217 protein-coding genes, 1 tRNA gene and 4 pseudogenes (1 of these 222 cut by a window edge) are annotated in these 230,686 nt (G+C 57.6%); 114 read left to right on the plus strand and 108 right to left on the minus strand.

Going from position 1 to position 230,686, the window contains the following annotated elements:
* The coding region (locus DS906_RS03510; protein ID WP_147235144.1) for an integrase core domain-containing protein at positions 1-175 on the plus strand (175 nt) is incomplete at its 5' end.
* Between the two features lie 87 nt (positions 176-262).
* Positions 263-1,360 (plus strand): APC family permease, encoded by a 1,098-nt coding sequence (locus DS906_RS03515; RefSeq protein WP_255415366.1) that lies wholly within the window; start codon positions 263-265, stop codon positions 1,358-1,360.
* A gap of 52 nt (positions 1,361-1,412) precedes the next feature.
* Here the strand turns inward: DS906_RS03515 and lon are convergent, their stop codons facing one another.
* From lon to DS906_RS03530, 3 genes are all read right to left on the minus strand, one after another.
* A complete protein-coding gene (gene lon, locus DS906_RS03520; RefSeq protein WP_113788866.1) occupies positions 1,413-3,821 on the minus strand; it encodes an endopeptidase La in 2,409 nt (802 codons plus the stop codon).
* A gap of 211 nt (positions 3,822-4,032) precedes the next feature.
* On the minus strand, positions 4,033-5,163 hold the full coding sequence (gene tgt, locus DS906_RS03525; RefSeq protein WP_113788867.1) for a tRNA guanosine(34) transglycosylase Tgt: 1,131 nt from the start codon (positions 5,161-5,163) through the stop codon (positions 4,033-4,035).
* A gap of 64 nt (positions 5,164-5,227) precedes the next feature.
* On the minus strand, positions 5,228-6,139 hold the full coding sequence (locus tag DS906_RS03530) for a nucleoside hydrolase (protein WP_113788868.1): 912 nt from the start codon (positions 6,137-6,139) through the stop codon (positions 5,228-5,230).
* 176 nt (positions 6,140-6,315) lie between these two features.
* On the opposite strand from DS906_RS03530, the gene DS906_RS03535 reads away from it, so the two are divergent.
* The 3 genes from DS906_RS03535 (at position 6,316) to DS906_RS03545 (ending at position 7,945) form a co-directional block, all read left to right on the plus strand.
* On the plus strand, positions 6,316-7,206 hold the full coding sequence (locus DS906_RS03535; protein WP_113788869.1) for an SPFH domain-containing protein: 891 nt from the start codon (positions 6,316-6,318) through the stop codon (positions 7,204-7,206).
* A complete protein-coding gene (locus DS906_RS03540; protein WP_113788870.1) occupies positions 7,206-7,484 on the plus strand; it encodes an NfeD family protein in 279 nt (92 codons plus the stop codon). Before DS906_RS03535 ends, DS906_RS03540 begins: the two co-directional genes overlap by 1 nt.
* A gap of 98 nt (positions 7,485-7,582) precedes the next feature.
* On the plus strand, positions 7,583-7,945 hold the full coding sequence (locus tag DS906_RS03545) for an SUF system Fe-S cluster assembly protein (protein ID WP_113788871.1): 363 nt from the start codon (positions 7,583-7,585) through the stop codon (positions 7,943-7,945).
* Between the two features lie 98 nt (positions 7,946-8,043).
* Here the strand turns inward: DS906_RS03545 and DS906_RS03550 are convergent, their stop codons facing one another.
* Entirely contained in the window at positions 8,044-8,379 is a 336-nt protein-coding gene (locus tag DS906_RS03550; RefSeq protein ID WP_233494674.1) for a hypothetical protein, read from the minus strand.
* Between the two features lie 199 nt (positions 8,380-8,578).
* Here DS906_RS03550 and DS906_RS03555 point away from each other — a divergent pair, with 199 nt between their 5' ends.
* Positions 8,579-8,944 (plus strand): iron-sulfur cluster assembly accessory protein, encoded by a 366-nt coding sequence (locus DS906_RS03555; protein WP_058271498.1) that lies wholly within the window; start codon positions 8,579-8,581, stop codon positions 8,942-8,944.
* Here the strand turns inward: DS906_RS03555 and DS906_RS03560 are convergent.
* On the minus strand, positions 8,941-9,852 hold the full coding sequence (locus DS906_RS03560) for an isopenicillin N synthase family oxygenase (RefSeq protein WP_113788872.1): 912 nt from the start codon (positions 9,850-9,852) through the stop codon (positions 8,941-8,943). The two genes, DS906_RS03555 and DS906_RS03560, sit on opposite strands and share 4 nt — an antisense overlap.
* A gap of 121 nt (positions 9,853-9,973) precedes the next feature.
* Here DS906_RS03560 and tpiA point away from each other — a divergent pair, with 121 nt between their 5' ends.
* Positions 9,974-10,723, plus strand: a complete 750-nt coding sequence (gene tpiA / locus DS906_RS03565; protein WP_113789086.1) for a triose-phosphate isomerase — start codon at positions 9,974-9,976, stop codon at positions 10,721-10,723.
* 2 nt (positions 10,724-10,725) lie between these two features.
* On the opposite strand, the gene DS906_RS03570 is transcribed toward tpiA, so the two are convergent.
* The 6 genes from DS906_RS03570 to DS906_RS03595 form a co-directional block, all read right to left on the minus strand.
* Positions 10,726-11,037: a multidrug efflux SMR transporter gene (locus tag DS906_RS03570; protein WP_113788873.1), complete on the minus strand. Its 312-nt coding sequence runs from the start codon at positions 11,035-11,037 to the stop codon at positions 10,726-10,728.
* Between the two features lie 330 nt (positions 11,038-11,367).
* Positions 11,368-12,744, minus strand: coding sequence for a TRAP transporter large permease (locus DS906_RS03575; protein ID WP_113788874.1), 1,377 nt, complete (start codon positions 12,742-12,744; stop codon positions 11,368-11,370).
* The gene (locus DS906_RS03580; protein WP_113788875.1) at positions 12,744-13,421 is read right to left on the minus strand and encodes a TRAP transporter small permease; all 678 of its coding nucleotides are present in this window, start codon (positions 13,419-13,421) and stop codon (positions 12,744-12,746) included. Before DS906_RS03580 ends, DS906_RS03575 begins: the two co-directional genes overlap by 1 nt.
* A 115-nt stretch (positions 13,422-13,536) precedes the next feature.
* Positions 13,537-14,538: a DctP family TRAP transporter solute-binding subunit gene (locus DS906_RS03585; protein WP_113788876.1), complete on the minus strand. Its 1,002-nt coding sequence runs from the start codon at positions 14,536-14,538 to the stop codon at positions 13,537-13,539.
* Between the two features lie 348 nt (positions 14,539-14,886).
* On the minus strand, positions 14,887-16,116 hold the full coding sequence (locus tag DS906_RS03590) for a sigma-54 dependent transcriptional regulator (protein WP_113788877.1): 1,230 nt from the start codon (positions 16,114-16,116) through the stop codon (positions 14,887-14,889).
* Positions 16,113-17,846 carry an ATP-binding protein gene (locus tag DS906_RS03595; protein ID WP_113788878.1) on the minus strand — a complete coding sequence of 578 codons (1,734 nt, stop codon included), beginning with the start codon at positions 17,844-17,846 and terminating at the stop codon, positions 16,113-16,115. Before DS906_RS03595 ends, DS906_RS03590 begins: the two co-directional genes overlap by 4 nt.
* A 47-nt stretch (positions 17,847-17,893) precedes the next feature.
* Between DS906_RS03595 and DS906_RS03600 the strand changes: the two genes are divergently transcribed.
* Complete coding sequence (locus DS906_RS03600; RefSeq protein ID WP_113789087.1) at positions 17,894-19,075, plus strand: cytochrome P450; 1,182 nt, start codon at positions 17,894-17,896, stop codon at positions 19,073-19,075.
* On the opposite strand, the gene DS906_RS03605 is transcribed toward DS906_RS03600, so the two are convergent.
* A complete protein-coding gene (locus tag DS906_RS03605) occupies positions 19,072-19,551 on the minus strand; it encodes an Lrp/AsnC family transcriptional regulator (protein ID WP_058271489.1) in 480 nt (159 codons plus the stop codon). The two genes, DS906_RS03600 and DS906_RS03605, sit on opposite strands and share 4 nt — an antisense overlap.
* 173 nt (positions 19,552-19,724) lie before the next feature.
* On the opposite strand from DS906_RS03605, the pseudogene cobA reads away from it, so the two are divergent.
* The 7 genes and pseudogenes from cobA to infC form a co-directional block, all read left to right on the plus strand.
* A pseudogene (cobA, locus tag DS906_RS03610) lies at positions 19,725-20,471 on the plus strand (uroporphyrinogen-III C-methyltransferase); the annotation flags it as partial.
* Positions 20,471-20,785 (plus strand): DUF2849 domain-containing protein, encoded by a 315-nt coding sequence (locus DS906_RS03615; RefSeq protein ID WP_113788880.1) that lies wholly within the window; start codon positions 20,471-20,473, stop codon positions 20,783-20,785. The pseudogene cobA and the gene DS906_RS03615, both read left to right, overlap by 1 nt.
* A gap of 68 nt (positions 20,786-20,853) precedes the next feature.
* Positions 20,854-22,518 carry a nitrite/sulfite reductase gene (locus tag DS906_RS03620; protein ID WP_113788881.1) on the plus strand — a complete coding sequence of 555 codons (1,665 nt, stop codon included), beginning with the start codon at positions 20,854-20,856 and terminating at the stop codon, positions 22,516-22,518.
* Positions 22,508-23,269: a phosphoadenylyl-sulfate reductase gene (locus DS906_RS03625; protein WP_113788882.1), complete on the plus strand. Its 762-nt coding sequence runs from the start codon at positions 22,508-22,510 to the stop codon at positions 23,267-23,269. Before DS906_RS03620 ends, DS906_RS03625 begins: the two co-directional genes overlap by 11 nt.
* Positions 23,266-23,673 carry a DUF934 domain-containing protein gene (locus DS906_RS03630; RefSeq protein ID WP_113788883.1) on the plus strand — a complete coding sequence of 136 codons (408 nt, stop codon included), beginning with the start codon at positions 23,266-23,268 and terminating at the stop codon, positions 23,671-23,673. The genes DS906_RS03625 and DS906_RS03630 overlap by 4 nt, the downstream gene beginning before the upstream one ends.
* A 107-nt stretch (positions 23,674-23,780) precedes the next feature.
* Entirely contained in the window at positions 23,781-24,614 is an 834-nt protein-coding gene (locus tag DS906_RS03635; RefSeq protein WP_113789088.1) for a ferredoxin--NADP reductase, read from the plus strand.
* Positions 24,615-24,774: 160 nt separating this feature from the next.
* Entirely contained in the window at positions 24,775-25,323 is a 549-nt protein-coding gene (gene infC, locus DS906_RS03640) for a translation initiation factor IF-3 (RefSeq protein ID WP_058278178.1), read from the plus strand.
* Between the two features lie 88 nt (positions 25,324-25,411).
* Here the strand turns inward: infC and DS906_RS03645 are convergent, their stop codons facing one another.
* Together DS906_RS03645 and DS906_RS03650 are read right to left on the minus strand one after the other, a co-directional pair.
* Positions 25,412-26,734 (minus strand): aspartate aminotransferase family protein, encoded by a 1,323-nt coding sequence (locus DS906_RS03645; protein WP_113788884.1) that lies wholly within the window; start codon positions 26,732-26,734, stop codon positions 25,412-25,414.
* On the minus strand, positions 26,731-27,501 hold the full coding sequence (locus DS906_RS03650; RefSeq protein WP_113788885.1) for a 3-keto-5-aminohexanoate cleavage protein: 771 nt from the start codon (positions 27,499-27,501) through the stop codon (positions 26,731-26,733). Before DS906_RS03650 ends, DS906_RS03645 begins: the two co-directional genes overlap by 4 nt.
* An 89-nt stretch (positions 27,502-27,590) precedes the next feature.
* Here DS906_RS03650 and DS906_RS03655 point away from each other — a divergent pair, with 89 nt between their 5' ends.
* Positions 27,591-28,490 (plus strand): MurR/RpiR family transcriptional regulator, encoded by a 900-nt coding sequence (locus tag DS906_RS03655; RefSeq protein WP_113788886.1) that lies wholly within the window; start codon positions 27,591-27,593, stop codon positions 28,488-28,490.
* Positions 28,491-28,536: 46 nt separating this feature from the next.
* Here DS906_RS03655 and DS906_RS03660 read toward each other — a convergent pair whose 3' ends face one another.
* The 5 genes from DS906_RS03660 to DS906_RS03680 form a co-directional block, all read right to left on the minus strand.
* A complete protein-coding gene (locus DS906_RS03660; protein ID WP_113788887.1) occupies positions 28,537-29,328 on the minus strand; it encodes a xanthine dehydrogenase family protein subunit M in 792 nt (263 codons plus the stop codon).
* A 94-nt stretch (positions 29,329-29,422) separates the two neighbouring features.
* On the minus strand, positions 29,423-31,783 hold the full coding sequence (locus DS906_RS03665) for a xanthine dehydrogenase family protein molybdopterin-binding subunit (protein ID WP_113788888.1): 2,361 nt from the start codon (positions 31,781-31,783) through the stop codon (positions 29,423-29,425).
* A gap of 80 nt (positions 31,784-31,863) precedes the next feature.
* The gene (locus DS906_RS03670; RefSeq protein ID WP_108858746.1) at positions 31,864-32,349 is read right to left on the minus strand and encodes a (2Fe-2S)-binding protein; all 486 of its coding nucleotides are present in this window, start codon (positions 32,347-32,349) and stop codon (positions 31,864-31,866) included.
* 151 nt (positions 32,350-32,500) lie between these two features.
* A complete protein-coding gene (locus DS906_RS03675; protein ID WP_113788889.1) occupies positions 32,501-33,502 on the minus strand; it encodes a molybdopterin-binding protein in 1,002 nt (333 codons plus the stop codon).
* Positions 33,499-34,467 carry an XdhC family protein gene (locus DS906_RS03680; RefSeq protein ID WP_113788890.1) on the minus strand — a complete coding sequence of 323 codons (969 nt, stop codon included), beginning with the start codon at positions 34,465-34,467 and terminating at the stop codon, positions 33,499-33,501. Before DS906_RS03680 ends, DS906_RS03675 begins: the two co-directional genes overlap by 4 nt.
* A gap of 242 nt (positions 34,468-34,709) precedes the next feature.
* On the opposite strand from DS906_RS03680, the gene DS906_RS03685 reads away from it, so the two are divergent.
* The gene (locus DS906_RS03685) at positions 34,710-35,210 is read left to right on the plus strand and encodes a hypothetical protein (protein WP_082637106.1); all 501 of its coding nucleotides are present in this window, start codon (positions 34,710-34,712) and stop codon (positions 35,208-35,210) included.
* 3 nt (positions 35,211-35,213) lie between these two features.
* Here DS906_RS03685 and DS906_RS03690 read toward each other — a convergent pair whose 3' ends face one another.
* Both DS906_RS03690 and DS906_RS03695 read right to left on the minus strand, forming a co-directional pair.
* Positions 35,214-36,470 carry a VWA domain-containing protein gene (locus DS906_RS03690; protein WP_113788891.1) on the minus strand — a complete coding sequence of 419 codons (1,257 nt, stop codon included), beginning with the start codon at positions 36,468-36,470 and terminating at the stop codon, positions 35,214-35,216.
* Positions 36,470-37,378 (minus strand): MoxR family ATPase, encoded by a 909-nt coding sequence (locus tag DS906_RS03695; RefSeq protein WP_113788892.1) that lies wholly within the window; start codon positions 37,376-37,378, stop codon positions 36,470-36,472. Before DS906_RS03695 ends, DS906_RS03690 begins: the two co-directional genes overlap by 1 nt.
* Before the next feature lie 154 nt (positions 37,379-37,532).
* On the opposite strand from DS906_RS03695, the gene pyrC reads away from it, so the two are divergent.
* Positions 37,533-38,570 carry a dihydroorotase gene (pyrC, locus tag DS906_RS03700; RefSeq protein ID WP_113788893.1) on the plus strand — a complete coding sequence of 346 codons (1,038 nt, stop codon included), beginning with the start codon at positions 37,533-37,535 and terminating at the stop codon, positions 38,568-38,570.
* Here the strand turns inward: pyrC and DS906_RS03705 are convergent.
* A complete protein-coding gene (locus tag DS906_RS03705; protein WP_113788894.1) occupies positions 38,567-39,862 on the minus strand; it encodes an MmgE/PrpD family protein in 1,296 nt (431 codons plus the stop codon). The two genes, pyrC and DS906_RS03705, sit on opposite strands and share 4 nt — an antisense overlap.
* Before the next feature lie 37 nt (positions 39,863-39,899).
* The gene (locus DS906_RS03710; RefSeq protein ID WP_058271887.1) at positions 39,900-40,346 is read right to left on the minus strand and encodes a type II toxin-antitoxin system RatA family toxin; all 447 of its coding nucleotides are present in this window, start codon (positions 40,344-40,346) and stop codon (positions 39,900-39,902) included.
* Between the two features lie 71 nt (positions 40,347-40,417).
* Here DS906_RS03710 and hpt point away from each other — a divergent pair, with 71 nt between their 5' ends.
* Positions 40,418-40,960, plus strand: coding sequence for a hypoxanthine phosphoribosyltransferase (gene hpt / locus DS906_RS03715; RefSeq protein WP_058271886.1), 543 nt, complete (start codon positions 40,418-40,420; stop codon positions 40,958-40,960).
* Positions 40,961-40,976: 16 nt separating this feature from the next.
* On the opposite strand, the gene DS906_RS03720 is transcribed toward hpt, so the two are convergent.
* Together DS906_RS03720 and lipA are read right to left on the minus strand one after the other, a co-directional pair.
* Positions 40,977-42,131, minus strand: a complete 1,155-nt coding sequence (locus tag DS906_RS03720; RefSeq protein WP_113788895.1) for an amidohydrolase — start codon at positions 42,129-42,131, stop codon at positions 40,977-40,979.
* Positions 42,128-43,078, minus strand: a complete 951-nt coding sequence (lipA, locus tag DS906_RS03725; RefSeq protein WP_113788896.1) for a lipoyl synthase — start codon at positions 43,076-43,078, stop codon at positions 42,128-42,130. Before lipA ends, DS906_RS03720 begins: the two co-directional genes overlap by 4 nt.
* A gap of 263 nt (positions 43,079-43,341) precedes the next feature.
* On the opposite strand from lipA, the gene DS906_RS03730 reads away from it, so the two are divergent.
* Positions 43,342-43,890 (plus strand): peroxiredoxin, encoded by a 549-nt coding sequence (locus tag DS906_RS03730; RefSeq protein ID WP_113788897.1) that lies wholly within the window; start codon positions 43,342-43,344, stop codon positions 43,888-43,890.
* 47 nt (positions 43,891-43,937) lie between these two features.
* Here the strand turns inward: DS906_RS03730 and DS906_RS03735 are convergent, their stop codons facing one another.
* Positions 43,938-44,861 (minus strand): hydrogen peroxide-inducible genes activator, encoded by a 924-nt coding sequence (locus DS906_RS03735; RefSeq protein WP_113788898.1) that lies wholly within the window; start codon positions 44,859-44,861, stop codon positions 43,938-43,940.
* Positions 44,862-44,913: 52 nt separating this feature from the next.
* Positions 44,914-46,023, minus strand: a complete 1,110-nt coding sequence (locus DS906_RS03740) for a DUF6456 domain-containing protein (RefSeq protein WP_113788899.1) — start codon at positions 46,021-46,023, stop codon at positions 44,914-44,916.
* A 240-nt stretch (positions 46,024-46,263) separates the two neighbouring features.
* Here DS906_RS03740 and DS906_RS03745 point away from each other — a divergent pair, with 240 nt between their 5' ends.
* On the plus strand, positions 46,264-46,563 hold the full coding sequence (locus tag DS906_RS03745) for a DUF6477 family protein (protein WP_108859085.1): 300 nt from the start codon (positions 46,264-46,266) through the stop codon (positions 46,561-46,563).
* Here DS906_RS03745 and DS906_RS03750 read toward each other — a convergent pair whose 3' ends face one another.
* The gene (locus DS906_RS03750) at positions 46,564-48,108 is read right to left on the minus strand and encodes a trimethylamine methyltransferase family protein (RefSeq protein WP_113788900.1); all 1,545 of its coding nucleotides are present in this window, start codon (positions 48,106-48,108) and stop codon (positions 46,564-46,566) included.
* 133 nt (positions 48,109-48,241) lie between these two features.
* Entirely contained in the window at positions 48,242-48,682 is a 441-nt protein-coding gene (locus tag DS906_RS03755; RefSeq protein WP_113789089.1) for a GNAT family N-acetyltransferase, read from the minus strand.
* A 91-nt stretch (positions 48,683-48,773) separates the two neighbouring features.
* Between DS906_RS03755 and guaA the strand changes: the two genes are divergently transcribed.
* The 9 genes from guaA (at position 48,774) to DS906_RS03800 (ending at position 58,042) form a co-directional block, all read left to right on the plus strand.
* Entirely contained in the window at positions 48,774-50,333 is a 1,560-nt protein-coding gene (gene guaA, locus DS906_RS03760; protein WP_113788901.1) for a glutamine-hydrolyzing GMP synthase, read from the plus strand.
* A 97-nt stretch (positions 50,334-50,430) separates the two neighbouring features.
* Positions 50,431-51,336: a DMT family transporter gene (locus DS906_RS03765; protein WP_113788902.1), complete on the plus strand. Its 906-nt coding sequence runs from the start codon at positions 50,431-50,433 to the stop codon at positions 51,334-51,336.
* A 121-nt stretch (positions 51,337-51,457) separates the two neighbouring features.
* Positions 51,458-52,582: an OmpP1/FadL family transporter gene (locus tag DS906_RS03770; RefSeq protein WP_113788903.1), complete on the plus strand. Its 1,125-nt coding sequence runs from the start codon at positions 51,458-51,460 to the stop codon at positions 52,580-52,582.
* A 104-nt stretch (positions 52,583-52,686) separates the two neighbouring features.
* Entirely contained in the window at positions 52,687-53,583 is an 897-nt protein-coding gene (locus DS906_RS03775) for a DMT family transporter (RefSeq protein ID WP_113788904.1), read from the plus strand.
* Between the two features lie 49 nt (positions 53,584-53,632).
* A complete protein-coding gene (locus DS906_RS03780; RefSeq protein WP_113788905.1) occupies positions 53,633-54,505 on the plus strand; it encodes an ATPase in 873 nt (290 codons plus the stop codon).
* Positions 54,506-54,544: 39 nt separating this feature from the next.
* On the plus strand, positions 54,545-55,462 hold the full coding sequence (gene metA / locus DS906_RS03785; RefSeq protein ID WP_113788906.1) for a homoserine O-succinyltransferase: 918 nt from the start codon (positions 54,545-54,547) through the stop codon (positions 55,460-55,462).
* A complete protein-coding gene (locus DS906_RS03790) occupies positions 55,452-56,405 on the plus strand; it encodes an alpha/beta fold hydrolase (RefSeq protein WP_113788907.1) in 954 nt (317 codons plus the stop codon). The genes metA and DS906_RS03790 overlap by 11 nt, the downstream gene beginning before the upstream one ends.
* 49 nt (positions 56,406-56,454) lie before the next feature.
* Positions 56,455-57,324: a polyphosphate kinase 2 gene (gene ppk2, locus DS906_RS03795; RefSeq protein WP_113788908.1), complete on the plus strand. Its 870-nt coding sequence runs from the start codon at positions 56,455-56,457 to the stop codon at positions 57,322-57,324.
* A 103-nt stretch (positions 57,325-57,427) separates the two neighbouring features.
* Positions 57,428-58,042, plus strand: coding sequence for a TetR/AcrR family transcriptional regulator (locus tag DS906_RS03800; protein WP_058271885.1), 615 nt, complete (start codon positions 57,428-57,430; stop codon positions 58,040-58,042).
* A gap of 8 nt (positions 58,043-58,050) precedes the next feature.
* Here the strand turns inward: DS906_RS03800 and DS906_RS03805 are convergent, their stop codons facing one another.
* From DS906_RS03805 to DS906_RS03815, 3 genes are all read right to left on the minus strand, one after another.
* Entirely contained in the window at positions 58,051-59,109 is a 1,059-nt protein-coding gene (locus tag DS906_RS03805; RefSeq protein ID WP_113788909.1) for an adenylate/guanylate cyclase domain-containing protein, read from the minus strand.
* Positions 59,106-59,474, minus strand: coding sequence for a group 1 truncated hemoglobin (locus DS906_RS03810; RefSeq protein ID WP_199528462.1), 369 nt, complete (start codon positions 59,472-59,474; stop codon positions 59,106-59,108). The genes DS906_RS03805 and DS906_RS03810 overlap by 4 nt, the downstream gene beginning before the upstream one ends.
* Before the next feature lie 127 nt (positions 59,475-59,601).
* The gene (locus tag DS906_RS03815) at positions 59,602-60,444 is read right to left on the minus strand and encodes a glycosyltransferase family 25 protein (protein ID WP_158541279.1); all 843 of its coding nucleotides are present in this window, start codon (positions 60,442-60,444) and stop codon (positions 59,602-59,604) included.
* A 150-nt stretch (positions 60,445-60,594) separates the two neighbouring features.
* On the opposite strand from DS906_RS03815, the gene DS906_RS03820 reads away from it, so the two are divergent.
* On the plus strand, positions 60,595-61,569 hold the full coding sequence (locus tag DS906_RS03820; RefSeq protein WP_113788912.1) for an agmatinase: 975 nt from the start codon (positions 60,595-60,597) through the stop codon (positions 61,567-61,569).
* 21 nt (positions 61,570-61,590) lie between these two features.
* Here the strand turns inward: DS906_RS03820 and DS906_RS03825 are convergent, their stop codons facing one another.
* From DS906_RS03825 to DS906_RS03855, 7 genes are all read right to left on the minus strand, one after another.
* Positions 61,591-62,811 carry an aminopeptidase P family protein gene (locus tag DS906_RS03825; RefSeq protein ID WP_113788913.1) on the minus strand — a complete coding sequence of 407 codons (1,221 nt, stop codon included), beginning with the start codon at positions 62,809-62,811 and terminating at the stop codon, positions 61,591-61,593.
* A gap of 161 nt (positions 62,812-62,972) precedes the next feature.
* Positions 62,973-64,184: an ABC transporter permease gene (locus DS906_RS03830; RefSeq protein WP_113788914.1), complete on the minus strand. Its 1,212-nt coding sequence runs from the start codon at positions 64,182-64,184 to the stop codon at positions 62,973-62,975.
* A 5-nt stretch (positions 64,185-64,189) separates the two neighbouring features.
* Positions 64,190-65,461, minus strand: coding sequence for an ABC transporter permease (locus tag DS906_RS03835; protein ID WP_113788915.1), 1,272 nt, complete (start codon positions 65,459-65,461; stop codon positions 64,190-64,192).
* 70 nt (positions 65,462-65,531) lie between these two features.
* Positions 65,532-66,623: an extracellular solute-binding protein gene (locus tag DS906_RS03840; protein ID WP_109311639.1), complete on the minus strand. Its 1,092-nt coding sequence runs from the start codon at positions 66,621-66,623 to the stop codon at positions 65,532-65,534.
* A gap of 111 nt (positions 66,624-66,734) precedes the next feature.
* Positions 66,735-67,826, minus strand: a complete 1,092-nt coding sequence (locus DS906_RS03845; protein WP_113788916.1) for an ABC transporter ATP-binding protein — start codon at positions 67,824-67,826, stop codon at positions 66,735-66,737.
* A 149-nt stretch (positions 67,827-67,975) separates the two neighbouring features.
* Positions 67,976-68,683, minus strand: a complete 708-nt coding sequence (locus DS906_RS03850; protein ID WP_113788917.1) for an aspartate/glutamate racemase family protein — start codon at positions 68,681-68,683, stop codon at positions 67,976-67,978.
* Positions 68,680-69,825: a Xaa-Pro peptidase family protein gene (locus tag DS906_RS03855; protein WP_113788918.1), complete on the minus strand. Its 1,146-nt coding sequence runs from the start codon at positions 69,823-69,825 to the stop codon at positions 68,680-68,682. The genes DS906_RS03850 and DS906_RS03855 overlap by 4 nt, the downstream gene beginning before the upstream one ends.
* A gap of 195 nt (positions 69,826-70,020) precedes the next feature.
* On the opposite strand from DS906_RS03855, the gene DS906_RS03860 reads away from it, so the two are divergent.
* Both DS906_RS03860 and argE read left to right on the plus strand, forming a co-directional pair.
* Complete coding sequence (locus tag DS906_RS03860) at positions 70,021-71,205, plus strand: M24 family metallopeptidase (RefSeq protein ID WP_113788919.1); 1,185 nt, start codon at positions 70,021-70,023, stop codon at positions 71,203-71,205.
* Positions 71,202-72,359 (plus strand): acetylornithine deacetylase, encoded by a 1,158-nt coding sequence (argE, locus tag DS906_RS03865; RefSeq protein ID WP_113788920.1) that lies wholly within the window; start codon positions 71,202-71,204, stop codon positions 72,357-72,359. The genes DS906_RS03860 and argE overlap by 4 nt, the downstream gene beginning before the upstream one ends.
* Here argE and DS906_RS03870 read toward each other — a convergent pair.
* Genes DS906_RS03870 through DS906_RS03895 form a run of 6 tightly spaced genes read right to left on the minus strand, consistent with a single transcriptional unit; the run spans position 72,356 to position 78,054 of the window.
* Positions 72,356-73,222 carry a DUF1989 domain-containing protein gene (locus tag DS906_RS03870; protein WP_199528464.1) on the minus strand — a complete coding sequence of 289 codons (867 nt, stop codon included), beginning with the start codon at positions 73,220-73,222 and terminating at the stop codon, positions 72,356-72,358. The genes argE and DS906_RS03870 overlap by 4 nt on opposite strands.
* A gap of 43 nt (positions 73,223-73,265) precedes the next feature.
* Positions 73,266-74,744, minus strand: coding sequence for an aldehyde dehydrogenase (locus tag DS906_RS03875; RefSeq protein WP_113788921.1), 1,479 nt, complete (start codon positions 74,742-74,744; stop codon positions 73,266-73,268).
* An 8-nt stretch (positions 74,745-74,752) separates the two neighbouring features.
* Positions 74,753-75,787, minus strand: coding sequence for an LLM class flavin-dependent oxidoreductase (locus tag DS906_RS03880; protein WP_113788922.1), 1,035 nt, complete (start codon positions 75,785-75,787; stop codon positions 74,753-74,755).
* Positions 75,787-76,707, minus strand: a complete 921-nt coding sequence (locus DS906_RS03885; protein ID WP_113788923.1) for a flavin reductase family protein — start codon at positions 76,705-76,707, stop codon at positions 75,787-75,789. The genes DS906_RS03880 and DS906_RS03885 overlap by 1 nt, the downstream gene beginning before the upstream one ends.
* Positions 76,704-77,483, minus strand: coding sequence for an alpha/beta fold hydrolase (locus tag DS906_RS03890; RefSeq protein ID WP_113788924.1), 780 nt, complete (start codon positions 77,481-77,483; stop codon positions 76,704-76,706). The genes DS906_RS03885 and DS906_RS03890 overlap by 4 nt, the downstream gene beginning before the upstream one ends.
* On the minus strand, positions 77,455-78,054 hold the full coding sequence (locus DS906_RS03895; protein ID WP_113789091.1) for an amino acid synthesis family protein: 600 nt from the start codon (positions 78,052-78,054) through the stop codon (positions 77,455-77,457). The genes DS906_RS03890 and DS906_RS03895 overlap by 29 nt, the downstream gene beginning before the upstream one ends.
* A 107-nt stretch (positions 78,055-78,161) precedes the next feature.
* Here DS906_RS03895 and DS906_RS03900 point away from each other — a divergent pair, with 107 nt between their 5' ends.
* The 5 genes from DS906_RS03900 to DS906_RS03920 all read left to right on the plus strand — a co-directional run bounded on the left by DS906_RS03900 (position 78,162) and on the right by DS906_RS03920 (position 84,149).
* Positions 78,162-79,025 (plus strand): LysR family transcriptional regulator, encoded by an 864-nt coding sequence (locus tag DS906_RS03900; protein WP_113788925.1) that lies wholly within the window; start codon positions 78,162-78,164, stop codon positions 79,023-79,025.
* 77 nt (positions 79,026-79,102) lie between these two features.
* A complete protein-coding gene (locus tag DS906_RS03905) occupies positions 79,103-80,353 on the plus strand; it encodes a sarcosine oxidase subunit beta family protein (protein ID WP_113788926.1) in 1,251 nt (416 codons plus the stop codon).
* Positions 80,354-80,366: 13 nt separating this feature from the next.
* Complete coding sequence (locus tag DS906_RS03910; protein ID WP_113788927.1) at positions 80,367-80,654, plus strand: sarcosine oxidase subunit delta; 288 nt, start codon at positions 80,367-80,369, stop codon at positions 80,652-80,654.
* A complete protein-coding gene (locus DS906_RS03915) occupies positions 80,651-83,596 on the plus strand; it encodes a sarcosine oxidase subunit alpha family protein (protein WP_113788928.1) in 2,946 nt (981 codons plus the stop codon). The genes DS906_RS03910 and DS906_RS03915 overlap by 4 nt, the downstream gene beginning before the upstream one ends.
* A complete protein-coding gene (locus DS906_RS03920; RefSeq protein WP_113788929.1) occupies positions 83,589-84,149 on the plus strand; it encodes a sarcosine oxidase subunit gamma in 561 nt (186 codons plus the stop codon). The genes DS906_RS03915 and DS906_RS03920 overlap by 8 nt, the downstream gene beginning before the upstream one ends.
* Positions 84,150-84,156: 7 nt before the next feature.
* Here the strand turns inward: DS906_RS03920 and DS906_RS03925 are convergent, their stop codons facing one another.
* Genes DS906_RS03925 through DS906_RS03935 form a run of 3 tightly spaced genes read right to left on the minus strand, consistent with a single transcriptional unit; the run spans position 84,157 to position 85,804 of the window.
* The gene (locus tag DS906_RS03925; RefSeq protein ID WP_113788930.1) at positions 84,157-85,161 is read right to left on the minus strand and encodes a GlxA family transcriptional regulator; all 1,005 of its coding nucleotides are present in this window, start codon (positions 85,159-85,161) and stop codon (positions 84,157-84,159) included.
* 43 nt (positions 85,162-85,204) lie between these two features.
* Positions 85,205-85,459: a hypothetical protein gene (locus tag DS906_RS03930; RefSeq protein WP_113788931.1), complete on the minus strand. Its 255-nt coding sequence runs from the start codon at positions 85,457-85,459 to the stop codon at positions 85,205-85,207.
* Between the two features lie 3 nt (positions 85,460-85,462).
* Positions 85,463-85,804, minus strand: a complete 342-nt coding sequence (locus DS906_RS03935) for a hypothetical protein (RefSeq protein ID WP_113788932.1) — start codon at positions 85,802-85,804, stop codon at positions 85,463-85,465.
* Between the two features lie 73 nt (positions 85,805-85,877).
* On the opposite strand from DS906_RS03935, the gene DS906_RS03940 reads away from it, so the two are divergent.
* The gene (locus DS906_RS03940; protein WP_233494676.1) at positions 85,878-86,789 is read left to right on the plus strand and encodes a LysR family transcriptional regulator; all 912 of its coding nucleotides are present in this window, start codon (positions 85,878-85,880) and stop codon (positions 86,787-86,789) included.
* A 129-nt stretch (positions 86,790-86,918) separates the two neighbouring features.
* On the opposite strand, the gene DS906_RS03945 is transcribed toward DS906_RS03940, so the two are convergent.
* Entirely contained in the window at positions 86,919-87,596 is a 678-nt protein-coding gene (locus DS906_RS03945; protein ID WP_113788933.1) for a GntR family transcriptional regulator, read from the minus strand.
* A gap of 110 nt (positions 87,597-87,706) precedes the next feature.
* On the opposite strand from DS906_RS03945, the gene DS906_RS03950 reads away from it, so the two are divergent.
* Complete coding sequence (locus tag DS906_RS03950; protein WP_113788934.1) at positions 87,707-88,738, plus strand: AbrB family transcriptional regulator; 1,032 nt, start codon at positions 87,707-87,709, stop codon at positions 88,736-88,738.
* Positions 88,739-88,784: 46 nt separating this feature from the next.
* Here DS906_RS03950 and DS906_RS03955 read toward each other — a convergent pair.
* From DS906_RS03955 to pyrH, 9 genes are all read right to left on the minus strand, one after another.
* Positions 88,785-88,874, minus strand: a tRNA-Ser gene (locus tag DS906_RS03955).
* Between the two features lie 90 nt (positions 88,875-88,964).
* Positions 88,965-91,394, minus strand: coding sequence for a DUF3772 domain-containing protein (locus DS906_RS03960; protein WP_113788935.1), 2,430 nt, complete (start codon positions 91,392-91,394; stop codon positions 88,965-88,967).
* Positions 91,394-92,428 carry a cysteine synthase A gene (locus DS906_RS03965; protein ID WP_113788936.1) on the minus strand — a complete coding sequence of 345 codons (1,035 nt, stop codon included), beginning with the start codon at positions 92,426-92,428 and terminating at the stop codon, positions 91,394-91,396. Before DS906_RS03965 ends, DS906_RS03960 begins: the two co-directional genes overlap by 1 nt.
* Before the next feature lie 69 nt (positions 92,429-92,497).
* Complete coding sequence (locus DS906_RS03970; protein ID WP_113788937.1) at positions 92,498-93,613, minus strand: NUDIX domain-containing protein; 1,116 nt, start codon at positions 93,611-93,613, stop codon at positions 92,498-92,500.
* A 32-nt stretch (positions 93,614-93,645) separates the two neighbouring features.
* A complete protein-coding gene (locus DS906_RS03975) occupies positions 93,646-94,086 on the minus strand; it encodes a TrgA family protein (protein WP_113788938.1) in 441 nt (146 codons plus the stop codon).
* A 16-nt stretch (positions 94,087-94,102) separates the two neighbouring features.
* Entirely contained in the window at positions 94,103-95,311 is a 1,209-nt protein-coding gene (locus tag DS906_RS03980) for a cyclopropane-fatty-acyl-phospholipid synthase family protein (RefSeq protein WP_113788939.1), read from the minus strand.
* 69 nt (positions 95,312-95,380) lie between these two features.
* Positions 95,381-96,805: a deoxyribodipyrimidine photo-lyase gene (locus tag DS906_RS03985; RefSeq protein WP_113788940.1), complete on the minus strand. Its 1,425-nt coding sequence runs from the start codon at positions 96,803-96,805 to the stop codon at positions 95,381-95,383.
* A gap of 54 nt (positions 96,806-96,859) precedes the next feature.
* Positions 96,860-98,107, minus strand: a complete 1,248-nt coding sequence (locus DS906_RS03990; protein WP_113788941.1) for an aminotransferase class V-fold PLP-dependent enzyme — start codon at positions 98,105-98,107, stop codon at positions 96,860-96,862.
* A gap of 250 nt (positions 98,108-98,357) precedes the next feature.
* A complete protein-coding gene (pyrH, locus tag DS906_RS03995) occupies positions 98,358-99,110 on the minus strand; it encodes a UMP kinase (RefSeq protein WP_113788942.1) in 753 nt (250 codons plus the stop codon).
* A gap of 97 nt (positions 99,111-99,207) precedes the next feature.
* Between pyrH and miaA the strand changes: the two genes are divergently transcribed.
* From miaA to DS906_RS04020, 5 genes are all read left to right on the plus strand, one after another.
* Complete coding sequence (gene miaA / locus DS906_RS04000; RefSeq protein ID WP_113789093.1) at positions 99,208-100,101, plus strand: tRNA (adenosine(37)-N6)-dimethylallyltransferase MiaA; 894 nt, start codon at positions 99,208-99,210, stop codon at positions 100,099-100,101.
* A gap of 327 nt (positions 100,102-100,428) precedes the next feature.
* Positions 100,429-102,099: an ABC transporter substrate-binding protein gene (locus DS906_RS04005; protein ID WP_113788943.1), complete on the plus strand. Its 1,671-nt coding sequence runs from the start codon at positions 100,429-100,431 to the stop codon at positions 102,097-102,099.
* A gap of 135 nt (positions 102,100-102,234) precedes the next feature.
* Entirely contained in the window at positions 102,235-103,281 is a 1,047-nt protein-coding gene (locus tag DS906_RS04010; protein WP_113789094.1) for an ABC transporter permease, read from the plus strand.
* A 12-nt stretch (positions 103,282-103,293) separates the two neighbouring features.
* Positions 103,294-104,757: an ABC transporter permease gene (locus DS906_RS04015; protein WP_113788944.1), complete on the plus strand. Its 1,464-nt coding sequence runs from the start codon at positions 103,294-103,296 to the stop codon at positions 104,755-104,757.
* 91 nt (positions 104,758-104,848) lie between these two features.
* The gene (locus DS906_RS04020; RefSeq protein WP_113788945.1) at positions 104,849-106,936 is read left to right on the plus strand and encodes an ABC transporter ATP-binding protein; all 2,088 of its coding nucleotides are present in this window, start codon (positions 104,849-104,851) and stop codon (positions 106,934-106,936) included.
* Positions 106,937-106,998: 62 nt separating this feature from the next.
* Here DS906_RS04020 and DS906_RS04025 read toward each other — a convergent pair whose 3' ends face one another.
* Positions 106,999-107,580: a lytic transglycosylase domain-containing protein gene (locus DS906_RS04025; RefSeq protein ID WP_113788946.1), complete on the minus strand. Its 582-nt coding sequence runs from the start codon at positions 107,578-107,580 to the stop codon at positions 106,999-107,001.
* A 207-nt stretch (positions 107,581-107,787) separates the two neighbouring features.
* Here DS906_RS04025 and ssb point away from each other — a divergent pair, with 207 nt between their 5' ends.
* Positions 107,788-108,282, plus strand: coding sequence for a single-stranded DNA-binding protein (gene ssb, locus DS906_RS04030; protein ID WP_113788947.1), 495 nt, complete (start codon positions 107,788-107,790; stop codon positions 108,280-108,282).
* An 18-nt stretch (positions 108,283-108,300) separates the two neighbouring features.
* Complete coding sequence (locus DS906_RS04035; RefSeq protein WP_113788948.1) at positions 108,301-109,371, plus strand: site-2 protease family protein; 1,071 nt, start codon at positions 108,301-108,303, stop codon at positions 109,369-109,371.
* On the opposite strand, the gene aroB is transcribed toward DS906_RS04035, so the two are convergent.
* Both aroB and DS906_RS04045 read right to left on the minus strand, forming a co-directional pair.
* The gene (gene aroB / locus DS906_RS04040) at positions 109,372-110,484 is read right to left on the minus strand and encodes a 3-dehydroquinate synthase (RefSeq protein WP_113788949.1); all 1,113 of its coding nucleotides are present in this window, start codon (positions 110,482-110,484) and stop codon (positions 109,372-109,374) included. It lies immediately after the preceding gene.
* Positions 110,485-111,072, minus strand: a complete 588-nt coding sequence (locus DS906_RS04045) for a shikimate kinase (protein WP_113788950.1) — start codon at positions 111,070-111,072, stop codon at positions 110,485-110,487. It abuts the gene before it with no gap.
* A 79-nt stretch (positions 111,073-111,151) separates the two neighbouring features.
* On the opposite strand from DS906_RS04045, the gene DS906_RS22260 reads away from it, so the two are divergent.
* From DS906_RS22260 to DS906_RS04085, 9 genes are all read left to right on the plus strand, one after another.
* Positions 111,152-111,301 carry a hypothetical protein gene (locus tag DS906_RS22260; protein ID WP_170557697.1) on the plus strand — a complete coding sequence of 50 codons (150 nt, stop codon included), beginning with the start codon at positions 111,152-111,154 and terminating at the stop codon, positions 111,299-111,301.
* The gene (locus tag DS906_RS04050) at positions 111,291-112,814 is read left to right on the plus strand and encodes a hypothetical protein (RefSeq protein WP_113788951.1); all 1,524 of its coding nucleotides are present in this window, start codon (positions 111,291-111,293) and stop codon (positions 112,812-112,814) included. Before DS906_RS22260 ends, DS906_RS04050 begins: the two co-directional genes overlap by 11 nt.
* Positions 112,815-112,816: 2 nt before the next feature.
* Positions 112,817-113,770 carry a tyrosine recombinase gene (locus tag DS906_RS04055; protein ID WP_113789095.1) on the plus strand — a complete coding sequence of 318 codons (954 nt, stop codon included), beginning with the start codon at positions 112,817-112,819 and terminating at the stop codon, positions 113,768-113,770.
* 63 nt (positions 113,771-113,833) lie between these two features.
* The gene (locus DS906_RS04060) at positions 113,834-115,144 is read left to right on the plus strand and encodes an HlyC/CorC family transporter (RefSeq protein ID WP_113788952.1); all 1,311 of its coding nucleotides are present in this window, start codon (positions 113,834-113,836) and stop codon (positions 115,142-115,144) included.
* 202 nt (positions 115,145-115,346) lie between these two features.
* Positions 115,347-117,764, plus strand: a complete 2,418-nt coding sequence (locus tag DS906_RS04065; RefSeq protein ID WP_113788953.1) for an FAD-dependent oxidoreductase — start codon at positions 115,347-115,349, stop codon at positions 117,762-117,764.
* Between the two features lie 31 nt (positions 117,765-117,795).
* Positions 117,796-118,395: an NTP transferase domain-containing protein gene (locus DS906_RS04070; protein ID WP_113788954.1), complete on the plus strand. Its 600-nt coding sequence runs from the start codon at positions 117,796-117,798 to the stop codon at positions 118,393-118,395.
* 756 nt (positions 118,396-119,151) lie between these two features.
* Positions 119,152-120,594: a Do family serine endopeptidase gene (locus DS906_RS04075; protein WP_113788955.1), complete on the plus strand. Its 1,443-nt coding sequence runs from the start codon at positions 119,152-119,154 to the stop codon at positions 120,592-120,594.
* Between the two features lie 181 nt (positions 120,595-120,775).
* Positions 120,776-121,456 carry a response regulator transcription factor gene (locus DS906_RS04080; protein WP_113788956.1) on the plus strand — a complete coding sequence of 227 codons (681 nt, stop codon included), beginning with the start codon at positions 120,776-120,778 and terminating at the stop codon, positions 121,454-121,456.
* Positions 121,449-122,819: a HAMP domain-containing sensor histidine kinase gene (locus tag DS906_RS04085; protein WP_113788957.1), complete on the plus strand. Its 1,371-nt coding sequence runs from the start codon at positions 121,449-121,451 to the stop codon at positions 122,817-122,819. Before DS906_RS04080 ends, DS906_RS04085 begins: the two co-directional genes overlap by 8 nt.
* Here DS906_RS04085 and DS906_RS04090 read toward each other — a convergent pair.
* The 3 genes from DS906_RS04090 to DS906_RS04100 are packed head-to-tail and all read right to left on the minus strand — an operon-like array spanning position 122,816 to position 125,553.
* Positions 122,816-123,283, minus strand: coding sequence for a CYTH domain-containing protein (locus DS906_RS04090; protein WP_113788958.1), 468 nt, complete (start codon positions 123,281-123,283; stop codon positions 122,816-122,818). The genes DS906_RS04085 and DS906_RS04090 overlap by 4 nt on opposite strands.
* On the minus strand, positions 123,280-124,035 hold the full coding sequence (locus DS906_RS04095; RefSeq protein ID WP_113788959.1) for a ParA family protein: 756 nt from the start codon (positions 124,033-124,035) through the stop codon (positions 123,280-123,282). Before DS906_RS04095 ends, DS906_RS04090 begins: the two co-directional genes overlap by 4 nt.
* 3 nt (positions 124,036-124,038) lie before the next feature.
* Positions 124,039-125,553, minus strand: coding sequence for a CHAD domain-containing protein (locus tag DS906_RS04100; RefSeq protein ID WP_113788960.1), 1,515 nt, complete (start codon positions 125,551-125,553; stop codon positions 124,039-124,041).
* A gap of 162 nt (positions 125,554-125,715) precedes the next feature.
* On the opposite strand from DS906_RS04100, the gene DS906_RS04105 reads away from it, so the two are divergent.
* Positions 125,716-126,063, plus strand: a complete 348-nt coding sequence (locus tag DS906_RS04105) for a TfoX/Sxy family protein (protein ID WP_113788961.1) — start codon at positions 125,716-125,718, stop codon at positions 126,061-126,063.
* Positions 126,064-126,119: 56 nt separating this feature from the next.
* Here the strand turns inward: DS906_RS04105 and ndk are convergent, their stop codons facing one another.
* Together ndk and DS906_RS04115 are read right to left on the minus strand one after the other, a co-directional pair.
* Complete coding sequence (gene ndk / locus DS906_RS04110; RefSeq protein WP_085821644.1) at positions 126,120-126,542, minus strand: nucleoside-diphosphate kinase; 423 nt, start codon at positions 126,540-126,542, stop codon at positions 126,120-126,122.
* A 114-nt stretch (positions 126,543-126,656) separates the two neighbouring features.
* Positions 126,657-127,859: a multidrug effflux MFS transporter gene (locus DS906_RS04115; RefSeq protein ID WP_199528468.1), complete on the minus strand. Its 1,203-nt coding sequence runs from the start codon at positions 127,857-127,859 to the stop codon at positions 126,657-126,659.
* Between the two features lie 108 nt (positions 127,860-127,967).
* Between DS906_RS04115 and DS906_RS04120 the strand changes: the two genes are divergently transcribed.
* The 8 genes from DS906_RS04120 to DS906_RS04155 all read left to right on the plus strand — a co-directional run bounded on the left by DS906_RS04120 (position 127,968) and on the right by DS906_RS04155 (position 135,303).
* Positions 127,968-129,818: an ABC-F family ATP-binding cassette domain-containing protein gene (locus tag DS906_RS04120; protein WP_113788963.1), complete on the plus strand. Its 1,851-nt coding sequence runs from the start codon at positions 127,968-127,970 to the stop codon at positions 129,816-129,818.
* Positions 129,815-130,207 carry an ACT domain-containing protein gene (locus tag DS906_RS04125; RefSeq protein WP_113788964.1) on the plus strand — a complete coding sequence of 131 codons (393 nt, stop codon included), beginning with the start codon at positions 129,815-129,817 and terminating at the stop codon, positions 130,205-130,207. Before DS906_RS04120 ends, DS906_RS04125 begins: the two co-directional genes overlap by 4 nt.
* Positions 130,204-130,827 carry a MarC family protein gene (locus tag DS906_RS04130; RefSeq protein ID WP_113788965.1) on the plus strand — a complete coding sequence of 208 codons (624 nt, stop codon included), beginning with the start codon at positions 130,204-130,206 and terminating at the stop codon, positions 130,825-130,827. The genes DS906_RS04125 and DS906_RS04130 overlap by 4 nt, the downstream gene beginning before the upstream one ends.
* A 39-nt stretch (positions 130,828-130,866) precedes the next feature.
* Positions 130,867-131,448: a TIGR02281 family clan AA aspartic protease gene (locus tag DS906_RS04135; RefSeq protein WP_058273802.1), complete on the plus strand. Its 582-nt coding sequence runs from the start codon at positions 130,867-130,869 to the stop codon at positions 131,446-131,448.
* Between the two features lie 60 nt (positions 131,449-131,508).
* Positions 131,509-132,129, plus strand: a complete 621-nt coding sequence (locus tag DS906_RS04140; RefSeq protein ID WP_113788966.1) for an ImuA family protein — start codon at positions 131,509-131,511, stop codon at positions 132,127-132,129.
* Positions 132,130-132,191: 62 nt separating this feature from the next.
* Complete coding sequence (locus tag DS906_RS04145) at positions 132,192-133,406, plus strand: CynX/NimT family MFS transporter (protein WP_113788967.1); 1,215 nt, start codon at positions 132,192-132,194, stop codon at positions 133,404-133,406.
* Entirely contained in the window at positions 133,403-133,999 is a 597-nt protein-coding gene (locus tag DS906_RS04150; RefSeq protein ID WP_113788968.1) for a YceI family protein, read from the plus strand. Before DS906_RS04145 ends, DS906_RS04150 begins: the two co-directional genes overlap by 4 nt.
* 80 nt (positions 134,000-134,079) lie before the next feature.
* A complete protein-coding gene (locus tag DS906_RS04155) occupies positions 134,080-135,303 on the plus strand; it encodes an MFS transporter (RefSeq protein WP_113788969.1) in 1,224 nt (407 codons plus the stop codon).
* 32 nt (positions 135,304-135,335) lie between these two features.
* Here the strand turns inward: DS906_RS04155 and DS906_RS04160 are convergent, their stop codons facing one another.
* Both DS906_RS04160 and DS906_RS04165 read right to left on the minus strand, forming a co-directional pair.
* The gene (locus tag DS906_RS04160) at positions 135,336-137,006 is read right to left on the minus strand and encodes a flotillin family protein (protein WP_113788970.1); all 1,671 of its coding nucleotides are present in this window, start codon (positions 137,004-137,006) and stop codon (positions 135,336-135,338) included.
* 34 nt (positions 137,007-137,040) lie between these two features.
* Positions 137,041-137,796, minus strand: coding sequence for an OB-fold-containig protein (locus tag DS906_RS04165; protein ID WP_233494677.1), 756 nt, complete (start codon positions 137,794-137,796; stop codon positions 137,041-137,043).
* Between the two features lie 217 nt (positions 137,797-138,013).
* Here DS906_RS04165 and metG point away from each other — a divergent pair, with 217 nt between their 5' ends.
* Positions 138,014-139,759, plus strand: a complete 1,746-nt coding sequence (gene metG, locus DS906_RS04170; protein ID WP_113788971.1) for a methionine--tRNA ligase — start codon at positions 138,014-138,016, stop codon at positions 139,757-139,759.
* Between the two features lie 9 nt (positions 139,760-139,768).
* Here the strand turns inward: metG and DS906_RS22120 are convergent, their stop codons facing one another.
* Complete coding sequence (locus tag DS906_RS22120) at positions 139,769-139,945, minus strand: hypothetical protein (RefSeq protein WP_233494678.1); 177 nt, start codon at positions 139,943-139,945, stop codon at positions 139,769-139,771.
* A gap of 90 nt (positions 139,946-140,035) precedes the next feature.
* Here DS906_RS22120 and DS906_RS04180 point away from each other — a divergent pair, with 90 nt between their 5' ends.
* Positions 140,036-141,202, plus strand: coding sequence for an efflux RND transporter periplasmic adaptor subunit (locus DS906_RS04180; protein WP_113788973.1), 1,167 nt, complete (start codon positions 140,036-140,038; stop codon positions 141,200-141,202).
* A 3-nt stretch (positions 141,203-141,205) separates the two neighbouring features.
* Positions 141,206-144,343: an efflux RND transporter permease subunit gene (locus DS906_RS04185; protein WP_113788974.1), complete on the plus strand. Its 3,138-nt coding sequence runs from the start codon at positions 141,206-141,208 to the stop codon at positions 144,341-144,343.
* A 48-nt stretch (positions 144,344-144,391) separates the two neighbouring features.
* Here DS906_RS04185 and glpD read toward each other — a convergent pair whose 3' ends face one another.
* Positions 144,392-145,984 (minus strand): glycerol-3-phosphate dehydrogenase, encoded by a 1,593-nt coding sequence (gene glpD / locus DS906_RS04190; protein ID WP_113789097.1) that lies wholly within the window; start codon positions 145,982-145,984, stop codon positions 144,392-144,394.
* Between the two features lie 193 nt (positions 145,985-146,177).
* On the opposite strand from glpD, the gene DS906_RS04195 reads away from it, so the two are divergent.
* The 6 genes from DS906_RS04195 to DS906_RS04215 all read left to right on the plus strand — a co-directional run bounded on the left by DS906_RS04195 (position 146,178) and on the right by DS906_RS04215 (position 150,927).
* Positions 146,178-146,939, plus strand: a complete 762-nt coding sequence (locus DS906_RS04195) for a DeoR/GlpR family DNA-binding transcription regulator (RefSeq protein ID WP_113788975.1) — start codon at positions 146,178-146,180, stop codon at positions 146,937-146,939.
* Between the two features lie 115 nt (positions 146,940-147,054).
* Positions 147,055-147,210, plus strand: a complete 156-nt coding sequence (locus DS906_RS22265) for a DUF5993 family protein (RefSeq protein WP_199528470.1) — start codon at positions 147,055-147,057, stop codon at positions 147,208-147,210.
* A gap of 9 nt (positions 147,211-147,219) precedes the next feature.
* Positions 147,220-147,789: a disulfide bond formation protein B gene (locus DS906_RS04200; protein WP_113789098.1), complete on the plus strand. Its 570-nt coding sequence runs from the start codon at positions 147,220-147,222 to the stop codon at positions 147,787-147,789.
* 34 nt (positions 147,790-147,823) lie between these two features.
* Entirely contained in the window at positions 147,824-148,186 is a 363-nt protein-coding gene (locus tag DS906_RS04205) for a DUF3302 domain-containing protein (protein WP_113788976.1), read from the plus strand.
* A gap of 21 nt (positions 148,187-148,207) precedes the next feature.
* A complete protein-coding gene (locus DS906_RS04210) occupies positions 148,208-149,353 on the plus strand; it encodes an HlyD family secretion protein (protein WP_113788977.1) in 1,146 nt (381 codons plus the stop codon).
* A gap of 11 nt (positions 149,354-149,364) precedes the next feature.
* Positions 149,365-150,927 carry an efflux transporter outer membrane subunit gene (locus tag DS906_RS04215; RefSeq protein WP_113789099.1) on the plus strand — a complete coding sequence of 521 codons (1,563 nt, stop codon included), beginning with the start codon at positions 149,365-149,367 and terminating at the stop codon, positions 150,925-150,927.
* 3 nt (positions 150,928-150,930) lie between these two features.
* Here the strand turns inward: DS906_RS04215 and mprF are convergent, their stop codons facing one another.
* The gene (gene mprF / locus DS906_RS04220) at positions 150,931-153,540 is read right to left on the minus strand and encodes a bifunctional lysylphosphatidylglycerol flippase/synthetase MprF (RefSeq protein WP_113788978.1); all 2,610 of its coding nucleotides are present in this window, start codon (positions 153,538-153,540) and stop codon (positions 150,931-150,933) included.
* A gap of 98 nt (positions 153,541-153,638) precedes the next feature.
* Positions 153,639-154,067, minus strand: a complete 429-nt coding sequence (locus DS906_RS04225) for an Lrp/AsnC family transcriptional regulator (RefSeq protein WP_113788979.1) — start codon at positions 154,065-154,067, stop codon at positions 153,639-153,641.
* A gap of 86 nt (positions 154,068-154,153) precedes the next feature.
* On the opposite strand from DS906_RS04225, the gene rocF reads away from it, so the two are divergent.
* Positions 154,154-155,074 (plus strand): arginase, encoded by a 921-nt coding sequence (rocF, locus tag DS906_RS04230; RefSeq protein WP_113788980.1) that lies wholly within the window; start codon positions 154,154-154,156, stop codon positions 155,072-155,074.
* Complete coding sequence (locus DS906_RS04235; RefSeq protein WP_113788981.1) at positions 155,074-156,117, plus strand: ornithine cyclodeaminase; 1,044 nt, start codon at positions 155,074-155,076, stop codon at positions 156,115-156,117. Before rocF ends, DS906_RS04235 begins: the two co-directional genes overlap by 1 nt.
* A gap of 132 nt (positions 156,118-156,249) precedes the next feature.
* On the opposite strand, the gene DS906_RS04240 is transcribed toward DS906_RS04235, so the two are convergent.
* The 3 genes from DS906_RS04240 to dctP form a co-directional block, all read right to left on the minus strand.
* Positions 156,250-157,653: a TRAP transporter large permease gene (locus DS906_RS04240; protein WP_113788982.1), complete on the minus strand. Its 1,404-nt coding sequence runs from the start codon at positions 157,651-157,653 to the stop codon at positions 156,250-156,252.
* Between the two features lie 3 nt (positions 157,654-157,656).
* Positions 157,657-158,286: a TRAP transporter small permease subunit gene (locus tag DS906_RS04245; protein ID WP_113788983.1), complete on the minus strand. Its 630-nt coding sequence runs from the start codon at positions 158,284-158,286 to the stop codon at positions 157,657-157,659.
* Between the two features lie 63 nt (positions 158,287-158,349).
* On the minus strand, positions 158,350-159,366 hold the full coding sequence (dctP, locus tag DS906_RS04250; RefSeq protein WP_113788984.1) for a TRAP transporter substrate-binding protein DctP: 1,017 nt from the start codon (positions 159,364-159,366) through the stop codon (positions 158,350-158,352).
* Between the two features lie 427 nt (positions 159,367-159,793).
* Between dctP and acs the strand changes: the two genes are divergently transcribed.
* From acs to DS906_RS04290, 8 genes are all read left to right on the plus strand, one after another.
* Complete coding sequence (acs, locus tag DS906_RS04255) at positions 159,794-161,758, plus strand: acetate--CoA ligase (RefSeq protein WP_113788985.1); 1,965 nt, start codon at positions 159,794-159,796, stop codon at positions 161,756-161,758.
* A 7-nt stretch (positions 161,759-161,765) separates the two neighbouring features.
* Positions 161,766-162,449, plus strand: a complete 684-nt coding sequence (locus DS906_RS04260) for an adenylate kinase (protein ID WP_113788986.1) — start codon at positions 161,766-161,768, stop codon at positions 162,447-162,449.
* Positions 162,450-162,634: 185 nt separating this feature from the next.
* Entirely contained in the window at positions 162,635-162,919 is a 285-nt protein-coding gene (locus DS906_RS04265) for a DUF4212 domain-containing protein (protein WP_108859095.1), read from the plus strand.
* 5 nt (positions 162,920-162,924) lie between these two features.
* Positions 162,925-164,709 (plus strand): sodium:solute symporter family protein, encoded by a 1,785-nt coding sequence (locus tag DS906_RS04270; RefSeq protein WP_113788987.1) that lies wholly within the window; start codon positions 162,925-162,927, stop codon positions 164,707-164,709.
* Between the two features lie 111 nt (positions 164,710-164,820).
* Positions 164,821-166,644: a DUF294 nucleotidyltransferase-like domain-containing protein gene (locus DS906_RS04275; protein WP_113788988.1), complete on the plus strand. Its 1,824-nt coding sequence runs from the start codon at positions 164,821-164,823 to the stop codon at positions 166,642-166,644.
* Positions 166,645-166,690: 46 nt separating this feature from the next.
* Positions 166,691-167,209, plus strand: a complete 519-nt coding sequence (locus DS906_RS04280) for a hypothetical protein (protein WP_113788989.1) — start codon at positions 166,691-166,693, stop codon at positions 167,207-167,209.
* Between the two features lies 1 nt (position 167,210).
* Positions 167,211-168,623, plus strand: a complete 1,413-nt coding sequence (locus DS906_RS04285) for a 3'-5' exonuclease (RefSeq protein WP_113788990.1) — start codon at positions 167,211-167,213, stop codon at positions 168,621-168,623.
* Positions 168,624-168,712: 89 nt separating this feature from the next.
* Positions 168,713-169,213, plus strand: a complete 501-nt coding sequence (locus tag DS906_RS04290; protein ID WP_113788991.1) for a flavin reductase family protein — start codon at positions 168,713-168,715, stop codon at positions 169,211-169,213.
* A gap of 3 nt (positions 169,214-169,216) precedes the next feature.
* Here the strand turns inward: DS906_RS04290 and DS906_RS04295 are convergent, their stop codons facing one another.
* Genes DS906_RS04295 through DS906_RS04305 form a run of 3 tightly spaced genes read right to left on the minus strand, consistent with a single transcriptional unit; the run spans position 169,217 to position 171,449 of the window.
* Positions 169,217-169,696: a DUF6505 family protein gene (locus DS906_RS04295; protein WP_113789100.1), complete on the minus strand. Its 480-nt coding sequence runs from the start codon at positions 169,694-169,696 to the stop codon at positions 169,217-169,219.
* Positions 169,696-170,391 (minus strand): biotin/lipoate--protein ligase family protein, encoded by a 696-nt coding sequence (locus tag DS906_RS04300; RefSeq protein ID WP_113788992.1) that lies wholly within the window; start codon positions 170,389-170,391, stop codon positions 169,696-169,698. The genes DS906_RS04295 and DS906_RS04300 overlap by 1 nt, the downstream gene beginning before the upstream one ends.
* Positions 170,388-171,449 (minus strand): Mrp/NBP35 family ATP-binding protein, encoded by a 1,062-nt coding sequence (locus DS906_RS04305; protein WP_113788993.1) that lies wholly within the window; start codon positions 171,447-171,449, stop codon positions 170,388-170,390. Before DS906_RS04305 ends, DS906_RS04300 begins: the two co-directional genes overlap by 4 nt.
* 132 nt (positions 171,450-171,581) lie before the next feature.
* Between DS906_RS04305 and DS906_RS04310 the strand changes: the two genes are divergently transcribed.
* On the plus strand, positions 171,582-172,310 hold the full coding sequence (locus DS906_RS04310) for a cytochrome c (RefSeq protein ID WP_113789101.1): 729 nt from the start codon (positions 171,582-171,584) through the stop codon (positions 172,308-172,310).
* Here DS906_RS04310 and DS906_RS04315 read toward each other — a convergent pair.
* On the minus strand, positions 172,304-174,256 hold the full coding sequence (locus tag DS906_RS04315; RefSeq protein WP_113788994.1) for a 4Fe-4S binding protein: 1,953 nt from the start codon (positions 174,254-174,256) through the stop codon (positions 172,304-172,306). The genes DS906_RS04310 and DS906_RS04315 overlap by 7 nt on opposite strands.
* Before the next feature lie 262 nt (positions 174,257-174,518).
* Here DS906_RS04315 and DS906_RS04320 point away from each other — a divergent pair, with 262 nt between their 5' ends.
* The 11 genes from DS906_RS04320 (at position 174,519) to DS906_RS04365 (ending at position 184,113) form a co-directional block, all read left to right on the plus strand.
* The gene (locus DS906_RS04320) at positions 174,519-175,073 is read left to right on the plus strand and encodes a DUF3305 domain-containing protein (RefSeq protein WP_113788995.1); all 555 of its coding nucleotides are present in this window, start codon (positions 174,519-174,521) and stop codon (positions 175,071-175,073) included.
* Positions 175,070-175,654: a DUF3306 domain-containing protein gene (locus DS906_RS04325; RefSeq protein WP_113788996.1), complete on the plus strand. Its 585-nt coding sequence runs from the start codon at positions 175,070-175,072 to the stop codon at positions 175,652-175,654. The genes DS906_RS04320 and DS906_RS04325 overlap by 4 nt, the downstream gene beginning before the upstream one ends.
* Before the next feature lie 4 nt (positions 175,655-175,658).
* A complete protein-coding gene (locus DS906_RS04330; RefSeq protein ID WP_058277696.1) occupies positions 175,659-176,270 on the plus strand; it encodes a molecular chaperone in 612 nt (203 codons plus the stop codon).
* A 61-nt stretch (positions 176,271-176,331) separates the two neighbouring features.
* A complete protein-coding gene (locus DS906_RS04335; protein ID WP_108858848.1) occupies positions 176,332-176,520 on the plus strand; it encodes a ubiquinol-cytochrome c reductase iron-sulfur subunit N-terminal domain-containing protein in 189 nt (62 codons plus the stop codon).
* Positions 176,521-176,648: 128 nt separating this feature from the next.
* Positions 176,649-179,543, plus strand: coding sequence for a formate dehydrogenase subunit alpha (locus DS906_RS04340; protein WP_113788997.1), 2,895 nt, complete (start codon positions 176,649-176,651; stop codon positions 179,541-179,543).
* An 11-nt stretch (positions 179,544-179,554) separates the two neighbouring features.
* Complete coding sequence (gene fdh3B, locus DS906_RS04345) at positions 179,555-180,148, plus strand: formate dehydrogenase FDH3 subunit beta (RefSeq protein WP_058273836.1); 594 nt, start codon at positions 179,555-179,557, stop codon at positions 180,146-180,148.
* 111 nt (positions 180,149-180,259) lie between these two features.
* Complete coding sequence (locus tag DS906_RS04350) at positions 180,260-180,610, plus strand: putative quinol monooxygenase (protein ID WP_113788998.1); 351 nt, start codon at positions 180,260-180,262, stop codon at positions 180,608-180,610.
* A gap of 27 nt (positions 180,611-180,637) precedes the next feature.
* The gene (locus tag DS906_RS04355) at positions 180,638-181,837 is read left to right on the plus strand and encodes a formate dehydrogenase subunit gamma (protein ID WP_113788999.1); all 1,200 of its coding nucleotides are present in this window, start codon (positions 180,638-180,640) and stop codon (positions 181,835-181,837) included.
* A complete protein-coding gene (locus DS906_RS04360; RefSeq protein ID WP_113789000.1) occupies positions 181,838-183,100 on the plus strand; it encodes a c-type cytochrome in 1,263 nt (420 codons plus the stop codon).
* Between the two features lie 14 nt (positions 183,101-183,114).
* Positions 183,115-183,240, plus strand: coding sequence for a hypothetical protein (locus DS906_RS22600; RefSeq protein ID WP_255415363.1), 126 nt, complete (start codon positions 183,115-183,117; stop codon positions 183,238-183,240).
* The gene (locus DS906_RS04365) at positions 183,241-184,113 is read left to right on the plus strand and encodes a helix-turn-helix transcriptional regulator (protein WP_113789001.1); all 873 of its coding nucleotides are present in this window, start codon (positions 183,241-183,243) and stop codon (positions 184,111-184,113) included.
* 4 nt (positions 184,114-184,117) lie between these two features.
* Here DS906_RS04365 and DS906_RS04370 read toward each other — a convergent pair whose 3' ends face one another.
* The 10 genes from DS906_RS04370 to DS906_RS04415 form a co-directional block, all read right to left on the minus strand.
* The gene (locus DS906_RS04370; protein ID WP_113789002.1) at positions 184,118-184,933 is read right to left on the minus strand and encodes a substrate-binding domain-containing protein; all 816 of its coding nucleotides are present in this window, start codon (positions 184,931-184,933) and stop codon (positions 184,118-184,120) included.
* Positions 184,934-184,953: 20 nt separating this feature from the next.
* Complete coding sequence (locus tag DS906_RS04375) at positions 184,954-185,688, minus strand: ATP-binding cassette domain-containing protein (RefSeq protein ID WP_113789003.1); 735 nt, start codon at positions 185,686-185,688, stop codon at positions 184,954-184,956.
* A complete protein-coding gene (locus DS906_RS04380) occupies positions 185,681-186,394 on the minus strand; it encodes an ABC transporter permease (RefSeq protein WP_113789004.1) in 714 nt (237 codons plus the stop codon). Before DS906_RS04380 ends, DS906_RS04375 begins: the two co-directional genes overlap by 8 nt.
* Before the next feature lie 153 nt (positions 186,395-186,547).
* Complete coding sequence (locus DS906_RS04385) at positions 186,548-187,537, minus strand: ABC transporter substrate-binding protein (protein ID WP_058274243.1); 990 nt, start codon at positions 187,535-187,537, stop codon at positions 186,548-186,550.
* Positions 187,538-187,593: 56 nt separating this feature from the next.
* Positions 187,594-188,439, minus strand: a complete 846-nt coding sequence (locus DS906_RS04390; protein ID WP_113789005.1) for an ABC transporter permease — start codon at positions 188,437-188,439, stop codon at positions 187,594-187,596.
* Entirely contained in the window at positions 188,436-189,365 is a 930-nt protein-coding gene (locus DS906_RS04395; RefSeq protein WP_113789006.1) for an ABC transporter permease, read from the minus strand. Before DS906_RS04395 ends, DS906_RS04390 begins: the two co-directional genes overlap by 4 nt.
* Positions 189,358-190,158 (minus strand): ABC transporter ATP-binding protein, encoded by an 801-nt coding sequence (locus DS906_RS04400; protein WP_233494679.1) that lies wholly within the window; start codon positions 190,156-190,158, stop codon positions 189,358-189,360. The genes DS906_RS04395 and DS906_RS04400 overlap by 8 nt, the downstream gene beginning before the upstream one ends.
* Before the next feature lie 11 nt (positions 190,159-190,169).
* A complete protein-coding gene (locus tag DS906_RS04405; RefSeq protein WP_113789007.1) occupies positions 190,170-190,670 on the minus strand; it encodes a hypothetical protein in 501 nt (166 codons plus the stop codon).
* Between the two features lie 12 nt (positions 190,671-190,682).
* Positions 190,683-192,137: a dihydropyrimidinase gene (hydA, locus tag DS906_RS04410; protein WP_113789008.1), complete on the minus strand. Its 1,455-nt coding sequence runs from the start codon at positions 192,135-192,137 to the stop codon at positions 190,683-190,685.
* Positions 192,138-192,230: 93 nt separating this feature from the next.
* The gene (locus DS906_RS04415) at positions 192,231-193,481 is read right to left on the minus strand and encodes a Zn-dependent hydrolase (RefSeq protein ID WP_113789009.1); all 1,251 of its coding nucleotides are present in this window, start codon (positions 193,479-193,481) and stop codon (positions 192,231-192,233) included.
* A 171-nt stretch (positions 193,482-193,652) separates the two neighbouring features.
* Here DS906_RS04415 and DS906_RS04420 point away from each other — a divergent pair, with 171 nt between their 5' ends.
* Positions 193,653-194,261 (plus strand): TetR family transcriptional regulator C-terminal domain-containing protein, encoded by a 609-nt coding sequence (locus DS906_RS04420; protein WP_113789010.1) that lies wholly within the window; start codon positions 193,653-193,655, stop codon positions 194,259-194,261.
* 72 nt (positions 194,262-194,333) lie between these two features.
* Here the strand turns inward: DS906_RS04420 and DS906_RS04425 are convergent.
* The 3 genes and pseudogenes from DS906_RS04425 to DS906_RS04435 all read right to left on the minus strand — a co-directional run bounded on the left by DS906_RS04425 (position 194,334) and on the right by DS906_RS04435 (position 196,381).
* Positions 194,334-195,723, minus strand: a pseudogene (locus tag DS906_RS04425) (NAD-dependent succinate-semialdehyde dehydrogenase).
* A 165-nt stretch (positions 195,724-195,888) separates the two neighbouring features.
* Positions 195,889-196,069: pseudogene (locus DS906_RS22715) on the minus strand (LysR family transcriptional regulator); the annotation flags it as partial.
* 84 nt (positions 196,070-196,153) lie between these two features.
* Positions 196,154-196,381 (minus strand): hypothetical protein, encoded by a 228-nt coding sequence (locus tag DS906_RS04435; RefSeq protein ID WP_147235163.1) that lies wholly within the window; start codon positions 196,379-196,381, stop codon positions 196,154-196,156.
* A 158-nt stretch (positions 196,382-196,539) separates the two neighbouring features.
* On the opposite strand from DS906_RS04435, the pseudogene DS906_RS04440 reads away from it, so the two are divergent.
* From DS906_RS04440 to DS906_RS04460, 5 genes and pseudogenes are all read left to right on the plus strand, one after another.
* Positions 196,540-197,493, plus strand: a pseudogene (locus DS906_RS04440) (dihydrodipicolinate synthase family protein).
* Positions 197,494-197,588: 95 nt separating this feature from the next.
* Positions 197,589-198,131 (plus strand): 3-hydroxyanthranilate 3,4-dioxygenase, encoded by a 543-nt coding sequence (locus DS906_RS04445; RefSeq protein ID WP_058273852.1) that lies wholly within the window; start codon positions 197,589-197,591, stop codon positions 198,129-198,131.
* 24 nt (positions 198,132-198,155) lie between these two features.
* Positions 198,156-199,130, plus strand: a complete 975-nt coding sequence (locus DS906_RS04450) for a TRAP transporter substrate-binding protein (RefSeq protein ID WP_113789012.1) — start codon at positions 198,156-198,158, stop codon at positions 199,128-199,130.
* A gap of 159 nt (positions 199,131-199,289) precedes the next feature.
* Positions 199,290-199,727 (plus strand): TRAP transporter small permease subunit, encoded by a 438-nt coding sequence (locus tag DS906_RS04455; RefSeq protein ID WP_233494681.1) that lies wholly within the window; start codon positions 199,290-199,292, stop codon positions 199,725-199,727.
* Positions 199,724-200,983: a TRAP transporter large permease gene (locus DS906_RS04460; protein ID WP_113789014.1), complete on the plus strand. Its 1,260-nt coding sequence runs from the start codon at positions 199,724-199,726 to the stop codon at positions 200,981-200,983. Before DS906_RS04455 ends, DS906_RS04460 begins: the two co-directional genes overlap by 4 nt.
* A 102-nt stretch (positions 200,984-201,085) precedes the next feature.
* Here DS906_RS04460 and preA read toward each other — a convergent pair whose 3' ends face one another.
* The 4 genes from preA to DS906_RS04480 form a co-directional block, all read right to left on the minus strand.
* A complete protein-coding gene (gene preA, locus DS906_RS04465) occupies positions 201,086-202,390 on the minus strand; it encodes an NAD-dependent dihydropyrimidine dehydrogenase subunit PreA (protein ID WP_058277679.1) in 1,305 nt (434 codons plus the stop codon).
* Between the two features lie 18 nt (positions 202,391-202,408).
* Positions 202,409-203,245, minus strand: coding sequence for a class I SAM-dependent methyltransferase (locus tag DS906_RS04470; protein ID WP_113789015.1), 837 nt, complete (start codon positions 203,243-203,245; stop codon positions 202,409-202,411).
* Between the two features lie 46 nt (positions 203,246-203,291).
* A complete protein-coding gene (locus DS906_RS04475; RefSeq protein ID WP_113789016.1) occupies positions 203,292-204,626 on the minus strand; it encodes an NAD(P)-dependent oxidoreductase in 1,335 nt (444 codons plus the stop codon).
* A gap of 159 nt (positions 204,627-204,785) precedes the next feature.
* On the minus strand, positions 204,786-205,418 hold the full coding sequence (locus DS906_RS04480) for a cupin domain-containing protein (RefSeq protein ID WP_113789017.1): 633 nt from the start codon (positions 205,416-205,418) through the stop codon (positions 204,786-204,788).
* A 167-nt stretch (positions 205,419-205,585) separates the two neighbouring features.
* Here DS906_RS04480 and DS906_RS04485 point away from each other — a divergent pair, with 167 nt between their 5' ends.
* From DS906_RS04485 to DS906_RS04495, 3 genes are all read left to right on the plus strand, one after another.
* Positions 205,586-206,581, plus strand: coding sequence for a hypothetical protein (locus DS906_RS04485; protein WP_113789018.1), 996 nt, complete (start codon positions 205,586-205,588; stop codon positions 206,579-206,581).
* Positions 206,582-206,653: 72 nt separating this feature from the next.
* Positions 206,654-207,946: an O-acetylhomoserine aminocarboxypropyltransferase/cysteine synthase family protein gene (locus tag DS906_RS04490; protein ID WP_113789019.1), complete on the plus strand. Its 1,293-nt coding sequence runs from the start codon at positions 206,654-206,656 to the stop codon at positions 207,944-207,946.
* Positions 207,947-207,949: 3 nt separating this feature from the next.
* Positions 207,950-208,660 carry a GNAT family N-acetyltransferase gene (locus tag DS906_RS04495; protein WP_113789020.1) on the plus strand — a complete coding sequence of 237 codons (711 nt, stop codon included), beginning with the start codon at positions 207,950-207,952 and terminating at the stop codon, positions 208,658-208,660.
* A 2-nt stretch (positions 208,661-208,662) separates the two neighbouring features.
* On the opposite strand, the gene DS906_RS04500 is transcribed toward DS906_RS04495, so the two are convergent.
* Complete coding sequence (locus DS906_RS04500) at positions 208,663-209,358, minus strand: SIMPL domain-containing protein (RefSeq protein WP_233494682.1); 696 nt, start codon at positions 209,356-209,358, stop codon at positions 208,663-208,665.
* Between the two features lie 164 nt (positions 209,359-209,522).
* Between DS906_RS04500 and DS906_RS04505 the strand changes: the two genes are divergently transcribed.
* Positions 209,523-211,679, plus strand: coding sequence for a hypothetical protein (locus DS906_RS04505; protein WP_113789021.1), 2,157 nt, complete (start codon positions 209,523-209,525; stop codon positions 211,677-211,679).
* A gap of 66 nt (positions 211,680-211,745) precedes the next feature.
* On the opposite strand, the gene hppD is transcribed toward DS906_RS04505, so the two are convergent.
* A complete protein-coding gene (gene hppD / locus DS906_RS04510; RefSeq protein ID WP_113789022.1) occupies positions 211,746-212,843 on the minus strand; it encodes a 4-hydroxyphenylpyruvate dioxygenase in 1,098 nt (365 codons plus the stop codon).
* Between the two features lie 146 nt (positions 212,844-212,989).
* Between hppD and DS906_RS04515 the strand changes: the two genes are divergently transcribed.
* Together DS906_RS04515 and DS906_RS04520 are read left to right on the plus strand one after the other, a co-directional pair.
* Positions 212,990-213,445, plus strand: coding sequence for an Lrp/AsnC family transcriptional regulator (locus tag DS906_RS04515; RefSeq protein WP_058273865.1), 456 nt, complete (start codon positions 212,990-212,992; stop codon positions 213,443-213,445).
* A 19-nt stretch (positions 213,446-213,464) separates the two neighbouring features.
* Positions 213,465-215,345: a monovalent cation:proton antiporter-2 (CPA2) family protein gene (locus tag DS906_RS04520; protein WP_113789023.1), complete on the plus strand. Its 1,881-nt coding sequence runs from the start codon at positions 213,465-213,467 to the stop codon at positions 215,343-215,345.
* Between the two features lie 28 nt (positions 215,346-215,373).
* Here DS906_RS04520 and cobT read toward each other — a convergent pair whose 3' ends face one another.
* On the minus strand, positions 215,374-216,387 hold the full coding sequence (gene cobT / locus DS906_RS04525) for a nicotinate-nucleotide--dimethylbenzimidazole phosphoribosyltransferase (RefSeq protein WP_113789024.1): 1,014 nt from the start codon (positions 216,385-216,387) through the stop codon (positions 215,374-215,376).
* A 79-nt stretch (positions 216,388-216,466) separates the two neighbouring features.
* On the opposite strand from cobT, the gene cobS reads away from it, so the two are divergent.
* Positions 216,467-217,231 (plus strand): adenosylcobinamide-GDP ribazoletransferase, encoded by a 765-nt coding sequence (gene cobS / locus DS906_RS04530; protein ID WP_113789104.1) that lies wholly within the window; start codon positions 216,467-216,469, stop codon positions 217,229-217,231.
* Here cobS and DS906_RS04535 read toward each other — a convergent pair.
* The 6 genes from DS906_RS04535 to DS906_RS04560 all read right to left on the minus strand — a co-directional run bounded on the left by DS906_RS04535 (position 217,228) and on the right by DS906_RS04560 (position 223,116).
* On the minus strand, positions 217,228-217,995 hold the full coding sequence (locus DS906_RS04535; protein WP_113789025.1) for a potassium channel family protein: 768 nt from the start codon (positions 217,993-217,995) through the stop codon (positions 217,228-217,230). The genes cobS and DS906_RS04535 overlap by 4 nt on opposite strands.
* Positions 217,996-218,111: 116 nt before the next feature.
* On the minus strand, positions 218,112-218,630 hold the full coding sequence (locus tag DS906_RS04540) for a CarD family transcriptional regulator (protein ID WP_058277666.1): 519 nt from the start codon (positions 218,628-218,630) through the stop codon (positions 218,112-218,114).
* A 285-nt stretch (positions 218,631-218,915) separates the two neighbouring features.
* A complete protein-coding gene (gene fdxA / locus DS906_RS04545; protein ID WP_058273871.1) occupies positions 218,916-219,254 on the minus strand; it encodes a ferredoxin FdxA in 339 nt (112 codons plus the stop codon).
* A 66-nt stretch (positions 219,255-219,320) separates the two neighbouring features.
* Positions 219,321-219,686, minus strand: coding sequence for an RNA-binding S4 domain-containing protein (locus tag DS906_RS04550; protein WP_109312058.1), 366 nt, complete (start codon positions 219,684-219,686; stop codon positions 219,321-219,323).
* A gap of 6 nt (positions 219,687-219,692) precedes the next feature.
* Entirely contained in the window at positions 219,693-222,524 is a 2,832-nt protein-coding gene (locus tag DS906_RS04555) for a helicase-related protein (protein WP_113789026.1), read from the minus strand.
* 22 nt (positions 222,525-222,546) lie between these two features.
* Positions 222,547-223,116 carry a tetratricopeptide repeat protein gene (locus DS906_RS04560; protein ID WP_233494683.1) on the minus strand — a complete coding sequence of 190 codons (570 nt, stop codon included), beginning with the start codon at positions 223,114-223,116 and terminating at the stop codon, positions 222,547-222,549.
* Positions 223,117-223,185: 69 nt separating this feature from the next.
* Between DS906_RS04560 and DS906_RS04565 the strand changes: the two genes are divergently transcribed.
* The 4 genes from DS906_RS04565 (at position 223,186) to DS906_RS04580 (ending at position 227,385) form a co-directional block, all read left to right on the plus strand.
* Positions 223,186-223,476 (plus strand): SCP2 sterol-binding domain-containing protein, encoded by a 291-nt coding sequence (locus tag DS906_RS04565; RefSeq protein WP_058273875.1) that lies wholly within the window; start codon positions 223,186-223,188, stop codon positions 223,474-223,476.
* A complete protein-coding gene (locus DS906_RS04570; protein ID WP_113789027.1) occupies positions 223,476-224,459 on the plus strand; it encodes an alpha/beta fold hydrolase in 984 nt (327 codons plus the stop codon). Before DS906_RS04565 ends, DS906_RS04570 begins: the two co-directional genes overlap by 1 nt.
* Before the next feature lie 68 nt (positions 224,460-224,527).
* Positions 224,528-226,348 (plus strand): M3 family oligoendopeptidase, encoded by a 1,821-nt coding sequence (locus DS906_RS04575; RefSeq protein WP_113789028.1) that lies wholly within the window; start codon positions 224,528-224,530, stop codon positions 226,346-226,348.
* 110 nt (positions 226,349-226,458) lie between these two features.
* Complete coding sequence (locus DS906_RS04580) at positions 226,459-227,385, plus strand: DMT family transporter (RefSeq protein WP_113789029.1); 927 nt, start codon at positions 226,459-226,461, stop codon at positions 227,383-227,385.
* Between the two features lie 29 nt (positions 227,386-227,414).
* Here the strand turns inward: DS906_RS04580 and DS906_RS04585 are convergent, their stop codons facing one another.
* Positions 227,415-227,684: a DksA/TraR family C4-type zinc finger protein gene (locus DS906_RS04585; protein WP_113789030.1), complete on the minus strand. Its 270-nt coding sequence runs from the start codon at positions 227,682-227,684 to the stop codon at positions 227,415-227,417.
* 58 nt (positions 227,685-227,742) lie between these two features.
* Positions 227,743-228,717 carry a Gfo/Idh/MocA family protein gene (locus tag DS906_RS04590; RefSeq protein WP_113789031.1) on the minus strand — a complete coding sequence of 325 codons (975 nt, stop codon included), beginning with the start codon at positions 228,715-228,717 and terminating at the stop codon, positions 227,743-227,745.
* Positions 228,718-228,941: 224 nt separating this feature from the next.
* Here DS906_RS04590 and DS906_RS04595 point away from each other — a divergent pair, with 224 nt between their 5' ends.
* Positions 228,942-230,012: a fasciclin domain-containing protein gene (locus DS906_RS04595; RefSeq protein WP_113789032.1), complete on the plus strand. Its 1,071-nt coding sequence runs from the start codon at positions 228,942-228,944 to the stop codon at positions 230,010-230,012.
* Between the two features lie 41 nt (positions 230,013-230,053).
* Here the strand turns inward: DS906_RS04595 and rpoH are convergent, their stop codons facing one another.
* Positions 230,054-230,686 carry the 3' portion of an RNA polymerase sigma factor RpoH gene (gene rpoH, locus DS906_RS04600; protein WP_113789033.1) on the minus strand. It continues 264 nt past the right edge of the window, so 633 of the gene's 897 nt are visible here — the last part of the coding sequence; its start codon lies beyond the right edge, outside the window; the stop codon is at positions 230,054-230,056.

Raw genomic sequence — 230,686 nt, forward strand, 5'->3', positions numbered from 1 at the left:
GATCGAAGCCTTCGTCGACCACTACAACCACCAGCGCTACCACGAGAGCCTGAACAACGTCACACCTGCCGACGTCTACTTCGGACGGGACAAAGCCATTCTACAACAACGAGAAAAGATCAAACGAAAGACGCTCGAAGCGCGCCGCTTGCATCACAGCCAACGCGCCGCATAATCAACCCAACCAGATGAGCCAGACACTCTCTTAGTTCAGGCGACCTTTGGACCCAAAAACTCTGCCGACGGACAGACATGGGCCAAAATTGCCATTCCTATCGCGCTGTCGGTTCTGCTGATCGCAAGTCGATTTGACACCGGAAACTTCACCCAACCGGATGGTTTTGCGCCGTACGGCTTGCAGGGCATTATGGCGGCCGTTTCAACCGGAGGCGTCATCTTTTCCTTCATCGGCTTCCGCCATGTGGTCGATATGGCCGGTGAGGTTCGAAACCCCAAAGTGGCCATTCCTGCGGCGCTGGTACTGTCCATTATTCTGTGTGCGGCCATCTATGTCGGATTGCAGATCGCATTTATCGGCGCGCTTGACCCGGAGATGCTGAAGAACGGCTGGGCAAACCTGAATTTTAGCGGTCAGGGGCCATTGGACGGGGTCATCCTATCGGTTGGGATCGTTTGGTTCCTGAGCGTTTTGAACATAGGCTCGGTCATTGGCCCCTTCGGCAACGGTTTGGTGTCCACCGGCTCGAACGCGCGTATCGCGCTGGCCTTGTCACAGAACGGGTTCCTGCCAAAGCGTTTGCAAATATTGTCTTCATTTGGGGTACCCTTGTGGGCCTTGGCTCTGAACTTTCTGATCGGAATCCTGTTCCTTCTTACAGTCCCGTTCACCACCGTTATTGCCCTAAATGGCGCCGCCATAGTCGTATCTTTTGCCGTTGGGCCAATCGCCGTTGTGTGCTTGCGCCGCCTGATGCCGGACCACCCGCGGTCCATTCGCATCCCCTTTGTCAAAGTGGTGGCAATCACGGCCTTCGCTGTCGCCACGCTCATCGTTTATTGGAGCGGATGGGACACCGTTTGGCGGCTTGGCATCGCGTTAATCGTCGGATTCGTTCTTCTACTGGCACGGTTCCACAATCGGCTGGACGAAATGGACGTGACCGAGGCCCTGTGGCTGGTTCCCTATTTCGGAGGGATCGGCCTGATCTCGCTTCTGGGACAGTTCGGGGAAGGTGCGCTCAAACAAATCCCCTTTGGCTGGGATATTTTGCTGTGCGTCCTGTTTTCAGTCGTCATTTTCGGTCTAGCGGTCCGATCCTCCCTGTCCATCAAAAAGTTTCAGACTTACATCGCCGAGGAAGAGGTTCTGGACCCGAAGAAACCCGTTATCGGCTTCTGAAAAGGAAAAAGGCGGGGAAGACCCCGCCTTTTCTTTGTCTATTGCCTATCGCTTAGTGCGTCGTAGCTGACGGGCTTGCGCTTTCAGTGGCCTTCGCGGCGGCTGCGGCAGCCTCTTCAGCGGCCTCATCCCACTCAATCGCTTCCGGCTCACGCACCAACGCCTGTTTGAGGACCTCGGACACGTGCTCGACCGGAATGATCTTCAGGCCTTCTTTCACGTTGTCCGGGATCTCGGCCAGGTCCTTTTCGTTCTCTTCCGGGATCAACACCGTCTTGATGCCACCGCGCAGAGCCGCCAGCAGTTTCTCTTTCAAACCACCAATCGGCATCGCATTTCCGCGCAACGAAACCTCACCCGTCATCGCGATGTCCTTGCGAACCGGGATACCGGTCAGCACGGATACGATCGAGGTCACCATGGCCAGACCGGCCGAGGGCCCGTCTTTCGGAGTTGCACCATCCGGCACGTGCACGTGGATGTCTATCTTGTCGAACTTGGGCGGTTTCACCCCGATCTGCGGCGAAATCGACCGCACATAAGACGACGCCGCATCGATGGATTCCTTCATCACGTCGCCCAGCTTGCCGGTGGTCTTCATCCGACCCTTGCCCGGCAGTTTCAGCGCCTCGATATGCAACAGATCACCGCCGACCGATGTCCACGCCAGACCGGTGACAACACCAACCTGATCGTCCTGCTCAGCCAGACCATAGCGGAACTTGGGAACACCCAGGAACTCATCCAGATTGTCAGGCGTCACGGTGACCGAGTCCGCCTCTTTCTTGATGATCTTGGTCAGCGACTTCCGCGCCACCTTGGCGATTTCACGTTCTAGGTTCCGGACGCCAGCTTCCCGCGTGTAAGTGCGGATGATCGAATGCAGCGCGTCATCGGTCAGTTCGAACTCTTTCGCCTTCAGGCCGTGGTTCTTCACCTGCTTGCTGATCAGATGCTGCTTGGCGATTTCGCTTTTTTCGTCCTCGGTGTAGCCAGCCAACGGAATGATCTCCATCCGGTCCAGCAAAGGCCCTGGCATGTTGTAGCTGTTGGACGTGGTCAGGAACATCACGTTCGACAGGTCGTATTCGACCTCAAGGTAGTGGTCCATGAACGTACTGTTCTGTTCCGGGTCCAACACCTCGAGCATCGCCGAAGCCGGGTCTCCACGGAAGTCCTGTCCCATCTTGTCGATCTCGTCGAGCAGGATGAGCGGGTTTGTGGTCTTCGCCTTTTTCAGCGCCTGGATGATCTTGCCGGGCATCGACCCAATGTAAGTCCGACGGTGGCCACGGATCTCGGACTCGTCACGCACACCGCCCAGCGAGATGCGAATGAACTCGCGTCCCGTGGCCCGTGCAACCGACTTACCAAGCGAGGTTTTGCCCACACCCGGAGGGCCGACAAGGCACATGATCGGGCCCTTCAGCTTTTTCGAACGCTGCTGAACAGCCAGATATTCGACGATCCGTTCCTTGACCTTCTCAAGCCCATAGTGATCGGCATCCAGAATGTCCTGCGCGCGGCCCAGATCCTTTTTCACGCGGGATTTCGTGCCCCACGGCAAGGCCAGAATCCAGTCCAGATAGTTGCGTACGACGGTGGCCTCAGCCGACATTGGGCTCATGTTACGCAGTTTTTTCAGCTCGCCTTCGGCCTTTTCGCGCGCCTCTTTCGACAGCTTGGTCTCTTCGATCTTGGCTTCCAGCTCGGCAACTTCGTTGCTGCCATCCTCGCCATCGCCAAGTTCCTTCTGAATGGCTTTCATCTGCTCATTCAGATAGTACTCGCGCTGCGTCTTCTCCATCTGGGTTTTGACGCGGGTCTTGATCTTTTTCTCGACCTGCAGAACCGACATCTCGCCCTGCATCAGGCCATAGACCTTCTCAAGCCGCTCGCTGACGCTGAGGGTTTCCAGCAGGTCTTGCTTTTGCTCAACTTCGATACCCAAGTGACCCGACACCAGGTCAGCCAGCTTTGCCGGCTCGGTGGATTCCCCAACTGCGGTCAACGCTTCTTCGGGGATGTTCTTGCGCACTTTCGCGTAACGCTCGAATTCATCCGTAACCGTGCGCAGCAACGCTTCGGTCGTGGTTACGTCCCCCGGAATCTCGGTCAGATACTCGGCGCGGGCCTCAAAGAACTCTTCGTTTTCCAGGAATTCCGTGATCATCACGCGGGCTTGGCCCTCGACCAACACCTTCACTGTGCCGTCCGGCAATTTCAGCAATTGCAGAACATTGGCCAGCACACCAGACCGGTAGATGCCGTCCTCGGTTGGGTCATCGTCGCTCGGGTCGATCTGGCTGGACAACAGAATCTGCTTGTCGTCCTGCATCACTTCTTCCAGCGCCCGGACGGATTTTTCCCGACCGACGAACAGCGGCACGATCATATGCGGGAAAACCACGATATCGCGCAGCGGCAGCACTGGGTATGAGGAGTTCAGGGGCTCTTGCATGCTCTATCCTTATCATTGGCAAGACGGCTCTGGTCCCTCATCGAGGCAACGCCCGGCCGTCTCCTGTCTTGGACGTTAAAGGTGGGGCAGTTACCGCCCTATTTCAACCTTACCGCCATCTCTCAAGGTGAGAATGACCTGAGGTGTTCGGGACTGCAAGGCACCTGATGGACTATTCGGCGATTTTGATCGCCAAAACGCCAAGCGCCTATCAAACAGGCTCAATATCGCCTTGCGCACGCTGTGCGTGGAACTCGACCTGCCACGCATCGAATGTTCCGGCAGCGATGGCGTCGCGCATGCCCTGCATGATCTCTTGGAAATAGTGCAGATTATGCCAGGTCAGCAGCATACCCGAAATCATTTCATTCGAACGGAACACGTGGTGCAGATAAGCGCGGGAGTAGTTTGAACAGGCGGGACACGTGCAGTGTTCATCCAACGGGCGCGGATCGTCTGAATGGCGGGCATTCTTGATGTTCACCACGCCGTAGCGCGTGAATACCTGGCCCGTGCGCCCCGAACGGGACGGCAACACACAATCCATCATGTCAATGCCGCGCGCAACGGCGCCGACGATATCATCCGGTTTTCCCACGCCCATCAAATAACGAGGTTTGTCGACCGGCAGCATATCCGGCGCAAAGTCCAGCACGTCGAACATCGCTTCCTGGCCTTCACCCACGGCAAGACCACCAACGGCGTAACCTTCGAAGCCGATCTCCTTCAGCGCCTCGGCCGATTCCTCGCGGAAATCCTGCTCAAGCCCGCCCTGCTGAATGCCGAACAAGGCATGACCGGGACGATCCCCGAAAGCGTCACGTGACCGCTCGGCCCACCGCATCGACAGGCGCATCGACTCGGCAATGCGATCCCGGTCAGCGGGCAGCGCCGGGCACTCGTCGAAACACATAACAATGTCTGACCCCAACAGGCGCTGAATCTCCATCGACCGTTCAGGCGTCAATTCGTGGCGTGAGCCGTCGATATGAGATTTGAAGGTCACACCCTTTTCGGTAAGCTTCCGCAACCCGGCCAGCGACATAACCTGGAACCCACCGGAATCCGTCAGGATCGGCCGTTCCCAATTCATGAACTTGTGCAATCCGCCCAAACGGTCGATCCGCTCGGCTGTCGGACGCAGCATCAAGTGATAGGTGTTACCCAGCAGGATGTCTGCCCCCGTGGCGCGTACGCTTTCCGGCATCATCGCTTTGACCGTTGCCGCAGTGCCAACTGGCATGAAAGCCGGCGTGCGCACCTCACCGCGCGGAGTGTTGATTACTCCGGTACGGGCCTTGCCGTCCGTGGCCTTCAGGTCAAAAGAGAAACGGTCTGTCATGTAGATGCCTCAGGGTCGCTGAACCGGGCAGCAATTGCCCGATCTTCGCTGGTATTGCAAGCCGTCAGGGCAATGACGCGACGCGGTCAGTGAACAGGCTGACAACCCCTGCCCCATCCACATCCCGGCATACGCGCACCATTGGTCTGTTGGCATCCGGTCGGGTTGCCCCGATTTGCGGACCATCTACCTCAACCTGAAGCCCGGTTTCGACTATCTCGAACATGGGTTCGTGGGTACAGGCAATCACAGCCGTCGAGTCGTGCAGGCCACACCCCTCCAAACCGCCAATATCCTTGTAGAACTTCAGGTAGAATTTCGAGATGTCGCGCAGGAAACCGCCCATGTCAGCGGAACGCGCCGCCAAAGCATCAAAATCCGCAGTCTCGTACAGAGTTTTCAGCGTGACATCCAAGCCGACCAGAACGGTATCTGGCGGAGACGCGAACACTGCATCCGCGGCCTGCGCATCGTGATAGATGTTGGCTTCAGCATGCTCCGTGATGTTTCCAGGGCAAAACACGGCACCGCCCATGATCACCAGTCGCTTGATGTTACTTGCAAACTCGGGATCCAACCGCATGGCATCAGCGATATTGGTCAGCGGACCAATGGCGCAGACGACCAGCTCACCCTTGTGTTTCCGCGCCTGTTCGACAAGGAATTCGGCCGCTGTCAGGGGGTGATTTTCCCCAATCTGCGGGATGTCAGTCACATCACCGAATCCCTCGGGGCCGTGCACATGTTCCGAAGGATCGTAGGTGGTGGCACCCACTGGAAGCGGAGCACCCTCGGCCACTGGCGCGTCCAATCCCAGTTTATGCAGCAAGAACCGCGCGTTGCGGCTGGATTGGTGAACATGCGTGTTGCCGAAAACCGTGGTCAGGCCGATCAGGTCTATTTCTGGTGCAGCGGCGGCATAGGCAATGGCCATCGCATCGTCGATGCCTGGATCTGTATCAATTATCAGTTTCATCCCCGCCCGATAGCGCAATCACAACCGGATGCAAAGCAGCCACATTCAAAAATTCCATGCCACAACTTCGTTTTCAGAGATTTGCATCTATCCCCATTCCCGCCATACCAGAGTTGAAAATGGGCGAGTCAATCCCCAAGTGTATACCATAGTACACAATAATACAGAGGACAGATATGACCGAAGAACAGATCATTGGGTTGCTAACATCGAACATCATTTACTTGCTCGCGGCAGTTCTGATTGTCGTCGTTATTTTCAAAGGCATCAAAATTGTGCCTCAGTCCGAAAAGTACGTGGTTGAACGCTTTGGCCGCCTGCACTCTGTGCTTGGCCCCGGAATCAACTTTATCGTTCCTTTTCTGGATGTTGCGCGTCACAAGATATCCATTCTTGAACGCCAGCTGCCGAATGCGACGCAGGACGCGATCACCAAGGACAACGTTCTGGTTCAGATCGATACTTCGGTGTTTTACCGTATTCTTGAACCGGAAAAGACCGTGTACCGTATCCGTGACGTCGACGGTGCGATTGCAACAACCGTGGCCGGGATCGTGCGGGCGGAAATCGGTAAAATGGACCTGGATGAGGTTCAGTCCAACAGGTCTCAACTGATTGATCGTATTCAGGAAAGCGTCGAAACTGCCGTTGACGACTGGGGCATCGAAGTCACCCGCGCCGAGATTCTGGACGTAAATCTGGATCAGGCCACACGCGATGCCATGTTGCAGCAGTTGAACGCGGAACGTGCCCGCCGCGCGCAGGTGACCGAGGCTGAAGGTCAGAAACGTTCGGTCGAATTGAATGCCGACGCGGAACTCTACGCGGCCGAGCAGACCGCAAAAGCCCGCCGCATCCAGGCCGAAGCTGAAGCTTATGCAACCGGCGTGGTCGCCAAGGCCATTCAGGACAATGGTATCGAGGCCGCCCAATATCAGGTCGCATTGAAGCAAGTCGAAGCTCTGAACGCGCTGGGTAACGGCACTGGTTCGCAGACCATCGTGGTTCCCGCCAATGCGCTTGAGGCCTTTGGCGATGCTTTCAAGATGTTGAAAGGAGGAAAGTAATGGCCGACCCCATCTGGCTGACATGGTGGCTCTGGCTAGCCGGAGCGCTGGCTCTGGGCATACTTGAGATCGTCTTGCCGGGGTTCATCTTTCTTGGCTTTGCGATTGGCGCGGCGGTCACAGGGCTTTTGCTTGTGATCCCCAGTTTCGCCCCAAGCCTGGCAGTTCTGTTGTTGATCTTTGCGGCCCTTTCGCTGGTGGCTTGGCTGATCCTGCGGCGCATGTTCGCCCTGCCCCACGGCCAGGTGAAAACCTTCCGCCACGATATCAACGATTGATCCAAATCGACGCAGCGTCCGGCGGGCCACACGGCACCACTGGACGCTGCCCCAGCCTTTCCCTATATAATTTCTCAGGTAACAGCCCCGAGGCACGAATGACCCATCCAAGTGAACAGTTCGAAGGTACGCCGCTGATCTCGCCTTCGACCATCGATCATCCACTCTACGATTCCGTGGTCGAGGCTTGCAGATCCGTCTTCGATCCCGAGATTCCGGTGAATATCTACGATTTGGGTCTGATCTACACGATCGACATCACCAAGGAAAACGCGGTGAAGGTCATCATGACACTGACCGCACCCGGATGCCCGGTCGCCGGTGAAATGCCGGGCTGGATTGTCGAAGCCATCGAACCGGTCGCTGGCGTCAAAGAGGTTGACGTCGAGCTGACATGGGAGCCCCCCTGGGGCATGGAGATGATGTCAGACGAAGCACGTCTTGAACTGGGCTTCATGTAGAATTTTGCTCAGCTTCCCTGAGTAAGGCATTGAAGGATAACAAAAAGGGCTGTCTATGAACCAGGGCAGCCCTTTTTACGTCATAGGACCCGAGCGGCCTATTCCACGCCGCAGGTCGATTTTATCTCGGCCGCGCGTTGATCCAGCTCTTTGACGTAATCGCCATTCAACATGCTGAGCCTTTTTTGCTCGGTTCCCGTGGCCAGTCCCAGCAATGCACCTGCTGGGGTAATCGCAATGATACTTTCTGCCTGCTGGTCTTCTGCGTGCTTCTTTTCTGCGGCGATGGCCCGAAGATCCCCCTCGGCGGTTGCGCAATTCACCGGATGCCGTGCGCCATCAGTTGTTGCATGTGCCAGACCTGCGGTCAGAAAGACTGCAGCTGCAACTTGCATCGCGATGATTTTTTTGTGAAAATTCCTGTCCTTCATCATCTTCTTTCGCCCTTCGCTCAAATATCTTGTTTCAATCGTCAGGCTAAGGCGAAGACCGTGAGGGACGCAAGTTCGCTGTGGCAATTGGTCGTCTGGCAACGTCACCGCTGGTAAAACTTAGGTCAGCAGGTCTGCTATGTCTTGAGCCTGACGCCTCTCGGCCCTAGATTGGGGATAACGTAGCACAACGGAGACCATCATGTTTGGCATTCCCGGCAAACAGGCCGTTACAATGACGACCAAAGCGGCCGAGCAGATCGCGCGCCTGATGGCGACCGGCGGTCATGCCGGTTTGCGCATTGGCGTCAAAAAAGGCGGCTGCGCCGGCATGGAATACACCATGGACTACGTGGATGAAGCCGATACCAACGACGAAGTGGTCGAACAGGACGGTGCCCGCATCATGATCGCGCCAATGGCGCAGATGTTCTTGTTCGGAACTGAAATCGACTATGAGGTCTCGCTTCTGGAAGCCGGATTCAAGTTCCGCAACCCGAATGTTGTGGACGCTTGCGGTTGCGGCGAATCCATCAAATTTGACGAGACGCTTTCCACACAAAACTAAGTCGCCTGCAGGTGCAGATAGGTTTCGTTGTAGCGCCGGGTAAGATGGTCACCTGCGCTGATCGTTTTGCCTGAGCTTGGCGGAGCAACGTTGGTGTCGTAGGACGGGTTAAAGAACAGCGGGACCGAAATGCGTTCCTGCGTCCCGCCTATGACGCGGTGCTCGGTGGCTTTGACTTTTCCGGCGGTCCAGAATTCCAGCATCTCTCCAAAGTTGATGATGAAGGTACCAGGCGCGGCAGAGACAGGTTGCCAGCGATCATCCGGCATGCGGACCTCAAGGCCTGAGACCCCGTCCGTGGCCAGCAATGTCAGGCACCCGTAGTCTGTATGCGCCCCGATGCCAAAATCCCGATCACCCGCCCATGTCGGGCGTTCTGGGTAGTAGTTCCCGCGCAACAGGGCCATTGGCGTGTCAAAGGCACGATCAAAGCTGAGTTCATCCAGGCCCAAAGCGACCGCAACGGCCCGAAGAACGCGCATCGCCACATTGCAAGCGTCGCTATAATAAGTTCTGATAATATCCTGAAAATCCAAGGGACTATTCGGCCACAGGTTCGGTGCATACACACTAAGCCCTTTTCCGGCATAAGAATTTCCCGCAGGCAATTCGTAACCACAGTCGAACACTTCCTTGAAATCCGGATTGGCCTTGGGGTCGACCTGTTCTGATCGCGGTGCTCCCCACCCTCGGTTTGAACCCGTCATCGCCATATCAACGGTTTTTTTCTGGGCGTCCGGCAAATGGAAGAAGTCGCGATACACCTCGATCACGTTTCGGACTTGGTCCGCGCTCAACCCGGTGTTCGACACCGTTAGAAACCCAACTTCACCAATGGCATGTAGCAGCTTTGCCATCTCTGAAGCCTCGCGTTCATCCAGTTTTCCCAGATCCAGATCGTCGATCATGCCGCCCTCCACAATGACGCGAAACCTGCCGTTGTGGCCCGACCTTTGCAACCGGAATTGTCAGGCTCGGCTGGTGGTGCTATCCGATGAGCAAACAACGACTTATTTGGGGGTACGCGTTATGCGGCGCAAGCTGGCAGCTGGAAACTGGAAAATGAACGGAACCGCGGCTGCATTGCCCGAGCTTCAGTCGCTGGCTACATCGTTTCCTGATGCATCGGTGGACGTCCTGATTTGCCCGCCAGCGACCCTGCTGCATCGCGCGGCAGAGGCGGTGAACGACACCGGAATTACCGTCGGCGGTCAAGACTGCCACGCAGCGGAATCCGGCGCACATACTGGCGATGTCAGTGCCCAGATGCTGGTTGATGCCGGGGCAAGCACCGTCATTCTTGGGCATTCAGAACGGCGCGAAGATCACGGCGAGCAAAATGAAGATGTCCGCGCCAAAGCTCGTTCCGCGATGGACGCAGGCCTGAAGGCCATCATTTGCGTCGGCGAAAGCCTGGAACAACGCGAGGCCGCGAACACGTTGGACATCATCGGCGGTCAGATGTCTGGTTCGATCCCAGATCAGTCGACCGGTGAAAACCTGGTTGTCGCCTATGAACCGATCTGGGCCATTGGCACTGGCAAAGTCCCCACACTGGACGAGATCGGAGAAGTGCACGACTTCATCCGAAACCGCTTGGAACGTCGATTTGGCGAAGGCGTCGGCCGCTCGGTCCGGTTGCTTTATGGCGGTTCGGTCAAACCGGGCAACGCAGCCGAAATCTTTGCCGTCTCCAACGTGGACGGGGCACTGGTGGGCGGCGCAAGCCTGAAGGCCGAGGACTTTTCCGGCATTATCGACGCCCTGCAAAAGTCCTGAGTTCAGGCCAATTTCATCGTCACCAACCCGGCCACAATCAGGGCCGCCGCGATCAGGCGGGGCGCGGTCAGCGCCTCACCCAAAAACATCACGCCGACCATGAAGGCACCGACTGCGCCAATACCGGTCCAGATCGTATAAGCCGTTCCCAGGGGCAGATCCCGCATCGCAAGGGCCAGCAAACCAAACGATGCGATCATCGACACACCCATTACCGCCGTTGGCAATAGGCGCGTGAAGCCCGCAGATTGCTTCATCGCCACGGCCCAAACAATTTCAAGCAGACCGGCGAATAACAAGAATATCCAGGGCATTTGGACACCTCATATCTCTTCGGGTCGTCCCGAATGATCAGCCAACAAGGCGAGGTCGTCCTCTTTCCCGTACATAAATTCTCTTGCCCAGTATTCAAGAGGGCGCGGCGTGCAGATCATAATCTCCACAGGGGTGCGAAACAAAAAACCTAGCTAGTGTCGCGCCCTTCGGTGATCCATGCCCCAGATGGCAGCATCCGTTAATGGAGGTCACGCCGTCGCCGCACCTATCGCGGGTTCGCGTGGGGCGCGGAATACTTTAAGAATGGCGGCACAAAAAAAGGCCGGGTCTGGCATAGACCCGGCCTTGTCTTGTAGCGGTCAGGCCCGCTAGTTCGTCACGATTTCCGGCCCCATAAAGGTGTTGGGCAGGTAAGTCGAAATCCACGGTATGTACGTCACCATGATCAGGAAGACGAACAATACGGCCAGGAACGGCAGCGCCGCCTTCACAACGCTCATCATCGGCATTCCGGCAACGCCCGAGGTGACGAAGAGGTTCAGACCGACCGGCGGGGTGATCATCCCAATTTCCATGTTGACCACCATGATGATGCCCAGATGGATAGGGTCGATGCCCAACTCGATGGCGATCGGGAACACTAAAGGCGCCACGATGACCAACAAGCCCGAAGGTTCCATGAACTGACCACCGATCAGCAGGATCACGTTGACCACGATCAGGAAAGTAACCGGTCCCAGACCTGCAGACAGCATCGCATTGGCAATATGCTGTGGTACCTGCTCATCGGTCAGAACGTGTTTGAGGATCAGCGCGTTGGCGATGACAAACAGCAATGTCACAGTCAGCTTGCCGGCCTCGAACAAGGTGTGCTTGGTATCGGGGTGGAAGAACGCGGTGACCAGAGCATAGGGCTTTTTCAACAGTGGGATTTTCTGCGTATTCCCATCGGTGCTTAGCGGCCCCATGTCCTTGTAGACAAAACTGGCGATGAAGAAGGCATAAACGGCAGCAACCGCAGCGGCCTCGGTCGGGGTAAAGATACCGCCATAGATACCACCCAGAATAATCACGATCAGGAACAGACCCCAACCAGCTTCGCGCGCCGAGGTAAAGACTTCGCCCCACCCCTTCCAGTCACCTTTCGGCAGGTTCTTGACCTTGGCCATGACGTAGATCGTGACCATCAGCATCAGCCCCGCCAACAGGCCGGGAATCACGCCCGCAAGGAACATCCGACCGACCGAGACTTCGACCGCAGCAGCATAGACCACCATCACAATGGATGGCGGAATCAGAATGCCCAGCGTGCCCGCGTTGCAGATCACCCCGGCGGCGAACTCTTTCGAGTATCCAACCTGCCGCATTCCGGCGATTACAATGGAACCGATGGCGACCACAGTGGCCGGAGAAGACCCTGAAAGCGCCGCGAACATCATACAGGCAAATACGCCCGCGATAGCCAGACCGCCCGGCAGGTGTCCGACGCAGGCAATCGAGAATCGGATGATCCGTCGTGCCACGCCGCCCGTTGTCATGAAGGACGAGGCCAGAATGAAGAACGGGATCGCCAGCAGCGTAAAGTGCCCTTCGAATGCCTCAAACAGCGTACCTGCGACCGACGCCAGCGAACTGTCGGAATAGATCAACAGGAACATGGTCGAACTGAGGCCAAGTGCGACCGCAATCGGCACACCGATCAGCAGCAGGCCAATGACCATCGAGAAAAGAAGAATAACGTCCATCAGTCATGCTCTCCTTGTTGAGCCCGGACTTCTTCGATCTCGTCCTCGACTTCGTGGCTGGCGACAAGACGGTCGGTCTCACCACGCCAAACTTGTACTGCGACCTGCGAAAAACGGATCACCAGCAGCAACATCGACACCGGCAGCACCAGATAGGGCACCACCTTGGGCAGCTTCTCATAGCCCTCGCCGTAGTTGATCAGATCCTCGAGGAAGCGCAGTGGCGCGACCATGGGAATATCGTCAACTTCATAGAAACTCTGGCTGCGTGCATCGAAATTGAACCCAGTCGGGAACCAGCGACCGGATGTGGGCGGCAGGTCCGCAAACACGGCCCAGTAGTCATACGACCCTTTCAGCAGCAAAAGTGAGAACACCAGACAACACGCCACCGAGATCAGCGCCAGAATACGGCGCGGCGCCGGGGCCAACATGTTCAGGATCGCATCCACCCCCAGATGTGCGTGCTTTTTGACCGCATAAGACGCACCCAGCAACACCAGCCAGCCAAAGGTGAACACCGTCAGCTCCAGTGCCCATAAGATGTTGGAATTGAAGACAAACCGCGCGATCACATTGGCGAAGGTCACGACCGTCATCAGGCCTAACAGCGCCGCAATCAGGGTCTCTTCGATATGGTCGATCAGCCCGCCTTGGCCGAGTTTCGAACCAGACATTTTTCTGTCCCCACATTATTGGTGATGAGAGTTGGGTGTGGCGGGCCAAATTTCGGCCCGCCCGGCCTGCGTGTCCGCCACTCCCCAGTCTTAAGACACGCGGCCTCAACCGGGATCAGAACCCGGCGTTGATGGCCTGAGCGGCGTCGATCTTATCCTGACCTACGTCGTCGGAAAACTGGTCCCAAACGGGCTTCATCGTATCGACCCAGGCCTGACGCTGTTCGGGGTTCAGTTCGCGGATGATGCCGCCGGCATCAGTGATTGAAGCCTTGGCTGCTTCGTTCACCGAGAAGGCTTCCTTGTTCCTTGTCTCAGTCACTTCGCCCAGAATGGTCAGGAACTGATCGCGCACCTCGGGATCAAGGCTGTCCAGCCAATCAACCGATGTCACAACCAGATAGTCGATGATGCCGTGGTTGGTCTCGGTGATACCGTCCTGCACTTCGAAGAACTTTTTGCCATAGATGTTCGACCAGGTGTTTTCTTGGCCATCCACAACGCCCTGTTGCAGCGCGCCGTAAACTTCCGAGAACGCCATTTTCTGCGGGCTGCCACCAATGGCTTCCATTTGGGCAACCAGAACGTCCGAGGATTGAACGCGGAATTTTAGGCCTTCGGCATCCGACGGAGCCTCAAGCGGTTTATTGGCCGACATCTGCTTCATACCATTGTGCCAGAACGCCAACCCTTGCAGGCCGCGGCGCTGCATGCTGTCTTTCATCGCCTGACCGTCAGCCGAAGCTTGGAATGCATCAACTGCGTCGATGTTCTTGAACATGAACGGCAGGTCGAACAGACGGAACTGTTTGGTAAACTTCTCGAATTTCGACAACGACGGCGCGGCCAGCTGGACGTCGCCTTGAAGCATCGCTTCAAGCACCTTGTCATCATTATAGAGCGTCGAGTTCGGATAGACCTCAATGCACATCACGCCATTCATCTCGTCATTGACGCGCTGCTCCAGCAGCGATGCCGCGATGCCCTTGGGGTGTTTGTCACTGTTCGTGACATGCGCGAACTTGACGACAATCTCGCCGTCATCACACGCGGCCATACCGGCGGTTGCTGTAACACTCAACGCCAGCGCGGTAGCGGCAGTTGTCAGGAATTTCATTTGTCTTTTCCTCCCAGACTTCCATGAAACCTTCAGTCAACGCCGGATCGGCGTCTCATATGGCGCAGTGAAGCGAATCAAGGGGCACCGCTCAACTTTTTGTTCGAAAATCGAAATTTTCAATTATTTTTGTTTTATTTCCTACTGTTAGAAGGCACTTCTCCGCCATCAAAAGGCAGTGGCGCTGCTTGCTGTGCGAAATTCCGCACATCTATTTCCCCGGATGTGCGGATTTCCGCACGCACTTCGAATCAGATCGAACGACCACCCGCAGCCTGCGGAAGCAGGCTGCCCGGCCCAACGCCTTTAAATGCATGATAATGCAGCCAAAGGCGGCGGGAGCTCCCGTTAGCGCCGATAGTCTTCTGGGCGAATCTGATAGCGCGCAAGTTTGTCGTAAAAAGTCTTGCGCGGCAGTTTCAACGCTTTTGCCGCATCCGAGGCTTTGCCATTGTGCCGACCCAGCGCCGCAATCAGCAACGACCGCTCCACTCGCGCCATTTGCTCGCTTAGTCCCAGATCAGCGGCACGTGCCACCTCTTCCGGCATACCCAATACGAACCGCATCGCCGCCGACATCAGGGACCTAGCATTGCCCGGCCAATCGCTGGCCATCAATGACGCAAGTTGCTCCGAGGTAATCTCGGGCTCGGCAATGCCCGCCTGTTCTGCCGCTTGCGCGACATAATGGCGAAAGATCACTGGAATATCTTCCGGTCGTTCCGCCAGTGACGGGATGCGCACGCGCATGACGTCCATACGATAGAACAGGTCGGCATTGAATTTGCCCTGCTCTGACAGCGCGGCCAGATCAGCGGTTGTTCCCGCGACGATCCTTGAACCAGTGCCCTGTTCTACCATTTCAAGCGCGGCGTACTGCGTGGCGTCTGGCATGGCCGAAACCTCATCCAAGAACAATGATCCACCGGCTGCATCTTCGTACACGCGCGTCAATCCTTCGGGCGTCAGCCCTGAGGCCGGGAGTTTGACGAACGGCCCCTGCCCGACCGGCGACATCAGATGCACGACTTCGGCCACTTTCGATATCCCGCTGCCCGGTGGCCCGGTTACCAGAACCTCAGCCCCGGTGGGGGCGACGGATCGGACCCGTTCACGCAGGGCCTCGGCCTGTGCGGACAGACCGAACAAAAGCCGCGCTGCAGGGTCGCCGCGCTCAAGCTCTGATTTGAGGGCACGCTGTTCGATCACCTGCGCGCGCGCGTCAAAGGCACGTTCCAACACGGACAGTAGGTCCGCCGCCGCACATGGCTTTTCCAGAAAATCAAAAGCCCCCTGTCCCATGGCCTGCACCGCCATCGGGATATCGCCCTCACCGGTCAACAGGACAACGGGCAAGTCTGGATCAACCTCACGCGCGTAGTTCAGCAGATGAAACCCGTCCCGGCCCGGCATACGGATATCCGACACGATCACGCCGGGAAAATCCGCGCGAATATGGTCTTTTGCTGCTACAAAGGACCCCGCTGTGACCGGATCATAGTCAGCCAGCTCAAGCGTTTGCGCCAAAGCTTCGCGGACGGCAGCGTCATCATCAACCAGTAGGATTTTCCGCGTCATGCGACCTCGTGCTCCGTGAAAGGCTCAAGCTCGACCGTGAATAGCGCCCCGGTGTCCAGATTTGTACCCCGGATATTACCCCCAAAGCTTTGCACCAAACCATACGAGATCGAAAGCCCAAGCCCCATCCCCTCAGAGGATCCGACAGCCTTGGTCGTATAGAACGGTTCGAACAGTTTTTCCGAGTTTTCGATGCCCGGGCCCATATCGCGGACAGTCACGGCCAACTTGTCGCCGCGGTCGATCGCAATGCGAATGAGGCGGTCATCTTGCCCACTCATCGCGTCGGCGGCATTGTTAATCAGGTTGACGAACACCTGAACCAACCGCACTTCGCCGCCCCATGCGTAAACAGGGTTATTGGGCGGGGCCCAATCCATACGGACATCCTCAGTTCGCAATCGCGCCTCGGTCAACTCGACCGCCGTATCGATCACCTGAACCAGGTTAACCTTACCCATCGGTTCACTTTCGTTGCGCGAAAAGGCGCGCAGGTTCTTGATGATACGCGCCATGCGCGCCGCCATAGCAGAGATACGCGTCAGGTTCTCCGACGCTTTCTCATCCCGGCCGCGGGATAGAAAAGCCGCGCCATTGTCGGCGAATTGCTGGATCGCCATCAGCGGTTGGTTCAATTCGTGACTAATACCGGCCGACATCTGACCCAACGCGCTGAGTTTACCGGCCTGGATCAGCTCTTCCTGAGCGTGTTTCAGAGCCGCTTCTGCGTCTTCACGTTCACGCACTTCATGGCGCAGTGCGGTGTTTGCAGCTGTCAACGCATGCGTCCGTTGCGCGACCCGGATTTCCAGAATCGTGTTGGCCTCGGCCAATGTGCGCCTGCGTTCGGTCGCCAGATACAGCAGCGCGCCGAAGGCCAGACAGATTGCAGCAACGGTTGCCGCCTGCAACCCCGCTAAACGCTGCGCCGGGGCCACATCCACCAGAACCTCAGCCGTCATGTCGATCACCGGCAAATCCAGCATCAGGTGCAATGCTCGGCTAGGTAGATACCGCCCCCAGTTCAGCTGCCACACCTCGTGCGGGCCAACCAGAACCGAGGCGAAATCAACGGCCCCGCCGTCCGGGGGTGTCAGGCCCAACTGCCCCTCATCCCGGTGCCAAAACAGCAGGTCCGACCGGTTCGAGATAAAGACGACACCGTCCCCGTCAATGAAGAACACCGCCTCGGTACTGCCGCGCCAGGTCTGTTCCACGTCCTGCACATCGGCCACTACAATCAGTACACCATGGACCTGACCAGCAGGACCAAAGGCCGGGGCGGCGTAAGAATAAGTGCGATCTCCGCTGCTTTCCACAACCCCATGCGCACTGCCCATTGCGCCCTGCAATGCGCGCCGAAACGCGGGGTGGTCCGCCATGTTTGGCCACACAACCGGCTGCGCCGAGGCCAGCACCTGCCCGCTTCGGTCAAGATACAACATGTTGACGGCCGAGGTTTTGTCGGCGACATCCAGCAATGTCGCGCGCGCTGCCTCTTGTTGCCCCGGGGTCTCAAGGGTGCGCAGAACCGGATGCGTGGCCATCAGTACGGCCAGTTCCTGGTAAACTTGCATCTGAGTGCTAAGACGGTCGGCAGCCAGTTCAAGATCCGCTTCAGCCTTTTCACTGAGCTGCGACAGCGCTTGGCGGTAGCCATAGGACCAAACCCCGACGGTCAACAGACCGACAGCAAACAAAAATCCCAGAATGACCCAAACGCGCTGCATGACATAGGGTCTTGCATTCGGCGCGCCGCATGGCAAGTCTGCGCCGCATGAAGACGGTATCTCAATCTCCGGTCGATCCGGAATTCGTGCAAAACCCCTACCCGTTCTATGATCAGGCCCGCGCGTGCGGTGATCTGGTCTATTGGGACGATTATGGGAAAGTCACCGCTATATCACAGCGGGCGGTCTCGGCGCTTTTGAAAGACCGCCGCTTTGGCCGGGAAGTACCCGAAGAAATGCAAACCCCAGGTCCGGCGCATCTTGCCCCTTGGCTGGCCGTCGAGGCGCATTCGTTGCTGGAAGCCGAACCGCCAAGACACACACGCTTGCGTGCATTGGTGATGCGGGCATTCACGTCGCGTGCTATTGCGGCGCTGGAACCTTCGATCCACGACCTAACCCATTCTTTGATAGACGCATTTCCCGACCAGCCGTTCGATTTGCTTTCTACCTTTTGCACCCAAGTTCCGGTCATCACGATCTGTCGCCTCTTGGGCGTGCCCGAGGATATGTCACCCAGCCTGCTACGCTGGTCACATGATATGGTGGCAATGTACCAAGCCAGCCGTACGCCCGAGACAGAGACCGCTGCCGCAGCCTCTTCCCAAGCATTCACCGACTTTCTGACCGGCTACATCGAGCAACGCCGCAGCGATCCGCAGGACGATCTGATCACACGGTTGATCGTGGCCGAAGAGGATGGCGAAAAGCTTTCACGCGAAGAGCTGGTCGCCACCTGCATTCTGCTTTTGAATGCCGGGCACGAAGCGACCGTGCATTCACTTGGAAACGGCGTGAAGACCGTTTTGCAAAATGGCATCGGACCGCAGTACTTTGCGCCGGACAGCATCGACCGCACGGTAGAAGAGATTTTGCGCTTTGACCCGCCGCTACACATGTTCACCCGCTATGCCTATGAAGACATCGACGCATTTGGGCACAGTTTCAGGCGTGGCGACGAGGTCGCATTGCTGCTGGGCGCGGTGAACCGGGATCCAGCAGTCTGGAGCGACCCGGACAGGTTTGATCCCACCCGCGCCATCGTCACGAACACCAGTTTCGGTGGCGGACTACATTTCTGTGTTGGTGCCCCCCTGGCACGGATGGAAATGCGAATCGCACTATCCACGCTATTCGACAGATACCCGAACCTGCGATTGAGCACCGAGCCCGAGTATTCGAACACTTACCATTTCCACGGGCTGACCAAATTGATGGTGCAGATCTAGCTTTCGATCAGCGCTTTCAGAGGCAACATGGTGGTGGACTTGATCTCTTCCATCGACAGCAAGGCGGTCACGTTGTGAACGCGCACTTCTGAAATCAGCGCCTGATAGAATTCGTCATAGGCACGCGCGTTCTTGACCCGCACCTTCAGGATATAGTCGATGTCCCCTGCCAGCCGATGCGCCTCTTGCACTTCGGGCCTGTCCCGCAGAGCTTTCAGGAACTTGTGCTGCCAGTCAGCCTCATGTTCCGACGTTCGGATCAGAACAAAAAATGTGGCTTCAAATCCCAGCGCTTCGGCGTCCAGTAAAACGGTCTGCTGGCCGATCACTCCGGCCCCTTTCAGTTTGCGTATCCGATTCCAGACCGGGGTCTTGGAACTGCCGACACGAGCGGCTATTTCGTCCAGCGATTGACTGGCGTCCCGCTGCAGCTCGACCAAAATTTTCCGATCCGTATCGTCAATCCGCACCGACATTCCAAAATTCCCTTCGTTTCGAAACCAATGTCCCGTTTTGCCGTTGGCGTGGAACATTTGTCCTTATTTGCTCGCCTATATGGCGTATTGGCGGGAATATTTCCTATATTGCAACACAAGTCAAACCACACTCGGGACACGAAATGCAGCTTACGCAATCATATGATGGCACAGGACATGTCGACTTTGTCGGCGCGGGTCCGGGCGATCCGGAATTGCTGACGCTCAAGGCGCTGAAAGCCTTCGAGCGCGCGGATGTTGTTCTGCATGACCGCTTGATCAGTGATGAGGTCCTGGCATTGGCCGGAAAGACCGGTGTTCTGGTCGATGTTGGTAAGGCCGGTTTCGGCCCATCTTGGAAACAGGAAGACATTGACGCCCTGCTGGTTGAGCACGCACTGAAAGGTCAGCGCGTCGTGCGCCTGAAGTCCGGCGATCCGACCGTGTTTGGACGTCTGGACGAAGAGATCGAGGCGGTTGAGGCTGCTGGTATCTCGTGGCGGATCGTACCGGGCATCACAGCTGCATCGGCAGCGGTTGCCGGAATTGGTCAAAGCCTGACACGGCGTGGGCGCAATTCTTCGGTCCGTTTTCTGACCGGCCACGACATGAAGGGTTTTGCGGATCACGACTGGTCCGCGTTGGCGCGCACCGGTTCGGTGGCTGCGATTTACATGGGCAAAAAGTCCGCTCGTTTCATTCAGGGCCGCCTGATCATGCACGGTGCTGATCGCCAAACACCGGTGACGCTGATCGAAAACGCCACGCGCCCCGATCAGCGCATTCTGGAAACAACGCTGGACCAGTTGCCCACCGATTTGAACGCCGCCGATATGGATGGCCCCACCCTGACCTTTTTTGGCCTCGCCCCGCGCCAAGCGAACGCGGCCCTGACCGAATTTAAGAAGGAGCACGCCTGATGGCCCGCGCTTTTACCCCCAAAGTGGTGACCGCCAACGACCTGTTGGACGGCGACGTCATCTATTTGACCGAAGACGATCAGTGGTCACGCGAACTGACCGAGGCCGAGTTGATCACCGACGAAGCCCACGCGCAGGTCCGTCTTCTGGATGCCTCGCGCCAGGCCAACAAGATCGTTGGGGCATATCTGGCCGACGCCATTGCCGGCGAAGATGGCCCCGAGCCCACCCATTTCCGGGAAGACTTCCGCCGCACTGGTCCGTCCAACTATGCCCACGGCAAACAGGAAACTTCCCCGCAGCCCCGAGCCTGACCTCTGGCCCGTCTCTCTCCCCTTCTCAAGGCCCCAAGGTTCGGGGCTGCAACTAAGGACAGCTAATCATGTATCGCTACTCCGAGTTCGACACAGCATTTTTGGCAGAACGTAACGCGCAGTTTCGCGCGCAGGTCGAGCGCCGCATTGACGGCTCGCTGACCGAGGATGAATTCAAGCCCCTGCGCCTGATGAACGGCCTGTACCTGCAGCTGCACGCCTACATGCTGCGGGTCGCCATCCCCTATGGCACGCTGTCCAGCGGGCAGATGCGTCAACTGGCCCTGCTGGCTGAAAAGTGGGACAAAGGCTACGGGCATTTCACCACCCGCCAGAATATCCAGTACAACTGGCCGAAACTGAACGATGTGCCGGATATGTTGGACGCGCTGGCCGAGGTTGGCATGCACGCCATTCAGACATCGGGCAATACCATCCGCAACGTGACCGCCGACCATTTCGCCGGTGCCGCCGCGGATGAGGTCGCTGATCCGCGCCCCTACGCCGAGCTGCTGCGCCAGTGGTCCACCGACCACCCGGAATTCCAGTTCATGCCGCGTAAGTTCAAGATCGCCATCACCGGTTCGGAAAACGACCGCGCCGTGATCAAGGCGCATGACATCGGACTGCAACTGGTCGAGCGTGACGGCGTTCTGGGTGCCCGCGTTATCGTGGGTGGTGGCCTGGGCCGTACACCGATGATCGGCAAGGAACTGTCCGAGTTCGTCGCCTTTGACGACCTGCTGGCGTATCTCGAAGCCACCGTTTCGGTCTGGAACCAGATCGGCCGCCGCGACAACAAGTACAAGGCGCGCATCAAGATCACCGTGCATGAGCATGGCATCGACGCTATCCGCGCCAAGGTCAACGAGCGTTTCCTGAAGGTTCGCCCGCAGTTCAAAGGCGCGGATATGAACTTGTTGGAAGAGATCAAGGGCCACTTTGCGCCGCCAACCTTCCGTGAAGCATCGGTTGCGTCGTTTGAAAGCGCCTACACCAACGATCCGGTCTTCCGGTCGTGGGTCGACACCAACATCGCGCCGCACAAGAACGCGGACCACGCGATTGTCACGATCTCGATCAAGAAACACGGTCATACTCCGGGCGACGCGACGGCTGAGCAGATGCGTGTGATGGCCGATCTGGCCGAAGAGTTCGCCTATGACGAGCTGCGCATCAGCCATGAGCAGAACGTGATCCTGCCGCATGTCCACAAATCGGACCTGCCCGCGATCCATGCTCGCCTGAAAGAGCATGAGTTGGCCACCGCCAATATCGGCCTGATCAGCGACATCATCGCCTGCCCCGGCATGGATTACTGCGCGCTGGCAACGGCGCGTTCGATCCCGGTTGCACAGGAAATCGCGACCCGTTTCGATGATCTGAAGCTTGAGCATGATATCGGTCACCTGAAGATCAAGATCTCGGGCTGCATCAACGCATGTGGTCACCACCACGTCGGTCACATCGGCATCCTGGGTCTGGATCGCGCAGGCGTCGAGAACTACCAGATCACTCTGGGTGGTGACGCGACTGAAACTGCGGCCGTTGGTGACCGCACCGGTCCGGGCTTTGCCTATGATGAGATCGTTCCGGCGGTTGAACGTATCGTCGAAACCTATCTGGAACAGCGTGACAGCGCCGAAGAGACATTCCTTGAAACCTATCGCCGCGTAGGCATGGCACCGTTCAAGACAGCCCTCTACCCCGAGGCGCGAGCGAATGCCGCTTGACCTGATCCAGACGGAACTGGGGGCCGACCGCGCAGAGCTGACCGAAAAGGTCGAAGCGCTGAACACCCAGTTCTGCCACCACAGTGCCCATGACGCCATGCATGGCGCGTTGGAGGCAATCGAAGAGCTTGCTTTGGTCTCCAGCTTCGGGGCGGAATCGGTGGTATTGCTGCACATGGCAGCCGTGGTCGACAAAGCCACGCCGGTCCTGTTCGTCGACACGCAGATGCTGTTCACCGAAACGCTGGAATACCAGCAGGACGTTTCTGATCGGCTTGGCCTGAAGAACGTTCACATCATCCGCGCAAATGATGAGGATGTTCAGCGCGAAGACCCATACGGCGCTTTGCGCCTTAGCGACACGGATGCCTGCTGCAACTTGCGCAAAACCTTCCCGCTGCAGCGTGCTTTGGCGGGCTATGACGGCTGGATCTCGGGTCGGAAGCGGTTCCAGTCTGGCACACGCGCCGCGCTTAACTTCTTTGAGGTCGAAGACGGCACTGGCCGGATCAAGGTGAACCCACTGGCCCATTGGGCGCCCGAAGACGTGCGCGCTTATATGGATGAAAACAACCTGCCCCGGCATCCGCTGGTGGCCAAAGGTTACCCCTCGATCGGTTGTGCGCCCTGCACCTCGCCGATCAAAGAAGGCGAAGACCCCCGCGCCGGACGCTGGCGCGATCAGAACAAAGAAGAATGCGGCATCCATTTTGTCGACGGCAAGATGGTGCGCGCTGGAGAGAAAACATGAACGTAATCGTAACGGATGAGGGGTTCGCCCCTGACGACTGGACAGACGGCTTTGTTACGCTTGAGGACGCTGCCAATGATGTGGTTGCGCTGGACGTGGCCTCGGACACTGATCCTGATGAACTGGTTGACCGCCTGGGCAGCGCCCGCATGGTCCGCGTGGACTTCCCGTCTTCGGCGGATGGCCGCGGCTTTACCATCGCGCGCGTGCTGCGCCTGAAAGGTTTCACAGGCCGCCTGCGGGCCAGAGGCCACGTTCTGGCCGACCAATATGCCATGGCACGCCGCAGTGGGTTCGATGAGGTCGAAATCGATGACGCACTGGCCAATCGCCAGCCCGAAGATCAGTGGTTGGCCCGCGCCAACTGGAAAGATCATAGCTATCAAGCCCGCCTGCGCGGCTGACCCCGCCAATCGCCAGCTTGTGACTGAAAAGGGGCATTTAGCCCCTTTTCCTGACTTGGATCAAAGATTAAACGGAGATGTCGGTTTACCTAGCCGACAGTGAAACGATGACAGAGATGAAACCCGTGACCGAAGCAACCGCCGTCAAGGCACCCGTCCTTCCGGACGCCCAGACCGTAACAGACGTCAAACATTGGACCGACAGCCTGTTTTCCTTCAAGGTCTCGCGTCCCGCCTCACTGCGCTTCCGCTCGGGCGAGTTCGTGATGATCGGCCTGCTGGGCGACAACGGCAAACCGCTGTTGCGCGCCTATTCCATCGCGTCGCCATCCTGGGACGAAGAGCTGGAGTTCTATTCAATCAAGGTGCAGGACGGCCCACTGACATCGAAACTGCAGCACATCAAACCGGGTGATCAGATCATCCTGCGGCCCAAGCCTGTTGGCACGCTGGTGCATGACGCCCTGCTGCCCGGCAAACGCCTGTGGTTCTTTGCCACCGGCACCGGTTTTGCGCCCTTCGCCTCGTTGCTGCGCGAACCGCAGACCTATGAGGATTACGACGAGGTCATCATCACCCACACCTGCCGCGAAGTGGGTGAATTGGAATATGGCCGTCAGCTGATCGAAAGCATCCGTCAGGACGAGATGCTGGCCGAACTGATGGGCGAAGGCTTTGCCGACAAGATCCGCTATTATCCAACCACCACACGGGAAGAGAGCCCCAAGATGGGCCGCATCACCGAATTGCTGAAAGACGGCACGGTTTTTGCTGATCTGGGCATCGAAGGCGGCATCAAACCGGAAACCGACCGCGCGATGGTCTGCGGGTCTTTGGCCTTCAACCTGGACATCAAAAAGATTCTGGAAGAGTTCGACCTGCGCGAAGGTGCTAATTCCGAACCCAAGGAATTTGTCATCGAAAAAGCCTTTGTTGGTTAACCCGATGCACCGGATCCGGGGCATTTGGCCCCGGACTGGCGAAAAACCTCTGACAAACCCCGACTTTTCGGACTGGCCTGCACTTATGCCGCTTGAATCGGCGTGCAGGCCAGTCTAAATTCCGGCCTTGAATTTCTGCAATCATCAAAGGAATGAACCCATAGCCCGCAGACCTCACAACGCGCCGCCGCAAAGAGACACCGGCCCCCGCGTCAATGATAAGATCCGTGCCCCCGAAATCCGTCTGATCGGCGCTGAAGGTGAAAATGTCGGGGTGGTTCATCCCGCCAAAGCCATGCAGATGGCAGTTGATGCCGGTCTTGATCTGGTCGAAATTTCGCCCAACGCAAACCCGCCGGTCTGCAAAATCATGGACTTCGGTAAGTTCAAATACGAGACGCAGAAACGCGAAGCCGAAGCCCGCAAAAAACAGAAGATCATTGAGATCAAAGAGGTCAAATTCCGACCCAACACTGACACTCATGATTACGACGTGAAAATGCGGAACGTGTTCAAATTTCTTGAAAACGGGGACAAGGTCAAAGTGACCCTGCGTTTCCGCGGCCGTGAAATGGCGCACCAAAATTTGGGTCGTGAGCTTTTGGAACGTGTTGCAGCCGACACCAAAGAGATCGGCAAGGTTGAAAACATGCCGAAGATGGAAGGCCGTCAGATGATCATGCTGATCGGCCCGCTGCCACAGAAATAAACCCCTGTGCATATCGCATTCGAAACCCTGTCAGATCAGCTCTGACAGGGTTTTTTTGTTGGTTCTATGGTACAGGCCAAGCGGAGCTTCAGCCGGGGATCGAGGTCGAGATCGCCCGACTAAGTTTGCCTACAAGCTCGTCTATCTGCGCGTCTTCAATGATGAACGGCGGGGCCAGCAGGACATGATCCCCAACCCGACCATCCCGCGTACCGGCCATGGGGTAGCAGATCAGCCCCTCGGCCAAAGCGGTTTTCTTGATTTTGCCCGCAACGCCGTGAGCCGGATCAAACGGCGTTTTTGTTTCGCGGTCAGCCACCAACTCCAGCCCGCGGAAAAGGCCCCTGCCGCGGATATCGCCGACATTCGGATGCTGTCCGAATTCGGCCTGCAACGCCTCTTGCAGCTTGTCGCCCATGACGCCGGCGCGCGCGGGCAACGCGCGCGTGGTCAGCTCGGTGACAACGGCTAGAGCCGCGGCCGTCGCAACCGGGTGACCGATATAGGTGTGACCATGCTGAAAGAACCCGGACCCGTCGCGGATTGCATCATAGATTTTCCCGGTGCACATCATCGCACCAATCGGTTGGTAACCAGCGCCCAACCCTTTGGCAATACACAGAATGTCCGGCGAAATTCCATCATGATCGCAGGCAAACAAATGCCCGGTCCGCCCCATACCACACATGACTTCATCAAGAATCAACAGAACGCCATATTGGTCACATATCTGGCGAATACGCTGGAAATACCCCTCTACTGCGGGAACCGCACCCAGCGTTGCCCCCACGACGGGTTCTGCCATGAACGCCATAACCGATTCAGGACCCAAGCGCAGGATCTCGGCCTCCAACTCATTCGCGACGCGCTGGCCGTAGTCAAAGCTGCTCTCGGCATCCGGCTTTTCAGCGTATTCGAAGCAGGGCGCGATATGTGTCATCTCGATCAACATCGGTGCAAATTGCGCGCGTCGCCATTCGTTACCTCCAGCCGACAACGCGCCCAAAGTGTTCCCGTGATAGCTCTGCCGCCGCGCGATCACCCGGCGACGCTCGGGCTGGCCAATTTCAAGAAAGTACTGCCGCGCGAGTTTCATCGCCGCCTCGGTCGCCTCGGATCCGCCTGAGACGAAATACACACGCTCCAGATCACCAGGCGCGTGTTCCACCAACAGATCAGCCAGCGCCTCGGCAGGTTCGGATGTCATGAATCCGGTATGTGCAAAAGCGATCTGTTCGACCTGCCGCTGCACGGCCTCGATAACCGCCGGGTTCGAATGCCCGAGGCACGACACCGCAGCGTCACCACAATCCAGATAGCGTTGCCCCTGATCGTCGATCAGGTAACACCCGTCGCCCCCAACGGCGACCGGCAGGTTCGATTTGGTATGACGAGGAAAAACATGGCTCATTGCTGAGGTCCTTTCAAAACCGCGACCAGCGCCGAAACCGACGCTGCGTTGTTCGCCCAGGCACTTCCGTCCTGGTCGGTCAAACTGTTTTCAAAACCAACCCGCACATCCCCGCCATGGTCCGCAGCCTTTTTTAGGCAAGCATGTTCCTGCTTTCCGAATGCACAGACCATCCAACTGGAGTGGGTTTGCGGAAAGTGATCAAGGTCTTCTGGTGCGGATTCCTGCCCCGAGGAGTATCGCCCCAGAACCAACAGTCGATCAGTTTGCCCGTCGCGGACGATCCCGCGGGCTTGCCAGTCTGCCAGAAGCGCAGCATCTGCATCGTCATAAAGAATATGCTGAACACGCGTTCCCTGCTCGGCACACAGACCGTAAACACTATCCGCGAGGTCCGGCGCGCGCGCGATTTCCCGGATTGAGATCGAAGCCCATTTTGGCTTTACGTGCTGCAAACAGTGCAATTGGGCCGGGACATCAAAGATACCCGCCGCCTCGGTCGTGATCTGAACATCCATCTCTGGCACGGCACGACGCAACTCGGACATCGTCTCAAGATAACGCCCGGCATCCAGAGAATGCTGCCCCTGATCATCGCGCACATGCAGGTGGATTCCATCTGCACCGGCTCGAAAAGAGCTTTGTGCAGTCGATACGATCTCCTGCACCGACACCGGAAGCTGAATGTGATCCGCATGCCCCCTCCGGGCACCGTTCGGCGCCACCAGAACATAGGGCGTATGCGATTGCGGCAGTGATTTGGACATAAGAGCAACCTTTTCAACTTTTAACCCAGTTAAAGATCTTACGCGCGTTTTCAATTTACATTTTTCATAACATTTGTTTTCTTTCGCGGATGACCAGAACTTTGAACCAACTCACCGACGCCCTGCGGCAGCAGATCGACCAGTTGCCTCCCGGATTGCAGATGGCGGCAAAATACATCCTCGACCACCCCGGAGATTTCGGGCTGGACTCAATTCGAGAAACCGCAGCAAAGATCGGGGTCAGCTCGAACGTTCTGGTCCGGCTGGCGGATCGGATGGGTTATGACCGCTTCGACAGCCTTCGCGCTCCGTTCCGCGATGCGTTGGTCACGGATGGCGAGGATCATCTGAGCCAAAGCTGGCTTGCCGACATGCAAGACGGTGACGCATTCAGTGCCGCTCAGGCAAAACTTGCCCAGAATGCACAGAACGTCGTCATGCGATCCCTGCGGTTAATGAACCCTGAACGCGTCAGGCAGGCGGTTGAAATTATGACGTCTGCTGACAGGTGCTTTGTCACCGCCACCCGCGCCAGCTATGCCTTGTCTTACTATTTTTCCTATACCGGACGCATGGCGCACCCCGGTCTCCAGCTTATTCCGCGCCACATGGGGTCCGCCGCAGATGATCTGTTGGACGCAAGCCCAAACGATTGCCTGATCGCCATCACCGTCCACCCCTATTCCGCTGACACCATCCAATCCATGCGATTGGCGCGACGCATGAACATGCCGCTCATCCTGATTGCCGACAGCGAAGTGATCGCACCCGGGATCGAGCCGGACGTGGTTTTCCCGGTCAGCACGCGATCTCTGCACCACTTCTCAAATTATGCCGGCGCCATGGTGGTTCTGGAATGCCTTCTGGGTCACCTGTTTCAAGCCGGCGGCGACGCCGCGCGCGATCGCGTGAACAATTACCAAAAGTCCCGAGAAGACACAGGCGCATACTGGCAACCATCCCAGCCGCCCAGAATAAGACGGGCATAAAAAAAGCCCCGGCACAAGGACCGGGACTTTTTTGACTGTTTACAGCTTACATGCAGGCTTCAATGGCCCGCTTGGTCATTACACTGACCAGATGCGCGCGGTACGCCTTGCTGCCGTGCAAGTCGGCAATCATATTCGCGGGATTGATGCTCAGCCCGGTCAAGGCATCCGGCCGAAACTCCTTGTTCAGGGCTTCCTCAGCCTCGGACCAGCGGAACACACCATCCTCACTGGCCCCTGTCACGGCAACGCGAACACCATCGGCGAAACGTGCCAGATACACTCCGACCAGCGCAAAGCGCGATGCGGGTTGCAGAAACTTCTGGTAGCTGGCCGCTTGTGGCACCGGGAAATTGACCGTGGTGATGATCTCACCTTCCTCCAGGGCTGTACTGAACAAACCCTCGAAGAAATCATCTGCTGCGATTTGGCGCGTATTGGTGATAATCGTCGCACCTGATCCCAAAGCGCCCGCCGGATAGCAAGCGGCCGGGTCATTGTTGGCCAGTGAACCACCGACTGTTCCCCGATTGCGCACCGCAGGATCGCCGATCTGCCCGGCCAGCGCGGCCAACGCCGGATAGCTGCCGGCGGCCTCCGACGCCACCGTCGCGTGGGTTGTCGCGCCACCAATGGCCACCGACCCGTCATCCTCAATACAAACGCCCTGCATGTCGGGAATCCCACCCAACGACACCAACGTAGACGGCGACGCCAATCGCTGTTTCAGCGTTGGGATCAGCGTCTGGCCGCCCCCCAACGCCTGTGCATCCTCGCCTCCCAACGCCGAAACGGCATCAGCAACGGTCGAGGGTTTTTCAAACTCGAAATTGTACATTTCGCTTTCCTTTCCGAAAGGCGCAGATCCGCCCTTCATCTGGCTGTAAATATCCCGGGGGTCTGGGGGCAGAGCCCCCAGCCTACCCGACCAATCAGCTGTTCATCGCCGCCCAGACGCGAGACGGGCTCACCGGCATATCGATGTGATCGACCGCCTTGCCGCCCGAGTTCAGCGCATCCAGCACCGCGTTGACCACCGCCGGCGGCGAGCCAATTGCACCGGCTTCACCGCAGCCCTTCACACCCAATGGGTTATGCGTACAGGGCGTCTGGCTGGAATGGTCGACACCATAGAACGGCACGTCGTCCGCGCGCGGCATCGCGTAGTCCATGAAGGACGCGCTCAGCAGCTGACCGTTCTCGTCATAGGCACAATTCTCAAGCAAAGCCTGACCTATTCCCTGACCAATGCCACCATGCACCTGACCGTCGACAATCATCGGATTGACGATGTTGCCAAAGTCATCTGCGGCATTGAAAGCCTCGATGGTGACCTGACCAGTCTCGGGGTCAACCTCGACCTCGCACGCATATGCACCGGCCGGGTAAGTGAAGTTGGCCGGGTCGTAAAACGCGGTCTCCTCCAACCCGGGTTCGACTTCCAACGGGTAGTTGTGTGGTACATAAGCCGTCAGGGTTACATCACCCCAGGCCACCGACTTGTCGGTACCCGCGACGCTAAACTCACCGTCTTTCAGTTCAATATCCGCCTCGGACGCTTCCAGCAGGTGGGCGGCGATCTTCTTGGCCTTCTCGATCACCTTCTCGGTCGCTTTGACCATGGCCGAACCACAAACGGCCAGCGAGCGCGAGCCATAGGTACCCATGCCAAACGGGATCTTTGAGGTATCGCCATGCACAATCTCGACCATTGACTCATCAATGCCGATCATGTCGGCCACAACCTGCGGGAAGGCGGTTTCGTGCCCCTGCCCGTGGCTGTGTGCGCCAACCATGACGCTGATCGAGCCGGTGGCGTTCACCCGAACAGTTGCGGCATCATAAAGACCCGCGCGGGCCCCTAGCATGCCGACGATGTTCGAAGGCGCGATACCGCAGGCCTCGATATAGCAGTTGATGCCCAGACCGCGCAGCTTGCCGTTGGCTTCGCTTTTCGCACGACGCGCGGCAAATCCCGCCAGATCGGCAGCGACCTCAAGCTTGTCCATCGTCCCGTTGTAATCCCCGGTGTCATAGGTCAGTGCGACCGGAGTGTCATAGGGGAACTGAGTGATAAAGTTCTGACGGCGCAGGGCAATCGGATCAACGCCCAACTCGCGTGCGGCTTTGTCCACCACGCGCTCCAGTTGATAGGTCGCCTCAGGGCGGCCCGCGCCGCGATAGGCGTCCACCGGCACCGTGTTGGTGAACATCGCCTTCACGTTCACCTGAATGACCGGCGTCTTGTAGTTGCCTGCCATCAAGGTGCCGTGCAGCCAGGTCGGAACCGAGCTGGAGAAGGTCGACAGATAGGCACCCAGATTGGCATAGGTGTTGGTGCGCAGGCCGATGAAGTTGTTGTCTGCGTCCAGTGCCAATTCGATCTTGCTGACATGGTCGCGACCATGGGCATCCGACATGAACGCCTCGGACCGGCTGGATGTCCACTTGACCGGACGGTTGCAGGCCTTGGCGGCAAAGGTGCAGAACGCTTCTTCCGCATAGTGAAAGATCTTGGTGCCAAAGCCGCCGCCCACATCCGGGGCCACGACGCGCACTTTATGCTCGGGCAGACCCAAAACAAAGGCGCACATCAGCAGACGGATCACATGCGGGTTCTGCGAGGTGGTAAAGAGCGTGTAATCACCCGTACCCGGCTTGTACTCACCCACTGCCACACGCGGTTCCATCGGGTTGGCCACGAGCCGGTTGTTGACCAGATCCAGCGTCGTGACATGCGCGGCATTGGCAAAGACCTCGTCGACCTTGGCGTCGTCAGTCTCACCCAACTGCCAGTCATAGCAGATGTTGTTCTTCAGATCATCGTGGATCAGCGTTGCCCCATCCAGTGCGGCGGCCTTCATGTTCATGACGGCTGGCAGTACTTCGATATCCAGATCGATAGCTTCGGCCGCATCACGGGCCTGTTCCAGACTGTCAGCCACAATGGCCGCAATCGGGTCGCCCACATGGCGAACTTTACCCTGCGCCAGAATCGGGTGCGGCGGCTCTTGCATCGGCGCGCCGTGCTTGTCGGTCACTTCCCAGCCGCAGGGCATCCCGCCCACGCCTTCGAAGTCTTTACCGGTGAAAACCTTGACCACGCCCGGCATAGCTTCGGCGGCTGAGGTGTCGATACTCTTGATGCGGCCATGCGCAATGTCGGACCGCAGGAAATGTACATAAGCCTGGCCATGTACGTTGATGTCGTCGGTATAATTTCCCGCTCCGGTCAGAAAGCGTACGTCTTCGCGTCGCTTGGAACTGGCTCCGATGCCACTGTCTTTGGGCATTGCTTGTTCTCCTCCCATAAACGGATGCGTGTGCACCCTATGTCATCCCACGGGCGTTTATTTGGACGCCCGCAGCGGCATCATTCGGCAGCGATGCTGCTGACGTCCTGACCCGATGCGGCCATGATCGCCTTGACGATGTTGTGGTATCCGGTGCAACGGCACAGGTTGCCTTCCAGATATTTGCGCACTTCGGCCTCAGTCGGGCGCGGGTTCTCTTTCAACAGCGCGGCCGCGCTCATCACCATGCCTGGCGTGCAGAAACCGCATTGCAGGCCATGGTGGTCCTGAAATGCTTGCTGGATCACATTCAGCGAACCATCCGCGTTGGCCTGGCCTTCGATGGTGCCGACATCGGCCCCGTCCGCCTCAAGCGCCAGCATGTTACAGGATTTCACCGCCTCGCCGTTCACATGCACCACGCATGCGCCGCACTGCGCGGTATCGCATCCGACATGAGTGCCAGTCAGCGACAGGTGTTCACGCAGAAAACCGGACAACAACGTCCGGCCCTCGACGTCACCGCTCACGGACTTTCCGTTCACAGTCATTGAGACCTGTGTCATAGATTCCTCCCATTTCGTATTATTCTTCGTCCCGAGTTAAACACGGGAAAATTTGTTTGAGAACAAAAATATTTAGCACCAATATCCGACGTTCGTCGGGGTCGTCTTTTCTTTCATAGCCACCTAATAAGAAAAACTATATTGCGCCTCATCACCGTTTGCGCGCAGATCTCGGTTGCGGTCTTGTTGGGATTTCTTTCAGCAGCCCGCCAACGCCCATCGCCGCAATATCTGCGCCGGTTGTCTCGATCCCGCATGCAACGCGCGACAAGACCCAGTCCGCTCCGTTCAACGCAGGCGAACGGGCACATCCGGGAAGTCCAATCACCGGCTTGGAGCCTAGTGTTCCAAGAAACAGCAGATTACCAGGATCGACAGGCATGCCGAACCTGTCCACCTGACCACCCGCAGCGCGCACAGCCTGGGGAGCAACATCAAATGCATCAGAGGTGGCAGAGCCGGTCAGGATCATCACGATGTCGCCCACCGCCGCTGAAATGGCCTGCGACAGCGGTTCGGCCTTGTGTGGCACGATCCGCACGTCGCTGAGGTCCATGCCAAGGGCCTCAACCCGGCCCCGAATGGCGGCGATACCTTTTTCGTTTGGCGGACCGCCCGGAATATCCGTAACGATCAATCCTGCCGATTTGTGTACAGGGGCCGTCAGACGAATCGAAGCTTTGGCCAGACCGGCGGCTTGCACGACGTCCTCTTTTGAGACCGCATAGGAAATCACCTTGATCGTGGCGACCATCCCGCCCGCGCCCATCTGTTGATATTGCGGCACGGTCGCGACCGTTATCATCGGATTGACGCAGTTGAACGCCTGCAATGCCCCGACATCTAATTCCACGACCCCCGGACCGTCGGCCAACAAGTTAACGCGCCCGGTAAACGGCTGCGTCACCCGCAAACCTGCGGCTTGCGGATCAGGTGCAAGCGCCGCGGCCAGCACTTCAGCGGCCTCGTCTTCGTGGCAATCTCCGGGCTCGAGCTGTGCAACCGTGACGTCGCCAAACCCTGCAGCAGTTAGCTGAGCGCAATGTTCGGCCGTCAACAGCAGTCCCTTGCGCAGTTTGGTGTCCTGAACCTGAACGGAATGCGCAAGGATCGCACCAGTGGCCTCAGCGACAGGAACCGGGCCGAACTTCACGCTTTGCCCCGCAACACGGCTGTCATTTGCGCAAGGATTGCCACCGCAATCTCGGACGGATCCGCAGCGCCGATGTCCAATCCAATTGGTCCGTGGATCTGGGCAATCTGCTGGTCCTCAAACCCCGCTTCTTTCATACGCGCAACCCGCTTGGCGTGCGTTCGCGTCGAGCCCAACGCTCCGATGTAAAACACGCCAGCCTTCAATGCGATTGCCAAAGCCGGATCGTCCAGTTTTGGGTCATGGGTCAGCAGGACAACAGCCGTCCGCGAATCTACACCCAGCTTGGCAATGGCCTCGTCCGGCCAATCGGTCAGGATGGTTTCCCCCGGGAAACGGGCGCTGGAGGCAAAGGCGTCGCGCGGGTCGATGATGGCCGGATCATATCCGGCGATCCGGGCCATCGGAACCAACGCCTGTGCAATGTGCACCGCCCCCACAATTATCAAACGTAGTGGTGGGTTATGAACCGCAACGAACGTTTGTCCGTCCTCTTCGAACCCGGATCGGTCCATACGCATTCGGATCGGATAGGCGTTGCGACGCAATGCCCGGTGCCCGGATTCGATGCTTACTTCATATGCAATGGGTTCACGCCGCGCGCGGGCATCGATCAGATCGCGCAGCATCCGTTCAGGCATCACCGAACCAATCGGCTCCACCAACACACGGATCGTACCGCCACAGGCCAGACCCACGGCAAAAGCATCCTCGTCGCTGACGCCAAATTCCAGCAGACGCGCCTCACCCTCGTCCATCGCCTCAAGCGCTTCGACGATGACCGCGCCTTCGACACAGCCGCCAGACACCGAGCCTTCAATCCGACCGTCTGCGGCGATCACCAACTGTGCGCCGACGCGACGCGGCGCGCTGCCCCAGGTCTCAACTACAGTTGCCAGCGCGGTTGGATGACCCTCAGCATGCCACTTCAGGGCCGTCTCTGGGCTGTTGTCGAATCTGTCCATTGCACCCTCCCGGCGTGTTCTGAACCAACATAGGCAGGTTTGGCGCAATGAAAAGTAAGCCTTAAGGCGAATACCGGATGTTCAGCCTGTCTGTTAAACTCAGAATTGCATCGGCGTATACAAGCCCAGATTACCAAGCAGCCCACAAATCATTGATTGCACCCGGTCCAGATTCTAGCCTACATGCGTAGCTGCTGCATTCCAGTATGCGCATATTAATTTTTGACAATGGAGACAGAGAGTTGAAACGCATTTTTACACTCGGAATGGCACTTGGCCTGTTCACCGCAAGCGTTGCATCCGCAGACACGTTCCTGCGTTATGGCGAGGTCGAAGGTTGGAAAGTATTTATTGACGAGGACAAGAAGTCTTGCCTGATCGAAGCTGTTGATGACGCTGAAAACGTCGTTCAGATGGGCCTGACCGAAGATCGTGGTGTTGGCTATGTTGGCGTGTTCACCAAAGCCAAGACCGATATCAAGCGTGGCGAGAAGGAAGCCGTGGCGGTCCTGTTGGGCGACAATATCTATGTCGGCGAAGCGACCGGAATGAAGGGTAACATCACCAAAGGTTATTCGGGTGGGTACGTCTTGTCCGATGACCCTCAGTTCGCGGACGACCTGGCCAAGCAGAAAGTCATGGTTGTGTTCCCGGAAAAGGAATTCGCCTTTACCGTTGACCTGACCGGCACTTACAAGGCCATGGAAATGGCGCGCAAGTGTAACGAAGAACAGCTGAGCTGATACTCAGTCGGAAAGCGCGGTCATCAACCGCGCTTTCTCACCCACGTCATCGGGTTTTGAGATGACGGCAGCCAGATCTTCCAGCGACGCAAACGAATGGCCTGCACGGAAACTGTCCACATGCGGCAGCATGGCCGCGACACCCTGCGCCTTGGGCGCGAATCCATCCCACCGCAGCAATGGATTCAACCAGATCAGACGGCGCGCGGACAGGTGCAGACGCTCCATCTCTTTACCAAGCGCCCCGGGGTCTCCCCGATCCAGCCCGTCCGAGATCAATAGGACCACAGCACCCTGCCCCATGACCCGCCGCGACCAATCGCGGTTGAACGCGTGCAGACATTCGCCAATCCGCGTTCCCCCTTCCCAATCCTGAGCCTCAGCCCCTGCGGAGGCCAGCGCGGCATCGACATCGCGCTGCTGAAGATGACGGGTGATATTCGTCAGACGCGTCCCAAAGGTGAATGCGTGAACCTTGGCCCATCCTGCCCCTTTGGCGTTCGACACCGCATGCAGGAAATGCAAAACGATCCGGCTGTACTGACTCATCGAACCCGAGATATCGCAGAGCACCACAAGATTGGGCCACCGAGGTTTGGGCTTTAGCTTGGCTATATCCCGCAATTCCCCCCCCTGACGCATCGCGGCGCGCAATGTCCGTGCCCGGTCGATGCGATGCCCCAGATGGCTGGCCTGACCGCGCCTGGATTCTATGGGCTTCACCGGGAGAGCAAGCCGCGACAGCATGCGCTTAGCTTGCGCGATCTCGGTGGTGCTCATCTGCTCAAAGTCCAGACTGCGCAGACGTTCCTCGGAGGATGCCGTTTGCGAGGCGTCGATCTCTAACTCGGTTTCTTCTTCCTGCTCAGCCACCTCGGGCAAATCACGTTCAACCCCGTCCAACAGCGCCTCGGCCGCGCGCTTTTCGGCCGCGTCAGCCTCGCGTTCTTCCTGTACGCCGCGAATGGCCGGTAGCATCATGGACATCATGTGCTCAAGATATCGGGGGTCACGCCAATAGAGGCGAAAGACCTGCGCAAATAAAGTGCGGTGTTCCGGGCGGTTCACGAAACAGGCGTGCAATGTCCAATAGAAATCCTGTTTTTCCGTGAACCCCGCCGCCTGTACCGCACGAATAGCGTCAACAACGCGCCCGGTTCCGATCGGCAACCCGGCCTTACGCAGCGCCCGTGCAAAATGAGTGATGTTTTGCGCCAGCTTGGGGTTGTCCGGAATGTCGATCGGAAGCTGTTCAGCCATCAGGCTGGTTCCAGCGACGCTTTGGCTTGATCCAGTATTCGTTTCGCCTCGGACCCCTGCAATTTCTGGATGTCGTCCTGGTATTTCAAGATCGCACCCAGAGTGTCTCCGATCACTTCCGGGCTAAGGTTGATGACGTCCAGCGCAAGCAGGCATTTGGCCCAATCTATCGTCTCAGCCACACCCGGTTTCTTGAACAGGTCTTCGGTGCGTAGATGCTGAACAAAGGCCACGACCTCACGACTAAGCGCTTCGGCAGCTTCCGGAGCGCGCGCGTGCAGGATTTCGATCTCTCGGTCGAAATTGGGGTAGTCGACCCAATGATAGAGGCAGCGTCGTTTTAATGCATCATGCACCTCACGTGTGCGGTTCGAGGTGACGATAACGATGGGCGGCTCCGGTGCTTTGATCGTGCCCAGTTCAGGAATTGTGACCTGAAAATCGCTGAGCGCTTCAAGCAGGAACGCCTCGAACGGTTCGTCTGTGCGATCAAGCTCGTCGATCAACAGGACCGGCGCACCATGCTCATCCGGGCGCATTGCCTGCAGCAGCGGGCGTTCAATCAGGTACTCGTCCGAGAATAGCTCGGTCTGCAATGTGCCCCGATCCGCCCCGCCCGAGGCTTCGGCCGTGCGGATCGCCACCATCTGCGCCGGAAAGTTCCATTCATAAACAGCGGAAGAGGCATCCAGTCCTTCGTAGCATTGCAACCTGATCAAGCGCCGGTTCAGAGCGGCGGCAAGGGCCTTGGCAATCTCGGTCTTGCCCACCCCGGCCTCACCTTCCAGAAACAGTGGTCGGCCCAGTTTCAGGGACAGGAACACCACCGTCGCCAGCGCACGCCCGCAGACATAGCCCTGTGAACCCAACATGGATTGAACGGCGTCGATGGAATCTGGCTGTGTCATGTTTCGATCTCTCCCTTGGCACAACAGGTCATGACCACCCGCGCGCGTCAAGGCCGTGTTCTTTCCGGGACTTACGACGATCGGACTGATTGACAAGGTCTGGAACCGAATTGAAGGTCTTTCACCGCCGGGTCCGCTGTGCTAGCGGAAGGCCATGACCGATACCCTCACGATCCGCCGCCCCGACGACTGGCATCTGCACTTGCGCGATGGCGCGATGTTGCAGGCCGTCCTGCCCGAAACCGCGCGTCATTTTGCCCGCGCGATCATCATGCCGAACCTTGTACCGCCCGTCGTACGCGGCGATCAGGCAGCTGCATACCGCAACCGCATATTGGCCGCGCTGCCCGAAGGCATGACGTTCGACCCGTTGATGACCCTGTACCTGACCGAGGATACGGACCCCGATGATATGGCAGCAGCCCATGCCAGCGGTTTGGTCAAAGCGGTCAAACTGTACCCGGCCGGCGCGACGACCAACTCTGCCTCGGGCGTGCAGGACTTCGACAAAGTGCGTCCGGTGCTGGAAAAGATGGCCGAGATCGGATTGCCCATGTGTGTGCATGGTGAGGTGACCGACGCCGAAATCGACATCTTTGACCGTGAGGCCGTGTTCATCGACCGAGTTCTTGATCCGATCCGCAAGGCCACACCCGGCCTGCGCGTGGTGATGGAGCACATCACGACCGCGAACGGCGTTGACTACGTCAAATCCAATGACAAGGATCTGGGTGCAACGATCACGGCGCACCACCTGATTATCAACCGCAACCATATCCTCGTTGGTGGAATCAAGCCGCATTACTATTGCCTGCCTGTCGCCAAGCGCGAAGAACATCGACTGGCTCTGCTGGCGGCTGCGACTTCGGGCGATGCGCGGTATTTCCTGGGTACTGACAGCGCACCCCACACCGACGCCAACAAGGAAATGGCCTGCGGGTGTGCGGGATGCTTCACGGCGACCAACACAATGTCACTTGTAGCCGAGATGTTTGACCGCGAGGGCGCTTTGGACAAGCTGGAAGGCTTTGTGTCTCTGAACGGCCCGGCCTTCTATCGCCTTCCGGTGAATGAGTTGACGATCACCCTGACCAAAGGCGAACCGGTAGAATACCCGGACAAGATCGACTGCGACGAAGGTCCGGTCACAGTGTTTGAACCGGGTTTCCCGCTACACTGGCGCGTGACTTAACCCGCCAGCATAGCAGACAAATCGCGGGCGCGGCCTCCGGTACGCAGCATCGACCAGATCGCGTCCGCGTCATCTGCTCCAATCAGCTTGTTGGCCTTGCCTCGCACGCGGTCCTCACGATCTGACAAGGTCATGGGGACTAAAAGGTCATGCGTGGCCTCGCGCGTTGCTCCATCCCGGCGCAACAAAGTCAGCTGCGCCTGTGTTTCCGCCAAACTGTCATCCGCTTCGACAGAGACTCGGTCCCGCAAGGACGTCAGGCGCGAGTCGGTGCAAATTTTGTCGGAATAGCTGCCGGGCAAGGCCGTATCATACCCAAGCGCTAGCATCGCAACCACCGTCCGATATGAGAACTTGGCCCCAAGACCAGTTGTCGGGGATGTCTGATTGCAGACGCTCATCCACCTTGGATGCGTCTTGATCTTGATCTCGGCGACTTCTGGTTCGGCGATATCCAGGTCGCGTGCTGCCTCAAGAGCGGCGTGCAATCCGTGGCAACAAGCATGAAACTTGTGACTGACGCCTTCAAAAAGCCATTCCGCGCCCAGCCCATCCAATGAGGCTGCAATGTCAGACTGTCCTTTATGTGTCGCGCCAAATCCATAGGACCCTTCCATCGCGTCTGAATTGGGATCGAATCCCGATGCCACCAACAAAGCAGCCTCAACCCCGGCAGAGGCCGCAAGACCCGCGTTATAAGGTTTCCCCATCGTTCCGAATTGCGCCTTTAGACCGGCGGCCCGAGTCGCTGTCAGGCCCAGAACTTTTCGCATCTGTTCGACGTCGAACCCCAGTATGCGCCCTGCAGCGACAGCCGCACCAAACGCACCGGACGTTGCCGTTTGGTGAAAGCCCGCCTGATAGTGATCCCGCCCCAGCCAGAGACCGATCCGAATGGATGTCTCCATCCCAACCAGCGCGGCCTCAAGGAAATCTACCAGAATGCGGTCGTCCCATTCGCTTAGGGCCAGCGCCGCCGGAAGGACGGCAACCGATGGGTGGCCGATATGGGCGAAATGTGTGTCGTCATAATCCAGGGCATGCGAAACGGTTCCGTTTACCAATGCAGCACCGCGCAAAGGTGCCCCACCTCCGCCAAAAAGGCGCGCTTGTTCCGCACCCTCTTCGCCGAGCACAATGTCGCGCACCGTCCGGGAAACAGGCTCATCAACTCCGGCACGCCCGACAGCGATCCAGTCCAAAACAGAAAGAGACGTAACGACCCGCGTCTGCAAAGTCGTCGTGATGGGCCCCGCCGCGAAGGCTGCCAGTGAAGTGGTAAAATCGGTCATGGACGCAGTCTAGCGACCGTCAACCCGGGGTAAAGACCTAGCTGTACAAGTCCTTCGCACGGGTCTCAAAGGCCTGAACGATCCGATGCATGGCCTCGTTGAAGACCACACCGATGATCCCTTGCAGAATGGCGTTCTTGAATTCGAAATCCACGTGGAAAGTGATGTTGCATCCGCCATCATCGGCGTCGGCAAACTGCCAGTCGGATTTCATGTATTTGAATGGCCCGTCCAGATATTCGGTGTCGATTCTCTTCTGATCGGCAAACAAAGTCACTCGGCTGCCGAACCGTTCGCGGAACACTTTGAACGAAATTACCAGGTCCGCTTCCATGACCTGCGCCTCACCCGCCGCATAGGTCCGACGAATGCGGGCGGCAGCGCACCAGGGCAGAAACTCAGGGTACTTGGCCACATCGGCGACCAGCTCGTACATCTGCTGCGCAGTGTAAGGAAGGTGGCGTGTTTCCGAATGAGTAGGCATGGCGTCCGGTTTTTCAGGTGACAATGGCGCGTCATGTCGTATGTTGCGCGCCAAAGATCAAGGGGGCACCGATGAGCGACCGCGCATATGTGATAGATACGATGATCTCGGCCAAGGCGATTGCAGCCCGAATCGAGGAATTATGCCGCGAAATCACGGCGGAATTCGGAGATACCGACAAGCTGATCGTGGTCGGCCTGCTGCGCGGCAGCTTCGTCTTCATCGCGGATCTGGTACGCGAACTGGACCTGCCGATCGAGGTCGATTTCCTCGAAGTTTCCTCGTATGGAGACGCGATGGAAAGCAGCCGGGAAGTACGCATTCTCAAGGACTTGCGCGGCGCAATTGAAGGGCGCGATGTTTTGGCCGTCGAAGATATCGTCGACACCGGCCACACGCTGAACCACGTTACAAAACTGTTGCGCAGCCGGAAGCCAAGCCGACTTAAGTCCATTGCCTTGCTGGACAAACCCAGCCGGCGCGAGGTCGATTTCCGATCCGATTGGATCGGCTTTGAAATTCCGGACGAATTTGTTGTGGGTTACGGGATCGACTACGCGCAGCGCAATCGCAACTTGCCATTTATCGGCAAAGTTCGATTTGTCGAAGACTGAACCGGGCTACCTCTGATCAAGCTTGGAAATCACCTAAAACCTGCCGGATAGCCGACAGGAAAACCACGGTTCCAACAGGTATCAACGCGTCTGGGAAATCATAATCGGGGTTATGCAATTGCGGGTGACCCTGCCCCGCGCCCAGCCAGAACATCGCCGTCTTTGCGCCTTTGCCGAATTGCCCGAAATCTTCTGAGAATTTTTGCGGCGTCTCCGTTGAATGGCATGGCACTCCACGCTCAGTGCAGGCCGTTGCGATGATGCTCACCGCGTCGCTGTGATTGACGCAGGCCTCGAAGACATCGTCATAGGTGATCTCAACCCCCAGACTGTCGGCGGATGCGGCGCGGCGCGCCAGCGCTTCGGCCTCGGTCATCAGCGTTTGCATCCGGGCGTCTGAAACGGTGCGCAAGGTCACCCAGATCTCGGCCTGTCCCGGAGCGACGCCGAAAGTCGGCTCTCCCAAACGGGCATGCGTCACAGTTGTCAGCGCAAAATCTGCATCCAACGCGCCGCCCGCGCCCAAACCTGCCAGTTGCAACATCAATTCAGACATTGCCCGGGCCGGGGAAACCCCATCCTGAGGCGCAGCCGCATGGGATGTCTTGCCGGTCAGGATGATCTTCATCCCGCGCGAGGCGCAATTGGCCGAACCCTGACACAACTCAACTGCACCAAGTTCCAACCCCGGCAGGTTGTGCAGAGAGAACACATAGTCCGGCGCGATTTGCCCGAATTGGGGGTCCGCGCGAAAGGCGATGGCGCCCTGCCCGGTTTCCTCAGCCGGTTGAAAGATCAAAACCACCCGACCCTTTATAGGTCGCTGGCGCGCCAGGTCTTCGGCAACGCCAAGCACCATAGTCATGTGGCCATCGTGGCCACACAGATGTCCTTTGCCCGGAACCTTCGACACGTAGGGGTGCGTGCCAAGTTCTTGAATCGGCAGCCCGTCCAACTCGCACCGGATACCTACGGTCGGCCCAGCCTGCCCACTGTCAAAAACCGCGGCAACGCCATGCCCCCCCAATCCGGTAAGCACATGGTCTGCACCGAATCCCTGCAAAAGCTCTGTCATGCGGGCAGCGGTCTCACGCTCGTGCCCGGATAGTTCGGGATATTGATGCAGGTCGTGGCGCAGGCGTGTCAGCCGCGCGTGCGCTTCGGGTGTCACCCCTGTTCCAGCTTTTTCTGGCGTGCTTCACGCAACCGGGCAAAGTCATCGCCCGCGTGATAGGACGACCGGGTCAGAGGTGTCGCGGACACCATCAGGAAACCTTTGCCATAAGCTGCCTTTTCATAGGATGCGAATTCTTCCGGCGTCACGAACCGATCCACACCATGGTGTTTGGGCGTGGGCTGCAGATACTGGCCGATGGTCAGAAAGTCGATATCGGCGGCGCGCATGTCATCCATGACCTGCCGAACTTCTTGCTCATTCTCACCCAAGCCGACCATGATTCCCGATTTGGTGAAAATAGACGGGTCCAGCTCTTTGACGCGCTGCAACAGCCGCAACGAGTGGAAATAGCGCGCACCTGGACGCACTTCGAGGTACAGGCCGGGTACGGTTTCCAGATTGTGGTTGAACACGTCCGGCTTGGCCTCGACCACAGCCTCAAGAACAGATGGGGCGCATTTCAGGAAATCGGGTGTCAGGATTTCAATCGTCGTCTTCGGCGACCGATGCCGCACCGCGCGTATCGTCTGCGCGAAATGATCGGCACCGCCGTCCTTCAGATCATCGCGGTCAACGGATGTGATCACGACGTGGTTCAAACCCAGCTTTTCAACCGCATGCGCCACGCGTCCTGGTTCAAACGCATCCAACGAGTCGGGACGTCCCGTTGCAATGTTACAGAAGGTACAGCCGCGCGTGCAGATCTCGCCCATGATCATCATGGTGGCGTGGCCCTGGCTCCAGCATTCGCCTACATTTGGGCATCCGGCCTCTTCACACACTGTGACCAGATTATTCTCGCGCATGATCTTGTGCGTCTCGGCATAACCCTTACCGCCGGGTGCCTTGACGCGTATCCACTTGGGCTTTTTAGGCTGCGCATTATCTGGACGATGCGCTTTTTCGGGATGACGTTGTTCTGGGATCTTCAGATCACGCACGGCTGACTTTCCTGACTTTGGGTCAATTTGCTTTGCCTTAACATAATACGCCCGCGCAGACTATGCCACCCGGGTATACCCGCCATGCATAGTGGGTTTGCACTCGCAGAATACGGCCCTGTACTTCAAACATCCAAGGCAGATTAATTTTCATTTACCGCTACTTAAAGATATATCGCAATTGCAGCATTTCTGGCGTTGAAGGCGGTTTAGAACTGTTTTAAGTCACCACTAATTCTAATGTGAATCACAGGAGCCCGTAGATGAAAACCGGCGCAAAACTGCCTTCCGTTACCTTCCACACCCGCGTCCGCGACGAAGCAATCGAAGGATCCAACCCGTTCCGTTGGGAAGACAAGACAACCGCGGATTACTTCGCAGGCAAGCGCGTCATCCTGTTTTCCCTACCCGGTGCGTTCACACCCACATGCTCGACCTACCAACTGCCTGGTTTCGAAAACGGCTATGCCGATTTCACTGCCAAGGGCATCGATGAAATTTACTGCATGTCCGTGAATGACAGCTTTGTCATGAACAAATGGGCACAGGATCAGGGCCTGAAAAACGTCAAAGTCATCCCTGACGGTTCGGGCGAGTTTACCCGCAAAATGGGCATGCTGGTCGACAAGGAAAACCTGGGCTTTGGCATGCGTTCGTGGCGCTACGCTGCCATCGTAACCGATGGTGTAGTCGAAGCTTGGTTCGAAGAGCCCGGCCTGATGGACAACTGCCCCGAAGACCCCTATGGTGTTTCGTCCCCGGAAACCCTGATGAACCACCTAGAAGTAGCCAAAGAACCGGCACTGGCATAAGAATTGTCATGCTGACGTATCAAAGGCTCGCCTCTGGCGGGCCTTTTTTAATGGCGGGTCGCGGTTACGATATCTTCGCCAACACGCCGGATGACATCCGCTAGGCTGTCGAACCAGTCTTCATGTCCCGTCGAAAGACGCCGGACCAACCCCACCTTCCGCGCAGGCTGCGGTGCCCCGAACCGCATGAGCTTGAGCCCTGGAACTGCTTCGGTTTCCGAGCGCGCCGCGAGTTCAGGCATGAGTGTCAGACCAAACCCTTCGGCAACCAGTCGCGACAGAGTCGCCAGAGAGGACGCCCCCATATTGATCAAACCGCTGCTTCTGTCCTGACCACAGACCTCAAGCGCTTGATCCGTCAGGCAATGCCCGTCATCCAGCAACATCAGCTGCGCGGTCTGTAAATCCACTGGGCGCAAAGCATCCGGGTCCGAGTGTACTGTCCCAAGCCGCCCTGCGCTTCCGGCAAGCAGAAAGCGATCCTCGAAAAGCGGCAATTCGAACAATTCGCTGCCACCGGCCGGCAAGGCCATCACACCGGCATCGATTTCCCCGGCCCGCAGCATGGCCAGCAAGCGCTCGGTCCGTGCCTCGCGGATCTGCACCCGCAAGGAGACGTCGGCTGTGCGCAGCCCGGCAAGCACACCAGGCAAAAGATAAGGCGCAATCGTTGGGATGATTCCAATCGCCAAAGACCGATGCCCAACGGAATGATCCTTTGCGAACTGGTCCAGCCTGTCTGCCGCGCCAAGCACCTGACGGGCGTAGTCCAGCACGTCGCGACCCAACGGCGTCAGCAGTATGTCGCGGGCCTGACGTTCGAACAGCGGCCCGCCCAAGGTCTCTTCTAACGCTTTGATTTGAACCGACAGCGCGGGTTGTGAGACATGGCAGACCTGCGCCGCACGACCAAAATTGCGCTGATCTGCCACCGCATTGAAATACTGAAGCTGTCTGAGGGTAAAATTCATAGGCAATTCCTATCACTACCCCCTGAAACCTCAACTGTGAATTATGGAACTTCTACCCAATCAGGCGAGTTTTCTCTGCCTGATCTTCGTAATGGCGCTTTAGACGCTGCAGGGCGATACGCAACACGATCTTCCCGGAACGCGCCGACCAGCCCATACGTTTTTCGGCCAATTCCAGCCCCTCAAGATAACAGCAGCACCGCAGTGCCACGTCGCTTAGCCCGGGTCCCAGATCCGACAGGGCACGTTCAACCCGAGCGCGCGCGTCTGAAGACCCCTGCCCTGCATACGTTCCATTGGCGAAACTTCCCCGCCCCCCGGCAGTTAGAAAGTGATCCCAGTTTTGGGCAACCTGCGGACCGATCTGCGACAGTTCAAAGTCTTCGCGCAGCCGTTCGCCAGCGCCGACCAGAGTTTCGTCGAGAAAGGGCTTTCCGTCCTTGTCCCGCCTGCGCGCCAACGCGATCAGCGGACTTTCGGCGGCGCTGTACCGAATACGTCTGGCACCGTGCGGCGACCTGTCTTGTCTTTTTTCGCCATGCGGTTGAAACGGCGATTGCGCCTCGGCCATGCCGAACTCGTTTCTGGCGCGCGCTTTGTTCTCGGCCTCGGCGATCAGTTGGCTTAAGGCCGACCGCCCGGAAGAAGAGATACGATACCGAGAAATACGTCCGGGATTATCGCAGGATATCCAATCATTCAGAGCCAGCGCTTGGGCAATCGTGCAATCGACGACTGCGGTTCTTGCGGTCCCGCTGTCACCGGTATCACGGACGACCACAGCCTTGTCCATCTCTTCCGCCACGGCCAGAACCGCGCCGGTTTCGCAAAGGCGGCGCAGTATTCGAAGAGCTTCGCGGTTGAACTCATCATCCTTGGTCGCCGCATCGTTGGCTTGCCCCCCCAAAGGCTCGTTCAGGGACCCTGCACGCCCCTGTTGATCCGTGAAATGGACCTCTGCCAGCGCTTGCAGCGCAGCATCCACTAATGGATCGTCGCGGCGCATTTCAATACGTCGGATCTGTCTGAGTATGGTTGACGCATGGCACCCCACGGATCGCGCGATGTCGCGGATCGATTGACCGGTTTCGGTATGCGCCAGGTATCTCTGCGCCCCTTCAGGCACCCACGCCGGAATGGTGAAAGCCATGTTTTCTTGCATAGTTACGTGCCCTCGTCGACAAAACAATCGGTTCTCAATCGCCCCCGGTGAATGTGTTAACCAATCCTAACTAGAGCCGCTTTCGTTACTCGTTCGTTAACCAGGAGAGACAACAACCAGATTTGATTCAAAATCATAAACACTCATGAAGTCAGAGTTCGGAGGGAACCCACACAAGGCAACACTCGCTAAGGTTGTGTGAAAAATGGCTATCTTCTGTTCAACCAAGGGATCACCGAAATGCAGGACCTGATGACCATGATTACAACGCTCCGCCGCCCACGCCTGTTGGCTCGGGCCGCAAAAATTGGGGCGCAGGAGTATGATCGGGACCGGCATCTTCAGCGTGTTCTGGGATACGGATCACTGCCCGGCACAGGGTCTGCGCTGGTTCGTCTGTTGGAACTGGAACGAGAGGTTAACGCCCAAAGGCTGGCCGAAGACGCCGCCTATTCGCTGGTCCGCCATCTGGACCTTCTGATCGCGCTTTTGGGCGAGGCGCAACTGTTCAAAGCCAGTCGCGCCGCGCAATATCAATGATCAGGTGAAGGCATCCGGCATGGATGCTTTCTTTTCCGCCACGTATGCGTTCAATGCTTCGTTGACGGCGGGATCGAGTTGCGGTTGTTGGTAGTTGGCCAGCAGATGCTCGACCCGCGACGTGGCCAATTGGCGGGTGTCGCGCCCGCCTTCGTCTTCCCAGGTTTCGAAGGGTTTGTAATCCAGAACATCGGACTTCCAGAACGCTTCCTTGAAATTCTCCTGCGTATGGGCGCAGCCCAGGTAGTGGCCGCCGGGGCCAACCTCGCGGATCGCATCCATCGCCTGCGCATTCTCATCATAGGCCACGCCTTTGGCCAGGCCGTGTAGAACACCCAATTGGTCGGCATCCATGACAAACTTTTCGAAATCGGCCACCAGACCGCCTTCAAGCCAGCCACAGGAATGCAGCATGAAGTTCACGCCTGCCATCAGCCCCATGTTCAGCGAGTTTGCGGTTTCGTAGGCCGCCTGTGCATCAGGCAGTTTCGAGCCGCAGAACGACCCGGCCGAGCGGAACGGCAGGTTCAAACGTCGCGCCAACTGGCCCGCACCGTAGGTAACCATCGATGCCTCGGGCGTACCAAATGTCGGCGCGCCAGAGTTCATATCGATCGATGATACAAAGGCACCAAAGATTGCAGGTGCTCCAGGGCGGATGATCTGACTATACGCCACGCCAGCCAGAACTTCGGCCAGAACCTGCGTCAGCGTCCCTGCAATCGAAACCGGCGCCATCGCGCCACCCACGATAAAGGGCGAGATGATACAGGCCTGATTGTTCTTCGCATAAACTTCCAGCGCGCCCATCATCACGTCGTCGAAGGTCATCGGCGAGTTGATGTTGGTCAGCGAGGTCATCACTGTGTTTTCCTGAACGAATTCTTTGCCGAACAGAATCTCGCACATTTCAACCGAATCCTGCGCGCGGCTTGGATCGGTGACCGAGCCCATGAACGGCTTGTCCGACAAGGTCATGTGCGCCATCAGCATGTCCAGGTGACGCTTGTTCACCGGAATATCTGTCGGCTCGCACACGGTCCCGCCCGAATGGTGCAACCACTTGGACATATAGGCCAGTTTCACGAACTTGTTGAAATCTTCCATGCTCGCATAGCGACGGCCACCTTGCGCGTCCCGCACAAAGGGCGGGCCGTACACCGGGGCCAAAACCAGGTTGCGGCCACCGATGACAACCGATTTCTCGGGATTGCGGGCATGCTGCGTGAATTCGCTGGGCGCGGTTTTGATCAGCTGACGTGCCAGACCACGCGGAATGCGGACGCGTTCACCATCGACATCGGCGCCAACATCCTTCCAGCGCTGCAACGCCGCTGGGTTGTCGACAAAGTTCACGCCGACTTCGGCCAGAATGGTTTCCGCATTGGTTTCGATGATTTCCAACGCTTCTTCGTTGAGAACCTCGAAGTTCGGAATATTCCGTTCGATGTATTTCGCCGTTTCGATGCGAACCGCGGTACGTTCGGCCCGGCGGGCGGCGCCACCGCCACCTCTTGCCCGACGCCGGGTGTTTGCCTCTGCCATGAGAAGATCCCGTCTATTGATTGATTTGATCAGTTTGTTACAGCAAGCATTTGGGGCAAAGCATCTAATTTACGGCGCTATAGGGGGAAAAGCGACATCCGCAGGAACCAAAACCGTCAGGCACTTGCTATGGTCACTCAAGTTCCTTCTCCATTAGGATGGTCTTTCCGCTCACCTCTTTCTCGTACCACCCCAAGTAGAGGTACATGGAGACTGTCGCTTGCATTAATTTATGCGTTCGCAACCTGAGCTTAGTGATGCCCGTTCCCTTTGCTTCTTGTTCAGCTATTTCGATCAACCGCCTCGCCAACCCTGCCCCTTGTGCCTTTGGCGATACGGCGAGGTTAGAGATCATCATCGCAAATTCGACCCGGTCAAAAACAATAAACCCGACGATGTCTTCATCCTTCGTGGCAACCCAGGCCTGATGCGCGGCGATGTCGTCGCCAACACCGTCCGTGACATCGGGCAGATCAGGAATATCGCGCAATGCCTCCGCATAGGCCGCCGCAATGCAGGTTGTGACGGCTTCGGTATCAGCAGCACTTGCGCGGCGTAGTTTGATCTCGGGCATCTCGCGCTCTTTCTGTATTATCCTGAGGCACAATTGCACAAATGACGTCATAGCGCTTGCACATGCAAGGCTTGCGACCTAATAGCCAACCATGACCCAAGACACCCATGACCGCCTTCTGATCATCGACTTCGGCAGCCAGGTTACGCAGCTTATTGCGCGCCGCCTGCGCGAGCTGAATGTCTATTGCGAAATCCACCCCTATCAAAAAGTCACGATGGACTTCGTGCGGGAAATGGCCCCCAAGGCCGTGATTTTCTCGGGCGGTCCTGACAGTGTGACGCGTGAGGGTTCGCCCCGTGTCCCGCAAGAGATCTTTGATTACGGCGTTCCAATCCTTGGTATCTGCTACGGCCAGCAGGTGATGATGCACCAGTTGGGCGGCAAGGTCGAAAGCGGCCATGGCACGGCCGAGTTTGGGCGTGCTTTTGTTACCCCGCAGGCAAAGCTGGACATTTTGGAAGGCTGGTTTACGGACGGTGACGAACAGGTTTGGATGAGCCACGGCGACCATGTCAGCGAAATCGCGCCCGGCTTCACCGTTTACGGCACCTCACCCAACGCGCCTTATGCGATCACTGCGGACAGCAACCGTCACTTCTATGCGGTTCAGTTCCACCCCGAGGTGCACCACACCCCCAAGGGTGCAAAGCTGTATGAGAATTTCGTCAAACTTGCAGGGTTCAAGGGCGATTGGACCATGGGTGCCTATCGCGAACAGATGATCGAAAAGATCCGCGAGCAGGTCGGCGACAAACAAGTCATCTGCGGTCTGTCCGGTGGTGTCGACAGCTCAGTCGCGGCGATCCTGATCCACGAGGCAATCGGCGATCAGCTGACCTGTGTATTCGTGGACCATGGCTTGCTGCGCAAGAACGAAGCCGAAGAAGTCGTCGGCATGTTCCGCGACAATTACAACATCCAGCTGATCCACGCGAACGAAAGCGATCTGTTCCTTGGTGAACTCGAAGGTCAAAGCGACCCCGAAACCAAACGCAAGATCATTGGCAAGCTGTTCATCGACGTGTTCCAGAAACACGCTGACACCATCGATGGTGCAGAGTTTCTGGCGCAAGGCACGCTGTATCCGGACGTGATTGAATCGGTGTCCTTCTCGGGCGGCCCCTCGGTCACGATCAAGTCGCACCACAATGTTGGCGGCCTGCCCGAAAAGATGGGCCTGAAACTGGTCGAGCCGCTGCGCGAGCTGTTCAAGGACGAAGTCCGCGCGCTGGGTCGTGAGTTGGGCCTGCCCCAGAGCTTTATTGGCCGCCACCCCTTCCCCGGTCCCGGTCTGGCGATTCGCTGCCCCGGTGAGATCACCCGTGAAAAGCTGGATATCCTGCGCGAAGCGGATGCGGTCTATATCGACCAGATTCGCAAGCACGGTTTGTACGATGACATTTGGCAAGCCTTTGTGGCCATCCTGCCCGTGCGTACTGTTGGCGTCATGGGCGACGGTCGCACCTACGACTACGCTTGTGCCCTGCGCGCGGTGACATCCGTGGATGGCATGACCGCAGACTATTACCCTTTCAGCCATGAGTTTTTGGGCGAAACGGCCACACGGATCATCAACGAGGTCAAAGGCATCAACAGATGCACCTATGACATCACATCAAAACCACCCGGAACCATCGAGTGGGAATAATGCGAAAGCCGGGCTCTGTCCCGGCTTTTTTGTTTTTCACGCCGTGAAAAAATCGATAGCAATCAAATTGGTACAACCAAAATCTACAGGCGCCCGGATGGAAACCGCCAGACCACAGATCGGCAAGGCAGCGCTCTGGATGACCGGGGCGATTGCCTCTTTCTCATCCATGGCAATCGCGGGCCGCGAACTGAGCGTGACCCACGACACGTTCGAGATCATGTTCTACCGCAGCCTCGTCGGCATCTGCGTGGTCGCCCTGATCTTTACCCTGACGCGAAAGTGGCACCAGGTTTCGACTGAACGGATCGGCTTGCACGGCATCCGGAACGTATTGCATTTCACCGGGCAAAACCTTTGGTTTTATGCGGTCAGCGTCATTCCGTTGGCGCAGGTTTTTGCGCTGGAGTTTACGCAGCCCATATGGGTCATCCTGCTGTCTCCGCTTTTGTTGAAAGAGCGCCTGACGACCGTGCGCATGATGTCGGCGCTGATCGGCTTTGCTGGAATTCTACTGGTCGCCCGGCCGGGCACCGTGCCTCTCAGTGCAGGTGTGATGACCGCTGCTATGTCCGCTGTTTTCTTCGCCTTAACAACGATATCGACAAAGTCGCTCACTCGTTTTGCCAGCATCGGATGCATCATGTTCTGGCTGACAGTAATGCAAGCCGTACTGGGGCTGATCGCATCGGGTATCGACGGACAAATCACCCTGCCCTCGGCAAGCACAGCTCCGTTTTTGTTGCTGGTGGGACTGGCCGGGCTGCTGGCGCATTACTGCATCACAAATGCGCTGGCGATTGCCCCGGCAACCGTTGTGGTGCCGTTTGACTTTGCACGCCTGCCCACAATCGCGGTCATAGGTATGGTTCTGTATCACGAACCGCTGGATCACTGGACCCTATTAGGCGCTGCGGTAATTTTCGTAGGTATTTTCCTGAACGTTCACGCAGAGAATCGTAACAGTTTGGCAACACCTCTACGCGACACTCAACACAAGTAACGCACGGTCACCAGTTGACGATAAGGTAAAGCTCAAGAAAATATCGAGCACCACAATGCAGGTCAGTCCGCACCACATATCAACAGGCGCTGACCTTCAGGAGACCTAGAGGGAGGAACTAATGAAAAAAGCGCTTCTACAGGCGTGCGCGGTGTGCATTGGCGCGACCGGGGCTTACGCCGGCGGACTTGATCGCAGCGGCCAGGGCGTCAACATTCTGTTTGAGGAAGGTTCTGTCGTTCAGTTCCGTTTGGGTTATGCAAACCCCGACGTGAGCGGCGAACAGAACGGTGTTGATTCCGGAAACATCGCCAAAAGCTTCTGGACACCACACCTGGCGTACAAGCATTCGTTTACCGATCGGTTGGACTTTGCGCTCATCTACGACGAGCCGTACGGTGCCGATGTTGAGTATCCGTCGAACTATCCGCTCTCGCAAAACCCCACAGCCGCAGCGGGCGGTCGCACCGACGTTCTGCGCGCAAAGGCAGATGTTGACGCGATCACTGCCCTGGTGCGTTACAAATTTGACGGCGGCTTCAGCGCTATCGGCGGCATTCGCGCCCAGCGGGCCAAGGCAACCGTCGCTGTTCCGGCTGTTGCCGGATATGAGTTTGAGTCCGGGTCCGAGATCGACTTCGGCTACGTCGTCGGTGTTGCTTGGGAACGTCCTGACATCGCCGCTCGCGTTGCTTTGACCTACAACTCGAAAATCACGCACGATTTCGACTCGACGGAATCCATCAATCGCGTCCCCCCCATCCCCGCGGCGCTTGTGACCGCACAGACCGAAACCGAGGTTGTGACGCCTCAATCGGTGAATCTGGACTTCCAGACCGGTGTGGCACCAAAAACGCTGCTGTTCGGCTCGATCCGCTGGGTTGACTGGCCGCAGACAGTTCTGGCACCGCCGGTTTATACTGCCGCTGCACAACAGAACCTGGTTGACTACGCGGACGACACCTTCACCTACACACTGGGTCTTGGCTACAAGTTCACCGAAGAGTTTTCTGGCGCGATCTCTGCGGGCTATGAAACGTCCTCAGGTTCTGCTGTTTCGAACCTCGGCCCCACCGACGGTTTCTGGAGCCTTGGCGTAGGTGGTACATACTCCTTCGAGCAGGCTCAGATTTCTGGCGGCATCCGCTATACCGACATCGGCGATGCGACCACCACCACAGGTGGCGAATTCTCGGGCAATTCAGCATGGAGCGTTGGTCTGCAGCTCACTTACACGCTGAACTGATCCCGCCTAGCAAACCAACTACAAAAACTCCGCCACTTTTGGCGGGGTTTTTCTTTGCGCAAGTTTCGGGTCGAACATCGCCTTGGGGAATGCGAGAACGGGCTATGGAACCTCAAAAACACCTGTCTCCGAGAGCTTGGGCCGAACTTTTACTTCTGGGCGTGATCTGGGGCGCATCCTTTATCTCGATCCGCGTCGCATTGGACACGATCCCCGTCATGACCTCGGTTCTGCACCGCGTTTTCTGGGCGATGCTGGCGTTGTGGATCGTTGTCTGGGTCAAAAAGCTGAGCGTTCCGACCAGCCCGCGTATCTGGGGCGCATTCCTGATGATGGGGTTGTTGAACAATGCCATCCCCTTCTCGCTTATGGCTTGGGGGCAGCTTTACATCGAAACTGGCCTGACCTCGATCCTGAATGCCGCAACCGCCGTCTTCGGCGTCCTGATCGCCGCTATGTTTTTCAAGGACGAGAGGTTGACCCTTGCTCGCGGCGTGGGCGTCGGTCTGGGATTTCTGGGTGTAGCAATTGCAATTGGCCTTAAGAATTTCGCAACTTTCAACCTTCAAAGCGTTGCCCAACTGGCAATTGTCGCCGGAACAGTTTCTTACGCGTTGGCCGGCGCGTGGGCCAGAATCAAGTTGTCAGGCTTGTCTCCGATAGTTGCCGCTGCCGGCATGCTGACCGGCTCAACCATTCTGATTTTGCCAGTTTCCCTCGTGGCCGACGGGCTTCCCACGCTGAACCTGCCGGCGATCACGTGGGCGGCCATTGCCTATTACGCTCTGATTGCAACAGCCGGAGCGTACTTGCTGTATTACCGCGTTCTGGCCATGGCCGGTGCCGGAAACCTGATGTTGGTAACGCTTGTCATACCGCCTGTCGCCATCGTTTTGGGCACTCTGGTTCGCGACGAAACCTTGCCGCCGCAGGCCTTTTTGGGCTTTGCCGTGCTGGCGATCGGGTTATTGATTCTGAACTGGTCCCGCTCACGTGATTGACGCCGCCCCCTGCCCGTTTTAGCTAGGTCAGAAAAAGGGACAGCGGATAATGATCTACAGCTCGGCAAAGGACTGGCGCGAAGCGGCCCGGAAAAAAGTGCTGTTCTTCGGCATGTCTGGGCTGGGCAAGACCTATGTGTCGAACGTGCTGCGCGATTCCGGGGACTGGTTCCACTACTCGATCGATTACCGCATCGGCACCCGGTACATGGGCGAATACATCATCGACAACGCCAAAGCCGAGGCGATGAAGGTGCCCTTCCTGCGCGACCTGCTTTTGTCGGATTCGATCTATATCGGCTCGAATATCTCGTTCGAAAACCTGACACCGGTTGCGACCTATCTGGGCAAGCCGGGTAACCCGGCACATGGCGGGCTTGAGCTAACGGAATATCGTCGTCGGCAAGAACAATTCCGCTTGGCTGAGATCCACGCCTTGCTGGACACCGAGTATTTCATCGACCGCGCCAAGCGTTTGTATCAATACCCGAACTTCATCTGCGATACTGGCGGGTCAATCTCCGAATGGGTCGATCCCGAAGACCCGGCAGATCACGTCCTGTCCGAGCTGTCCCGCCGAACCCTGATGATCTGGATCAAGGGCGATGAGGATCACACTGCAGAACTGATCCGCCGTTTCGATAAGGCCCCCAAGCCGATGTCCTATCAGGCAGAATTTCTGACCCGGGTCTGGGACGAATACCTCACCGAACATGGTTACGCACCCGAGAACGTCGACCCGGACGCCTTTATCCGCTGGACCTATGCCCGCGCACTGGCGCACCGCCAACCGCGCTATCAGGCCATGGCGGACAATTGGGGTGTCACAATCACCGCTGATGACATGCACAAGGTCCGCGATGCGGGTGATTTCGATGAGTTGATCGAACGCACCCTTGAGACCCGGACAAACCGGGCTTAACTACCGCCTCTACACAGTAACTCCAAAGGCTTGCACCTGATGCCGATCAAGATCCCTTCCGACCTGCCCGCTTACGACGTTCTCACCAAAGAGGGCGTCATGGTCATGGCCACGGATCAGGCGATGCGTCAGGACATCCGCCCCTTGCGGATCGGGTTGCTGAATCTGATGCCCAAAAAGATTCAGACCGAAAACCAGTTCGCGCGCCTGATCGGAGCGACTCCGCTACAGATCGACCTGTCGCTGATCCGCATGACCGAACATCGCACCAGGAACACCGCCGCCGATCATATGGCCGAGTTCTATCAACCGTTCCAAGAGGTAAAGGATCAGAAATTCGACGGCCTGATCATCACGGGCGCGCCGATCGAACATCTGGAGTTCGATGACGTCACCTATTGGGACGAGATGACCGAAGTATTCGAATGGACGCAGACGAACGTCCATTCCACCTTTGGCGTCTGCTGGGGTGGGATGGCGATGATCAACCACTTCCACGGCATCGACAAACAAGCGCTCGATGCCAAGGCGTTTGGATGCTATCGGCACCAAAATCTGGCTCCTTCTTCCCCGTTTTTACGCGGTTTTTCCGATGATTGCGTGATCCCTGTCAGCCGCTGGACCACAATGAACCAATCTGAGATTAACAGCGCGCCCGGCCTGACGACATTGTTGGGCAGCGATGAGGTCGGCCCCTGTCTGGTCGAGGACCCCTCGCATCGTGCGATCTATATCTTCAATCATTTCGAATATGACAGCGATACGTTGAAGCAGGAATATGATCGCGATGTCTCGAACGGGACACCGATCAATGTGCCGATGAACTACTATCCAGACGACGATCCATCACAACCGCCGCAAAACAGATGGCGCAGCCATGCGCATCTTCTGTACGGCAATTGGATCAACCAGATTTACCAGTCCACACCGTTCAACATGAAAGACGTTGGTCATTAAAGTTCTGATATTCCTTGGCCTCGCCCTATCGGGTCTGATCCTGCTGACCGTCTGGCGCGCAGCACAGAACGAAGCTGCGGCTGAGGCTCGGTTCCCCCCTGAGGGTGAAATAGTCATGGTCGACGGAATCGCCGTTCATGCGGTTGTCATGGGCGAAGGCCCCGATGTGGTTCTGATCCACGGGTCCAGTGGTAACACCCGTGACATGACCTTTGCCCTTGCACCGATCTTGGCCAAGAACTTCCGTGTGATAGTGTTCGACCGACCTGGTCTGGGCTATAGCGACAGCTTCAACCCGAACGGTGAAACCATTGAGGAACAAGCGTTAATCCTGCAAAAAGCCGCTGCCCAATTGGGGGCGGAAAAACCTATTGTTGCAGGTCAAAGCTATGGCGGGTCCGTATCGCTGGCTTGGGCGGTCACCCGGCCCGACAACATTTCCGCCCTTGTTTTGATCGCACCGGCTGCGATCCCGTGGGAGACGCCGCTGGACGGTTTCAACAAACTGGCGTCGACAGAAGCGGGCAATACGCTGGCCCTGCCCCTGATCACCGCATTCGTTCCCGAATGGTATGTGGAACAGGCGTTGGACAAGGTCTTTGCCCCGCAGACAGCACCCGAAGGATATTCACAGCATTTCGGCCCCGGCCTGACAATGCGGCGCGCCTCGATGCATGCCAATGCCAAGCAGCGGGCCAATCTGTTGGAAGAAGTCCGCGCCCTGCAACCCCGCTATGGCGAAATTTCCGTACCGACAGAGGTCGTTCACGGAACGGCTGACACCACTGTCAAATTTGCATGGCATGCAGAACAACTGGTCGACCAAATCCCTGACGCGGAACTGATCGAGCTTCCGGGTATCGGTCACATGCCGCAGGTTGTGGCTGCCCCCGAGGTTGCCTCAGCGATCGACCGCGCCGCCGAACGAGCGGGTTTGCGTTAAACTGCCAGCTAATCCATAGTAGGATATGGATTTTATGGCGAGGTAGCTAATGGCCCGTTCGGACAAAGGTTCCATTGAAAAGTATTTCCGCAAGGACGCCCCAAAAGAGGTGCGATCAGCCATTGAAAACGCCAAGAAAGACGACATCCTGAACACGACCTACCCTTACGAAGAAAGAATGAAGCGTAAGGATTACGAGAAAGAAATGGATCTGCTGCAGATCGAGCTGGTCAAAATGCAATCCTGGGTCAGGGAAACGGACAATCGCGTTGCGATTATTTTCGAAGGTCGCGATGCCGCCGGAAAAGGCGGTACAATCAAGCGCTTTCGCGAGAACCTAAATCCGCGCGGTGCCCGCAACGTGGCGCTCAGCAAACCCTCTGATACCGAACGCAGCCAATGGTATTTCCAGCGCTACGTTCAGCACCTGCCTGCGGCAGGCGAAATCGTGTTCTTTGACCGCAGCTGGTACAATCGCGGCGTCGTCGAAAACGTATTTGGCTTTTGCGAAACCGAAGAACGCGAACGTTTTTTCAGGCAAGTTCTGCCGCTTGAATCCGGACTGGTGAATGACGGGATCAAACTGTTCAAATTCTGGCTTAACGTCGGGCGCGCGGAACAACTGAACCGCTTTCTGGCACGTGAGACAGATCCGCTAAAGCAATGGAAACTCAGCCCAATCGACATTGCGGGTCTTAGCAAGTGGGACGAGTACACGCAATCGATCTCGGAAACTCTGACCCGCAGTCACTCAGACCTTTGTCCATGGACCATCATTCGCTCGGACGACAAAAAACGCGCTCGAATTGCAGCCATCCGAACTGTATTGCACGCGCTGGACTATGATGAAAAAGACAAGAAGGCTATTGGCAAGATTGATCCACTGATTTGCGGCGGACCCGAGGTGTTGGACGCGTGATGACATTTTCGCGCTCTATTGCTGGCAAGGGTTGGACGAACCAGCAGGGGTGGATTATGTCTTGGTTCCGCAGAATTTAAACAAAAAGGCTCGTGACAGAGGCATGGCGAAACGCGGGTATCACCACGGAAATCTCAAGCAAGCCTTGATCGAGGCCGCCCTGTCGCTGATCGAAGAAAAGGGACCGACCGGCTTTACCCTGTCCGAGGCCGCAAAGACCGCCGGGGTGACGCCAGCAGCCGTGTATCGGCACTTTCAGGGGCGCGAGGATCTTATCGCCGAGGCCGCCCGTCAGGGCTTCGAAATGTTTGCCGACCTGATGCAATACGCCTATGACACGGGCCAACCCTCTGCCTTGGCAGCGTTTGAGGCAACCGGTCGGGCCTATCTGGCTTTTGCCCGCAAACACCCCGGCCATTACATCGCCATGTTCGAAAGCGGGATATCCGTAAACCGAACGCCTGAATTGGCGCTGGCCGCGAACCGGGCCAAGAGCGTGTTGGAAAAAGCAGCCGCAGATCTTTCGCAACACATTCCGCCAGAAAAACGCCCACCCGCTTCGATGTTCAGTGCCCATATCTGGGCGATGAGCCATGGGGTCGTGGAACTTTATGCGCGCAACACGGGCGCAAGCTCTCCCTTTCCACCAGAGGACCTGCTGGAAAGCGGTATCGGTATCTATTTGCGGGGTTTAGGCCTGGTGCCGCAGGACGACTGAGATCCGCGCTAGAACCTGGACCTTGGCGCCGGAACACTAAGGCCCGAGGTGACGTTAATCAGATCCATCCGACCCATGCCCTTGATATCCACCGGCCCAATATCCGAGACCTGAAATTCGTCAATCAGCGCGTACTTCATCTCTTCTGGGGCAACAATATTCATTGGGTTTGCAAAGACTTGCAGGCGTGAAGCAATGTTCACAGCAGGACCAAACACGTCGTAGACGTATTTCTGAATACCCACGACCGAGCCTACTGCCGGCCCCATTCCCAGACCGATCCGGGCCTGCCATTTATGCGGATGGCTTTCGTTGCGCCGTTCGAGGTAACGCAGGAACCGGACCGCGCAATGGGCCACGGCCGTCGCATGATCCGGTGTTGCGTCCGGCATTCCCGAGACCGCCAGATAAGCGTCCCCGATCGTTTTGATCCGTTCGCAGCCATATTGTTCGACGATCCTGTCGAAGGCCGTGAAAACGTCATTCAACTCGCTGAGCGTCACAGTCGGGTCGGTCTTTGCCGCAAAATCCGTAAAGCCCACAAAATCCAGCATCACGACCGAGACCTGATCGTAGAGCTGCGGGGTAACGACACCAAAGGTCTTGAACTCTTCATACACAGCGCGGGGCATAACGTTCAAAAGCAACCGTTCGACCCGCTCTTTCTCGCGTTCCAATTCTCGCGTATTGCGTTCGACCATGGTCGAATAACTGTCGATCATGCTCTCAAGCTCGCGAATGCGGGTGATGTTCTGAAATTCGACCACCAGCACCTGTTCGGACAGGCCATTGGCCAAGGACACCGCGACTGCGAATATCAGCGTCCGGCGCTTGGGTTTGACCTGCAGCTCGGCCGAATAGCGCAGGCCGGATTGTTTAACGTCTTCAAGCTCTTTTGGATCAAGGTCGGGGAAGTAATCCAACAGGGTCTGACCTTCGGCCGGTGCCCCAAACCATTCGGTAAATGGACCGTTGTGAAACACGAAACCCAAATCCGAAGCCCGTACTACAGCGACGCCAACACCGATCGCGCGCAGCAGCTGTTCATTTATGGCCAGAATACTCATGCGGCGTCGCGTGCCACGATGATGGCCCGTTTTGACTCGATGGCATCAAGGGCAATTTTTATATGCGCGTCTTCCATTCCATGCATCGACAGGGCCTCTCTGAAAAGCGCAGCCATCTCGTCAAAATCGGCGTGAGAGATGTTCAGGTGACGATGAACCGCCTCGATCCTGTCATCGCTAAAGGATGCAGGTCCACCAACCAGGGACGAAACGAACTTGGTCTGATGATCAATCAAACGGGGCATATCAATGTCTTCGAAGTGGCCGCCGATCTGATCGGACTCTAAGGCCATTTCGTAAAACGTCATCACGATCCGCGAGATCGTTTTGAAGCCACCGTATCTCTCGTAAATTGTCTGCCCCACGACACATAACCCAAACGTTATTCACCACTAACGTCACGAGGTTATATCATATTGACAGTGTTGTTAACGCTTATGACGCGGATGCACTGCGGGACAACCATTTAGGTGGCGTTGGTGAGACTTGAATTCACACGCTCAGATCGTCGGAGCAGGGTATGAACCCGACGTATCCCCCCTGTTCCAGCAATCGCGTCTGGCCTCCCATGCGCCAATACAGCTTGCGCCGCGCCGCGATCAATTCTCGCCGAAGGCGGACCCAAAGCGGCCCCTTATCCAGCCCGCTGTTGGTTTTCTGGTCTTGGGATCGTTCGCTGACCTTCACCTCTTCGACCGTGTGATCTTGCTGTTTCGACCAGATCATCTGCACCCCAACAGCCGGAAAACACTGATACATCCGCCAATCCGGCCGTGGGATCGAAACGAAATCGTCCAGGTGATCCGAATACTTCTCGGACCAATTCAGCAGTTTCTGGCAGGCCCGCTGAGAAAGCACATAGGCGGCCGCACTCGGGGCCATTTCCAGCATGGGCCGGACCCTGACGCCTGCGATATGCGTCTCTGGCCCAAAACGAAGGGATTTGGGGGAATAGTCCAGCTTGACCATGTCAAAGGCATCCGGGACCTCCAGAAAGGCCGCGATTATCGATCCTGCCTGAACAGACATTTCGACGTCATCTTCGAAGACGGCCACCGCATTCAGGTTTTGATCCACCGCAGTCTGCCAAACCGCGCGATGGCTTTCAAAACAGGCGATTTCGCTTTGCGTCAAACCCCAGCGACTGCCCGATCCGGGAACGTAGCCGTTGACATCCAGCACACCGGGTACCTGTGCATCTGTCGCACTAAAGCACGTGGCACCAACCAAACCTGCATGATCGAACTGCGTTTCCATGAAAGCGCGACGCCCTGGAACGCGATCCAGATTGATAAAAAAGGCACCCGTCTCTGGCGGCAGTTCGTGACGTCCCACGGTGTTTCCTTTCAAGCGGTTACGCCAGATACACACCGGTGAGGCGGACAATCAAGTCTGCGCTTGAGCAATATGTATCCGGTTTCGCCTATCCTGATTTAGAAGTCCCGATTAAGCTGCGCTGGGAAAACAATAAACAGGATTCTTGCAATGACGTCTCATGGATATTCCGGCGGTCGCCTGAACCTGCCGTTTGTGGGCATATCGACCTTTGGCAAAGCTCCGTACGTCGAGGATTGGGATCAAATCGATGCTGACGTCGCCGTCATGGGTGCGCCTTTTGATTTCGGAACTCAGTGGCGATCCGGCGCTCGGTTTGGACCGCGTGCGGTGCGCGACGCGTCAACGCTGTTCAGCTTCGGCCATGCCGGCGCATATGACCACGAGGATGACGCCACCTATCTGGATGGCTCGGTCCGGATGGTCGATATCGGCGACGCGGATATCATCCACACCAAGACCGACGAAAGCCACGCCAACATCCAGTTCGGTGTGGAAAAGATGCTGAACGCAGGCGCCCTGCCCGTCACCATCGGCGGCGATCACTCGGTCAATATTCCCTGCATCAACGCTTTCGAAAACTATTGCGAGAAAAACGGGCCTATCCACGTCGTGCAGATTGATGCGCATCTGGATTTCGTTGACGAACGGCATGGCGTGACCGCCGGGCACGGCAACCCCATGCGGCGCGCAATTGAAAAGCCATACGTTTCGGGCATGACGCAACTGGGCATCCGGAACGTGTCTTCAACCGCCAAAGAAGGATACGAGGACGCCCGCGCCCGTGGGTCGGACATTTTGTCCGTTCGGCAGGTGCGCAAGCTCGGTACAGACGGCGTGTTGGCGCGCATCCCGGAAGGCGCCCGGTATTATGTCACGATTGATATCGACGCATTCTGCCCGTCCATCGCCTCTGGCACTGGAACGCCCAGCCACGGCGGGTTCCTGTACTATGATGTCCTGGAGATAATTCAGGGGCTTGCGAAACGCGGAGACGTAGTCGGAATTGACCTTGTCGAAGTGGCTCCGAATTACGACCCGACCGAAAGCACACAGATTTTGGCGGCGCAGGTTCTGCTGAACTTCATCGGGTTCATTTTTCACGAGCGGGGCAAGAAGGGCTGACTGCCCTTCCTGCCGGATCAATTATGCGCTGATCGTGTTGTGTTCGGGTCCATAGGGGAAACCGGTAATGTTTTCAGCACCGGTTTCCTCAACCACCAGAATGTCATGCTCACGGTATCCGCCAGCGCCTTTTTGACCTTCGGGAATCCACAGCATCGGTTCGATCGAGACAACCATGCCGGGTTCCAGAACCGTGTCGATATCCTCGCGCAGTTCCAGACCTGCCTCGCGCCCATAGTAATGGCTGAGGATACCGAAGGAGTGGCCGTACCCGAAGGACCGGTACTGCAGCAGACCCTCGTCGGCAAAGAAACGGTTGATCTCTTCGCAGATCCCCGAGCAGGTCGCGCCGGGTTTGATCAGGCTCAGACCCAGCTCATGGGCGGCAACATTGGCTTTCCAGACCCGCAGACTTTCGGCATCAGGTTCGCCCAGGAACAGAGTGCGCTCCAGCGCTGTGTAATAACCTGAAATCATCGGGAAAGTGTTCAGCGACAGGATATCGCCCTTTTCCAACGCGCGCTTGGTGACCGGGTTATGTGCGCCATCTGTGTTCAGGCCTGACTGGAACCAAACCCATGTATCGCGGTATTCGGCATCCGGATAGGCGCGGGCAATCTCGGCCTCCATCGCGTCACGTCCGGCCATGGCGATCTCAATCTCGGTCGCGCCTTCACGGATCGCGGCGTGGATAGCCGCGCCACCAACATCCGCAGTACGCGCGCCGCCTTTGATCAATTCGATCTCTTCGGCTGATTTCACCATCCGTGCAGCCATCGTATCAGACGCGATATCGATCAGTTCCGGTGCCCCTAGCATATCCTGCGCAGTGTCGCGCATTGCCAGCGTTATGTGGTCCCCCTCGATACCGATCCGGCGCGCGGAGCCGATCAGGCTGGCCACGGCACGCCAGTAATTGTTCCGCTTCCAATCGGTGTAGATCACGTTGTCGTCCACAGATCGCCGCCAGGGTTGCCCTGCGTCGATATTGGCCGAAACCGTCGTGCAGGCATCCTGCGTCACGACACAGCCGTAAGGGCGGCCAAACGAGCAGTACAAAAAGCCCGAGTAATAGGCGATGTTCTGCATCGACGTCAGCAGAACTGCCGTAATGTCCCGTGCCGCCATGGTCGCACGCAGGCTGGCAAGGCGACGGTCGTATTCCGCCCGACTAAATGCCAACGGCGCTTTGTCACCGTTATGGCATGTGAAAAACTCGGGGCGATTGTTCAGATCATTCATCTTTGACTCTCCTCAACGCCGGACTGGCATCGCCCGGCCACTAATCCCGGCGTTCAGGACGAGCGGCCTCGGGATCCGAGAGCCATGCACCCCGCGTTGCGTCACGACGCCATCGTGACCGGGGTACATGGTGAAATCGCTAAATCAGCTTTTGAGTCGCGTCAAGCCGGGGTGAGACCCCGCAGGCGTTCAGACCGCCGCCGCAGCAGTTCGACCGTGGTAAGCAGCGCGATCGAGATCACGACAAGGATGGTCGCTACGGCCAGAATGGTCGGGCTGATCTGTTCGCGCAGGCCGGTGAACATCTGCCATGGCAGTGTTTTCTGGCTGGCTGATCCGACAAAGAGAACCACCACAACTTCGTCAAACGAAGTGATGAAGGCAAACAATCCGCCCGAAATCACACCCGGCAGGATCAGCGGCATCTGGATTTTGAAGAACGTCCGCACCGGACCCGCACCCATATTCGCAGCGGCCCGCGTCAGTGACTGGTCAAACCCGACCAGCGTGGCGGTCACCGTGATGATGACGAAGGGAATCCCCAGAACCGCATGCGCCAGCACGACTTTGACATAGCCGACGAAGTTCTTGTTCATGCCCAGCGTGCCTTCCATAAAGCGGCCGATGTCGCTGTAGAAAAAGAACATACCCGTGGCCGAGATGATCAGCGGAACGATCATTGGCGAAATCAGAATGCCCATGATGGCCCGACGCCCCGGAACATGCGACTGGCTAAGACCTATCGCCGCCAGAGTGCCAAGCGATACCGAAATGACGGTCGCAATTGGTGCGATGATCAGCGAGTTCTTGAAGCTGCGCTGCCATTCATTGTTGGTGAAAAAATCGCGGTAATGCTTCAGCGAATACCCTTCAGGGTCCAGACGCAGCATTTCGGGCGTAAAGGTGAAAAAGTCCTGCGCATTGAAAGACAGCGGCAGAACCACAAGGATCGGCGTGATTAGGAACACGAAGATTGCCCCGCAGATCACCCGGAAAGTAAAATGCCACAACACCTGACCAGCCGTCATGTAAGGCAGCAATTTTTGCCGATAGCGCCCCTCGTAGAGCCAGAAGATAAAGAAGGCAAAGAACCATCCCGCCAGCAGCCCGACGATCAAGCCTGTAATGCCTGCAAAGAAAAATCCGATTGCAGCAAGACCCAGTATCGTAATCCAGCGAGCAACGCGTTCGTTGTCCAGCACGTTGACATACAGCCATGCCAGCCCTGCCATCAAAACAGCGCCGACCAGGATGCCCAGCAGGACGTTGCCCTGCCCGGCTCCGACGAACATGCCCAAAAATCCTCCGGCGATTGCGACAGCCGGCAGAACCACTGACAACGGTTTGCGGGATATTGGTGTAAGTGCAGCCATATTCTTTATCCCAGCTTGACGTTATCAATGCCCACGATCTTGTCGTAGCACCAGTAGAGTAAAAGAACGACCGCCAGCAGGATCGTTCCCAGCGCCGCAGCCAGTCCCCAGTTGAGAGAGGACGAGATGTGGTACGCAATCCGGTTCGAGATGAAGACACCTTTGGTGCCGCCCACGATCTCGGGCGTGATGTAGTAGCCGATGGACAGAATGAACACGAGGATCGAGCCCGCGCCGATACCTGGAATGGATTGCGGGAAGTAAATCCTCCAGAAGGTGGTCCAGTTCGTTGCCCCCATCGATTTGGCCGCGCGTGTATAGGTTATCGGGATCGTCTGCATGACCGAATACATCGGCAGGATCATGAACGGCAGCAGGATATGCGTCATCGCGATAATCGTGCCGAACTGGTTGTTGATGATCACCAACCTGGCATCATCCGCAACAAGCCCCAGCCAGACCAGCGTTTCGTTGATCACCCCTTGTTGTTGCAACATCACTTTCCATGCTGACGTGCGCACCAGCAGCGATGTCCAGAACGGAAGCAGTACCAAAATCATCAGCATGTTCGAAACGCGCATCGGCAGATTGGCCAAGAGGTATGAGACCGGATAGGCCAGCAGAATACAGGACCCGGTGATGATCAGCGACATGAACAATGTCCGGCCGAACAGCTTGATCAGGATACGTTTGTCCTCAGGCTGGGCCTGCGCACCTTCTGGCGTGCGTTGCATATCAACGGCGTTCAAGAAGTATCCATTGGTGATCGGCACCGCATGCGTTTTGATCACACGCCATGTGTCAACGTCACCCCAGCCTTCGTGAATTTCGATTAGTTTGTCCTTGAAAGGGCCATCAGCCTCCGGATCTATCCGTTTGATCTGGCGACCGGACTTTCGGAACATCGACGACATGCCCGTCTGCTCATAGTTCAGGCGGGTACCCAGTCTTGTGTGTTGCTTGGCGTCAACGGCAACAACCATGTCGCGAATAAATGCTTCATACAAAGCTTCTTCCGGCAATTCCCCGCTCTCGGCGTCCCAATGCTGTAACTCAACGACTGTCATAGGAAGCGTCTCTGAGACGATCCCGTTTTCGACCGATCGGAATAGCATGGAAATGATCGGGATGACGAAGGAAAGCAGTACAAATAGCAAAAGTGGCGCAACCAGAGCCAACGCCCGCAATTTACGCCGACGCAATGAACGCGCCAGTGATTTCTTCAGCGGCGTACCATCTGCCGCCAACATCGGACCTGATTGAGTTGCGTCGCTCATCTGCGTTCCCTGATTTATTGACGCCGGGGCCTAACTTGGCCCCGGCTGGATTTTTTGGTTCATTCAGCGATTACTTCGCCAGCCAAGCCTGGAACTTTGCTTCGATGTCATCACGATAGTCAGCCCAGAACTCGTAGTTGTACAGGAACGTGTTCTTGGCGTTCTCGGGATCGGTCGGCATATGAGGTGCCATGTCGATGCCCAGGTCCGCGTGCTGACCCACCAGCGGCGCCGAAGATGCGCGGGCTGGACCGTACGAGATGTACTTGGCCTGATCCGCCAGGCGCTGCGTATCGGTTGCGAACATGATGTAGTCCAGCGCGCGCTTCTGACGCTCTTCGCTCAGACCAGCAGGAATAATCCAGCCGTCCAGATCAAAGATCTGAGCATCCCACAGCATTGCAACGGGTTGCTTCTGCTCTTCGATCACGCTGAACAGGCGACCGTTATAAGTCGAACCCATGATGATCTCGCCATCCGCCAGCAACTGCGGCGTGTCCGCTCCCGCGGACCACCAGACAACGTTGTCCTTGATGGTGCCTAGCTTGGCCAGGGCCTGATCCTGCCCTTCAGGAGTCGCCAGCACGTCATAGACGTCGTCTTTGGCCACGCCATCACAAATCAGAGCCCATTCCATGTTGTTGATGGCACGCTTTTCAAGCGAACGCTTGCCAGGATAGGCTTCCAGATCGAAGACCGCGCAAACATCCGATGGTGGGGTGTCACCCACCAGATCCGTACGATACCCGAATGTAGTCGAATAAACGATTTGCGGAATGAAACACTCACTGACAAGCAAGTCACCGAAATCATCGGCAGCCGAGGTTCCGTCAGGTGCCGGTGCCAACATGGTGTCCGGATCGATTTCCAGCGCCAAACCTTCGTCACACAGACGAATTGCGTCTGCCGCCACAACGTCGACCACGTCCCAGGTAACGTTACCCGCTTCGTTCATCGCACGCAGTTTCGCAACCGCCTCGGCCGAGCTGTCGTCGTTCAGAATCGTGACGCCGGACTTCTCGGAATAGGGCTCGTGATATGCTTTCAGCTGCGATTTGGAGTATGCGCCGCCCCAAGAGACAATTGTCATTTCTTCGGCTGATGCAGCGCCGGCAACTGCCACGATAGCACCTGCCATAAGAGTGGTTTTTGTTACTTTCATCGTTAACTCCCTGTTATTCCCGTTAATTTTGATCTTTTTGGCTGGGCCACGGGGTAACCCACCCATGCCTTTCCCCGCGCACTTTGGAGTCGTGAACGGGTTGTTCCCTGATCAGGCGTCCAACGCCCGACAGTCACGCGCAAGCCAGCCGATCTCGACTTCTTGGCCCGGTGACAGTTTGATAGCGTCCGGGGCGTTTCGCGTTTTGATGATGAAGTCGTCGTTCCCGGCAACTGACAGCCGGAACCGGAATACATCACCCATGTAGATGAACTCTTTCACCGTTGCTTTCAGGGTATGCGCATCGGCGTGCAGGCGATCCTTGTTGAATTCCACACGCTCAGGCCGGATCGACACTTTCGTTCGATCACCTGCCGCATGGACATTGACCGGCTTGGCGTCAATTTCAGATCCGTCATCCAGCGCTACAACACATTCGTCGCCGTTAATTGACTTAATAACGCCTTCCAACGTGTTGTTTTCACCAATGAACTGGGCAACAAAACTGTTCTCTGGCTCTTCATACAGAAGATCCGGCGGCGCAAGCTGTTGAATGCGCCCATCGTCAAATACGGCAACGCGATCTGACATTGTCAGCGCTTCGGTTTGGTCGTGGGTCACGTAGACGGTCGTAATCCCAAGTTCATGGGCCAGACGCGTGATTTCAAACTGCATATGCTCGCGCAGCTGTTTGTCGAGCGCGCCCAGTGGTTCATCCATCAGAACCAGCTCGGGTTCGAACACCAACGCGCGCGCGAGGGCGATCCGCTGTTGCTGACCACCAGACAATTGCGCCGGTCGACGGCTGCCAAAGGCCCCCATCTGCACCATATCAAGCGCCCGACGGACTTTCTCTTCTCTTGCGTCCTTGCCGATATTCCGCACTTCCAGAGGGAAAGCCAGATTTTCTGCCACCGTCATGTGCGGAAAAAGAGCGTAATTCTGGAAAACCATGCCGATACCGCGCTTGTGCGGTGGGATGTTGTTGATCGGCCGTCCGTCCAACATAATCTCGCCATGTGTGGCTGTTTCAAACCCTGCAAGCATCATCAGGCAAGTTGTCTTGCCGGATCCCGAGGGCCCAAGCATTGTAAGAAACTCACCCTTCGGCATCGAAAGGTTAAGGTCTTTTACAACAAGGATCTCGCCATCATAAGATTTTTGGACATGCTGAAACTCGACGAACGCTGCGTCATTTGACATTTACCGATTAGTCTCCCCTGTGCAGTCCCTGCCTGCCCGGTTCATCCGGATCTCAAAGACCTGTCGCGGCCATTTAAGGACATGCAGGGTGCGGCACGCAACCAAAATATGACACGTGGGTAACTATTGGAAAGGAAGCAGCAGAGTTTTTAGCCAGAATTCAACTTACGCATGTGCCATGCGAGGCTTTGATTGCTAGACAGTACTGGTTTTTTAAGGCGTTCCTGCACAATCGGGATAACGTCAAAAGTTCTTAAATTCGTGCAGCTTAGAAAAACAGCTTCAACCGAATCGTCCCGCCCGAGATTCACCGCGGCGTCGATCAGAGATTCTTGGGAAATCCGGGCAACCTTGGCTTCCTCGGATTCCCCGAAGGTGCCAAAAACATCCATCGAGATACCATTTTTCGCAAAAGCACTGCGTAAGGGATCGTTCACTTCTTCGATATATGGCGACAAAAGTGCAAACTTTGCTACGCCAAGTTCGTGGGCGCAGGCCGAGGCCGCGCGCAATGGGTTTGTAACAATCTCCGCCTCGCAAGTTTTTTGAACCATTTGTTCGACCTGTTCCGAGCCGATCACCGAGCTGGCAGAGGTGCACCCGTATCCGACCACTCGATATGGTCGCGTCTTGGGCAACAAATCAGCAGCGGCAGGCAGTGCCGTTTTCATTTCCGCCAGAGTATCAGTCGTCACCTCTTTGCCGCTGGGAATTCTAGAGACGTAAATGGGACAGCTGCGATCAGAAAAATAGGCGTTGAATTCCGGCTCAAGGGTCTCGTCTGTCTGCAAGACGATCAGGCCTATTGGGGACGTGGCGGGATCATCTGCATCAACTGTATAAGGTAAACGCGTCATATCTCGGGCAACTCCATACCTGCGCGCGGGCTAAGAAAGCGGGGCTCTTCTTCGGTTATGACGACGTTTTCTTCGTGAACAAGGATCTTTCCGCCCACGGCGATGCCGGGCTCAAGCGTCAGGACCATGCCGGCTTCCAACACAGTGTGGTCAGTCGGAATGAGCGACGGCCATTCTGTCAAAGACATCCCCAATCCATGCCCCAAACGCCCTGCCCCCGTATCGGCATCGTGGCGCGACAATACGGAATTCATCGCCTGAAATAAGTCAGCCGCCGTGGCGCCCGGGCGCGCAATCTCGAACGCCGCATCCGATGCTTCAATCAATGCACTATAGGCTGACTTAACCTGCGTGTTCGCGGACCCTATCGACCAGTTGCGGTCGTAATCACTGAAATACCCATCCCAAACCAGGCCGGTGTCCAGCATCAAGACATCACCATGCTGCAGCAGCGTATCGGATGCCGGGGAAATCACGTCAGAGTAACCGCCCTGTTCCGCACCGCCGGCAAGGTAAGGAACCCAATCGGCCCCCTCGTCCAGACACAGCATTTGAAACCCGCGGAAAACAGCATCCAGCGCCACGCCTTCTTTGGCGATTTCGGGCACCCGCTGAAAGGCGCGCCCGGCGATGGCGCATACCATTTCGATCTTTGCAATCTCCGCTGATGATTTCACCATTCGAAGCGCGCGTACGATCCCTTCATCGCCGCAAAGGTCTCGCTGACCGACTGTCTGTTGCAGACGTCGAAGGTCTGCCAACGGCATCCTGACATGCGTTTCATGCCCATCTGGTAGTCCGATCTTTGCGTCGTCGGGCGTCACCTCGCGAAATGTATCAGCCAAAAGACTGATACCATCGTCCGCCAAATCCGGCGCAGCCCAGGTTCGGATATCGTCGAGCCATGTCTCGGCCATTAGCGCGGCCCCGATCGAAGGGATCACCGCTACAGGCTTGCCGCTGGCAGGTACAATCAGAAACCAGGGCCGTGTCGGGCTTTCCCAAAACCGCGTCAGGTAGCCGGTAAAATATCGGACCTCAGGTTCCGTCGTCAGCAACAGCGCCGACAGACCAGAGGCTCGCATCTTGTTTTGAGCGCGTTCCGTTCGGGCTGCGAACTCAGATGTGTCAAACCCCCTCATTCCGTGACCTCAGAGAAAAAGCGGATAACCTGCGCGTCCGCGTCAATTCTCAAGCAAGCGCCATTGATCAGCTTTTGGCCGCCGCGATCGGGGGTAGGTGAGATTCTCAATTTGGTGTCTTTCTCGTGATGCCCATTGACGTGATCGCATTCGTCAAGTTCTGTCAACAAAACTCGCCCAAGGCAGGAGCCTAAAATGCCCCATTCAGATCCGGCCTTCAGCCGCGCCGAGTACGACCGCAGATTGGCAAAGACCCGCGCCGCCATGGCAGCCGCCGGGTTGGATGCTTTGTTTGTCGAAGATCCTTCAAACATGGCATGGCTGACGGGCTATGAGGGCTGGTCGTTCTATGTGCATCAAGGGGTACTAGTGCTTCAGGATGCCGATCCGATCTGGTGGGGCCGAAATCAGGATGCCAACGGCGCGCGTAAAACTGTTTGGATGTCCAATGACCGGATCCACGGCTATGCGGACGAATACGTACAATCCACCGTGCGTCACCCCATGCAGGATCTGGCAGCGCTGATTGCGTATACTGGTATCGCGAAAGGGCGGATCGGTGTCGAGTTGGACAATTATTATTATTCAGCCAAAGCGCACCTGACTTTGCTGGCAGAGTTGCCCGACGCAGAGCTAGTCGACGCAAACACATTGGTGAACTGGCAGCGTGCCGTGAAATCCGATGAGGAAATTGCGCTAATGCGAAAAGCTGCCCGGATATCCGAGCATGTGACCGACGGCGTATTGGAGCGCATCGAACCGGGTATGCGCAAGAACGACCTCGTCGCGCAAATCTACCATGACGCAGTCACCGGAGTTGGCGAGGATTGGGGCGATTACGCGGCCATTGTGCCCCTGCTCCCGTCCGGCCCGGATGCCGCCGCTCCTCATCTGACATGGGACGGTGAACCATTCAAATCCGGCGAGTGCACATTTTTCGAACTGTCAGGTTGCTATCGCCGTTACCACGCGCCCTTCTGCCGCTCGGTCTTTTTGGGTAAGCCACCCGACTATTTGCTTCGTGCTGAAGCCGCGCTGGTAGAAGGGCTTGAAGCGGGACTAGAGGCCGCGCGGGCCGGCAACCAGGCGCGTGATATCGCGTTGGCTCTGGCTGCCCCGCTGGAACGGGCGGGTATTGAGCGCGGCGCGCGATGCGGGTATCCGATTGGCCTCAGCTACCCACCCGATTGGGGTGAACGCACGATTTCTCTGCGGCCCGAGGATGAGACCGTCCTGGAACCCGGCATGACCTTTCACTTCATGCCCGGCCTCTGGATGGATGATTGGGGGTTGGAGATCACTGAGCCGATCCTCATCTCGGACTCCGGACCTGCCGAGTGTTTCTGCAACCGCCCCAGAAAGCTTTTTGTGAAGCCATGACCTTACCCAGAACCATGGAAATTTTGGCCGACCTGATTGCTTTTGAGACGGTGTCTGCGGACTCGAATCTGGAAGTGATCAGCTACCTGACCGAACGGCTCGAGGCATTGGGCGCACGGTGTATCGTTACGCGGGACAAGACCGGGGCAAAGGCCAATGTGTTTGCCACTATGGGGCCTGATCAACCCGGCGGCATCCTTTTGTCCGGCCATACGGATGTTGTGCCAGTGGCAGATCAGGACTGGACAACTGATCCGTTTCAGATGGCCGAGACCGACGGCAAACTCTACGGTCGTGGCACATGCGACATGAAGGGCTTCATCGCTGCGGCGGTAGCTTTCGGTGAGACGCTGGATGCGGGCAAGCTGAGCCAACCGCTGCACTTTGCGTTTACCTACGACGAGGAAGTCGGCTGCCTTGGTGCGCAAACTCTGGTCGACGACCTGTCTGAACGCGGCATCGTTCCGGACATCGCGATTATCGGCGAACCGACCGAGATGCGCGTGATTGAGGGGCACAAGGGCTGCTTTGAATATACGACCCGTTTTACCGGGTTAGAGGGACACAGCTCTGCCCCCGATGACGGGGTGAACGCTGCGGAATATGCCGCGCGATATATCGGCAAACTGCTGGAGTTGCGCCATATCCTCAAGTCCCGCGCGCCCGCCGACAGCCGGTTTGAGCCGCCCTGGACCACCGTCAATATCGGCCAAATCTCTGGGGGCGTTGCCCATAACGTCATAGCCAGCAAGGCTGAGGTTTTGTGGGAGATGCGACCCGTGCAGGCAAGTGACGCCGACCTCGTCAAAAAGACCCTTGCGGACTACGTGGAGCATTCCTTGTTACCGGAGATGCAAGCAGTCCACAGCGACCCGAGCATCACGCAAGAGGCCATCGCCGAGGTCGAAGGCCTTGAACCGATGGAAGAAAACGCGGCCCGTGATCTGGTGGCCGAACTGACCGGCGCGAATGGCACTGGCGTTGTCGCCTTTGCGACCGAAGCGGGCTTGTTCCAGAAACTGGGCGTTCACGCAATTGTCTGCGGGCCGGGTTCAATCGCACAGGCCCACAAGGCAAACGAGTTCCTTGAAATCGAACAGCTGGACCTGTGCTGCAGAATGCTGACCCGATTGGGTCAGCGCCTGACCCGTTAACCGGTTCCGTGCGTCCGGTCGTATTTTGATCGACCCGGTTGGACATGCGCCGCGCGTGCTTCCTCGCCGGGATCGTAGACTTCCATCAACAGCGGATGGCAGGCAGCGGCATCCGAAGAATGTTCCGACGAACAATCCCCGCCGGGGCAAGCAGACAGGCCGACGATCAGGTCAATCTCGGCATAGAACTCGAGATAATCGCCGGGTCGCACCGGGCTGGCCTTCATGAAGTACTGGCCGGTATCGCGGGTAAATCCGGTGCACATGAACACGTTCAGCACGTCATGCACCAGCATCTCGGCCTCGTGCAGTGGCAGGTCGCAATGGTTGGCCAGCGCGCGGGTCAGGTTCGAATGACAGCAATAGTGATAGTCATCCCCCGAAAGCAAGCGCCCGGTATACGGATCACACCGCGTGCCGATCACATCGTGGACCGAGCCGCCAAAGGCATCGAACCCGTACCAATCCAGCGTATCGGCAACGATGGTTGCCATCGGACGCATATTAGGAAAGCTCGACCACATCCGGTCGCCGGTCGACAAATGCGTGCCATGAAGCGCTCGGGTTTTGCCGGAATAGAACCGCTCGGTCAGGTCATGCTTATTCCACATGTTCAGGTCGCCAACCTGAGGACCGTCGACCGAAACCACCCTGACAAAAGCGCCAGCCGGAACATCAATGCATGCCGCATCGCGTGGCGCCGCAGTGGCCTCGGCCACCTTTACCGCACCCTCGCGCAGTTTGCCCAAACCAATCATATCAGGCTGCTGCAACGCGTCTGGCGGATAGCAAATTACTGGGGCAATGGCCTTGCGGTCGGCGGCATCGGCCGGTGATGGGAAGTTTGGTTTCGTCAGTTTCATGCGCTCCTCACTTCCCTGCGGAAATCCCTGCCTTTCCGAATCCTTAGCGCATTATGAAAGGGTTCGCCATCGGCTCTTGCGCGGTGCTGATCCAGGTTGTCTTGGTTCTGGTGTAATCCAGTATCGCCTCAACCCCGGCCTCGCGACCATAGCCCGACTGGTTGAACCCGCCGAACGGCGCAATGGGTGAGATCGCGCGATAGGTGTTCACCCAGCAGATACCGGCCCTGATCCGCTTCGACACACGGTGTGCGCGCGCAAGGTTCTGCGTGAACACGCCCGACCCCAACCCGTAAGGGGTGCTGTTTGCCAGCGCGATAGCCTCTTCTTCGGTATCGAACGGCAGCAAGGACATCACCGGCCCGAACATTTCGATTTTCAACGTTTCGGTTTCGGGGGACGCGCATTCGACCAAAGTGGGGTTCATATAGTTTCCGGGACGGTCGGCAGCTTTTCCCCCGAAGTGGATCGTCGCACCCTGCCCTCGAGCCTTGCCCAGTGTGTCTTCAATTTTGTGCACTTGCGCCGCGGTACACAGCGGACCGACATGCGTTTCCGGCTGCAAAGGATCACCCAAACGGATGGCGCTGGCTTTTTCGGCGATCCGCTCGACCAGAGGCCCAAGGATTGACCGATGCACCAGTCCGCGCGTACCCGCCACACAACTTTGGCCGGATGCTCCGAAATTACCCGCGATCAGGCCGTTTGCGGCACCGTCCAAATCGGCGTCGTCAAACACGAGGATCGGGGATTTCCCACCCAGCTCCAATGACGTGACCGCAAAGTTCTCAGCCGAGTTTCGCACCACATGACGGGCGGTCTCAGGCCCGCCGGTAAAGGCAATTCGGTCGACATCCGGGTGGCGGGTCAGTGGGATCGCGCAGTTTTCGGCGTCACCGGTGATGACCGACACAACACCGGGCGGGAACCCGGCCTGTTCGATCAGCTTGGCGAACTCCAGCATCGGCGCTGGTGCGATTTCTGATGCCTTCAGCACGACGGAACACCCTGCAGCCAACGCCGGCCCCAGCTTGGTCGCAGTCAGGAACATCTGCGCATTCCACGGCACGATCGCGGCCACGACGCCAATCGGTTCTCGTGAGGTAAAGACATGCATGTCCGGCTTGTCGATAGGCAGGACCGTGCCTTCGACCTTGTCTGCCAGACCCGCGTAGTAGCGGTAGTAATCGGCAACATATCCGGTTTGTGCCGAGGTTTCCGCCAACAGCTTTCCGCTGTCGGTTGTCTCCAGCTCACCCAGACGCGCGGCGTTTTCTGCCACCAGATCAGCAAGGCGGTACAGCAGCTTACCCCGCTGGGTCTGTGTCATATCCCGCCATTCCGGGTCATCCAGACCCCGTTTGGCAGCGGCGATGGCGCGCTCAACATCTACGGGCGAGGCGCACGCGAATGTGGCCCACCCCTGACCTGTCGCCGGGTTTTCCGAGGTCATCACCTGCGAGGCTGATCCTTCGGTCCAGGCGCCGTCAATGAACAGCTGAAAATGCGGTAGGTTTCCCATGGTGGTCCTCACTGAAATGCCGGCATCACGTCGTTGATGAATCGCGCCAAAGAGGCGCGCTTGCGTTCGTTGGTCATGCCGCTGTCGACCCAGAACGAAAACTCGTCATAGCCCAGATCTTCATAGCGCTTAATCCGGTCGATTACCTGTTGCGCGGTCCCAACTGTCAGATCACGGCCCAGTTTCTCGCTGGTATACATCGGGTTTGCGTCCATCTCGGATTCGGTAATCGGCTTGATCAAGCCCTGTTCAACTGGCCGTTTGTTCATGAACCATGCACCAAAGTAATTGTAGTAACGGCGCAGATTTTGCACGCCCTGCGCAACATCCTCGTCATCTTTGCCGACATAGGTGTGGTGCAACAGCATGATCTTGGGGCGCGGCCCCGCGTAGCTGTCACAGGCATCGTTGAACCGCCCCATCAGGGTCTCGATCTCTTCCATGCCCTGCCACAGCGGGGTGACCTGAATGTTGAATCCGTTGTGAACGCCGAATTCGTGGCTGTTTGGATCCCGCGCGGCGATCCAGATTGGAGGCCCGCCATCCTGATAAGGTTTCGGCGCCGAAGTTGCCGCCGGAAACGCATAGAACTCGCCTTCATGGGCGCAGTCACCTTGCCAGATCTGCGGCAACAGCGGTGTGGATTCGCGCATGCGCTGCCCCGCTTCCCAAGCGTCCATTCCCGGCATCAGGCGTTCATATTCATAGGAATACGCACCGCGCGCGATTCCTAACTCGATACGCCCTTTTGTCATCTGATCCGCTGCGGCGGCCTCACCGGCCAGTTTGATGGGATGCCAAAACGGCGCAATTACCGTTCCGGTCCCCAACCGCACATTGCGCGTGTGATGTGCCAGATCGACAAGCGACAGAAACGGGTTGGGGGCAATGGTGAATTCCATCCCGTGATGTTCACCTGTCCAAACCGCCCGCATGCCCCCGTCATCGGCCATCTTCACCAGGCTCACAAATTCATCATACAGTACATCGTGAGGCTGATCTGGGGTCAGACGTTCCACGTGAGCAAACAGTGAAAACTCCATCAAATGGCTCCTTTACCGAAACTGTGAATTTCGCCGCGCTCGGCATCACCGAGATACAGCCCGAAAACGCCTTCGCGGGCTTCAAGGGCGTAGCGGGTCATCATGTGGTGCAAACTTTTGCTGGCATAGGTCAGATCGGCCAGATCCCCGATATCTACCCATTCAGCATTGTCCGTCTGGGCGGTCTGACGGCAGGACGCCAGAAAGAACGTATAGTGCAGGTTCGTTTCGGCATCGTTGAACGAAGAATAGACCTGTTCGATCTGCGCCTGAATGCCCCGATCAGAAAGACCCTGTGCCAACCTGTTACGTTGCCCCCCGGGTTCTGCACCGGCGATTTGAACCGGGCGAAATGCGCCGTCGTGCCGCTCCAGAAGAACTTTTCCATTCGCCGCGACAATCGCGCCGCAGATTGTTGGAACCTGCGCGTCCATCTCACGCTCAAGTCCAAGACTGAAGTACGACCCGTTCACGTAACCCAAACCGTTTCCGCCGATATGGGTGAACTCTGTGACACGGCCAATCAAAACCGTGTGGTCGCCTGCGGGCAGCGCCTGATGCGTTTCACAACTGAACTGCGCCAGCGCTCCGTCGATCAGTGGCAAGCCATTGGCTCCGTCGCGATGCGCCACCCGACCAAATCGGTCGCCCTTGAAACTTGCAAAAGTGTTGGAGACGCCCTGCTGCCCATCTGCCAGAACATTCACCGCAAAATGTGTGCATCCGGCAAAGGTATCGTGGCTGGATAGAAACTTGCCGGGACACACCAACAACAAAGGCGGATCAAGCGACACGGACGTGAAGGAATTTGCCGTGAACCCGACCGGGTTTCCGGAGGCGTCGCGGGTCGTCACAACCGTTACACCGGTCATGAAGTTGCCGAATGCATCACGCAGGGCGCGGGTGTCAATCTCGGTCATGGCAGGCACCTCCGAACGAACTCAAGCAATTTGGCGTTTACGTCAGCCGGGTGCATCATGGGCATCATGTGGGCGGCATTTGGGATTATCTCTACCCGCCCATTTGTCACCTGCTGCGCCATGCCCTGCGACATGCCCGGTGTGGAATTCGGCTCGTCCGCGCCCGTCATAAACAGCGCCGGGCATTTGATTTGCCTCAGTTGTGCGTCAGTCGGCCCATCGCTTTCGGCAAAGACGGTATAGGCCGCTTTGTATGCGCCCGGGTCGACATCTTTCAGCCAACGCGAACAGGCTTCGCCTTCTTTTGAAACCTGATCGCCGAACCAACGCTGCAAGGTCACGGTGGGATCGTTCATGGCCGCAGCATCCAGTGCCGCCGCGCGGGTCGTGACAGCCGCACGCGCTTCGGGGGTCCGGCGGTAAATTGCGTTCAACGCGGCAACGCCTCTCACTTGATCATGACCCGATGCCGCAATGTTCAAAGCGATCAAAGCTCCCATGGAATGCCCAATCAGGCAGGCAGGCTCGGTCAATCGGGCCGCGATCGGGTTGGCGTATCCATCCAGCCCGATAGCACCTTGGAACGGGGTTTCTCCGTGCCCGGGCATATCCGGACACAGAACACGATGCCCGGCGGCAGACAGCGCATCGATCTGCGCGCCCCAGGCTTCGGCCCGCAAGCCAACGCCATGGAGCAGAACCACAAGCGGGCCTTCGCCTTCGTCTATCGCGGCGAGCCCGCCGATGTCAGACCGAGGCCGGGTTGTCCACGTCATGGCCCAGATCCTTCAAGTCCTGATAACGGTCGCCGATACGATGATGCGGACGGCCCGAGGTTGCTCCACCCAAAACCACGACGATCTCATCCGCGCGCGGCGCGTCGGGGATGGCGAATTGCAGCGTCAGATAGTGTGACCGACGGCCCGCATCATTCTTGTCCATCAGTGGCACCATGATCGGTGTGTTCGCCGGGCCCCGGGTGTTGGTGAATGAAAGATAGGATTTGGCGTCAACCGCCTGCCGGAAGATGTTCCCGAAATGCAGCGTGTGGATCAGGCCCGAGGCATGCTCAACCTCTCCGTCCAGCCCTACAACCGCAGCCTTGCCATAAGCCTCAATCGCATCGCCGCTTCCGGCCAGCGCGATCATCCTGTCGGTCAGTTCTTGTCCCAAGATTGGACCATAGGCCAATATTTCGGGCCGCAGATCTTCGACGAAACGCCCGGTCCAAGGGTTCGTGACAACCGCTGCCACGGCGAACATGCGCCACGGCCGTTCGGCCTTGCGATATCCTTCGATCAGAACTTCTTCGTCGAAGGTCACTATTTTACGAATTTCCGGCTGCACGATATCCCCCAATCTTGAGTACGAGAAATATCTTTGATTGGCTGGCACTTTGACAAACGAAAGAAGTTGGGTCTTAGGTATTAACAAAGCTACTAGGTCGGTTGCACATGCCTAAAACACTACCACCCCTTACATGGTTCAGGTCGTTCGAGGCTGCGGCCCGAAGGCTGAGTTCAACCGCCGCGGCGGATGAAATCGGATTGACCCAATCCGCCGTGAGCCAGCAAATCAGGTCGCTGGAATCACGTCTTGGCGTCGTCCTGTTTCATCGGCACCCCCGTGGTCTTTCCTTGACGGATGAAGGGCGAAAGCTGCTTCCGCAAGTCGAAGCAGCACTGCAATTGCTGCAATCCGCTGCCTCTCCGTATTTGGCAGAGGAACGGGCCAGACACGTCACTGTTGCGGCGTCGATCAGTATCATCGAATGGTTAATCTCTCCGGCTCTACCGCGGTTCCGTGAGCAAAACCGAGATACGTCCATCCGCTTTGTCAGCACGATCTGGCCCGATGAATACTCGGCCCTGCGCGCCGAAGTCGAAATCCGGTTCGGGTCGGAAAAACAGGTTGGACGGGATGCAAAACCGTTACGACCAAATGACCTGATCGCGGTAAAAGCACCCGGCTTGGTTGGCGCTTTTCAGGACTTGCCGTTGATCGAGGCGGTGGGAACGTCGGACAACTGGTCCACCTGGGCGGAAGTCACCGGTCATAAAATCCATACCCCGGCCTATTATGTCGATTCATACGGGCTCGCCTTGCAATTGGCGGCTTCCGGTAACGGCGTGGCCTTGGTGAATGCACTTATCGCCGATCACGCTCTGCAAACCGGACAGGTTGAGCGTGCTTTCGATGAGACAGCCCCGGCGGCCGAAGGGTACTTTCTGGCTGTGCAGCGCGCATCACCCGAGGTTGACGCCTTTGTATCATGGTTTTCACAATTGGTTCCCGGCTCGGCACACCAAAGGGTCTGATTCAGACACACCAATGTCGCATCTGAGGATATCACTGAACAGGAAAATAGTGAATTCTGGCAAAAAAGGTCCGATTCATGCGATATTCAGGCTTTCGAGTCATCAAAGAGGCGCTTACCGGCCACAAAGGGTGGAAACCGGTCTGGCGTGACCCTGAACCCAAAGCTCATTACGACATTATCGTCATAGGCGGTGGTGGTCATGGGCTGGCGACGGCCCATTATCTGTCCAAGGTCTATGGTCATCGCAATGTCGCGGTTGTCGAAAAGGGCTGGATCGGCGGAGGCAATGTCGGGCGGAACACGACGATCGTTCGATCGAACTACATGCTGGACGGGAATGAGCCGTTCTATGAATTCTCGATGAAACTGTGGGAAGGGCTTGAACAAGACCTGAACTACAACGCCATGATGAGCCAGCGCGGAATACTCAACCTGTTCCACACGGATGGACAGCGCGACGCTTATACGCGGCGCGGCAATGCGATGATCCTGCACGGTGCAGATGCCGAATTGCTGGATGCCGATCAGGTACGCAAAGAACACCCCTATCTGAATTTCGACGACGCGCGTTTCCCGATCAAAGGCGGTCTGGCCCAGCGGCGGGGCGGCACCGCGCGCCATGATGCGGTGGCCTGGGGCTTTGCCCGGTCTGCGGACAGCCACGGTGTGGACATCATCCAGAATTGCGAAGTCACCGGACTGCGTATCGAGAACGGAAAATGCCTCGGTGTTGAGACCTCAAAGGGCTTTATCGGGGCCAACAAGGTCGGCTGCGCCGTTGCCGGAAACTCGGGCCGGGTGATGGATATGGCCGGCATGCGCCTGCCGATCGAAAGCCACGTGTTGCAGGCCTTTGTGTCCGAAGGTCTAAAGCCGGTTCTGCCCAGCGTCATCACCTATGGGGCCGGACATTTCTATGTCAGCCAATCCGACAAAGGCGGGCTGGTCTTTGGCGGCGATCTCGACGGCTATAACACCTACGCCCAACGTGGAAACCTACCCGTGGTCGAGGATGTCTGCGAGGGCGGCGTCTCGTTGATGCCGATGATCGGCCGCGCCCGTCTGCTGCGTATGTGGGGCGGTGTTATGGACATGTCGATGGATGGCTCACCCATCATCGACCGCACCCCCGTCAAGGGGCTCTACTTCAATGGTGGCTGGTGCTATGGCGGGTTCAAGGCGACCCCGGCGTCCGGTTACTGTTTTGCGCATCTGTTGGCGAAGGACGAACCGCACTCTACCGCCACGGCCTATCGCTTCGACCGGTTCCGCAGGGGCCGGATGATCGACGAAAAAGGCGTGGGCAACCAGCCTAACCTGCACTGAGGGGAGCACGAGAATGATTATCAACCATCCCCTTCTGGGCCCGCGAGACTCATCCGAATTCACCTATCTGGGCGATGCGACTCTGATCAACCGCCCGGACTGGCAGGCCGAAGACGCGGCGGAAGCGTTCTATGAGTACGGCTATGTGCGCGACAACCCCGCAGGCAAGCATCAGGAGTTGTGGTTTCACGAGGCTGGCGACCGATCCTGGCTGGTCGTGACCCGTGACACCACCACGCATGAGATTTCCAAGGTAGAACTGGCCCGCGACGTGGCCCGCGCGCGGGGAAGATCCAAATGACCCAGAACAACAGGCTGAGCGGTGGCCAGATCGACCGCAACACCACTGTTAACTTTCGGTTCGACAACCGCAACTATACCGCCCATCCCGGCGATACACTGGCTTCGGCTTTGCTGGCCAATGACGTGCGATTGATCGGACGCTCGTTCAAGTATCATCGCCCGCGCGGTCTGCTGACTGCCGGATCCGAGGAACCCAATGGCATTGTCGAGCTGCGCTCCGGCAACCGGCAGGAACCCAACACACGGGCCACAACGACCGAGATGTTTGACGGGCTTGAGGCGCAATCGCAGAACCGTTGGCCCAGCCTGAAATTCGATGCGCTGGGCGTTAACGATCTGTTCTCCAATTTCCTGTCTGCCGGGTTCTACTACAAGACCTTCATGTGGCCGACCGCTTTTTGGGAAAAAGTCTATGAGCCGATCATCCGTCGCGCTGCCGGCCTTGGCTCTTTGTCGATGGAGGCTGATCCCGACGAATATGACAAAGGGTTCCGCCACTGTGATCTACTGATCATCGGCGCGGGTCCATCGGGTTTGATGGCAGCCCTGACCGCAGGACGCGCGGGTGCGGACGTTATTCTGGCTGATGAGGATTTTCGTTTCGGCGGGCGTCTGAACAGCGAGACATTCTCGGTAGGCGATCAAAGCGCCAACGATTGGGCCGCGCAGGCCGTCGCAGAACTGTCATCCATGCCCAACGTCCGGCTGATGGCCAGAACCACTGTCATCGGTGCCTTCGACCACGGCATCTACGGCGCTGTTGAACGCACCGGAGATCACGTGGCAACCCTGCCCGCCGGTAAGCCGCGCCAAATCCTCTGGCGCATCTACACCAAGAAGGCATTGCTGTGTGCGGGGTCGACTGAACGGCCCATCGCGTTCGAAAACAACGACCGCCCCGGCATCATGATGGCCAGCGCGTTGCGAACCTATGCCAATAGGTTCGCGGCCACGGCCTCTCAGCGCGTGGCGATCTTTACCAACAATGACGACGGTCACCGCACGGCCGCCGACCTGCATGCCAAGGGCGTTCACATTTGCGCCGTTATTGATGTGCGCAAGGATGCTCCGGTTAACTATGACTACGAAGTCCTGAGCGGCGCGCAGGTTGTGAATACCAAGGGGCGTCTTGGTCTGACCTTTGTTGAAGTTGCTTTGCCCGACGGTTCGACCCGAACGCTGGAATGTGGCGCGCTGGGTGTTTCGGGGGGGTGGAACCCGAATGTGCACCTGACCTGCCATCAACGCGGGCGTCCGGTCTGGAACGACGATCTGGCCGCCTTTGTGCCCGGTTCAAACCTGCCTGTCGGGCTATCGGTGGCGGGTGCGGCAAACGGGTTAATGTCCACCTATGGCGCATTGCAATCCGGTGCCGAAGGTGCTGCAGCAGCGCTGGAATTGAAGGATGTCCGGCCCGACCTGCCCGAGGCCGAGGATACCCCGATCGCGCAGAAACCGTTCTGGTATGTCGAAGGCTGCAAACGCGCATGGCTGGACCAGCAGAACGACGTGACCGTCAAGGACGTCAAACTCAGCTATCAGGAAGGGTTCCGGTCAGTTGAACACCTGAAACGCTATACCACGCTTGGCATGGCGACTGATCAGGGCAAGACCTCGAACATCAGCGCATTGGCTATCATGGCCGAGGTGGCCGGAAAGACGATCCCCGAAACAGGGACAACCATTTTCCGCCCGCCTTACACACCTGTTCCGATCAGCACCTTCGCCGGTCGGATGAAGGGACAAGAGTTCCACCCCACCCGCCTGACACCCTCGCATTACTGGGCTAAGGAACGGGGCGCTGTGTTTGTCGAGGTCGGCAACTGGCTGCGCGCGCAGTGGTTCCCCCTACCGGGCGAAACACATTGGCGCGAGTCTGTAGACCGTGAAGTGCGTCAGACCCGCGCCTCCGTCGGGGTGTGCGACTGTACGACACTGGGAAAAATCGACGTTCAGGGGGCCGACGCAGCCGACTTCCTGAATCGCGTCTACGCCAACGGATTTGCCAAATTGGCGGTCCGGAAAACCCGCTACGGCCTGATGTTGCGCGAAGACGGCATGGTGATGGATGATGGCACAGCCGCGCGTCTGGCCGAGGATCATTTTGTCGTCACAACGACCACGGCCAACGCGGTAAATGTCTATCGTCACATGGAATTTGTGCGCCAATGCCTGTTCCCGGATATGGATGTGCAGCTGATCTCGACCACGGAATCCTGGGCGCAATATGCGGTGGCTGGTCCCAATTCGCGCAAGCTGCTGCAAAAGATCGTCGACCCTGAATTCGACATTTCAAACGACGCGTTCCCGTTCATGGGCTGTGGCAACATTACCGTGTGCGGCGGGTTGCGCGCGCGGCTGTTCCGGATCTCATTCTCGGGAGAGTTGGCGTTCGAAATCGCGGTGCCCTCACGCTATGGCGACGCGCTGATGCGGCGCTTGATGGCCGACGGCGAAGACTTTGACGTTGTCCCCTACGGCACCGAAGCATTGGGCGTCATGCGGATCGAAAAGGGCCACGCGGCAGGAAACGAGCTGAACGGCACCACAACGGCATTGAACCTTGGATTGGGTAAGATGGTGTCGAAAAAGAAAGACAGCATCGGTTCGACCCTGTCTGAACGAGAGGCCTTGGTAGAACCGGACGTTCTACGACTGGTCGGGATCAAACCAGTATCACCCGAAGAAAAAGTCACCGCGGGCGGCCATCTGATGAACACGGCTGGCCCGGTGGATGCCGCGCACGATCAGGGTTATGTCACTTCGGCTGCGTATTCGCCCATTCTGAACAGCAATATCGGGCTGGGTCTTTTGAAGGACGGCGCAAACCGGATGGGCGAGAAAATGCGCCTTGTGTCCCCATTGACCGACCTGACCGTCGAGGTCGAAATCGTATCGGCCCATTTCGTTGACCCCGAAGGAGAGCGTCTGCGTGCTTGATCTAGTTGCAATAACCGCATTGGGCGGGTCCGAGCCGCAGGTCGACACTGTTGGCGGGATTACGTGTTCGGAAGTTCCGGGCGTCGCGCTGGCATCCGTCGCCGCGCGGATGGGACAGGAAACCAAAGCCAGCAAAGCCCTGGCGAAACTGATCAGTGCCCCTGCACCTGGTATCGGCCAACATGCCGGTGACACTGTCACTGCCTTTTGGGCCGGTCCGGATCAGTGGATGATCGAGGCGCCTTTTGACACGCACGAAGAGCTCGCGGATCAGGTGAAGTCCGCTTTGGGCGATACCGCGTCGGTGACTGAGCAGACCGACGGTTGGACACGGTTCGACCTGAACGGTGATCAGATTCCGGCTGTGTTGGAACTGTTATCTATGCTGGACCTGCGCAATATCGATGCGGGCAGCGTCGCCCGTTGCTCAATTCACCACGTTGGCTGCTTTGTTCTCTGTCGGTCAGACGAGGCGTTCAGCATTTATGGCCCCCGTTCATCCGCCGGGTCGTTGCATCATGCCATCGTCACTGCAATGCGGTCGGCGCTGTAAAGCAATGTCAGACTGACGGCAGCGGCGCGTTACCTTCGACACGGAAGCGGTTGATTCTGCGACGGTCTTCGCTGGGGCTTAGCCCAAAGGCCGATCGGTAATGCGTCACAAGCGGCGCCACTGATCCATAGCCGATTGCAGCGGCGATATCTGCAATCGGGTCCTTGGTATAGACCACCATCTGGCGCGCTGCATTCATGCGCATGGCGCGGTAATAGTGGCTGGGGCTTTGGCCTGTCGCCTGCTTAAATGCGCGTTCCACCTGGCGCGGCGTGACCCCGATTTTCTGTGCGGCCTCTGCAATGGAAATCGGTTCGCTCAGATGACCGGCGAATAAGTCGACACAGCGCGAAACCAGAGGCGGAAGGCTGTCGCCAGTTTCCGGCGCAGTCGTGGTGGGAACCTGTTGCCGCACCCCTGCCCCGCGCATCATCGGATGTTGGAACCAGCAGGCGACCTCATGCGCGACATCGCCACCCAGCCGATCCTCGATCAGATGCAGGGCCAGATCGAACCCGGCTGCGGCACCGGCTGCGGTGTAGCGTGTGGCCGTTTTCACGATCACCTCGCTACGCGAGTCGACTTCGGGAAACTCAGCCAGAAATGCGGCCTCATAGCACCAATGGACGGAAACAGGTTGCCCCCCCATCACCCCGGACCGGACCAATGGGAAAACCCCACCGCTGATCCCGCCCAAAACGGTTCCATGCCGTCCGAGACTGCGCAGAGCACCATTGCCAACGGTTGTATTGTCAAAGCCGGACGTTGGGCTACTGAGAAGGAACAGAATGTCGATATCCTTGCAGTCGGCCAAAGACTTCTCGGCCTCGAACCGGACACCTGCGCTGGATTGTACTTTTTGTTGACGCTCGGACAGCAGCGACCAGCAAAACGCCTCCTGCCCGGCGATTTCATTGGCCGCCCGCAACGGCTCGATCACCGAGGTCAGGCAGGCCATGGGAAAGCCGTCAAACAGCAAAAAGCCGATTTTGATTCTGTCTTCATTTCGCATAAGGCTGTTCTAACAAGATTTCCGCAGCTGCCCTATGCGAAGTTCATGCCCACCGGATCAAGCCGATGATCGCCGAGGCCGCATAGAACCCCTGCAACAACAGGAACGTCCAGCGGCGGTCTATTACGGCCCAGGCCGCAAACAGGCCCGAGGACAGTAACAACAGGGCGAAGCCGACCAACTCGGCCCCTGTATTTGAAGCGATCAACAAGGCATAGGCCATGGCCAGAACCGATCCGGTAATTTCGAATACCGTCGTCAGACCGTGCCGGTCACGGGTTTTGGTTTGATCTGTCATGGCTCAGCCCTTTCGCTTCAGGAGATTGATCAGCGGCGCGGGTGTCTGTTTGGGCTGATCTTTTATCGGGAATTGACCGCAGTTTTTTGGCAGCTTGTGAACGACGGGAACCTGAGCGGTGACCGACCTGTCATGCACCAGATTCCAAGGTCGTTCAGACTGACCAAGACCCGCCAGATCGAACAAGTGTACCCTGTTGCCCGCCGCTGCCCGTACAGGCGGCACGTCGCGCTGGATGTAAGATATTGGGCTGTAAATCAAAGCCACCGGATCGCCTTCCCCATGGGTTCCGGAGACCATCCGCAGGGTCTTGATCACCGTGTGGTCCGGGACGAGATGCGGCATGCGAATGCTCCTGAGCTTTGAATTTCCTTACCAGTAGTTCAATACTGGTGCGTGACACAAATGAATGATATTCATGGCTCAATTAAAAACTGTCATGGTTTCACAAATGACCGACCGATTGGAAATTGACGCCCTGCGTGCCCTTCTGGCCATCGCATCCCACGGCGGTGTGACACGCGCGGCCGAGCATCTGGCGCTGTCGCAATCTGCAGTCAGCCACAAAATCAGACGGTTAGAGCAAGCCCTGGACTGCGATCTGCTGGCGCGCCGACCAGGTGGGCCTCTGTTCACAGATACCGGTCTGCGCCTGTGCGACTATGCTCGTCGAATATGTGCCCTGCACGATGAGGCGCTGGCCGGTTTGGGCAAGAAACCCTTGGCCGGCGCACTCCGGCTGGGCATGACCGAAGACACGGCAACCAGCGACATCGCCCGCATATTGGGTCGTTTCACACGGCTTTATCCAGACGTACAGGTCCGAACACGCACCAGTCAAAGTCTGAACGTGCAAAAGTGGTTGAAGGCCGGAGAGTTGGATGTCGCCGTCATGCAAATCCTTCGGCACGATGCGCGGCCAGATGACCTGATCCTGTTCGAGGACACTTTGCACTGGGTAAAATCACCGGATTTCCAACTGGATACGACAGCACCTGTTCCCTTTTTATCCTTCGACAGCCAATGTTTCTATCGCAAATGGGGCTTCGGAGATGGGCAGTTGCAAGGGCACCGCTTCGACAACGTATTAGAATGCCCAAGCGCCACAGGCATTCAGTCCGCCGTGCGGTCCGGTTTGGGCGTCGCCCTGTTGAATGGAATGCATGTCACATCGGACATAGAGGTGATCAACGGCGTGTTCCCCGATCCCCCTACCATCGTTTTTGTCGCGCGTATGCATGTTAAGCGCCGAAACCCTGCCGCGATGGCGCTGGTACAAGAGATCAGCCGCGAGGTTGAAAGCGCCAACCCTTTGAAAGTGGTCAGCTGAGTGTTTGTACCGGAAGAACCTAAACAACGACCTCCACCATGGCCTGGTTTTCCGTCGACTTCTGCGGATGGGAGGAGTGGTTTGGCGAAAGAACCTTAGACCCAGAGGTAGGACGATCAGCTCCTCAGATCAGGTCTGATCAATTGCGCGATCCCGTTTCTGCAACGCGCGGATGCGCATCCGCTGGGCCGCATGAACATGGGCGCGCATCGCCAGCTCGGCTGCGTCGCCGTCGCGGGCCTGCAAGGCTTCCATCACACGGCGATGCTCACCAGCGGCATCGTCTGCGCGCTGACCATCCAGCATTTGGGACGGGCCCAAAATCAACAACGCCTTTTGCAGCGATAGCATCGACTTTGTGAGAAAGCGGTTTTTGGCGGCATCCAATAGCGTGGCGTGGAAAATACGGTTCAACTGGGCGGCCACCGGACCGGTGCCAGCCTCGGCAAGGCGATCGTTCAGGACTTTCAATTCGTCCAGTTCCACATCCGAAGCCGCGCGTGCCGCCAACCGTGCCGCCGTGCCTTCAAGTACGGCGCGCATTTCGTATAGTTCCATGACTTCCGAATAACTCAGGCTGCGAACCGTTGCGCCCAGCCTGGGGACATGAGTCACCAACCCATCCGCTTCGAGTTGCCGTATCGCTTCGCGCACAGGTGTTCGGCTGACACCCAACCTTTCGGACAGCTCGATCTCTCTCAGCCGGTCACCGGGCAACAATACGCCCTCGCGAATTTCATCCAGCAAGCGCTGATAAGCGGAATTCCCCTGCGGGCCGGGCTGATTAGGATCTTCTTGAGTTTTCATCAATCTCAATCTTGCATATTGGGTCTCTTTGTATACACTTGGATACATGTCTTAATCAACGAAATCGGACACTATCCTTGACCGCCTCAAGCCTTAATTTGTCTCCGCTGATGCAACGGTCAGTCACGCTGATATTGGCTATGTTGGGAACTGCAGTTTTTTGGGCGCTGAACCTGCCGCTGCCCTTTCTGTTCGGGCCGATGTCTGCGTGTTTGATTGCAGCTTTGGCGCACGTACCCATGCGGGATTTCGGGCAAATCTCGGTCGCGTCCAGAACCATTCTTGGCGTCGCGGTCGGGGCGTCGATCACACCCAGCCTGTTCGCCGAGCTTCCAAAGATGGCGGCGTCCCTTTTGCTCATACCAGTATTTATCCTGCTGATTGCAATGGTTGGCGTGCCGTTCTTTCGCAAATTCTGGGGCTTTGACGACAAAACTGCGTTTTTTGCGGCCATGCCGGGCGGGTTTCAAGACATGGTTATCTTTGGGGCCGAGGCCGGTGCCAATCCGCGAACCCTGTCACTGATCCACGGGACGCGCGTTCTGATTATCGTCACCCTTGCCCCTTTATTTCTGACCTTGTTTTACGATGCCGAACTCACCAACCCACTCGGCGAACCTGCCTCGACTCTGCCCCTGTATGAACTGATACTCATGGCGGTCGCAGCTTTTGTTGGCTGGAAAGGCGGAGAGAAGATCGGGCTTTTCGGTGCCTCGATTCTTGGGCCATTGATACTGACGGCGGCCTTATCGCTTGGGGATTTTATCCATACCCGCCCTCCGCGCGAAGCGATTCTGTTCGCCCAGTTCTTCATCGGTTGCGGGATTGGCGTCAAATTCGTCGGTGTCACTTGGTCGGAACTTAGACGCGTCGTGGCGGCTGGCTTCACCTATGTTATCTTGCTGGCCGTTCTGGCCGCAGGTTTCACGGCAGTGGTCACCACGCTGGGGCTTGGCCAGCCGGTCGAAGCCTTTTTAGCTTTTGCACCCGGCGGTCAGGCAGAGATGACGGTGCTGGCCATCGTTTCGGGGGCGGATCTTGGATATGTTGTCACGCACCATCTGGCGCGCATTGTCGTCGTGATCATTGGCGCGCCAATCGCTGCCAATCTACTTCTGCGCTGGTCGAAATCCAGGAACTGAAGGATTCACGTGCAGGCGTGGGTGGATGAATGTCGATAGGGGGTTGTGGCGGAGAGACAGGGATTCGAACCCTGGAGACGGTCTCCCGCCTACACACTTTCCAGGCGTGCGCCTTCGACCACTCGGCCACCTCTCCGTGCCGGCGTTATTTGAACTATCGCCGGGGGATTCGCAAGGCCCCATTGAGGTGAAATTTCACCTGAAATCGGAAGCCTTGCAAAGGCGATTACATCTCGTCCCCGTCACCATCAGCCAAATCTGCCTCGGTCATCTCGACAGGTTCTGTGGCTGGCTTTGCGGACCGTGTTTCGTCGGTGTGCTTGCTGGGTTGGGCTTCGCTGCCCTGCAACGCCTCGGGATTACGCAACCAGAGATCGCGCTGTGCAAACGGGATTTCGATCCCCTCGTCGACAAAGCGTCGGTTGATCTCGTGGTTCATATCGGATTTGACTGACAGCACCCAGTTCACATCGCGCAGGATGGCCCGGATTTCAAAGTCCAGCGAATCTGCGCCAAACCCTTGGAACACCACACTGGGGGCTGGATTCGCCAAAACCATCGGGTGTGAATTCGCGATTTCGCCCAGGATCTTTTCCACCATCCGGGTATCAGTACCATAGGCGACGCCGACCGGAACAATCACCCGCCCGATCGTATTGCCGCGTGTATAGTTCGTGACAACGCCGCTGATCAGATCCGAGTTCGGAACGATCACATCCGTGCGGTCAAACGTCTCGATCCGCGTGGATCGGACCGAAATATCACGGACGTACCCCATCATCCCATTCACGTCGATCCAATCCCCTTTCGAGATTGGGCGTTCGACCAACAGGATAATGCCCGACACAAAATTAGACACGATGGTTTGCAGACCAAAGCCGATCCCGACTGACAACGCACCGGCAACAATAGCCAACGATGACAGGTTGAACCCGGCAATCGTAATCGCAACCAGCGCGGCCAGGAAAATACCGACATATCCGGTGCCCGACACAATCGCGTTTTGCCCGCCTGGATCAATACTGGTCTTTGGCAGCAGCGAATTGCGCAGCCCGCTTTGCAGCATCCGGGTAAGGCCATAGCCGACCGCAAAAATGACAAGGAAGGTAAAGAAGTTGCTGGGCGCGATCGTTACGCCACCGATATCGAACCCCTGCAGCAGACGCGACCAGACCTCTAGCAGGTCGGTTTTACGCGCGCCCCAATAAAGTGCGAGGACTGGCATGGCCAGAATGGCCATTGCAAAGCCGATGAGAACCGAAAACAGCGAGTCCTTGGCCTTATCGCCCTGCCCGCCGAGCCATCCGTAAACAGACGTCAGGAACCGTTGGACGATGACCAGCGCGGCAATAAGAACCAACGACCGCACGGCCGGGAAAACGATGGCCTCAGCCGCATTCGTATACCCCAGCATCGCCAATATCGGGCTGGCGATCCCCAGGAAGAACAATGCGCGTCGAATGAACTCGACCAGTTGGCTGAACCCAGCAGCGCGGGCCGTTGCAGACGGCTCATCTGCATCGACCGGGACATCAACACTGCGGACGCGACGGACGCGCAGAAGAATCAAAGCTGTTGCGACGATGACCGGAAAGACGACGACAGCGCGCGTCGCATCCGAGATATTTTCGATCTGATCGAACAGGTTCACCAGTTCATGCAGGATCAGGAGCCCGGCAAGAAAATCGAGGTAGACGCGTAACTCGGTGACTTTCTGGCGGGACAGTTTTTTGAAACCTTGCGCCGCTTGCAGCACATAAACCTGTCGGCCAATCCAGTCATAATACAGGATGATCGCGGCCCAATAGGGCACGTTCTGCATCAACAGCGTGCCGCGCAGCCCCAGAACGCCTGTCATCACAACCGCCTGAACCAGAAGCCAGACGCCGAACCAAGGGAGGACGATGCGCAGCAACGAGGTCAGGAACGTCCATACGCCACTTCCCTGCCCTCCCAAAGCTCGCATACGTTCACCGGCGGCTTCGGACCAGCGCTTGCCGTAAAGAAGCAGTACACCTGCGACGAACACCAAGGCCAGAATACCCAGCCCACGGGACCGCAAACGTTCATGCACCACGTCAGTTTTCAGGTTCCGCCGCGCTTCGTTGAACAACGCTTGCGCAGCTTCGTTCACATCAACCCAGGCCGGCCGCCAGTGGGTGGGGTTCATTGGCGACGGGCCACGCTCCAAAAGCTCTTTCTTCTGACGGTCCCGCAATAGCTTGTCTATCTCGGATATCAGACCATTTGATCGGCTGAATGCCTCTTCTGAGATGATCTGTGGTACGCGCAAACTGTTCAGCTGCTCGTTTAGATGCGTTCGTAGGGTCGCAATATCTTCTGGTTCGGTCGCATCGCCTTCGGGCGCGGCGCCAAGTGCCTTAATCTGATTTTCAAGTGTCTGGATACGTTCGGTGTTTGCACCGCGTGCCCGATTGAAATCGTCCCGGTATTCGTTGATCTCGGCGCGCAGGTTTTCGAGCGAAGCGTTCGACGCGCGATCAGCCTCGATCACCGTCTCGGCGCGGTCCGCCGTTTTGACCCAGCCCTGATAATATTCGCTTTGGCGATCTGTAAGCTGTGCGGCAACGGGACCGCAAAGTATCGCAAAACATACCGCAACAAGGGTCAGGAACAGGCGAACACGCCGCAGCATCACACGTCCTCGAAAACGCCGGGGATACTGCGCGGAGCTTCGGTCATCCAGTCCGGGACAGGCAATTCCTTTTCACGCAGGAAGTCCGGGTTGAACAGCTTGGACTGATAGCGAGTTCCATAGTCACACAGGATGGTCACGATGGTGTGGCCCGGTCCAAGATCTTTGGCCAGACGTACCGCACCAGCCATGTTAATGGCGGTTGAACCGCCCATGACCAGGCCTTCATCGCGCAGCAGATCAAAGATGTAAGGCAGCGCCTCGTTATCCGACATCTGATAAGCAAAGTCAGGTTTGAACCCCTCAAGGTTTTTGGTGATGCGAACCTGACCGATGCCTTCGGCGATCGAGCCGCCCTCCATCGCGATTTCACCGGTGGTGTAATACGAATACAGCCCCGCCCCCATCGGATCGACCAGACCGATCTTGACGCCTTTGGGCTGAAGCGCGTCCGCGACGCCCGCCAATGTACCGCCCGAGCCCACGGCACAAACGAAACCGTCAACTTTGCCGTCGGTCTGTTCCCAGATTTCGGGACCGGTCGTTTCCACATGCGCCTGACGGTTCGCCACATTGTCGAATTGGTTGGCCCAAATCGCCCCGTTCGGCTCGGTCTGCGCCAGTTCTTCGGCCAGACGACGGGAATAGTGCACGAAATTGTTGGGATTGCGATATGGCGCAGCCGGAACCTGAACCAGCTGAGCCCCTGCCAGCCGCAGCATGTCCTTTTTCTCTTCGGACTGCGTTTCGGGGATAACAATGACAGTCTTGAACCCCATCGACGCACCAACAAGCGCCAGACCGATCCCGGTGTTACCCGCCGTACCTTCGACAATGGTGCCGCCCGGTTTCAGGTCGCCACGCGCAATGGCATCGCGGATAATGTAGAGCGCCGCACGATCCTTGACCGACTGGCCGGGGTTCATGAACTCGGCCTTGCCGAGAATCTCGCACCCGGTCTCTTCGCTGATGCGACGCAGGCGGATCAGCGGGGTTTTTCCGACTGCGTCGGCAAGGTCTCGTGCAATGCGCATGGCGCCCTCATTTCATTTCGGATCAACGCAGATTTACCTGTGGTGCGCGACGACCACAAGCGGCGAAAATCATCCGCGCAGGCGCTCACGGTGACGTGCAAGCCAATAGGCCACCGCCAAAAGCGGCAAATCCTTGAACCCATGACTGTCGACCCTGTCCATGAAATCACTGAAAGGCAGAATCCGGGTTCGGATATCCTCACCCTCCGTTGCCAACCCACCATCTTCGATGGTCTTGGTCAGATCAGCCAGCCCGACATAAAGGTATAGATATTCAGTCGATGACCCGCTGGAGGAATATGCGCCGCCTGCATATTCCAGCCGGTTCAGCGCAATCTGGGCTTCTTCTTCGGCCTCGCGCAGGGCCGCCTGTTCCGGCGTTTCGCCTGGGTCGATCATCCCGGCGACCGGCTCCCACATCCAGGGTTCAGGATCTTCAGCCAGAAAGATCGGTGCCCTGAATTGTTCGACTAGCAAAACCGTGTCGCGCACGGGATCATATGGCAGGACGATCACGGCGCTGCCCTGCATCAGGCTGCTGCGGTTCAGCACTTTGCCCATCGAGCCATCGTATTGGCGATGCTGCAACGCGACTTCTTCCATCCCGAAATAGTTGACATAGGCCGGTTTACGATCGTGCACGATGACGTCTTTGGCAGTGTCTCGTGCATCACCTGTCGCACGTTGACGGGCAGCCAGCTTTGCCCATGCTCGCGTCCGGATCGACGGAAAGCTTCGCGCAATTTGTTCCGCATCAACCTTGCCGTAAAAACCCATAACCTCTTGCGCGGCGAGCATCGTCATCGCGCCCCACTCATCCAACCAGCCCTGCAGCGACCAGAGACCGCCGCGGTTCCAAAGCCCCGGCTCGGGGTAGAACACAAGGGCTTGCGATTTCGACCCGTCGGCCAGATCAACTGTCTGCTCTCGCAGGTCGTAATCAAAGCCACCCTCGTAGAAGACCAAACGGTTCTGATCTTCCTCACTCAATCCCCGGAGCAATAACCCTTTGGCCAGACTGCCTTCCTCATGAACAATCATGGGAAAGGCCTGATCCTGCACGCTATAGACTGCATGATCTTTCAGAGTGGCATGGGCAAATTCAAGTTTGGACGCTGGACGTCCCAAGACAAACTCCAGCAATGGCAAGTGCCGCAGCGTGCCATAAAAGAACAGATCTGACACTGTTGGGTTCTTTCGTACTTTAAGTTGTTAGCTCACCGCCACCGGCGGGCTGCTTCCTCGGTGACCAGCCCAGTGACCAGAGCCCCAATGACCAAAGTCCACAAGATTTCGGGCACCACAAGTTGCTGCCCATATTCAACGCAGATTTTAAAGATAGAGATCAGCGCCTCGAACGGGCCGTCATACCGATGGCGCATTGCCAGGCGGAGCATTTCGTTTACACCCTGAACAAACAGGCCCCAGAACACCAGCGCCGCCATTCCGGTCAAGCCGTTGTTGATTGCGGCCGTCCAGCCTCGGCCGGCACGCTTGCCCATGATCCACCAACCGCAAATCACGCCCAAAGCCATGTTTACGTAGGTAAACATACCGTAGTTCTTACCTTCATCACCGTTTTCGATGACCATACTCGAAACTAAGAACGCCACAATCAAAAGGCATAAGCCAGAAACAAGCTTGGGGGCAGTGGGCATTTCTGAAGTCCGTTCCTTAACTCGGTTTCGCTATAGTGATCTGTGTCACATCGCAATTACCGGTGTCAAAGGCTGCTCCGCAGGCGGTCAAATAATAATTCCACATGCGGCGAAAACGCTCATCAAAGCCCATTTCCGAGATTTCGTCCCACTTGCCGTTGAACGTGTCATACCAACGGCGCAGGGTCAGGTCATAGCTTTTACCGAATTCTTTCGAATTGACGACTTTCAAACCCGCCTGAGCAACTTGTTCCTTCAAAATGGAAGGCGCCGGAAGCATGCCGCCCGGGAAAATATATTTCTGAATGAAATCAATACCGTTACGATATACATCCCATCTATGATCCGCGACGGTGATAATTTGCAACGTCGCTTGCGCCCCGGGTTTTAATCGCTCACGCACAGTGTCGAAATACACAGGCCAGTACTTTTGACCTACCGCTTCGAACATCTCGATCGACGCGATTCCGTCATACTGGCCACGCTCATCCCGGTAATCCTGCAATTTGAATTCAACCAAATCTGAAAGACCAGCATTTTCAATACGCTGCCTCGCAAACTTCAACTGCTCTTGACTGATCGTCAGACCTGTGACCCGCAGGCCACGCTCTTTCGCAGCGTATTCAGCAAAGCCGCCCCAGCCACAGCCAATCTCAAGAATATGATCACCGGGTTTTGCGCCCATTTCATCGACCATGCTGGCATATTTTGCAGTTTGCGCCTTTTCCAGACTTTCCTGCCCTGTTTCGAACAGTGCGCTGGAATAGGTCATCGTGTCATCAAGCCACAAACGATAGAAATCATTGCCAAGATCATAATGGTACGAGATGTTCTTTTTGGCCTGTGTCCGGTTATTGCGGTGCAACCAGAACCGTAACCGTTCATACATCTGCACAAGGACTTTGCCGGTGAAATCGTCGTAGACCGTTTCATTACCCATATGCACCAGGTCCATAAAGGATCGCAGGTCCGGGGTGCTCCAGTCACCTTCCAGATATGCGTCAGAAAAACCAAGTTCACCTTCGCGGACCAGGCGGGCAAAAACGTCTGGATTGTGGATATCCACACGCGCAACCGGCCCTGGTTTGGTGCCCTCGGTTCGGAAGACACGACCATCGGGCAGTCCGATGTCCAATCGGCCAGACTGCATCCGGCTAACCATTTTGAATACTTGCGCAAAGTATCTGGGCAGGTCTTTCTGCCCCTCGGTGGTCATCAAAGTCATCCGCTCTCCTCTGTGCGGCCGCGCAAACAGGCTAGGCCGAGTTTGTGTTTGTGGCAAGTTTTCAATTTGTTACTGGTTTTTTCGGCCCTCATAGGCCGCCAATGCACGCGCCCGACCGGCTGCCAAAGTGACAACGGGTTGCGGGTATGGGCCCTCTGGGCTGAGGTTCCATGACTTCGGAACCGCATCAAAATACGCCAGTGCTGTAGCTGGTGGATTGGTCTGCCCCTCGGCAATCCATTGCCGCACGAAGTCCGATTGCGGATCGAACTTTTCCTGCTGTGTTTGCGGATTGAAGATGCGAAAAAATGGCGAGGCATCCGGCCCCGACCCCGCAACCCATTGCCAGCCCATCGCGTTTGCCGCCGGATCCCAGTCGACCAGACAATCCGCGAACCAATCCATGCCAATTTTCCAATGGGTCATCAGATGCTTGGTCAGGTAACTCGCCACGATCATCCGGGCCCGATTGTGCATTCGCCCGGTCACATACATCTGCCGCAGCCCCGCATCGACGCCCGGAACGCCGGTTTTCGCCTGCTTCCAGGCGAAAACTTCGGGCTGGTCCGCATCAGTATTCCAGGGAAATCTATCCCACTCCGGCTTCCAGTTACCGCTGAGCAAGGATGGAGTGTGATACATCAGGTGATAAGCAAACTCGCGCCAGACCAATTGGCGCAAATAGGGTTCGGCCCCCTGAACGCCCGTCATCCCGGCCCGCTGAACTGCGTGCCAGACACTGCGCGGGCCTATTTCACCTAAAGACAGATACTCGGACAGGTTAGATGTTCCGTCCAAGTCCATACGATCCCGGTGATCTAAATAGTCGGCAATGCGGTCCAGGAATTGATACAACGCCTCAAAAGCTGCGGTTTCGCCCGGTCGGACATGGGGTGTGACCACGGATGCTCCCCGGCGCATCTGCGCGCCCAGATGCCAATCCTCAAGATTTTCAGAAACGGGCCACATCGCGGGCGGTTTCAGATGAGACACAGCGTTGTTTGGGGCCGGAACATCCCGGCTGCGCACTGAACGCCACATCGGCGTGAACACACGGAACGGCTGCCCTGTTTTCGTCGCCACGGTCCAAGGTTCGAACAAAAGATGGCCGGCGAAGGATTTAACCGTGACACTCTGGTCGGTCAGAGCCGCCTTGATTTTCGTATCTCTGGCAATGGCGTCCGGGTCATATGCGCGGGTCCAAAACACACCGCTTGCGCCGGTTTCGACGACCAGCTGCTCCAAAACAGTCAGCGCATCCCCATGCCGCAGGATCAGGCGGCTGCCAGCCTGTTCTAGCCCCTGGGCAAAAGCCTTTAGGCCCAATCCAAGACGCCATTTCGGTGCTGCGCCCAAAGCTTGGACTGTGTGGTCCAGAACAAAAACTGGTATGATCGGTCGCCCGCTCTCAACCGCGGCGCTCAGTGCGGGATGGTCCGACAGGCGCAAATCCCGTCGGAACCACATGATGATCGGTGACCGCTGCTGTTCCATGTCCGCCCTGCTCTATTCTTCTTTCTTCGGTTACGAAGCAGAGCGGAAATTGGATCACAAAACGTCGTCTAGTGCATTCAAAACGTCGTCTAGTGCATTCAAAAGGTGATCAATTTCCTGTTGAGATGTATAATGCGTGAAACTGACCCGCAGCACACCCTGATCCGGATCGACCCCCATCGCGGTCAATGGACGCACGGCATAGAAATCACCCCCGCCAGCCATGATGCCGTACCCGGCCAAATCGGCGGCAACAGCTTCGGCATTGCGGTTCAGCGCCAGGGCCACGGTCGGCGCGCGGCGGTTGGCATCGGATGTTCCGATCAGGCGAACGGCGTTGCGGTCTCTGACCGCGTCCAAAACCGGTTGCAACAACGCGACCTCATGCGAGCGCATCAGATCATGGGCGAATGAACCACGCTCGGCCGCTTCGCCGGTTGGCCCGCTATGATGGTCGCAAAGAAGATCAACATAATCCGCCATGCCTGCGCTGGCAGCGATCTGAGCATGGTCCGGCCCTGCCGGGGTAAACCGTTGGTACAAAACGTCGCCGTTGAAGTAGTGTCCCTGGTTCGGCAGCATTTCCCCCAGCGTACGCCGTATGACCATACACCCCTGATGCGGTCCATATGTTTTATAGGCGGAAAACAGATAGATATCCGGCCCCAGATCACCCACATTTGGAAACCCGTGCGGTGCGTAGGACACCCCGTCCACGCATACAAATGCCCCAGCCGCATGGGCAATCGCGGTGATCTCGGTGACTGGGTTGATCTCTCCGATCACGTTCGAGCAATGGGGAAAGCAAACAAGACGCACGTTTTCGTCCAGCAGGTTTTCCAGATCCATCGGATTCAACGAACCTGTTTCTGGATCAATCTGCCATTCACGGACTTTGATCCCCTCGTCCGCTAGCCGTCGCCACGGACCCGAATTTGCTTCGTGATCCTGATTGGTGACAATGATGGCCTCGCCCGGTTGCATCCATTGGCGAAAAGCTTGGGCCAGTACATAGGTGTTCTGTGTGGTCGAAGGGCCAAAGCTCAGCTCATCCGTCTCGACCCCCAGAATGGCCGCCATGCGTGCGCGGGCCTCGTCCATTTCCTCGCCGGCCAGACGGCTGGCGTCATAGGGCGCATAGGGCTGAACTTTACGCTGGGTGTAAAACCGCGTCAGGCGATCGAGAACCGGTTTGCAAGTGTATGACCCGCCAGCGTTTTCGAAGAATGCTTGCCCTTGCAGGCTGGGCTCGGAAAAGGCCGGAAACTGTGACCGGACAAAATTGATATCCAGAGTGCTCATGGCACGTCTCTCCTTGATCATGCGCGTTCATTCAAGAGGTGTCCGAGCATGATTTCGAAACCCTCAGAAATCATGGCAGGTCTTCCAGCCCAGTCCCCGCGATAGGCGCAGACAGCCCCCGCTACCGGTCCGGCGCGGGAACGCGGTCAAATTGCAAGGACTGCGATGGTTCGTCAAGCATGCAGCTTTTCAAACACGCAAAAAAAAGCCGGGCATCCAAACCCGGCTTTTAAGTAAACTGTAAAGCGGTTTAACCCTGAACTTTGGTGTAAGTCCCCTCGCCCGCCAGAATGCCCCGGAACCCGCCCGGTTCGTCCAGCCCGAAGACGATCAGCGGCAGATTGTTGTCGCGCGCCAGTGCAATGGCCGACGCATCCATAACGCGCAGGCGTTTGGCCAGAACATCATCATAGCTGACGGTGTCATACCGCACGGCATCCGCGTGTTCCTTGGGGTCCTTATCATAAACACCATCGACGCCGTTCTTACCCATGAAGATCGCCTGACATGCCATTTCGTTGGCCCGAAGGGTCGCGGCGGTGTCGGTGGTGAAATACGGGTTGCCGGTTCCGGCGGCAAAGATACAGACCCGTTTTTTCTCAAGGTGACGCACGGCACGGCGGCGAATGTAAGGCTCGCAAACCTCATCCATGCGGATGGCCGAGATAACCCGTGTGAAAACGCCGATCTCTTCCAGCGCGGACTGCATTCCCAGCGCGTTCATGACCGTTGCCAGCATGCCCATGTAATCAGCCGTGGTCCGTTCCATCCCCTGTGCCGATCCGCTGAGACCGCGGAAGATATTGCCGCCGCCAATCACCATGCAGATCTCGACGCCCAGATCGTGCACCGATTTGATCTCTTGCGCGATGCGCTGAACTGTGGGCGGATGCAGGCCGAACCCCTGATCGCCCATAAGCGCCTCGCCCGAGATTTTCAGCATTACGCGATCATACCTTGCCTTTGTGGTTTCGGCGGTGTCGATGGTCGGGGAAATGGTCATGTTGCGCTCCGGGCTGGCACGGGTTTATTTTCAAGCGCAAAATGAAGCAAAATCGCCGCAGGTTCAATGCGATTGGTAAGGAATGAGGCAGTCCGAGATGACCGAACCCGCTAGATCACAGATATTGGACCGCCTGCCCCCAATTCCTGATGGGGAACCTGTGTTGATTGCGGGCCCCACCGCGTCAGGCAAGTCCGCCCTTGCCCTGTTGATCGCTGAGCAGTTCGGCGGCGTCATCGTGAACGCCGATGCCAGCCAGGTATACGATTGCTGGCGCGTGATTTCCGCCCGCCCGTCGGCTGAGGAAGAAGCCCGCGCGCCGCATCTTCTGTATGGCCATATCTCATATGATCAGGACTACTCCACCGGCCATTGGTTGCGCGAAGTGAAACCGCTGCTGACCGGCGGCGCGCGCCCCATCATTGTCGGGGGCACCGGCCTGTATTTTTCTGCGCTGACCGAAGGTATGGCCGATATTCCACCCACACCGTCCGAAATCCGGGCCGAGGCGGACAGCCTGACCTTGCAGACTCTGATCTCGGGTGTGGATGCGCAGACATTGGCCCGGATCGACACACAAAACCGCGCCCGTGTTCAGCGGGCATGGGAAGTGTACAACGCCACCGGTCGAAACCTCAGTGACTGGCAAGACGCAACACCGCCCCCAGTTTTGGACGTGAAGAACACAGTGCCCATCGTTTTTGAAGTAGACAAACAATGGCTTTTGGATCGCATCACGCGTCGCTTTGACCTGATGTTGGACACTGGTGCATTGACCGAGGTTGAAAGGATGCGGGACCGCTATGATCCGTCGCTTTCGGCATTCAAAGCAATCGGAGTACCCGAATTGATGGCCTATTTCGACGGCACCATGACGTTGGATGAAGCCCGCGAACGGGCCACGATTTCGACCCGCCAATTCGCCAAACGACAGCGCACCTGGTTTCGCGCCCGCATGAAAAGCTGGAATCGGGTCGACTTATCAAAGTGATACCTGATGCGATTGAAGTTTCACTGATCGCGAACACACATGCAGGGAATTCGCGGCGAATCCTCTGCCGCGAAACTGAACCTGCCAAGGGATTCCCTTAGAGCTGAAAAAGCTGATAGCGGTAAACTCTGCCCGTCAATGTCGTTTTTGTACCTCGAATGACGATTTCGAACATTGACCTCACCCAAATTCTGGTGCCGAATGTCGACCATGGGGATATCCGAAATCCGAGATCAGAAGATCATTGAACCAGCCGGCCGGAGCATTCCGGCCTGAGCGGTTCGACACTTCATCCAAAAAAATACTGGCTCACAGGGAGTAACGTTAATGAATAATCAGACAATGACCGGAGCACCGACGCACTGGGCGGCAGAAATGCACGCACAGGAATATCGGGACGGCAAACTGAACCGGCGCGAGTTTTTGACCCGCACCACAGGTCTTGGGGTCACCGCTGCCGCAGCCTATGGCATGATCGGACTGGCCGCCCCGGCGCGTGCGGCCGGTGAAGACGCCAAGAAAGAAGGCGGCACCCTGCGCGTTCAGCAGGAAGTGCGCGCCCTGAAGGACCCTCGCACCTATGACTGGTCGCAGATCGCGAATGTCACCCGCGGCACGCTCGAGTATCTGGTCGAGTACAACTCGGACGGTACGTTCCGCGGCATGTTGCTGGAGGGCTGGGAAGTCAACGACGACGCAACCGTTTACACTCTGAAAGTCCGCCCGGGCGTCAAATGGAACAACGGTGACGACTTCACTGCAGAAGACGTGGCCCGCAACATCGGGCGCTGGTGTGACAAGAGCTCGGAAACCAACTCGATGGCAGGTCGCTTTGCGACACTGATCGATCCGGAATCTGGTCAGGCCATTGACGGCGCAATCGAAGTTGTCGATGCCAACACCGTCAAACTGAACCTGCCCGCGTCTGATATCTCTCTGATTGCGGGCATGGCGGATTACCCGGCAGCTGTCGTCCACAGCTCGTTCAGCGAAACTGACTTGCTCAACAATGTTGGCACCGGCGCGTATCTGATTCAGGAGCTGGAAGTCGGCGTGAAAGCGACCCTCGTTCGCAATGAAAACCACGCCTGGTGGGGCGAAGATGTATTTGGTCGCCCGGCGCTGGATAGCATCGTCTACATTGACTACGGCACCGACCCCTCGGCATGGCTGGCCGCGCTGGAATCCGATGAAGTCGACATGCTGTATGAATCGGTTGGTGAATTCATCGACGTGATGGACAGCCTCGGCTATGTGAAGTCCGAAGTTGTGACCATGAATACCATCGTCATCCGTCCGAACCAGCTGGCCGAGATTGATGGCAAGAAGCCTTATGCGGACAAACGTGTTCGTCAGGCTCTGCAGATGGCCGTCGACAACTCGATCTGCCTTGAACTGGGCTATGGCGGTCGTGGTTCACCTGCGGAAAACCATCACGTTGGTCCGATCCACCCGGATTATTTCGAACTGCCCAAGCAGAAGGTTGATCCGGAAGGCGCGCGCGCGCTGATGGAAGAGGCCGGTATGATCGATTTCGAGCACGAACTGCTTTCGATCGACGATGACTGGCGCCGGAATACCACCGACGCCGTCGCGGCGCAGCTTCGTGACGCGGGCATCAAGGTCAAACGGACCGTTCTGCCGGGTAACACCTTCTGGAACGACTGGGCAAAATACCCCTACAGCTCAACCAACTGGAACCACCGTCCGCTCGGCGTGCAAATCTGGGCGCTGGCGTATCGCACCGGTGAAGCCTGGAACGAGTTCGGCTGGTCCAATGCTGAATTTGACGCGCTTCTGACCGAAGCTCTGGCTATTGCCGATGCCGACAAACGGCGCGAAGTGGTGGCCAAGGGCGAGGCGATGATCCAGGAAGAAGGCGTGACCGTTCAGCCATACTGGCGTTCGCTGTATCGCCACATGAAAGACGGTCTTGTCGGTACCGACATGCACGTGTCCTTCGAGCATCACCACTATAAGTGGGGCTGGGCGGCCTAAAACCTGCCAGACGTTAATGGGGGCGCCTGAACAGGGCGCCCCTTTCCAGCCGCAGACAGGCCGACACGGGGTCGGATGTCCGAGGCCAGACAATGGTCCAATGATCTGCGGAACACCCGAACAACAGGGGCCATCATGGGACTATTCATCCTCCGACGGTTCGGCGTCATGCTTCTTACTGCATTGTGCCTGACTTTCGTGGTCTTCTTTCTGACCAACCTCTACCCGAACCTGGAAAAGCTTGCGAAAACGCAGGGCAACCAGCGGATGTCCGACGAACAGGTTGAGACCTGGCTGGACAATCGCGGCTATCTGCAACCGACGCTGGTCAAATACGGTCAATGGCTGGGGGTTCTGCCCGGCTATACCAAGACACTTGATGACGGCACATTCCTTGGAACGTGTACCCGACCGGGGTCGACCGAGGAAACGACTTCCAGATATTGCGGTGTTTTGCAGGGCGACTGGGGCTATTCCAGCGTGTTCAAAGATGAGGTCGGCACCATTGTTGGCAAACGCCTGGGCAACACCGGCTATCTGATGTTTTGGGTTTTGGTCCTGATGGTGCCATCCGCGCTACTGGTCGGAGTATTGGCCGGAATGCGCGAAGGATCAGCGCTTGACCGGTCCCTCTCTACCTTCTCAATCATTACGACGGCGACGCCAGAATACGTTTCGGGCGTGATCTTCATCGCTATCTTCACGTCGTCCACCGTGGGCCTGAAATGGTTCAAGGGCACTGCGACGCAGGCGATGGACAATCCGACCTTTGAGAACTTCTTTCTGCCGGTTCTGACCATTGCGCTTTACGGGATGGGTTATATCGCCCGGATGACCCGCGCCTCGATGACCGAGGTGATGACCGCGCAATTTATCCGTACCGCGCGTCTCAAGGGTGTTTCCTTTGGCAACATCGTTATGAAGCACGCTTTGCGCAATGCGCTGATCGCGCCCTTTACCGTCATCATGCTGCAGTTCCCATGGCTGCTGAATGGCGTGGTGATTGTTGAGACCCTGTTTAACTACAAGGGTTTTGGCTGGGCACTGGTACAGGCGGCGGGCAACAACGACATTCAGCTCTTGCTGGCGATTTCGGTCGTGTCGGTCTTTGTGGTGCTGGTGACGCAGCTGATATCCGATATCGGCTATGTCTACCTGAACCCGCGCATCCGTATTTCGTAAGGGAGATAGATCATGGAACCTCTTAGCTGGACCGGCTCTATCGCCATTCTAAACCCTATCCTGATGATCGCGCTGGTTGCGTTGGTCGTATCAATCGTCGTCTGGATCATCGGCAGCATCGTTCTACCCGAAGCCCCGTTGAGCTTGAATGCGGACGGCACGCTCAGCTCAGGCACAGGACTGCGGGGATTGACCCAATCAGCCTTGAGATACAGCTTTTTCGCCTGTGTCGTCCTTGCGCTCGCGTATATCGTGCTTGGCATCCTCATGGGTACCAGTGCCGGGATCGTCGGCGCGATCTCACAGCAGTTTCTGCCTGTTTGGTTGTCGCTGATCATCCTGTTTGCAATGTCGATCGCCTTCAAACGCCGCCTCGGGCTGTACGGCAAACTGTTCGACAGCCCCATCGGCATGATCGGCTTCGGTCTTGTGATGTTCTGGGTCTTTACCGGGATCTTCGGTGCGCTGGATCTGATCATCACACATGACCCGCTGAGTCAGGTCTCTGGCATGAAGAACAAGGTGCCCGGAACGCCCCTGCAAAATCCTGAAGACGGCGAGTATGCCTGGTACCTTCTGGGAGGCGACAACCTCGCCCGGGACGTCTTTAGTCGCATGGTCAAAGGCGCATGGATCGTGGTGCAGATCGCCCCGCTGGCCACCATGTTCGCGTTTATGGTCGGGATCACTCTGGGTCTGCCGGCAGGGTATTACGGCGGACGTCTGGACACGTTCCTGTCCTTCCTTGCCAACCTGATCCTGGCTTTTCCGGTCATCCTGTTGTTCTACCTGCTGGTCACGCCGGAAATTGTGGCGACAGGCGTGCCAAACTATATGGCGGCCGTTTTGTTCGTGTTCCCGATCCTGTTCATCGGCGTTCTGCTGAACTCGCGGTATTACACCCGCCCGAATTTCCGCACTCCGCTGTTGATCGGGGTCCTGGGTATCGCGCTGTGGCTGTATCTGTCGCTGATTTCCACCGATGGCTATATCATCAACACCGATGATTACAGCATTTGGGGCTTGCCGACCTATCTGGACCTGTTCGATATCCCCGGCGGTATCCTCGTGGTGTTTGTTTCGGTGGTCTTCGTGAACTCACCCACCGTGTTCCGCATCGTGCGCGGTCTCGCGCTGGACATCAAAACGCGGGACTACGTGGCGGCGGCGCAAACACGTGGAGAAGGTCCGTGGTACATCATGCTGTGGGAGATCCTGCCCAATGCACGTGGCCCGCTGATCGTCGATTTCTGTCTGCGCATCGGCTATACCACAATTCTGTTGGGAACCTTGGGTTTCTTCGGATTGGGGCTGCCGCCGGAAAGCCCGGATTGGGGGTCTACGATCAACGAAGGGCGCAAGCTACTTTCGATCTATCTGCACCCTGCCCTTCCGCCTGCCTTTGCCTTGCTGTCGCTGGTTCTTGGTCTGAACCTGCTGGCGGATGGTCTGCGTGAAGAAAGCCTGAAGGACTGATGTGAGAGCGACCGGGGGCTTTGCCCCCGGACCCCCAGGATATTTTTAGCCAGATGAAGGGGATCCCCGGACTCTCGCGAGGAGATACAAGATGAACAAATTGGCGGAATATGACGGCCCAATTCTTGAGATCGACAAACTTTCGATTTCTTTCTTCACCCGCCTTCGGGAAATTCCCGCCGTGATGGATTTTTCGGTCAGCGTACAGCCCGGCGAGGCTGTTGGACTGGTAGGGGAATCCGGTTGCGGCAAATCCACTGTTGCGCTTGGGGTCATGCAGGACCTCGGCAAGAACGGACGGGTTGTCGGCGGTTCGATCAAGTTCAAAGGGCGCGATTTGGCCGAAATAAGCGCGGACGAGCTGCGGGATATCCGCGGCAATGAGATCGCGATGATCTATCAGGAGCCGATGGCCAGCCTGAACCCGGCGATGAAGATCGGCAAGCAATTGATGGAAGTGCCGATGATCCACGAGGGAGTCGGCAAGGAAGAGGCCTATGCCCGCGCATTGGAAGTGGTGACAGACGTACGCCTGCCCGACCCCGAGCGAATGCTGAATTCGTTCCCCCACCAGCTTTCAGGGGGGCAGCAGCAGCGTATCGTGATCGCGATGGCGCTGATGTCGAAACCAGCGCTGTTGATTCTGGATGAACCGACCACCGCACTGGATGTGACGGTTGAGGCCGCCGTAGTCGAGTTGGTCAGGGATTTGGGTAAGAAATACGGCACCTCGATGCTGTTCATCTCGCACAACCTTGGTCTGGTTCTGGAAACCTGTGACCGGCTTTGCGTGATGTATTCGGGTGAGGCAGTCGAGCGCGGTTCGATCCACGATGTGTTCGACGAGATGCAGCACCCCTATACGCAGGCGCTGTTCCGCTCGATCCCGTTGCCGGGGGCAGACAAGAACGCCCGCCCACTGGTGGCCATTCCCGGGAACTTTCCCCTGCCCCACGAACGCCCGTCGGGCTGTAACTTTGGCCCGCGCTGCGACTATTTCGAGGAAGGTCGCTGCGACGCGCAAAGCATTCTGATGGATCCGGTGCCCGGCAATGACCGCCACCACACACGCTGTTTGAAGTTCAAGGAGATTGACTGGAACGCCCCGATCACTTTGGCCGACAAGAAGGAAAAAGGCGAAATCGGCCGCGTTGTCCTGAAAATGGACAACCTCAAAAAGTACTATGAGGTAGCCGCCAATGCGTTGTTCGGGGGCGGTGAGAAGAAGGTAGTCAAAGCCAACGAAACGCTGAGCTTTGAGGCGCATGAATCTGAGACGCTGGCAATTGTGGGCGAATCCGGGTGCGGTAAATCCACCTTTGCCAAGGTTTTAATGGGGCTTGAAACGGCCACAGATGGACAAATCCTGCTGGACAACCGCAACATCGAAGATGTGCCCATCGAAGAACGTGACGCCAAAACCGTGGGCGAAGTTCAAATGGTGTTCCAGAACCCATTTGACACTCTGAACCCCTCGATGACCGTTGGGCGGCAGATCATCCGCGCGCTGGAAATCTTTGGCGTCGGCAATTCCGAGGCTGAGCGAAAACAGCGCATGCTGGAATTGTTGGACTTGGTGAAGCTACCACGCGCCTTTGCTGAGCGGATGCCGCGCCAGTTGTCCGGTGGACAGAAACAGCGCGTCGGTATCGCGCGCGCCTTTGCCGGCGATGCGAGGATCGTTGTTGCGGACGAGCCTGTGTCAGCTTTGGATGTGTCCGTTCAGGCGGCGGTGACCGACCTGCTCATGGAGATTCAACGCGAACACAAGACCACCTTGCTGTTCATCAGCCATGATCTGTCGATTGTGCGCTATCTCAGCGACCGGGTGATGGTGATGTATCTGGGCCATGTGGTCGAACTGGGAACCACCGATCAAGTGTTCTCGCCGCCATATCACCCCTATACCGAGGCTCTGCTGAGTGCTGTTCCCATTGCGGATACGTCAGTTGAAAAAGCGCATATCGTTCTGGACGGTGATATCCCCTCGGCCATGAACCCGCCCCCGGGGTGCCCTTTCCAGACGCGCTGTCGCTGGAAATCCGAAGTGCCGGGTGGGCTGTGCGAGAAAGATGTGCCGCCGGTGAAAACCCTGGCGGACGGACATCAGGTCAAATGCCATCTGTCCGAAGAAGTTCTGGCCCGCATGGAGCCGGTCATCAAAATCGCGGCCGAGTAGCAGCCCAAACGCAAAGAACCGGCCACAGCGCCGGTTCTTTTCTGACTTGGGTGGGCTGGTGATCAGCCGCCCCAGATCACTTTCACATAGTTCTGGGTTTCTTTGTAAGGCGGCACGCCACCGTGTTTTTCCACGGCTTTCGGACCAGCATTATAAGCCGCCAGCGCCAGACGCCAGGATTTGAACTTGCGGTACTGCCACGACAAATAACGGGCCCCGCCTTCCAGATTCTGTTTGGGATCATGCGGATTCACACCCAAAAGACGCGCGGTGCCGGGCATCAGCTGTGCCAGACCCAGTGCCCCTTTGTGGGACACCGCGTGCGGGTTCCATCCGCTTTCCTGTTGCACCAGCCGCAAGAACAACTCTTCCGGGACACTGTGTTTCCGGGCTGCTTGCCGCGCCAGCGCCAGGTATTGGCCGCGATATTTTCCATTATATCGCTTGATGACTTGAGTTGGCTGTGCTGTCTTTGGCTTCAGCCGTTCAGAACCGCGGTATTGGGTGGCAGCGCGCGAGTCTAAAATCTTGGATTGTTTGAGGAAAATATCCTTACGGTTTTTGGTGGACAGGGTTTCTGCCGCGGCCGGAACCGAAACCAGCGCGAGGCACAGAACAGAAAAACAACCAACTAGAAAACGCATTTATGCCAATCCCGCTCGCTCTCGAACCCTAACGAGTATAGGTATTTCAGGCAAAAATGAAAGCATGGTAAATAGAACCTTCGGGATTTCTTGCCGACCGTTGCACAGATCAACTGTGTTTTAACCACGACGTAGGCCGTATAGGGTCGCGTAGAAACTTTGCGCCAGATTCGGGCGCGCTCGACACAGACAAGAACGGGGAAATATATGGCAGGTTCAGTCAACAAGGTCATTCTGGTCGGAAATCTTGGCCGCGATCCTGAAGTTAGGAATTTCCAAAACGGGGGCAAAGTATGCAACCTGCGCATTGCCACATCCGAAAACTGGAAAGACCGCAATACTGGCGAGCGTCGTGAGCGCACCGAGTGGCACTCGGTCGCGATATTCAACGAAGGGCTTGTCCGCGTAGCGGAGCAATATCTGCGCAAAGGCTCGAAGGTCTATCTCGAAGGGCAATTGCAGACCCGCAAATGGCAGGACCAATCTGGGCAGGATCGTTATTCGACTGAGGTTGTTCTTCAGGGGTTCGGCTCGACCCTTGTGATGCTGGATGCACGCGGCGAAGGCGGCGGCGGACAATCAGGCAGCTATGGCGGCGGTCAAGCCGGCGGCGGCTATGGCGACCCCTATGGCGGGCAGTCCAGCGCCCCTGCCCCGGCCCCTGCATCCGGCGGAATCGACGACGACGAGATTCCGTTCTAAGGCAAACGGAGACGAAACATGGCATGGTCCTTCTCACTCGGCCGGGTACTGGGGTCGGAACTGAGGGTCCATGTCACCTTTTTTCTGCTACTGGGCTGGGTCGCCTTTGCGGCCTATTCCAAAGGCGGGATGCCCGCCGCCATCGACAACCTGATCTTTGTTCTGGCCCTGTTTGCTTGCGTTGTCGCGCATGAGTTCGGCCACGCGCTGATGGCGCGGCGCTATGGCATCAAAACCCCTGACATCACCTTGCTGCCCATCGGAGGGCTCGCCCGGCTCGAACGGATGCCCGAGAAGCCCATGGAAGAAGTCTGGGTCGCTCTGGCCGGGCCGGCGGTAAATATTGTGATCTGGATCGTTTTGATGGCCATGGGGGCCGGAATGACGCTGGACTCCTTGGCCCGGATCGATTCGACCAGTGCCGGACTGTTGAACCGGCTGGCTTATGTGAACTTGCTGCTGGCCGTATTTAACATGATCCCGGCCTTCCCCATGGATGGCGGCCGGGTTTTCCGTGCGCTTTTGTGTCTGAAGATGGACCGGGTAAAAGCCACACGTATCGCCGCCCTTGCGGGTCAGGTCGTGGCGGTGGCGTTTGGTTTTCTCGGTCTGAGCACCGGTAACCCCCTGCTGGTTTTGATCGCCGTCTTCGTGTTCGTCGCGGCCAATGCGGAAAGCCACGATGTGGCCATGCGCTCGGTCGCGCGGCGGGTGCTGGCCCGCGACGCGATGATTACCGAGTTTCACGCCCTATCGCCGAATGACACGCTTGCAACCGCCGCACAGGCCGTCATTCACACCACGCAACACGAATTCCCCGTGCTGGGTCCGAATGGAGAGCTTTTGGGCTTTATAGCACGCGGCACGCTATTCACTGCCATGGCGCAAGAGGCACCTCGGTCAGATCTAGCAACTTCGATCATGGAAACCGAGATCCCGCGCGTTGAATTGACCACTGGCCTGGAAACCGTGCTGGAGAAGCTACACAAGGGTGCTCCCGCCGTCGCAGTTTGCACGCAGGCCGGGACAATGGTCGGCTACATCACCCGCGAAAACATCGGTGAACTGATGGTGATCCGCGGACGGTGATCAGATCGTCGCCAATGCGTCTTCCAGCACGGACAACACAGCGTCCCTTGGGACGTCCGAAGTAACGAACGCTTGCCCGATCCCGCGCGCCAGAATAAAACGCAGCTGGCCGTCGATGACCTTTTTATCCTGCGCCATCAGGTCAACCAGTGCCTCGGCATCCGGCAGGTCTCCGGGAATGTCGGCCAGATCGGTTTTCATTCCCATCGCGCGCAAATGTGCTCGCACTCGGCTCGGATCTTCCTGTGAGCACAGCCCAAGACGAGAGGATAGCTCAAACGCCAATGCACAGCCGATGGCAACGCCTTCACCGTGCAGCAGACGATCCGAATAGCCAGTGGCCGCTTCAAGCGCGTGACAGAAAGTGTGCCCAAGGTTCAGCAGTGCTCGGTCGCCCTGCTCAGTCTCATCGCGGGCTACGATGTCGGCTTTCATCTGAACCGAGCGTGTCACCGCCCGCACGCGCGCAGCCATGTCCCCGTCCGAGACGTTGGGGCCGTTGACCTCAAGCCATTCAAAGAATTCGGCGTCACCCAGCAGGCCGTATTTGACCACTTCACCATAGCCCGACAGGAAATCCCGCTGGGTCATCGTGCCAAGAACGGAAGTGTCCGCCAGAACCAGTGACGGCTGATGGAATGCCCCAATCAGGTTCTTACCCTGTGGTGCGTTTATTCCGGTTTTTCCACCAACAGAACTGTCCACCTGCGCCAGCAACGAGGTCGGTATCTGGACAAAACGGACGCCGCGCCGCAAAACGGCCGCAGCAAATCCCGCAAGATCACCAATGACCCCGCCACCCAAGGCGATAACCACATCGCGGCGTTCGACTTTTTCCGACAACAGCCACTCAACCGCGCGTTCGAAATGCGGCCAACTTTTGGTGGCCTCACCCGCAGGCAAGGCTAAGGAGGTCATCTCGATCTCGGCCTTGGCCAGACCATCCCGCAACGCATTCAGATGCAACCCAGCCACGTTCTCATCCGTCAGAACAGCGACCTTGGGCCGGTGCAGCAAGGGCGCAATCATCGTGCCGGATTGTGCCAGCAGGTCGGGCCCGATTTCCACGTCATACGAGCGTTCGCCCAGCTCTACATGTACGGTTTGGTGCATTTAACTCCGTTCCAATACGTCGGGGCGTGTCAACATCGACTCCACCACCCGGTCCACCATATTTTCAATCGAGGTTTCGCCATCAGACTCAACCGTCAGACCTGCCTGCGCATAAACCGGGACGCGGGCCTCATACAAGGCGCGCAAGGTCGCATAAGGGTCCGCCGTGCGTAGCAAAGGCCGCGTGTCCTTGTGTTTGACCCTGTTCCACAAAACCTTCAAATCAGCCCGCAGCCAGACCGAGACCCCGCGTTCGGTGATCATCTGGCGATTCAGCTCAGACAGAAACGCCCCGCCGCCAGTGGACAGGATGCCTTTTTCCTCGTCCAAAAGACGCCCGATGACCTGACTTTCCTTGGCACGAAAGAACGGCTCACCGTCACGCTCGAAAATCTCGGGGATGGTCATATTGGCGGCCGATTCGATCTCGGCGTCGCTGTCGAGGAAGGGAACACCCAACCTTGCGGCCAATGCACGGCCCACAGCCGTCTTTCCGGCCCCCATCATGCCAACAAGAACGACGGTTTTGTGCAGTTCAAAGACCGCATCAGTACCTTCTGTGTGAGTGTTATGCTTAATTTCGCTCATTTCAACGTGAATGACGTGATCTTACGAAAAATGCCAGCTATAACTATGGCAAAAGACAAAATTGGGGCAGCGTTGAGCAATGGGCCGTCTGATCAAGTTCTTGATATATATTGTTTGCCTGTGTTTTGTCGGGCTGGTGGGATATGCCTATCTGGGTCCGATATTCGGGGTGGATTTCTCGGCCCCGCAAGACGAGATCCGAGAGCCGGTTATCCTGAATGTTGAATAAAGCCGCACTGGCTGCATTATTGCTGGCTGGTTCAGCGCAGGCGCAACAGGCTCCTCTTTCCGTCATCGATTGGCTGACGGACCCTCCGGAAAACCTGCCGGGGACAGTCCTCTTGGAACCTCCGGTCACGGAGACGGGCATTCAGCCGGATATCCAAGTCTCTCCGCTTGAGGCTCTGTCACAGCCGTTGGGGCTTGTGTCGTCGTCTGTGACTGGCCTGCCGGTGCACCTTTGGCAGAATAGTGATGCTGACCGGCTGGCCGAGCTGATCACCGATGTGCCGGTTCGCTATAATCCCACGATGCAGCGTTTGCTGTTTACGCTGATCCTGTCCGAGGCCCGTGCGCCTGCCGGTTCCGGTGCCGAGGAAACGCTACTATTGGCCCGCATCGACCGATTGATGCAACTTGGCGCAGCCGACCCGGCGCAATCACTGGTCCAACTGGCCGGTCCGACCGACACACGCGACAGGTTCCAGCGCTGGTTTGACGCCACCTTGCTGACCGGAGATGAGGATCGCAGCTGTACGTCGCTGATCGCGAAGCCACACCTGTCGCAGGACTACGCCGCGCAAATATTCTGCAAGGCGCGGCGCGGAGACTGGCCATCAGCCGCCCTCACGCTGGAAGCTGCACATGCATTGCAAATACTGCCACCAGAAGAACTGGATGTACTGGATCGCTTTCTCAGCCCCGAGTTGTTTGAAGACGCCGAATACCTGCCACAGCCTGACGATCCCAGCCCGCTGACCTTTCGCCTGTTTGAGGCCATCGGAGAACGCCTGCCATCGACCCCTCTGCCCCGTGCCTTTGCGAATGCCGACCTGCGGGACGTGGCCGGGTGGAAAGCGCAGATCGAAGCGGCCGAGCGGCTGACCCGTATCGGCGCGCTTACCCCCAACCAGTTGCTGGGCCTGTATACCGAGCGCACTCCGGCCGCGTCCGGCGCAGTTTGGGACAGGGTCTCGGCCGTGCAACGGTTCGAGGCCGCGCTGGATTCGCGCGATCCTGAAAAGATCGCCCGGGCTTTGAAGACCGTGTGGACGCAAATGCGCCTGATCGGATTAGAGGTGCCCTTTGCAGAATTGTTCGCAGAACGACTGTCGCAGATCGAATTGACGGACCCGCAAGCGGAACAGTTGCGCTGGCGTATCCTACTGTTGTCCGAACTGTATGAAACCGCCGCCCTTTCTGTGCCCGGTCAAACCGACGAAAATCACTTTCTGGCGGCGTTAGCGCAAGGCGATCCGGGGCGCGCGCGCTCTCCTTCGCCTTTGGCGGATGCGGTTGCGCAGGGGTTTGCATGGGCCGCCCCTGTCCCGTCGAATATCGAAACGATGCTAAACAACGATCAGCTAGGTGAAGCGATCTTAGAGACCATGCAGCAGTTCGCGCACGGGTCACGCGGCAACCTTGTCGATCTGACAGCAGCCATTGCGACGCTGCGCCGTGTGGGTCTTGAGGACACCGCCCGTCGCGCCGCGCTGAACTTGCTGATCCTGCAGGACAGTTGATCGTGGCCGCCCCAGCGACGCAGGACTTGTGGATTTCCACCTTTTTGCAAGCTCAGGCCGCCGAATTGGGGGCCGCGACCAATACGCTGCTGGCCTATGGCCGCGATCTGAAAGAATTCTCAGCCTGGCTGGAACGTCGAAAGACGGGTTTTCCCGACACACAAAGGGAACAGATCGAGCAATACCTGATAGACTGCGACGCACAGGGCCTGTCCCGTTCCACGCGCGCACGTCGGTTGTCCGCGATCAAGCAACTGTTCCGGTTCGCCTTCGAAGAAGGCTGGCTTGAAGCTAACCCCGCTATTCAGATCAAAGGCCCCGGTCGAAAAAAACGCCTGCCCAAAACGCTGGATGTCGCCGAAGTCGATCGTTTGCTTGAGGCCGCGCGCCGCACTGGTCGAAAAGAAGCAGACCGGGTGCGCAACACCTGCCTGATGGAGGTTCTCTACGCCACGGGAATGCGAGTGACCGAATTGGTCTCGCTGCCGGTTTCCTCGGCCAGAGGTGACCCCCGGATGTTGCTTGTGTTGGGCAAAGGCGGCAAGGAACGGATGGTGCCACTGTCGCCTCCGGCGCGCGATGCGTTGGCGGCGTGGTTGCATATCAGGGACGAGACCGAGGACAAGCAGGTTGCAGATGGCGCTCGGCGTTCCAAGTTCCTGTTTCCGTCTCGCGGTAAATCCGGCTATCTGACCCGGCACAGGTTTTTTCTGCTGGTCAAGGAACTGGCAGTAGAAGGTGGCGTTTTCCCGGAAAAAGTGACACCGCACACCCTGCGCCATGCCTTTGCCACGCATCTTCTGGCCAATGGCGCTGATCTGAGGTCGATCCAGACCCTGCTGGGCCATGCCGATGTGGCGACCACGGAAATCTACACCCATGTCCTGGACGAACGCCTGTCAGAGCTTGTGTTGCAGCATCACCCGCTGGCGAAAGACGGCGATGACGACGGCTAACCCCTTGATCCACAGCATGCGCACCCCCATAACGGATGCAGTATCACGAACAACCAAGGACCGATGGAACCCTCTTCTGCTTCTCTGATCGACGGCGCATTCTGGTTTACCACAGGCGCCATCCTGCTTTTGCTTGTCCTGTCGGGCTTTTTCTCGGGTTCTGAAACGGCATTGACCGCGTCATCGCGCGGAAAACTGCGAGTACAGGCCGACAAGGGTTCACGCGGCGCGCAAAAGGCGCTGGAAATCACGGACGACAACGAACGGCTGATCGGTTCGGTCCTGTTGGGCAATAACCTTGTGAACATCCTTGCTGCGTCGCTGGCGACCGCGCTGTTCACTCGGCTTTTCGGTGAAAGTGGCGTTGCGTTGGCAACGCTGGTGATGACTCTTCTGGTCCTGATCTTTGCCGAGGTTCTTCCCAAGACCTACGCGATCACCAATTCGGAAAAAGCCGCCGCAGCCGTGGCACCGATCATCGGCGTCGTCGTGACGGTGTTTTCGCCCATCGTTGCAGCCGTGCGCCTGCTGGTACGCGGAGTTCTGCGCCTGTTCGGCGTCCAGATCGACCCGGACAGCAACATTCTGGCCGTGCGCGAGGAAATCGCCGGTGCGTTGCAGCTTGGTCATTCCGAAGGCGTGGTCGAAAAGGAAGACCGCGACCGTATCCTGGGCGCGCTGGATTTGGGCGATCGTACGGTTGAAGAGATCATGCTGCACCGTTCGAATATTGAGATGATCGATGCAGACGCCTCGCCCGAGGCCATCCTTCAGCAATGTCTGAAAAGCAGTCACACCCGCCTGCCCGTGTTTCGGGATGAGCAAGAAAACATCGTGGGTGTCGTGCATGCCAAGGACCTGTTCCGCGCGATGTACGCCCATGCCGGAGGCAGTGAGAACGCCGATAACCGCCTGAAAGAGTTCGACATCCTCAAGGTCGCAAACGACCCCTATTTTGTTCCGGAAACCACCACTCTGGACGATCAGATGCGCGAATTCCTGCGGATGCACAGCCACTTTGCGCTGGTGGTGGATGAATACGGTTCGCTGCGCGGGCTGATCACGCTTGAGGATATCCTCGAGGAAATCGTGGGCGAGATCGCGGATGAGTTCGACATCGACGAAGACGTTTCTGTAACCCGTACCGAAGATGGGCAGTTTCTGGTCGAAGGGGCCACCACAATCCGCGACGCCAACCGCGCGATGGATTGGTCCCTACCCGACGTTGAGGCAAACACCATCGCCGGTCTGGTCATCCACGAGGCGCAGATGATCCCAACCGTCGGTCAGGTCTTTTCCTTTCACGGCTTCCGCTTTGAGGTGACAAAACGTCAAGGCAACCGGATCACCGAACTGAAAGTTCGCCCTCTCTGAGGGCAACCAAAAAACTGCAAGAATACACCGGCGTCCTGATCCGAGCGCCGGTTTTCTTTTGGAGAACCACCCTATCCTTCCTGTTTGGGTTCGCCAGCAGGCGCTGAACCCGGATCGCCTTCCGCGACACTTTCTGTCGCTGAAGCTATTGCAAAGGCAGCTTTCCTATTGAGACTGACGGCATAGGCATCAGGAGACGTGCATGAAACTCACAACCCAAGTTGCAGTCATCGGCGGCGGAGTCGTTGGATGTTCCGTTCTCTATCACCTGACCAAGCTGGGGTGGACGGACGTGATGCTGTTGGAACGCTCCGAACTGACCAGCGGATCGACCTGGCATGCGGCGGGTGGGTTTCACACCCTGAATGGCGACACCAACATGGCGGCGCTACAAGGATATACGATCCGGCTTTATAAGGAGTTGGAAGAGATCACCGGCATGTCCTGCGGCCTGCATCATGTGGGCGGAGTGACGCTGGCAGATAATCAGGATCGGTTCGATATGCTGCTGGCCGAGCGCGCCAAGCATCGATTCATGGGGTTGGAAACCGAAATCGTTGGCCCGGATGAGATCAAAAAGATCGCTCCGATCACCAACACCGACGGGATCATCGGCGCGCTTTATGATCCGCTGGACGGTCATCTGGACCCGTCAGGGACCACCCATGCCTATGCCAAAGCGGCCCGGATGGGCGGTGCAACCATCGAAACGCACTGCATGGTACGCGAAACCATCCAGCGCCCCGACGGGACATGGGATGTCGTCACCGACAAGGGTACGATCCATGCCGAACACATCGTCAATGCCGGTGGCCTTTGGGCGCGCGAGGTTGGCGCGATGGCGGGCGTCTATTTCCCGCTGCACCCAATGGAGCACCAGTATCTGGTGACGGACTCGATCCCTCAAATCGAGGCGATCATCGACGCTGGCGGCGAGCATCCGCATGTGATGGACCCCGCCGGAGAAAGCTATTTGCGGCAGGAAGGGCGCGGGTTGTGTATTGGGTTCTATGAACAGCCCTGCAAACCCTGGGCTGTCGATGGCACACCGTGGGAGTTCGGCCACGAACTGCTGCCCGACGATTATGACAAGATCACCGACAGTATCGAATTCGCCTACAAACGCTTCCCCGTTCTGGCCGAGGCTGGCGTCAAATCGGTGATCCATGGACCGTTTACCTTTGCGCCCGATGGCAACCCGCTCGTCGGGCCGGTGCCGGGCATGCGCAACTATTGGTCCGCCTGTGGCGTGATGGCCGGGTTCAGTCAGGGCGGCGGCGTTGGACTGACGTTGGCGCAATGGATGATCGAAGGAGAGCCTGAGCGCGATGTGTTCGCCATGGATGTCGCCCGCTTCGGCGACTGGATCGGGCCTGGCTATACGCGCCCGAAGGTGATTGAGAACTATCAGAAACGCTTTAGTGTCGCCTACCCCAACGAAGAACTGCCTGCCGCGCGTCCGAACCGGACCACCCCGATGTACGATATCTTCAGCGACCTGGGCGCGGTTTGGGGTCAGCAATACGGGCTGGAGGTTGCGAACTATTTTACGCAGGGCGATGAGCCGGGCTATGAAACGCCTTCATTCCGCCGCTCGGATGCGTTCGAGGCGACGGGGCGCGAGGTGCGCGCTGTGCGCAATGGTGTAGGCATCAACGAGGTCCACAATTTCGGCAAATATCGCATCACCGGCCCGGGTGCGCGAGACTGGCTGGACAGGGTCATGGCCGGGCGCATCCCAAAGCCGGGGCGACTTTCGCTGACACCGATGCTGTCGCACAAGGGCAAGCTGATCGGGGATTTCACCGTTTCCTGTCTGGCCGAGACCGAATTCCAACTAACCGCCTCATACGGCAGTCAGGCATTCCATATGCGGTGGTTCCTGCAGCATCAGGACGATGGCGTTACAATTGAAAATATCAGCGATCGTATGAACGGCTTTCAGATCGCCGGACCAAAGGCGGCCACGGTTTTGGCGGCCTGTACCCGTACGGACATCTCGGACCTCAGGTTCCTTGATGTTCGCCGCATGACCATCGGTATGACCGACTGCACTGTTCAAAGGGTCAGCTACACAGGCGATCTGGGGTACGAAATCTACTGTGATCCGATCGCCCAACGGCAATTGTGTTGGACCCTTTGGCAGGCCGGTCAGCCCTACGGCATGGTGCCCTTTGGCATGCGCGCGATGATGAGCCTGCGGCTGGACAAGTTCTTTGGCTCGTGGATGCGCGAGTTCTCCCCCGATTACACCGCAGCTGAAACTGGGCTGGATCGCTTTATCGCCTTCACGAAGAACACCGACTTTATCGGTCGCGCCACGGCCGAGTTGGAACAGTCCGAGGGGACCGCGCGCAAGCTGGTCTCATTCGAAGTGGATGCTGACGACGCTGACGTGAATGCCTATGAGCCGATCTGGCTGGATGGTGCGGTCGTCGGGTTCTGCACCTCGGGCGGGTATTCCCATTATGCCGACAAATCCATCGCCATGGGCTTCCTGCCCTCGGATCGCGTCCGTGACGGTTTGGAGGTCGAGATTGAGATACTGGGCCAGATGCGCAAGGCGCGCGTGATCTCAACACCACTGTTCGACGCGGACAGTGCACGTATGCGGGGATGACAAAAGACGGCTATGACGGCTATGTGATGGTATGAAAGACATTCCCATCATCCTTTTGGCAGCCGGACAATCCCGCCGCATGGCTGGCACGGACAAGCTGATGCAAATCGTCGATGGCATGCCCTTGCTACGGCGATCTGCACAAACAGCGCTACAAGTTGGCCCCGTGATCGTTGCGTTACCGCCTGCCCCGCATCCTCGCCAGGACGCCTTGAAAGGTATGGATGTTGTTGCAGTTGAAATACCCGACGCTGATGAGGGCATGAACGCCAGTTTGCGCGGTGCTCTTGCGCCTGTGCCCGCCGATGCGGAGGCTGTCATGGTTTTACTGGCAGATTTGCCGGACATCACAGTAGGTGACCTGAAGCAGGTCGCAGAGTCTATCCAAGAATATCCAAATTGCTTGATCTGGCGTGGGGCGACAGCCACAGGAAAGCCCGGCCATCCGGTTGTGTTTGCCCGTCCGCTGTTCAGAGAGCTCAATCAACTTACCGGCGATGAAGGCGCGCAGTCCGTTGTGCAGGCGCATAAGAATGCAGTGCATCTTCAACCATTGCCCGGTCAAAACGCCCTGTTGGATCTGGACACACCCGAAGATTGGGCGCGCTGGCGGGCCGGGAAGTCCATATAACCTGTCTGCAAAATTAGAAGCGGCCCGGTCGATACCGACCAGGCCGCTTGCCCAAAACAGGACTACCACTTTTCACCAATCCTGAAAACGCTGCCAAAAATGCCTATGGCACCCTGGCTATTCCGCCGCTGAACCTAAACAAGACCCCCTCGTTAACATGCCGCTCAGCGTTTCCAGTGACTGTGACAAGCCGTTGGCACCCCCTAGTGCCTTCGGCTCCCCCTTCGCTTGGGCAAGTTCATCGTCACCCAAACGGTGCGTCCAAACAATGTAAAATTGGAAAGAACGGTTAATTTTTGGCGTCTCGGAATGGTTTTTGCGCAACATCCCGCCGAGGCGAAATCTACCTATAGGTGATCAATCCACTGGCCGCTTTAGGCCAAATCAGGCGTTATGTATATTCTTTATTGAGCATATATAAACCTTATCGGGAGCATATACATTTGAATTGTTCAGGTTACAGAAACACATCACAACCAAGAGATGAGCGGATTTCCGCCACAGCCTTTCAGTGGTCCTTTGTTACCAAAACTGAATCAATTCAGGTTAAATCGGGATTTGACTTTCGAATTGGCAACAATCGCCGATTCGCAGCAAGCGATTCGCCACGTATCCCTACGGACCGCCGACATACGACGACCTGTTTGTGGCTAAATTAAGATATCTTAATCCTCAGCACAGGAAACTCACAGACTGATGCCTCATCTCCTCGGTTAACGCGCGCCTGCAATCGCGCGATATAAACAGGAGACAAAAATGAGCATCCGTAAATCCTCACTGCTTTTGCCACGAGCAACTGGCTTGGCTGGCGCATCCGCCCTTGGTGCCGCGCTGCTGGCCACGACCGCCCTGCCCTCGCTGGCCGACGAAGCTCTGGCCGATCTGGTCGAAGGCGTGTCGCCCTCGGTGGTGACCATCATCGCCGAACAGGACATCGTTCCCGTACAAGCCCTGGGACAAGGACAGAATTCTGATTTAGAAGACCCCCCCTTCGGTGAGTTCTTCAAACGCTTCGGCGCGCCTGAGGGCTTTCAGGCACCGCAGCGCGGACCATCGCAAGGTCTAGGATCGGGGTTTGTACTGGACGAAGCCGGGTACATCATCACCAACCACCATGTTGTCGACAATGCCTCGACCGTGACCGTCCGTCTGAGCGACGACCGTAGTTTCGAGGCCGAGATCGTGGGCACCGACCCGCTGACAGATATCGCCGTTCTGAAGATCGACGCTGGCGAAGCGTTGCAGGCCGTCGAAATCGGGGACAGCGACGTTATCCGCGTGGGTGAAGATGTCGTGGCCATCGGCAACCCATTTGGCCTGCACTCTACCGTGACCACCGGTATCGTTTCGGCCAAGGGCCGCAACATCTCGGCCGGACCTTACGCTGAATTCATTCAGACCGATGCTGCCATCAACAAGGGCAACTCGGGCGGTCCGCTGTTCAACATGGAGGGCGAAGTGATTGGCGTGAACTCGGCGATTTACTCTCCTACCGGCGGTTCGGTTGGTCTGGGCTTTGCCGTGACCTCGAACATCGTTGAGCATATCGCCGCAGATCTGCGCGATGATGGTCAGGTCAGCCGCGGCTGGCTGGGTGTTTCGATCCAGAATGTCAGCCCCGAGATCGCGGCAGCGATGGGTATCGACGCCTCAACCGGTGCGCTGGTGTCGGATGTCGTCGCAGGCAGCCCGGCCGAAGGCGTGTTGGAACAGGGCGACGTTATCCTGACCTTCAACGACGAAGCCGTCGATTCCAGCAGCGACCTGCCGATCCTTGTCGGCACGACCAAAGTCGGTACCGACAGTGTCATGACCGTTCTGCGTGACGGCAAAGAGCAGCAGATCGAGTTGACAATCGGCCAGCATCAAAGCGCCTCGGCTGAAATCGACAAATCGGTGGACGAAGGAATCTCGGGCACCGCATTGGGCGTGACCGTCGCACCGCTGACCGACAGCAACCGCGCGCAGATGGGCGTTGCTGAGAATATCGACGGTGTGGTCGTCACTGATCTGAAGCCAGACAGCCCCGCTGCCAAGGCCGGTCTGCAACGCGGCGACGTGATCGTGAAACTGGGCAGCCAGGAAACCGCCTCACCTGACGCGCTGAAGGCCGCGCTGGACAGCGAAAAGACTGACCCTGCGCTGGTGCTGATCAACCGGGGCGGAAACCAGATCTTCGTAGCGGTGGAAATCGCCTGACCCGAAGTCCGCGTGCGCCATTTGATGGGGATTTCTGGCGTGCGCCTCCTCGGCGGATTGAATTGTCCGCACTCCGCCGGGACTGCCGGGTGCGCTGCAACGCACCCGGCACGTAATTTAAGCAAATCATGTGCTTTGCCGGATTTTTGTGTTTAAATCCCGCTAGAAAGGAACGCAAAATATGAGCCGTCGCCTGCTGATCGTCGAAGATGACGAGGACACTCGTGAGTTCATCGCCAAGGGCTTTGGCGAGGAAGGTTATGTGGTCGAGCAGGCCGCAGACGGGCGCGAGGGTCTGTACCACGCCACCGATGGCGGGTTTGACGCCATTGTGCTGGACCGGATGCTTCCCGGTCTTGATGGCCTTTCGCTGATCCGTTCTTTGCGGGCGGCCGGGGTTAAGACCCCTACCCTGATGCTGACCGCAATGAGCGCAGTTGACGAGCGGGTAAAGGGCCTGCGCTCGGGTGCGGACGATTATCTGGTCAAACCGTTTTCGTTCCAGGAACTGCATGCCCGGATCGAAGCCCTGTTGCGACGCCCTCAGGAATCCGAGGAAACCGCGACGCTGACCTGCCGTGATCTTGAGATGGATCTGCTGACCCGCAAGGTCATTCGCGACGGGCAAGAGATTTCCCTGACCCCGCGTGAATTCCAGATCCTCGAGTTCTTTCTGCGCCGCAAGAACCGTGTCGTGTCGCGCACCATGTTGCTGGAAGGTGTCTGGGATTACCATTTCGACCCGAATACCAATGTGGTCGATGTCCATATCTCCAAACTGCGTCGCCAGTTGGACGAAGGCGACAGGCCGTCATTGATTGAAACGGTTCGGGGTGCGGGTTACATGATATCCGATGGATAACCTGCGACTTTCGTTCAACAATTCCCGTACCCGCCTCGTCCTTGCCAGCATGATTCTCAGCACATTGCTGACGGCAATTGTGCTGGGGCTTGTGTACTTTACCGCCAATCGCAGTATCGAGGGCGAGACCCGCTCGGTGGTGTCCGCTGAATTAACCGGCTTGGCCGATGAATATGAACGGCGCGGCCTGTTCGGGCTATTGCAGGCCATTGAGCGGAGAATTCCAACCGCATCCGAGCGGGACGCTCTGTATCTTTTGACTGACCGGTTCGGTGTAAAGCTGGCTGGCAACCTCAAGCACTGGCCTGCGGACGTCACAGCAGGCAGTGGCTGGGTTGATTTGGAACTTCGCCGGGCCGATAACGACCAATTGGTACCGATCTCGGCCGCCTCGGTACGCTTGCCCGGTGGCGAACGCCTGCTGGTCGGTCGTGATGCCCTTGCACGGCAGCAATTCGATAGGGCACTGTTGCGAGCGGTTGGCTTGGCACTTGCGATTGCACTAGCGCTAAGCCTGCTGACAGGCTGGCTTTTCACGCGGCTGGTCTTCACTCGCCTGTCTGAATTTGCGGGCACGGCAGAAAACATCGTGTCGGGCGACCTGTCCCGCCGCATGCCCTTGCGCGGAACCGGGGATGAGCTGGATCAAGTGGCCGGAACCCTGAACAGCATGTTGGACCGGATTGAGGAACTGATCAGCAATCTGCGCACAACCTCAAATTCAATCGCGCATGACCTGCGATCCCCCCTGTCCCGTCTGCGTCAAAGGGTCGAATCGCTGTCTGACCCGTCCAAAAGTGATCTGGACCGCGAGGTCGACGTGGCCCGCGCCACGGCCGAGATCGACCACGTGCTGCGCGTTCTGGGACAGCTGACTGAAATCTCACGCGCCGAGGCAGGTGTTGGGCGGGAACAGTTCGAACCAGTAGGTCTTCAACAACTGATCGGTGACGTCGTTGAGCTGTACGAACCAGTTGCCGCCGATCAGGGCATCTCGCTGGAAGTCGTCGGCACCGCCCACACTGTTCAGGGGCACCGCCCGCTTCTATCCCAAGCGCTGTCGAATCTTCTGGAAAACGCCATGCGTTATGCCCCAGAAAAGACGGCGATCACGATCACCCTGACAGAAAACGGTCCTTACACATGCCTGAGCGTGCGTGACCGGGGCCCGGGTGTCCCTGAAGAGGATTTGCCACGCCTGCAGGTGCCGTTTGTGACGCTCGATCCCGCTAGAACCGAGCGCAACTCAGGGCTGGGTCTGGCGCTGGTCGCGGCGATTTCACACATGCATCAGGGCGCATTCGAGGCGCGCAATTGCGAACCTGGCCTTGAGGCAACAATCAAACTTGCGCGTAAGCCCTAGATTGGCACACCTTTGATCGCCATCATCTTGTTTTTATAACGTTTATCCGCCGTCACATCTGTTCCGAACCAGTCGGGCGGCGTGTATGCCCGCGCCTCGGCCTCTGTGTCGAACTCCACCTCGACCAGCCGCAGCGGCGCGAGGTTTCCCAGAAAGATGTCCAGCTCAAACACCCGACCGTCTGGCAATTTTCCGGTATGGCGTTCCTTCTCCACCCGACGTCCTTCTGTTTCCGGCCAGAAGGTTTCGAATTGCTCGGCCGTGATCTCGGCCTCGCGTTCCACCCGAACCAGCGAACCCACTCCTTTCAGTGTCAGAAAGTACCGGTCATTCTTTTGCCGCAGACGCAGTTCGGTGGAATCGTCCGGCGCGGTCAGATAGCCTTGACGTACGGTGGCCTTATCCGCGCCGCTCAGGTCGGGCAGTTCCGCCACCAGAAACTTGCGTTCAATTTCGGTGCTCATCGCTTTGAAACCACTCCGTTTTCCATCTCATCGTACAGCACTTGGTATGCCAAGCCGGCGGCGCTGCGCGGGGCGAATTCACTGACCGGCGCACGGTTCTGCCCCATCCGTTCGATATCCGCCGCAAACGGGATTGAGCTGTGCAGGAACCGCTTGCGATAATGCTTTCGCATCGTATCCATCGTCTCAAGGTGCAGAGTCTTACGCTGCTGCACCATGGAGAAGAATGCCGTCAGCTTTTTCTTCGACAACTTGTTGGCATCGAAAAACCCGACCAACTGATCGAAAGACCGTTCAGACAGGGTCGTCGGGATGACCGGAACTACGATCCTATCGGCCGCTTTGAAGATGTTTTCCGACAGGGTCGAAAAGTTGGGCGGGCAATCCAGAATGATCACCTCATAATCGCTGCCCGCCGAGATCAGCGCTTTTTTTAGCCGCGACCGCGTGTTCCGCATCCGTGACAGGAAGACGTCAAAATCCCGAAAGGTCATGTTTGCTGGCAGCACGTCCAGCCCCTCGAAGTCACTGGCGCGAATGGACTTGGTAAACCGCGCGACATCCTCAAAGAACCTTGCATCTGTCAGCTTTTTGGATGGTTTGACGCGCAGATAAAACCCGGATGCCCCTTGCGGGTCCAGATCGCACAGCAGAACTTTGTGCCCCGCTGCTGCGTAGGCACGGGCCAGATTGACCGAGGTCGCGGTTTTACCCACACCGCCCTTGTTACTGTAACAGGCAATGATCTTCACTCCTCAGCCCTCCTTTTGATGAAACAAACTGCGGAACAGGTGCCGGATGTCTGGGCTGTCGAAATGCTTGAAACTTGTGATGACACGGTCACGTTCGGCCATTTGGCGCTGATCCAGAACAGAAATCAGCCCGCCCACGGACAAGGCCAACTGCGCATCAGCGCGGCCTTGCTTATTGGTGTGCTGTTTCACAAAATTCAGAAGCGCCTCTTGTTGGACTGAGAAATCATTGAACAGGCCCAGATTATCCTGCAGCTTTTTCAATGGCTTGATGATTGTTTTAAACGCCTCTGCGTCGAACAAAGGCGCAAAGAACTCCATAAGATAACGCAGTTTTTTGCAGTCGATCCGCAGATTATGCACAGCTTCGTCAGGCGTGTTTGGCGTGATGCCGCGCGCCAGTTTGCAGGTTTTGCGGTATCGCTTCCAAATCAGGGCGCGCGCGTTTTCATAGGCAGGTCGATCTGCATTTGGGCCGGGCTGCAGATTGGTCGGATCAGCGAAAAGCTCGGTCAACTTTTTCATCTGATTGTCATAGCCTTGCGTTCGAAAGCGCCGAGACAGACGGCCAAGTGCCTGGCTGCGCTCCTTTTCGAATTCCGCAAACATGGCCACGGCACCTTCATGAAGGTTCGGCGGTATCAGATTGAAGTAACTATCTTTTTCCAACAGATAGACGTCCAAATCCCGCACTCGACCAGTGGGTTCCATCAAACCGGAAAACTCGCGCCTTAATGCAACGGATTGTTCGGGCGAGAACACATCCTTGAACAGGCTGATCACAGATCGCACGCGGCGCAGAGAAACGCGGTAGTCATGCAGAAATTCAGTATCGATATCATCGATCACGCCCGCCTCATTCTGGCGCGCAACCGCCAGATAGGTGCGAATGATGTCGGTGGCGACTTCGATTGATGGCTCTTGTTTACTGACGCGGATTTCGGGTTTGGCCTTGTATATGGTCGCGTCGGGAAACAACCAGTCGAACAATGGCCTCGCCTTGCTTTTACCACCCTCCAATTTCGTCAGCTTTTCACAAACAGTCTTATACGCCCGGTCATATCCGCGCATGTGTTGAACAGTAACAACAGTTACCTGCCCCTGACCCGAGGACAATAACATCATCGTGCCGCGCACTTGTGTCTTTTGCAGGTCACCCAGAATGGCAATCGATCGGTGCTTGGCCCTGCCTGCCCCGACGTTCATCAACGCGCGCAACTTGGGAAAGCCCGCTAGACGCGCCTTGACGGGTCCGTCAGGCAAATCCTGCACGAGCTTCCCCTTTCCCTTGCATCGCTGGGATTTGGCTCCACCGCCGCGCAACAAAAACAATGACCCATCGGTTTGGATCAAAACCTTGCCAGATGCCCTGAGGGATTGGTCATGACAATCCAGAATATCAAAATTTCCTGCAGGTTCAGTGGCCTCGAACCGCAAAGTCAATTCTTTCAGAGATTTTGCAAAACCCGCCTCATCGAATGTGCCCGGGATAACAAAACAGTTTTTGACCCGAGCCATTAAGAGCGTCCCTTTCACCGAGGATCCAGTACGTGATCATGAATTCATATTCCTCCGATCCGATCAACGACTAACTCTGTTGATCAAGAGCAATGAGCGGAACATCTGATTTTGCTCGAACAACCGAATGACTCTGTCCGGGCATTTGGCTAAGACGGGGGTATGTCTGATCCTGTTTCATCGATCCGCAATCTCGGCCCAGCTTTCCAGCAATCCTGCGCACGCGCAGGCATTCATTCTGCGCAGGAATTGCGCGATTTGGGGCCGGACGAAGCCTATGCACGGCTATTACAGGCGGGCACCCGGCCGCATTTCATCGGATACTACGTGCTGGTGATGGGATTGCAGGGGCGCCCCTGGAACGACTGCAAGGGCGCGGAAAAGAAGGCGCTGCGCGTAAAGTTCGACGCAATAAAAGCCAGCGTTAGCACTGCCCCGGAAACCCAGATGATTTCTGACCTGGATGCGATTGGCATACGGGTTGCGCCGAAAGATCTTAAACAGGTCTGAAACGAAAAAGGCCGCACCCGGATGGGATGCGGCCCAAAACTTCGTCTGACGGCGGATTAGCCGACCAGTTCGATGCCCGAGAAGAAGTATGCGATTTCAACCGCAGCAGTTTCAGGCGCGTCCGAACCGTGGACCGAGTTTTCGCCAACCGATTCAGCGAACTCAGCGCGGATGGTGCCGGCGGCCGCGTCTGCGGGGTTGGTTGCGCCCATGACCTCACGGTTCTTTGCAATGGCGCCTTCGCCTTCCAGAACCTGAACGATAACCGGCTCGGAGGACATGAATTCGCACAGTTCGTCGTAGAACGGACGCTCGGCGTGCACGTCGTAGAACTTGCCAGCCTGAGCTTTGGTCATGTGGATGCGCTTTTGAGCAACGATGCGCAGGCCAGCGTCTTCGAACTTGGCGTTGATCTTGCCAGTCAGGTTGCGACGGGTTGCATCAGGTTTGATGATCGAGAATGTGCGTTCCAGTGCCATATCGGCCTCTCCTTACTATATGGCGCGAGGTGCGCGCCGAAATCCATCGCGCGCCGCCTAACACGGTATGTGCCTCATGAAAAGTGGAATGATTGCGCCAGTAGGTCTTGGCGATCAGATTGTGTCCGGCAAGGGCTCTGACGCGTCGATCCGGCGAACGTAAAGCACCGCAAGCAATCCGACAAAGCTGCTGGCGAACATCATGCCCAACACCAAATAGGGCCCATTTTCGGGGCTAACAAACGCGCCGGTCATCAAGGTCAGAACTGCGCCCAACGCCACGATCAACGCACCAGATAGCCCCGCGGCGCTGCCCGCCAGATTGGGTCGCACGGACATTACACCGGCCGAGGCGTTGGCATTCGTCAGCCCGTTACCGAAGCCCACGCAAATGGCCGAGCCGAAGAACACCCAGACCGAACCCAGACCTGCTGTGAACAGCAGCAACCCACAGAAAGGGCCAATAGAGGCAACGACCCGACCGATCAGGATCATCGTCGTCAGCTTCGTGTGTGCTGCGATACGCCCGGTGATGAAATTTCCCACCATGAAGCCGCCGGTAATAATTCCTATCCCCAGCCCCAGCATGGCAGGGCTCAGGTCGAACCAGACCGCGGCGACCAGTGGCGCACCGGTGATAAAGCTGAAGAACCCGCCGATCGAGAATGCCGCACACAGCGCGTAACCCCAGAACCGACGCGCGCGGAACAGGTGCGGATACTCTTTCAACTGGGCTGAAAACGTTGCGGAACGGTTCGTATTTGTCTCACCCATATCCGCCCACAACAGCACCAGCATCCCTGCCCCGAGGACCGAGTACAATATGAATCCAGCTCGCCAACCGAACAACATATCCAATGCTCCGCCCAGCATCGGGCCAAGCATAGGTGCCAACGCCATTGCCATCGCAACATAGCCCAGTTTGCTGGCGGCTTCGTTCGGGGCATAGAGATCCCGGATTGAGGCGCTGGACAGCACGGGCCCAGCCACCACCGCTGCTTGAAGCAGACGGAAGCCGAGGAATATCCAGATCGACTCGGCCAATACGCAGCCAACCGATGCCACTGTAAAAACTGCCATACAAATCAACAGGATCGGTCTGCGACCATATCGGTCGGACAATGGCCCCATGATCAATTGCAACACGGCGGACACCGCCAGATACCCGGCGACTGACAGGTTGATGAGACCGTAGTCGACCTGAAATCCCTCGGCCATCCGCGCAAGCGACGGCAGGAACATGTTCAACGACAGCACCGACAACGCCGTAGCGAAGATCAAAGTGACCAAGGAAGGAGGCGTCTGAGCCGCGCGCATGATGAAAACCGTCGAGTAATGCCAACCGGATCAGCGCTAACACATTGCCCCGATATTGAACATATCAAGCTGCTGGCGGCGGCAACAAGGCTCTGCTAAGAGCGCGTCATGCTACGGATTCAAGACATAACCTACGCGGTTGAAGGCCGCCCCCTATTCGATGGGGCAAGTGCAACCATTCCCGACGGCCACAAGGTTGGTCTTGTGGGACGGAACGGTACGGGGAAAACCACCCTATTCCGGCTGATCCGGGGCGAACTGGCGCTGGAATCAGGCAATATCAATGTCCCGAAGCGGGCCCGAATTGGCGGAGTGGCGCAAGAGGTGCCCTCCTCGGATGTGTCGCTGATCAACACGGTTCTGGCCGCCGATACCGAGCGCAGCGCGCTGATGGCCGAGGCCGACACCGCGACCGATCCCACGCGTATCGCCGAAATCCAGACCCGCCTGGTAGATATCGACGCCTGGTCCGCCGAGGCGCGCGCCGCCTCGATCCTCAAAGGTCTTGGGTTTGATGATGACGACCAGTTGCGCCCCTGCTCCGATTTCTCGGGTGGTTGGCGGATGCGCGTGGCGTTGGCGGCGGTTCTGTTTTCACAGCCCGATCTGCTGCTGCTGGACGAACCGACAAACTATCTGGACCTCGAAGGAGCGCTGTGGCTGGAAAGCTATTTGGCCAAATATCCGCACACCGTCATCATCATCAGTCACGACCGCGGGCTGCTGAACCGCGCGGTGGGGTCGATCCTGCATTTGGAAGGCCGCAAGCTGACCTATTACGCGGTTCCTTATGACAAATTCGCCGAACGCCGCGCTGAAAGACTGGCTCAGGCGGAATCCGAGAACGTGAAAGCCAAGGCCCGGATCGCCCATCTGCAGAGTTTCGTGGATCGCTTCCGCTACAAGGCATCCAAGGCGGTTCAGGCCCAGTCGCGCTTGAAAATGATCGAGCGCATTCAGCTGGTTTCAACCCCTCAAGAGGCCGCCCTGCGCGCGTTCTCGTTCCCCGAGCCAGAAGAGCTGTCCCCGCCGATCATTCAGCTTGAAGGCGGCGTCACGGGCTATGGTGAAACCGAGGTGCTGCGCCGCTTGAACCTGCGTATTGATCAGGATGACCGGATCGCGCTGCTGGGCAAGAACGGTCAGGGCAAGTCGACCCTGTCCAAGCTGCTGTCCGACCGCCTGCCCTTGATGGCGGGCAAGATGGCCCGCAGCAACAAGCTGCGGATTGGTTATTTTGCCCAGCATCAGGTGGATGAGCTTTATGTGGACGAAACGCCACTGGACCATCTGCGCCGCCTGCGCCCGAACGAGGCGCCGGGCAAGTGGCGGTCGCGTCTGGCGGGGTTCGGGCTGAACGCGGATCAGGCTGAAACCAAGGTTGGTCGTCTATCGGGTGGTCAGAAGGCGCGCCTGTCGCTGCTGATCGCCACCATCGACGCGCCGCATATGTTGATCCTGGACGAGCCGACCAACCACCTGGATATCGAAAGCCGTGAGGCATTGGTCGAGGCGTTGACCGCCTATTCCGGTGCGGTGGTTCTGGTCAGCCACGATATGCACCTATTGTCGCTGGTCGCGGACCATCTGTGGCTGGTCTCGGACGGAACGGTCAAACCCTTCGAGGGTGACCTCGAGACCTATCGCACCATGCTGCTGGGACGCGACAAACCGGCCAAAGAAAAACAGCAAGTGATCAAGCCCAAGCGCCCCTCGCGCGAGGCAGTGCTGAACCTGCGGGCGGACCTCCGCAAATGCGAGGACCGGATCGAGAAGCTGACGGATATGCATGATAAACTGTCGGCCAAACTGGCAGATCCTGCGCTTTATGAGGACAACAGGAAAAACGATCTTGCAACGTGGAACCGGAAATTTGCCGAAGTGGTCGATGCCATGCAAAAAGCCGAGACTCTTTGGGTCGTCGCAGCCGAACGCCTGGAAAAGGCCGAAGCGACATGACGAAACCCGTAATCGAAACGACTGCCATGATCGCAGGCATGCTCCCTGAACTTCAGGACACAGAATTTGCCTTTGTCGTTTGGCCGCATGACAAAGCTTGGCCCGAAGGAACGCGGGCCAGTTGCATGGAGGCCGAAGGTCTGTCCCTTATCGTGCCCATCGACGCAGCACCCGCTGGTGCCATCAGTATGAAGTGCATCACCTTGCGGGTTCATTCCTCACTAGAAGGCGTTGGCTTGACTGCCGCTGTGTCCGATGCTCTTGCCCAAAGTAGAATTCCGGCAAACATGGTCGCGGGGTATCACCACGACCACGTCTATGTTCCAAGCAATCTGGCGGAAAAAGCTGTGGCCGTTCTGTTAGAACTCCAACAAGGTGCCGGCAAATGATCGACCTCGCCTTTTTCATCACTGCCTTCACCACGCTGTTCGTGGTGATTGACCCCTTTGGCACTGCGCCGATTTTTGTGGCGTTAACTCAGGACATGGACGCCCGCGCCCGTCGCCGGACGGCCTACCGCACCTGTGCCGTGGCCTCTGGCATACTCATTGCATTTGCCGCCTTTGGCGAAGCGGTGCTGGGCTTTGTCGGGATCTCGATAGAGGCCTTCAAGGTTGCCGGGGGCGCGTTGTTGTTCCTTACAGCATTGGACATGTTGTTCGAACGCCGCACCAAACGCCGTGAAGACCGGGTCGAGGAAGAAGAGGAACACCACGACCCGTCCGTGTTCCCACTGGCCATTCCGCTGGTCGCCGGTCCCGGATCAATTGCGACGATTATCCTGCTGGCAGGACAGCACCCGGGCATTCTTGGCATTGTCGAGGCTTGTATCGTCATGCTGGCCGTCATGGCCGTGGTTTTGACCTTCTTTCTGTCCGGCGGCCTGATTGCGCGCCTGCTGGGCAAAACCGGCCTGAACGTATTGACGCGGCTGCTGGGGATGCTGTTGGCGGCGTTGTCGGTTCAATTCATCCTGGACGGCCTCAAGGCCTTTGGTTTTGCGTCGTAAAACCCCATATATCTTTCAGTGAATATGGTGAGGAGCGCTATGGACGGCGACAACATTGGACGTTTGGTATATCTGGCCGTGCTTGGTACGGCCGTTGTGGCGTGGTTTGTCGCGCAAAACCGCCAGTCTCTGAACAAAACGCTGCAGCAGGCTTTGGCCTGGGTCTTTATCTTTATCGGTGTCATTGCCGTTGTCGGCCTGTGGGAAGACATTCGCACCACCGTTGGCCCTGCCCCGCAGATGACCGTCACCGGCCAGACCATAGAGGTTCCGCGCGCTTCCGACGGGCACTACTATCTGCCCATTGATGTGAACGGAGAACCGATCACCTTTCTGGTGGACACCGGCGCAAGCCAGATTGTTTTAAGCTCGCGGGATGCCGAACGTGTTGGCATTGATCCCGATCAGTTGAATTATTTCGGCCGGGCAAACACGGCCAATGGCGTTGTGCGGACCGCGCCAGTGCGCCTGGACACGCTGGCATTGGGGCCAATCACGGACCAGAATATCTCGGCCTGGGTAAACGAAGGGGAATTGGACAAATCCTTGCTGGGTATGGATTACCTGCATCGGTTCTCGAATATCCAGTTCGCCAATGGCCGCCTGCTTTTGTCTCGCTAAGGCATCCATTGCCGCAATTCCACAATTGAGAACAAAATAAGAACATGCTAATCTGGCAGCATGTCTACACATCTTCTTGGCCGCAAACCCGCGCGCGACGTGCCGGGGATAGATCTTCATCCGCAGATCAGACTGCAACTGGCCCGCGTGCACGAGGCCTGCGGCCCCGCCCGGCGCAGCTTTGCCATGTGGCTGGCGGGGCAGATGCAGGGGCCGGTGCTGTGGATCGCGCCCGCATGGGAACCCGGCCAGCTTAATCCCGATGGCATGATGGCCTTTGCCGATCCCGCCCGGTTCATTTTTGTGCGCCCGACCCGGTCCGAAGACCTGCTGTGGTGCGTAGAAGAGGCGCTGCGCAGCGCGGCCATGCCTCTGGTCATCGGTGATCTGCCCGGCGCGCCGGGGCTGACCCCAGTGCGGCGCATGCATCTGGCCGCAGAACAGGGTGGTGCGATGGGGCGTGCCCCGCTTGGGGTGCTGCTGACCCCCGGCGACGGTGGTGCACAGGGGGTAGAGACGCGCTGGCACATGGCCGCAAACCATCAGGCAGAGGCCCGACGCTGGACCCTGACCCGCCGCCGCGCCCGCGCCCTGCCCCCGGTCAGCTGGCATGCCACGCAGACCAAACCGCGCGCCGGTCTGCACCTGCAACAGATCGCCACAGAAGACACACCCGTGTGATCACGCACCCCTCACGGGGTTTGTGACTGGCCAAAGCAAGGGCCGAGCCCTAGCGTTTCGGGATGAGCCACGCGATCCACGATAGCCGATACTCCTGGCTGCGACTTGCGATCACTTTGATCATCGCAACCGTGGCAAATGTGGGAATGTGGGCCGTCATCGTTGTGATGCCCGCCATCGAAACCCAATTCGACGCCGGACGCGCCGAGGCCGCGATGCCTTACACATTGGCCATGATCGGGTTCGCCCTTGGCAATTTTTGGATGGGGCAATTGGTGGATCGGCTGGGCGTGACCAAAGCCCTGATCGGGGCCGCAATCCTCAGCGCGACCAGCTATCTGCTGGCGACACTGGCGCCAAACATTGTGATGTTGTCCGTCGCACATCTTCTCTTGGGCCTCGGGGCATCTATCGGCTTTGGACCATTGATCGCCGACATCTCGCACTGGTTCATGAAACGACGAGGGATCGCTGTGGGTCTGGTGGCAAGCGGAAACTATCTGTCCGGGGCCATCTGGCCGACCTTGCTGTCCGGCATACTTGCGCGCGACGGCTGGCAGCAGGTCTACCTGACGCTGGCCGTCATAACGCTGCTGGTCGTGATCCCCCTGTCCCTGCTATTGCGCCGACAGGTCCCGGCCGAGGCGCACAGCACCGCAGCGTCTGCTGCACAAATCAAGGCACGCAGTGTCGGTATTTCCCCCCGGGCACTTCAATACATCCTGGGCCTGGCCGGTATTTCGTGCTGTGTCGCGATGTCGATGCCTCAGGTGCATATCGTGTCCTATTGCGTCGGGCTGGGTTACGGACCCACAGTCGGCGCCGAGATGTTGTCCCTGATGCTGTTCGGAGGTGTGATCAGCCGAGTAATATCAGGCATGGTCGCCGATCAACTTGGCGGCGTTCTGACGGTTCTGATCGGCTCGGTCCTGCAATGCCTCGCACTGTTCCTGTTCTTGCCTTATGACGGGATGGTCTCACTCTACCTGATCAGCCTGCTTTTTGGCCTGTCACAAGGCGGCATCGTTCCCGGCTATGCACTTGTGGTACGCGAATATATGCCCCCGCAAGAGGCCGGCGCGCGCGTGGGGTTTGTCATGATGATGACGATCATGGGCATGGCGCTGGGGGGATGGATGTCCGGTTGGATTTACGACGTGACCGGCAATTACCAACTGGCCTTCGTGAACGGCATTCTATGGAACGGCGTGAACATCGGAATTCTGCTGTTTCTGCTCAGCCGCTCGCGCCCCCACAGACAAGAGGTTTTGGCATGAGATCATTGACGCGGCGCTTTCTGATTGCGGGTCTGGCGAGCGTTCCGTTGGCGCGGGCAACTCATGCTGCGTTGGTCCAATATGAATTGTCTCGAGCCGGGACGTCCGTCGGTTTTTCCTTCATGCTTTCGGGGGTTTCGCAGTCAGGCACGATGCCGATCCAATCGGCAGATATTCAGGTCGACACGGATCAGTTGCAAAACAGCCGTGTCACCGTTGTGCTGAACGTCGCTGCGGCGCGCACTCGGTTGCCCTTCGCCCGCGGCCCGATGCTAAGCAAAAGCGTGCTAAACGCGCAGGAATTTCCGAACATTACGTTCAAATCTACCCGAATACAGCTTGGCCCTACAGGCCGCATTTCCGAAGGCGCAACCATCACCGGAGACCTGACGGTGCGCGGGGTCACACGCCCTGTGACCCTACAAGCCAATCTGTACCGCGAACCCGGAACCGAGGCTGATGACCTGAACGCATTGTCAATTCGACTGTCGGGCACGTTGAACCGCCACGAATTCGGCGCCTCTGGCTATCCCGATCTGGTCGCCGATACCGTGTCTTTGAACATCCGGGCCGAGTTGACCCGCAAGGCCTGACACCCAAAGGACAAAAAACGACGCGCAGAGGTCGAATTATCACGCGCAACGCTCGCTGATGCGGTAATGCTGGGCGCACTATGCGCACGATCATTTCTTTTGCCGCCCTGTTTCTTTCTGTCATTCTTCTGCAGCTCTCAACGGGCGGCGTTGGTCCTTTGGATGCGATATCCGGCATCACGCTTGGTTTCTCGACCGGACAAATCGGCATGTTGGGATCAGCGCACTTTCTTGGCTTCTTCATTGGCTGCTGGTGGGCTCCGCGCCTAATGGGCAGCGTTGGTCATTCGCGGGCCTTCGCAGTCTGCACGGCCTTGGGCGCAATGGGTCTTATTGGGCATACGTTGACCGAAAACCCGTACATCTGGGCAGCCCTTCGGGTCGCGTCTGGAACCTGTGTCGCCGGAGCCTATACGGTGATCGAGGCATGGCTGAACGCCAAAGTCACAAACGAAACGCGCGGCCGCGCCATGGGGACCTATCGCATTGCGGATATGGGCGCGTCTCTGTGCGCGCAGTTGATCATCGCGGTTCTGCCGCCTGCGTCTTACGTGTCCTATAATTTGCTGGCGATCCTGTGCTGTGCGTCCCTGTTGCCGCTGACTTTGACCCGCGCAAGCCAGCCAAAAACACCCGACGCCCCTCGGTTGAGACCCAAACTGGCCTGGCGCAGCTCGCCCTTGGCAGTAGCAGGTGTGATCGTTGCGGCGCTCAGCTCTGCATCGTTTCGGATGGTTGGTCCGGTCTACGGTCAGGAAGTTGGGCTGGACGTGGACCAGATCGCATTCTTCCTGGCGTCATTCGTTTTAGGTGGCGCACTGGCGCAGTACCCGGTTGGCTGGCTGGCCGACAAATATGACAGGCGCTGGGTGCTGATCTGGCTGTCCGTTGCTGCGGTTGTCAGCAGCGGTGTGACAATGGCGGCCAGCGGAACGGGAACGGCAGGCGTAATGCTGGCCGCTGTTTTCTTTGGCCTGACAACCTTCCCGATCTTCTCGGTCTCTTCCGCTCATGCGAACGACTTTGCAACGGCAGAAGAACGGGTCGAGCTATCTGCGGCACTCATGTTCTGGTTCGCTTTAGGTGCCATAGCCTCACCCTATATCTCATCGACATTGATTCAGCAGTTCGGACCCGGTGCCCTATTTGCATTTGTGGCGGTCGGCCATATTTTCCTGATCATCTTTGGGTTGGCCCGAATGCGCTCACGCCCAACGCCCGAAGAACGGACCAACTATGTCTACGCGCCACGCACGTCGTTCACCATTGGTCGTTTGCTGAAACGGTCGCGTGAAAGGCAATAAAAAAGGGCCGGGAAAACCCCGGCCCCTTTCGATTAGTGTTCTGTCCGCGATCCTTCTTCGATCACGCCGTCTTCTTCGGCAGGCTCAACCGTCGATTCAAGCGCACCGTTGACGACACCGCCGACACCGTTTTCCATCGACAGGCCCAGCTCTTCACCCAGCTTCTTGAGCGCGGGCATCTGCACCGCCATTCCCATGATCGAATCCAGCGCCTGGTTGACGACCGGCTTGTCGCCGTTCGATGCGCCGCCGCCATTGGTGCCACCGATACCACCGACCTGGTGGATCTTGATCGAGTCGATCTTCTCAGCCGGTTTGACCATTTCCGCGATGATCGACGGCATGGCCTCGATCCGCGCCAGATCAACCTTCATGCGGATCTGATCCACTGACAGCACGTTGTCTGCTTCGACGATCGCACGCTTACCTTCGGCTTCGGCCAGCATGTCGTTCTTCTTGGCCTCGGCCCGGATGTTCAGAGCATCCGCCTCGGCCTGCGCCTCTTCACGGCGGGCTTCGGCACGGTCAACCGCGGCCTCTTTGTCAGCCTGGGCAGCGAGTCGGATTGCAGTGGCCTGACGCTCGGCCTCGCGCGTGGCTTCGATCAGCGCAATCTGCTTGATACGCTCGGCCTCGGCAACCTTCTGTGCGGTCGCCACGGCTTCGGTCGCTTTGGTTGCCTCGGCACGGGCCAGATCAGCAGAGGCGCGCGCGCGGCTTTCTTCTTCGGATTTCTGCGCGATGATGATCTGACGCTCTTGCTCGGCCACTTCCAGTTCGCGCTCTTTCGAGATCTCGGCCTCGCGGATTTTACGCTCACGCTCAATGTCCGCTGAACGGATCGCTTCTTCACGCGCGATACGAGCGCGTTCGGTCTCACGTACCGAGTCCTCGGTCCGTGCCGCGATCTCGGCCTCCTGAGCCACACGCAGGGTTTCAACCACCTGTTTCTGCTCAATACGCGCCTGCTCTTCATCTTTCTCGATCAACAGCTTCTGACGCTGGGCTTCCATCGCCGCACGACGCACCTCGACCTCAGCATCCGCATCAATCTGGGCGCGCTCTTTCTTTGAGGTCGCGATGACCTCAGCCAGCTTGCGCATACCCACGGCGTTAAATGCGTTGTTCTCGTCCAGAGCCTCAAACGGTGTCTGGTCCAATGCAGTCAGCGAAACGGATTCCAGGGATAGACCGTTCTTTAGAAGGTCTTCGGACACCGCATTCTGTACTTCTTGCACAAAGTCAGCGCGGTTTTCGTGCAGACCGTCCATGGTCATTTGGGCGGCAACAGCGCGCAGACCGTCGATCAACTTACCTTCGATCATTTCGCGCAGTTGCTCGACGTCAAAGGTGCGGTCGCCAAGGGTTTGTGCAGCACGTGCGATGCCCTCTTCTGTCGCCATGACCGAGACGTAGAACTCGACGCCCACGTCGACACGCATCCGGTCCTTGGTGATCAGCGCGGCCTCATCGCTGCGCTGAACCTCAAGGCGCAGGGTCTTCATGTTGACGGGGCTGACTTCGTGCAGCAACGGCACGACGATGACGCCACCATCCATAATGACTTTCTTACCGCCAGCACCGGTTTTCACCAGGCTGATCTCTCGGGTCGCGCGGCGGTAAAGACGGCCAAGCACAAGGCCGATAAACAAAACTACTGCCAGAATGGTCACAACTATGACGGCTAGGAATGTAAGTTCCATGCAAAATCCTCCGTGATGGGGTTAGAAATTTTTGTTATTCAGACATGCCGACCAGAACGAACCGGTCGCGCCGTCGGTCGCGTAGCACAAGCACGTCAGTGCCCTGCTCAAGCGTGTCTTTGTCCTGCAACGGCTCGGCGCGCAGGTAGTGGGTATTGCCAAATCGGTCCATGACGCGCACCTCGGCGGGGCGTCCGCGCGAAGCGGTGCCTTGGGTGATCACGCCACGGCGACGGGCAAGCAGGCGCTCCGACATCGCCTCGGTCTCGGTCTTGGGCAGCAGACGAGCAAAGATGCCGCCAAAGCCACGTGCAAACCACAGGCCAAAGGCACCGGCGGGAATCGCAGCCATCCAAGGCGGAAGGTCAAAGCCCAGCAGGTCGCGCAGCGTAAGTTGCAGGCCCATACCAAACAAGCCGAAGCCTGCCAGCAGAACCACCAGCCAGATCATGAACGGCACTTTGCCGATCCCCAGCCACGCCAAAGGTCCCGCAGAGACCGCGCCTGGCGCGTCTGCCTCGATCTCGGCCAATTCGAAATCGCCCAGATCCATGTCGGCATCAGTTTTCAGACCGAAATCACCGACATCCAGATCGGGGGCATCGACAACATCCAGATCGACATCGCTCTCGCCCGCAATAAGGCTTCCACCCAGGACCAATGCGATCAGTTCCAGCACAAGCAGGCCGAACAGAAGCGCAAGCGCCAAAGTGAAGGGTGCAAATGCACCCTCAAGCAGAAAGTCGAACATCAGTTGTTTGCCCTCGTTATTGTATACTGTGGTATACATAATAAATGGGAACTCATTGCAGAAATTCAAGAGTTTGTGATTCTAATTTACAACTCCGGGGTATTGCATGCGATGAAGGCGGTGCAATCCAAGGCTGCAACTCATGCCGATTTTCCCAGCGACCCGTGCTTAAAATGACGTCCGAACCAAAGCCGGGGTTTTGCTGGCCGGTTACATAATGTAGACGGGCGCGCAGACAGTTACGCGGAAACGGAACATGGCTCGGATTCTCATCACCTCAGCGATCCCTTACATCAATGGGATCAAGCACCTCGGTAACCTGATCGGCTCGCAATTGCCGGCTGATCTGTACGCACGCTACCTGCGTGGCCGGGGGAACGAGGTCATGTTCCTGTGCGCCACCGACGAACACGGCACACCTGCCGAGCTGGCCGCAGCGAAAGCGGGTAAGCCAGTGGCCGAGTATTGTGCGGATATGTACGAGGTTCAGGCCGACATCGCTAAGCGTTTTGGTATGAGCTTTGATCATTTTGGCCGCTCGTCCAGCGAGCAGAACAAGACGCTGACCCAGCATTTTGCCGGGAAGCTGGATGATGCCGGGCTGATCCGCGAAGTCAGCGAAAAACAGGTCTATTCCAACGCCGACGGTCGCTTTCTTCCTGACCGCTATATCGAAGGCACCTGCCCCAATTGCGGTTATGAGCGCGCGCGCGGCGACCAGTGTGAAAACTGCACCAAACAGCTGGACCCGACCGACCTGATCGAGCCGCGCTCGGCCATTTCCGGTTCAACCGATCTGGAGGTGCGCGAGACCAAACACCTGTACCTGCGTCAATCGGCGATGAAAGATCAACTGGATGCGTGGATCGACGGCAAAAGCGACTGGCCAATCCTGACTACCTCGATTGCCAAGAAATGGCTGCATGATGGCGACGGCCTTCAGGATCGCGGCATCACCCGCGATCTGGACTGGGGTGTGCCCGTCAAAAAAGGCGATCAGGATTGGCCGGGGATGGAAGGCAAAGTCTTCTACGTCTGGTTCGACGCGCCGATCGAATACATCGCCTGCGCCAAGGAATGGGCCGACGCCAATGGCAGGACCGAGGCCGACTGGGAACGCTGGTGGCGCACCGACAAAGGTGCGGATGATGTCCGTTACGTCCAGTTCATGGGCAAGGATAACGTGCCCTTCCACACCCTTTCCTTCCCGGCAACGATTTTGGGCACCAACACATACAACGAAGAATCTGGGTCATCCGAACGTTGGAAGCTTGTCGACTACATCAAGTCGTTCAACTACCTGAACTACGATGGTGGTCAGTTCTCGACCAGCCAGGGCCGTGGTGTGTTCATGGATCAGGCGCTGGAAATCCTGCCGGCCGACTACTGGCGCTGGTGGCTGCTGAGCCATGCGCCCGAAAGCAGCGACAGCGAATTCACTTGGGAAAACTTCCAGCAGTCGGTGAACAAGGACCTCGCGGATGTGTTGGGCAATTTTGTCAGCCGCATCACCAAGTTCTGCCGTTCGAAATTCGGTGAGGCAGTTCCTGAAGGCGGCGCTTATGGCGACCGCGAACAGGCGCTGATCGAGGAACTGTCCAAACGCGTCCACGCCTATGAAGGGCATATGGAGGCGATGGAGGTTCGCAAATCCGCGCAGGAACTGCGTGCGATCTGGGTTGCGGGCAACGAATACCTGCAAGCTGCTGCCCCATGGTCGACCTTCAAGGAAGACCCCGTACAGGCAGCTGCTCAGGTACGTCTGGGCCTGAACCTGATCCGCCTTTACGCCGTACTCAGCGCACCGTTCATCCCTGAAGCCTCAGCCAAGATGCTGAGCGCAATGAACACATTGGACACCAGCTGGCCTGACGATGTTGCAGCCGCGCTGGACGCTCTGCCCGCCGGTCACGCGTTCACTGTGCCGGACGTTCTGTTCGCCAAGATTACGGATGAACAGCGCGAAGACTGGCAATCCAGGTTCGCTGGACAGCGCGACTGATGTTTTGGATCACAACACCATAGTTACGGAGGCCATCTGGCCTCCGTTTTCTTTTCGAAATGCGGCAAAAACCGGGTTTGGGCGCAAAATTCCATAAGATCTTGGCGTAAGCCCGCCTGAAACCAAAATAATTTCCGGGCACACCACCCAGCCGACGCATTCAAGAAGCTTGAGATAAAGTTTCAAAACGGCCATCCTGCCAAGAAATCAGCACGACTCGTCGAGGCAAAAGAGCTGCCCCGGCGCAATATCCTTAGGTCTAACGAGGCGCCCGCCATGTCCCTTGCATTAAAGAATTCCTTTTTCCGCCACAGAGGTCCGGTCTTGGCCATCGCGGCACTGACCAGTTTAGGCGTCTCGTTCACGGCGCTGGCCCAGGATCAAAGCGACGCGCCGCCGCCGAAAGTGTCTATTGCAGCGGCCTATACCGAAGAAGTTACCGATGAGGCCGTGTTCATCGGACGTGCCGAGGCCATTAACAAGGTGGATATTGTCGCCCGCGTGAACGGCTTTCTTGAAACTCAGGATGTGGAAGACGGTGCGCTTATCAAAAAAGACGACCTGTTGTTCACCATCGAACCCGATCTTTATGAGGCCACCCTAGAGGCCCGGAAAGCCGATCTGGATCGGGCCGAGGCCAATCTAGAGCTTGCCAAGGTCGATCTGGCCCGAAAGGAAGAGCTGTACAAACGCGATGCCACCCCGGAGTCCGAGCGTGACATCGCCCGCGCCAATGAACTGGTCGCCGAGGCCGAGGTCAAGGCTGCTCATGCTGCCATCCAACAAGCAGAGTTGGACCTGAGCTATACCGAGATCCACGCGCCGTTTGGCGGGCGGATTGGACGTGTGGAAACGAGCGTAGGCGACGTTGTGGGGCCGACAAATCCTCCGCTCGTCAATCTGGTAAGCGAAGCTCCGATCTATGTGAATTTCTCGCTGAACGAAAAGCAGTTCACCTCGGTTCTTGAGCAATACAACGAAAGCGCAGCGACGTTGGCGGAAAGCGATCAAAGTCCGAATGTGAATCTAACGCTGCCAAACGGAACCGACTTGGATGAAACGGGAAAAATCGTATTTGTGGACAACCGCATTGACCCTCTGACAGGTGCGATCACCGTCCGCGCTGAGTTCCCCAACACTGATCGGTATATCATCGACGGCCAATTCCTGAGTGTTCAAATCGAGGCATTGGAACCGACCCTTCAGGTGCTGGTCCCTCAGGCCGCATTGCAACGCGATCAGCGGGGTGAGTTCGTGCTGGTGGTTAATGACAAGCAGATGGTGGAACAGCGCTATATCACCACGGGCGACGTGGTTGGGACCGCGATTATTGTGACGGATGGTCTGCGCGAAGGTGAAAGCGTGATCGTTGAGGGCCTGCAGAGGGTTCGCCCGGGCGTTGCGGTGGATGCCGTCGTCGCCTCTGAACAGCCGGGAGAATAACGGATGTTCTCAGCCCTGTTCATTAGCCGGCCCAAGCTGGCCCTAGTTATTTCGCTTGTCCTGACGATCATGGGCGGCATCGGCTATTTGGTTCTGCCGGTCGCCCAGTTCCCGGACATTACGCCTCCGGTGGTCAGCGTGACGACCACCTACACTGGCGCCAACGCCGAAACCGTGGAAAACACCGTCGCCGCCCCGATCGAGGCGCAGGTCAACGGTGTGGACGACATGATTTACATGACGTCGACCTCGGCAGATAACGGATCCTATTCGCTCAACGTCACATTCGAAGTGGGCACCGACCCGGATATCGCATCGGTCAACGTGCAGAACCGCGTGGCTCAGGCCATGTCGTCCCTGCCTGCCGAAGTGACCTCATCTGGTGTGGTCACTCAAAAAGCATCCACCAACATGCTGTTGCTGGTGACGCTGACTTCGCCGAATGAGACGTATGACAGTGTCTTTCTATCAAACTATGCTTCGATCAACCTGAAAGACGCGCTGGCGCGTGTTCAGGGTGTGGGTAAAGCCGACGTTCTGACCAATCTTGAATACGCCATGCGGATCTGGATGGATCCGGATCAGATGGCTGCTTTGTCCATCACTCCGGGTGACGTGATCAATGCAATTCGGGAACAAAACGTAGAAGTTTCAGCCGGTTCCATCGGCGCTCCTCCAGTCCCGGAAGGGCAGACCTTTCAATACACGATTAAAACCAAGGGCCGCTTGACCTCGGCCGCAGAGTTCGGCGACATTGTCATCCGAACCGGGGATGCCGGTTCAATCGTGCGGGTCAAAGACATCGCGCGGGTCGAGTTGGGCGCAGAATATTATGCGGCTTCGGGCTATTTTGACAGTGTCCCGGCCACGGTAATCGGCATCTATCAGGCCCCTGGCGCGAACGCGCTGGCCGTGTCGGACCGAGTCGAGGCCGAGCTTGAGCGGTTGTCCCGTACCTTCCCGACAGATGTGGAATACGCCGTACCCTTCAACACGACGGACTTTGTGAATCAGTCGCTGAATGACGTGGTCACGACCCTGATACTGACCTTCATTCTGGTGATCTCGGTGGTGTTTGTTTTCCTTGGAAGCTGGCGCGCGACAATCATTCCCGCAGTTGCGATCCCCGTGTCGTTGATCGGGACATTCGCGTTCTTGCTGCTATTTGGCATGTCGCTGAACACGATCTCGTTGTTCGCACTGGTGCTGGCCATCGGGATCGTTGTGGATGACGCGATCGTTGTGGTCGAAAACGTCGAACGGATCATCGCCGACGAAGGGCTTCCACCGGCTGAAGCAACGCGCAAGGCCATGGGGCAGATCACCGGTCCGGTGATTGCAACCACGCTGGTTCTGTTGGCGGTGTTCGTACCAGTCACCTTTATGCCCGGCATCTCGGGACGGCTTTATTCGCAGTTCGCGGTGACGATCTCGACCGCTGTTGTGATCTCGTCGATCAACGCGTTGACGCTGTCGCCTGCGTTGTGCGGCCTGGTGCTAAAGGCACGGTCCGGTCCGCCCAAGGGGCTGTTGGCGGTGTTCGAAAACTTCATCGGCAGCGTTCGCAGTGGCTATGTCGCCATCGTACGCAAATTGCTAATCCTGCCGATCATCGGTCTGGGCATCATCGTTGCGCTGGCCATGGGCACGGGTACGATCATGTCCAACACTTCGAGTGGTTTCCTTCCGCTGGAAGACAACGGATATCTGTTCGTGGATGTGCAACTGCCAGACGCCGCAACGTTGGAACGGACCGAAACGGTCACTGCACGTGTCGACGCACAGATCCAACAGATCCCCGGCGTCGCAAGCACAGTTCTGATCAACGGGTTCTCGATCCTGAACGGTACGACGACAAACGGCGCCGCGATCTTTGTGAACCTCGACAACTGGGATGAACGTAAAGAGGATGACCTTAGCGCTGATGCAATCCTGCAGAAAGTGCTGGCGATTGCCTATGGTGAAACTGCCGCATCGATAATCGCGTTCAACCCACCCCCCATTCAAGGCCTGGGCAACTCGGCTGGCGTCGAGATGGAGGTGCAGCAGACCGGAGGCGGCACGCCTCAAGATCTGGCGTCTGCAGTTGGTTCATTCGTCTATTCGGCCAACCAACGACCAGAAATCGGTCAGGCCTATACAACCTTCCGGGCCAACGTTCCTCAGTTGTTCGTGGATCTGGACCGCGAAAAGGCCAAGACTCTGCAAGTGTCCGTGGCTGAGGTGTTCCAGACGATGCAGGCTCAGCTGGGGTCCTACTATGTGAACGACTTCAACCTGTTCGGGCGCGTGTATCGCGTGATGATCCAGGCCGACGGTTCTTATCGTGATAATGTCGACGATATCTCGAACCTGTATGTGCGCTCGACCAAGGGGGAGATGGTGCCTCTGGGTACGCTCATTGATGTCGAAAACGTTCTGGGTCCGGTCTTGCTGAAACGTCACAACCTGTTCCGTTCGGCGACCGTTACAGCGGTACCGGCACCCGGGTTATCCACCGGTGACGCGATCACTGTCATGACCGAGGAATCCACGACTGCCCTGCCCCCGGGCTATGCCTTCGAATGGACCGGGACCGCGCAGCAACAATTGGCGACCGGTGGGCTGGTAGTGATCATCCTCGGTCTGGCGATCCTGTTCGGATACCTATTCCTTGTGGGGCAATACGAGAGTTGGACATTGCCTGTGTCGATCCTGCTATCGGTGATCGTCGCCTTGTTCGGGGCGGTGGCGGCCGTGGCCATCGTGGGCAGCGACATCAACCTCTATACGCAGATCGGGATGATCATGCTTGTGGGGTTGGCCTCGAAGAACGGTATTCTGATCGTTGAGTTCGCGATGGAACAACGCGCCAAAGGGTTGTCAGTCAAGGACGCTGCAGCCGAGGCCGCCTTTCAACGTTTCCGTGCGGTGATGATGACGGCCCTGTCCTTCCTGTTGGGTGTTGTGCCGCTTCTGGCGGCCAGCGGCGCAGGTGCCGCCAGTCAGAAGGCCATCGGTGTCGCCGTGTTCGGCGGGATGCTGGCAGCCACTCTGGTCGGCGTGATCCTAGTGCCGGTCCTATACGCCCTGCTGCAAGGGATGCGGGAATGGATCAAAGGAACCAAAGACGATCCGGGCCCATCAGAAGAGGCCGCGTGATCCAAAACAAAAGCCCCGCCAAACTGGCGGGGCTTTTTACTTCTTTGGTCAGGCGTTCACTGCGACGGGTTCGGTTTTGCGATCCATCCAGCCTTGAATGCCAGCGACCTGCTCGGCACTTAACCGCAGGCCCATCTTGTTTCTGCGCCATACAACATCTTCGGCCGTCCGCGCGTATTCCTTGTCCATCAGCCACGCCAGTTCCCGCGCGGTTAGCGTTGCGCCAAAGTCCTCACCCAGATCCGATACGGACTTGGCGTCGCCCAAAATTGTCTTGGCCTCAGTGCCATAGGCGCGAACCAGACGTTGCGCCCAGATACGGTCAAGAAACGGGTAGTCGGCCAACACTGCCTCGATCAAATCCGGTACGCCACCAACCGGAAAATCGCCGCCCGGAAGCGAAACGCCGGCAGTCCAGGGGCCGGTAAGATCGGGGAAATGTTCGGACACTTTGTCCATCGCACTCTCGGCGAGGCGCCGATAGGTGGTGATCTTGCCACCAAAGACATTCAGCACAGGCGCCCCACCCTGCGCGTCAACTTTTAGGGTATAATCCCGCGTCGCCGCAGTGGCGCTGCTGGCCCCGTCGTCATACAACGGACGCACACCAGAATAGGTCCACACGATGTCATCGCGCGTAACCGGTTTCTGGAAATACTTCGATGCAAATGCGCACAGATAGTCCTGCTCGGTCTCCGTACAGATCGGGGGCTCTGTCGGGTCTGGGTGATCTTGGTCCGTTGTGCCGATCAGCGTAAAATCGCGCTCATACGGAATGGCGAAAATGATGCGCCCGTCTTCACCCTGAAAGAAATAGCATTTGTCGTGATCATAAAGCTTTGGCGTCACGATATGGCTGCCGCGCACCAGCCGCACACCTTCACGAGAGTTGATGTGGATCTTGGTCTGGATGATGTCCCCAACCCAGGGGCCACCCGCGTTGATCAGCATTTTGGCCTGCACCACCCGCGTTTCGCCGCTCTGCTTATCGCGGATGGTGATCTCCCACAGATCATCGACACGTTTGGCCGCCAGAACTTCGGTCCGTACCAGGATATTCGCCCCACGTGCCTCGGCATCGCGGGCATTCAGCACCACCAGTCGTGAATCCTCGATCCAGCAATCGGAATATTCGTAGGCTGTGTGGAACTTGTTCTGCAACGGCCCGCCTTCCGGCGCGCTTTGCAAACCCAGTGAGCTTGTCCCCGGCAGGATTTTGCGCCCACCCAGATTGTCATACATGAACAGGCCCAACCGGATCAGCCACGCCGGGCGCCGTCCCTTCATCCAAGGCATTACTGTGCTGAGCAGTCGCGAGGTCGGCGTTTCAGAATCGAACCGCATATCCTTGTGATAGGGCAGCACAAAACGCATTGGCCAACTGATATGCGGCATCGCCCGCAGCAGGGTTTCACGCTCGATCAACGCCTCGCGCACCAGACGAAACTCGAAATACTCCAGATACCGCAAGCCACCGTGAAACAGCTTGGTCGAGGCCGATGACGTCGCCGAAGCAAGATCGTTCATCTCGGCCAATGTCACGGACAATCCGCGCCCGGCTGCATCGCGCGCTATTCCGCACCCGTTAATCCCACCACCAATGATGAAAAGGTCCGTGACCTTGTCCGTGTGCCGTTCCATGTCCGGATGATTCTCTTTGTTTGAAAAACCGGGCTCATTAACCCGATGAACGCGCGTTTCGTCAACGTTTACTTTCGTTTCTTTTCGTTTTATCACCACAAATCGAGGTGTTTCAAAAGTGTGACCACACAGATCTCTTGGAAACCCTTCGAAATTAGAACAAAAACGAACTCACACCGTTTCGGAGCCGACCATGTCCCTTTCCTTTCGTCAGTCAGACATTCTGAACATCGCCAGACAGGATGGCCGTGTGATGGTGGATGACCTGGCCACACAGTTCGGGGTCACGGTTCAGACCATACGCCGCGACCTGTCTGAGCTGGCGGATCTGGGGAAGCTGGACCGGGTTCATGGCGGGGCCGTCATTCGCTCGGGCGTTTCCAATATTGGCTATGAGGATCGCCGCGCCCTGAACGATGAAGCGAAGGCGCGCATTGCCTCGGCCTGCGCCCTAGACATCCCGGACGGCGCGTCGGTTTTCATGAACATCGGCACCTCGACCGAGGCGGTTGCGCGCCAATTGGTGAACCACAAGAACTTGATGGTCGTCACCAACAACATGAATGTCGCCAATATTCTGGCAGAGAACGCGGATTGCGAAATCGTAGTCGCGGGCGGTGTCCTGCGCAGGTCGGATGGCGGGTTGGTGGGTAATCTGACAGTCACGACCATGCGGCACTTCAAGTTCGATTATGCGGTCATCGGCTGCTCGGCACTTGATGCCGATGGCGACCTACTGGATTTCGACTTTCAAGAGGTCCAGGTCAGCCAGACGATTCTGGCCCAGACACGACGCACTTTTCTTGTGGCCGATCACTCAAAATTTCAGCGCGCAGCCCCCGCGCGCATCACCTCGTTGGCTGAGATCGACACGTTTTACACCGACCGGCCACTGTCGATCCGTCTAAGCAAGAGGTGTCAGGAATGGAAGACCGACCTGCGCGTTTGTCAATAACCCCCTAAGTCGTTCTCCTAAAAGGTGAACTTGGTAAGAGATTTCTTGCCAGACCTCCCCGCGCCTGACAGTATCCCTGTATTGCGTTCGTTGCACGGAAGGGGAGAACCGGGCCATGATAGCGCTTTTATTTGCGTTACTTACAGCCACCATGGGGCTGAATTATTTTCGACAAACAACGGCAGCCAATGCGCTGTTTTTCTTCACGCTGGCGTTGAGTGTGTACTGGCTGAAATTCCACGCCACCAGCCAACTGACAATCCAGTTGTAGGGGGTGATGATGACACCAGAATTGTCCCGAACCCTGAACGCCATCAGTATGCTGGCCGTAAGCCTTGTGCTGCTTTTGGCCTTTGTTTACCAACTGGCGCTTTACGAGCTGCCCTGTCCACTTTGCCTGCTGCAACGCGTTGGCTTTGTCGCCGTGGGCGTTGGGCTGGGCTTGAACCTGCTATACGGCGCGCGGCCGCGGCACTATGCGTTGATGTTAATCGCGGCGCTCTATGGCGGCAGCGTATCGGTGCGCCAGATCCTTCTGCATATCGTTCCCGGCACGGGCCATTACGGCTCGCCCGTGTTGGGGTTGCACTACTACACGTGGGCCGCAATTTGCTTTTTCCTGATCTTGTTGGGCACCGCGGTTATGCTGCTGTTTGATCGCCAATATGCTGACGATACTTCGGATCAGCCTCGTTTCGGTGGAAGCACCCTGGCCAAGGTGGCCTTCTTCATCATGCTTGGTTTGGCTGTTCTGAATGTCGGTTCTACGCTGCTTGAATGTGGTCCCGGCATTTGCGCCGACCCGCCAACCAGTTACAAAGTGATTGACGAACTGGGCTCCAACAACTGAGGATGGGATAACCTTCCCGAACAGAGGCACAAACATGGGGTTACTTGGGCAGCCACTCGGCTATTACGACTACCTGACATTTGTTGCGTTGATTTTGCTGCTGGCCGCCGTCATGGCGCTGTTTCTATTCGTGATGGGACTACCGGGCCGGATTGCGATTAAACGCAATCACCCCCATGCCGAAGCAATTAAGATCATGGGATGGATGGGATTTCTCGCCATCGTACCCTGGGTCCATGCTTTCATCTGGGCGTTCCACGATGGAACCGTGGTAGATATCCGCCGTATGCCCGATGATGAGCGTGAGGCGGTTCGCAAAGAAATCAAGCGTTTGGGTGGTGAGTTGACGGAAGAATACCGCGACCCGCTGGATCCGGAAGAAACACAAAAGAGCTAACGCCAAAGGAAACTACAAAATATGTTTGTCGCCCTCGGCATTACGCTTTTCTACATCATATTTGTCTGGCTTATTTTCTTCAAGTTCCAGTGGCTGAAGTTCAGCATCACGTGGGGCATCGTATCATTCTGGGTCGGTGCACACCTGCTGTTGATCTTTCTGGTCGCTCTTCGGTTCTTTCAGCCGTTCTCCATCGACAGCCACGTGGTCCGCTCAACCATCCAGATCGTTCCACGGCTGACCGAGCCGACGTTATTGACTGAGGTACTGGTCGAGCCAAATACCGAGGTCACAAAGGGCGATCCCCTGTATCGGTTCGACGACACCGTGTTCGCGCTTGAGGTTGAGGAAGCCACAGCGCAGCTGGTGGCGGCCGAGCAAAACGCCAAGATCCTGGAACAGGACGTCATTGCCGCAGGGGAAGCCATTGAGCGTGCCAACGCTCAACTTGCTTACGCACAGACGCAGCAAGCCCGATACGAAAACCTCGTACCCGCAGGCGGTGCGCGGCAGGATGAGCTGGATCGCTGGAACGAACAGGTGACCGAAGATCAGGCGCAGGTCAAAGAGGCCACGGCAAATCTGGAAAAGGCTCAGCTTGCGCTGGATTCCCAGATTGACGGGGTCAACACCGGTATTCTTCAGGCGCAGGCGCAGTTGGACAAGGCCCAGTATTTTCTGGACAACACCACGATTTACGCCCCCGAAGACGGCATGATCGTGTCCCAACAAGCCCGTCCCGGTCTGGTCGTCGGCGATATTCGCCTGGGCGCCATTGCCAGCTTTGTCACCAAGGAAAACCCTTACATTCTTGCAACCTACCGTCAGCAGAACCTGAAATTTGTCGAAGTCGGTCAACCCGTTGAAGTCGCCCTTGATCTGTATCCGGGCGAAATTTTAACTGGTAAAGTCGAAGCGATCTGGTGGGCAACCCGACAAGGGCAATACTTGCCGTCTGGCCGCCTACCCGGGTTTGAGCTACCGAAATTACCCGGTCGCATCGCGGTCCAGATCTCGGTCGATATCCCCGACGGGCATACCTTCCCCGCCGGTGGTCACGCGGCCGTGGCGATCTACACCGGTCAGGGCAAAAGCTTTGAGTTCCTGCGGCGGATCAACATTCGTCTCTATTCTTTCGCCAACTTCATTCGACCACTGGATATCTAAGGACGCATATGATGACCCGGGCCAGAACAAACCGCCGACTGATGGGCACGGTCCTATGCGCCGCGCTGCTGGTCGGCTGCGCACCAGTTGGCCCGGATTTCGTGCGCCCGAACTCACCGGTCGTCAAACAATGGATCGAGGTCAACACCCCAAGCACTGGTCAAAGCGGTCTGACTTCGCGCAGCGCTCCGGTGGTGAAATGGTGGGAGACCTTCAACGACCCCACCCTCAATAAACTGATCGCCGAGGCCTATGCCCAGAACCTGGACCTGCAGGTTGCCGGTGCCCGCGTTCTGCAGGCACGCGCGCAGTTGGGCATTGCGTTTGGCGAGCTGTATCCGCAATCACAGGCCATCGGTGCATCCATCGAACGCCGTCAGGTCAGCGACAACCTCGGACCGATTTCCGATATCCGCCGGATCATCCCGCTGGACACTGAGTTTTCGACCTCGCAGGTCGGCTTTGATGCCCAATGGGAGCTGGATGTGTGGGGTCAGCAACGTCGTGGCGTTCAGGCCGCGCGATCCAACCTGGCGCTGCAAGTGGCCAATTATGATGACGCGCTTGTCACGCTGACCGGCGATGTCGCAGCGCTTTATGTCAACATTCGTGCCTTGCAAGAGTCGCTGGCCGTGGCGCGCGACAACATCCAGTTGCAACAGGAATCCGCCGATCTGACCCAATTGCGGTTTGACAATGGCGTAACAACCGAGCTGGACGTGCAGGAATCCACAGCCCTGTTGAACAATACCAAGGCCTTGGTGCCAGAGATTGAAAGTGATCTTCAACAGGCCAAGAATGCATTGGCCGTGCTGCTGGGAACCACCCCTTCCCGCATGACCAGCCTACTAGGCAATTCCGGGCGGATCCCCTCTGCGCGTACGAATGTGTCCGTTGGCGTCCCGGCCGAACTGCTACGCCGCCGTCCGGACGTTCGCGCAGCCGAGCTGGCAGCGGCCACGCAATCGGCGCAGGTCGGCATCGCTTTGGCCGATCTTTATCCGCAATTCATCCTGTCAGGTGCAATTGGCCTGCAGGCCTCGGGCGGGCAGGATTTGTTTTCAGCAGGCAGCTACACCGGGCTCGCAAATGCCGGAGTGGTCTGGAACGTGCTGAACTATGGCCGGATTAAGAACAACGTCCGCGCACAAGATGCGGCCTATCAGGCGTTGATCGCCAATTACCAGAACACCGTCCTGACCGCCTATTCCGAGGTTGAAAGCGCGATGGTGGCTTATGCCCAGTCACGCAAGCAAGTTGGCTTTTATGAAAAAAGCGTCGCGGCTTCGCGCAAAGCGGCTGATATCGCCATCGACCAGTACCGGGACGGTATCGCAAGCTATTCGCGTATCCTGAACACCCAAACAGCCCTGCTGCGGTCTCAGGCTAATTTGATTCAGGCGCGCCAGCAGGTTTCCAGCAATCTGGTTGCGGTTTACAAGGGATTGGGTGGCGGCTGGCAGATCCGGCAGAACCAAGAATTCCTGCCAGAAACCGTTCTGGCCGAAATGGCATATCGCACGGATTGGGGCGATCTTCTGGAGAAAACCCCGACCCGCGCCAGTCTGAACTGAGTGTTACTTCGTCAGCCCGCGCAAACCGCCTGAAATCAGGATGTTCACCTCGTACAGAATACGTGGTGCTGCCAGACCACCGGGGCTGGCCAGATAGTTCGGGCTCCACTCCGGATCGAACTTCTGCTTGAAAGATCGCAGCCCTTCGAAGTGATAGAACTGCTCGCCGTGCTCATATACGAACCCTCCGACGCGGTTCCAGAAAGACGCCAGTTGCCGGTTCTCAATTCCCGAAAACGGTGCCGCCCCCAGCGAGAACCAATGGAACCCCTGCTCTGCCCCCCAGGTCATCATCTCGGCAAACAAGGCGTCCATGATAAAGTTCGACCCGTCCGGCTCATACCGCATCAGGTCCAACGACAATTCGGACTTGTTCCCGCCTTGGAAGAGGTTGGCGAAGGCGACGATCTTTCCCGTATCTGCCTTCTTCAGCACCGCGAAATCGAAATAGGACAGGTATTCATCGTCAAACCCGCCCAATGCGAACCCCTTCTCCTCACCAGCCTTATGCTCCAGCCAATCGTCTGAAATCTTGCGCAATTCGGGAAACACAGGACCCACTTTTTCCTTCGGTATGATCTCGAATACATACCCTTCGCGTTCGGCCCGGTTCTTGGCCTGACGGAACCGCTTGCGAGATTTGCCGTCCAGCGAGAAATCTTTCAACGGCACGCGCGCGACCTCTCCGATCTTCAGAATAGACAGGCCCAGATCCAGAAACGTCGGCAAGTACTTAGTTGATACGCTGTAGAAAGCGCACAACTTGCCCTCACGGTCCGCCATTTCGCGCAATTGCCAGATCAGTTGCTTTCCGGCGGTTTCATCCCCAACCGGCTCCCCCTTGGTGATCAGTGCATTGCCTGTGTCGGCATAGGCCAGAAATGCGTCATCGTCCGGTGAAATCAGGAATTGCTTGTCGCCGGTCAGTGAAATCTGCGACTCGGTGTCTTCGCTTTCCATGACCAGGCGCTCAACAACCTCGGGGATCTCCGTCCGGACCGGTTCCGGAACCTCGCGCCCGAACAAAGAATTCACGGCCACCACGCCAAGAATAACCGCCACCACAAGACTGGATCGCAAAAAGCGTGAGGCGTCACCGTTCCACGCGAACTCCCACCACAAAGAGTTCTGATATTCGATATGCGAATAGGAAAACAGCCCGACCCAAAACACGACCAGAAGCAAGGCGACCACGCTGACCAGCCACGGGATGTTCAGGCGGAATATCGATGCCCCGCTGACGCGGTAAAACGCCCCGCGAAACGTAGCCAGCAAGGCGATTGTGCCCAACATGCTGATCGCTTCGTGCGTATCGAGACCCTTGGTCAGCGATGCGACGAACCCGGCAACCATCAGCAGCATGGCCACTATCCATGCGCGGTACAGCTTGCGGAACAGGCCGCGCGACACAAGGATCAGCAACACTCCAACAGCGCTGCCAGCAAGGTGTGAGGCTTCGACAAAGGACAACGGCAGGAAGTCCCGCAATGCGCTAAGGTTCTGGCTGCCGGCGGGCAATGCCCCGGACACCAGCAGAATAACACCCGCCACAGCGGCCACGCCTGCCGCAACCATCGGCACAATCGGACGGATCACGCGATAGACCCACGTGGCCGCGCCACCGATGTGATGTCGATGTGTCAGGGCCGAGGCCACCGCGATGGACAGCGTCGCAATGGCGAACGGCAGGAAGGTATATATCAAACGGTATAGCAACAGGGCCGCGATCACGTCAGATCGACCCGAGGCCCCAAGCCCGGCGATCAAAGTCGCCTCAAACGCGCCAATTCCGCCCGGAGCGTGGCTGAGAATTCCGACCGCGATCGCGCCAATGTAAATTGTGAAGAAGAACGGAAACCCAACCCCCAGATCATCCGGCATCAACACGTACAGCGTCATGGACGCCCCAAACAGGTCACCCACAGCCGCCAGCGTCAGCAATCCCGGCAACTTTCCGCCCGGCAAATTGAAGCCCAAACCACCAGTGGCCAGCCTGCGACCACCCTTGGAAAGCCAAATGAACAGCGTTGCGAAGCCCACAAGCAGGCACAGTCCCATCACGGTTTCGACGGTGTCACTTATGGGCAGAACCTTAGACACGCCATCCGGATGAAAGGTTAGCAACCCACCCAGAAGCAGAATGAAACCTGACCAGAATGCGATCCAGGATGTGGCAATCACCCCCGCAACCCGGCCCAGATCAAGGCCCAGAGACGCATAGATCCGATACCGGATCGCCGTGCCGGTGATGTAGGAAAACCCAAGGCAATTCGACACGGCGTAGCCACAGGCCCCGGCCATGCCAGCGACGGGCAAAGGGACCTCGCCATCTGCCACACTTTGCACGGCAAACACATCATAAAGTGAGAGAGACAAAAAGCTGACAGCCGTCCAGCACAGGGCAAAAAACATCAGCTTCCACGATGTATTCGCGACGTCGGTTTTTACATCAGCCCATTTGACGTGCGAAGACAGCTCGTGCAGGACGGTCAGGGCAATAAGCGTGACCAGAATCGGTATCGCGATCCGGACAAGGGGCTTTTCAAGAAACCCCGAAACCCGTTCGGCCAGGCGTACAGCCCAGAGTTCTTCGACATTTTCATGAGTTGCCATGCTTTGTCCCTGCTCTCAGGCTCGATCACACTCTGCACGATCGAAACGCGCAAGCAGACTTTTGCACATTTTCGTTCAGGCTCAAAGCACTACGGGGGTCACAACCGACCTTTGCGGGTGGACAGCAGCAGGTTGGTCTCGGACTTGGTGATCCCCTCCATGCGGCGAATCTGGAACAGCACCTCGTCCAGCTCAGCCAGTGTTTCGGTCCAGATTTCGGCGATCAGATCCCAGCTGCCGTTCGTGGAGTGAACCGCGCGCACCTGCCGCATGGCAGCAATACGGGCCATCGTACGCTCGGTCCCGCGGCCTTCGATTTCCAGCATCATCATGCCTCGCACCGGGCTTTGCGCCACGTCCTGACGGGTGAGTACAGTGAACCCAACAATTTCACCGGACTGTTTGAGGCGCTGCAGGCGGCTGCGAACCGTGGTGCGTGTTACCCCCAGCGTTTCGGCGAGTTCGGATAGCGATGCCCGTGCGTCGCGGTGCAGTGCACTCAGCAGCCTGCTATCCAAATCGTCCATGATTACTTCTCATTTCGTTTTTCCGGATGCCATTTTGAACATTTTGCTGCCTTTTCGCAAGCCATCACGAGGGTCTAGATAGTCATATGGATACGCAAAATGTAATATTGGTTGGCGCACCGATGGACGCAGGTAAGCGTCGTCAGGGGTGCCGCATGGGCCCGGACGCCTACCGGGTGGCCGGTCTGGAACAAGCTCTGACTGACCTCGGGCACCAAGTGTCGGATATCGGCAATGTCAGCGCCGATCCGTCAGATGTACCGGAGCATCCACACCTTGTGGCGCTGCCCGAGTGCATCGGCTGGACCAGCGCCCTGAGCCGCACCGCACAGGAAACCGCGCCGAACGGACTGCCGATTTTTATGGGCGGTGATCACGCTCTGTCCATGGGCACAGTTGCCGGGATGGCAGCACATGCCGACGGGATCGGGCGACCATTATTTGTGCTTTGGCTTGACGCCCATAGTGACTTTCATACACCTGACAGCTCCGGCAGCGGCAACCTGCACGGCACGCCGGTTGCCTATTTCACCGGGCAACCCGGGTTTGACGCCTTCCCTCCGCTGGCTGCGCCGATTCCAACGGACCGCGTGGGCATGATTGGTCTGCGTTCCGTGGACCCGGCTGAACGTGCACGACTGGAACAGGATCAGGCGATGCTGGCAGACATGCGAAGCATTGATGAACATGGCATCAAGGCGCCGTTGATCGCTTTCCTCGAACGTGTCCGCGCGGCAAACGGCATTCTCCATGTATCCTTGGATGTTGATTTCCTAGACCCCTCGATCGCTCCTGCTGTCGGCACGACTGTTCCCGGTGGGGCGACCGAACGCGAAGCCCATCTGGCGATGGAGTTACTGCATGAAAGCGGCCTCGTCTGCTCACTGGACCTGGTCGAACTGAACCCGTTCCTGGATGAGCGTGGACGAACCGCAAAACTGATGGTCGATCTGGCCGCGTCCCTGTTGGGCCGCCGCATCTTCGACCGCCCGACCCGGAGTTTCTGATGTCCCAACCTTCTGACAAGGCGCTTGTGCCCTTTGTTTCCGTCGACAATATGATGCGGCTGGTGCACCACATCGGGGTCGAGCGGATGATCACCCAGATCGCCGCCCAGATCGAATCCGACTTCAAACGATGGGAGAGTTTTGACAAGACCCCTCGCATTCCGGCGCATTCTCCCCATGGCGTAATCGAACTGATGCCGACCTCGGATGGTGAGGCCTATGGGTTCAAATACGTAAACGGGCACCCCAAGAACACGTCCGAGGGCCTGCAAACCGTGACAGCCTTTGGCCTTCTGGCCGACGTCTATACCGGCTACCCGACGCTTTTGACCGAGATGACGATGCTGACCGCCCTCCGCACGGCGGCAACCTCGGCCCTTGTCGGCAGTTATCTGGCACCAAAGTCATCGCGCTTCATGGCGATGATTGGGAACGGTGCTCAGTCCGAGTTTCAATGCCTGGCGTTCAAGGCCATGTGCGGGATCGACACTGTGCGTCTTTACGATACCGATCATGCGGCCACCAAAAAATGCGCGGCAAACCTCAAGAATTCCGGGCTGACGGTCGTGCTTTGCAAAACACCCGAGGAAGCTATTGAAGGCGCGCAGATCATTACGACCTGTACGGCGGACAAGAAAAACGCAACGATCCTGACGGACAACATGGTCGGACCGGGCGTCCACATCAATGCAATTGGCGGTGATTGCCCCGGCAAGACCGAGCTACACCGCGATATTCTGCTACGTTCGGACATCTTCGTCGAATACCCAGAACAAACACGCATCGAGGGCGAAATTCAGGCCTTGGCCGAGGATTACCCAGTGACCGAATTGTGGCAGGTCATGACCGGCCAGGCCAAGGGCCGACGCGACGACCGACAGATCACTTTGTTTGATAGTGTTGGCTTCGCGATCGAGGATTTCTCGGCCTTGTGCTACGTCCAGTCCGCCATCAAAGACACTGACTTCTTTGAACCTTTGGACATGCTGGCCGATCCGGACGACCCACGAGACCTGTACGGGATGTTAATGCGGGCGAGCTAAGGGGGCTCTGCCCCCGCCGCCCATTGGGCGCCTCCCCCGGGATACTTAAGGCCAGATGAAGTACAGGATCCCTTACTTCATCCGGCCAAAAATATCCCGGAGCGCGAGGCAGCGCCTCGCATAATGATTTGTCTATCCCGCGAGCGATGGCAGATAGAGAACGATACCGGGAAACGCTACGAGCAACGCAATGGTCACACCATCGGCGATGAAGAATGGCGTTACTCCCTTGAACACGTCCTGAACACTCAGGTCCGGGCGCACACCAGCTACCACGAAGCAGTTCAAACCGATTGGTGGCGTGATCAGACAGAACTCGGCCATTTTTACCACCAGAATACCGAACCAGATCGCGCACATCGGGCCTGACATGCCAAAGGCGCTGTCGGCGGCGCTGACGGTCTCGCCTCCGTTCAGGGCCATGACCGCCGGATAGACGACCGGCAATGTCAGCAACAGCATCCCGATGGCATCCATAAACATGCCCAACACCGCGTAGGCCAGAAGGATGCAGATCAGGATCAGCATCGGCGACATTTCCAGCGAGGTGATCCAGTCCGAAAACACGCCCGGAAGATCGGCAAACCCCAGAAACCGTACGTAGATCAGCACCCCCCAGATGATCGTGAAGATCATCGCGGTCAGTTTGGCAGTTTCCAGAAGCGCCGACTTCAGTTCGGGCCAACGCATCCCGTGGAAAAGGGCGAAACAGAAAACGATGAAGGCACCGATTGCTCCGCCTTCGGTTGGCGTACCCCAGGCTTTTTCTCCAAACGGGTTATAGACAAAGCAGATGATGATCAGGATCACCGCGACAATCGGAAACGCGCCCGGCAGAGACGCAAAACGCTGCTTCCAGGTGAAACCTGTCACCGGTGGACCAACATTTTTGAACACAACCGCGATGCCAACGATCAGCAGACCGTACACAACGGCCGAAAATGCACCGGGGATAAACCCGGCAAGCAGCAGTTTACCCACATCCTGTTCCACGATGATCGCATAGATTACAAGGATCGCGGATGGCGGGATCAGGGATGCAAGTGTACCGCCCGCAGCGACCACTCCGGCTGCGAATTGCTTGTTGTAGCCGACCTTCAACATCTCGGGGATAGCGATCCGGGCGAACACGGCAGACGTTGCCACCGACGCGCCGGAAACGGCCGCAAAGCCCGCGGTTGCAAAGACGGTCGAAACGGCCAGCCCTCCGGGCACCCACGCAACCCAACGTTTAGCGGCCTCGAACAACGCGCGAGTCAGCCCCGCGTAGTAGGCCAGATAACCGATCAGGATGAAGGTGGGGATCAGGCTAAGTGTATGGGCAGCAACCTTGGAATGCGGCACCTGCCCCGCCGTCTTGACCGCGACCGTCAGTGCTTTGCCAAAGCGGTCAGGATCATACCCGAACTTGGCCCAGAAAATCCAAACCAGACCGACAAGACCCGCCAGACCCGCCGCAAAGGCCACGCGCATTCCGGTAAAAACCAGAACCAGCAGGCCACCCGTGACCCACAAGCCAATTTCAATCGAGTCCATGTGCTAGTCCTGTCCTTCGAATTGCTCAGCCTCGGCGGCGGCCTGTGCGGCAGCGTCCTGGATCAGTGGAACGGCTACAGGGCTTTCGGCCCCTACGATCAGCGCGCGACCATATCCCCAAACCTGAAGCAGCAGGCGCAGGCAAAGCACCGAGAACGCCACAGGTGCCAGCAACTTGGCGGGCCATAGCGGGATGCCAATATCGATTGAACTGTCCCGGCTCCACAACGGCGCGCCAATGTCGAACGAGCGGTCAAAATGGGACCAGCTGCCCCAGACCAGGGCCAGCATCAGCACCAGGATCAGAAGGACCGAGATCAGCTCGAACAGCCACAACGCCCGCCCGTGCAGCCGCGAGATGACAATATCCATCCGGATATGACCGCCATCGCGCTGAACAAAAGAAACGCCCAGAAACGCAATCAGCGGCATCGCCTGTTCGATCCAGTCGACATATCCCGGCAAAGGCGCGTTAATCGCATTGCGTCCGCTGACCGAGACCACCGCCAGAACCATAAGACTGAACACGGCAAGGCCACTGATCAGAGCCAGAAACCGCTCTAACCTCAACAACTTACGGTCCAAAGAACTCAGGAGGCTGTTGTCTTCAAGCACCGTGGCCTGTCCTGCCATTGCGGTGTTCCCCTGTATTTTTGTTGGTGTCCGGATGCCCCGGTGGGCACCCGGATTTTGTGCTTAGTTACCGCTGCGCTGCTGTTCCAGCGTGGACAGGACCAGATCATACAGGTCCTGCGCAGGGATACCCTGAGCCGACATATCCTCAATCCACTGTGCCCGGATTGGATCGGCAGCCTTGGTGCGGAACTCTGCGATTACCGCATCATCGATCTGTACCTTTGCTACACCCTTTTCATCCAAAACACTGTCCCACTGGTCCAGCAGCGACCCATAATTGGCCAGATAGTGATCAATCGCTTCGTCGATCGAACTGTCCAACGCCTCGCGATGCTCAGCCGGCAGTGCCTCATAGGCATCGATATTGACCACAACCGGGCAATTCACAGTGCCGGGGTTCAGGTTGGCCGTCCACCAATCCGCTTCGTTGATGGTGCCAAAAGACAGGTGCGCGTGCTGAGCAAAGGCGACCGTGTCAACGACACCGGACTCCATTGCATTAAAGGCTTCGGTTGCAGGAACCGAGGTCGGCACACCACCTACCGCCTCGAATGCCTTGCCCAGACCACCTGTGGCGCGGACACGCATGCCTTCGAACTCGGCAAGTTCGTCACGCGGGTCGCCGGTTCCGACAATGTTGTACTGCGGCATGGGTGAGGTCATGATGATACGCGCATTCCACTGCGCCATCTCATCCTTGACGGCAGGGTGATCGTAAACCGCGTGGCTGACGGCAACTTCCTCATCCAGGTTGTTCACGCCCAAAAACGGCAGTTCCAGAACGGTGATCGCGCGATTTTTGTCACGATGATACCCGGCACAGAACTGCGCCATCTCAAACGCACCTATTTCGATTCCATCCAGATTTTCGCGCGGCTTGGACAGACCACCATAGCTGACATTGATGGTGAAATCGCCGTTTGTCTTTTCGCTGACCAACTCAGACAGTTTCTCAACATGCTCGGTGAACGCACGACGTTTGCCCCAGACCGAAGCATTCCATTCAGTTGCGGCTGCCTCGGACACGAACGCAACACACAAGGCGGCCACAGCAGAGCCGCTCAAGATCTTTTTCATACTGAATTCTCCCTTTGCTGCACCCCCTTACCGAGGCGCTTGGCGTCAAAGCTAGCGCCAACATCGGAATGTGCCAACCCCTGGTCAACATTCCTGACCAGCTGGGAATGGCACCGTTGAGCGCTAACAACCGAAAGGTGAGTCACAGATGCAATTCAGTTGTACCCCGGCGGCTTATTTCCACAGAAATTTTCATTACAGGCAAGGCTATGTAAAAAAACTACTTTCCCCATTGATGACCTATTTATTTACAAAATCACTTCGGCTCAAAAAAATAATTTACAAACTAATCGTGAGAAATCGGTAATTTATTTCCTTGTTTTCAGCTCTCCGTATTATTGCGCATAAGGAGGAAACAGATCGACATCGCCAGTTCAGCAGGCAAAATCGGTCTGATTCAATATGATCCAGAGGGAGGAGCCTCAGAATGACAACCGCTGCCCAGGCAGAAGCCAATACCTTTCCGCCGTCCGCCGAAACCGTGGCCCGCACGCATGTTAATGCTGAAAAATACACTGAGATGTATGCGGCTTCGATCAACGATCCCGTCGCGTTCTGGGACGAACAAGGCAAGCGTATCGACTGGATCAAGCCCTACACCCAGGTCAAAGACGTAAGCTACGATTTTGGCTCGGTCGGAATCAACTGGTACGCGGACGGCACGCTGAACGTTTCGGCCAACTGTCTGGACCGCCACCTGAATACCCGCGGCGATCAAACTGCGATCATCTGGGAACCGGATGATCCGAAAGACGAAGCGCAGCACATCACCTATGCTGAGTTGCACCGCCGGACCTGCCGGATGGCAAACATTCTGGAATCGCTGGGCGTGCGTAAGGGCGACCGCGTCGTGATCTATATGCCGATGATCCCCGAGGCCGCCTATGCCATGTTGGCCTGCGCGCGCATTGGCGCGATCCATTCGATCGTCTTTGCGGGTTTCTCACCAGACGCTCTGGCGGCGCGCGTCAATGGCTGCGACGCAAAGGTTGTGATCACCGCCGACGAGGCCCCGCGAGGTGGCCGCAAGACCGCGCTTAAATCCAATGCGGATGCTGCTCTTCTGCACTGCAAAGACACAGTGAAATGCCTGGTCGTAAAGCGCACCGGTGGTCAAACAACATGGATTGCCGACCGCGACTACGACTATAACGAAATGGCGCTTGAGGCGGACGACTACTGCGCACCCGCTGAGATGAGCGCAGAAGACCCGCTGTTCATCCTCTACACCTCCGGCTCGACCGGACAACCCAAGGGTGTGGTGCATACCACTGGCGGCTATCTGGTTTTCGCATCGCTGACCCATGAGATCACCTTCGACTACCACGAGGGCGATGTGTATTGGTGCACGGCTGACGTGGGCTGGGTCACAGGCCACAGCTATATCGTCTACGGCCCGCTGGCCAACGGCGCAACTACACTAATGTTCGAAGGTGTTCCGACCTACCCCGACGCGGGCCGTTTCTGGGAGGTTTGCGCCAAGCACAAGGTCAACCAGTTTTACACCGCACCAACGGCTATCCGCGCATTGATGGGGCAAGGCAACGAGTGGGTCGACAAGCATGATCTGAGCGACCTCAAACTACTGGGCACCGTGGGCGAACCGATCAACCCTGAAGCCTGGAACTGGTACAATGAAGTGGTCGGTAAAGGAAATTGCCCCATCGTTGACACGTGGTGGCAGACCGAGACCGGCGGTCACCTGATGACCCCCCTTCCCGGTGCACACGCGATGAAACCGGGTGCTGCCATGAAGCCGTTCTTCGGCATTCAGCCCGTGGTTCTGGACCCGCAGTCAGGCGTCGAGATCAACGGCAACGGTGTCGAAGGTGTTCTGTGCATCAAAGACAGCTGGCCCGGTCAGATGCGTACCGTTTGGGGCGACCATGAGCGGTTCGAAAAGACCTATTTCTCGGATTACAAAGGCTACTACTTCACCGGGGACGGCTGCCGCCGTGATGAGGATGGCGATTACTGGATCACCGGCCGTGTGGATGACGTGATCAACGTCTCGGGCCACCGTATGGGGACCGCCGAGGTCGAAAGCGCGCTTGTAGCACATGCCGCCGTGGCTGAGGCCGCCGTGGTCGGATATCCCCATGAGATCAAAGGGCAAGGCATCTATTGCTATGTCACTCTGATGAATGACCGTGATCCCTCGGATGAGTTGCTGAAAGAGTTGCGTACCTGGGTCCGGACAGAAATCGGTCCGATTGCATCGCCTGACGTGATCCAGTGGGCCCCTGGTCTGCCCAAGACCCGCTCGGGCAAGATTATGCGCCGTATCCTGCGCAAGATTGCCGAGAATGACTTTGGCGCATTGGGTGACACGTCTACGCTTGCCGATCCGTCGGTGGTCGAAGACCTGATCGAAAACCGTGCGAACAAGTGAGGATGTGATGGACGCTGCCACGATCACCACACCCGCTGTTCTGATCCTTCTCGGCCCTCCGGGTGCCGGGAAGGGAACACAGGCCCGTATGCTCGAGGACAAGTTCGGGCTGGTACAACTCAGCACTGGCGACCTATTGCGTGCAGCTGTCGCCGCAGGAACTGAGGCCGGCAAGGCCGCGAAGACGGTAATGGAAGCCGGCGATCTGGTCAGCGACGAGATCGTCATTGCCATTTTGCGCGACCGTCTTGCTGAACCGGATTGCGCCAAGGGCGTCATTCTGGACGGCTTTCCTCGCACCACGGTTCAGGCCGAGGCGCTGGACGGATTGCTGTCGGAAACCGGGCAGAAGATCAACGCCGCCATCAGTCTTGAGGTTGAGGACGGTGAAATGGTGATCCGTATCTCAGGCCGCTACACCTGCGCCGGATGTGGCGAAGGGTTTCATGACACGTTCAAGGTCCCTGTTGTTAAAGGCAAGTGTGACAAGTGCGGCAGCACCGAGTTCAAGCGCCGTGCTGATGACAACGCTGAAACCGTCGCCTCGCGACTGGCCGCATATCACGCGCAAACCGCACCTTTGATTACCTATTACCAAGACCACGGCGTTCTGAAAGGTCTGAACGCCATGGGCAATATCGACGACATCGCTGGCAATCTGGAAAGGATCGTCAGCGACGCGATGAACTAAGGAAACCGGCCCGCCCTGAACAAGGGTCGAATTCCTAAAAGGAAAGCTTCAATGGACCCGCCTTGGCGGACCAGAGAAGTCGTGCCTGATGCCAAGCTGGCATTCGGCATTTCGAAAAGCGGCCCCGCGCGTTGGAGGTTTAGGACAACGGGTCGCCCATGGAAGAAGCGAAGGAGGAACCCGCAATGGCGGATCAATCAACACACTCCGCGCAGACTGCCGAGGCCGACAAGGGCTATTGGCAGGCGAACCTGCGTCTCATCTACATCAGCCTCGTGATCTGGGCGCTGGTGTCTTTTGGATTCGGCATTCTGCTGCGTCCATTGCTGTCCGGCATTGCAGTTGGCGGCACCGATCTGGGCTTTTGGTTCGCTCAGCAGGGATCAATCCTGGTCTTTCTGGTGCTGATCTTCAACTACGCCTGGCGCATGAACAAGTTGGACGCCGAATTTGGCGTGGATGAGGAGTAAGCGGAATGGACCAGTTTACCATTAACCTGCTCTTTGTCGGCGCGAGTTTTGCGCTGTACATCGGCATCGCGATCTGGGCCCGTGCGGGTTCCACATCGGAATTCTACGCCGCCGGTCGCGGCATTCACCCGGTCACCAACGGTATGGCGACAGCGGCAGACTGGATGTCTGCAGCCTCGTTCATCTCGATGGCGGGCCTGATCGCTTTTACCGGTTATGACAATTCGACCTTCCTGATGGGTTGGACCGGCGGTTACGTGCTGCTGGCACTGCTGCTTGCGCCCTATCTGCGTAAGTTTGGCAAATACACTGTCTCGGAATTCATCGGCGACCGTTTCTACAGTCAGACTGCACGTATCGTGGCGGTGATCTGTCTGATCGTTGCGTCGGTGACTTACGTTATTGGTCAGATGACCGGCGTCGGCGTGGCCTTTGGCCGTTTTCTTGAGGTGTCGAACACCTCCGGACTGCTGATCGGTGCCTGTGTGGTGTTTGCCTACGCGGTGTTCGGTGGGATGAAAGGCGTGACCTACACTCAGGTCGCTCAGTACTGCGTTCTGATCACCGCCTACACCATCCCGGCGATCTTTATCTCGCTGCAGCTGACCGGCACGCCGGTTCCGGCGCTGGGTTTGTTCAGCGACACCGCAAGCGGTGAACCGTTGCTGACCAAATTGGACGCGATCGTGACCGAGTTGGGCTTCAACGAATACACGGCCCACCATTCGAACACGCTGAACATGGTTCTGTTCACACTGTCGCTGATGATCGGTACCGCCGGTCTGCCGCACGTGATCATGCGCTTCTTCACCGTGCCGAAAGTGTCTGACGCCCGCTGGTCCGCTGGCTGGACGCTGGTCTTCATCGCTCTGCTGTACCTCACCGCCCCCGCGGTTGGCGCAATGGCGCGTCTGAACATCACCGACATGATGTGGCCCAACGGTGGCATCGAAGGCGGCGCGGTCTCGGTCGAGGATATCGACAATGATCCTCGCTATGACTGGATGCAGACGTGGCAGAAAACCGGCCTGTTGGACTGGGAAGACAAGAACGGCGACGGCAAAATCCAGTACTACAACGACAAGAACGCCGACATGCAGGTACTTGCGGAAGAAAAAGGCTGGGTCGGCAACGAGCTGACCAAGTTCAACCGCGACATCCTGGTTCTGGCCAACCCCGAGATTGCCAACCTGCCGGGTTGGGTGATCGGTCTGGTCGCTGCCGGTGGTCTTGCGGCCGCTCTGTCGACCGCTGCGGGTCTGTTGCTGGCGATCTCGTCGGCAGTATCCCATGACCTTGTCAAAGGTGCGATCAACCCGCAAATCTCTGAAAAAGGAGAACTGCTGGCCGCTCGTATCGCAATGGCCGTGGCCATCGTCGTTGCAACCTATCTGGGTATGAACCCACCGGGTTTTGCAGCGCAAACCGTGGCACTTGCCTTCGGTCTGGCGGCCGCCTCGATCTTCCCGGCGCTGATGATGGGGATCTTCTCGACCCGCATCAACAACACCGGTGCCGTCGCAGGTATGCTGGCTGGTCTGACCGTAACTCTGGTCTACATCTTCCTGCACAAGGGCTGGCTGTTCATTCCGGGCACCAACTCGTTCACTGACGCTGATCCGCTTCTGGGTCCGATCAAGTCGACCTCGTTCGGTGCTATCGGTGCAATGATCAACTTCGGCGTTGCTTACGTTGTCGCCGGAATGACCAAAGAGACTCCACCGGAGATCGTTGAATTGGTCGAAAGCGTGCGTATTCCCCGTGGCGCCGGCGCAGCTCAGAATAAATGAGTATGATGTGGTGCATGGATCCTTTTCACGCACCGCATCTTTCGACCCACTACTCCCGCCCGGCACTATGCCGGGCGGGATTTTTCAAAACCGGAAAGCCAGGATTTGACGATGCCCCTGTCTCATGACGAAATCACCCGGTTCCTGAAATCCGTCCACCCCTACGATGCCCTGCCCCCAGAAACACTGGATCAGATCGCCAATCAGATCGAGGTTTGGGAGGTCGAGGAAGACTTTCCCGTGTACGAACTTGGGCACACCCTGCCCGGTGTTTTCGTGATCTATGAGGGGCACGTCGAAATCACCGATGAGAACGACGCCGTGGTATCTCATCTTGGTCTGCGCAATTCGTTTGGTGAGCGTGGGCTACTGAAAGACGGGAAGGCCGCGACCAAGGCGCGCGCGCATACGCCGTCCGTCTTGCTGGTCCTGCCGCCAGATCTGGTGCGCGAGTTGATCGATGGGCACGACGTCGTTTCGAAATTCTTCAACCGGACCCGTTCGAACCGGTCCGGCCCGCAGAGCTTGGCCACCAGCGCGATTGACGTTCTTATGGCGCATAACCCGGCAACTTGCCCACCGGACACATCAGTTCAAGAAGCCGCCCGGATCATGCGTGACAAGCACATTTCATCCTTGTGCGTCACCGAAACGGATAAACTGCTGGGCATCGCCACCTTGCGCGATATCTCGGGCAAATACGTAGCCGATGGCATGCCCGCAGACACGCCGGTGTCAGCGATCATGACGGCGAACCCAATCACCCTGTCACCATTTGACATTGGATCGGACGTTCTGCACGTGATGATGGAACGTGGGATCGGTCACATTCCGATTAGCGAAGGTGGACGTTTGGTCGGCATCGTAACGCAAACGGACCTAACCCATTATCAGGCGGTGAATTCGGCAGAGCTTGTCCGCCGGATCGCACAAGCGGACTCGGCGGATCAAATGGCGGCGGTCACTGCTGACATCCCGCAACTTCTGGTGCAACTGGTGGCTGCCGGAAACCGGCACGAGATCGTGACGCGGCTGATAACGGACATTGCAGACACGGCAACCCGCCGGTTGTTGGCCTTGGCCGAGGACAAGCTGGGCCCAGCACCCGTTCCCTATCTGTGGTTGGCCTGTGGGTCGCAAGGGCGGCAAGAACAAACTGGAGTATCCGATCAGGACAACTGTCTGATGCTGGACGACAGCGTGACCGATGCCGATATGAAGTACTTCGCCGAGCTTGCCAAATACGTCTCGGATGGCCTGGACACCTGCGGATATTTCTATTGCCCGGGCGACATGATGGCGACCAACCCACGATGGTGTCAGCCGGTGCGCGTCTGGCGCGACTACTTCAACGGATGGATCGCCAAACCGAACCCCGAGGCGCAGATGCTGGCCTCAGTCATGTTCGACCTCCGCCCTATCGGCGGGGCCTTTCACCTGTTCGACGATCTGCAGGCCGAGACACTGGCAGCGGCCAACGCAAACTCGATCTTTGTGGCGCACATGATTTCAAATTCGCTTAAGCACACGCCTCCGCTGGGGCTGCTGCGCGGGTTTGCGACCATCCGGTCTGGTGAACATCGCAACACACTGGACCTCAAACATAACGGAGTGGTCCCAGTCGTTGACCTTGCCCGGATCTACAGCCTTCAGGGTCAATTGACCGAAGCCAATACTCGGGCGCGTCTGAAAGCCGCCGCATCTGGCGGCATCCTCAGCCCATCGGGCGCGCGGGATTTGCTGGATGCGTACGATCTGATCGCAGAAACCCGCCTTGAGCATCAGGTCAGGCTTGTGAAGGGCGATCGAAAGCCGGACAATTTCCTACCGCCCTCAGACCTTTCGGATTTTGAGCGAAGTCATCTTCGGGATGCGTTCGTTGTGGTAAAAACCATGCAATCAGCAGTAGGTCACGGCAAGGGAATGCTGGGCTAAGGCGGCGATAACTATTGGCGAATACGCCAGACATACGGAGAGTCACATGTTTCTGGAACTGATTGGCACAATATTTGCAGGCTTTGCTTTTGCGGGCATCGTAATGGTTCTGAACAAAGTGACGGGTGGCCGCCTGCCCCGTTGGATGACACCCGTTGCCGCGGGTCTCGGCATGATCGGCATGACGATTACCAGTGAATATTCCTGGTACGACCGCACACGCGATACCCTTCCCGAAGGTATGATCGTCATTCAAGAAGTTGAAAGTCGCGCCTTCTATCGCCCCTGGACCTATGCTGTGCCCTTCGTAGACCGCTTTGCCGCCATTGATGCCGGTTCCGTTCGCACCAATGAACAGGTTCCTGAACAACGGTTGGTGGAACTGTATCTCTTTGGTCGCTGGGCCCCGGTCTCAAAACTGCCGGTCGTGGTCAACTGCAAAGAGTTCAGCCGCGCCAACCTTGCGGATGGGGCAGAATTCGCGGATGACGGGCGGCTGCTGAACGCCGACTGGATCGACGTCACCGCCAGTGACCCAATTGTCGAGGCAACCTGCGGAGTGTGACATGCTGAACCGGTTAAGCCTGCGTCTGCGCATTTTCCTGTTCTTCTGCCTGCTGGCCTTTGGAGCTCTGACTGTCAGCTCGCTGGCACTGTGGATCAGCTATCGGCGCGTTGCTAATCCTGATCTGCTTGATTCCTTCATCTTTGCCGAAATCCTGATGGGTTTTGGGTTTCTGGCTTTGACTGCGGCGGTTTGGTTATTGTTCGACGACAATGTTGCAAAGCCAATCGAACGGATATCCGCCCAACTTAGGGCCCGCGCGCATGCCGGGGTCAGCACCGAATTGGACACACAGGCCGCGCGATATCTGGGTGATCTGGCACCAGCCGCGGCCGGACTGGCCGACCAATTGTCCGGTAAAACCATGGACGTCGCGCAGGCCGTGGCCGAGGAGACGGCACATCTGGCGGCAGAAAAACACCGTCTGACGGCCTTATTGACCGAAATCCCGGTTGCAATGCTGTTGGCGAGCCCAACACACAAGATCGTTTTGTACGATGGTCAGGCGGCCGAGGTTCTGGCACAGATTGCGCATCCCCGGCTGAATGCCTCGTTGTTTGAATACCTGCAATCTGACCTGCTGGAAGAGGCCCATTCCAAACTGGTGAAGACCGGGCTGGAGGTCGCCTGCGCGTTGACCAGCGTCGATGGTACGCAAAGTTACCGCACGCGCATGAAACCTCTTGGGAGCGCACCCGGATACATGCTGATCTTCGAGGACAGCGCCGTGAACATCGCACCCGAAGCCGCACGGCCTTTGGTGTATGACTTCGACTTGTTGAACACGTCGACGGATGAGACCTTCGAAAACCTTGCTCTGCAGGATTTGTGTTTCGTCGTGTTTGACACCGAAACCACCGGACTGCTGCCACACAAGGACGAAATCGTTCAGATCGGAGCTGTACGGGTTGTCAACGGCCGCATCGTGGACGGAGAGCAGCTGGACATGCTGGTTGATCCTGGCATCCCGATCCCTCCATCCTCAACCAAGGTTCACAAGATCAGCGATCGCATGGTTCAGGGCGCACCGGACATTGCAGAGGCCGGGCGCGCGCTGCATCAATTCGCCCGCGATGCAGTGATCGTGGCCCATAACGCGCCATTCGACTTGGCATTTTTGCGACGACATGCAAAACGCATAGATGTCGATTGGGATCACCCCATTCTGGATACGGTTCTATTGTCTGCCGTGCTGTTTGGGGCAAGTGATAAACACACGCTGGACGCCCTGTGCGAACGGTTGGAGATCACCATCCCCGAACAACTGCGCCATACCGCCCTGGGTGATGCGGTTGCTACCGCCGAAGCACTGGTCAGAATGCTACCGATGCTTCAGGCGCGCGGCATGACAACCTTTGGCCTGGTCGTTGAGGCAACGCGGCAACACGGTCGTTTGTTGGAAGACCTGAACTAGTTCGGAAAACACGCATACCGGACGCAGCTTTTCATGGACAAACCCCGCGCGTCGTGGCACCTGAGGCACGGCCACGGGATGAGCGCGCAATGACGGAAAAACAATTCAGTCCAACCCCGGATCAAAGCACCGCTTTCCGTGAAGCGTTGGGGTGTTTCGGAACCGGTGTGACGGTGATCACCACGAACACCGATCAGGGCCCTCGGGCCATTACGGTCAACTCATTCGCGTCGGTATCGCTGGACCCGCCCCTTGTTTTGTGGTGCTTGGCCAAAGACTCCAACCGGTTCGACGATTTCAACACCAGCCGACATTATTCGATCCACGTGATGGGACAGGATCAGCAGGAACAGGCCCTGCGCTTTGCCCGCGATGGCAAAGATTTCTCGCACGCGGAATGGGCCCACGACCCTGCGCGTCGGCCGCAATTATCCGGTTGTCTGGCGCGGTTTGACTGTCAGGTGCACGCCCAACACGATGCGGGGGATCACCTGATCATTGTTGGTGAGGTGCAAAAGGTCATGTACCGCACCGGCAAAGGTTTGATCTTTAAACGTGGTCAATTTGGCGGTTTTGCGGATCTGATCTGACGGTTATTCGTCCAACGACCCATGTACGGCCAGAGCCTCTAGCTGAGTCTCTTGCGGCGTGATCACGCGGAAAGCCTCACGCACTCCCGCATCTGACAGCTCGCGCGAGACGGTTAGCAGCGTGTTTGGATTATGCTCATCACACAGCTCGGACATATGAGCGATCTCGGCCAGTGCGACGTCCATGGCGGCCTCGACCGACGGTGCCCCGTAAAGCTGCACAAAGTGTTCAGCAAGGCTCTGCGCGATCTGATCCATCTCGGCCTGTTCCACCTGAGTAACCGCGACGAATGTCACGCGCCCAAAGGTTTCCACGCCCAACCAGCCATTCGCAAAAGCCTGACGCGCCTTGCCTTCAAGATCGCCTTCGCCCCAATTTGAGAACTCGAACCCGCCCGAGAGGCACCACTCGCCTGTTCGCGCCGGGGAGTGGAACACATTCATGTCGCTTTCGTCGAAATGGATTGCGCGGGCCAGTTTCATCATCCGTTCTCCAACAATTCCGTCAGCGGGCGAAGCTGCGTATCTGAACCATGCCGGATCAGCATGCCGAACCGTTCATCCGTTCCCAGAAACACGCCCGTTTCACCAAAGGGCTCTCCCACTCCGCGCAGCAGGCCTATCCATTCTCCGTGCACAGGCGCGTTGCCGTCCTCTTGCCAGCGGTTCAGCCATGTCATCATGTGCCGCGACCAGCTTTCGACAAGCTGCGTTGCCGAGACATCCGCGCAGCCCTCGTCGTAAAGGGCGGTGACATCCGGGTTTTCGCCCGGTGCCTCACTGGTTTGCAGCAGCGCCAAATCCCAACCGACGATCAGCCAATCCGGTTCTGCTTCTGGATCTGCATCCGAAGCTGCCACGCGGAACATTCCGCATTTGGCCCCATTCACACAGATCAGCCCGTCCCAGCCCAGATGAACTGCGACCTCGGGCGGGGCCAGCGCGCCCAGCGCGTTCTGAAACCCAACAGCGCATAGCGGCACCATTGCCATCGCATCGCGCAAGACAACCTCGGGGGCAAAAACGATGGCCACACGCAGGCGATCGGCCTGAATGTTATAGACCACGGCACCGGCGTCACAGCCCAGCGCAGCCATGGCCTGCGCACGCTCGAACGGGTCTTCCCCACCCTGCACCGGGTGGCCCGTCAGCAAAGGGGGAAAGACCGGCTCGTTCATGCGTTGCCCTTGGCAATCATGCCGCGCGCAATTTGGCGGAACGCTTCGGCTTGCGGACTGTCGGGCTTGCTGACCACGATCGGTGCACCGCCATCAGCGGCAACGCGGATATCCAGATGCAGCGGGATTTCACCCAGCAAAGGAACGCCCAGCGCCTCAGCCTCGGACTTTACGCCGCCATGGCCGAACACGTGCTCTTCATGCCCGCAGTTCGTGCAGATATGAGTCGACATATTCTCAATCATCCCAAGGATGGGCGTCTTGAGCTGGTTGAACATGTCGATCCCCTTGCGGGCATCAATCAGGGCTACGTCCTGTGGGGTCGAAACGACAATGGCCCCGTCCACGTTGAACTTCTGGCTCAGCGTCAGCTGCACGTCACCGGTGCCCGGTGGTAGGTCGACGATTAGCACATCCAGCGCGCCCCATTGCACCTGACCCATCATCTGTTGCAACGCGCCCATCAGCATCGGACCGCGCCAGACAACGGCCTGACCTTCATTGGTCATCAGGCCCATCGACATCATAGTGACCCCGTGGTTGCGCAAAGGCAGGATCGTTTTGCCGTCAGGGCTGGCCGGACGGCCCGAAACACCCAGCATCCGCGGTTGCGACGGCCCATAAACATCCGCATCCAGCAGACCAACGCGCCGCCCTTCCGCTGCCAAGGCACAAGCCAGGTTGGCGGAAACGGTGGACTTGCCAACGCCACCCTTACCCGAAGCGACAGCGATAATTCTGTCGACACCCGGCACGGCCTGCGGCCCGGTCTGGGAAGGTTTCGGCTTGGGCTTCAGATCCGGCGGTGCCTTTTCAGAATGCGCGGTCAGCATGGCGGAAACTGTCGAAACACCGTCGACCAACTGCGCGGCCTGTTCGGCTGCGGCACGGACGGGTTCCATCTGTTCGGCCTGCTTGGGATCGATCTCAAGCACAAAGCGCACGGTGTCCCCTTCGACGTTCAGCGCGCGAACAACTCCGGCGCTGACGATGTCCTGCCCAGAGACGGGGTCAGTGATCTTTCTCAGGTTTGCAAGAACTGCGTCACGAACACTCATGCGTCATTCTCCTTTTGGAACCCGGTGGTCTGGGCTCTGCGTATCGACAAGCTGTGGTTGCCGTTCATTGCACGTGTCTCCGTCTCATTCAGTTCATTTGACGCATTTGGTGCCGTGCCGTTAGGCTGTGGCATGCGCTTTGTCCTCTTGTGCCTGAGCCTGACGCTCTCTGCCACCCCCTCTTGGTCGCAAGAGGCGATTGGTCTTGCCGCGCCGGACGAGGTTGCTGACTCTGGTCTGCTGCAACATATCCTTCCTCGCTTTTCTCTCAAGACCGGGATCCGGGTTATTGCAGATGATGCCGGCGTTTTGGTGCTGGAAACCGAGCCTCCGGGTGATCCTGTGTTTGCGCGCGACGGTGTGATCTATCACCTTCGGATCGAACAGGACGCCAAACATGAGCGGTTCCGCGACTGGCTGCTGTCCGATATCGGAAAACGGACGGTTGAAAGCTATGCGCCAGAGCAAGGCACGCCCTTCTCGGCCAGTTTCGATATCGCGGCCGTGGAAACCGAAACAGTTATCGACGGCGATACGCTGCGCGGCGAGGAACTGTCGATGACCCATTGCGGCCGGTGCCATGTGATCGGGCCCAAGAACCGGATGAATGGTCTGGGTTCGACCCCCTCTTTCGCGGTGCTGCGCGCCATGCCAGACTGGTCAGAACGGTTCGAGGCGTTCTTCGCCCTCAACCCGCACCCATCGTTCACACAGATCGACGGGCTGACACCTCCGTTTGATCCACAGCGCCCATCGCCCATCTATCCTGTCGAAATGACGCTGGACGATCTGGAGGCCATCCTTGCCTTTGTCTCGGTCATAACCGCAGCGGACTTGGGTGCGCCCTTACAGCTTCAGTGATCCTTTCGTTTTGAGAAATAATCCTCTGTCGTGACGACACGAGGCTTCGGGTTAGACTGGAACGGGTTGTCCTCTTGCTGGAACTGCGCGTTTACCCGGCAATTGTCACACATCTGGATCATCCGCGCTTTGTCTGAGGTTGCAAACATCGGATGTGTACCCGCAAGCTTTTCCATGATCCGTTCCACGGTGGACTTAACTCCGAACAGTGCCCCGCATTCCACACAAGCAAATGGCTCCTCTTCATTCAGAACCTGCTGAGACAGGGCCGCATCGCTCAGGTCAAGCTGCGGGACAAGAGCAATCGCATCCTCTGGGCAGATGCCTTTGCACAACCCGCATTGCAAACAGGCATCCTGCTGGAAGTTCAATTGCGGCTTGTCCGGGTTATCGATCAAAGCACCCGACGGGCACAGCGACACACAGCTGAGGCACAAGGTGCAGGCGTCTGTGTTCACCGCTACCGCCCCATAGGGGGCGTTTTCTGGCATGGGCAGCGGCTTTTCGGCTTTGGGGTTCAGTGCCTGCGCCGCCAAACGGGCGATTTGGCGGCGGTTACCCAATGGCAATACCGGGTCGGCCAAAGGCTGAGGGACATCTTGCGCATAAAGGACATCAGACAGCGCATCCGGGTCGGCCTCATCCACCATCCCCAGGGCATTCGGCCCTGCAATTGCCAGCGCCAAGGCCAGTTCCCGGTCCAACGCATCGCGCTCGGTCGTTGGGGATAGCAAGACGTCCACACGCGCAAAACCATGCGCCAAAGCAGCCAGCATCTCGGCATGGCCAAAGCCTGAAATCACACTCAGCTCCAGTGGGATCACATCGGCAGGCAAGCCACGTCCAAAACGGGCGGCCAGTCGGATCATCTCGGCCCCGTGGGCATTATGCACCAACAAGCGCGGCGCGGCTCCACCAGCCCGCCGATAGGTGCGGGCCAGGATGTGCATCCGTGACAGCAACGCCGAAACCGGCGGATCTTCGTAGGTGATCGCAGTTGACGGACAAACCGCCGCGCATTCACCGCACCCGGCGCAGATCATAGGATCGATTTCCACATGCTCACCCGCGGGTGTGATCGCCCCTGTCGGACAGATATCCAGACAGTTCGTGCAAGCAACCTGCTCAGCCCGTGAATGGGCACACAGCGTTTCTTCCATCCGCACGTAAAGCGGCTTTTCGAAGGTGCCGACCAATTGGGCCGCCTCAAACGCCAGCCGTTCGGCGGACAATGGATCTTTGGGATCAGCCCGCAGATAGCCTTCGCGCTTGGTCGGAGCCTGAACCAAGGGTGTGTCGCCGGTCAGGTCCAGAACGATATCGCAGCCCGATTGCGCCCTGTCGCGGGCCTCGGTCCAGGCAAAGGCTCCGCGTCCGCCGGGTTCAAGCTGCTGAAACGCGTCGAGCCGCATAGTAAACCCGCCCAACGCCCCATCGAGCGATTTGATACGCCCACGCACCACGTCGAACGCGCGCGAAAAGGGCGCGGCCTCATCTGTAACAAGCACCGTAACTGCAAGCGTAACGGCCAGTTTTTCAGCAAGTGCAAATGCAACATCGCTAGGACCGATGATCAGGCATGTGCCTTCGCTATAGACGTCTACGCTGGGTGTTACCGGCTGCGGCAACAAGGCTTCGGCGGCCAGGGCGGCCATCTTGGGGGCCGCATCCGCGCCCTCATCAGACCACCCGGCCCTGTCACGAAGGTCGACAAAGCCCGGGGCGTCCACATTCAGTTCTTCGGCCAGAGCCTGAAACACTTCCTGCTCTTGTCCGCAGGCAATGATGGTGTCCCCCTGTTGTATCTCCGCGGCCGCCGCTTCCAACTCTCGCGTGCAAAGCGCTGTGAAAACCTTGGAACATTCCATCTCGCAGGCCGAACCGATCTTGTCGGAATTCAGAGGTTGTGACCCGGCGCAATCGCATAACAGTAGTTTGGTGCCCATGATCCTCCCCCGGATACTTCTCCACCTCTTCGCATCGCAGGCTGTATCCCCGTTGATGGAATGTAAACCCTTTGGGACAGCGGGCCATTTGGCCACGGAAACCCCATTTTTACAATAAACAAAGGCGTCTGTTTGCGGGGATCACTATTTTGCTACCACCCATTACGACTAAGGTCGTACGACGCGGGCTTGGCACCTGAGCGCTTTGTGTACCATAGTGGACCTATGGGAAGGCATGGGAGAGCCTTCCGGGGAGGAGCCAGTGGCCAAGGCCGCAAGCCAGGTTGAAATGCCAATCGGCGTCGTCGTGCGCAAAACACCCGGTGTAACCCGCTGGGCGAAATGGAATTGGCGCGCCATTGCCGTGTTGCCCGGTGCCGGACCTGCGGACTGGCACGAAATGCGACGTGAAGGCGAGGCCATTGAGTACCACGCAGCGACCCTGCCCCTGACGCTTTGGGCGGACGAAACCGAAGCCTATATGGTGAACCTGTCGGACGGCCAGCCGTCGATCTACCTTGTCCTTCGTGATGCGCTGGATGGCGAAAGGCCGATGGATGCGGTGCTGGTAACGGCGTCGCCCTTCGAAGGTCAGGACTATGCCGATACCGGTGAAGAGATCGTTGAGAAAATTCCGATGACTGATGGGTTGATCGCGTGGGTGCGCGACTTCGCTCTGGAACATCATAACGACGAAGTCTTCGTCAAACGCCGCCGGGACAAAAAGCGGATCGATTTGGTCGAGGACGGCAAGGGCGATGCACGCATCCGGCAAGAGTCAGACGTGTACCGCGCCCCGCGGAGGATCGTGCAGTGACCCAAGCCCGCGATTTCTGGTCCCGCCGCAAAGCGGCGGTACAGGCGGAAGCCGAGGCCGAGGTCATTGCGGTTGAAGAACAGGCCATTGCCGCCCAACACGCCGAACTGCAGGAAAAATCCGATGCCGAGATACTGGCCGAGTTTGATCTGCCCGACCCTGACGAATTGCAGGCGGGCGATGACGTCTCGGGCTTTATGGCCAAGGCGGTGCCTGACCGTCTGCGCCGTCGTGCCTTGCGACGGCTGTGGCGGCTGAACCCGGTTCTGGCCAATGTCGATGGCCTTGTGGACTACGGCGAGGATTACACCGACGCCGCCTGCGTGATCGAAAACATTCAGACCGCATATCAGGTTGGCAAAGGTATGCTTGCACATGTTGAAGCGCTGGCGGCTGAGGCCGAAGACAGCGAAGTGGACGAGGCATCTGAATTGGATGAACCGCAGGAAGAACCCGTGGCACCCTCAGAACCCGCGCCAGAGCCCGTTGTGATGGTTAAGGCTGAAATAACACCGGACGCGTCAGAGGATGCAGAAATCACCCCTGCCCCACGCCGCATGAAATTTGAATTCGAAGGATAACCTGATGACCGCAAGTGAAGCGCAACAGATGAATGTCTCGGCAGAGGATCGCATGCGCGCGGATTTCTACAACTTTCTGGGGCTGCTTCTGTCTGCGCCGCCCGATCAGATGCTGCTGGATCAAGTATCCGGTCTGACTGGCGATGAGACCGATCTTGGACAGGCTATTCAGTCCATGGCCCGCGTCGCCAAAGTGACCAAGCCCGCCGCAGCGGAACGCGAATTCAACGCGCTGTTCATCGGGTTGGGGCGCGGCGAGCTGCTGCCCTACGCCAGCTTCTACCTCACGGGATTCCTGAATGAGAAGCCGCTGGCGCAACTACGCAACGACATGGCAATGCGTGGCATTACCCGAGCCCGGAATGTCTTTGAACCGGAAGACAACATCGCCTCATTGATGGAGATGATGGCGGGCATGATCGTTGGTCGCTTCGGCGCAGCTGCATCTTTGGAAGACCAGAGGGCATTCTGGAACAAACATATTGGCCCTTGGGCCATGCATTTTTATTCGGATTTGGAAGGCGCCGAGAACTCGGTTCTCTATGCCTCGATCGGCACAGCCGGTCGGGTCTTCATGGAGATCGAGCGCGAAGCCTTCCGAATGACGGCAGCGTGAAGCGCTGTCACTCGCCAGCGCCCCAAGGGGTGCTAACTCGCAAATGGGAGAGGAGAAACCCATGAGCAAGACCAAGGAAGAAGGCGCAACGCGCCGCGACTTCCTAAAACTGGCCGGAACTGCAGCGCCCGCTGCCGTTGCCGCAGCCAGCCTGAGCGGAAAAGCCGAGGCAGCCGAGCTGCCAACGGATGAGACCCGCATTCAGGATACCGCGCACACGCGCGCGTACTTGAAAAGCGCACGATTCTAGCGCGACGACAGCGCCCGGCTCTAATCCGGACGAGGTCACACCCGACTGACGGTTGCGATTGGCCCTGACGTCGGCACCAGCAGTACCAAGCCAGCCGTGGCTCACGCGGCGCGCAAGGGAGGAAAGAAATGCTTAGGAAAAAGACCAACGGGGTTGCGAGACGCCCCCAGCGGACAAGTATCCTGTCCCAGGTCGGCGAGAAAACCGTCGATCGCCGCGCATTCCTGCGTGGCTCGGGCCTGACGATCGGCGGCCTTGCCGCGATCAGCGCCATGGGTGGAACCGTGACGCCAGCCAGTGCCCAGACAGCGGCCAATCAGGCCGTGGAAAACATCAAGTCCATATGCACCCACTGCTCGGTCGGCTGTACCGTCGTCGCCGAAGTGCAGAATGGCGTCTGGATCGGGCAAGAGCCCGGTTGGGATAGCCCGTTCAATCTGGGTGGACATTGCGCAAAGGGGGCCGCAGTTCGCGAGCACGCCCATGGCGAGCGTCGCCTCAAGTATCCGATGAAGAAGGAAGGCGGCGAGTGGAAGCGCATCAGCTGGGAAGAGGCGATCAACGAGATCGGCGACGGCATGATGAGCATCCGTGAGGAATCCGGGCCGGACAGCGTCTATTGGCTGGGTTCTGCGAAGCATAACAACGAACAGGCCTACCTGTTCCGCAAGTTCGCAGCCTATTGGGGCACGAACAACGTGGACCATCAGGCCCGTATCTGCCACTCAACCACTGTTGCGGGTGTTGCGAACACATGGGGCTACGGCGCCATGACCAATTCGTATAACGACATCCATAACTCTCGGGCCATCTTCATCATCGGCGGCAACCCGGCCGAGGCGCACCCCGTCTCGCTGCTGCATGTTCTGCGCGCAAAAGAGCAGAACAACGCGCCACTGATCGTCTGCGACCCGCGCTTTACGCGCACCGCGGCCCATGCCGATGAGTATGTCCGCTTCCGTCCCGGTACAGACGTCGCCTTGGTCTGGGGTATTCTGTGGCACATCTTCGACAACGGATGGGAGGACAAGGAGTTCATCCGCACCCGTGTCTGGGGCATGGATCAGATCCGTGAAGAGGTTGCCAAGTGGAACCCGGAAGAAGTGGAACGCGTCACCGGCACCCCCGGCTCGCAGCTGCGCCGCGTTGCGCGCACCATGGCCAACAACCGTCCCGGTACGGTGATCTGGTGCATGGGAGGTACGCAACATACCAACGGCAACAACAACACCCGCGCTTACTGCGTGCTACAGCTTGCGCTCGGCAACATGGGCACCTCGGGTGGTGGCACCAACATCTTCCGCGGTCATGACAACGTGCAAGGAGCGACGGACCTTGGTGTTCTGTCTCACACCCTGCCCGGCTACTACGGCCTGTCAAAAGGTGCTTGGGGTCATTGGGCCCGTGTCTGGGGTGAAGAACCGGAATGGCTCGCTGGCCAGTTCGCCACGATCAAAGACAAGGAAGGTAAGGACAAACCGCTTCAGAACGAGCGCGGCATCCCGGTCTCCCGCTGGATCGATGGCGTTCTGGAAGACCCGGCAAACATGGATCAGGACAACAACGTCCGTGCCATGGTGCTGTGGGGCCACGCGCCCAACTCGCAGACCCGGATGACGGAAATGAAGACGGCGATGGAGAAGCTGGACATGCTGGTCGTGATCGACCCGTATCCTACAGTTTCCGCCGTTTTGCATGACCGTACCGATGGCGTCTACCTGCTTCCCGCCTGCACTCAGTTCGAAACCCGTGGGTCAGTCACGGCATCGAACCGTTCGTTGCAATGGCGCGACAAGGTGGTTGAACCGCTGTTCGAAAGTCTGCCGGACGAGGTCATCATGGCCAAGTTCGCCAACAAGTTTGGATGGGCAGATCGGCTATTCCGCAATATCGAGATGGAAGATCCCGAAACACCGAATGTTGAAAGCATCACGCGTGAGTTCAACTCGGGCCTCTGGACCATCGGATACACCGGTCAGTCACCGGAACGTCTGAAAAGCCACATGGCCAACCAGCACACGTTCGACAGAACCACGCTGCAGGCCATTGGTGGACCCAACGACGGTGAGTATTACGGTCTACCCTGGCCCTGCTGGGGAACGGCTGAGATGGGACATACTGGGACACCGAACCTCTATGACATGTCCAAACCGGTGGCCGAAGGCGGGCTTACATTCCGCGCGCGCTTCGGCGTGGAACGTGACGGCGACAACCTGCTGGCCGAAGGGGTCTATAGTGTCGGGTCGGAAATTCAGGATGGATACCCTGAATTCACCATGCAGATGCTGATGGACCTTGGCTGGGACGGTGACCTGACATCCGAGGAACGCGCGGCTATCGACGCTGTTGCGGGACCAGAGACCAACTGGAAGACCGACCTTTCCGGCGGCATCCAGCGGGTCGCGATCGAGCATGGCTGTGCGCCCTTCGGGAACGCCAAAGCCCGCGCGGTTGTCTGGACTTTCCCGGATCCGATCCCAATCCATCGCGAGCCGCTTTATACGCCGCGTCGCGATCTGGTAGAGGACTATCCGACCTACGAGGACCGTCAGGCCTATCGCCTACCCACGCTTTATGCATCGATTCAAAAGAACGACTTTTCAAAGGATTATCCAATAATCCTCACGTCTGGTCGTCTGGTCGAGTATGAGGGCGGCGGTGATGAGTCACGGTCGAACCCGTGGCTGGCCGAATTGCAGCAGGACATGTTCGTCGAGATCAACCCGCGCGATGCCAACAATCTGGGCATTCGTGACGGGGCCCAGGTCTGGGTCGAAGGTCCCGAGGGCGGCAAGGTCAAGGTGATGGCGATGCTGACCAACAGGGTCGGCGCCGGCGTGGCCTTCATGCCGTTCCACTTTGGCGGCCATTTCCAGGGCGAAGACCAGCGGAGTAAATACCCCGCCGGTGCAGACCCCTATGTCTTGGGTGAAAGTTCCAACACCGCCCAGACTTATGGCTATGATTCAGTGACCCAGATGCAGGAGACCAAGTGTACTCTCTGCAAGATCTCGGCAGCGTAAGGAGAACGATAATGGCTAGAGCAAAGTTTCTCTGCGACGCTGAACGCTGCATCGAGTGCAACGCCTGCGTAACCGCGTGCAAGAACGAGCACGAAGTGCCCTGGGGCATCAACCGCCGCAGGGTGGTGACGATCAATGACGGCAACCCGGGCGAACGCTCGATCTCGGTGGCCTGTATGCATTGCTCAGACGCGCCTTGCATGGCGGTGTGCCCGGTCGACTGCTTCTATCAGAACGAAGAAGGCGTCGTCCTGCACTCCAAGGACCTGTGCATTGGTTGCGGTTATTGCTTCTATGCGTGCCCGTTCGGTGCGCCGCAATACCCGCAGGCGGGCAACTTCGGATCACGTGGCAAGATGGACAAATGTACCTTCTGCGCCGGTGGTCCCGAAGAAAACAACTCGACCGCAGAGTTCGCAAAATATGGTCGCAACCGGATCGCCGAGGGCAAACTGCCCATCTGCGCCGAGATGTGTTCCACCAAGGCCCTGCTCGCCGGTGACGGCGATGTGGTCTCGGCCATCTACCGTGAGCGCGTCGTGGCGCGCGGGTTTGGCTCGGGCGCATGGGGTTGGGGCACAGCCTACGACCAGAAAGACGGCTAGTCCCGTCTGACAAGAAAAGACGGTCCCGTGTTTATCCACGGGACCGTCCCAGCGCGACCAAAAGGATTTGGTCGAGCTTAGGTTGCATGTCCAATCTGCGCGGAGCATTTCATGACCGAAGATATTTACTGGCTGCTGAAACTTGAGTTGCAGGCCGATCAGGATGCTGCATTTGATGCGCTGATGGCGGAAATGGTGGATGCGACACTGACAGAAAGTGGTGCTAAATCTTATGAGTGGCATCGTACAGGGTCGACCATTCACATCTATGAACGCTATGCCAGTTCAGATGACGCAATGATCCATATGCAGAACTTCGGAGCGAATTTCGCCGACCGTTTTCTGGCAATTCTCACCCCCACCACGTTAGAGGTTTACGGACCAGAAAAAGATGACCTGCGCGATACCCTGACACCCGTAGGAGCGGTCTTTCACGAACAAGTCGGCGGCTTTGACCGATAACCCCGTACGACACAGGAGATTCGATAGATGCGCCTGATCCAAATGCTGCTGATACCACTTTTCCTTGCCAGTTTTGCCTGGGCACAGGAAAACACGGAAGTTCCTGCAGAATCTGACCGCAGCGCCACAGGCGGTGCAACCACTTTGCAAGATATCATGGCCCGTCAGCGTGGTGAAAAGGTCGACAACAGCTATCGGTCCGAAAACACCGGCCAAGGCAATGCCGAAGGCTTGCTTGGTCAGCTTGGGACACGCGGTGTGACCTCGGACAGCGATGTCTATCGCGCACTTCGCTACGGCTCGGCGGATGTGACCGTGTCATCTCAGGGGCCGGCCGCGACGGTACTGATCCAGGACGGCGGCATGTGGTGGCTGAATTTCCGCACCGGTCCTTTGCGTGAATATGGATCTTACATCATTGGCGGTATGCTTGTTCTTTTGCTGCTGTTTTTCCTGATCCGCGGGAAGATCAGGATTGACGGTGAAAAGACCGGAAGAAAGATTCTGCGTTTCAACGGGATCGAGCGGTTCGGGCACTGGTTGTTTGCCGGGTCCTTCCTGATCCTGGGTATCACCGGCCTGTTAACTTTGTACGGTCGCGATTACCTGATCCCCGTTTTCGGCAAAGAGGGGTTCGCGACGATCGCTCAGGGCTGCAAGTGGCTGCACAACAACCTGGCTTGGGCCTTTATGCTTGGGCTGATCATCGTGACAGTGAACTGGATTTCTCACAACATCCCGAACCGCACCGACCTGAAATGGCTGGCTGCTGGGGGCGGATTGTTCACCAAAGGCAGCCACCCACCCGCCAAGAAATTCAACGCTGGTCAAAAGATCATCTTCTGGCTTTGCATTCTGCTGGGCGTCTCGATCAGCCTGTCCGGTCTGTCGTTGCTGTTCCCATTCGAAATGCCACTGTTTGCCAAGACTTTCTCAATCGCGAATTCTACTGGTATTCCGCAAATGCTGGGCTTGAACCTGCCCGTGCAGATGTCCCCGCAAGAAGAGATGCAATACGCTCAGATCTGGCACGTCATGGTCGCCTATGCGTTCATCGCGATCATTCTGGCCCACATCTATCTGGGCTCGGTCGGCATGGAAGGTGCGTTTGACGCCATGGGAACCGGAGAGGTGGAAGAGCAATGGGCGCGCGAGCATCACTCGCTGTGGCTGGAAGAGGTGCAGGCAAAAGAGGCCAGCGAAGGGGCGGCCTCGCCCGCCGAATAAATGCGCAAGCTGGTTCTGGCTCTGGCTCTGATGCCCCTGCCCGCAATGGCTGAGTTCTTTACGCTCAAAGGCCATGGCGGACCCATCATGGGGATCGCCACTGCACCCGATGGCCGGATCGCCACGGCCAGCTTTGACAATTCGGTCGGGGTGTGGACGGATCAATCCCCAAAATGGCTGGAAGGCCACGAAGCGGCTGTCAATTCCGTCGTTTTCAACGGCACCGCGATCTATTCGGCAGGAGATGACTTCACCCTGCGCCGGTGGCCCGGAGGTCAGGTTGTAGGTCAGCACAAAGGCAAGATCGTGGGCGTGGCCGCATCCAAAACCCACGTGGCAACGGCCAGTTGGGACGGCACAATCGGCCTATGGCCGGTTGACGGTTCGGCATCATCGATCCTCGGCCCCACTGGCAGTGGCATAAACGCTGTCGAATTCTCAACCGATGGTTCACAGCTCTATTCCGCAGGCATCGACGGGTCATTGCGCATATGGGACGTCGCCAGCGGGCAGGAAACCAACCGGTTCGTGGAACATGGCTTTGGTATCAACGAACTGGTGCTGAACGAGCAGGACAACTGGATTGCTTACGGCGCAGTCGACGGTGTCACCCGCATCCTTGACCTGACAACCGGTGATGAGCGTGATTTCACCTTGGAACGCCGACCGATCCTTGCATTGGCGCTTAGCCCGGATCGCAGCATGCTGGCCGTCGGAGATGGCGAAGGTTACATCATGGTGATCGACACGGTCGAATGGCGTATCGCGCAGGATTTCAGGGCCACCTTACGCGGCCCGGTCTGGGCGCTGGCCTTTTCACCCGATGGTCAAAACCTGCACGCGGGCGGCATTGACGAGGCCATGTACAGCTGGCCGGTAACCGCGCTTGGCGATCAAGAACAGATGGCTGCGGCAGAGCCCAGCTTTCTGAAAAACCCTGACGAAATGGAAAACGGTGAACGCCAGTTTGCCCGCAAATGTTCGATCTGCCACAGCCTGACACCCGACGGGCAACGGCGCGCGGGTCCGACGCTGCATGGTGTGTTCGGGCGCAAAGCCGGTACGCTTGCGGGGTATTTTTATTCGGACACGCTGCAAGACTCTGATATCATTTGGAATGAAGAAACGATAAACGCTCTTTTTGACGAAGGGCCGGACCATTACATCCCGGGGTCGAAGATGCCGATGCAGCGGATCACCGAACCCAGGGACAGGGACGACCTGATCGCATTTCTACGCCGCGCCACGGCGCCAGAAAACTGAGCCGGAGGAGACCTATGAAAGCCTTTCTTGCTGCTGTCGCCGTAATGGCGGTGATCACTGTCGCCGCGCCATATACACTGCAACAGATCGGTTTCAGTGCTGCGGATGCCGACACCAGCTCGGCTGTGCGTCTCGACTGAATGTCCGAATATCTGACCACCAAGGAACTGGCCGACCTGCTACGCATTGGCGAGCGTAAGGCCTATGATCTTGCCTCATCGGGTGAGGTGCCTTGCGTGCGCGCCATGGGCAAACTGCTGTTCCCGCGGGCCGAGGTGATCGCCTGGCTCAACGCATCACGATCCGGTCCGCATGTGGCCGAGCCGCCCCTGCCCCCGATCGTCGCAGGCAGCCATGATCCGCTGCTGGACTGGGCGTTGCGCGAAAGTGGTTCGGGGTTGGCGACCTATTATGATGGCTCATTCGATGGACTGACCCGCCTGAAAGACCGCAACGCGCAGGCGGCAGCGCTGCACATTCATGAGGATGGCGGGTTCAACACCCAGACCCTGAAAGACGCTTTGGGTGAGGCCCCGGTCGTTCTGTTCGAAATCGCGCAGCGCCAGCGCGGTTTGCTGCTGGCACCGGGCGCGTCGGATATTCAGGGTTTTGCACAGCTAAAAGGCCGACGTGTCATTCTGCGTCAGGACAGCGCGGCCAGCCAAAGGTTGTTCGACGCACAGCTAGAGGCCCACGAAATAACACGCGACGATCTGGAAACCCTGCCCACCTGCGCCCGCACCGAAGAAGAGTTGGCCATTGCCCTGCATGACAACAAGGCCGAGGTCGGGTTCGGACTAGGCGCATTGGCTGGGTTGTACGATCTGGGATTTGTTCCCACGCATACCGAACGCCTGGACCTGGCGATTTGGCGTCGGGCCTATTTCGACGACCCGATGCTGAAGTTGCTCAGCTTTGTGCAGTCCGGCCGGTTCCTGACCCGCGCCAATGAGTTTGGTGGTTATGATCTGTCCGGTCTGGGTACGATCCACCACAATGGCGCCAGCGGGTGATCCCTTATTTCGCGTTCGGAAAGAACAGCTGCTGACCATTCAACTCAAAGGCCTCGATGGCTGCCTGCCCGTCCGGGCCGATCAGCCAATCAACAAACCGCTGCCCCGCCGCCGCCCGTACACCCGTGTGTTTTTCGGGGTTCACCAGAATAACGCCGTATTGGTTGAACAAGCGCGGATCACCTTCGACCAACACTTCAAGGTTTCCACGGTTGCCGAAGGACTCCCATGTCGCACGATCCGTCAGGGTATAAGCATCCATGCCACTGGCGACGTTCAACGTCGCGCCCATGCCTGAACCGGTTTCCCTGTACCACGTACCCGATTCCGCAGCCGGATCTACTCCGGCGTCGTTCCAGTGGCGCATTTCGGCCTTATGGGTTCCGCTGTCGTCCCCGCGTGATGCAAAGGGAACTTCGGCCTCAGATACCGCGGTCAAAGCGGCCACGATATCCGATCCGCCCTTCACCTTGGCCGGGTCTGATTTCGGACCGACAAGAACGAAGTCATTATACATCACGTCAAATCGTTCAACGCCCCAACCGTCGTCGACAAACTGCTCCTCGTCCGCCTTTGCATGGACCAACAGAACGTCACCATCCCCATTGATTGCATTACGGATCGCCTGCCCGGTGCCCACAGCAACAACGCGCACGTCGATCCCGGTTTCCGCCTCGAACCATGGAAGGATATAGTCCAACAACCCTGAATTTTGGGTCGACGTCGTTGATTGCACCACGATAAACGGCTCTTCGGCCAAGACCGGACCTGTAAACAAGCCAAGTGAAACCATTGCTGCCCGAATGAAATTCCGGATCATTCTAAACTCCAGATTTTTTGTTATGTCACCAATCCGCCTGCAAGATACCTACGCGAGGCATCACTTTGGGGATCATCCAATACCCCACGCGCATCGCCATGTTCAACAACATGACCGCCCTGCATCATGACGACGTCCGATGCAAGCCGGCGTGCCTGACCGATGTCATGGGTCACCATGACAATGCGCACCCCCCCTTCTGATGCGCGCAGGATCATCCGTTCAATCACCTGAGTGGCGCTGGGGTCCAGCGCGCTGGTCGGTTCGTCCAGAAACAAGGTATCCGGGTCCAGCGCCAGCGCCCGCAGGATGGCCAGCCGCTGCGCCTCACCACCCGACAGCGATCTGGCCGCTTGCCGGGCCTTGCCTTCAAGCCCGCCTTCGGCCAGAAATTCGGCGATACGTGTCTTGCGGGCAGCGCGCTGCAGGCCTTGCCGTTTCAGGACAAAGTCCAGATTGGCCGCAACGGATCGGCGCAGCAAGATGGGCTGCTGAAACACCATCGCCTGAAGGGCCTTGTGATCAGCATTCAAAGGAACTCCGTCTTGTTCCACGTTCCCCTTGTCCGGTGCAATCAGCCCGTGCAGGCACCGCAGCAACAGGCTTTTGCCCGCGCCGTTCGGTCCAAGGATCAAGGTCGGCCCCGGCCCGCTCAATGTCAGGTGCGGAACGTCCAGCAATGCGGTGCCATTACGCGCAATCTGCAATCCGTTAACGGTGACGCGCCGCGCCATTTCCGAGACCAGATCACGCATGGCGCAACCCCTCTCTCTCAGCCCGCAGGCTGAGCGTGCTGACCATGGCGTTCACCGCTATGGCAATACCGATCAGAATCGCGCCGAGCGCCAGAGCAAGCGCCAGATTTCCCTTGGACGTTTCCAGTGCGATTGTCGTCGTCATTACCCGCGTCACGTGATTGATGTTTCCGCCAACGATTATGACCGCCCCAACCTCGGCAATGGCGCGGCCGAATCCGGCCAGCAAGGCCGTGACCAGCGCCAACCGCGCATCCCACAGAAGTACTGGCACAGACGCCAGCCGCGACACGCCCAAGGATCGGAGCTGTTCCGAGTATTCTTCGGCCAGCATCTCGACCACCTGCCGGGTCAGCGCGGCTACAATGGGCGTCACCAAAACCACTTGCGCGATGATCATCGCAGTCGGTGTGTAGAGCAGTTCAAGCACGCCTAAAGGTCCGGATCGCGACAACATCAGATAAACCAGCAGGCCTACGACCACCGGCGGGAACCCCATCAGCGCGTTCATAAGAATGATCAAAACCTGCCGCCCCGGAAAGCGTGCAACAGCCAGCGCAGCGCCAACTGGCATGCCAATCAGAGCGGAAATCAGGACGGCAAAAATGGAAACTTTAAGAGAAAGCAGCACAATCGCCCAAAGCTCTGGATCCCCATTCAGGATCAGAGTGAATGCTGTGCTGAATTCTGCTGCAAATCCCTGCATTTTCTTCGGACTATCGCCAGTTTCGTATGAAATGCGTTGTTATTCATAGAATTCTACGCCAATTCGTCCTCAAGTACAGACACAATTCCGACATAAGAAACAGGAAACGCGGCCCCGTTTGGGACCGCGCCTTTTCAGTCGATGCGAAGCGGATCAGTTCAGCGCCGCATCCGTGATCTGGTGCGTCCAAGCGCCGTCTGGCTGCTTGGTGATCACAGGATCGGAACCACCCGCCAGCAGGGTGGCAACGGTGCGCTCAAAATCGGCCGGGTCCAGCGAACCGTTCGAACCTGAGGTCAGCTTGGCGATCTCGCCCATCATGCGTTTCTGATGCTCTTCGGTCTGGGCGCCGGTCTCATCGTTTTCCAGCACGATGTCGGCTGCCTCATCCGGGTGTTCTTCGGCGTATTTCCAACCCTTCATCGAAGCGCGAACGAAGCGTTCCATCTTGTCGACAAACGCCGCATCCCCAAGGTTCTCTTCCAGCACGTAAAGACCGTCCTCCAATGTCGCGACACCCTGATCTTCGTATTTGAAGGTCACCAGCTCATCCGGGTTGACGCCGGAATCGATGACCTGCCAGTATTCGTTATAGGTCATGGTGCTGATGCAGTCAGCCTGACGCTGCAGCAGCGGATCGACGTTGAAGCCTTGCTTCAGAACTTCCACACCGCTTTCGCTTTTGCCACCCGTGTCGATGCCCAGTTGGCTCATCCAACTCATGAACGGGAATTCGTTTCCAAAGAACCAGACACCCAGCGTGCGGTTCTTAAGGTCCTCGGGCGCTGCAATCCCGGCATCCTTCCAACAGGTCAGCATCATGCCCGAGCTTTTGAACGGCTGCGCGATATTGACCAGAGGCAAACCCTTTTCACGTGCAGCCAGCGCGGCGGGCATCCATTCGACGGTCACGTCAGCGCCGCCACCTGCGATCACCTGCGTCGGTGCAATATCTGGTCCGCCGGGCAGAATAGTGACGTCCAGCCCCTCCTCCTCGTAGAACCCCTTGTCCTTGGCAACATAGTAGCCCGCGAACTGAGCCTGCGTGACCCACTTCAGTTGCAATGTCACCTCATCCGCAGCGAAAGCCGAACTGGCGGCCAGACTAAAGGCGGCTATCGCCCCGCTGAGTAGCTTATTCATCTTCATATCTCCTAGTTGCTGTTGGTGCCCCTTTTGGGGTCTGTTGAATTATTGTTTTATCCACGTTGCGACGGGTGCCAGAATGTCACCGCCTTTTCGATCATGGCGACAAGGCCATAAAATGCGGTCCCAGCCAAAGCGGCCACCACAATCTCGGCCCAGACCATGTCCAGCGACAATTGGCCAACGCTGGTGGATATCCGAAAGCCCATGCCAAGCGTGGGCGAGCCAAAGAACTCCGCCACGATAGCGCCGATCAACGCCAGGGTGGTAGAAATCTTTAAGCCGTTGAAGATAAAGGGCATCGCGGCGGGCAATCGCAGCTTCAGGAAACTCTGCCAATAGGTGGCCGCATAGGTCTCCATCAGGTCGCGCTGCATGGCCGTGGCCTCACGCAGACCAGCCACGGTGTTGACCAGCATTGGGAAGAACACCATCACCACGACAACGGCGGCTTTGGAGTGCCAGTCGAACCCGAACCACATCACCAGGATGGGTGCGGTCCCGACAATCGGCAGCGCTGCGACAAAGTTCCCAACGGGCAGCAACCCTAGTCGCAGGAAATCCCAGCGATCCACGGCAATTGCCATCAGGAATGCGGCGAAGCACCCAATGATGTATCCGCTGAACGCGCCTTTGATGATGGTCTGAACAAAGTCCTCCCACAGGATCGGCAGGCTATTGGCAAAACGCACCGCAATTACGGATGGCGCCGGCAGTATGACCAAAGACACTTCTAGCCCTCTGACCAGCAGCTCCCAAATGACAATGATCGTTACGCCAAATATGAACGGAGCTAGAAATCGCACCAGGCGCGTGTCCGCATAAGGCCCACTGGCCAGACGGCTGTTCAGCCACCAACCCAGGACCCAAACGACGATTGCAAACAGCACCAGTATCATTGCGCCATCCCCATTCTTTTCAGGACCGTCCGTTCTACAAGCCCTAGCAACCCGACCAGACAAGCCGCCAGAATGGCCGCTGCAAACAAGGCCGACCAGATTTGCACGGTTTGGCCATAGTAGCTGCCTGCCAGCAGACGCGCACCCAAACCGGCCACCGCCCCTGTTGGCAATTCACCAACGATGGCACCGACCAGCGAAGCCGCAATGCCGATCTTCAGCGACGTAAACAGATATGGCATGGATGCGGGCAAGCGCAGCTTCCAGAACCCCTGCGACCGGCTGGCGCTGTAAGTGCGCAGCAGGTCCAGTTGCATTGCATCCGGGCTGCGAAGCCCTTTGACCATGCCGACAACCACAGGGAAGAAACTCAAATAGGCCGAGATTACCGCCTTGGGGATGATCCCCTGAATGCCCACCGAGTACAGCACCACGATAATCATTGGCGCCAAAGCGATGATGGGAATCGTCTGGCTGACGATGGCCCATGGCATCACCGACAAGTCCATGACGCGGCTGTGCACGATCCCGACGGCCAACAGAATGCCCAATCCAGTACCGATCACAAAGCCCAGCATCGTTGCGCTTAGCGTGACCCAGCCATGATAGATAAGTGACCGTTTCGAGGTGATTTTTTTCTGTACAGTGGTCTCCCAAATCTCGATGGCAACTTGGTGCGGAGCCGGCAGGCGTGGCCGGTCCTGCTCCCACGTGGCGGGGATGGCAAAGCTGTTATTCAACACCAGTCCGAATTCGGACATATCCCGACGATCCTTGGCCGAGGTTGGCTGAACTTCGGCGCCTGCACGCTCCTGTTCCGTCAAAACACCTTTGATGTTCATTGGAATGCAGGCCGCGTACCAAAGAACGACGATCACCGCGAGAACGGTCAGAACGGCCCAGATTGCTTTGAATCCATCACTCATCATCCGCATGCCCCGCCCGCAGACCCTCGCGCACACGATGCGCCACTTCGATGAACTCAGGCGTGTCGCGGATGTCCAATGGACGTTCTTTCGGCAGCGGGCTATCGATCACATCCGTAATTCGCCCTGGCCGCGGGCTCATCACGACGATCTTCGTGCTCAGATACACCGCCTCGGGGATCGAGTGAGTGACAAAACCAATGGTCTTTTCCGTGCGTGCCCACAGCGCCAAAAGTTGTTCGTTCAGGTGATCGCGCACGATCTCGTCCAGCGCCCCAAAGGGTTCGTCCATCAACAGTATATCAGCGTCAAATGCGAGCGCCCGCGCAATACTGGCGCGCTGCTGCATGCCTCCGGATAACTGCCACGGGAATTTCCCACCAAACCCTTCAAGATCAACAAGTTCCAGAACGCTTCTCACACGTTCATCCTGCTCGGCGGTCGAATATCCCATGATCTCAAGCGGCAGCTTGATGTTTTTGGCGATGGTGCGCCAGGGATACAGCCCCGCCGCCTGAAACACATAGCCATAGGCCCGGTTCCGCCGCGCCTCATCGGGGGTCATGCCATTGACCGTCAGGGTTCCTCCGGTCGGTGTTTCAAGCGCAGCGATACAGCGCAAAAAGGTGGTTTTCCCGCAGCCTGAGGGACCGATGAAACTGACAAATTCGCCCTTGTCGACCGTCAGGTTCACGTCTTTCAACGCGTGGATTGGTCCGTCATTGGTCTGGAAGGTCAGATCGAGATGAGCAGCTTCGAAAATGCAAGTCTGCTGCCTTGAATTATTGGTCACTGTCACACTTCCTATTTCTTCCGCTTTTTCAGCGTCTTTTCTATGGCGAGTAAAGTAAGGGCCACGCAACTTGTTATTCCCAAGACCGAGAACACAACCGGGAATAATGTAACCAGCGGCCTTAGAGACACGGGTACTCCATTCGCGCCGACAATCAGAAATGAACCGATAAACAGAACGACCAAAACCGATGTAAGAATTGCGAGCAAAAAGGCACGGGTTTCCGACATTTGTGTGCTCAGAACGTCATAAGCGAGCAATATGAGCGGTGCCATGACGATAGTCGCCGCCGGAACCGCAAAAGCGCTCGCAAAGAGACCCCACATCCCGATTGCAACAATCAGTTCGCTTACAGATTGCGGGCAGATAAACTCGCACCTAGTTCCAAACAGTTCTAGATAAATGATCGTCCAGAGGACCGCGTTGCATACGAAGCAACTGATAAAAACCACAAGAGCGAGGCGCTTTGCCAGTTTCCACGGTGACGCCACAGGTCGAACATCAAGGGTCATAGCCCGCACGCTTCATACCCCCGTTGCCGGGATGCCCGTCCGTTCAACCGGCCGAGGCGCGGTCAGCTCTTTCCAGGTGCTTAGCGCTTTGTTCACAGTGGTATTGGCCTCACGTGCAACAAAATCGCCGTGGCCTTCCTGCGTGCGGATTTCCCCATCATGCACAGCCACGTGCCCACGAGTAAGGGTAAAGCGCGGCAGGCCTTTGACCTCTTTGCCCTCGAATACATTGTAGTCGATCGAGGATTGTTGCGCATCGGCACGGATCGTCTTGGACTTTTCAGGATCCCAAACCACCAGATCCGCATCAGCGCCAACCAAAACGGCACCTTTTTTCGGATAACAATTCAATATCTTGGCGATATTAGTTGAAGTCACGGCCACAAATTCGTTCGGTGTCAAACGCCCGGTGTTTACCCCATGGGTCCACAGCATCGGCATCCGATCTTCAAGCCCGCCGGTGCCGTTGGGGATCTTGGTAAAGTCGCCTACACCATAGCGCTTTTGTTCGGTGGTAAAGGCACAATGGTCTGTTGCCACAACGCTCAACGATCCCGATTGCAGACCGTTCCACAAGCTGTCCTGATGCTGCTTATTCCGGAACGGAGGGCTCATGACCCGACGTGCTGCATGATCCCAATCCTGGTTGAAGTATTCGCTCTCATCCAAAGTCAGGTGCTGGATCAGGGGTTCACCCCAGACCCGCTTGCCCTGCAATTTGGCTCGCCGGATCGCCTCATGTGCATCCTCACAGGACGTATGCACCACATAAAGTGGCACGCCCGCCATATCTGCGATCATGATGGCACGGTTGGTCGCCTCGCCTTCAACCTGCGGCGGGCGGGAATAGGCATGCGCCTCGGGGCCGTTGTTCCCTTCGGCCAGCAGTTTGGCACTGAGTTCCGCCACCACATCGCCGTTCTCGGCGTGGACCATCGCGATGCCGCCCAGTTCGGACAAACGCTTGAACGAGGCGAACAGTTCGTCATCATTCACCATCAATGCGCCCTTGTAGGCCATGAAATGCTTGAACGTGTTGATCCCCCGCGTTTCAATCACCGTTTTGATGTCATCGAACACCTGCTCGCCCCACCAGGTCACGGCCATGTGGAACGAGTAATCGCAATTCGCGCGGGTGGATTTGTTGTCCCAGCGTTTCAACGCATCCAAAAGGCTTTCCCCGGGGTTTGGCAGCGCGAAATCGACTACCATCGTGGTTCCACCCGCCAGCGCAGCCCGCGTACCGCTTTCGAAATCGTCGCTGGAATAGGTGCCCATAAATGGCATCTCCAGATGGGTATGCGGATCAATCCCACCCGGCATCACATAGCAGCCCGTTGCGTCCAGTTCCTTGTCACCCTTCAGATCCATCCCGATCTCGGTGATGACGCCATCTTCGACCATGACGTCCGCCTTGTAGGACAGATCGGCGGTCACAATGGTTCCGTTTTTGATAACAGTGCTCATTTTCATCTCCCTGACGCGGTCTGCGCCGCATGCTTCATCTGGCCAAAAATATCCCGGGGGAGTCGCCCGTTGGACGACGGGGGCAGCGCCCCCTTATTCCACAATCTCAGCCGTCTCGACGACCGCATGAAACAGAACATCCGCCCCGGCTGCGGCCCAGTCCTTGCTGATCTCTTCCGCCTCGTTGTGGCTCAAACCGTCAACACACGGGCACATGACCATGGCGGTCGGGGCCACCCGGTTGATCCAGCAGGCATCGTGCCCCGCCCCTGAGATGATATCGGTGTGAGAATAGCCCAGCCGCTCCGCCGCGTCCCGAACCGCCGCGACGCAGCCGTCGTCGAACGTCACCGGGTCAAACCCGCCGACCTTCTCGAACTCGATCTGCAGGCCCATCTCTTCTACGATATCCTCGGCGACGACATGCAGGCGATTTACCATGTCAGTGATCACCTCCAAATCAGGCGAGCGGAAATCGACCGTGAACACAGCCTTGCCGGGGATCACGTTGCGAGAGTTAGGGAACACGTCAATATGCCCTACAGCACCGACGGCATGGGGCGCATGGGACCACGCGATCTCATCCACTTTCTCAAGAATACGCGCCATCGCCAGCCCTGCGTTTTTGCGCATCGGCATCGGAGTAGATCCGGTATGTGCATCTTTGCCTGTCACGGTAATCTGCGTCCAGCTCAGCCCCTGCCCGTGTGTCACAACACCGATATCCTTGCCCTCGGCCTCAAGGATCGGCCCCTGTTCGATGTGCAGTTCAAAGAAGGCATGCATTTTGCGGGCACCAACCTCCTCATCGCCGCGCCAGCCAATGCGCTTTAGCTCATCGCCGAACGTCTTGCCCTCGGCATCTTCGCGGTCATAGGCCCAGTCTTGCGTGTGCATCCCGGCAAAGACACCCGAAGACAACATTGCCGGCGCATAACGCGTTCCCTCTTCGTTGGTCCAGTTGGTCGCCACGATCGGGTGTTTGGTTTTGATGTCCAAATCGTTCAGCGTGCGGATGATTTCCAGCCCGCCCAATACACCCAGCACGCCATCATACTTGCCACCGGTTGGCTGCGTATCCAGGTGAGAGCCGACATAGACCGGCAACGCATCCGGATCGGTCCCTTCGCGGCGGGCAAACATATTGCCCATCTGATCCAGCCCCATGGTGCAGCCCGCATCCTCGCACCACTTTTGAAACAAGGCGCGCCCTTCTGCGTCCTCATCCGTCAGGGTCTGGCGGTTGTTCCCGCCCGCAATGCCAGGGCCAATCTTGGCCATCTCCATAAGGCTGTCCCAAAGTCTGTTGCCATTGATCCTGAGATTCTGCGCCGGAGCTGCCATCTTGTTCTTCCCTGTTGCTTGCGATTTGGCTCGCTTTTGGTGTCTTGATTTGACCATCTGGTCAAACTCACGCTATCACGGGTTCAACATCAGTCAAGAAATTGCATAGAGCCGCCGCAAAAAACGACAAAGTTCGCGCCCGCTTGACGGAAAAAGAGACAACTGGAAAACATGCCCAAAGACCGCGCCCCGACCCGAATTCAAAAAAAGAACCGCGCCGCGATCCTCGAGGCCGCGCTGAACGTGTTTTCGGCGCATGGGTTTCGCGGAGCGACAGTCGATCAGATCGCGACTGAAGCCGGGCTGAGCAAGCCGAACCTGTTATATTATTTCCCGTCGAAAGAGGCGATCCACACCGCCTTGCTGTCCGGCCTGTTAGAGATCTGGTTGGCACCGCTGCATGATCTGGACGCGGATGGCGATCCGATGGAGGAAATCCTGGCCTATATCCGACGCAAGCTGCAGATGAGTCGGGACTTGCCGCGCGAAAGCCGCTTGTTTGCGAACGAACTGGTCCAGGGAGCACCGCGTATTCATGAGTCGTTGTCCAATGATCTAAAAACGCTGGTCGATGAAAAAAAGGCGATTCTTACACAGTGGATGGATCAGGGCAAGATCGCGCGCCTGCACCCCTATCACCTGATTTTCTCAATCTGGGCGCTGACACAACATTACGCGGATTTCGACGTTCAGGTTCGCGCAATTCTGGGCGACGAAGACCCGTTTGATGGGGCCGAGCCTTTTATCGATACGCTCTACCGAAAACTTCTGACGCCGTAGAAGAACGGCTTTTGTCTGCAGCCCTGATTCTCAGGTAATATTGGCGGAATGCCATACGTTTTTTACGACCATCTAATTGTCGAGGCCCTCGGTGCCGCCTTCGCGACCGTACCCGCTGGATTTCACCCCACCAAAGGGGGTTTCGGGCATAGACGCCTCCAGCCTGTTGATCGACAGGTTACCATCCTCAACCTCATCAATCAGCCGATCGATGTAGTCCGCACGATTTGTAAACGCGTATCCGGCCAGCCCAAAAGGAACCGAGTTTGCCATATCGATGGCGTCATCCAGTAAGGATACCGGATTGATCACGGCCACCGGACCAAACGGCTCCTCCTGCATGATCCGGGCGTTGTCGGGCACGTTCAGCAGGACGGTGGGCTGAACGAAGTACCCTTTGTCGCCATGTTTGACACCTCCCGTGGCAATCATCGCGCCCTTTTCACGGGCGTCTTCCACCATTTCGGTCAGTGCAGGCACCCGCCGGTCATTTGCCAGAGGCCCCATTTCCACATTTTGGTCCATGCCGTTTTCGACAACGGTTGCCGCAGCGCGTTCAACGAAAGTTGTGGCATAATTTTCAAAGATGCTCTCATGCGCAAAGAACCTTGTGGGCGATGTGCACACCTGCCCGGCATTGCGCATTTTTCGAACGGAGCTGCAATCCCCTGCGGTTTGAACGTCGGTATCATCGCAGACAATAACAGGCGCGTGGCCGCCCAGCTCCATGAGAACCGATGTCATGTGTTGCGAAGCTAGGGTCGTCAGGTGCCGACCCACGGCGGTTGAGCCGGTGAAAGCCACGAGCCTGACCGGATCCTGCGGGATGAGATGGCCGGAAATTTCCGCCGGTTCTCCGAACACCAGATTCAGCACACCCGGAGGCAGACCCGCATCTTCAAAGGCCTTGGCGATGTGCACGGCCCCGGCTGGCGTTTCGTCGGCCGCCTTCAGGATGATCGAGCAGCCCGAGGCCAGCGCGCCAGCAATTTTGCGCGCAGGTTGGCTCATCGGGAAGTTCCGGGGTGAAAAGGCCGCGACGACACCAATAGGCTGGTGATGAACCGAGAATTTGTGGCCCCGAGCAGCAGGGATAACCCGACCATAGGTCCGCATCGCCTCGCCCGCGTCCCATTCAAAGAACTCGGCCGCTCGGATCACTTCGAGACGAGCCTATTTCAGTGGTTTGCCATGTTCCAGAGTGATGGTGTGGGCGATTTCTTCCTGACGCTCCCGCATCAGCGCAGCGGCTCGCAAGATGGTGTCAGAACGTTCGCGCGGCGAGGTGCGGCTCCATGGTCGGAACCCTTTGACGGCCGCTTCCAGCGCGTCATCCAGAACCTGCTTTGACGCGCAAGGAAGACGCCCGATTTCGCCCTCGGTCGCTGGATTCACGACCGATATGTCCTGGCTGGCTGTGCGCCATTTGCCCGCGATGAACAGCTTAAAATTCAGGATACATGAAACCGGTGCCTCCGACTTTGACCATTTCAAATCACGCAATGTCTGGCATAACTTCAAGTGAATTGGGTGAATACTGATATCAATTTGACGAACACCTGATCTCAATTCTGTTTCACCGCCTGATGCAGCGCCGATATAAAGGCGCGACCGACGGGGGAAGGATCGGCATCAGCACTTCATTCGTACTTTCGTTGATCTTGATCGCGACGTTCGGACGGTCAGAATGTGCCCACCACAACGCGACCCGAGTTTCCTTCGTGCAGGTCATCCAATTCCTGCGCGGCGTTCTGGATATTGCCATGCGCACCCACCGCCACCAGCAGGCGCAGTTGACGCAGTTTCAGCCCCTCCCCGACTGCGATCTCCAACGCGTCCGCGACTGTTTGATCCGCCAATGCCCCGACGGACACCGTGATCATGTCCGTACCCTACCCCAGAACCTGAGAACCAAAGGCCGCCAGTGCCTGATGGCCAGCGCATTCGATCACCAGATCTGCATTGGCGATAAGCTCGGGCACCGAACCCACAAACAGGTTCCGGTTTTGTGAAATGCTGCTTGGTCGCACCAGAACCGCATGTACCATATGGCCCCGCGCCCGAACCGCGCCCATGACATGCAGCGCAATCGCGCCTTTACCGATCAATCCTATTTTCATGTAGCAAACCCAAACCTGCGCCAAAGATTTCTAAGTTAGTATTCTCTGGGTATTCTAATTTCAGATTCCCAGTTCCCGGCTTTCGCATTGGATCATGCGGTGTGAACAGGCTTGGATGGCGACGCTAGAATTGCGCGTCAATCTGAAGGCCCGTCAAAATGAAATACGCCAAGCGCGACGCCAAAGCCTATGCGCGCAAGAACATGACAGGTATCTGGGCCGCAGCCCTGAACTCGTTCAACGATGATTTGTCCCTGGATGAGGCCGGGCTACGGTCGAACATTCGCCACTGAATCGACGACCTAGACATCCAGGGTCTGTTCGTGACGGGCAAATCGGGCGAGTTCTTTTCGATGAGCCAGGATGAGCGCAAGCGCAACTTTGAGATTGCGGTTGACGAATGCGCGGGCAAAGCCGGTGTGATCGTCTCGGTCTCGGATCAGAACATGGAAACAGCGCTGGAACTGGCCCGCCACGCGCAGAATTGTGGGGCCGATTACATCGTTTTGCACGCACCGGTTCTAAGCTTTGTTCAGGATCGTAGAGAGGTTTTATATCAGTTATACAAGCGGTTCTGCGATGAGCTGGACATCGGGATTGCGATGTGGAGCAACCCGGACAGCGGATACCTGATGCAGCCCGAAGAATGCGCGCGGATTGCCGATCTGCCTAACATTGTGGCAATCAAATACTCCGTCCCGCGTGAGATGTGTGTGAAACTGACCCATATGGTGGGCGACAAAATCCATGTCTCGACCCCGGCCGAACATGAATGGCTGGACAATATTCTGGAACTGAACTGGAAGCTGTGTCTGCGCTCGTCGTCGCCGTATCAGTTACAGACCAAGAATGATCAACGCATGAACGAATACACGCGGCTGGCCTTTGCCGGAAAAGCGGATGAGGCACGCAAGGTGTTTGATAGCCTGAACCCGGTACGGGACGCGATGAAGCGAACCAAAACTGCAGGCAAACCCACCGCTTTTGGAAAATACTGGCAGGAGTTGCTGGGACAGGTCGGGGGGCGTTTGCGGCCCCCGATACTGGAACTGACCGAGGCGGAAAAAGAGATCATCTGCAAGGGGTTCGCGGAAAGCGGCCTGAAGCAATAGCCCCATCGATATAAGTAAAACGGATATCTAGATACAGATAATTTCTTTGCAGTTATGAAAAAACAGGCCAAACTTCTGCCAAAAGGGAGTGGGACATGTCGAAGTTAAGTGCATTCAACTTTCAGAAATGGATCGACGAACACCGTCACCTGCTGAAACCGCCGGTCGGCAATCAACAGGTCTGGGAGGACGCAGACCTGATGGTCACCGTCGTTGGCGGGCCGAACAAGCGGACCGATTATCACGACGATCCTGTCGAAGAGTTCTTCTATCAGCTGGAAGGCGACATGGTGCTGAAGCTGTATGACGGAGAGGAATTCTATGACGTTCCGATCCGCGAGGGTGAGATCTTCCTGCTGCCGCCGCATGTGCGTCATTCGCCACAGCGCCCGCAAGAAGGCTCAATCGGATTGGTCATCGAACCCAAACGGCAAACAGGCGAGCTGGACGCGATCGAATGGTATTGCTTTGAATGTGGCACCCGCGTTCACCGGGCCGAGATGCAATTGCAGTCTATCGTCAAGGACTTGCCGCCGGTCTACGAAAAATTCTATTCATCAGAAGAAGACCGAACATGCCCGAACTGCCAGACCGTGCATCCGGGAAAAGAGCCGCCAGAGGGCTGGGTCACACTCTGAGATGAACAAACAACAGGGAAGAACATGAAACATTTTACTAAGATCGCCGCATCGGCTGCAGCGCTTGCTGTGACATCGCTGGCCGCCCATGCAGATGAATTCCGTCTGGGCCTGATCACGCCACCTCCGCATATCTGGACCAAGGCGGCCGAGTCCTTTGGGGCCGAACTGAACGAAACCAGTGGTGGTGCCCATACCGTATCTGTATTCCCCGCCCGTCAGTTGGGCAACGAGGCCGAGATGCTGCAACAATTGCAGACCGGCGCGCTGGACATGGCCTTCATGACCGTGGCCGAGGTATCAAACCGCGCACCTGAGCTGGGTGCGTTTTATGCGCCGTATCTCGCGGATGATATCGGCCACGCGGGTCGCATCCTACGCTCAGATACCGCCAAATCGATGCTGGAACCCCTGCCCGGTCAGGTTGGCGTTGTAGGCCTAGGTTACGGTATGGCCGGGCTGCGCCAGATCGTCAGCCGGGGCGATGTGTCTTCGGCAGAGGACCTGTCTGGTCTGAAACTGCGGATAACGCCGTTCACGCCGATTTTGGATTTCTACAACGCGGTCGGAGCTGCACCAACACCGATGCCGCTGCCTGCTGTCTATGACGCGCTGGCCAATGGGCAGGTCGACGCCATTGATATGGATGCCGAGCTGATCTGGGTACTGAAGTACTATGATCACGCCGACACTATTGTTCAGTCCGATCACATGATGTTCCCGATGGTCGGGCTGGTCTCGGCCAAAGTTTGGGCGGGACTGTCAGAAGAAGACCGCGCGATGATCGGTGAACTGATGGCCAAGCATGTCGATAGCACCATCGACGCCTATGTTGCCAACGAAGCGAAGTGGCTGGAACAGATCGAGGGAACCGGCAAGGCCTACAAGAAAGTCGATGCCTCATTCTTTGGCGATGCGATTGAGGAATGGAACGGCATCTGGTCTGAAAAAACCTCGTCCCTTGACGCGCTGCGCGAGACTGCGGCAGAAACCAAGTAAAGTTGAACGTTTCAAGGAAAGGGCGCAGGTCAATCCTGCGCCCTTTTTCATAGGGGATCGGCGATGTTATACCGGCTGTCTGCAGCGTGGGCGTGGGTTGAGTTATGGTGTGCCGCAGCACTGGCCGTTTGCGTCACATTGTTGATTTTGTTGAATGTCGTGACCAGAACCGCTGGTAACGCCCTGTTCTGGGTGGATGAACTGGCGATCTATGCCATGGTTTGGATGACATTCCTTGGCGCGTCAGCCGCGTTGCACCACCGCAATTCGGTCTCGATCACGATCCTTGTGGATCTGGTGCCGCCGCAGGTGCAGGCAATCATCCAAAAGGCAGTCGACATCGTTGTCTTCGCGTTTGCAATCGCGATGCTGTGGTTCTGCTGGCGTTGGTTTCTGCCATTGGACATCGCTCGTACAGGGTTCGACACCGTGGCGTTTCAAGGCAATACGTTCAACTTCATCTATGCCGAGCCGACCTCAACCCTCGGGCTTCCGAAGTTTCTGTTTTGGCTGGTTATATGGTTGTTCGCCTTGGGGGCTACGCTGCATTCCACGATGCATCTTCTGACGAGACCCGGACGAGGGTCTCAGGCATGAGCCCTTTTGTCTTTCTGGCCACCCTGTTGCTGTCAGTGCCCGTCGCTATCGTGCTGGCGATCACCGCAATCTGGTACATCTGGGAAAGCGGGAACACGGTTCTGTACGACAGTTTCGCGCAGAAGATGTTTGGCGGGTTGGAAAACTACGGCCTGCTGGCCATCCCGCTGTTCATGCTGACCGGAGAGCTGATGAATGAAGGCGGCATGACGCGCCGTCTGGTCGCCTTGGCCCGCGTTTTCGTTGGCGGATTCCGGGGCGGGCTCGCCTATATCAACCTGCTGGCCAATATGTTCATGGCCGCCATCATCGGCTCGGCCACTGCGCAGATCGCCGTTATGTCGCGCGCCATGGTCCCCGCGATGGAAGAAGAAGGCTATAGCAAGGGCTTCGCCGCTGCCACGACAGCAGCCGGGGGCCTGTTGGCACCGGTCATCCCACCGTCGATGATGTTTGTCATCTTCGGCGTTTTGGCACAGATTCCCATCGGCGACATGTTCATCGCCGGGATCATACCCGGCCTGCTGCTAGCCGGAGCCTTTGCTTTGGTGATCACGCTTGTCGGTTGGGTCCAGCAGTTTCCCAAGGGCGTCTGGATGTCCCGCCGCGATGCTCTGCAGGCCCTGATCGCCGCCCTGCCCGCGATGCTGATCCCGGTGTCGATCATCGGTGGTATTCTGTTTGGCATCGCTACGCCGACCGAATCCGCAGCCATCGCTTCGCTGATCGCATTTCTGGTCGGGTGGCTCATTTACGGAGAGCTAAAGCCGCAACATCTGGGCGAGATGTTCAAGCGAACAGCCGCAAACGCATCGATGATCCTGTTCATGATTGCGGCGGCCAGCGTTTTTGGGTGGGTCATCATTTACGAAGAAATACCGCAGCAGCTAGCGGGGCTGATCACGTCGATCACGTCAGATCCGTTCATGTTTTTACTGATCGTAAATGCCGCGCTGCTTTTGGTGGGGATGGTGATCGACGGGATCGCCGCCATCATCCTGATCACGCCCATTCTGTTGCCGATTGCCACTGGGTCATACGATATCAGCCCCTATCAGTTCGGCGTTGTCGTTTGCCTGAACCTGGTTCTTGGCCTGCTCACGCCGCCCGTTGGCATTGGCCTCTACATCGCCTCATCCATGAGCGGCACGACCCCCGGAGCAATTCTGAAATCGCTTTGGCCATTCCTGATTGCCGTGGCCGCTGTCTTGATCCTGTTAAGCTATGTCCCAAGCCTGTCGACCTACTTGATCTAGCAAAACGTGATGTCGCCACGCGGCTTTGAACGCCCCATATGGGGGGCAGCATCTGGTAAGAGGCCCGCGCTTTCGGGCCCCTTCATGTTTTCAGTACCCGAGTTACTCGGCAGCTTTGGCCATCGGGTTATTAGGATGAGTCGTCCAATTGGCATAATCGCGCTGAACTTCCAGACCGGTCCGCGGATCGACCTCTCCGGCGGTCATTGGCACCATTGAGATGCAGCCGTCGACCGGGCAAACATCCACGCACAGATTACAGGCGACGCATTCGTCATCCATGACCTCGAACACCCGGTCATCGGACATGGAAATCGCCTGGTGGCTGGTGTCTTCGCACGCGGCATAGCAGCGACCGCATTTGATGCACTCGTCCTGATCGATCTTGGCCTTGGCCACGTAGTTCAGGTTCAGGTATTGCCAATCGGTCACGTTTGGAACCGCACGACCGACAATCTCGGACACGTTTGTGTACCCTTTTTCATCCATCCACTTGGACAGACCTGCGGTCAGTTCGTCGATGATCTTAAAGCCGTAGGTCATAGCAGCCGTGCACACCTGAACGTTACCACAGCCCAGCGAAATGAACTCTGCCGCATCGCGCCATGTGGTCACGCCCCCAATGCCGGAAATCGGCAGGCCATGGGTGGCTTCGGCGCGCGCGATCTCGGACACCATCGACAGGGCAATTGGCTTGACCGCCGGACCACAGTATCCACCGTGGCTGCCTTTGCCATCAATCGACGGTTCCGGGCTGAACGTGTCCAAATCGACGCTGGTGATCGAATTGATCGTGTTGATCAATGACACTGCATCCGCGCCGCCGTTTTTCGCCGCCTCAGCAGGCTTGCGAACATCAGTGATGTTTGGCGTCAGCTTCACGATCACGGGCCGGTCATAGTATTTTTTGCACCAGCGGGTGACCATCTCGATATATTCCGGCACCTGCCCTACGGCTGCGCCCATTCCGCGCTCGCTCATCCCGTGCGGGCAGCCAAAGTTCAGCTCGATCCCGTCTGCACCGGTCTCTTCGACGCGCGGCAGGATAGCTTTCCAGGCTTCTTCCTCGCACGGCACCATGATAGAGGCGATCAGCGCGCGGTCTGGATAGTCGGCTTTGACCCGCGCCATTTCTTCAAGGTTCACTTCAAGCGGGCGGTCGGTGATCAGTTCGATGTTGTTAAGACCCAACAGGCGGCGATCCGCGCCATAGATCGCGCCGTAGCGCGGCCCGTTCACATTTACGACCGGTGGCCCCTCGGAGCCCAGCGTTTTCCAGACGACACCGCCCCATCCGGCCTCGAAAGCGCGGCGCACGTTGTATTCCTTGTCTGTCGGCGGCGCAGATGCCAGCCAATAGGGGTTGGGGCTGGAAATGCCCAGAAAGTTTGTTGTCAGATCGGCCATGGCTTCTCCCTTCCCGGCTCAGCCGGATTTCTTGAATATCATTTCGGTCGGACGAATGCGCCCGGCCTTGAGGTTCGTGACGTAGTTTTGAAACTTTTCGGGCGCCGTCTCGCCCATCATCAGGTGGATGCCCAAGGGCGCCGGGCCGCTTTCGGCGATGCGTGCGAACACCTCTTCGAAGAAGGTAAGTGCGAATTCGGTCCGGTCTGCCTCGGCCACCAGTTCGAGGCCGGCGGCAGAGGCGGCATCTCTGTAAACTTCAGGCGCGTCGACAAAGGATGTCTCAGCAACGGTTGACCACGGCAAAGGGAAGGCCAGCGGTTCATCCACGCCCCCTCCCATCACGTCAAACAGGGCAAAGACTCCATCTCTGGCCAGTGCTCGCGAGGCTTCCGCGAACAGACCTGCCTTGTCATCGATGTTCATCCCGACATGCATCATGACGGCAAGATCGAAACCCGCATCCGGTACGGGCAAGTCCAGTGCGCTACCCACCAGAAAACTGGTTTTTTCGGAATGACCGACAATCTGGCTCAAAGCGGTGGCCGTTTCGACAAATTCCGGCGTCAGGTCGACCCCGGTCACTGTTGAGTCATAACGATCCACAATATACCGCGACGTCCCGCCGATGCCGCAGCCGACATCCAGTACACGGGTCGCGTGGGTCGGCGAAAGCTGGGCAAACAGGTTGTCCGTCGCAAGAACGCCGCCGGTATGGAACTCATCACCTGCCTTTAGGTCGGCAACCGTGGCCGCATTTGGATCAATGCCACTGGCTTTGAGAGCCTCACGCACGCGTTCCGTAAGAGCACCAGTTGTATAGTGTTGCGCAACAGCTTGTTCGATCTGGGACATGAGGATACCTCAGCAGCGAATGGGATGGGGTGAATGCCCCATCCTATCACGAAACGAGCGTTGCGTGGATGTCCATCGCCGCGTCCCGGCCCTCGGCCACTGCGGTCACGGTCAGGTCTTCGCCACCTGACGCGCAATCGCCCCCGGCCCAGACACCACCCATCGATGTACGCCCAGCACCAGACACAGCGATCTTGTTGCCATCCAGCTTCAACCCTTCCGGCGCGCCGTCTAGGTTTTGACCGATCGCTTTGAGGACCTGATCAGCGGGTATGCGGATCATTTCTCCGGTGCCCGAGAGCTTACCGTCGTGACTGGACGTATACTCCAATTCGATCACTGCTGCTGCCCCGTTTCCGTGTACGGCCACGGGCTGCACGTTGGTCATGATCTTGACACCATGCGAGGACGCGAGGTCCTGCTCAAACCGGCTGGCCCCCATCGCGTCGCGACCACGGCGGTATGCAATGGTGACATGTTCTGCACCCAACAGTTTCGACTTCACCGCCGCGTCCACAGCGGTCATGCCACCGCCGATCACCACGACATTGCGACCCACCGGCAGATGCGACAGGTCCGAGGCCTGCCGTACGTCCGAGATGAAATCGACCGCGTGGCGGACGCCGTCCAGATCAGCACCCTGCGCACGCAGCGCGTTCACCCCGGCAAGGCCGATAGACAGGAACACTGCATCGTAATTCTCAATCAGACCGTCCAGCGAGACGCCCTCGCCCAATACGGACCCGGTCTCGATAGAAATACCGCCGATCTTCATCAGCCAGTCGACTTCGGCCTGAGCAAAATCGTTTGTCGATTTATACGCGGCGATCCCGTATTCGTTCAGCCCACCCGGCTTGGGGCGGCTTTCGTGGATTACCACGTCATGCCCAAACATCGCCAACCGGTGCGCACAGGCCAGACCCGCAGGTCCTGCACCGATTACGGCAACCGTTTTGCCGGTTGGTGCGGCCCTTTGGAACGGATGACTTCCGCCAACCATCACACTGTCTGTTGCATAGCGCTGAAGACGACCGATTTCGACCGGTGAACCTTCGGCGGTTTCGCGCACGCAGACTTCTTCGCACAGCGTCTCAGTCGGGCAAACACGGGCGCACATGCCGCCCAGAATGTTCTGTGCCAAAATGGTCTCACCCGCCGCTTCGGGTTGGCCAGCCTGAATCTGGCGCATGAACAGCGGAATGTCGATGTCTGTCGGACAGGCTGTGACGCATGGTGCGTCGTAACAAAAATAGCACCGATCCGCTGCCACGGCGGCCTCATGGGGGGCCAGTGGCGGATGCAAATCCGTGAAATTCGAGGTCAGCTCATCGCTGGACAGCCGCCCGGAGACAATGCCGGGGGCAATCTGGCCCTGTGCCATCACTCTACTCCCTGTAGATATGTTTGTTGTGGCCTCAGCTTGCCACAAAGTAATTTTTTATCAAATGGTAAAATTTGCCAAATGGTCAAAAAATGAAAAAACCGGACCAATCGACCCGGTTTTCCTTTGTTTCTGCCTGTTTTTCTTGCAGCGGACGTATCAGACCATCTGAGCCAAATGCCCTGTTTTCGTCCAAACACGCGCCCCCGAAGCCCCTGCCACGGCGGTAGATCGCGCGCCCGGAGGCAACCTCAGCCAGTCCCAAGTCGTGAAATCCTCGTCAGATTCCCTCAGCGAGCCTTCGATCACAAACAGCTCCATTCCGTGCGACGCGTCCAGATCCAACGCCTCGCCCGCCGCAAGATTGAACACGCGGACATCTTCATGCGCGTCTTTGAACAGTTGAGTATTCCCCTGACCATTGATCGAGCGTCGTAGCTCTGTCCGATCATCCGGGTCAAACTGATGCAGCTTCACCAAGATCGTCGCCCCCTGTTTTGCCGAAGGTGTGTGCGACGAGGTCGGAGGGTTTCTCACATAACTGCCGACCGGGAAATCTCCGGTTTCGTCCTGAAAAACGCCGTCCAAAACCAAATATTCTTCTCCCCCGTCATGGGTGTGGGCCGAAAATGCGCTGCCCGGAGCAAAACGGACGATTGTCGTTGCGCGGGCAACCTCCTCGCCGATGCGATCCAGCATCTTGCGTTCGACACCGGCGGCGGGGGACGCGATCCATTTATTCTGGTCGAAATGAACTGCAACACGTTTGGTGAAATCTGCGTTGATCCTCATGGGGGCACTCCTGAACGGGGACGTGTCCCTAACATGGGATTGCGCCGACATTTTTCAAATTGCACGCATCGCATCTGGTTTTGACGGGCGCGCCTGCATACTGTACGTCCGACAAGAAACCACAGCAGTGCCGGACCACGGCACCCACAAGTACTGAAAGTAACCGGATGCAGGCCAGCGCCCCGAAATTCAACATCGTTATCATCGGGCAAAACAACCGTCTGCAATACGAAGCCCTTTTGTTTGCCGCCTCGTTGCGGCACAGCAGCCCTGATTTTTCCGGTCGACTGTTCGTGGCTGTTCCGCAACCCGGTCCAAGCTGGCCGCAGGACCCTACCATCCAGGACGAGGATCTTCTGAAGGCACTCCGTCAGTTGGATGCCGAGATCCTGCCGTTCGAAAACAAAGTATTTGGCGCCAGCTACCCTTATGGCAACAAGATCGAAGCGTTGGCGGCCATGCCTGAGGGTGAGCCGTTTGTGTTTTTCGATAGTGACACACTGATCACCGGCGATCTGACCAGCGTCCCCTTCGACTTTGACCGTCCCGGCGCATCGCTAAGGGTCGAAGGAACCTGGCCCAAGCCAACCTTGTATGGCCCTGGGCTGGATGGGATCTGGAAGGCGCTTTACCAAAGGTTCGAACTGGATTTCGAAAGCTCGCTGGATACCAGCCAACCGGTGGATTACTGGCGGCGTTATCTGTACTTCAATGCCGGGTATTTCTTTCATTCCTGCCCTCACACCTTCGGAAAGCGCTTTCTGGACTATGCCTGCACGATCCGCGACGGCGGGATCCCCGAGATGGCAGGTCAGAATTTGGACCCATGGTTGGATCAGGCTGCACTGCCGCTGGTTATCCGCTCGTTCGGCGGCGGTCGCGATGCCCTGCCCGCGGGCCTTCTGGACGGATCGGTCAGCTGTCATTACCGCCTGTTCCCCCTACTCTACGCCCGTGAAAGCGATCACGCTGTCGAGGTGCTGGAAACCGTGGTTGCGCCAAACCGGGTCAAGAAGGTCCTCAAGGGATATGACCCGATCAAGAAGCTGGTGCTGCAACGGAAGGGTCACAAAATCAGGGACATGTTTGACCGCGAGAACCTTCCCAAACGCGAGCAGGTTATTCGCAACACGATACGCAAGAATGGTCTTTGGATGCGCTGACAGGAATGTTGTCTGCGCGCGCCCAATCGCCTAGAGATTCAGCAACGCACTTTCCAACAGGAGATTTCCAAGATGTCTGACGGCCCCACCTACGGTTTTGATACGCTTCAAATTCACGCGGGCGCCCGGCCCGATCCCGCAACTGGCGCGCGTCAGACACCGATCTATCAGACGACAGCCTATGTGTTCCGCGACGCGGATCACGCAGCTGCCCTGTTCAACCTGCAAGAAGTTGGGTTCATCTATTCCCGCCTGACCAACCCCACCGTGGCCGTTCTGCAGGAACGTATCGCCACACTGGAAGGCGGCGTCGGTGCGGTGTGCTGTTCATCCGGCCACGCGGCACAGATCATGGCGCTGTTCCCGCTGATGGGTCCGGGCTGCAATGTGGTCGCCTCGACCCGTCTGTACGGCGGCACGGTCACGCAGTTCAGCCAGACCATCAAACGCTTTGGCTGGTCTGCCAAGTTTGTCGACACCGACGATCTGGACGCAGTGAAAGACGCAATCGACGAAAACACCCGAGCCGTGTTCTGCGAATCCATTGCCAACCCCGGCGGCTATGTCACCGACATCCGCGCGCTGGCGGATGTGTCTGATGCGGCGGGCATTCCGCTTATCGTCGACAACACCTCGGCCACACCTTACCTGTGCCGCCCGATCGAGCATGGCGCGACACTGGTCGTGCATTCGACCACAAAGTACCTGACCGGTAACGGCACAGTCACCGGCGGCTGCATCGTGGATTCGGGTAAGTTCGACTGGTCGGCAAATGACAAATTCCCCTCTCTCAGTGAGCCGGAACAAGCGTATCACGGCCTTAAATTCCATGAGACGTTTGGCCCACTGGCCTTCACCTTCCACGGCATCGCCATTGGCCTGCGTGATCTGGGCATGACGATGAACCCGCAGGCGGCGCACTATACGCTGATGGGCATTGAAACGCTGTCATTGCGGATGGAGCGTCACGTTGAGAATGCGATGAAGGTTGCCGCATGGCTCGAAGCGGACGACCGCGTGGATTATGTCACTTATGCCGGGCTGCCCTCATCGCCTTACAGCGACAGGGTCAAAGCGCACTACAAGAAGGGCGCGGGTGCCTTGTTCACCTTCGCGGTCAAGGGCGGCTATGACGCCTGCATCAAGCTGGTCAACGCGCTTGAGATTTTCAGCCACGTGGCCAACCTGGGCGATGCACGGTCGTTGATCATCCACTCGGCCTCGACCACGCACCGACAGCTGACTCCGGAACAGCAGGAGGCCGCGGGCGCAGGCCCGGGTGTTGTGCGCGTGTCCATTGGGATCGAAGACTCAGATGACCTGATCGCCGATCTCGATCAGGCGCTGGCCAAAGCGTCGGCCTGATCCATGAGCGGGAACAACACCAATGAGCTGGGGCAACCCATCGGTTTACCGGTAACGGGCGATTTCCCTCGTCCCACTCCGCCCTACACACCGATGGTGGGCCGCTATTGTTCCGTTGTCCCTCTTGATGTGAATAGGCATGCGCCCGGGTTGTACCGGGCGTTTGCCAACGACACCGATGGCCACAACTGGACCTACCTTCCCTATGGGCCGTTCAACAGCGAGCGCGAGTTTGAGGATTGGACCCGTGAGACCTGCATGGATTCCGATCCGATGTTCCACACGGTACTGGACAGCAACGAAACGCCGGTGGGTATGGCTTCATTTCTGCGGATTGACCCGGCGGCGGGTGCGATCGAGGTGGGACACATCCACTTCTCACCCTTGTTGCAGCGTAGCCCGCAATCGACCGAGACCATGTTCCTGATGATGCGGCGCGTGTTCGATGAATTGGGCTATCGCCGTTACGAATGGAAGTGCGACGCGCTGAACGCGCCGTCCTGTCGCGCAGCCGAGCGTTTGGGCTTTTCCTTTGAAGGTATTTTCCGACAGGCTACCCATTACAAAGGCCGCAACCGAGATACGGCGTGGTATTCCATCCTCGACAGCGAATGGCCCCGCATTCGCAGCGCCTTTGAGGATTGGCTTTCGCCGGACAATTTCGACCAGACGGGCCAACAAAGGCAACCTTTGAAAGCCCGCGCAAGCGTCTGAGGTTACTCAGAGATTTCGAATTCCATGGTGACGGTGACCGAAACTGACACCTCGCCGCCTGCGACCGGCACACCACCTGCATCTGCAGCGCTGAATTCCCGCATCATGGCGACGGGGCGCGCGCCACTGACCTGTTCGCTGATCTCTTGAACTGGTCCGAGTGTCACGTTAGCCGCCTGTGCCAACTGCTCGGCCTTGGCGGTTGCTTTGGCCACAGCGTTGGCCCGCGCCTGCGCTTGCAGCGGTTTTGGGTCCTGCACGCCAAAGCTCAACCCACCAAAATCATTGGCTCCGTCCTGGATAACCGCATCCATGATCGTGCCAAGCTGCGACAGGTCACGCACACGTACCACGACACGGTTCGAGGCGACAAAGCCGGAAATCTCTGGTCGATCTCCGCTGGCGCTGTTCCGGTTGTTCCAAACCGGCGACAAAGACACATCGCGGGTCTGCACATCACGCGTTTCGATGCCAAGCTCCTGCAACCGGCTCAGGACTTGAGACACCGATTCCGAAGTGGCCTTCATCGCGTTTGAGGCCTGCGCGTCTTCATTGGTCACGCCCAGAGTAATAGTCGCCATATCAGGCGCGGCCTGCACGGTTCCCGCCGCGTCAACGGTGATGCGACGTTCTTCCGCATGGGTCATGCCCGCAACTGACATCGTCAGAACTGCAGCTAGAAAAGCGATTTTATTCAAGGTCTTCCCTCCAATTTTCTTTCTCCCAACATGGGGTGGCGAGGGTCTGCCGAACAAGGGGAAAGACCGGCTTTTTCTTTCCCTCGGCGGGATCCTGCTTTAATGTCACTCTGCGGACGAATGATCGTTTGCACAGATGCTGACAACTATGGTTTTTCCGGATTATGAAACCCGCCTTTGCGCTGTCTTTTTCTTCGACCGGAATATCCTTGCACCACCATTCGGATGGTGACTGGTTCTGCATTGGCGAGGTTGCTCTGGATGCGCCCGACCTGAATACGCAGATCATCGCATTGCGGGATCAGGGCTTTGCCCTTGAAAACGACCTGAACTGCAAGCTGGTGATACCAGCGGATCAGGTGCGGTTTTTGTCCGTATCAACAGAGGGCCTAAGCCCCGAGGAAAGCGCTGAAAAAGTGCAGGCGGAACTGACCGAGGCAACTCCCTATACGCTGGATGAGCTCGCCTTTGACACCGCAACTGTCGGTCCGACAACCCATATTGCTGCTGTCGCCAGGCAAACCTTGGATGAGGCCCGGACATTTGCCGCTGAGCACGGGTTCGTTCCGGTGCAGTATTCAACCCCGATCGAGGGTCAGGGATTTCCGTCCGAACCTCGGTTCGAGATCGATACCCCAGACACGGTCATTGCTGCGGAACCGTTCGAGGTTGAGGATTCTGCTAAAACTGATGAAGGACCTATCGCAGACACGATTGCAGATTCCAAGACCCCGACAGAGTTTCCTTCAGCCCCCGACACGACCGGCGCAGTAGAAACGGTTGAGGTAGAAGAATCCGCAAAAGAAAATGAAGCTCCTGCCGATCGGGCGATCGCTGAAACCGAGGACCAAACGGAGATTCCTTCAGCGCCCTATGCGACCGCAGCAGTGGAACCCGTTGAGGGTGAAGAACCTGCCAGAGAAAATGATGGCCCTTCCATTCACGCGATCGCTGATACCGGGACCCCGACGGAGTTTCGCTCAGCACCCAACGTGAACATTGCTGCCGAAAGGAAAGCCACACTCCCGATCAACCGCTACACTGTTCCAGCCGCGGCGGCCGCTCTCGTTGCCGGTATTGCCTTGACCGTGTGGTCGTTGACTGGATCTGACGACACCGAACCCTCAGTGGCCGAGGCGGTTTCGATTAAAGAAACTGTGCCAAACCTCGTACTTGACGAACAGATCGCCCAAACACAGGAGGTTGACGGCGATCCGGAGCTTGAATTCGAACCTGAGGCGGTGGCAACCGCGCCAGAGGAAGAGCCGCAAACCGAACCTGTTGAAGAAACCGCCGCTGATCTCAGCGCGACCGAAGCTGCAATCCTCGAAGCGCTGAACGTGGCACCGACCCAGGTTGAACCGGTAGGACAAGAGCCTGAACCAACGGAAATCTCGTCACTGGCGGGCATTGAGATCTTCGCCCCCGAACCTTTGCCCGACCCGGTCCTGGAGTCAGCAGAGGACCTGTATCTGGCATCCCTGGACAGCACTGACTTGTCACAGGACGCGGTGGCGCTGCCCCCCGTCAGCAGCTTTGAAACTGACCTGCCGTTTGAACAAAACGCCCTTCCCGCACAGGCCGGAGTCCAGTACGAACTGGACGAACGCGGCCTCGTTACTCCCTCAGCCGAAGGGACCCTGAACCCCGACGGGGTGGTCGTTTACCTTGGCCGGCCCGCCAAGGTTCCCCCTGCAGTTCCGGTTCGGTTCGAACAAGAGCCGATTGAGGAAGATCCAACAGCCCGCTTAGCGCAGAAACGGCCAAATCCACGTCCCGCCAATTTGCTGGAAAGCTTTGAACGGCAACAACTTGGCGGACGCACACGCGAAGAACTGGCGGTTCTGCGTCCTAAACTGCGCCCCAAGTCCCTGCAAAGCAGCCCCCGGATTGACGAAACGCCAACGGCCTTGGCAGTCGTTCGCGTTCCGCGCCCCAAAACGCGACCAGCCGGACTTGCCCGCCCGGCCAGCACAAACACAAGCACCGCAAATCTCGGGTCAACCGCAGCGGTCAATCAAAGTTCGGACGAAGCTGGTTCTTTCCAACCAAAGGCCGTGGCACCGAAAATCCCGTCGACCGCCTCGGTGGCGCGGCAGGCGACCATCGACAATGCGCTCAACTTGCGCAAGCTGAACCTGATTGGGGTTTACGGGACCCCGGCCAATCGGCGCGCGCTGGTCCGGTTGCCCAGTGGTCGATACAAAAAACTGAAAGTCGGAGACAGGCTGGACGGCGGCAATGTTATCGCCATTGGCGACAGCGAATTGCGCTACCAAAAGCGCGGAAGAAACCTGACGTTGAAAATGCCGCGGAGCTGACGGTTCAAAAAACAAAGGCGGCCGAGGGATATCCCCGACCGCCCTTTGGTGACTTAACTTACGCCGTTAAGCAGCTGAAATTTCGCCACTTTCGATCTGTTCGCGTTCGATGGATTCGAACAGAGCCTTAAAGTTCCCTTCGCCAAACCCATCATCGCCCTTGCGCTGAATGAATTCAAAAAAGATCGGGCCGATCACAGTTTTCGAGAAGATTTGCAGCAAGATCCGGGTCTCGCCACCATCCAGCACTCCCTCGCCATCGATCAGGATACCGTGCTTGATCATCCGGTCCAGGGGCTCATCGTGATCCACAACACGTTCCTTAGACATGTCGTAATAGGCCTGGTTGGGCCCTGGCATGAACTTCAGGCCCTTTTCCGCAATTGCATCGGTCGAGGCATAGATGTCCTCACTACCCACCGCGATATGCTGAATACCCTCACCCTTGTACTTCTTGAGATAAGATACGATCTGCCCGGTTTCGCCCCGGTCTTCATTGATCGGAATACGAATACGACCACAGGGCGACGTCAGCGCACGGCTAAACAGTCCAGTGAATTTGCCCTGAATGTCAAAAAAGCGGATTTCGCGGAAGTTGAACAGGCTCTCGTAGAATTTGAACCACTTGTCCATGTTGCCTTTGTAGACGTTGTGCGTCAGGTGATCGAGGTAATAGAACCCATCGCCGCGCGGTTTGGACTGTTTGTCCCAGGTGAATTCCTGATTGTAAGGCGATGTTTCATAATACTGATCGATGAAATAGATCAGCGAACCGCCAATACCCTTGATCGCTGGGGCCTCCATGGTCTTGTCCGCCGCTCCATAAGGCTCGGCCCCTTTTGACACCGCGTGTTCAAAGGCTTTCTGCGCGTCCACGACGCGCCATCCCATCGCAGGGGCACAGGGGCCGTGCTCGGCCACGAACTTTGCGGCAAAGCTGTCTGGATCAGCATTCAGGATGTAGGTCACGTCCCCCTGCTGCCACAGCTCAACCAGGGGCTTGTCCGTGTGATGTCCAACCAGCTCGAACCCCATTTTGGTGAAAAGATCGCGCAGTTCTTGCGGCTCGGGATGGGCGAATTCGACAAATTCAAACCCATCGGTTCCGGCTGGATTTTCTGCGCTGATGACAGATTTCGGGGCGTTGTGCGGGAAAGGACCCATGGCGCGTCTCCGTAAAAACAGGAATTTCTTTTCTGATTCCAAAATACGCCTTACCAAGCGCTGTTTCTGCGCATAGTTTTTGTGTAAACTACAAACATATGCGTGAATCACGCACGAATTTAGGAAAATTTGGAGAAATTCCGCATATGCTGGATTCCACCGATACGCGACTGTTGTCTGCCCTGCAAAAGGACGCACATCTGACCGCGCATCAATTGGGTGAAATGCTGAACCTGTCACCAAGCCAGGCCGGGCGCCGCCGTCAGCGGCTAGAGGCCGAAGGTTACATCACCGGCTATGCGGCGCGACTAGATCCCCTAAAACTGGGCCTGCAGGTCCAAGGGTTCATTCAGGTGCATTTGGGCACACATGGCCCGGAACAATCTGCGAGTTTTGCCCGCATGGTCGACACCCGCCCCGAGATCACAAGCGCCTGGACGATGACCGGAGAGGCAGATTACCTGCTGCACGTCTATTGCGACGATCTTTCCGCGCTCAACCGCTTGCTTCACCAGGTGATACTGCCGCATCCTGCAGTGGCACGGGTGCACAGCCAGATCGTGATGGACCAACTTAAACGCGACGCGCCATTGCCCACCTGACCGGACCGAGAGGACAAACATGGACGATTTCCTTTACCAGGCTTCAATCTATCTGGCTGCCGCCGTGATAGCAGTGCCCTTGTCGGCACGTCTGGGGTTGGGTTCAGTTCTTGGTTATCTGGCCGCTGGCATTGTCATTGGCCCAGTCTTCGGGCTTGTTGGGGCCGAGACCGAAAGCCTGCAGCACGTGGCCGAATTCGGTGTGGTCATGATGCTGTTTCTGATCGGGCTCGAGCTTGAGCCGCGCGCCTTGTGGGACATGCGCGACAGGCTTCTGGGACTAGGCGGTCTGCAGGTGTTGCTGTCCACCGCAGTCATCGCTGCAGTTGCCATATATGCAAATCACCCTTGGTCGGTCGCACTAGCCGTCGGGTTAACCTTATCTCTGTCATCCACAGCGATTGTGCTGCAAACGTTGTCGGAAAAGGGGTTGATGCAGACAAATGGAGGTCGGGCGACGTTTTCGGTCCTTCTGACGCAGGACATCGCGGTCATTCCCATTTTGGCGATGCTGCCGCTTTTGGCGTTGCCTGCAATGCCTCATATCGAAAGCGACGGCTCAATCGACCGCGGCGCGGATGCGCTGCATGAGGCCGGACATCATAGCTTGTCACTTGTTGAGGGCCTGCCCGGCTGGGCTGTTACGCTGGTCACCATCGGCGCGGTTGCCTTCGTCATTCTAGCTGGCATCTACCTGACGCGTCCACTGTTCAGGTTCATCCACGCCACTAGGCTGCGCGAAATGTATACGGCGCTGGCGTTGATGATCGTCGTGGGAATTTCCTTCCTGATGACGCTTGTCGGGCTCTCCCCTGCTCTGGGCGCATTTCTGGCGGGTGTTGTTCTGGCAAGCTCAGAATTCCGGCACGAAATGGAGAGCGACCTTGAACCGTTCAAGGGCCTGTTCCTGGGGCTGTTCTTTATCACGGTCGGCGCCGGGATTGACGTTGGCTATTTCTTCAACGACCCACTGGACCTGATCGGTCTGGCGCTACTGGTCATACTGGCTAAAGGGATCATCCTGTATCTGGTCGGTCGCGCGTTCCGGTTGCGCGGTCGGGATCACTGGTTGTTCACATTGGGTTTGGCGCAGGCAGGCGAATTCGGCTTTGTGCTGTTAGCCTTTTCAACGCAACAAAACGTCATCCCACCTGATTTATCGCAAAAACTGCTGATGATTATTGCCCTTACAATGCTGATCACCCCGCTGCTATTCATTATCTTCGATCTGCTGTCGCGCCGTATGGGTGATGGCGTTCCCGAGGCCGAGCCCGATGAGATTGACGAGAAAGGCCCGGTCATCATTGCCGGCATTGGGCGTTTTGGTCAGATCGTGAACCGGTTGGTCCGCGCCAGCGGGTTCAAGACCGTCGTACTGGACCATGATATCGAGACAATCCAGTTGATGCGTCGTTTTGGCGTCAAAGGATTTCTGGGTGATCCCACGCGGCCAGAATTGCTGCGCGCTGCGGGGCTTGAAAAGGCAACCGTGCTGGTGGCCGCAATGGATGACCCCAAGCAAGTCACACGTTTGGTCGGCTTTGCCCGGCGTCAACGCCCGGATTTGCACATCGTGGCCCGCGCGCGTGATCGCACCCATGTCTACCAATTGTATCAGGCCGGAGCGAACGACATTGTCCGCGAGATGTTTGACGGATCGCTGCGGGCGGGTCGCTATGTCCTGGAAAACGTAGGTCTGAGCGAATACGAGGCGGCTCAGGCCGAGCAGACGTTCTATCACCACGACCGCGCCTCTGTGCGTGATCTGGCAGAATTGTGGATCCCCGGTATGCCGACCGGTGACAACAAGAAATACATCGAACGGGCGCGGCAGCTTGAAAAAGACCTGGAAACCGAGTTGCTGGAACTGGCCGAGAAACACGCAAAGAAGTCAGCCTGACCCGGCCCTGCCGGATCAGGCGGTTTGATCAGCCGTCCGAAACACCCGCTTCCGCAAATGTCGCCATGCCGGAATGGCACGCGACCGCGCTTTTAAGTATGTTGATCGCCAGCGCCCCGCCCGAGCCTTCGCCCAAACGCAATCCAAGGCTCAACAATGGCTCTTTGCCTAACTTGGCCAATACTGCGGCGTGCGCGCCTTCGGCACTTTGGTGGCCTGCAACCGTGTGATCCAATGCGCCCTCGGACATGTTTGCCAGACAGGCCGCAGCCGCCGAGCAGATAAAACCGTCCAGGATAACCGGGATACGCAAGGAGCGCGCAGCCGCGATGGCCCCGGCCATGGCTGCGATTTCACGCCCGCCCAGACGGCGCAAGATTTCCAGCCCGTCGTCCGATCCGCCATGCAAGGCGATGCCTTCGGCCACGACGCGCGTTTTGTTGGCCAGACCGGCATCGTCTACCCCAGTGCCACGCCCAGTCCAGTCAGCCGCCTCACCCCCAAACAGCGCGCATGCGATAGCAGCCGCCGGGGTCGTGTTGCCGATCCCCATTTCGCCAACCACCAGCAGGTCCGCGTCAGGGTCAACGGCGGTCCACCCGATGCGCAAGGCCTCAAGCAGTTCGTCTTCGGGCATCGCCGGGCCAGACGTGAAATCCGCCGTGGGTCGGTCCAAATCCAGCGCGTGCACATTCATGGTCGCGCCCGCCGCCTTGGCCAACTGATTGATCGCCGCGCCGCCATGTTCAAAGTTCAGGACCATCTGAACGGTCACTTCCGGCGGAAAGGCCGACACGCCTTGCGCCGTGACGCCATGATTACCCGCAAATACGATGACCTGAGGGGCAGAGATCTGCGGCCGGGCATCCCCACGCCAGCCCGCATACCAAATCGCCAAATCCTCAAGCCGGCCCAATGCGCCGGGGGGTTTAGTCAGTTGTCCGTTACGCTCAGCAGCACCTTGCAGCGCATTGCCATCCGGTCCCGGAGCATTACTCAGGGCCTCGCGAAGGGTATTCAGGTCTTTTAATTCCGGCAGCATCCAAAGCCTCGTTGCATCAGAGTGGTCCTGTGTGTTTAACCGAAGCGTCCGATCCAACAAGACCCCGAAAGGCGCGGGAGTGAACAAAAACGACACCAAACTGTTTTCCGCGTGGGATTTTCCGCTGTCGCTGGTCCTGTTGACGCGTCTGCCGATGCCGCGCCTGCCGGAATATCTGTTTGCGCGGCAGGCCAATGCGGCCTGGGCCTTTCCCTTGGTGGGGCTGGTCGTTGGGGCGGCGGCCTGTGCCGTCGGTTGGACGGTCGGTGCATTCGGCCTGCCCGCATTCGCCAGCGCCGTGATACTTGTGGCAGTGCTGGTGATCGCCACAGGCGCGATGCATGAAGACGGGCTTGCGGACACGGTTGACGGGTTTTGGGGCGGGTTCAACACCGAACGCCGCCTGGAAATCATGAAGGACAGCCATATCGGTGCTTATGGCGTTCTAACCCTGATCTTTACCCAATTACTGCGCGCCGCGCTGATCGCGGCGCTTCTGTCGGCCAACGCATTTGCGGGTATTCTGACGGCCTGCATCATCTCACGCGCAGTCATGCCCATCCTCATGGCAACTTTACCCAACGCCAGAAACAGCGGTTTGAGCCATTCGGTCGGCGGCCCAAGGGCCGAGACAGCTGCGATAGGCTTTGGCCTTGCGGTCATCTTATCGCTGCTGCTGATTGGACCAACCGCGCTGATGGCAACGGTATTTTCCGCGCTGATCGTTGGAATCCTGGCACTCGTCGCCAAGGCCAAAATCAAAGGGCAAACGGGCGATGTTCTGGGTGCCTCGCAACAACTGGCAGAGCTTGCGTTCCTTATGGCATTGGTTGCAACGCTCTAAGTCGTTCCGCCGGTTTCGATCCTGAGAGTTTCACCGCAGTGCTTGCAATGGACCGCATCGGGATCATGACGGTAAAGGCCACAGTTTGAGCATTTGTGACGTACTTTCTGCGGCATGAAAATCGCCTGCGCCAACCGGACGAACAACGCCACGCCGACGATCATGATGAAGACCGAAAACAATTTGCCCCCCGGCGTCGCCAGCGTGATGTCTCCGAACCCGGTGGTCGTCAGGGTTGCCATAGTGAAGTAAAGCGCATCGATATAGGCGTGCGGGCTGTTTTCCGGGATGAAGAACACCAGAACGGCGGTGGACGTGGCGAACACGAACACCAACAGGTTGATCGCCGCGATCACTGCATCTTCATGCGTGCGAAAAAAGTCGCTGTCCCGTCGCAGGTCCCTTAGCAGGTGATAGGAATGGATCAGGCGCAACGCTCGTAAGATACGCAGGAACGCCAGATTCCACGGTAGAAACAGATCAAGAAACAGCGAAACGATCACAACAATGTCGGCCATCGTGTAGACTTGGCGCAGCAGCTTCCAGCGATCCTTTGAAATCCACATCCGCGCCGAAAAATCCAGCACGATGAAGAACCCAATGATCAGGCTGGCAACGGTAAAACCCGTGCCATGTTCGCCATTTGCCGTAGCGACAAAGAAAACGATGGTGATCGCGTCAAACAGGATCAAGCCATAGCGAAACCAGACGGAAATGGGGTCGTGGCCGATATATAGATATTTTACTGTTTGTTTTACGTTCACTGTCTACGCGCCTCTTCTTGCTGGAAAATTAGCCGTAAACAGAGCTTTCACCAAGCCATCAACGCGAAAAAGCCGCCCCCTTTCGGGAGCGGCCAGGAAATTGACTTGAAAAGCGATCAGGCAGCCGCGGCCGCGCGCGAGGTCAGAACCTCATCAATCTGCTTGGCCGCCGATACTTCACCTGCGCCGGACACAGCCGCGACTTCGCGGGTCAGGCGTTCCAGCGCGGCTTCGTACAGCTGACGTTCAGAATAGCTCTGTTCGCGCTGGTCGTCAGTGCGGTGCAGATCGCGCACAACCTCGGCGATCGAGATCAGATCACCGGAATTGATCTTTTGTTCATATTCCTGTGCCCGGCGCGACCACATTGCACGTTTCACCTTGGCCTTACCCTTCAGGGTTCTCATCGCCTGGCTGATAACGTCAGGCGAGCTGAGGGACCGCAGGCCGGATTCGGTAACCTTGTTGGTCGGCACCCGCAGGGTCATCTTGTCTTTTTCAAAAGAAATGACGAACAGCTCGAGCGAGTATCCCGCGACTTCCTGCTCTTCGATCGAGATGATCTGGCCCACACCATGGGCGGGGTAGACAACATAATCGTTCGGGCGGAACTCAAGCTTTTTCGACTTAGACATACAGGTTCATCCTTGGTTACGAGAGAGAGGCAGAGACAACAAAAGACCCCAAACCGTGCCAACATCTGGCCCGGTCAGGCGGTAAGTTTGTCAAAAAATCAGAACTCCAAAGCGTACATACTTACGGAGTCATCCCCATCTCATTCATCATTCAGTTTCTGAGTATATCACAAAATTGCGACGCCCGAAAGTCCGCCCCCCGCAATGGTGAAGAAACCACAGACTTTTCAGAGCGATACAGCAGAAGAGCGCTATTCAAACCACCCGGTTCAGTTACCGAATCGCTTAACCGCCTTCACCGGGTGCTTCAGAGAAATACTTCTCCATTTTGCCTTCTTCGCCGTCACGCTCTTCCGCTTCAGGCAAGGGGTCTTTCTTGGTCACGATAACCGGCCATTGTTCCGAGAATTTTCGGTTGAACTCGACCCACTGTTCCATTCCAGGCTCAGTGTCGGGACGAATGGCGTCTGCAGGGCATTCGGGTTCACACACACCACAGTCGATGCATTCGTCGGGGTGAATGACCAAAGTGTTCTCACCTTCGTAAAAACAATCCACCGGACACACTTCGACGCAGTCGGTGTATTTGCAGCCAATGCAGTTTTCGGTGACGACATAGGTCATTGTGGGATTCCCATTCTCGGTTTGGGCGTCTAGCTAATTCAGTCTGGCCCTCTCTTCAAGGTAGGATCAACCATCCCGGGGGCGAGAAAGATCAAGCGCGCGCCTATCTTTCTTTGTTGGACGACCCTTTCCCTCGAATCCCGGGTTCTTAGGAGGCACGTCCTTCTTTTCCGTCATATCGAAGTACAATGTTTGTGCCTCGGTCGCCGGGCCACGCCGTTCCCCCAGTGCTTCGACGCGTACTACGCGCACGATACGGCCTTGGGGGAAGGTCAGAACGTCACCGGGCCCAACGGCCTGTGCCGGTTTCAGAACCCGGTTTCCGTTCAATCGGACATGGCCGCCGCTGACCTGTTTGGCGGCCAGGCTGCGGGTCTTGAAGAACCGCGCCTGCCACAACCACTTGTCGATCCGCAGCTTGGCCTCGGCCATCGCAGATCAGTTGCCGTCCTTCAAACCCATAAGCGCTGCTGCAAACGGGTTATCGGGATCGATCGCCTTTTCCTTTTTGGGCGGACGCGACGAGAAGGTCTTGCCACCTTGCGGTTTGCCACCCTTCTTGCCTTGCGGCTTGCCGCGACCGTCCTGCGGTTTGCCGCGCGGCTTGCCTTTGGCCGGCCCCTGCCCTTGCCGCTGTTCGCGGCGCGGAGCACGGTTCGCCGGGCGCTGACGCCCCCAGGTGAAAGTGTAGAACACCTCAACTTCGGTCTCATCTGAGGCGGGTTCGGTTGTTGGAGCCTCGGCTGCCGCCTCGGTGCTTTCGGTGGCCTCGGCTGGCGCCTCGGCGGTCGCGACGACCTCTTCGGCTTCTGCCTCGGGTGCCGGGGTTTCTTCGGCGGCGGGTTGTCCCGTCACATCGGTCGCAGGCTTTTCGGCCTCGACCGGTGCGGCTTTGACCTTTTCACGCTCACCGCGCTCGGCCTTATAGCCCAGCCCCTGCATCAGATCCGCGAACTGCTCGAGCGTCATGCCGGTGATCGACAGCATATCGGGCTTGGCCTCAAAACCACCCCGGCTGTCTTCGGCACGCAGCATGTCTGCCAGACGCTCCAGCATGTCGATACGGATCGAACGCTCGCCCGCATCGCGGTAACCGCACATGGTATCGTAGCCCTCGGGCGCACCTTTGGCGACCGGAACAGTGACCAGACCCGGAGGCGGCGCGTCAGGGAATTCCTGCAGTCCACCGGCCAGCGCCCACAGCACCAAACGCAAGCGCGTGGGCGCAGGTTTCAGCAACAGCGGCATGAAGATGGTGAACTGGCCAAACCGGATGCCGTGCTTGCGCAGGGCACCACGGGCGTCCTGATCCAGATCTTTGACCTCTTGCGCAACACCTTCGCGCGGCAAAACACCCAGCCCTTCAACCATGCGGAAGGCGAACCCTTTGGCCAGGCCTGACAGCTCTTCGTCGCGCGACAGGTTCAATAGCGGCTCAAACAGCGCGGCAACCTTTCGGTCGATGAAATGCTGCAAACGGCGCTGCACTTTCTGTTCGACATCCGGGCCTGCGGCCTCATCCACAAACACCTCGACCATCGGCTTGAGAGGTTCTGCCCCAGCAACCAACTTGCCAACAGCATACTCACCCCACATCAGGCCACCCTGATCGGTAAAATCAATTTCCGTATCGGGCGCGTTGTAAAAGCGGTCTGCACGCAGATGGAATTGCGGTGCGAGTGCTTGCAGAGAGGCCGATTTGAGAGCTTTCGCCTCGGTTCCCTGTGCGCTTTTGTCCGGGGTAAACCGGAACCCTTCCAGACGACCGACGAATTCTCCTTCGACGGTCACTTCACCCTTGTCATTTACTTCGGCCAAAAGGGCCTCCTTCTGTTTGAGCCGGCGCAACAACACTGACGTGCGCCGGTCCACAAATCTCTGAGTCAAACGATCATGCAGAGCGTCCGACAGCCTGTCTTCTACAATGCGCGTTTCCGCGCGCCAATGTGATTCGTCACGCACCCATCCGTTTCGTTGCGCAACATATGTCCAGGTGCGAATATATGCCAACCTTTTGGACAGTGCATCAATATCCCCGTCTGATTTGTCGATGCGGCGGATTTGCCGCGCCATGAACTCGTCAGGGATAGTGCCGCGTTCATGCAGGTGCCCGTAGATCACTTCGAGCAGGCTGGCGTGTTCCGCGTGGCTGATACCGCGAAAATCGGGGATTCGGCAAACATCCCACAGCAATCGGACGGACGGTCCATCGCTGGCACGAGCCATAACTTCGGCCTCTTGAGACAGCGATTTCAGCGCGTTCAGATCGTCTGCTGGTCGGGCTTTAATCAGATGTTCGCTGTCCGGGCTGACTTCCAGCGAGTCGATGAGAGCGTCAACCGAGCCGAACCGTAAAGCGGCATTCCGCCAGTTCAGTTTCTTCATCGGCGTGAACCGGCTGTCCATGATCGCCTGTGCGACCCCTTCGTCCAGCGGCGGCGCTTCACCAGTCACCCCAAAGGTACCATCCGACATCCCGCGCCCTGCCCGACCTGCGATCTGCGCCAGTTCATTTGGGGCCAGGGGACGCATCCTTCGACCGTCGAATTTCGTCAGCGACGAAAACGCCACGTGGTTCACATCAAGGTTCAAACCCATCCCGATAGCGTCAGTTGCAACGAGGTAGTCCACCTCACCGTTCTGATACAGTTCGACCTGCGCATTCCGGGTGCGCGGGCTGAGCGCGCCCATAACCACGGCGGCCCCGCCCTTTTGGCGGCGCAGCAGCTCGGCAATGGCGTAGACGTTATCGACCGAAAACCCGACAATGGCGCTGCGTGCGGGCATGCGGCTGATCTTTTTCGAGCCGGAATAAACCAGCTGAGACATTCGTTCACGGCGAATGAACTGCACTTCGGGCACCAGTGCCGCAATCGGTCCGCGCAGTGTGTCTGAGCCCAAAAACAGCGTCTCGTTCGTGCCGCGCGACCGCAGCAGACGGTCGGTGAAAATATGACCACGCTCGGGATCTGCACACAGCTGGATTTCGTCGATGGCTACGAAATCTGCACCCATGCCTTCGGGCATCGCCTCAACAGTGCAGACCCAATATTTAGCACGCGGCGGAACGATCCGCTCTTCACCCGTTACAAGGGCAACGACCGACGGCCCGCGGATCGCGACGATCTTGTCATAGACCTCGCGCGCCAGCAGACGCAGCGGCAGACCGATCACACCTGTCCGGTGTCCCAGCATCCGCTCAATCGCGTAATGGGTTTTACCTGTGTTGGTCGGGCCCAGTACGGCCACGATTCGGGATGACCCGCTCACCTTTGCCCCCTGCCCCAGCTTGTTAGAGGGCCGAGCCCTCGACCCGGGGCTTCAGTCGATTCACGGCATTGGTTACTTCTTCGTGATGGGGATGTATAGCTAAAGCACGCTCATAAGCGTCCAGCGCTTTGTCGGGTCGATCGACGATCTCAAAAATCAGTCCCAATCCGTAAATAGCCTCGTAGTTGTTGGGGTTCAGCGTCAGGGCGTATTCCAGATCAGCCGCAGCCATACCGAAACGTTCGATCCCGAAAAAGGCCGATGCTCGCACGTGCCAGGCTTCCGCAAATTGCGGCGCGTGATCAGTCAGCGCAGTCAGATGCTGGATCGCAGCCAGCGAGTCGCCGTCCTCCAATGCCTCGCGCCCGCGTTCCAGCAACAGATCCGCCGAGGCCGAGCCAGACTGTGCCCACAGCGCCTTGAGCTGACGATCTATGTTCATCGCCTGTTCGGGGGTTGCCTCCGACAGTTGCAGCAATAGCTGTTCTTCATCCTTGGAATCCGCCGTTTGAGCGAAAGAAGGAATGGAAAACGTGACTAGAAGCGCTGTTGCCGCGACGATACCTTTGAGATTGGTGCTTGCAATGCTCATAACAACGTTCAGTGTAGCGCTGCGCCCGCGGATGTCCATTCCCGGCGCACAAACATAGTGAGGAGAATCATGAGCGACACTCTGGAAAAAGCGGCAGCCGCGTTGAACGAAAAACTGTCGGGCGGCGATTTTACCGCGTCGGCAAAATTTGCCATCGCAGATCTGGGCTCAATCGTTTTGGACGCAAGCGGCGCGCGCGTCAGTGACGAAGAAACAGACGTCACCATGAACGCCGATGCGGACACGTTCGAACAAATACTCAGCGGTGAGTTGAACCCCACCGGCGCGTTCATGTCGGGCAAGCTGACCGTGGATGGTGACATGGGCGTTGCCATGCAACTGGCATCGGCACTGGCCTGATGGACCTGTCGCCGGCCCCTTTCTTTGCAGACATGGCCGGCGTCCCCGCCGGTGGTCAGGCTCATTGGCTGAACACAGCGGACAACACACGCATTCGGGTGGGCCACTGGCTGCCCGAAGGCGATACCTGCGGCACGGTGATGATGTTTCCCGGTCGCACCGAATACATCGAAAAGTACGGCAATTGCGCGGCTGAGTTTACGGATCGCGGCTTTGCGTTTCTGGCTGTCGACTGGCGCGGTCAAGGCCTGGCCGACCGGTTGCTGGATGACCCACGCGTCGGGCATGTCGAACAGTTCACGGACTATCAACAAGACGTTCAGGCCACGCTGGACCTGGCAACCAAACTGAACTTGCCGAAACCGTGGTTCGTGATCGGGCATTCCATGGGCGGGGCTATTGGTATGCGCGCGGCTTTGGAAAAGAACTGCTTTGCCGCCTGTGCCTTTACCGGGCCCATGTGGGGCATTTTCTTTACCCCGATCATGAAACCGCTCAGCCGTCTGACAGCCTATTGGGGACCTAGAATAGGGTTGGGGGAAAAGACCCCACCAACCACGTCCCTGGAAAGCTATGTGGCGTCACAGGGGTTCGAGGGTAACGTACTGACCCGCGATCCGGATATGTTCCAGATGATGAAGGATCAACTGGCTGCACAGCCCGAACTGGCGCTTGGCGCGCCTTCGACCATCTGGCTGCGCGAAGCGTTGGATGAATGCGCCTGGTTGATGGACCAAACCGCTCCGGATTCGCCATGTCTGACCTTTCTGGGCAGCCATGAACAGATTGTCGATCGCAAGGCTATCCGCGCCCGCATGGCGAACTGGCCTAGCGGCACGTTGGTGGAAATCCCGGATGGCGAGCACGAAGTTCTGATGGAGGCGCCCGACGTGCGCGGGCCGGTCTTTGACCAGTTGGCCGCTCATTTCAAAGCCGCGCAAACTGACGCGGTGCCGGAACCGGTTCTGACTTCCGAAGTCTGATCACGCACCGCTTGTGATCCCCGCCTCGCGCGCCTAGATGTTGGCGAAAGCTATTATCGAGGTGATCCATGCGCGACCTTCCCTTTCCCGTCCGAGACGCAAATGCTGCCGGAGGTGCAGGCAATCTGGGCAACTTGCCGGAATGGGATCTGACCGATCTCTACACCTCAGAGGACGCGCCCGAACTGTCTCGCGATCTGAACTGGTTGGAAAAGGAATGTGCCTCGTTTGCCGAAGACTACGAGGGTAAGCTGGCTGATCTGGATGCTGCGAGTCTGCTGACCTGCGTTGGGCGCAATGAGAAGATCAATTCAATCGCCGGGCGCATCATGTCGTTTGCTGGCCTGCGCTATTATCAGCTGACCACAAATGCCGAGCGTGCCAAGTTCCTGTCCGACATGCAGGAAAAGATCACCATCTTCACCACCCCGCTGGTGTTCTTCACACTCGAGATCAACCGCATCGACGATGATGTCCTGAAGGCGCATTTCGATGTGAATGCAGATCTGGCGCGGTACGAGCCGGTCTTCCGCCGCATCCGCGCGATGAAACCCTACCAACTATCTGACGAGCTTGAGAAATTCCTGCACGACCTCGGCGTTGTTGGCGACGCGTGGGAGCGTCTTTTTGACGAAACCATTGCCGGGCTGACCTTCACCGTCGATGGCGAAGAGCTGAACATTGAAGGCACCCTGAACTTTCTGACCGAGCAGGACCGCGCCAAACGCGAAGCGGCCGCGCGTGAATTGGCCAGCGTGTTTCAAAACAACGTCAAAACCTTTGCCCGCGTCCACAACACACAGGCCAAGGAAAAGGAAATTGTCGACCGTTGGCGCAACATGCCGACCGCGCAAACCGGCCGCCACCTGTCCAATGACGTGGAACCCGAAGTCGTTGAGGCCCTGCGTGAGGCGGTCGTGGCCGCCTACCCCAAGCTCAGCCATCGCTATTATGAACTGAAACGCAAGTGGCTGGGGCTGGACGTGATGCAGGTTTGGGACCGCAACGCGCCTCTTCCGATGGAAGACACACGCATCGTTGACTGGGACGAAGCCGAAAAGACAGTGATGGAGGCCTATACTGCCTTCGATCCCCGCATGGGTGAAATCGCGGCCCCCTTTTTCTCAAAAGGTTGGATCGACGCTGCGGTTAAACCCGGGAAGGCTCCGGGCGCGTTTGCGCATCCAACCGTCACCGAGGTTCATCCATACGTGATGCTCAACTATCTGGGCAAACCGCGCGACGTGATGACACTGGCGCATGAGTTAGGGCACGGCGTCCATCAGGTACTGGCGGCCGATCAGGGCGAGATGTTGTCTTCGACCCCACTGACGCTGGCTGAAACGGCGTCGGTCTTTGGTGAAATGCTGACCTTCCGCAAGATGTTGGACAAGGCCGAAACTCCGGAACAGCGCAAGGTGCTGCTGGCCGGCAAGGTCGAGGATATGATTAACACGGTCGTACGTCAGATCGCCTTTTACGACTTTGAATGCAAGCTGCATGCGGCCCGCCGCGAGGGCGAGCTGACCCCGGATGACATCAACGCCCTGTGGATGAGCGTTCAGGCCGAAAGCCTTGGCCCGGCGTTCGAATACATGGATGGGTATGAGACCTTTTGGGCCTATATCCCGCACTTCGTCCATTCACCGTTCTACGTCTACGCCTATGCGTTCGGTGACGGTTTGGTGAACGCGCTATACTCGGTCTACGAAAGCGGTGCGGACGGGTTCGAGGACAAGTATTTCGAAATGCTGCGTGCCGGTGGATCGAAGCACCACAAGGAACTGTTGGCACCCTTTGGACTGGACGCAAGCGATCCCAAATTCTGGGACAAGGGTCTGTCGATGATTTCCGGCTTTATCGACGAGCTGGAAGCGATGGAGGGATAAGCACTGTCTAGGTCGGCAACCGCCAATGCGGTTGTCTGCTTTGCGGACCGAAGTTGCCGTTCATTTGTCTTGACTATGTCAACCGCAATTTAGCGTGTTAGTTGTCAGCAATGAACCAACTAACCTCAGCCAAGCGGAACGCAATACCCTATGCCTTTGCGGTCGTTGGTGTGCTTTTTGCATCCATTTGTTTTGGCCTTGTACCCTACTTTAGCCGTGGGCTCACCGATCAGGGTCTCGCTCCCTTTGCGGTTGCCTTTTATCGGTACATCTTGGCAGCGGTTGTCCTTTTGCCCGCACTTGTAATGCATCACTCAAAGTGGCGGGAAATCATCTGGGGTATGGTTGCAGGCGCAGTGATGGGCCTTGGCTGGGTCGGCTATGTTACTGCTCTTGAGACTGTTCCTGCATCGACGGTTGGTGTTCTCTACATGACCTATCCGGTGTTTACGATTGCCATCGCATGGGCGCTTTTTGGTGATCAACCAACACGGCGTAGCCTTATTGCGGCTGGATTGATCGTTGTTGCTGCGATATTCGCAGGTTCTCCGGCATCGGTGCCTCCGGACCAAATTCCAATCCTTCTCGTCTCATTAGCGGCACCTTTCGGTTTTGGCTTCGGCATATGTGTTCTCGTGCACCGCCTATCACGTATTGCGCCTTTAGCCAGAATGGCGTCAGTCTCGCTTGGGTCGGTCATTGGCCTTGCCCCTCTCATTCTTTCATCCGAGGTCGGCGAAATCCTACCAGAAGGTGGGGGCGACTGGTTTCTGGTTGTCGGGTTTGGCCTTGTGACCGCGCTTATTCCGCAACTGATTTACACGATCTGTTCGCCTATTATTGGGGCAACGCGCACTGCTGTAGTCGGAAGTATTGAACTACCCACGATGTTTGCTGTTGGCGTTCTTGCATTCGGTGAAGTAATCACGGGTGCTCAGGCGTTGGCCTGCGCGCTAGTTTTGGGTGCGATTGCTCTCACTCAAAGTCGCTCAACTCGAACTGTGACGACCGTGATCAGCAAGGAGCCTGAGAGGTAGCTTTGGGCTCACAGCCGACATTTAAGGCCTCACTTCAACTGACTGTCCTTTGATCCACGCCGATTGATCCCGCCGCTTGTCTTGAAGTTGCCATCACGCTCCTGCTGGCAATACAGGCACAGTTTCACACCGGGAATAGCGACCTGGCGCTTTTCTGGAATCGGCTCTTCGCATTCAGCGCAATGGGTCAGGCTTTCCCCGACGGGCCGTTTTTGCGCCTGCATCCGGGCCAGTTCGTCCGTAATGGACGCCTCAATCTGTTCACTCACCGCGCCGTCACGCGCCCAGCCGCCTGCCATGGTCTCCCTCCTGATCAGGTGACAACCAGATTAGTCCAGCCGAGCGCTGCGTGGCAAGTCAGAGGGCGACTGCGCCCTCAAACACCCTGTCAATCATTGCCTGCGTTCCGCGCGAGAATTCCAACGGGCATGGGTAATCAGCCCCGTCGCGAACCGACTGGCAAAATGCCTCGACCTGAAGTTTGTAGTGATCTTCGCCCGGGAAACGTGTGACCTGAACCTCAAGACCCGGACGATGCAGTTCCACCCGCGCCTCACCAAAAACACGCGCGTTGAAAGGCGCGGTCAGGCGGATCACGCCACCCTCGCCATGGAACACCATCTCCTGATGCGGGTGCATCCGGATCGAGACGTAGCTGGAATAGGTGAAGTCGGGGAATTGAGCGCGAATCTCGGTGAAGGCATCAATGCCATCTTCCCAACGGATCGCAGATTGTACCGAGACCGGCTCTTGCCCTGTAGCGAACCGGGCGCTGCCGATCACGTAGACGCCGATGTCGCGCAGCCCACCGCCGCCGGTTTCGGCCCGGTTTCGGATGTTGCCAGTGTCCGCCCGATTGTCAAAGCTGAACGCGCCGGTCACATGCACAAGCTTTCCAATCGCCCCGTCCGCGATCTGCTGCCGCACGAACTGCCACTGCGGGTGGTGCACGATCATGTATGCCTCGGCCGCCAATAAACCGGTCTGATCGCGCTTTTCGATCAGGGCATCAAACTCGGGCGCGGACATGGTTATGGGCTTTTCACACAGAACATGCTTACCGGCATCCAACGCCTTGAGGCTCCATTCGACATGCAGGTGGTTGGGTAGCGGGATATAGACCGCGTCGATTTTGGGATCGGCCAAAAGGGCGTCATAGCTGCCATAAACCGTCAGATCAGGGCAGTACTGCTGGAACGGCTCAGCCTTGGCTGCGTCCGACGTGGCAAGACCCGCGAGCCGGGCCCCGTCCGCCGCGTGAATTGCCGGCGCCATGAACTGTCGTGCGAATTTCGCGGCGCCCAGAACGCCCCATTGAACAGGTTGCTGCATACCGCCGCCTCATCCTTTGTTAGCTTGTGCCGTCTCTATCAGGGAATCGCTTTAAAGTCAGGGGTTTCGTGGTGTTTTCCGCCCTTTAACGCACGTAAACCTGAGAATTTCTTGATCCGTTTCATTGTCTGCCCCGTAGCAACTATGTCACCGGGTAATCGGCATTGTCCGCTCAAATCACCCGGGATTGATGTTGTGACCAACTGGGTGGGAGATTGCCAGACATGCCAACACCGACAGAGACTATTACCGGAACCGTGTTGATGAGCGGAGCCGTCGGCTCGTTCGATGACAACAACGGAGATTTTGACATCCTGCGCGAGGCCGTTGTTGCCGCCGGCCTTGCTGGGGCACTGGATGACCCCGAGGCCAGCCTTACGGTATTCGCCCCGACCGACGCCGCCTTTATCGGACTTGCCCAGGCATTGGGCTATGCGGGTTCGGACGAAGCAGGCGCGTTGGGGCACATCGTCAAGGCGCTGACCCTGTTGGGCGGAGGGGATCCCATCCCCCTGCTGACAGAGGTTCTGAAATACCACGTGGTAAACGGGGAATTCGACCTGGCTGCCGTTGCCGGCCTGGGCGACGGCGCGCAGATCGAAACGTTGCAGGGTTCGTCAGTTGAGTTGAACCTTCAAAGCGACCCACCAAGTCTGGGCGATGCAGATGACGGCATCGCCGATCCGGGTATCATCCAAACCGATATTGATGCCACAAACGGGATCATTCACGCCCTAAACGGTGTCCTTCTGCCCGTATCGGTTACGGACATTCTGGGTCAGAAAAACACTGATTTCATCCTCGGCGACGACTCGGACGAGTTCTACTTTACTGGGCGTGGTCAGGACTTTGTTCATGCTGGTGATGGAAACGATGTCATCAATACCGGCAGAGGAAACGACGTCGCGTTGGGCGGCGCTGGAAACGATGTGATCTTTGGCGGTCGTGGCAAAGACATTCTGCGCGGTGATGAAGGCGAAGATACGATATTCGGCGGCAGAGGGGCCGATGTGATCGACGGTGGAGCCGACGATGACATCCTGTTCGGCGGGCGTGGCAAAGACATGTTTGTCATTGAAAACGGGGACGGCGATGACTGGATCGTCGACTTCCGGATCGGCAAGGACAAGATTGACTTGTCCGGCTACGAAGGCATCGCCGGATTTGAAGATATCGAGGATGATATCTCGGGTGGCTTCTTTCAGACCACCATCGATCTAGGTGACGGGGACAGTATTGTCCTGGCGGGTGTTGGGGCCGGACATCTGACCGAAGACAGCTTTATCTTCGCCTAAAGAAAATCAGCCCGCCGTTGTGGCGGGCTGAACCAATTGGGTCAGACAGTACCCAGCATGCCCTTTTCACGGGCCAGTTCGCGCATCTTTTTCTGCAGTTTCTCGAAGGCACGAACCTCGATCTGACGAATGCGCTCGCGGCTGACATTGTACTGGGTGCTGAGCTCTTCCAGCGTGACGGCCTGATCCATCAGACGGCGCTGAGTCAGGATGTCTTTTTCCCGGTCATTCAGGACATCCAGCGCAGCCGCCAGAAGCTCGCGGCGGGCATCAAGCTCGTCGCGGGCTTCGTAATCGCCCGCCTGATCGGCATCCTCGTCCTCAAGCCAGTCCTGCCATTGCATGGTGCCTTCGCCTTCGGACCCGACGGTCGCGTTCAGCGAGGCATCACCACCAGACATCCGGCGGTTCATGCTGATGACTTCAGCTTCGGTCACGCCCAGATCAGTAGCGATCCGCTTGACGTTTTCAGGGCGCAAATCGCCCTCTTCCAGCGCACCAATACGGGCTTTGGCCTTGCGCAGGTTAAAGAACAGCTTTTTCTGTGCCGATGTCGTGCCCAGCTTGACCATCGACCACGACCGAAGAACGTATTCCTGGATCGAGGCACGAATCCACCACATTGCATAGGTCGCCAGACGGAAACCTTTTTCCGGGTCAAACTTTTTCACAGC

The organism is Ruegeria sp. A3M17, assembly GCF_003318255.1.
GTDB lineage: Bacteria > Pseudomonadota > Alphaproteobacteria > Rhodobacterales > Rhodobacteraceae > Ruegeria.

Excerpts from the sequence above, each read along its gene's own strand:
- lon (WP_113788866.1), bottom strand. The coding sequence starts at position 3,821 with ATGCAAGAGCCCCTGAACTCCTCATACCCAGTGCTGCCGCTGCGCGAT.
- tgt (WP_113788867.1), bottom strand. The coding sequence starts at position 5,163 with ATGACAGACCGTTTCTCTTTTGACCTGAAGGCCACGGACGGCAAGGCC.
- DS906_RS03530 (WP_113788868.1), bottom strand. The coding sequence starts at position 6,139 with ATGAAACTGATAATTGATACAGATCCAGGCATCGACGATGCGATGGCC.
- DS906_RS03535 (WP_113788869.1), top strand. The coding sequence starts at position 6,316 with ATGACCGAAGAACAGATCATTGGGTTGCTAACATCGAACATCATTTAC.
- DS906_RS03540 (WP_113788870.1), top strand. The coding sequence starts at position 7,206 with ATGGCCGACCCCATCTGGCTGACATGGTGGCTCTGGCTAGCCGGAGCG.
- DS906_RS03545 (WP_113788871.1), top strand. The coding sequence starts at position 7,583 with ATGACCCATCCAAGTGAACAGTTCGAAGGTACGCCGCTGATCTCGCCT.
- DS906_RS03550 (WP_233494674.1), bottom strand. The coding sequence starts at position 8,379 with ATGATGAAGGACAGGAATTTTCACAAAAAAATCATCGCGATGCAAGTT.
- DS906_RS03555 (WP_058271498.1), top strand. The coding sequence starts at position 8,579 with ATGTTTGGCATTCCCGGCAAACAGGCCGTTACAATGACGACCAAAGCG.
- DS906_RS03560 (WP_113788872.1), bottom strand. The coding sequence starts at position 9,852 with ATGATCGACGATCTGGATCTGGGAAAACTGGATGAACGCGAGGCTTCA.
- tpiA (WP_113789086.1), top strand. The coding sequence starts at position 9,974 with ATGCGGCGCAAGCTGGCAGCTGGAAACTGGAAAATGAACGGAACCGCG.
- DS906_RS03570 (WP_113788873.1), bottom strand. The coding sequence starts at position 11,037 with ATGCCCTGGATATTCTTGTTATTCGCCGGTCTGCTTGAAATTGTTTGG.
- DS906_RS03575 (WP_113788874.1), bottom strand. The coding sequence starts at position 12,744 with ATGGACGTTATTCTTCTTTTCTCGATGGTCATTGGCCTGCTGCTGATC.
- DS906_RS03580 (WP_113788875.1), bottom strand. The coding sequence starts at position 13,421 with ATGTCTGGTTCGAAACTCGGCCAAGGCGGGCTGATCGACCATATCGAA.
- DS906_RS03585 (WP_113788876.1), bottom strand. The coding sequence starts at position 14,538 with ATGAAATTCCTGACAACTGCCGCTACCGCGCTGGCGTTGAGTGTTACA.
- DS906_RS03590 (WP_113788877.1), bottom strand. The coding sequence starts at position 16,116 with ATGACGCGGAAAATCCTACTGGTTGATGATGACGCTGCCGTCCGCGAA.
- DS906_RS03595 (WP_113788878.1), bottom strand. The coding sequence starts at position 17,846 with ATGCAGCGCGTTTGGGTCATTCTGGGATTTTTGTTTGCTGTCGGTCTG.
- DS906_RS03600 (WP_113789087.1), top strand. The coding sequence starts at position 17,894 with ATGAAGACGGTATCTCAATCTCCGGTCGATCCGGAATTCGTGCAAAAC.
- DS906_RS03605 (WP_058271489.1), bottom strand. The coding sequence starts at position 19,551 with ATGTCGGTGCGGATTGACGATACGGATCGGAAAATTTTGGTCGAGCTG.
- DS906_RS03615 (WP_113788880.1), top strand. The coding sequence starts at position 20,471 with ATGGCCCGCGCTTTTACCCCCAAAGTGGTGACCGCCAACGACCTGTTG.
- DS906_RS03620 (WP_113788881.1), top strand. The coding sequence starts at position 20,854 with ATGTATCGCTACTCCGAGTTCGACACAGCATTTTTGGCAGAACGTAAC.
- DS906_RS03625 (WP_113788882.1), top strand. The coding sequence starts at position 22,508 with ATGCCGCTTGACCTGATCCAGACGGAACTGGGGGCCGACCGCGCAGAG.
- DS906_RS03630 (WP_113788883.1), top strand. The coding sequence starts at position 23,266 with ATGAACGTAATCGTAACGGATGAGGGGTTCGCCCCTGACGACTGGACA.
- DS906_RS03635 (WP_113789088.1), top strand. The coding sequence starts at position 23,781 with ATGACAGAGATGAAACCCGTGACCGAAGCAACCGCCGTCAAGGCACCC.
- DS906_RS03645 (WP_113788884.1), bottom strand. The coding sequence starts at position 26,734 with ATGAGCCATGTTTTTCCTCGTCATACCAAATCGAACCTGCCGGTCGCC.
- DS906_RS03650 (WP_113788885.1), bottom strand. The coding sequence starts at position 27,501 with ATGTCCAAATCACTGCCGCAATCGCATACGCCCTATGTTCTGGTGGCG.
- DS906_RS03655 (WP_113788886.1), top strand. The coding sequence starts at position 27,591 with ATGACCAGAACTTTGAACCAACTCACCGACGCCCTGCGGCAGCAGATC.
- DS906_RS03660 (WP_113788887.1), bottom strand. The coding sequence starts at position 29,328 with ATGTACAATTTCGAGTTTGAAAAACCCTCGACCGTTGCTGATGCCGTT.
- DS906_RS03665 (WP_113788888.1), bottom strand. The coding sequence starts at position 31,783 with ATGCCCAAAGACAGTGGCATCGGAGCCAGTTCCAAGCGACGCGAAGAC.
- DS906_RS03670 (WP_108858746.1), bottom strand. The coding sequence starts at position 32,349 with ATGACACAGGTCTCAATGACTGTGAACGGAAAGTCCGTGAGCGGTGAC.
- DS906_RS03680 (WP_113788890.1), bottom strand. The coding sequence starts at position 34,467 with ATGGACAGATTCGACAACAGCCCAGAGACGGCCCTGAAGTGGCATGCT.
- DS906_RS03690 (WP_113788891.1), bottom strand. The coding sequence starts at position 36,470 with ATGGCTGAACAGCTTCCGATCGACATTCCGGACAACCCCAAGCTGGCG.
- DS906_RS03695 (WP_113788892.1), bottom strand. The coding sequence starts at position 37,378 with ATGACACAGCCAGATTCCATCGACGCCGTTCAATCCATGTTGGGTTCA.
- pyrC (WP_113788893.1), top strand. The coding sequence starts at position 37,533 with ATGACCGATACCCTCACGATCCGCCGCCCCGACGACTGGCATCTGCAC.
- DS906_RS03705 (WP_113788894.1), bottom strand. The coding sequence starts at position 39,862 with ATGACCGATTTTACCACTTCACTGGCAGCCTTCGCGGCGGGGCCCATC.
- DS906_RS03710 (WP_058271887.1), bottom strand. The coding sequence starts at position 40,346 with ATGCCTACTCATTCGGAAACACGCCACCTTCCTTACACTGCGCAGCAG.
- hpt (WP_058271886.1), top strand. The coding sequence starts at position 40,418 with ATGAGCGACCGCGCATATGTGATAGATACGATGATCTCGGCCAAGGCG.
- DS906_RS03730 (WP_113788897.1), top strand. The coding sequence starts at position 43,342 with ATGAAAACCGGCGCAAAACTGCCTTCCGTTACCTTCCACACCCGCGTC.
- DS906_RS03735 (WP_113788898.1), bottom strand. The coding sequence starts at position 44,861 with ATGAATTTTACCCTCAGACAGCTTCAGTATTTCAATGCGGTGGCAGAT.
- DS906_RS03740 (WP_113788899.1), bottom strand. The coding sequence starts at position 46,023 with ATGCAAGAAAACATGGCTTTCACCATTCCGGCGTGGGTGCCTGAAGGG.
- DS906_RS03745 (WP_108859085.1), top strand. The coding sequence starts at position 46,264 with ATGCAGGACCTGATGACCATGATTACAACGCTCCGCCGCCCACGCCTG.
- DS906_RS03750 (WP_113788900.1), bottom strand. The coding sequence starts at position 48,108 with ATGGCAGAGGCAAACACCCGGCGTCGGGCAAGAGGTGGCGGTGGCGCC.
- DS906_RS03755 (WP_113789089.1), bottom strand. The coding sequence starts at position 48,682 with ATGCCCGAGATCAAACTACGCCGCGCAAGTGCTGCTGATACCGAAGCC.
- guaA (WP_113788901.1), top strand. The coding sequence starts at position 48,774 with ATGACCCAAGACACCCATGACCGCCTTCTGATCATCGACTTCGGCAGC.
- DS906_RS03765 (WP_113788902.1), top strand. The coding sequence starts at position 50,431 with ATGGAAACCGCCAGACCACAGATCGGCAAGGCAGCGCTCTGGATGACC.
- DS906_RS03770 (WP_113788903.1), top strand. The coding sequence starts at position 51,458 with ATGAAAAAAGCGCTTCTACAGGCGTGCGCGGTGTGCATTGGCGCGACC.
- DS906_RS03775 (WP_113788904.1), top strand. The coding sequence starts at position 52,687 with ATGGAACCTCAAAAACACCTGTCTCCGAGAGCTTGGGCCGAACTTTTA.
- DS906_RS03780 (WP_113788905.1), top strand. The coding sequence starts at position 53,633 with ATGATCTACAGCTCGGCAAAGGACTGGCGCGAAGCGGCCCGGAAAAAA.
- metA (WP_113788906.1), top strand. The coding sequence starts at position 54,545 with ATGCCGATCAAGATCCCTTCCGACCTGCCCGCTTACGACGTTCTCACC.
- ppk2 (WP_113788908.1), top strand. The coding sequence starts at position 56,455 with ATGGCCCGTTCGGACAAAGGTTCCATTGAAAAGTATTTCCGCAAGGAC.
- DS906_RS03800 (WP_058271885.1), top strand. The coding sequence starts at position 57,428 with ATGGCGAAACGCGGGTATCACCACGGAAATCTCAAGCAAGCCTTGATC.
- DS906_RS03805 (WP_113788909.1), bottom strand. The coding sequence starts at position 59,109 with ATGAGTATTCTGGCCATAAATGAACAGCTGCTGCGCGCGATCGGTGTT.
- DS906_RS03820 (WP_113788912.1), top strand. The coding sequence starts at position 60,595 with ATGACGTCTCATGGATATTCCGGCGGTCGCCTGAACCTGCCGTTTGTG.
- DS906_RS03825 (WP_113788913.1), bottom strand. The coding sequence starts at position 62,811 with ATGAATGATCTGAACAATCGCCCCGAGTTTTTCACATGCCATAACGGT.
- DS906_RS03830 (WP_113788914.1), bottom strand. The coding sequence starts at position 64,184 with ATGGCTGCACTTACACCAATATCCCGCAAACCGTTGTCAGTGGTTCTG.
- DS906_RS03835 (WP_113788915.1), bottom strand. The coding sequence starts at position 65,461 with ATGAGCGACGCAACTCAATCAGGTCCGATGTTGGCGGCAGATGGTACG.
- DS906_RS03840 (WP_109311639.1), bottom strand. The coding sequence starts at position 66,623 with ATGAAAGTAACAAAAACCACTCTTATGGCAGGTGCTATCGTGGCAGTT.
- DS906_RS03845 (WP_113788916.1), bottom strand. The coding sequence starts at position 67,826 with ATGTCAAATGACGCAGCGTTCGTCGAGTTTCAGCATGTCCAAAAATCT.
- DS906_RS03850 (WP_113788917.1), bottom strand. The coding sequence starts at position 68,683 with ATGACGCGTTTACCTTATACAGTTGATGCAGATGATCCCGCCACGTCC.
- DS906_RS03855 (WP_113788918.1), bottom strand. The coding sequence starts at position 69,825 with ATGAGGGGGTTTGACACATCTGAGTTCGCAGCCCGAACGGAACGCGCT.
- DS906_RS03860 (WP_113788919.1), top strand. The coding sequence starts at position 70,021 with ATGCCCCATTCAGATCCGGCCTTCAGCCGCGCCGAGTACGACCGCAGA.
- argE (WP_113788920.1), top strand. The coding sequence starts at position 71,202 with ATGACCTTACCCAGAACCATGGAAATTTTGGCCGACCTGATTGCTTTT.
- DS906_RS03870 (WP_199528464.1), bottom strand. The coding sequence starts at position 73,222 with ATGAAACTGACGAAACCAAACTTCCCATCACCGGCCGATGCCGCCGAC.
- DS906_RS03875 (WP_113788921.1), bottom strand. The coding sequence starts at position 74,744 with ATGGGAAACCTACCGCATTTTCAGCTGTTCATTGACGGCGCCTGGACC.
- DS906_RS03880 (WP_113788922.1), bottom strand. The coding sequence starts at position 75,787 with ATGGAGTTTTCACTGTTTGCTCACGTGGAACGTCTGACCCCAGATCAG.
- DS906_RS03885 (WP_113788923.1), bottom strand. The coding sequence starts at position 76,707 with ATGACCGAGATTGACACCCGCGCCCTGCGTGATGCATTCGGCAACTTC.
- DS906_RS03890 (WP_113788924.1), bottom strand. The coding sequence starts at position 77,483 with ATGACGTGGACAACCCGGCCTCGGTCTGACATCGGCGGGCTCGCCGCG.
- DS906_RS03900 (WP_113788925.1), top strand. The coding sequence starts at position 78,162 with ATGCCTAAAACACTACCACCCCTTACATGGTTCAGGTCGTTCGAGGCT.
- DS906_RS03905 (WP_113788926.1), top strand. The coding sequence starts at position 79,103 with ATGCGATATTCAGGCTTTCGAGTCATCAAAGAGGCGCTTACCGGCCAC.
- DS906_RS03910 (WP_113788927.1), top strand. The coding sequence starts at position 80,367 with ATGATTATCAACCATCCCCTTCTGGGCCCGCGAGACTCATCCGAATTC.
- DS906_RS03915 (WP_113788928.1), top strand. The coding sequence starts at position 80,651 with ATGACCCAGAACAACAGGCTGAGCGGTGGCCAGATCGACCGCAACACC.
- DS906_RS03925 (WP_113788930.1), bottom strand. The coding sequence starts at position 85,161 with ATGCGAAATGAAGACAGAATCAAAATCGGCTTTTTGCTGTTTGACGGC.
- DS906_RS03930 (WP_113788931.1), bottom strand. The coding sequence starts at position 85,459 with ATGACAGATCAAACCAAAACCCGTGACCGGCACGGTCTGACGACGGTA.
- DS906_RS03935 (WP_113788932.1), bottom strand. The coding sequence starts at position 85,804 with ATGCCGCATCTCGTCCCGGACCACACGGTGATCAAGACCCTGCGGATG.
- DS906_RS03940 (WP_233494676.1), top strand. The coding sequence starts at position 85,878 with ATGGCTCAATTAAAAACTGTCATGGTTTCACAAATGACCGACCGATTG.
- DS906_RS03945 (WP_113788933.1), bottom strand. The coding sequence starts at position 87,596 with ATGAAAACTCAAGAAGATCCTAATCAGCCCGGCCCGCAGGGGAATTCC.
- DS906_RS03950 (WP_113788934.1), top strand. The coding sequence starts at position 87,707 with ATGCAACGGTCAGTCACGCTGATATTGGCTATGTTGGGAACTGCAGTT.
- DS906_RS03960 (WP_113788935.1), bottom strand. The coding sequence starts at position 91,394 with ATGCTGCGGCGTGTTCGCCTGTTCCTGACCCTTGTTGCGGTATGTTTT.
- DS906_RS03965 (WP_113788936.1), bottom strand. The coding sequence starts at position 92,428 with ATGCGCATTGCACGAGACCTTGCCGACGCAGTCGGAAAAACCCCGCTG.
- DS906_RS03975 (WP_113788938.1), bottom strand. The coding sequence starts at position 94,086 with ATGCCCACTGCCCCCAAGCTTGTTTCTGGCTTATGCCTTTTGATTGTG.
- DS906_RS03980 (WP_113788939.1), bottom strand. The coding sequence starts at position 95,311 with ATGACTTTGATGACCACCGAGGGGCAGAAAGACCTGCCCAGATACTTT.
- DS906_RS03985 (WP_113788940.1), bottom strand. The coding sequence starts at position 96,805 with ATGGAACAGCAGCGGTCACCGATCATCATGTGGTTCCGACGGGATTTG.
- DS906_RS03990 (WP_113788941.1), bottom strand. The coding sequence starts at position 98,107 with ATGAGCACTCTGGATATCAATTTTGTCCGGTCACAGTTTCCGGCCTTT.
- pyrH (WP_113788942.1), bottom strand. The coding sequence starts at position 99,110 with ATGACCATTTCCCCGACCATCGACACCGCCGAAACCACAAAGGCAAGG.
- miaA (WP_113789093.1), top strand. The coding sequence starts at position 99,208 with ATGACCGAACCCGCTAGATCACAGATATTGGACCGCCTGCCCCCAATT.
- DS906_RS04005 (WP_113788943.1), top strand. The coding sequence starts at position 100,429 with ATGAATAATCAGACAATGACCGGAGCACCGACGCACTGGGCGGCAGAA.
- DS906_RS04010 (WP_113789094.1), top strand. The coding sequence starts at position 102,235 with ATGGGACTATTCATCCTCCGACGGTTCGGCGTCATGCTTCTTACTGCA.
- DS906_RS04015 (WP_113788944.1), top strand. The coding sequence starts at position 103,294 with ATGGAACCTCTTAGCTGGACCGGCTCTATCGCCATTCTAAACCCTATC.
- DS906_RS04020 (WP_113788945.1), top strand. The coding sequence starts at position 104,849 with ATGAACAAATTGGCGGAATATGACGGCCCAATTCTTGAGATCGACAAA.
- DS906_RS04025 (WP_113788946.1), bottom strand. The coding sequence starts at position 107,580 with ATGCGTTTTCTAGTTGGTTGTTTTTCTGTTCTGTGCCTCGCGCTGGTT.
- ssb (WP_113788947.1), top strand. The coding sequence starts at position 107,788 with ATGGCAGGTTCAGTCAACAAGGTCATTCTGGTCGGAAATCTTGGCCGC.
- DS906_RS04035 (WP_113788948.1), top strand. The coding sequence starts at position 108,301 with ATGGCATGGTCCTTCTCACTCGGCCGGGTACTGGGGTCGGAACTGAGG.
- aroB (WP_113788949.1), bottom strand. The coding sequence starts at position 110,484 with ATGCACCAAACCGTACATGTAGAGCTGGGCGAACGCTCGTATGACGTG.
- DS906_RS04045 (WP_113788950.1), bottom strand. The coding sequence starts at position 111,072 with ATGAGCGAAATTAAGCATAACACTCACACAGAAGGTACTGATGCGGTC.
- DS906_RS22260 (WP_170557697.1), top strand. The coding sequence starts at position 111,152 with ATGGGCCGTCTGATCAAGTTCTTGATATATATTGTTTGCCTGTGTTTT.
- DS906_RS04050 (WP_113788951.1), top strand. The coding sequence starts at position 111,291 with ATGTTGAATAAAGCCGCACTGGCTGCATTATTGCTGGCTGGTTCAGCG.
- DS906_RS04060 (WP_113788952.1), top strand. The coding sequence starts at position 113,834 with ATGGAACCCTCTTCTGCTTCTCTGATCGACGGCGCATTCTGGTTTACC.
- DS906_RS04065 (WP_113788953.1), top strand. The coding sequence starts at position 115,347 with ATGAAACTCACAACCCAAGTTGCAGTCATCGGCGGCGGAGTCGTTGGA.
- DS906_RS04070 (WP_113788954.1), top strand. The coding sequence starts at position 117,796 with ATGAAAGACATTCCCATCATCCTTTTGGCAGCCGGACAATCCCGCCGC.
- DS906_RS04075 (WP_113788955.1), top strand. The coding sequence starts at position 119,152 with ATGAGCATCCGTAAATCCTCACTGCTTTTGCCACGAGCAACTGGCTTG.
- DS906_RS04080 (WP_113788956.1), top strand. The coding sequence starts at position 120,776 with ATGAGCCGTCGCCTGCTGATCGTCGAAGATGACGAGGACACTCGTGAG.
- DS906_RS04085 (WP_113788957.1), top strand. The coding sequence starts at position 121,449 with ATGGATAACCTGCGACTTTCGTTCAACAATTCCCGTACCCGCCTCGTC.
- DS906_RS04090 (WP_113788958.1), bottom strand. The coding sequence starts at position 123,283 with ATGAGCACCGAAATTGAACGCAAGTTTCTGGTGGCGGAACTGCCCGAC.
- DS906_RS04100 (WP_113788960.1), bottom strand. The coding sequence starts at position 125,553 with ATGGCTCGGGTCAAAAACTGTTTTGTTATCCCGGGCACATTCGATGAG.
- DS906_RS04105 (WP_113788961.1), top strand. The coding sequence starts at position 125,716 with ATGTCTGATCCTGTTTCATCGATCCGCAATCTCGGCCCAGCTTTCCAG.
- ndk (WP_085821644.1), bottom strand. The coding sequence starts at position 126,542 with ATGGCACTGGAACGCACATTCTCGATCATCAAACCTGATGCAACCCGT.
- DS906_RS04115 (WP_199528468.1), bottom strand. The coding sequence starts at position 127,859 with ATGCGCGCGGCTCAGACGCCTCCTTCCTTGGTCACTTTGATCTTCGCT.
- DS906_RS04120 (WP_113788963.1), top strand. The coding sequence starts at position 127,968 with ATGCTACGGATTCAAGACATAACCTACGCGGTTGAAGGCCGCCCCCTA.
- DS906_RS04125 (WP_113788964.1), top strand. The coding sequence starts at position 129,815 with ATGACGAAACCCGTAATCGAAACGACTGCCATGATCGCAGGCATGCTC.
- DS906_RS04130 (WP_113788965.1), top strand. The coding sequence starts at position 130,204 with ATGATCGACCTCGCCTTTTTCATCACTGCCTTCACCACGCTGTTCGTG.
- DS906_RS04135 (WP_058273802.1), top strand. The coding sequence starts at position 130,867 with ATGGACGGCGACAACATTGGACGTTTGGTATATCTGGCCGTGCTTGGT.
- DS906_RS04140 (WP_113788966.1), top strand. The coding sequence starts at position 131,509 with ATGTCTACACATCTTCTTGGCCGCAAACCCGCGCGCGACGTGCCGGGG.
- DS906_RS04145 (WP_113788967.1), top strand. The coding sequence starts at position 132,192 with ATGAGCCACGCGATCCACGATAGCCGATACTCCTGGCTGCGACTTGCG.
- DS906_RS04150 (WP_113788968.1), top strand. The coding sequence starts at position 133,403 with ATGAGATCATTGACGCGGCGCTTTCTGATTGCGGGTCTGGCGAGCGTT.
- DS906_RS04155 (WP_113788969.1), top strand. The coding sequence starts at position 134,080 with ATGCGCACGATCATTTCTTTTGCCGCCCTGTTTCTTTCTGTCATTCTT.
- DS906_RS04160 (WP_113788970.1), bottom strand. The coding sequence starts at position 137,006 with ATGGAACTTACATTCCTAGCCGTCATAGTTGTGACCATTCTGGCAGTA.
- DS906_RS04165 (WP_233494677.1), bottom strand. The coding sequence starts at position 137,796 with ATGTATACCACAGTATACAATAACGAGGGCAAACAACTGATGTTCGAC.
- metG (WP_113788971.1), top strand. The coding sequence starts at position 138,014 with ATGGCTCGGATTCTCATCACCTCAGCGATCCCTTACATCAATGGGATC.
- DS906_RS04180 (WP_113788973.1), top strand. The coding sequence starts at position 140,036 with ATGTCCCTTGCATTAAAGAATTCCTTTTTCCGCCACAGAGGTCCGGTC.
- DS906_RS04185 (WP_113788974.1), top strand. The coding sequence starts at position 141,206 with ATGTTCTCAGCCCTGTTCATTAGCCGGCCCAAGCTGGCCCTAGTTATT.
- glpD (WP_113789097.1), bottom strand. The coding sequence starts at position 145,984 with ATGGAACGGCACACGGACAAGGTCACGGACCTTTTCATCATTGGTGGT.
- DS906_RS04195 (WP_113788975.1), top strand. The coding sequence starts at position 146,178 with ATGTCCCTTTCCTTTCGTCAGTCAGACATTCTGAACATCGCCAGACAG.
- DS906_RS22265 (WP_199528470.1), top strand. The coding sequence starts at position 147,055 with ATGATAGCGCTTTTATTTGCGTTACTTACAGCCACCATGGGGCTGAAT.
- DS906_RS04200 (WP_113789098.1), top strand. The coding sequence starts at position 147,220 with ATGACACCAGAATTGTCCCGAACCCTGAACGCCATCAGTATGCTGGCC.
- DS906_RS04205 (WP_113788976.1), top strand. The coding sequence starts at position 147,824 with ATGGGGTTACTTGGGCAGCCACTCGGCTATTACGACTACCTGACATTT.
- DS906_RS04210 (WP_113788977.1), top strand. The coding sequence starts at position 148,208 with ATGTTTGTCGCCCTCGGCATTACGCTTTTCTACATCATATTTGTCTGG.
- DS906_RS04215 (WP_113789099.1), top strand. The coding sequence starts at position 149,365 with ATGACCCGGGCCAGAACAAACCGCCGACTGATGGGCACGGTCCTATGC.
- mprF (WP_113788978.1), bottom strand. The coding sequence starts at position 153,540 with ATGGCAACTCATGAAAATGTCGAAGAACTCTGGGCTGTACGCCTGGCC.
- DS906_RS04225 (WP_113788979.1), bottom strand. The coding sequence starts at position 154,067 with ATGGACGATTTGGATAGCAGGCTGCTGAGTGCACTGCACCGCGACGCA.
- rocF (WP_113788980.1), top strand. The coding sequence starts at position 154,154 with ATGGATACGCAAAATGTAATATTGGTTGGCGCACCGATGGACGCAGGT.
- DS906_RS04235 (WP_113788981.1), top strand. The coding sequence starts at position 155,074 with ATGTCCCAACCTTCTGACAAGGCGCTTGTGCCCTTTGTTTCCGTCGAC.
- DS906_RS04240 (WP_113788982.1), bottom strand. The coding sequence starts at position 157,653 with ATGGACTCGATTGAAATTGGCTTGTGGGTCACGGGTGGCCTGCTGGTT.
- DS906_RS04245 (WP_113788983.1), bottom strand. The coding sequence starts at position 158,286 with ATGGCAGGACAGGCCACGGTGCTTGAAGACAACAGCCTCCTGAGTTCT.
- dctP (WP_113788984.1), bottom strand. The coding sequence starts at position 159,366 with ATGAAAAAGATCTTGAGCGGCTCTGCTGTGGCCGCCTTGTGTGTTGCG.
- acs (WP_113788985.1), top strand. The coding sequence starts at position 159,794 with ATGACAACCGCTGCCCAGGCAGAAGCCAATACCTTTCCGCCGTCCGCC.
- DS906_RS04260 (WP_113788986.1), top strand. The coding sequence starts at position 161,766 with ATGGACGCTGCCACGATCACCACACCCGCTGTTCTGATCCTTCTCGGC.
- DS906_RS04265 (WP_108859095.1), top strand. The coding sequence starts at position 162,635 with ATGGCGGATCAATCAACACACTCCGCGCAGACTGCCGAGGCCGACAAG.
- DS906_RS04270 (WP_113788987.1), top strand. The coding sequence starts at position 162,925 with ATGGACCAGTTTACCATTAACCTGCTCTTTGTCGGCGCGAGTTTTGCG.
- DS906_RS04275 (WP_113788988.1), top strand. The coding sequence starts at position 164,821 with ATGCCCCTGTCTCATGACGAAATCACCCGGTTCCTGAAATCCGTCCAC.
- DS906_RS04280 (WP_113788989.1), top strand. The coding sequence starts at position 166,691 with ATGTTTCTGGAACTGATTGGCACAATATTTGCAGGCTTTGCTTTTGCG.
- DS906_RS04285 (WP_113788990.1), top strand. The coding sequence starts at position 167,211 with ATGCTGAACCGGTTAAGCCTGCGTCTGCGCATTTTCCTGTTCTTCTGC.
- DS906_RS04290 (WP_113788991.1), top strand. The coding sequence starts at position 168,713 with ATGACGGAAAAACAATTCAGTCCAACCCCGGATCAAAGCACCGCTTTC.
- DS906_RS04295 (WP_113789100.1), bottom strand. The coding sequence starts at position 169,696 with ATGAAACTGGCCCGCGCAATCCATTTCGACGAAAGCGACATGAATGTG.
- DS906_RS04300 (WP_113788992.1), bottom strand. The coding sequence starts at position 170,391 with ATGAACGAGCCGGTCTTTCCCCCTTTGCTGACGGGCCACCCGGTGCAG.
- DS906_RS04305 (WP_113788993.1), bottom strand. The coding sequence starts at position 171,449 with ATGAGTGTTCGTGACGCAGTTCTTGCAAACCTGAGAAAGATCACTGAC.
- DS906_RS04310 (WP_113789101.1), top strand. The coding sequence starts at position 171,582 with ATGCGCTTTGTCCTCTTGTGCCTGAGCCTGACGCTCTCTGCCACCCCC.
- DS906_RS04315 (WP_113788994.1), bottom strand. The coding sequence starts at position 174,256 with ATGGGCACCAAACTACTGTTATGCGATTGCGCCGGGTCACAACCTCTG.
- DS906_RS04330 (WP_058277696.1), top strand. The coding sequence starts at position 175,659 with ATGACCGCAAGTGAAGCGCAACAGATGAATGTCTCGGCAGAGGATCGC.
- DS906_RS04335 (WP_108858848.1), top strand. The coding sequence starts at position 176,332 with ATGAGCAAGACCAAGGAAGAAGGCGCAACGCGCCGCGACTTCCTAAAA.
- DS906_RS04340 (WP_113788997.1), top strand. The coding sequence starts at position 176,649 with ATGCTTAGGAAAAAGACCAACGGGGTTGCGAGACGCCCCCAGCGGACA.
- fdh3B (WP_058273836.1), top strand. The coding sequence starts at position 179,555 with ATGGCTAGAGCAAAGTTTCTCTGCGACGCTGAACGCTGCATCGAGTGC.
- DS906_RS04350 (WP_113788998.1), top strand. The coding sequence starts at position 180,260 with ATGACCGAAGATATTTACTGGCTGCTGAAACTTGAGTTGCAGGCCGAT.
- DS906_RS04355 (WP_113788999.1), top strand. The coding sequence starts at position 180,638 with ATGCGCCTGATCCAAATGCTGCTGATACCACTTTTCCTTGCCAGTTTT.
- DS906_RS04360 (WP_113789000.1), top strand. The coding sequence starts at position 181,838 with ATGCGCAAGCTGGTTCTGGCTCTGGCTCTGATGCCCCTGCCCGCAATG.
- DS906_RS22600 (WP_255415363.1), top strand. The coding sequence starts at position 183,115 with ATGAAAGCCTTTCTTGCTGCTGTCGCCGTAATGGCGGTGATCACTGTC.
- DS906_RS04365 (WP_113789001.1), top strand. The coding sequence starts at position 183,241 with ATGTCCGAATATCTGACCACCAAGGAACTGGCCGACCTGCTACGCATT.
- DS906_RS04370 (WP_113789002.1), bottom strand. The coding sequence starts at position 184,933 with ATGATCCGGAATTTCATTCGGGCAGCAATGGTTTCACTTGGCTTGTTT.
- DS906_RS04375 (WP_113789003.1), bottom strand. The coding sequence starts at position 185,688 with ATGCGTGATCTGGTCTCGGAAATGGCGCGGCGCGTCACCGTTAACGGA.
- DS906_RS04380 (WP_113789004.1), bottom strand. The coding sequence starts at position 186,394 with ATGCAGGGATTTGCAGCAGAATTCAGCACAGCATTCACTCTGATCCTG.
- DS906_RS04385 (WP_058274243.1), bottom strand. The coding sequence starts at position 187,537 with ATGAATAAGCTACTCAGCGGGGCGATAGCCGCCTTTAGTCTGGCCGCC.
- DS906_RS04390 (WP_113789005.1), bottom strand. The coding sequence starts at position 188,439 with ATGATACTGGTGCTGTTTGCAATCGTCGTTTGGGTCCTGGGTTGGTGG.
- DS906_RS04395 (WP_113789006.1), bottom strand. The coding sequence starts at position 189,365 with ATGAGTGATGGATTCAAAGCAATCTGGGCCGTTCTGACCGTTCTCGCG.
- DS906_RS04405 (WP_113789007.1), bottom strand. The coding sequence starts at position 190,670 with ATGACCCTTGATGTTCGACCTGTGGCGTCACCGTGGAAACTGGCAAAG.
- hydA (WP_113789008.1), bottom strand. The coding sequence starts at position 192,137 with ATGAGCACTGTTATCAAAAACGGAACCATTGTGACCGCCGATCTGTCC.
- DS906_RS04415 (WP_113789009.1), bottom strand. The coding sequence starts at position 193,481 with ATGGCAGCTCCGGCGCAGAATCTCAGGATCAATGGCAACAGACTTTGG.
- DS906_RS04420 (WP_113789010.1), top strand. The coding sequence starts at position 193,653 with ATGCCCAAAGACCGCGCCCCGACCCGAATTCAAAAAAAGAACCGCGCC.
- DS906_RS04435 (WP_147235163.1), bottom strand. The coding sequence starts at position 196,381 with ATGAAAATAGGATTGATCGGTAAAGGCGCGATTGCGCTGCATGTCATG.
- DS906_RS04445 (WP_058273852.1), top strand. The coding sequence starts at position 197,589 with ATGTCGAAGTTAAGTGCATTCAACTTTCAGAAATGGATCGACGAACAC.
- DS906_RS04450 (WP_113789012.1), top strand. The coding sequence starts at position 198,156 with ATGAAACATTTTACTAAGATCGCCGCATCGGCTGCAGCGCTTGCTGTG.
- DS906_RS04460 (WP_113789014.1), top strand. The coding sequence starts at position 199,724 with ATGAGCCCTTTTGTCTTTCTGGCCACCCTGTTGCTGTCAGTGCCCGTC.
- preA (WP_058277679.1), bottom strand. The coding sequence starts at position 202,390 with ATGGCCGATCTGACAACAAACTTTCTGGGCATTTCCAGCCCCAACCCC.
- DS906_RS04470 (WP_113789015.1), bottom strand. The coding sequence starts at position 203,245 with ATGTCCCAGATCGAACAAGCTGTTGCGCAACACTATACAACTGGTGCT.
- DS906_RS04475 (WP_113789016.1), bottom strand. The coding sequence starts at position 204,626 with ATGGCACAGGGCCAGATTGCCCCCGGCATTGTCTCCGGGCGGCTGTCC.
- DS906_RS04480 (WP_113789017.1), bottom strand. The coding sequence starts at position 205,418 with ATGAGGATCAACGCAGATTTCACCAAACGTGTTGCAGTTCATTTCGAC.
- DS906_RS04485 (WP_113789018.1), top strand. The coding sequence starts at position 205,586 with ATGCAGGCCAGCGCCCCGAAATTCAACATCGTTATCATCGGGCAAAAC.
- DS906_RS04490 (WP_113789019.1), top strand. The coding sequence starts at position 206,654 with ATGTCTGACGGCCCCACCTACGGTTTTGATACGCTTCAAATTCACGCG.
- DS906_RS04495 (WP_113789020.1), top strand. The coding sequence starts at position 207,950 with ATGAGCGGGAACAACACCAATGAGCTGGGGCAACCCATCGGTTTACCG.
- DS906_RS04505 (WP_113789021.1), top strand. The coding sequence starts at position 209,523 with ATGAAACCCGCCTTTGCGCTGTCTTTTTCTTCGACCGGAATATCCTTG.
- hppD (WP_113789022.1), bottom strand. The coding sequence starts at position 212,843 with ATGGGTCCTTTCCCGCACAACGCCCCGAAATCTGTCATCAGCGCAGAA.
- DS906_RS04515 (WP_058273865.1), top strand. The coding sequence starts at position 212,990 with ATGCTGGATTCCACCGATACGCGACTGTTGTCTGCCCTGCAAAAGGAC.
- DS906_RS04520 (WP_113789023.1), top strand. The coding sequence starts at position 213,465 with ATGGACGATTTCCTTTACCAGGCTTCAATCTATCTGGCTGCCGCCGTG.
- cobT (WP_113789024.1), bottom strand. The coding sequence starts at position 216,387 with ATGCTGCCGGAATTAAAAGACCTGAATACCCTTCGCGAGGCCCTGAGT.
- DS906_RS04540 (WP_058277666.1), bottom strand. The coding sequence starts at position 218,630 with ATGTCTAAGTCGAAAAAGCTTGAGTTCCGCCCGAACGATTATGTTGTC.
- fdxA (WP_058273871.1), bottom strand. The coding sequence starts at position 219,254 with ATGACCTATGTCGTCACCGAAAACTGCATTGGCTGCAAATACACCGAC.
- DS906_RS04550 (WP_109312058.1), bottom strand. The coding sequence starts at position 219,686 with ATGGCCGAGGCCAAGCTGCGGATCGACAAGTGGTTGTGGCAGGCGCGG.
- DS906_RS04560 (WP_233494683.1), bottom strand. The coding sequence starts at position 223,116 with ATGAGCATTGCAAGCACCAATCTCAAAGGTATCGTCGCGGCAACAGCG.
- DS906_RS04565 (WP_058273875.1), top strand. The coding sequence starts at position 223,186 with ATGAGCGACACTCTGGAAAAAGCGGCAGCCGCGTTGAACGAAAAACTG.
- DS906_RS04570 (WP_113789027.1), top strand. The coding sequence starts at position 223,476 with ATGGACCTGTCGCCGGCCCCTTTCTTTGCAGACATGGCCGGCGTCCCC.
- DS906_RS04575 (WP_113789028.1), top strand. The coding sequence starts at position 224,528 with ATGCGCGACCTTCCCTTTCCCGTCCGAGACGCAAATGCTGCCGGAGGT.
- DS906_RS04580 (WP_113789029.1), top strand. The coding sequence starts at position 226,459 with ATGAACCAACTAACCTCAGCCAAGCGGAACGCAATACCCTATGCCTTT.
- DS906_RS04585 (WP_113789030.1), bottom strand. The coding sequence starts at position 227,684 with ATGGCAGGCGGCTGGGCGCGTGACGGCGCGGTGAGTGAACAGATTGAG.
- DS906_RS04590 (WP_113789031.1), bottom strand. The coding sequence starts at position 228,717 with ATGCAGCAACCTGTTCAATGGGGCGTTCTGGGCGCCGCGAAATTCGCA.
- DS906_RS04595 (WP_113789032.1), top strand. The coding sequence starts at position 228,942 with ATGCCAACACCGACAGAGACTATTACCGGAACCGTGTTGATGAGCGGA.